A 197,925-nucleotide genomic window follows, 5' to 3' on the forward strand; every position below is an offset into this window, starting at 1 on the left:
TGACTACAAAGATTTGCTGCGGTCGTGGCGGAATTGGTAGACGCACCAGATTTAGGTTCTGGCGCCGAGAGGTGTGAGAGTTCAAGTCTCTCCGACCGCACCATCATTAAATAGAACCCAGCTTTTTAGCTGGGTTTTGTTTTATCTGGAATATGTAAATCTGATAACCCCGTCACCAAGTATTTCTCCCTATTTAATCACTTCATGACTTTTTTATAAGACAATGTCTGCTCCACTTTCTAATTGAGTATGACGCCTTATGAAAAACCTCACTTTAACGATCGGTTGCTACACAGACACTCCCAGTAAAAGCCAAGGCGTGTATCAGGCTCAGTTAGACTTGGAAAACGGTCAACTATTACCTTTAGAACTCATTACAGATTGTACTAACCCATCTTTTGTCGTAGCGACCGAGCTTGGTATCTATACCGCGTCTGAAGTGGACCAACCCAAACAGCCACAGTTGATTCATATCGCTAATGCTAGCTCAAAGACCGCTAGTAATTCAGGTGCCATCTCTGGCGATCATCCTTGTCATGTCACCATAGATCCTAGCCATAAGTTTGCTATTACTTCTCAATACTCATCAGGTTCATTCGATATTTTTAGTTTAAGTATCAATGGCAATATCGATAAACGACTTAAAACAATAGCTATGGTGGGGTCAGGACCAAACAAAGAGCGTCAGACCGCTCCACATGCTCATCAAAGTCTGTTCTTACAAAACTCACCACAATTTGTCACCGTCGACCTTGGCGCTGATCGAATCAATTTCTATTGCTTTGATGAAGAACAGGAAGAGTTTCTAGACGAACCAATGCAATCCATTAAAGTCCCTGCGGGTAATGGACCTCGTCATCTCATCTTCAACAAAAACGAAGATAAAGCCTATGTAATCTGTGAGCTCTCTGAAACGATACTGATGATGGAGAAAACACTTGGGAAATGGAGTATTGTCGAAGAGATCGACGCACTTCCAAATATGGAAAAAGGAGAAGCAACGGCTGCAATAAAACTATCGCCGGATGAGCAATTTCTCTATGTCTCTTGTCGACATCAATCGATGATCAGTTGCTTCAGAATCGAATCGACAACGAAAGTGCCTATTTTTATTGATAACTATAGTTCTGAAGGCAACTTCCCTCGTGATTTTCATATTACTCATGATGGTGAATGGCTTATCGCCGCAAACCAGCACACTAACAACATCACGTCATTCAAACGAAATACAGAAGACGGCTCTCTGGTTTACACAGGCTACTCATTAGAGCTAGATGCGCCAGTTTGTGTGACACAGCAGCGATAGACATCGTCGAATACAAAAAAGGAGAGCATTCGCTCTCCTTCTCTTTATAAAGTGTCTGTAATACTCAATTAAAGGCCCAGAGCATACTTCAAAACTTGAGTTTTAATCGGCCCTGAGTTCTCTGCTAGCTTGAGCGCAGCATTACGCACAAACTTAAGTGGACCAATATCATTACTGAACGTCTTATAGAAGAAATCCATACCGCTTTGCATCACTAGGTTGTCACCTCTTCTCATCACCTCGTAGCGTCTTACTACAGAATGATTCAGCTCGCCTTTTTCTTTGGTTACATCCAATAGAGCTGCAACATCTTTGAAGCCTAAATTAACACCCTGCCCTGCTAATGGATTAATCGTGTGTGCTGAGTCTCCAACCAGAATGCAGTTGTTCTTAAAATAAGATTGCGCATGGCGTCGAGTAAGAGGGAAAGAACCAGAGTTGAGTACTTTGATGTCCCCTAACTCCGCAGGGAAGTTAGCAAGTACTTCATTGCGGAGCTTGTCTGGGCTCATTGCCGATAGTTGTTTAATGCGAGATGGCGAGTCATACCAAACTAACGAGCCCTGCCCGACTTCCTGGTCTCCTGAACTAACAGAACATAAAGGGAGGAATGAACGCGGACCGCTCGGCAAAAACTGTTGCCAAGTAATGTCTTGCTGAGGAAGCTCAGTTTCTACATTAATAAGCATACAATGCTGGCGGTAGTCCCAAGCAGTGATACCAATCCCCGCTTGCTGTCTAACCGCAGAATTCGCACCATCGGCACCAACCACCCATTTCGCTGACAACTCGATACCAGATTGAAGTTTAACGATATTGTTTTCACCAAATTCGATAGAATCCAACTTTTCGGGACACAACAAGTCTAAGTTGTCATAAGCATCAAACTGAGACCATAAGCCCAATTGAATTAGTCGGTTTTCAACTATGTAGCCTAAACGCGGTAAATCAAGAGACGCAGCATCAAATCGAGTACGACATTCTGGGTGTTCCCAAGTCTCTAAGCGCTTGTAAGAGCAAACTCGCATTGCTGCTATGTTCTGCCATGCACCAAGATCGTCAAGTAAATCGACTGACGCCTGAGAAATCGCTGACACTCGAATATCCATCGCTTGCGACTCATCAAATGCTTGGGGCGCAAAACCTTCGATCACAGCAACCTTCAGTCCTTGCTTAGCAAAACCGTTTGCTGTTGCCGCACCAACCATGCCGCCACCGACGACCACAATATCGTAACTGTTCATATTTTGTACTTATCAGTTTGATTCTTTGACTGTTTTCGATTGTACGTTTTCACAACGAACTTGTAACCAAAAACCTTATTTGAAAAATGGGTTACCCCTTGCTACATCTAGTGTTAACGAGAATAAAAACCACTTCCGAAGAGATTTTATCAGACCACTAGTCAGTCGGTTTTGAAACCAGTACAATACGCCGCTTGCCGCTAGGGTGAGCCATAAAATGAATACCTAATTATGGCCATCAACTCTCGCGGATAGATACCGGGCGATTTGCTCCCTTAAATTAAACTAACGATCGAGCGAACAAAAAATGAGTAAGAAACTGCTAATTAAAACTTGGGGCTGTCAGATGAACGAATACGATTCATCAAAAATGGCTGACCTGCTAAATGCCGCAAATGGCTATGAGCTAACTGAAGTACCTGAGGAAGCAGATGTACTACTACTGAATACTTGTTCTATCCGTGAAAAAGCACAAGAGAAAGTATTCCACCAGCTTGGTCGTTGGAAAACGCTAAAAGATAAAAAAGAAGGTGTGGTAATCGGTGTGGGTGGCTGTGTAGCGACTCAAGAAGGCGACCACATTCGTCAACGTGCGCCATACGTAGACGTTATCTTTGGCCCTCAAACACTGCACCGTCTTCCAGAGATGATCAAATCTTCTCTATCTAACGAAGCGCCAGTGATGGACATCTCTTTCCCTGAGATCGAAAAGTTCGATAGCCTACCTGAGCCTCGTGCTGAAGGTGCAACGGCATTCGTTTCTATCATGGAAGGCTGTTCTAAGTACTGTACTTACTGCGTTGTACCTTACACTCGCGGTGAAGAAGTTAGCCGTCCAATGGACGATGTACTGTTCGAAGTTGCTCAACTTGCAGAGCAAGGTGTACGTGAAGTTAACCTGCTAGGTCAAAACGTAAACGCATACCGTGGTCCAACTCACGAAGGTGATATCTGCACATTCGCAGAGCTACTTCGTCTTGTGGCTTCTATCGATGGTATCGATCGTATTCGTTTCACAACAAGCCACCCGCTTGAGTTTGGTGATGACATCATCGCAGTATACGAAGATACACCTGAGCTTGTAAGCTTCCTTCACCTACCAGTACAAAGTGGTAGTGACCGTATCCTTACGATGATGAAGCGTCCTCATACTGCTATCGAGTACAAGTCAATTATTCGTAAACTTCGTAAAGCGCGTCCTGACATTCAAATCAGTTCTGACTTTATCGTTGGTTTCCCTGGTGAATCTAACCAAGATTTCCAAGACACGATGAAATTGATCAAAGACGTTGATTTCGATATGAGCTTCAGCTTTATCTTCTCTCCTCGTCCGGGTACACCTGCAGCAGATTACCCATGTGACGTGCCTGAGCAAGAGAAGAAAGATCGCCTATACGAACTACAACAAACGGTCAATACACAAGCAATGCGCTACTCGCGCCTAATGCTTGGTACAGAGCAACGCGTATTGGTTGAAGGTCCATCGAAGAAGAACCTTATGGAGCTACGTGCTCGCACTGAAAACAGCCGTGTTGTTAACTTTGAAGGTTCTGCTGATCTTATCGGCCAGTTCGTAGACGTGAAAATCACAGAAGTATTTGCTAACTCACTACGTGGTGAAGTAGTGCGTACTGAGAAAGACATGGATCTTCGCAGCGTGATCTCGCCAACTCAAATGATGGCGAACACAAAACGCGAAGACGAGCTAGGTGTAGCGACATTTACGCCATAAGCGAAACATCTAGGTTCAGCAAAAAGCTGACCAACAAAGCTTGAAATTACCTAACTAAGTGACCATCTTAGAAATAGGGAAATCGCCACTAGAAGCCCGGTCCCAATCGGGCTTCTTGCTCTTTGTTTATTGAAAAGAGTGGGTGGCACAAAATGAGAGGCTAATTTGAGCAATAAAATCGTTACCCTAGAAATCAATCTAGAACCCGCAGATAACCATCGCCTTGCAAGCCTTTGTGGCCCATTCGATGACAACATCAAACACCTTGAGCGCCGTTTAGGTGTCGAGATTAACTACCGCAGCAACTTCTTCACTATTGTTGGTAAGCCTCATACGGCTGCTGCTGCACTCGATATTGTAAAGCGCCTGTATGTTGAATCTGCTCCGGTCAAAGGCGCGATTCCAGATATCGAGCCAGAACAAATTCACCTGGCTATCAAAGAGTCCGGTGTTTTAGAACAGAATGTAGAGTCTGATATTGAACACGGCAAAGAAGTGTTCATTAAGACCAAAAAAGGCGTGATTAAGCCGCGCACACCAAACCAAGCACAATACCTAATGAACATGGTGACACATGACATCACCTTTGGTATAGGTCCTGCTGGTACCGGTAAAACGTATTTAGCTGTCGCTGCTGCAGTAGACGCATTAGAGCGCCAAGAGATTCGTCGCATTCTATTGACGCGTCCTGCGGTTGAAGCGGGTGAAAAGTTAGGTTTCCTGCCTGGTGACTTAAGCCAAAAAGTAGACCCATACTTGCGTCCACTTTACGATGCACTTTTTGAAATGCTGGGCTTTGAACGTGTTGAGAAACTGATTGAGCGTAACGTGATTGAGGTTGCACCTCTTGCGTACATGCGTGGTCGTACACTGAACGATGCCTTCATCATTCTTGATGAGAGCCAGAACACGACTGTTGAACAGATGAAAATGTTCCTGACTCGTATTGGCTTCAACTCGCGTGCGGTGATCACAGGTGATATCACTCAAATCGATTTACCTCGCGGTGCAAAATCAGGCTTGCGTCATGCGACCGAAGTTCTAAGTGAAGTCGATGACATCAGCTTCAACTTCTTTATGTCGGAAGACGTGGTTCGTCACCCTGTGGTTGCTCGTATTGTTAACGCTTACGAGAAATGGGAAGCGAAAGACCAGAAAGAGCGCAAAGAGTTTGAGAAACGTAAACGTGAAGAGCGTGAAGCAAAACTTCTTGAGGCTCAGCAATCGGTTACGACACAATTAGCAACACAAAATAGTTCTGTGATTGCAGAACAAGGTGATAAATAGATGTCTATTGAACTAGACCTACAATTAGCGGTCGAAAATGAGCAAGGTCTTCCAACAGAGCAGGACATTCAGCTTTGGTTGGACAAGACCATACCTCAGTTTCAAAAGAGCGCTGAGCTTACTATCCGTATCGTAGATACAGAGGAAAGCCACCAGCTAAATCATGAATATCGTGGTAAAGACAAGCCCACTAACGTGCTATCTTTCCCATTCGAGGCTCCTCCTGGGATCGAGTTAGATCTTCTAGGTGACCTCATTATCTGTCGCCAAGTTGTCGAAAAAGAAGCAGAAGAGCAAAATAAGCCTCTGCTAGCACACTGGGCTCATATGGTTGTACATGGCAGTCTGCATCTGCTAGGTTATGATCATATCGAAGATGATGAAGCTGAAGAGATGGAGTCACTCGAGACAGAAATCATGCAAGCTATGGGGTTTGAAGACCCATATATTCTAGAAAAGTAAATCGATTCTAGTTAAGTAGATTGCAGAGAAACAATAACTCATCGAACCTGTAATGTTCAGGAATCTGAGTTGTGATGTGTGCTATCACACTTCTGATAGCGTTATTTTTTGAGAAATCATGAACGAAGGTAACCCCCCCACTTCTGAGGGAAGTAAAAAATCTGAAGGTCCGAGTAGAAAGTCCTTCTTTGAACGCCTAGGCCAACTATTTCAAGGCGAGGTAAAAGACCGCCAAGAGCTCGTAGACGTAATCCGCGACTCAGAAATTAATGACCTAATTGACCACGACACTCGCGACATGCTCGAAGGTGTTATGGAGATTTCAGAGATGCGAGTACGCGACATCATGCTACCTCGCTCTCAAATGGTTACAGTAGAACGCACCGATGATTTAGATACATTGATTGCGTTGATTACTGATGCTCAACACTCTCGCTACCCAGTGATCAGTGAAGATAAAGACCATGTTGAAGGCATTCTATTAGCGAAGGACCTACTTAAGTACTTGGGTTCAGACAGTGCCCCATTTGATATCGAACAAGTGATTCGCCCTGCGGTTGTTGTTCCTGAAAGTAAGCGTGTTGATCGCCTACTCAAGGAGTTCCGTGAAGAGCGTTACCACATGTCTATCGTTGTTGATGAGTTTGGCGGTGTCTCTGGCCTAGTAACCATTGAAGATATCCTCGAAGAAATCGTTGGTGAAATTGAAGACGAGTTCGACGATGAAGAAGAGTTAGATATCCGTAAGCTGAGTAAGCATACCTTCTCTGTTAAAGCTTTAACCACCATTGAAGAGTTCAACAACACGTTTGATACTGCTTTCAGTGATGATGAAGTGGATACAGTAGGCGGCATGGTTATGACAGCACTCGGTCATCTGCCAGTTCGTGGCGAAATTGTAGAAATCGAAAACTACCATTTCAAAATAACATCAGCAGATAATCGTCGCGTGATTCAGCTACAGGTAACCATTCCTGACGAGCAGCCTCTTCCGACTATCGAAGAATAACCACTTCTCTCTAAAGAGATGACAGAAATTAGATGACTAATGCTTTTATTCATCGCCTATTACGGCCGCTTGCGGCCGTTTTTGTTGGCGCTATAACCACCCTCTCATTCGCTCCATACTCAATATGGCCTCTTGCCATTCTCAGCCCAGCTTTATTACTGCTACTGATCCACAATCGTTCACCTAAGAGTGCGCTTTGGATTGGTTATGCATGGGGCCTAGGTCAGTTCACCACAGGAATCAGCTGGGTATACGTCAGTATTGACGGCTTTGGCGGTATGCCACTAGCAGCCAACCTATTTTTGATGGCACTCCTTGTTGGCTATTTAGCCGTATACTCAGGGCTCTTTACTTGGAGCTTAAATAAGTTCTTCCCCACTAATAATTTAAGCCGATTCTTCCTAGCCGCTCCGGCACTATGGTTGATCAGTGATTGGCTACGCGGCTGGGTAATGACAGGCTTCCCATGGCTGTGGTTGGGCTATAGCCAAATCGACTCTCCGTTAGGCTCTTTCGCACCAATTGGTGGTGTCGAGCTAGTGACTCTTGCCATTATCGTTTCAGCATCAGCGTTTGCTTATGCGGTTATAAACAGAGCCTGGAGCATCGCTGTTATTCCTGCAGTCGTATTTAGTACTGGCTTTGGTATTCGCAACATCGATTGGGTAACACCGAATCCTGAAAAAACCACCTCAGTGGTGTTGATTCAAGGTAATGTCGACCAGGACAGCAAATGGCTGCCAAGTCACCGCTGGCCGACTATGATGAAATACACTGACCTAAGCAGGGAAAACTGGGATGCAGATATCATCATCTGGCCAGAGGCCGCGATCCCTGCTTTTGAAGTCGAGATACCGTCTTTCCTACGTAACTTAGATAGCGCAGCTAAGATGAACAACAGTTCCATCATCACAGGTGTACTGAACCAGTCTGAAGATAAGAAATACTACAACAGTATTCTTTCTCTTGGTGTTAACCCATATGGTGAATACAGCTATGACCCAGACGAGCGCTACCACAAACATCACCTATTACCATTTGGTGAGTTTGTACCCTTTGAAGATATATTGCGTCCATTAGCACCGTTCTTTAACTTGCCAATGTCATCGTTCAGTCGTGGCGATTTCATCCAGCCAAACATTGTTGCTAACGGTCGTCATCTAGCGCCAGCTCTGTGTTATGAGATCATCTTTAATGATCAAGTAAGACAGAATGTGACAGACGATACGGACTTTATTCTAACGCTCTCTAACGATGCGTGGTTTGGCCGTTCAATTGGTCCATTACAACATATGGAAATCGCGCAAATGCGTGCCTTAGAGCTTGGTAAGCCGCTAATTCGCTCAACCAACAACGGTGTGACAGCGGTGACGGACTACAAAGGCAATATCATCAAGCAAATACCTCAGTTTGAAACGGCAGTTCTGAAAGCCGAGCTTGTTTCAACAGATGGGCAAACCCCTTACCGCGCGGTCGGTACTTGGCCATTGTATATTTGGGTGCTACTAAGCTTGGTAATTGGCTGGGTTGTGAGAAAACCAAAGAACTAGATTCGACATGAAATAACTTGAAGGGTTGGCCGTTTGGTCAACCCTTTGTGTTTATGCCGTATATGGGGAGATTTACGGCTTTAATGCTTTGCGACTAAACCCTTTCGAGCCGCACTTGATACATGGAATGATGGTCGTTGGATGGTTATATTCAGTTTGATGACCACACTCATCACAGACAAGTGTACCCAAACCAATCACTTCGCCAGCTTGATATAAGCCTTGGTGCTCTAAATCTTGGAATAGCTCGACCCACTCGACTTTGGTGCGATCGGTAATATCTAGAAGCCCCTGCCAAATAGAGTCTGCAATCATCAGATAAAATGGACCGCTTTTGCTCTCTTCGTAGCTCTCAGAAAACTCTTTCAAGTCTGACTTCACGTAGGCCGAGATCAGCGACAGCTCATCTTTGGTCATGTCATTGGCGGCTTTCGCATATTTGCCTGATGTTTCGATTTTGTTGTTGAGCTCTTCAGGACTATGCTTCAGCGTTTCGATAACCTCTTCAACCACTTCTTCATAGAGTGCTTTTTTCTTCGGCATAACAACCTCCTTAAGATAACCAACGTTATAGTGAGTAAACGAAGCGCTGCTATGCACTCTCGCTTACAAACAAATGCAATTCATACTCTTAAGTATAGTTGCCCTGCGAAATTCAGTGAAAATTACGCCATCTACGAGTCAGCAACTGCAAGTATGAAGGGTATAACTATTGTTGTACTAAGCTCCTTTAGGTATTCTATGACGATCTGTAAGATTCTGTTCTAACCGAACTCACAAATTCCAAGATAACCGGATACCATCGATGCAAGAACAATATAACCCGCAAGAGATTGAACAAAAGGTTCAACAACACTGGGATAACAGCGAAACTTTCGTTGTAAGTGAAGACCCAAACAAAGAAAAATTCTACTGTCTTTCTATGTTCCCGTACCCAAGTGGCCGACTGCACATGGGTCACGTGCGTAACTACACCATCGGTGATGTGGTATCTCGTTTCCAACGTCTACAAGGCAAAAACGTAATGCAGCCAATTGGTTGGGATGCATTCGGCCTACCAGCAGAAAATGCAGCTGTAAAAAACAACACAGCGCCTGCGCCATGGACTTACGAAAACATCGAATACATGAAAAACCAGCTTAAGCTTCTTGGCTTTGGTTACGACTGGAATCGTGAATTCGCAACATGTACACCTGAATACTACCGCTGGGAACAAGAGTTCTTCACTAAGCTTTACGAAAAAGGCCTAGTATACAAGAAGACATCTTCTGTTAACTGGTGTCCAAACGACCAAACTGTACTGGCAAACGAGCAAGTAGAAGATGGTTGCTGCTGGCGTTGTGATACTCCAGTAGAGCAAAAGAAAATTCCACAGTGGTTCATTAAGATCACTGAGTACGCTCAAGAGCTACTAGATGACCTAGACAACCTTGACGGTTGGCCTGAAATGGTTAAAACCATGCAGCGCAACTGGATCGGTCGCTCTGAAGGTGTTGAGCTATCTTTCGCTGTTAACGGTGAAGAAGCGCCGCTAGAAGTTTACACAACTCGTCCTGATACGCTAATGGGTGTGTCTTACGTTGGTATCGCTGCAGGTCACCCTCTTGCAGAGAAAGCGTCTAAGAACAACCCTGAGCTTGCTGCATTCGTTGAAGAGTGTCGCAACACCAAAGTTGCTGAAGCTGAACTGGCAACGATGGAAAAGAAAGGTATGGATACTGGCCTAACGGCTATCCACCCTCTTAACGGTCGTGTTGTTCCTGTATACGTAGCAAACTTCGTACTTATGGATTACGGCACAGGCGCGGTAATGGCGGTTCCAGCTCACGATCAACGTGACTACGAGTTCGCAACTAAGTACGGCATCGATATCATTCCAGTAATCAAGCCAGAAGATGGTTCTGAGCTAGATGTATCTGAAGCAGCTTACACCGAGAAAGGCGTACTGTTCGACTCTGGTGAATTCGATGGTCTTGCTTTCCAGGAAGCATTCGACGCAATTGCTGCGAAGCTAGAAGCGGAAGGCAAAGGTAAGAAAACAGTAAACTTCCGTCTACGTGACTGGGGTGTATCTCGTCAACGTTACTGGGGGGCGCCAATCCCAATGGTGACGACTGAAGATGGTGAAGTTCACCCAGTACCAGCAGACCAGCTACCAGTGATTCTTCCTGAAGATGTGGTAATGGATGGTGTGACTAGCCCAATCAAGGCTGACAAGTCGTGGGCAGAAACAACATTCAACGGCGAACCAGCTCTACGTGAAACAGACACGTTCGATACGTTCATGGAATCTTCTTGGTACTACGCTCGTTACTGTTCACCACAAGCTGACGATATCCTAGATCCAGAAAAAGCGAACTACTGGCTACCAGTAGACCAGTACATCGGGGGTATCGAGCACGCTTGTATGCACCTACTGTACTCTCGTTTCTTCCACAAATTGCTACGTGACGCTGGTTACGTAACGTCTGACGAACCATTCAAGCAACTACTATGTCAAGGCATGGTACTAGCAGATGCGTTCTACCACGAAAACGAGAAAGGCACTAAAGAGTGGGTTGCACCTACTGACGTTGCTGTAGAGCGTGACGGTAAAGGCCGCATCACGTCTGCGAAAGACAACCAAGGCCGTGACGTTGCTCACTCAGGCATGATCAAGATGTCTAAGTCGAAAAACAACGGTATCGACCCACAAGAGATGGTAGACAAGTACGGTGCTGACACAGTACGTCTATTCATGATGTTCGCTTCTCCTGCAGATATGACACTTGAGTGGCAAGAGTCTGGTGTTGAAGGTGCAAACCGTTTCCTTAAGCGTGTATGGAAACTGGTTCACGCTCACTCTTCTAAGGGTGCAGCTGAATCTGTTGACGTTGCAGCACTTTCTGGTGACCAAAAAGCGCTTCGTCGTGATGTTCACAAGACTATCTCGAAAGTAACGGACGATATCGGCCGTCGTCAAACGTTCAACACGGCGATCGCTGCGATCATGGAACTGATGAACAAACTGGCGAAAGCACCTCAAGAATCTGCACAAGATCGTGCAATCCTTGACGAAGCACTGAAAGCAGTGGTTCGCATGCTTTACCCAATGACTCCTCACATCTCTTACGAAATGTGGATTGCTCTTGGTGAATCAGATGTTGACTCAGCAACATGGCCGACTTTCGATGAGAAAGCACTGGTTGAAGACGAGAAGACTATCGTTGTTATGATCAACGGTAAGCTGCGTGCGAAGCTAACTGTGGCAGCTGATGCAACAGAAGAGCAGGTTCGTGAGCTTGGTCTGAACGATGAGAACGCGAAGAAGTTCCTAGATGGCTTAACGATCCGTAAAGTTATCTTCGTACCTGGTAAGCTTCTAAACATCGTTGCTAACTAATCTTTGTAGACTAAAGCGAACTTAATTCGTTTTTTGCAGTCTCTAGACAGGGTAATGACATTGCCCTGTCTACTTATTTAAACGCTTTACTTTCAGTGACTAACCTCACGCCAACAAACTAAAGCCTTTAAATAAGTATTCTACCTTCATGAGAGCCATCAAATAATGCGCCTGATTTCACTATCTTCATTGAAAGTTACTATTGTTGTTCTAACCGTAAGCCTACTTAGTGCCTGTGGTTTTCACCTGCGTGGTGACTACTCGGTACCAGAAGAACTCAACAAGATTTCGGTAACCAGTTACGACCAATACAGTACGTTTACACGTATGATGAAAGGCCAACTGCGTATGAATGATGTAGAAATTGTGCCACCAGCAGAAAATACCCCTAACCTGCATATCATTAGCGAGAGTGTTAGTGAGCGTACTTTATCGCTATACCAGAATACTCGTGCCGCAGAAATTGAGCTCACGTTCTACGCTTCATACCGTGTAACGATTCCAGATCTTGGCTCAAAAACGTTCTCAACCAGTGTTACCCGCAGCTACCTAGATAACCCATTAACAGCTCTTGCAAAATCGGTTGAACGCGACATGATTGAAGATGAGATGCGTAAGCTGGCAACAAGCCAAATCCTACGTCAAATGGCTCGACTAAAAGCGAACATCGCTGCAGACAGTATGGACCTAGAAGCACTAGAACACGTTCAAGTTAAAGAGCTTGAAAAGCAATACAACATCAAGAATGTTGAGATTGACGACGTTGAAATCGAACCAAGCACAGAACAGCAACCAGAGCTCAGCGAATCTGCTCAATAATAGGTTGATTTGATGCGTATTTTTGCTGACCGCTTACCAGAACAACTTGCTAAACAGCTGAGCAATGTTTACCTGATCTTTGGTAATGAACCACTGCTATTGCAAGAAAGCCGAGAAGCGATTCAAAAAGCGGCTAAACAACAAGGTTTCGAGGAACGTCACCGCTTTGCGATTGATAATAGTATGGACTGGAACCAAGTCTATGACTGTACTCAAGCGCTAAGCCTGTTTTCTAGCCGTCAAATCATTGAGCTTGAACTACCAGAGTCAGGCGTGAATGCCGCAATAGCCAAAGAACTGTTGGCTATCTCTGAGCATATCCACAGCGATATCTTGCTAATTCTTGTTGGCACCAAACTGACAAAAGCCCAAGAAAACGCTAAGTGGTTTAAATCGCTCTCTAGCCAGGGACATTGGGTAAGTTGCCTGACACCTGATGTCAGCAGGCTACCTCAGTTTGTTCAAGCACGCTGTCGTCAAGTCGGGTTATCACCAGACCCTGAAGCTATTCAAATGCTGGCGCAGTGGCATGAAGGCAATCTGTTTGCACTCACACAAAGCCTCGAAAAGCTGGCGCTTCAGTATCCAGATGGAAAGCTAACCTTAGTACGCTTAGAAGAGTCACTGAGCCGACACAACCACTTCACTCCATTCCATTGGAGTGATGCCCTATTGGCAGGGAAAGGGAATCGAGCACAGAGAATCCTAAGACAACTCGAAGCTGAGGGTGTCGAACCAGTTATTCTGCTGCGAAGCGTGCAAAGAGAGCTTGCGTTGCTACTACAAATGCAACAACAAATGAAACTCATGCCGATCGGTCAGGTTTTCGAAAGACATCGTATCTGGCAATCGAAAAAGCCGCTTTATAACGCCGCGCTAACAAGAGTTTCAATTTCTCAATTACACTCACTGTTTGCGTTGCTGACCCAAGCAGAATTGATAACAAAAACGCAGTATGAGCAGTCGCCTTGGCCACTAATCCATCAGTTGAGCGTTGAGTTTTGTATCCCTTCAGCTTCAATACCATCTCACGCATAAAAGCGTGTTATGATCTTAGTAGAACCAAATTCAGATTTAAGGAACACCCAGTGTTACGTGAAGAACTAAAAGACTTTCTTGCAGACAAAGCTGACGACATGAAAGCAGAATCTATTGTGACCATCGATGTAGAAGGCAAATCAAGTGTGACGGATTACATGATCGTTTGTACTGGTACTTCTAAGCGCCACGTAGCTTCAATTGCTCAGCATGTTGCTGACGAAGTAAAGAAAGCCGGTCTTGAACCACTTGGTATGGACGGCCAGCAAGAAGGCGAATGGGTTGTACTAGATATGGGTACAAGCATGCTTCACGTTATGCAAGAAGAGCATCGTGAACTGTACCAACTAGAAAAACTTTGGGGCTAAACGTTGAAGATCCAGTTAATCGCGGTTGGCACGAAAATGCCGAAGTGGGTTGAAGAAGGGTTTAACGAATATAAACGCCGCTTCCCTCACGACATGCCGTTAGAACTCGTTGAAATCACGGCAGGTAAGCGTGGTAAGAACGCTGATATCGCTCGTATTCTTCAGAAAGAAGGCGAAGCCATGTTGGCTGCGGTGCCAAAAGGCAACCGAATTGTGACTCTAGATATCCCAGGAAGAAAATGGGACACACCACAACTTGCTGAGCAATTGGAAAGCTGGAAGTTGGATGGACGTGATGTTTCTATCCTGATTGGCGGGCCTGAAGGATTAGCACCTGCATGTAAAGCGGCTGCAGACCAAAGTTGGTCTCTGTCTGCGCTTACTCTCCCTCACCCATTAGTACGCGTTATCATGGCTGAAAGCTTGTATCGAGCTTGGAGCATCACTGCTAACCACCCTTATCATCGAGAATAAGCGTTAATGTTACGTAAACGTAGCCAAATCCGTGATTACAAAGCAGAAGCACGACTATTTACTAGTCGTGCTTTTGTTGCGTTTGCAGGCATCATAGTCATGATGTCATTGTTGGTTGTTAACCTGTACAACATTCAGGTCAATCAATATCAAGACTATAAAACTCGCTCTAACGACAACCGTATTAAAGTGGTGCCAATCGCACCAAACCGTGGTTTGATTTACGATCGAAACGGTGTACTTCTTGCCGAGAACCGTCCGGTTTTCAACCTAGAAATCACCCCCGAAAAAATCAAAGATATGGACGATACACTTGTCCGTCTACAAGAGTTAATTGAGATCCCACCAGAGCGTATTGAACGATTTAACCGTGAGCGCCGTAATTCACGACGCTTTAAATCAGTACCCATTCTTAATCAGCTGACAGAAGAACAGGTAGCTGTATTCTCGGTAAATCAACACAAATTCCCAGGTGTTGAAGTTACAGGTACCTTAAAGCGCTTTTACCCGTACGGTGATGTGCTTACCCACGTTATCGGTTATGTCTCTCGTATCAACGACCGTGACATGCAGCGATTGGTGCGAGAAGAAAAAGACGCCAATTACCAAGCAACCCGTGATATTGGTAAGCTAGGTATTGAGCGCTATTACGAAGATTTGCTACACGGCACAGCCGGCTATCAAGAAGTTGAAGTAAACAGCCGTGGACGTGTTATTCGCACGCTAAAGTTTGTTCCTTCTGTTCCGGGTAAAGATATTGTATTGAACCTAGATATCAACCTTCAGCTTTACGTTCACAAGCTACTCGATGGACGCCGTGGCTCAGCAGTTGTATTGGATCCAAAAGATAACGGCGTATTAGCGATGGTTTCAAGCCCAAGCTATGACCCGAATGCGTTCGTGCATGGTATTTCCTCTAAAGGATATAACGCGCTGCTTCAGGACAAAAATCGTCCTCTAGTAAACCGAACCACACTTGGTATCTATCCACCAGCATCAACAATCAAACCGTTTATGGCCGTTGCCGCTTTACAAGAAGGTGTCATTACGCCAAATACCACGCGTAACGACCCTGGCTATTGGAAGATCCCGAACTCTAAAACTCGACCATTCCGAGATTGGTTACGTTGGGGACACGGTAAAGTCGATATCGTCAAAGCCATTGAAGAGTCGGTCGACACTTTCTTCTACCAGATCGCGTATGACCTAGGTATAGACCGCATATCCAAATGGATGATGATGTTTGGATTTGGTGATTACACGGGTATAGATATTTACGAAGAAAGCAAAGCCAACATGCCAACCCGAGACTGGAAAATGGCCAGGCACCGTGTACCTTGGTACCAAGGTGACACTATCCCTGTAGGTATCGGTCAAGGCTACTGGACAGCCACACCAATGCAGATTGCAAAAGCGACCTCTGTGCTGGTCAATAAGGGCGAGGTAACAGCACCTCACCTATTGCGTGCCACCATTGAAAACGGTCACCCATTCGACGAGCAAGTGATGTCAGATATTGAAACTTACCCGCCACTAACAGGCGTTAAGAAGAAATACTGGGATATCGCTCAAGAAGGCATGAAGCTGGCTAACCACGGTAAAAAAGGAACGGCAAGACGCTCATTCCAAAATATGTCTTACGTTACCGCAGGTAAATCAGGTACAGCACAAGTCTTTGGTCTGAAAGAAGATGAAGAGTACAACGCCGATGAAATCGCTGAGCACCTACGTGACCACGCATTGTTTACTGGCTATGCACCGCTTGAAGATCCAGAGGCCGTTGTCACTATCGTTCTCGAAAATGCTGGCGGTGGTTCATCGAATGGCGGCCCAGTAGTAAGACGAATTCTAGACCACATTATCCTTGCAGAAGATTATCAAAGCGAGCCAATAAAATAATGAAACTTGATCCTTCAACAGGACGAAACAGAGCCTTATTTGAAAGGCTCCATATCGATCTGCCACTCTTACTCGGCATTCTAGTTTTAATGGGCTTTGCCTTATTAATCATGTACAGCGCGAGTGGACAGAGCTTAGCGATGATGGATCGCCAGGCGATGCGTATGGCACTGTCTTTGGGCGTAATGATTTTCTTAGCTCAGATATCACCACGTACCTACGAGACTCTAGCCCCAGTGCTATTCGCTGGCGGCGTTATTCTGCTATTAGGCGTACTCTTCTTTGGCGAAGCCTCTAAAGGTGCACAGCGTTGGCTGAATTTTGGTTTTGTTCGATTCCAGCCCTCAGAGCTCTTAAAGCTCGCCGTGCCTTTGATGCTAGCGAGGTTTATTGGTAAGCGTTCACTACCACCGACATTCCAAACCTTGGCAATCTCGCTGGTTATGGTATTTGTACCAACCATTCTGATCGCTAAGCAGCCCGATTTAGGCACCTCTATCCTTATCGCGGCATCGGGTATCTTCGTGATATTCCTAGCGGGTATTAGCTGGAAGATCATTGCCAGTGCAGCTGTCGCCTTAGGCGCATTTATCCCAATTCTGTGGTTCTTCTTAATGCGTGAATACCAAAAGGTACGTGTTAGAACCCTTTTTGATCCTGAATCAGATCCATTAGGTGCGGGTTACCACATCATTCAAAGTAAGATTGCGATAGGTTCAGGTGGTATATCAGGGAAAGGCTGGCTACAAGGGACTCAATCTCAACTAGAGTTCATTCCAGAGCGCCATACTGACTTCATCTTTGCGGTTATCGCTGAAGAATGGGGCATGATAGGTATCTTGTTCTTACTTGCGATCTACCTATTCATTATTGGACGTGGCTTGTACTTAGCAAGCCAAGCGCAGACGGCCTTTGGTCGAATGATGGGCGGCAGTATTGTACTGAGCTTCTTCGTTTATATTTTTGTAAATATTGGCATGGTAAGTGGCATTCTACCGGTTGTAGGTGTACCTCTTCCTTTAGTGAGCTATGGCGGTACCTCTATGGTTACCCTAATGGCTGGTTTTGGTATTTTAATGTCGATCCACACACATAGAAAAGCATTCTCAAAGGCGACCTAATCGATGTCTATTACAACGTTTTCAAAAAAAGCATCCTTGGTTGATGAGCTGCCAATCAAAAAAATAGTCTCAATTCTGGGTTTAGCGATCTTAATCAATGGCTGTGCTTCTCAGAAACCAACTGGTCGCTACGATATCGATTCAGATATCGCGCCTGATGCCCCTATCTCGGTCGAGCATCTAGAGGACGCACATCCTCAATATGAACCTTACAGCCTAGGTGGTAACAGTGACTACACTCTGCGTGGTGAAGATTACAAAATCATAAAAGAAACCGAAGGCTTCACCGAGAAAGGCAAAGCGTCTTGGTATGGCAAAAAATTTCATGGTCATTTGACGTCTAACGGCGAGATTTACGACATGTATTCGATGTCGGCGGCACACAAAACATTACCTATTCCGAGCTATGTCAAAGTCACTAATACCGACAACAACAAAACAACGATTGTGCGTATTAATGATCGCGGCCCATTCCATGAAGGCCGAATCATTGACCTCAGTTATGCGGCAGCTTACAAGCTTGATGTCTTAAGGACTGGCACTGCAAATGTTGAAATTGAAGTAATCAAAGTGGCGATGCCAACTGACGCTAAGAAAAAGGCAGCTTTGCCACAATTTATTATTCAAGTCGCAACATCGCAACATGAAGACAGAACGGAGAAGTTAGCCAAAGATCTCAGCGAAAAGCTAGCAGTAGCAAGCTTCTTGCAGCCAAATGATGGTCAATACAGACTAATGCTTGGGCCATTTCATGACTATGCTCTGACTCAAGAGAAATTAGAACAGGTTAAGCTGATGGGTTACCCTTCTGCTTATATCAAGAAGTACTCGCTAACTCGCTAATTAATCTGATAGTAACCTCTGGTAATCAGCGCTCTGGTGTGACAGAGTGATTCTGGTAAGATATGAATAGTTCACCAAATAATTGCATTCAAAATGATTAAATCTAATAAACTTGTTAAAACGATTTTTGCTACTTCTGTTGCGCTTTCAGCAACAATAGCTACATCGTCATTCGCTGCTCCAATTGTTGTTCCTGATGCACCACAAATCGCCGCTAAAGGTTTTGTTCTGATGGATTACCATTCAGGCAAAGTACTAGCAGAGAAAGAGATGAATACTCAACTTTCTCCAGCAAGTTTAACCAAGATGATGACGAGCTACGTAATCGGTCAAGAACTTGAGCGTGGTAACATCAACCTAAACGACGATGTTGTAATCAGTGAAAATGCTTGGGCTAAAAACTTCCCAGACTCATCTAAAATGTTCGTTGAAGTTGGCACAACGGTGAAAGTTGAAGAACTGAACCGCGGTATCATCATTCAATCAGGTAACGATGCTTGTGTTGCAATGGCTGAGCACATTGCAGGTTCAGAAGACGCATTCGTTGACCTAATGAACGCATGGGCAAGCTCGATCGGCATGAAAGACACGCACTTTGCTAACGTGCACGGCCTAGACAACCCAAACCTATACTCAACGCCTTACGATATGGCACTGCTTGGTCAGGCGCTAATTCGTGATGTTCCTGATGAGTACCGTATCTACTCACAGAAAAAATTCACTTACAACGGCATCACTCAGTACAACCGTAATGGTCTGTTGTGGGATAAGAGCATGAACGTTGATGGCATTAAAACAGGCCACACAAGCAATGCAGGTTACAGCCTAGTAAGCTCAGCAACAGAAGGCAAAATGCGCCTAGTTGCGGTTGTGATGGGTACTAAAAATGCGAACGCTCGTAAAACAGAAAGCAAAAAGCTGCTTAGCTACGGCTTCCGCTTCTTCGAGACAGTGGCACCACACACCGCTGGTGAGACTTTCGTAGAAGAAAAAATCTGGATGGGTAGCAAAGACACAGTTGCTCTAGGTGTCGACGAAGATACTTTCGTAACTCTACCTCGTGGCCAAGCTAAAGACCTTAAAGCAAGCTTTGTACTTGAGAAAGAGCTAGAAGCACCAATCAGCAAAGGTGATGTTGTTGGTAAACTTTTCTACCAAGTTGATGGTGAAGATGTTGCGGAATACCCACTACTAGCACTTGAAGACGTAGAGCAAGGCAGCCTATTTAGCCGCCTATGGGATTACCTAGTACTGCTATTCAAAGGCTTATTCTAAGTAAGTCCAAGGTTTTGCTCTAAACGAAACCTTAGCTTGTTGGAAAGCTAACCTAATGAGTAAGTTCATTATTTACTCTTTAGCGAAACAAAAGCCGCCATGTGCGGCTTTTGTTGATCTTGAGTTCAGTGATATTTACACGTAATATTCCGCCTTATTACTCGAGTCTACTGACCGAACACGCTTTTTATCGACTTCCGCCAATTTGCGAGAGTCTAGCCTTTTGGAGCTAATCATGAACATCAATTCTGATGCAAAACTAAAAGACCTCTTAGAGTTCCCTTGTTCATTCACTTACAAAGTAATGGGCCACGCTAAGCCAGAACTGACTGAACTAGTGCTAGAAGTGATCCAGCGTCATGCTCCTGGTGACTACAGCCCAACACTAAAACCAAGTGCAAAGGGTAACTACCACTCTGTTTCTATCAATATCACTGCGACTTCAATTGAGCAGGTAGAAACACTATACAAAGAACTAGGCGAGATCGAAATCGTTCGTATGGTTCTGTAATCTTCGATTGCGCATGGAAAACAGCGGCTTATTGCCGCTGTTTTTGTTTAAAGCATCCTATCGTGGTCAAATTCATTCAACTTAATTTTCAATAAATACGAAGAAAGTTGAAAAACCTTGCAGTCCGTCTGTAGTTAGAATCATGTTTCGCGTTTATAATGCGTTCACTTTATTAATCCTTGAGGGAGTGCCGCTTTGCAAAACAAGCTAATCGTAAAAAAATTAGGCCGTCAGGATTACGAACCTGTATGGAAAGCCATGCATAAGTTCACAGACGAACGCACAGAAGAAGACGTAGACCAAGTATGGTTGGTTGAACACAACCCTGTCTTCACTCAAGGACAAGCAGGCAAAGCTGAGCATGTATTAAATGCTGGCGATATCCCTGTGATACAAAGCGATCGCGGTGGCCAAGTGACTTACCACGGCCCAGGTCAGTTAGTGGCTTACTTTCTGATTAACATCCGCCGCAAGAAGTTCGGAGTACGCGATTTGGTTACTCATATCGAGAACCTCGTAATCAACACTCTGAAAGCTTACAATATAGATTCAGCTGCCCGACCTGACGCTCCTGGTGTTTACGTCGATGGCAAGAAAATCTGTTCACTCGGATTACGAATTCGGCGTGGCTGCTCATTCCATGGGCTAGCACTGAACGTCGATATGGACCTGTCCCCATTCCTACGCATTAACCCATGCGGCTACCAAGGTATGGAGATGGCACAGGTAAGCCAACTAGGCGGACCAAGTGAATTAGAGAACGTTGAGCAACAGTTAATACAAGAGCTCGTAGAGCTGCTCGGCTATGACCAAGTAGACATTCAAGCCACCAGTAACATTACAGCAGAAGCATAAAATCATGAGCAAACCAATCCAAATGGAAAAAGGCGTTAAATATCGTGACGCTGACAAAATGGCATTAATTCCCGTAAAGAATATGCCTGCTGAACAGAAACAAGTTCTACGTAAGCCTGAATGGATGAAGATTAAACTTCCTTCAGACAGCCATCGTATTCAAGAAATCAAATCAGCAATGCGCAAAAACAACCTGCACTCAGTTTGTGAAGAAGCGTCTTGCCCTAACCTAGCCGAGTGTTTCAACCACGGTACGGCAACGTTTATGATTCTTGGCGCTATCTGTACTCGTCGCTGCCCGTTCTGTGATGTTGCCCATGGTCGTCCTGTTGCTCCTGAAGCAGAAGAGCCGAAGAAACTGGCGAAAACAATTCAAGACATGAAACTGAAGTATGTAGTAATCACTTCAGTTGACCGCGATGACTTGCGTGACGGTGGTGCTCAGCACTTCGCTGACTGTAACCGTGAGATCCGTGAGCTCAACCCAAATATTCGTATCGAAACACTGGTTCCAGACTTCCGCGGTCGTATGGACGTTGCACTTGAGCTACTGAAAGACAATCCACCAGATGTTTTCAACCACAACCTTGAGACAGCGCCACGCCTATACCGTAAAGCGCGCCCAGGTGCGAACTACAAATGGTCTCTTGATCTACTGAAGAAGTTTAAAGAGCAGCACCCAGACATCCCAACAAAATCTGGCGTTATGATGGGTCTTGGTGAAACTAAAGAAGAGATCATTCAAGTATTGAAAGACCTTCGTGAGCACGGCGTAACTATGCTGACTCTTGGTCAATACCTAGCGCCAAGCCGTCACCATTTACCAGTAGAACGCTACGTGCCGCCTTCAGAGTTCGACGAGCTGAAAGAGATTGCTCTAGAGCTAGGCTTCACTCACGCAGCATGTGGTCCGTTTGTACGTTCTTCTTACCATGCAGACTTGCAAGCACAAGGTATGGAAATCAAGTAACCTTGATTGCTTAAACCAAGATTGAAAAGGCGCTGAACTAACGGTTCAGCGCCTTTTTTCTATAGAGTAAAGCAAACTTGTTCTACACAAAAACAACAAAGCCGCTCAATGAGAGCGGCTTTGTTAAATTCAGATGTCTAGACGATAGACAAGTGAACAATAATGGCTAATTAGCCGAAAGAAGCCCAGATTACCGTTGCCACTAAGATTGGGCACACGAACTTCACATACATCGGCCAAACCTTACCAAACCAGCCAAGTTGAAAATCAGGGCAGCCTTGTTCAAGCTCTTTTACTTTTGACGCTCGGCTCCACACCCATCCACCAAACAGGCAGAACATCAATGCAGCAATTGGCTGTAGGTACTGTGTCGCTATCATCGCCACCATGCCAAACATCGCAGCAAAGTTGTAAACAATTACCACACTGAACAGTGCGATTGCACCACCAATCACCCAACTTGTTGGCGTGCGTCTAGTATTAAAACGCTCGCTCACTAACGCTACCGGGCCTTCTAACATTGAGATAGAAGAAGTCAGCGCGGCAATGGTTAGCAACAAGAAGAAAACAATTGCGAATATCTGACCAAGCACACCTAAGCTATCAAACATCAAAGGTAGAACCGTGAATACTAGCGTGTCAGAGCTTAACAGCGAGCCATCTTCTGCATAGATTTGAACGCCTTTTTGCATCGCAACAAACATTGCAGGCATTACCACTAAACCGGCAATAAAAGCCACTGCGGTATCAACCAGCGTCACGTTCATCGCCATTTTTGGCAGGTTCTCTTTCTTACTTAAGTAAGATCCATAAACCAACATTGAACAGCCACCAATCGTTAGCGAGAAGAAGCCTTGTCCCATCGCCGCTAGAATCAGCTTTCTATCCCACACCTTTTCAAAATCAGGAACTAGGTAATGCTTCAAGCCTTCTATTGCGCCAGCTTGAGTCATGATGTACACGAACAATAAACCGAACAAAACAAACAGTGCTGGCATTAAACGCGTCGACCACTTCTCGATACCTTGTTTAACACCGCCCTGAACAATAAGAATGGTCAGTACGTAGAACGCTACAGTACCAAATACATTACGCTCAACGCTGAAGCCTTTAAACCAATCAGCAGCAGCCTCTAGACCAATAAGATCAGCGACAGCACCAATTAGGAAGCAGATTAACCAACCACCAACAATGCTGTAAAACGCCAGTACGGCACTTGGGACACTTAATCCAATCCAACCAACAAATTCACCGACTTTTTTGCCTAGCGGGCTAGCCGTTAGTGAACGCATACTATCAACTGGGTTGGCTTGACCATGACGACCAATCGCCATTTCAACCACCAGCATAGGGAACGCAACCACGAAAATCATGATTAGGTAAACAAGTAGAAAGGCACCACCGCCATTACTCGCTACCTGAGTTGGAAAACCCCAAATGTTACCCAAGCCAACAGCAGCACCAGCCGCAGCTAAAATAAAGCCTAAACGAGAACTAAACAGCTCTCTTGAAGAAGAAGATTGTTGTTCCATATTGCTCGCACAAAGAATCAGTGAACTAGTTGAGAAGTACAGTAATAAAAAGCAATGATAGACACAACCAGTAAATGAACAATTCTCTAATTTTTACAATCAATGCGCCATTTAGAACCACAAAATTAACAAAATTCCAGTTAGATAATTTTTCACAAGCAGATATATAAGGATTATCAGTCTACACCATCATCAAATCAGATACTGATCCGTTGGGCAAATGCTATAAACAAAAAGAGCACCAACTGGTGCTCTTGCTATTCATCATTAGACTCGAATTAAATCGTGAATACTTGATAATCTTTTAGGTTCGGAATGATTTCATGCAGTTCTTGCTCTTGTTCTGCCATCTCATCAAGAGAATCACAGAACTCTGCGCTTTCTTCTTCCATCTGCTTGGCGTGCTGCTTCATTCGCTCTTCAACTTTCAGCTTGAGTTCAGCCATGCTGTCCGTCAATTCCGTCAGGTTGAGTCCACCTTCTTGCTTCATCTTTTCTGACATGGCATTAAAAGCACTAGAGATAAACTCTTGGTTAAAGATCTCTTTAGCTTTTTCGAAGTCTTCAGACCAACCATTGGCCATCGACTCAAAGCTGTCTGCAGGCAAAACCAGCTCGCCATCTTTGTAGTAACGGGCTTCTAGGTCTGCGAAAAACGTTTTCATCGACTCTTTTACGTTATCAAACGATTCTGGAGAGTCTAAACTAACAGCAATATCATCAATCACATCATTGGCTAATGCGAGACTTTCGCTTGCCATCTGCTTAGCTCGTGGTATGTACTCACTCATACTCTCACGATATTTTTCAATCGCCGCTTGTTGGTCAGCATCAAGCTCAACTTTCTCGCCATGAATATAGAGATCGTTATTATCATCGAACACGGCGGTATCACCATTTACCTGATGAATTTCGACTTTTTGGTCATCGATTCGCAACTCATTCTTCAAATCAACTCGACATTGAGCTGCAAACGTTGGCAGGCTCACAACAGAGATCGCCGCTGTTAACGATGCAATTAATACACTGTTTTTCATAAATACATTGCTTTTCATAACATCCTCTCATCAATCTGCCAGATTACTATACCCCGAGTTTATGCTTCTTTGTCAGGGCAAGGTTTTATATCAATTCGCTCGGACCTCAATCAATAGAAACCACTTCGTAACAAAACGGTTTATCAGCGACGCTAAACTCAACCTCGTCGCCGACTTCTTTCCCCATAAGAGCCCGACCAAACGGTGCATTCGCAGTCACAATAGATACTTCATTACCGTTCCAGGTAACAGAAAGCCCACCGACTCTTGGCCCCATGAAAAAATGCTTATATTGGTCATGCTCGTCAATCACCACAACGTAGCTACTCACTGTCACTTTCTCACTATCCCGTAAAACTAGGTTTCGGTAACACTGAATATCCTCTTCGCACTCTTGCACTCTCACCGCTTGTCCGTGAGCAAGGTACGAGGCTTCCAACGCCAACGTGTCGTACTTGTGTTCAGGAACTGTCTCTTCATCAGTCGCAGCATCAATGGCACGCTGTGTAGCAGACTGCGCGATACGTAATCGGGATTCAAGTTGCTCTAAGATTATTTGGCGGAGCTCAGACTTATTCATACTATTGGGGTGCTTTTCTATAGGAGCTACAGAATAGAATTAGGTACAATCAGGTGCAAGAGATTTGATACCTTAAGCTACGCTATCGTCAATCAGCGCTCGCTTTAGCATCAAGACAACACTTATTAATTCAGGTAGAACACAAATGATTGAGCAGAAGCTAAAACAAGTATTCGGATTCGATTCACTGAGAAACGGACAGAAGCAAGTCATTGATAATGTTCTATCTGGTCACTCGACAGCGGCGATATTCCCGACAGGTTCAGGAAAATCACTCTGTTATCAGCTACCCGCTCTAAAGTTACCCCATTTAACCTTAGTGATATCGCCACTGCTCGCCTTGATGAAAGACCAACTCGCTTTCCTACACAGCAAAGGCATCAGCGCGGCTGCAATCGAATCGAGCCAAGACAGACAAACCACCCAGGAAGTGATGCAATCCGTACGCAACGGAGGCACAAAGATCCTGATGATCTCAGTCGAACGACTGAAGAACGAACGCTTTCGCCAGTTTATTTCCCAAGTGCCTATCTCGTTACTTGTGGTCGATGAAGCACACTGTATTTCTGAATGGGGCCACAACTTCAGACCAGACTACCTCAAGCTGCCTCAATATCAAAAGCAGCTTAACATTCCTCAGGTGCTGCTGCTCACAGCGACAGCCACAACATCTGTTATTCAAGATATGAAGTCTAAGTTCGATATCGATGAAGATCGTGTTGTGGTGACAGGCTTCTATCGTAAAAACCTCGACCTATCTATTCAGCCATGTGAACAAGCTAATAAGTTAGAAAGCTTGTGTAATGTGGTCAATCAAGCGGCGCAAGCACCCACTATTGTCTATGTCACTCTTCAGCAAACAGCCGAGATGGTTGCTCAACAGCTCCGTAATGTCGGGGTTAACGCTGTGGCTTATCACGCAGGTCTTAAACCAGAAAACAGAGATGCAATTCAACAGCAATTCATGAATGATGACGTACACTGTATTGTGGCGACGATTGCATTTGGTATGGGCGTAGACAAATCGAATATCCGCCGAGTGATTCATTTCGACTTACCAAAATCGATAGAGAACTACTCCCAAGAGATAGGAAGAGCTGGCCGTGATGGGCAAGCTTCTGAGTGTATTTTACTGGCTAACAAACACGGCTTGAGCACACTTGAGAACTTCGTGTTTGGCGATACACCGGACAACATATCCATCCAAGCAGTATTAAAAGAGATCTACGAAAACCAAAACATTGGGCCATCTGGCGCTAATCAATGGGAAATCATGCTTAACCAACTTTCGCGTGAATCTAACATTCGTCAACTGCCGCTTAAAACACTGCTGGTTTACCTGGAAATTGAAGGCGTGATTGAGCCGAAGTACAGCTACTTTGCGGATTACAAATTTAAGTTCATTCGTCCTAAGCAGCAGATCTGCGAGCAATTCCAAGGCGAACGTCGTAACTTTGTTGAAGCGATCTTCCAATGTTCACCGCAAGCGAGAGTTTGGTGTCAGGTCGACTTCGAAGCACTTTGGACTCACTTCCAAGCTGACCGTCAACGCGTGATTGCCGCTATCGATTACTTTAATGAGCAGGGCTGGATTGAGTTGGAAAGTAAACAGATCACCGACGTTTACGCGATCCACAATACTTCTGAAGAGATGATGCAGTTATCTGAGCGGCTTACAGAGTTGTTTAAAGCAAAAGAGAACAGTGAGATAAATCGTCTTAATCAAATGCTGAACTTCTTTGAGGCTGACACCTGCCTAAGCTCACGCCTAGCAAGCTACTTTGCAGACAACGAAGCGCCAAAAGCCTGCGGTCACTGCTCAGTATGTCGCGGCCAAGTGGCAACCTTGCCAAGCGTTGATGTTGAATCAGTCGATGATGAGACAGTAATGACATGGACTCATGAATTTATTTCTGCAAGCCAACAACTGATTACCGATGAAGCGATTACCCGTTTTCTCTGTGGAATCGCCACCCCACTTTCAACCAAGCTTAAAGCCAGCAAAATGGCTGGCTACGGAAAGCTAGAGCAACAACCTTTCGCCGACACCTTAGCGCGCGTAAAACAGCTTCCAAGATAACTCAAAACGATAAAAACCGACTAGGCTGTGAAGCTTAGTCGGTCTTAATGAAAAGCACTCGCCAACCTCTGTCTTTAGAAAAAGCTCAGCTGACGCATTTGATCTTTAGGCTGCAACATCACACTCAAACCCAGTAAGCGTATCTCTCGCCCTTGCTGCCTTTTGAGTATTTCACTTAACAGCTCTTTGAAGTGCTCGCGATCTAGAGAAGCATGAATGTGCTCAATAGTGGTTTGCTGGAAATCAGCGAATTTGAGTTTGATACCCTGCTTGATGATCGCTTTACTTGGGCTAGCCTTTTCCAATCGAGTTTCAAGTTCAGGAAACAGTTTGTCTTCTATAACCTGCCAACACTCAGCGTAAGTCGATATGTTTTGGGTAAAGGTTCTTTCAACCCCAACAGACTTTCGCTCACGCTCGACAATGACTTCTCGCTCATCGATACCATGACTGCGCTTCCACAGTGAGGCGCCCTGACGACCAAATTTAAGTAGTAGATCGCGATAGTCAGACTCTTTTATATCCTTGCAGGTGAAAAAGCCCGCTTGGTGAAGCTTTTCAATACTCACCTTGCCGACGCCAGGGATCTTTTCAAGTGGTAGTTCATCGATCACCGCTTGCACGTCTTGTGGAGGGATAACGAATTGCCCGTTAGGCTTATTCATATCCGAAGCCACTTTCGCCAAGAACTTTATCGGAGCAATACCGGCAGACGCTGTTAGATTGAGTTCATTCCAGATATCACGACGAATAGATTCAGCGATAAGTGTTGCAGAGCCATGACACTGCTTTGAGTCCGTCACATCAAGAAATGCTTCATCCAACGACAACGGCTCTATCACGGCAGTATACCGAGAGAAAATCTCACGGATCTTTTTAGATATCTCGACATAAACCGACATTCTTCCCGGCACCACTAACAAGTTAGGGCAGAGTTGTAGCGCTTTAGCTGTCGGCATGGCCGAACGAACACCAAACTTACGCGCTTCGTAATTGCATGTGCTGAGCACACCACGCTGCTTTTCATGCCCGCCGACGGCTAACGGTCGGTTACGGTAGGCCGGGTTATCTCGCATTTCTACAGCCGCGTAAAAACAGTCCATATCGACATGGATTATTTTTCTCACTTTCTCTTGGTCCGCACTACACATCAACCAGTAACTCAACCTTACAACTGTATCTATGAACAGTATAATGGATAATTGTTGGTTTTAAAATGATCTGGAGTCCAGCTCAACAGGTTTAGCTTCAATCGCCACCTACTCTTCTGATAGTATTGTTAGGAGTATTTAGTCTATAAGTAGGGATAGCTTTTGAGTGAAAAAATACTAGTAGTAGAGGACAGTCGCGCATTCAGAAACTACCTTTACCAGCAATTTAAAAACGATGGTTATGAAGTTGCGCTCGCAGAATCTGTGGCTGAAGCCAAAGCTATCTTAGAGCAAGAGACGGATTTCTTGTGCGCCGTGCTCGACTACTGCCTACCTGACGGCCAAGATGGTGAGATCATTGATTTAGTGCTCGGCTATCAACAAAAAATCATCGTGCTTACCGGCATGTTCAACAACACCCTACGAGAACAAGTTCTGGCTAAAGGTGTGTTGGATTACATCCTCAAAGACAGCATGTCATCGGTCAGTTACTTGCTACCGCTTGTAAAACGAATCTCGAATAATCGACACCATAAAGCTCTGGTTGTTGATGATTCTGCTGTGGTTCGCCGATATGTCGTTCAACTTCTTGAACACCAATATATTCAAACCGTTCAGGCAGAAGATGGAGAGCAAGCGCTCGCACTGCTGCAAAACGATCCTGATATCACCGTTGTGGTCACTGACCACGATATGCCAAATAAAGACGGTATTTCGATGACTCGTGACATTCGAGTGCACCACGACCGTAACCAACTCGCTATCCTTGGCTTATCAGGCAGTGATGACCGCACCATGACCGCTCGTTTCCTTAAAGCTGGCGCCAATGACTTCCTCTATAAGCCCTTTAATCAAGAAGAATTCTTCTGCCGAATTCATCAACTCCTCGATATGAAAGAAGCGACGAGCGAACTGTTTCGCCATGCAAACGAGGATGCACTTACTGGCCTGTGGAACCGTCGTTATCTATTTAACCAGACGTGCAAGGGTTGTGAAGAACGCAATATTGCAATGATGGATATCGACTTCTTTAAAAAAGTGAACGACACCTATGGTCACGATGGTGGTGATGCGGTGTTGATTGAAGTTGGAAAAATTATCAAACAACACTTTAAAGACGACTTGCCCGTTAGGTTTGGCGGAGAAGAGTTTTGCATTCAATCATGCGGCCCATTTGAACAGTTTGTGGAAGCGTTGGAATCCATGAGAGACGCAATTGAAAGTCACCAAGTGGAGCATGATTCACAAATCATTAAAGTGACCATGAGCATTGGGGTAACCGATCAAGTGGGCTCTTTAGATGAACAGATTAAAGCCGCCGACGAACTGCTTTATACCGCTAAAGAACAAGGTCGAAACCAGCTAGTGTGCGCTCGCAATAATCTTCAGTTAGTTAACGAGTAGCTGAACCTTTCTAAGCATGAATCCAATTAGCGAAAAACAAAAAAAGCCCAAGGCACATACCTTGGGCTTCTGTTCTTGGAAAGCTTAATTCGCTCCCAATCAATATCGCTGATTAAGCAATACGATCTTTATTCCAAGCAGCTTCTTTTTGCTGACGCTCGGCCAGTTTCTCTTCGCGGTAAGCTTCACGGGCTTCACGCTTTTTACGCGCATCACAAGGTTCTGGGCAGTTACATACTTTATCAATACCAACTGCACCTAAGCCACCACAGCTACCTTTAACTACTTTCTTTTGAATGATGTAGCCAATAGACATTGCTGTAATCACAGCTAGAAAAACACCAAATGTAATCAGAAATGTATTCATAATTATCTCGCTTACCTTATTTACCTAAGTATGGCTTAAATGCTTCAGAAGCAACTTCTTTAAAGCCATCTGCTGTTTTTACCACCATGAACACAGGGATGTTATGTTGGTTTGCGACTTCCATTCCTTTCTCTTCACCTAAGACCATAAGGCCTGTAGATAAGCCGTCTGCAGTCATTGAAGACGGGTTTAAAACAGTTACAGAAACCACTTTATGGTGAAGAGGCTTTCCTGTTTCAGGGTTGATGATGTGTGAGTAACGAACACCATCACGTTCAAAATAGTTACGGTAATCACCAGAGGTTGCGATAGCCATATCACCCGGCTCGATGATCTCTTGGATATTACGCTCGTCAACGCTTGGTTTCTCAATCGCGATACGCCAGCCCACGTTCTCACGGTTTAAACCTTTCAGACGAATTTCGCCACCGACTTCAACCATGTAGTTGTGAATACCAATAGAATCAAGGTAGTCAGCGACGACGTCAACGCCCCAACCTTTTGCAATCGTGGATAGATCGACATACAGGTTAGGTAGGTCTTTCTTCAACATGTTGCCTTCAACGCTAAGGTGATGGATACCAATCTTAGCCTTGCGAGCCGCCAGCTCTTCATCTGATGGCACAACTTCAGGACGGGCTTCAGGACCAAAGCCCCATAAGTTAACTAATGGACCAACCGTTACATCCAGTGCTCCTTCAGTAAGACCGTTCAAACGAATCGCTTCTTTCACAACCGTCGCTGTTTGCTCAGATACTTCGAACGCATCTGCACCTTTATGCTGGTTGAAACGGCTTAATTCGGAATCTTTACGGTAAGTCGACATCTGGTCGTTTACTTCTTCAAGCAGGCGATCGATCTCTGTATGAACTTCATTAGACTCAGGAAATTCATCACCATTGATGTATTTAATATTGTAACTCGTGCCCATCGTTGGGCCACTCAAATGCACTTGCTCTCTTGACTGCTCACAGCCCGCAAGAAAAATCAAAGAAGTTAATGCAACAAGCCAAATTCTCACTTGCTTACTCCTGTCTAATGTTGAGGATTTATATAAGGAAAAATAAGAGTAAAAAATAGGTATTTTGAATGCCTTACTCTTTCTTATATAAGCCAGTATGTTGTCAAAAGCTGTCTTAGAAAAACAAATGGCTGACTCGTAGGAGTCAGCCATAATATCAATCACTTAAGTGGATTAACCACCGAAGTCATCTAGTAAGATGTTTTCATCTTCTACACCAAGATCTTTCAGCATACCGATAACAGCAGCGTTCATCATCGGTGGACCACACATGTAGTACTCACAATCTTCAGGAGCTTCGTGATCCTTCAGGTAGTTTTCGTACAGTACGTTGTGGATGAAACCAGTGTAACCGTCCCAGTTGTCCTCTGGTTGAGGATCAGACAGTGCACAGTGCCATACGAAGTTTTCGTTTGCAGCAGCTAGGCCATCGAAATCTTCAATGTAGAACATCTCACGCTTAGAACGTGCGCCATACCAGTAAGACATCTTACGAGTAGACTTAAGACGCTTAAGTTGGTCGAAGATATGAGAACGCATAGGCGCCATACCTGCACCACCACCGATGAATACCATTTCATTGTCTGTGTCTTTAGCAAAGAACTCACCAAATGGACCAGAAATAGTACACTTGTCGCCTTCTTTAAGAGACCAGATGTATGAAGACATCACACCAGGAGCAACATCAGGGTTGTTTGGCGGCGGAGTCGCGATACGAACGTTCAACTTGATGATGCCTTTCTCTTCTGGGTATGAAGCCATTGAGTAAGCACGGATTGAATGTTCTTTAACGATGGACTCGTAACGGAATAGGTTGAACTTATCCCAGTCACCACGGTATTCCTCAGGAATATCGTAATCTGCGTATTTCACGTGATGTGGTTCAGCTTCAATCTGAATGTAACCACCCGCGCGGAACGGAACTTCTTCACCTTCAGGGATTGCTAGCGCAAGTTCTTTGATGAAAGTAGCTTCGTTGTTATTCGAGATAACAGTACATTCCCACTTTTTAACACCAAAGATATCTTCGTCTAGTTCAATCTCCATGTCAGTTTTCATAGCAACTTGACATGCAAGACGTTCGCCTTCGCGAGCTTCGCCTTTAGTGATGTGATCAAGTTCAGTTGGTAGGATGTCGCCACCGCCAGACTTAACTTTTACACGACACTGACCACAAGAGCCACCGCCACCACAAGCAGAAGATACGAAGATACCAGCGCCAGCTAGGGCACCAAGTAGCTTGCTACCAGGTTGAGTAACGATCGCCTTTTCAGGGTCGCCGTTTACTGAAATAGTGATGTCACCTGATGGTACTAGCTTAGATTTAGCGAATAGAATCACTAGCACTAGAGCCAATACAATAATGGTAAACATCGCTACGCCAAGAATAATGCTTTGCATTTGTTATTCCTTATTACTGGGTGCTTACCCTACAGTTGAACACCAGAGAAAGACATAAAGCCTAACGCCATCAGACCAACAGTAATGAACGTGATACCAAGGCCACGTAGACCTGGAGGTACGTCAGAGTACTTCATCTTCTCACGGATACCCGCAAGAGCAACGATAGCTAACATCCAACCCACACCAGAACCGAAGCCGTAAACAACAGATTCAGCAAAGTTGTAGTCACGAGTTACCATGAAAGATACACCACCAAAGATTGCACAGTTAACTGTGATCAGTGGAAGGAAGATACCTAGTGCGTTGTACAAAGGTGGGAAGAAACGGTCTAGAACCATCTCTAGGATTTGTACAAGTGCCGCGATAACACCGATGAATGCGATGAAGTTAAGGAAACTTAAATCGACACCTTCAACAAGCGCGTTTTCTTTCAGAATGTTTGTGTAAACAAGGTTGTTCACAGGAACAGCGATTGTAAGTACTACAACTACCGCAACACCAAGACCAAAAGAAGTTTTAACTTTCTTAGATACCGCTAGGAATGTACACATACCTAGGAAGAAAGAAAGCGCCATGTTTTCGATGAAAATCGATTTAACTAGCAGACTAATATAATGTTCCATGACTACCTTACCCCTTCGCTTCTACTTGTTCTGGTTTGAACACACGAATTGCCCAAATCAAGAAACCAATTAGGAAGAATGCAGAAGGTGCTAGAAGCATCAAGCCGTTTGGCTGATACCAACCACCGTTGCTCACTAGAGGTAGTACTTCCATACCAAATAGTTTGCCAGAGCCTAGAAGCTCACGGAAGAAACCAACAGTGATAAGAACGAAACCGTAACCAAGACCGTTACCAAGACCATCGATTAGAGATGGGATTGGTGCAGACTTCATTGCGAATGCTTCAGCACGACCCATTACAATACAGTTAGTAATGATTAGGCCTACGAATACAGATAGCTGCTTAGAGATATCGTATAGGTATGCTTTTAGCACTTGGTCTACCACGATTACTAATGATGCGATAATTGCCATCTGAACGATGATACGCACACTGTTAGGAATGTGGTTGCGGATTAAAGAAACGAAGAAGTTAGACAGAGCAGTAACAAACATTACCGCGATAGTCATAACAAATGCTGTTTCTAGCTTAGTGGTTACCGCAAGAGCAGAACACACACCAAGAACCTGTAGCGCGATTGGGTTGTTATCCAATACTGGCGCTAAAATGCTCTTTTTAATTTCTTTTGCACTAGACATTAGTTCAGACCTCCGTCACGAACTTTTGCTAGGAACGGACCAAAGCCCATATCACCTAACCAGAAGTCAAATGTATGTTGAACGCCAACACTGGTCAGTGTTGCACCAGAAAGGCCATCAACACCGTGCTCAGTACCTTCAGGAGCACCACCTTTAACTACCTTGATAGCTGGCTTGTGGTTTTCGTCGAATAATTTCTTACCAACGAATTGAGCACGCCAAGTTGGGTTCTCAACTTCACCACCAAGTCCAGGAGTTTCACCTTGCTCGTAGTAAGTGATACCAGAAACTGTGTTGCCATCAGTTTCTACCGCAACGAATGCGTACATCATTGACCATAGGCCGTTACCGTGAACAGGGATGATAACTTTAGTAGTTTCAGCACCGTCTTTCACAAGGTATACAGTACCTGTGTTAGCACGACGAAGGATCTTAGCAATGTCATCTTCAGCAGAAAGCTTGATTGACTGAGCTGGATCTTTTGCCGCTTTACGTTGGTCGTATGCAGCAGCATCACCGTCAACGAAATCACCAGTAGCGAAATCAACTAGACGAGGTTCGATGTTCTCTGCGTACAGCGCTGGGATGTCACCTTCAAGGTCAACACCTGCAACTTCTAAGATCTTAGTTTGTTGATCCAGAACCGCGTTAGCTTGTTGCTTAGGTTTAAGAACAACTGCAGCTGTTGAAACGATGATTGAGCACACTAGGCTCAATGCGATAACAACAAACAGCGTCTTTTTAATGCTATCGTTATTACTTGCCATAGCGAGCTAGTCTCCGCTTAATGTTCTTCTCGATTACAACGTGGTCAAACAGAGGAGCAAATAGGTTTGCGAATAGAATCGCAAGCATCATGCCTTCTGGATATGCAGGGTTAACTACACGGATCATTACACACATTGCGCCGATTAGGATGCCGTACCACCACTTACCTTTGTTGGTAAATGACGCTGATACTGGGTCTGTCGCCATGAAGAACATACCGAATGCGAAGCCACCTAGAACTAGGTGCCAGTGCCAAGGCATGCTGAACATTGCGTTAGTATCAGAACCGATCACGTTGAATAGCGTAGATACAGCGATCATACCGATCATTACACCAGCAATGATGCGCCATGAAGCGATACGCATGTAAACGATCATCGCAGCACCAATCATAAGTGCTAGAGTCGATACTTCACCGATAGAACCTGGGATGTTACCAATGAATGCGTCCATCCAAGTGATTGCTTCACCAGATGTCACGTTCATTAGTGCGCTACCGCCGCCTTGAGCCCATTGGCTAAGAGCAGTTGCACCAGAGAAACCATCTGCAGCAGTCCAAACTACGTCACCTGAAATCTGTGCAGGGTATGCAAAGAATAGGAACGCACGGCCAGCAAGCGCAGGGTTTAGGAAGTTACGACCCGTACCACCGAAGATCTCTTTAGCAACAACAACACCAAAGGTAATACCTAGAGCTGCCTGCCATAGAGGAAGTGTTGGCGGAACGATAAGCGCGAATAAGATAGAAGTAACAAAGAAACCTTCGTTTACTTCGTGCTTACGCACCATACAGAACAGAACTTCCCAGAAACCACCAACGATAAATACCGTCGCGTAGATAGGTAGGAAGTAAGTCGCACCAAGTAGCATCTTACTGCCAACACCAGCATCGGCTCCTAAGGAGGCGCCAAGCATTTGAGTCAGCCAGTAGTGCCAGTTACCATCAATAACAGATGCTAGTTCAGCGCCTGCGTACATGTGGTTAAGTGCAGCGATAGCTTGGCCACCCGCGTTGTACATACCCCAGAACATTGCTGGGAATACCGCGAACCAAACCATGATCATGATACGTTTTAAGTCAACGCTATCACGAACGTGCGAGCTTTTCTTTGTGATAAGACCTGGCGTGTAGAACACTGTAGCCGCTGCTTCGTAAAGCGCGAACCACTTCTCGTGTTTGCCACCTGGCTCAAAATGATGCTCGATGTCTTCAAGAAACTTTTTAAGGCCCATGAAAATTACCCTTCCTTCTCAATCGTATCTAGGCATTCACGAAGTAGTTGACCGTACTCGTACTTACCTGGACATACAAAGGTACACAATGCCAAATCTTCTTCATCTAGCTCTAGCGCACCTAGTGCTTGTGCACTATCAACGTCGCCTGCACATAGATCACGAAGCAGCAATGTAGGTTCCATATCTAGAGGCATTACGCGCTCGTAGTTACCGATTGGAACCATTGAGCGATCACTACCATTTGTAGTCGTTGTCATGTTGAACAACTGACCTTTAAACAGGTGACCAAGGAATGAACGAGTAACAGAGAACTTGTTCTTACCAGGCATAGCCCAGCCGAATAGCTCTTTATCACGACCTTCACGTAGAACAGAAACTTGCTGATGGTAACGACCAAGGTAAGCATGTGGACCGGTTGCTTGTGTACCAGTTAGTACAGAACCAGAAATCACACGAACTTCGCCTGGCATTAGCTCGCTGTCTGTCAACTCTTCAAGGCTAGCACCAATTTGAGTACGAACTAGACGCGGGTTGTTTACCACTGGACCAGCCAGAGAAACAACACGATCGGTATAAAGCTCACCAGTAAGGAAAAGCTTACCGAATGCGATAACATCTTGGTAGTTAATGCTCCACGCTACGTTTTCTGCATTTACCGGGTATAGGTAATGCATATGCGTGCCTGCAAGACCTGCAGGGTGTGGGCCATCAAAAACATGTTCTTCAACGTTAGACTGAGCTGAACGAGGTAAGCTAGTACCTTTTTTACAAACGTACACTTTACCGTTAGTCAGAGTTGAAAGAAGATCTAAACCAGCAACGAAAGCATCAGACTGCTCGTTAATGATTAATTCTGGCTCAGCTGCTAGCGGATTAGTATCCATAGCAGTTACAAAAATAGCCTGAGTTTCAGAATCGATTGCTGGAACCTTGCTGAACGGACGAGTTCGCAAAGCGGTCCATGCGCCAGACTCAACTAACTGAGCTTTAACCGTTTCACGGTCAAGACCTGCTAGTTGGTTAGCTTCATAGCTATTGAACGTGATTTGCTCATTGCCTGCTACTTCAATCACTACAGATTGAAGAACACGCTTAGCACCACGGTTCACTTCAATAACTTTACCGCTTGCTGGAGAAGTAAATACAACACCTGGGTTCTTTTTATCAGCAAAAAGAACTTGGCCTTTCTTCACTTCATCACCAACGCGAGCATGCATCGTAGGACGCATACCAACGTACTCTTCGCCAAGCAAGGCGACTTTAGTGATGGACTTACCATCATTAATCACCTGGGATGGAGTTCCTGCGATAGGAAGATCCAAACCCTTCTTTATTGTAATCATACGCACTTGCACTACTTTATCGGGAAAAAGATTCTTTTAATTGCGTAAATTCAGGACGTTTTAAGATCGCCCTTAGACACGACATTACAGTGTCCGGTCTTGGTAAATTTGAGATACCAAAATCGCAACATTATCTTAATAAAATTCTCACACAAATCATGTGAGATTTATCAGGTGCCGTATTCTAGCATTTTTTGACATCTTGATGCCATGACCAATAACTTGAATAGCGCGTTTATTTGGTGAGATTTGAAGCATATGGACTCTTAAATATGTATAAATTTGACGAGCCGCACAGATAAATTGACTTTTGAAAGGTGTTTTAAACAAGAGATTAACACTCTGTCACAAACTATTATTTTATGAGTTATGTTGAAACACTGTTAATAAAAACATTACTCATTGTAGGTATTTTTAGACGTTTAACTTACCATCAGTTTGAGTGATATAACGGCAAAAAACAGATAATTTAGGCGATAAAAAAGGCGGCATGGCCACCTCTTTTTATATGTATTAAATTTATTACTTGCCCCCACCCATACACATTGGGCTGTCTGGCACGTTATCGAGCTGCTTCAACCATTCATCTTTTGTATAAGTATGAATAGATAAAGCGTGAATATTGTTCGCTAGCTCTTCTGAAAGTGCTTTATTTACAGCTCGGTGACGAGCAATAAGACGCAAACCTTCAAACGCATCACTCACAACAATCACTTTAAAGTGACTCTCAGAACCGGCCGGAACATTGTGCATGTAGCTCTCATTCACCACACTCAAGTGACTTGGTGAAAACTCATTGTGCAATTTTGTTTCGATAACTTCTTGGATCATTGTGATTCCTTAATAACGGGTTGGCATTATCTGTGGGGGTGAGTATAAACCCTAACAAGGCTACTGTCTGAGTATTTAATCGCGAACAGCATAGGTTTGGTCGAGTTTTCTCTATCTTGTTCAGCCCGCATTTGAGACAATATCTTTGTTATTTCTCATATAAGTATCCCAAGTAATGAAAACTGAACTTACCCTTCACGATAGAACTTTGACCTTACATCGTTTCCCTAAACGTTCAAATGAAACACTTCAAGCTTGGGATGCGGGCGACGAATACATTATTAACCATGTTGAAGAGATGAACCTTGAACCTGGCAAACACATTCTGATCTTAAACGACAGCTTTGGTGCCCTATCCGCTTGGTTCTCAAAAGATCACGATGTGACCATGATGAGCGACTCATTTATCTCTCATCGTGGCGGCCTGAAAAACTTACAGCGCAATCAGTGTAATCGCGTCAACTTTTTAAACACCATGGATGATATCCCTCACGGTATTGATCTGGTACTGATGCAGCTACCAAAGACCAACCGCCATTTAGTATGGCAACTGAGTCAGTTGCGCCAAGCTTTACCAGAAGGTTGCCAAGTGATCGGTGTCAACAAGGTAAAAGAGATTCACACATCAACGCTGAATCTGTTTGAAAAATACTTGGGTGAAACCAAAACATCACTGGCGAAGAAAAAGCACCGCTTGGTGTTCTCATCACCAAACTGCCAGCCAATTCACAAAGTTGAGCCTTTTGTAGAATGGGATGTCGACGGTGAAGATATCCGCCTAAAGAATTTACCAAATGTTTACTCAGGGGAAGCACTCGATCAAGGCGCGCGCTATATGCTAGAGCATATACCTCAAGATCCTGAGCTACGTCATATTATCGACCTTGGCTGTGGTAATGGTGTTTTAAGTGTTAAAGCAGGCCAGTTGAACCCTCAAGCTCGCATCACTTGTGTTGATGAGAGCTTCATGGCCGTGGAATCAGCACGCCAAAACATAAAAGATAACCTTGGTGAAGATGGTAACTTCCAGTTCATTGCTAACAACTGTTTAGACGGTTTTAAGAAAAACAGCACATACCTAGTCATGTGTAACCCTCCATTCCATCAACAACAGGCAATTACTGATCACATTGCATGGCAAATGTTCTGTGATGCAAAGCATGTTCTTAGCAATGGAGGCAAATTAATTGTTATTGGCAACCGACACCTCGGATACGATGTCAAACTCGCAAGATTATTTGGTGAAGCTAACGTTGAAACGCTTGAACTAAACCAAAAATTTGAGATATTACAAGCAACAAGAGAACCTGCGAATTTTAACAAATAAGCAGTAGACTGCTTCACAAGAATTTAAGATACCGAGCTTCTGGTGTGAATTTAGAAAGGATAAAGGAATGAAAAAACTGATTTTGGCTGCTTCTATTATGGCTTTGACAGCATGTTCAGCCCCTCAGCAAGAACAGATAAATGTAATGCCAGAAGCTTCACTAAGCTCAAGCAACCTAGTACAAGGCAAAACATACACATTAACCAGTAAAGATGTTCGTGCTGCTCAGTATGTTGCACTTGTTGATAGCGGCCGCGCTAACATTCAACCAATTCACGCTAAGCAGAACATGCGTATTTCTCTAGAGAATGCTATCGCACAGCAATTTGAGTCTCAAGGCTTTCGTGCCAGCGTAAACAGCGAAAACTCTGTTGTTTTAGAGATTCAAGAAGCACTAGTTACCGTAGAACACACCATTATGGAAAACCAAATGGACGGTAAAGTAACACTTGAAGTTACGGCTGAAACACCAGAAGGCAAACTGGTTAAGACGTTCAATGGTACAGCAACTCGCACTGGTGCATTAAGTGCATCAAACGACGATATCGCAATGGTACTTAACGACGTTATCGACTTAGTGCTTAAAGAGATCGCTAATGACCAAGAACTACAAACTTACATGAAGGAACGTTTCTAATGGGTCGTATTCTATCTTCTATCGCACTAATGCTAGTAAGCGTGAGCGTGTGGGCTGGTCCTAAAGTAAACGTCGAAACGACGCTAGGTGACTTCACGATCGAGCTAAACCAAGAGCAAGCACCAATTAGTTCTGAGAACTTTCTAAAATACGTAGCAGATGGCAGTTACGAAGGTACTATCTTCCACCGTGTTATTCCTGGTTTTATGGCGCAAGGTGGCGGCTTCAACCAAGACATGCAGCAACAAGCAACGTATGCTCCGATCAAGAATGAAGGCAGTAATGGTCTGAAGAACGACACAGCAACGATCGCGATGGCTCGTACTAACGCGCCAGACTCTGCAACTCGTCAGTTCTACATTAACTACGCAGACAACGACTTCCTGAACGCAAAAGGCGGTAATCCAGGTTACGCGGTATTTGGTAAAGTCACCGACGGTTTTGACGTTATTCAAAAGATGGCAACCATACCAACTAAGCGAATGGGCCGTATGTCAGATATCCCTGTCGATCCAATCGTCATCACGAAAGTGACCCTTCTTAAGTAATCTAAAGTAACGCCCTTATTTCTTAAGGGCGTTTTTCTATACAAGGACGCCCTATGTCATCAGGCACTCCCTCTCTTTCTTGGATGCAGACTTTCCGTAGCTATCTCGATAAGCGCCTACTGTGGGTGTTCATGCTCGGTTGCTCAAGCGGCTTCCCGTGGGTTCTTATTGGCTCCAACATGTCTGGTTGGCTTAAAGACGCAGGTTTAACCCGTGCTGCTATTGGCTACTTTGGTAGTGTATTTGCTGTGTATGCCATTAACTTTTTATGGGCTCCTTTGGTAGACCGAGTAAAACTGCCGCTGCTTCATGCAATACTTGGCCAGCGCCGCAGTTGGATCTTTTTCTGCCAAAGCATTGTTTTGATCGGCACCTTATTTATCGCAGGCGTCAATCCGGCTGAGAATTTAGCGTTTACCTCAATGTTAGCGCTCGCGATTGCCATTGCCTCAGCCACGCAAGACATCGCAATTGATGCATTTCGTATTGATACCTTCCCAAAATCTGAAGCTTCAAAACTGCCACAAGCTTCTGCAATGGCAGTAGTTGGTTGGTGGACGGGCTATTCTCTACCAGGCTACCTGGCCTTTATTAACGCAGACTCAATCGGTTGGAATGGTGTTTACTACGGTATGGCAGGTGTCGTTGTCGTGTTAATGCTGTTTACTCTTTTTGTCGGAGAGCCAAATACACAACGTGAAGCCCTACAAGAACAAGCACAGCAGCGACACAATAAAGTAGTTGGCTCAAAGCTTGTCGCTTGGTTCAGTGTAACGGTCATTGAGCCCTTTTATGATTTCTTCAAAAGAAACGGAGTTCAAGTTGCCATTACTCTATTGCTGTTTGTATTCCTGTTTAAGATAGGCGAAGCCTTCTTAGGTCGAATGTCGATCACCTTCTATAAAGAGATAGGTTTCAGTAACGAACAGATCGGCCACTACTCCAAATTAATTGGTTGGGGTGCGACGATATTCTTCACTTTGGTAGGCAGTGTCTTCAATGTGAAGTTCGGCATTGTACGCGGACTAATGATCGGCGGCGTGGCAATGGCGGCAAGCAATCTAATGTTTGCGTGGATCGCTCAGACTGGCCCGAGTGAAACCTTATTCTTGGCAACCATCATTGTCGATAACTTCACAACGGCCTTTTCTACCGTTGCGTTTGTCTCTTTCCTAACGCTATTAACAGGTCAGGCGTTTTCAGCAACACAATACGCCTTACTAGCTTCACTTGGAAACTTCGGCCGTACCACTTTAGCTTCCTTCAGTGGTGAGTTGGTTGATTACCTCAATGATTGGTCAACCTTCTTTATACTGACTGCACTTATGGTGATACCAAGTTTGATCATGCTCTATTCGCTGCGCCACTTTTTCACAGATTTACTAGAAAAAGCGAAAAACAACCACGAATAAGAGAAAAAGAAAACAGAATAGAAAGAGGGTAGCATCAAGCTACCCTCTTTTACTTTGTAGCAATTGATTTCGTACGCGCTAGTCTGTTGTGTCACTCACAATAAGATTGAAGCCTGAGCCAGCCGAGTCATCTATCGCCACGACTTGATATACAACACCATCAGCCAAAGTAGCAGGCGCAGAATCAATAGCCACCACCGAAGGTTGGCCCGCAACGGTAATCGTCACAAAGTAAGAGCCTGCTGCCACATAGATACCATTAGCATAGTCTTTAAACTTCACATCACTCAGCGCTGGCGTACTTCCAGCGATGCCTACGTTTTCTGTTAAGTAGATGTCCACAGATGCAGCAATTGGGTTAGCAGCAGCGTGAGTAATATTTAACACTGCACTGGTCGCCACCGGACGACGGTTTTCAGGAACTACCAAAGGCTCTAGATTCAGCGGTGTTACGGTCCCTACCGCATAAATGCTGTAATCCATACCCGCAAATACAGCTAGACCATCGACATCGATAAATGTTGGAGACGTTGTTCCCGTTTCGTAAATATCAATGTCATAACTATCTGCAGCTAAATCTAAGAAGCCACGAATCTCTTTAAACATTAAGCCATCAAGAGGTGCAAACTTAGCCGCGTTAACGTAAACATCGACATCAGGTGCTCCATCAACTAAATGCCCTACTCTTACTTCTGCGGTTTCAGCCATGTCGTAGATTAACGAAGATCCACTACCGTCCATAACCATTAACTTCACAGGTGAGGCGCTATTCGAATCAGCTCTCGGCACAGCGGCAATCGTCAACTCGCTGCCTGCGGGTAAAGTAATCTCCCCTGAATCGAATGCGATAGCATTACCACTGACCGCTTCCAGTCTCACACGGTATTGCCCTGCAGGGATATTTAGAACATCGGTGAAATCTTTGTACGCTAAGGTCCCCAGTGGTGCACCTAGTGGATCAGTCGGTCCTGTCACATACAGATTTACATCGCCAACACCCGTCGCAGCGTGAACTACTTGTACGTCTAGGGTCGAACTCGTTGCGGTCCCTTCAGCAGGACGAGTCACTACTAAGGCCTCCACAGGGTTGTTCGAACCATCAGCGTCACCAACGACCATAACGGTATAATCCAAATCACCGCTCAAGTCGAATTGGCTTTGTGGGATAACAGTAGCCACTGCATCACCGGGGAGTTGTACATCGACCTGGACAGATGTCTGACCTTGGTTAACCGCCGCATAACCAGAGGCTTGTGCATAATCCACACCGCTCCAACGAGCTTGGTTGTCAATTAACACATTCGCTAGTGGAGCATCAGGAGATGCATGGACGGCTTGAAGTTGCGTTGTGGGTTCGTCATCGTCGTCACACCCAACAATGAACAGTGCTGAAATCGCTACAGCGAGTAATGGTGAATATTTCATCGGTCTCTCTCCAAAATTTAGACCGGTTCGTCACACAAAAGATACGCTCAGTAAAAATCTTAAAACACACTCTGTCGGTGTTTCGTGCAGGGAACCGTTTTATTATTCTCGATGCTCTGAGCAAAACCAAAAATTTTGAAGGCTGCTGCTCGTCACACCGATTGTTCATCAATTGATTCCACCACCATTACGAAGTTGGTTAAAAATAGATCAAAGGGACGAGCCAACCGTGGAGAGATTTAGTCGTTTTAGGAGGTGAAATTACATAGAAAGGAATACTGTTGATTTTGATATGCATATCACTCTATTTAGTATAATCGTTTGCTTAGAGCGGTTATTCACCGATTTATCTACAAAATAATCTATTTTCACAAAATCAATAGAATTAGAGGTGCATCAAGATGCATTACTGCGTTAAAGTTCCATCATTTAGATCATTAGTGTGATCCATCTCACTTTAATAATTGCAATTTTCACTCTGTCTCACTTTTATTTGAGAACAAAATCGCTATGATGCTCGGCATTCGGACATATAAACACGCACGGATTAGCGGGTTACTTATTTCAAACATAGAGAGTTCCATTATGCGTAAATCACTTTTAACTCTTGGCCTACTTGCAGCAACTTCTGCTCCAGTAATGGCAGCAGATTATTCTGACGGCGACATCCACAAAAACGATTACAAGTGGCTTCAATTTAACCTAATGGGTGCTTTCGATGAGCTTCCAGGTGAATCATCTCATGACTACCTAGAGATGGAATTCGGCGGTCGTTCAGGCATTTTTGATCTATACGGTTACGTTGATGTATTCAACCTAACGTCTAATCCAGGCAGCGACAAAGATGGTGCAGAAAAAATCTTCATGAAGTTTGCACCTCGTATGTCTCTTGACGGTCTAACAGGTAAAGACCTTTCTTTCGGTCCAGTTCAAGAACTATACGTTGCGACTCTAGTTGAATGGGGCGGCGGCGGTGCTACAAACTGTACTCCAGACCAATCAACTTGTGTTCCAAGTGAAACAACCAACACACAAAAAATTGGTCTAGGTTCTGACGTGATGGTTCCTTGGTTTGGTAAAGTTGGCTTAAACCTTTACGGAACATACGATTCAAACAAGAAAGACTGGAACGGTTACCAAGTTTCGGCTAACTGGTTTAAACCATTCTACTTCTTTGAGAACGGCTCATTCATCTCTTACCAAGGTTACATCGACTACCAATTTGGTATGGATGATGATAACAAAGCACTAAACACTTCGAATGGCGGTGCTATGTTCAATGGTCTTTACTGGCACTCAGATCGTTTCGCTGTTGGTTACGGTCTAAAAGGCTACAAAGATGTTTACGGTCTTAAAGACGACGGTCTAGCTGGTAAAACTACTGGCTTCGGTCACTACGTTGCAGTAACTTACAAGTTCTAATCGAACTTCTAAGAAAGTTTCCAAAATGGCACCCTCGGGTGCCATTTTTTATTGCTTTCATTTAATGCCTCGCTATCCTTGCTGCATTACTTTCTTATCTCGGTATTGCTGTGAACATCACTATTGTTGGTCCCGGAGCGATTGGCGCTTTATGGGCAATAAAACTGCTTCAAGCTGGTCATAATGTGTCTTTGTGGAGTCGTTCTTCTGAACCTTCTGTTGAGCTATCTCTTGATGAACAAGCTTCGATTTCCTTCAGCAATAACGACAAAGACAAGCTTTCAGAAAGCGATTTGGTGCTCTTCACAGTAAAAGCTTGGCAAGTCGAAGATGCTATCACACCACTTATTCAGTATATCGACTCCGATGCTATCTTAATGTTCATGCACAACGGAATGGGAGCAGTAGATGAGATAGCCACTCAGATTGATGCTCACCCGATAGTATTGGCAACCACCACCCAAGCAGCATTCAAACCTGATCGTAATAGTGTATCTCACACTGGACTTGGCCAAACTCAACTGGGTGCTTTTAACCTCAATGGGCAACAGTGCACTTTTTTAGTTGATGTATTGGATAATGCTCTCCCGGCTGTGAGTTGGAACCCACAAATAAAAATCGCGCTTTGGACTAAACTCGCCATCAACTGTGCTATCAACCCACTGACTGGGTTAGAGCAAGTCAAGAATGGCGAACTTGCAGACCAAAAGTTTGGAGATACTTTAATCTCTATCGTTAAAGAGCTCACAAAAGTTATGCAGGCAGAAGGTATTGATTGTTCGATCGAAGAGTTAGAAGCGAGCGTCAACAAGGTTATTCACGCCACAGCACAGAACAACTCTTCAATGAAGCAAGATATGCTTTATCAAAGAAAGACTGAGATCGACTTCATCACTGGACACCTGATAAAAACAGCAAATAAGCATCAGATAGAAGTTCCCGTTAACCAAAAGCTGTTCGATCAGGTCAAAGAGCAAGAAAATAGCTGGAATCATCAAGATTAGTCAGCAACGGTTAACAAGTCGCGATAAAATAATGATACCGCTTAGCATTACGCTGGCACCAATTTCCAAGATTTAGGTAAGAATAGATGCTTGATATCAATCACATCCGAGAGCAGTTTCCTGCGCTATCCCAAACCATCAATCAACAACCATTGATTTACTTAGACAGCGCGGCAACCACACAAAAACCTCAGGTAGTTATTGATGCCATTAGCCAGTATTACTCCAAGCAGAATGCCAATGTTCATCGTGGTAGTCACAGCTTAACCGCGCACGCCACCAGCCAATTTGAAGAAGCTAGAGGCAAGGTCGCTCAGTTTATTGGCGCAACATCATCGAAAGAGATTATCTGGACTCGCGGTGCCACCGAGGCACTCAACCTTATAGCTCAAACCTACGCTAGAAGTACCCTCCAACCGGGCGATGAAATCCTGGTGAGCGAAATGGAGCACCACGCCAACATAGTCCCTTGGCAAATTGTGGCAGAACAAACCGGTGCTAAGATCATCAAAATCCCAATGACATCTGACTGCGAATTCGACCTTGCTGCTTTTGATGCACTGTTGACTGAACGAACCAAGATCGTAGCTCTGGCTCAGATAACCAATGTAACGGGTTCTCGCCAACCGCTTGAGCAAGTTATCGAAAAGGCACATGAGATGAATGCCGTTGTCGTCGTCGATGGCGCACAAGGCATTGTCCATGAGCCAGTCGATGTTACCACTTTGGGCGCAGACTTTTACGTATTCTCAGGACACAAACTCTACGCCCCTGCAGGGATTGGTGTGCTTTACGGCAAACTAGAATTGCTCGAAGCGATGCCGCCGTGGCATGGCGGTGGCAAAATGGTTGAACGCGTCTCTTTTTCTGGCACCACGTTTTCTGAACTGCCTGGTAAGTTCGAAGCAGGCACACCAAACGTAGCAGGAGCCATCGCTTTAAGTTCAGCAATCGAGTGGTTACATCAGTTTGAACAACAAGACGTGGAAGATCATATCCACCAGCTACAACACAAAACCTATCAAGCACTCAGTCAATTGGACGACATCCAAATACTCGGTTATAAGCCCAATTCGAGCGTAATTACTTTTGTGATGGATGGCGTTCACCATCAAGACATTGCCACGCTGTTGGATCAGCAAGGTATCGCGGTACGTGCAGGGCATCATTGCGCTCACCCATTAATGGATGCACTTAATGTGAAAGGAACAGTTCGTATTTCATTTGGTATTTACAACAACATGGATGATGTTGAAAAACTCGTAGCGGCGATAGAAAAAGCCGTTGATATGCTTTAGGGGATGGCGAGACTCAATTAGCAGTCATCATTCCAGAGCTAAGGAACGAAGTATCTGGAACCTCAAATAGCAAACCATCCAAACGAGATTCCCTATTACGCTCCTTCGTCGCTTTAGGGAATGACGAAATACAGTTAGAAATCGTCATTCCAGAACTGAGGAACAAAGTATCTGCAATCTCTTTAAAGCAATATTGTGAAAAAGTATTGGGACAGTTACGAGCTAGCGAGGTTCTTGATCTGCTCAACAATCGCTTTAAGTCCATTTCCTCTTGAAGGGCTCAAATGGGTAATCAAGCCAATATCAGCGAAATAGCCATCAATATCAAAAGCTTGAACCTGGTCTGATGTTTTTCCATCATACGCAGCCATCACTAATGCAATCAGACCGCGAACGATACGAGCATCAGAATCAGCACAAAAGTACCAAACACCGTCGATGTTCTGCGAAACTAACCACACTTGACTCTCACAACCAGACACCAAAACCTGCTCACTTTTCAGCTCATCAGGCATTACTGGCAGTTTCTTACCCCATTGAATCACTTGACGATAACGGTCTTCCCAACCGTTGAAAGCCTGCATTTTTGCGACAATATCATCACTAGTAATTTCTTTGCCAAATGGAGAGCTCGGGAATGACATCATTTTAATATCCAGTAAATTCTTATTAGGCATACAGTAGCGAGTTACTTACTGTGCTTTTGAATAATCTTTTCTACAATACGCGAAACAGCAACAAATCCAAAAGTCGCAGTGACTACAGTTGCAGCACCAAAACCGGTCGCGCAGTCCATACGTTTTGGACCTTCCGCTGTGGCTTTCGCCGCGCATACGCTACCATCAGCTTGTGGGTATTTGAGCTGCTCGGTCGAGAACACACAATCGATGCCAAACTTACGCGCAGGATTCTTAGGGAAGTTATGATGACGACGCAGCGTATCTTTCAGTTTCTTCGCCAATGGATCTTGAATCGTTTTAGTCAGGTCGGCCACTTTGATTTGTGTCGGGTCGATTTGACCACCCGCGCCACCAGTGGTGATCACTTTGATTTTGTTACTGCGGCAATACGCCAATAGCGAAGCTTTAGCCTTCATGCTATCTATCGCATCCAGCACAAAATCGAACTCTTTTGATAGGTATTCAGCCTGGTTATCAGGACCAATAAAATCGTCAATCAGGTTAACTTTACACTCAGGATTAATCAGCTTAACACGTTCGGCCATCACTTCTATTTTGCTCTTACCGACCGTGCCCGACATTGCGTGAATCTGACGGTTGATGTTTGTAACACACACATCATCCATATCGATCAATGTCAGCTCACCCACGCCAGTACGTGCAAGCGCTTCAACCGCCCATGAACCAACGCCACCAATACCGATCACACACACATGTGCCGCTCTAAGTATGTCGACTTCACTATTACCATACAGGCGACGAGTGCCACCAAATCGTTGGTCATAGTTTTCTGAAGCTGGAGTGGTCAATTCACGCATTGTTGCCGCCAATTTATTTCTGAGAAAAAGAAAAGAGTGCGTTTTATACGCACTCTTGAATAAAAAGTCTAGGGGATTAGCGATTCGCTTTCAATGCCCTATTTTATTGTCGTTTACTCGACCTTTTCAGGTGGTAAAGCCCACGGTGCTTCAGTCGCGCTGCCATCTAAGCCCAATTTCCACACTCGGCCAAAATGTTTGTAGTGACCCGCTTCTGTACCTGCGCGTGGTCCCATACCGTGGTAAAGATCCAAGTGGTTTTGCTTAACCGCACCGCCCGTATCTAAAACCAGTAACAGTCTTAACTGGTGTGCTCCGCTCCAAGTACCGTCGGCATTTAACAGTGGTACTTCTGCAAGAATCGGCGTTCCCATTGGTAAGATAGAGCGATCACCTGCGACTGCAGCCATTGGTAATAGAGGAATTCCTGCGCTGCCCATTACCGATAGATCATCTCTTGCTTCAAAGAAAACGAAAGATGGGTTTTGTTCTAACAGCTCTTTAACGACTTCAGGGTCATTCGCCAATACCCACTCTTTGATCGCTTTCAATGACATCTTCTCGCGGGGAACCAAGTCTCGCTCAATCAACACACGACCAATGCTCACGTAAGCTTTGTTGTTTTTTCCTGCGTAAGCAAAATACTGCAAGGTATCATCATCACCAAAGTGTACAAAGCCACTGCCTTGTACTTCCATCATGAACGGGTCGATACGGTTGGCAGCGTAGCCAAGTTCAAGACCTTGACCTTCTAATGCGCCATTGTAGATCTCTTCACGGGTTGGACACTCTTTATCGCATTCAGGAAGGCCATATACCGGGTAACGGTACTCTTCATTCGCTTCATGGCGCAGTTCCATTACTGGAGAGAAATAACCGGTGAAAAGCACATTGCCCTGCTTATCACCACCACCAAGTTGAGCTGTTTGAACACCAAAGTTTGCGAGTTCACTTGGGTCACCACTTAGCATCACCCACTCATTAAGTTGCTTGTATAGCGGCTCGTAGATTTTCGCCATCGAAGGAGATTTAGACACCACCATTTCAGCCTGCTCAGCAAATGCGGTGTAGTCTCTTGGTTTATTGGATTCAACCTGATCGACCTTGTTTAAGGTGCGAGGAAATTCATCATCAAGGTGTTGTTGAGCGAGATCGGTGGGTTGAGCACAGCCAAATAAGACAGAGGCAGCGACAAGGGGAAGCCATTTTTTAATCACAAGAGTCATCCTAAAAATTCTATGCATCGAGGATGACAAAAACGGTCCGATAACACAATCTTAGTTTGTAAGAGTTTACAAGAAGATAACCTATCGAACTGAGTGATCGATATGACCTTTAAGGCGAAATACTGGGTTGTAATGGCTCTCTGAATCCAGCGTCATTTCTGTGTTGTCAGAATTGGTCATACGGAAGCGGTACGTCTGCTCTCCCGCTTTATACTCGAAGTAGTTGCCATCGAATTCAAAACTGGTCGCGATAATCGATCCGGCAACAGACACTCCATTGGCATTCAACACAAACTCATCCGTCGCATAATGAGCCACATCTTGCTCAATCCAAGTGCCATACAACAAATGATTTGGCGTTGCTGCATCTTGTAGCCGTGTGATGACATCACCAAATAGCGATACGACAGCAAACGAACCAACCAGAGCCAATACCATCAGGCAACGCTCTATGATCTTACGCTTCAATGGAGATTGGTTGCGCTGCTCAGCCTCACTGTAAAGGCCTTTGGTTATCTCATCGATTTTATTCTTTTGTGCGGAAGCTTGTGGCATTCGGTTACTACTCATGAAGATGCTGTGCGCATTCTACACTGAGACACTTTATATAATGAAGCTTAGATGAGAATAGTTTGCGCTTTATTCCAAAAAGGTGTTGTTTAAATTTGAATTTAAATGCTAAATTATCGAATAAATAAACAAATGGACTTGTTCTGTGAAATTAAGAAGTACAGCGCTAGTAAAAGGTTTCAGACAATCAACCCCTTACGTAAATGCTCACCGTGGCAAAACCATGGTCATTATGTTGGGAGGCGAAGCCGTTGCCGACAGGAACTTTGGTAACATTATTAGTGATATAGCCTTGCTCCACAGCCTTGGAGTAAAAATTGTTCTCGTTCACGGGGCAAGACCGCAGATCAACCAATTGCTCGCCAAGCAAGATTGCCATACGCCTTATCACAAGAATATTAGGGTCACTGATGAATATTCTTTGGGCGTCGCTATGCAGGCTGCTGGACAGCTTCAACTTGCCATCACTGCTCGACTTTCGATGAGTTTGAACAATACTCCGATGGCAGGCACTCAACTCAATGTGATGAGTGGTAACTTCATTACGGCACAGCCGCTAGGGGTTGATGATGGCACCGACTATTGCCATAGCGGACGTATTCGTCGAATCGATATCGAAGGGATTAATCGCACACTCGACCAAGGTTCTATCGTGTTGCTTGGCCCTATTGCCAGCTCCGTTACTGGCGAAAGCTTTAACCTACTCTCTGAAGAGGTCGCAACCCAAGTAGCAATTCGTTTAAAAGCCGACAAGCTCATTGGTTTCTGCTCTGAACAAGGGGTGACAGATCAAAACGGCAATGTGCTCGCCGAGCTCTTTCCTAAAGATGCTAAACAGATTCTTGCACGCTTAACCGAAGATCAGAATCCAGTTGAAGACATGAGCACCGGGACCATGCGCTTCCTAAAAGGAGCAATTTCCGCTTGTCGTGCAGGCGTGCCTCGTTGCCACTTAATCAGCTACAAAGTGGATGGCGCCCTGATCCAAGAGCTGTTCTCTTTCGATGGTATTGGAACCCAAGTAGTGATGGCGAGCGCCGAGCAAGTAAGACAAGCTCAGATCGACGACATTGGCGGCATCTTTGACCTCATTCGTCCACTTGAAGAACAAGGCATCTTAGTGCGCCGCTCTCGAGAACAGCTAGAGCAAGAGATCCACCGATTTACCATTATTGAAAAAGATGGGTTGATTATCGGTTGCGCAGCACTTTACGCATACCCGGAAGATCATATGGCGGAGATGGCTTGTGTGGCTATTCATCCTGATTATCGTGATGGAAACCGTGGTCAAATATTACTGGACTACATGCGTCATCAATCGAAGTCTCGTGATATCGACCAAATTTTCGTTTTAACCACACATAGCCTGCATTGGTTCCGTGAACAAGGATTTTACGAGATCGGAGTTGATGAGCTACCGATGGAAAAACAGGGGCTGTACAACTATCAACGTAACTCAAAAATCTTAGCGTTAAATGTGTAAATAAAGTTTTGGACTAAAATCTCACTTCAAAGGAAAAATAATTGCAAATGTAATCGTTTTCTATATGAGATTTATTAGGTATGCACTTTAACTCACAAACAAAATTGTATAGAATTTGGTCGCTTTAACAAAATAACAAATGTTTTTATTGGAATGACCACATCGACCGCCCTATGACACAAATCATTTGAGCGAATCGAAGTGGTTACTGCACGGATTGCTATACCCGTTAATGATCAGCAGGCGATTGATGTCTGGTCGTTGATATAAACAGCAAAAAGAGCAACATTGATATGAGAACCATTGTTTGTAACTCGCTGCAAAGTTTTTGGGATATGGCTGATAACCAATTCTTAGAAGGGCTAGACGTACACTGCGTATTCCCTGTGAGCGAGAATCTAAAAGAGTTTATTTTGAATTGCCAAGCAAAATACAAGATAAACCACATATCGTTTACTCGAGCGTTTTTAGGCACTGATTCCTAGCACGCTCAAAGCAACCAGGGATGGTTGCTTTGTACATGTACCTCTATCACCTTTAGCTAGTTAAGCGGCTTCCTAAACCACTCACTCGCTCTGTTTTCACCTTAATTCCACGCTTTAATACGTTAGTATCACTGAACATGATCAGTCGTTTCTTCGCACGCGTAATACCTGTGTATATAAGCTCTCGCGTCAAAATTGGGCTGAAATCTGGCGGCAGGATCATTAAGGTCAGATCAAATTCACTGCCCTGCGATTTGTGAATCGTCATCGCATAAGCCGTTTCATGATCTGGTACTCGGCTTGGTAGCACCGCCTTTACGCTGCCATCGGGCAACTCAAAATAAACCTTCAATCTAGGTGCAGAGTCAGAGTGGCTTGAATCCGATTCAAGCATGCAGATACCAATATCACCATTGTATAAACCCAAGCCATGATCGTTACGCGTTACCATTACAGGTCGCCCGTGATACCACAGCTCATCGTTGTGTGGATTCACTAAACGTCTTGCGGCAAGCGCCCTCTCAATACGATGGTTGAGGCCTTTAACACCAAAATCGCCTTCACGAATAGAACACAGCAGTCGACATTGGCTGAACAAATCGAGTACCGATTTGGCTCTCGCTTCTTGAGTTTCTAACTCTTCCAACGGTACATTCATTCGATTGAGATACGCACCATACTCATTAACCAAGGTACGCAGCATCAAGTTATAGCTATCGCTCGATAGAGGATGATTTTCGATATCGCCAAACCCTTTGGCAAACACTTGGTCTACTTGATTCGCAGAGCCGTTATTGATTGCTTTTGCCAACTGCCCAATACCTGAGCGCGCATCGAAACGGTAACTCTTCTGCAGCATACATAGGCTGTCAGCAATCGCCGGAAGATTAACGGCTCCCGCTTTTGCTTGTGGTGTCTTAGCTATCGCATCAAAGCCAGTCATCTCCGCAATCAAGTTGCCTTGCGCGCTGCTGTAACCTGTAGAGTTAAATGAACAGATATCACCTAAAACTGCACCGGCCTCAACGGAAGCCAGTTGGTCTTTATCCCCAAGCAGAATCAGCCTTGCGTGTTCAGGGAGCGCATCCACCAGCTTATACATCATCGATAAATCAACCATCGAAGCTTCATCCACTACCAATATATCAAGGTGAAGTGGATTGCGTCGGTTATGTCTAAATTCCGCTCGATTAGGAATCGCGCCGAGTAATCGATGTAAAGTACTCGATTCAGTCGGTATGTTGGCCTTCACTTCAGGCGCTAATGGTAACTGTTCAATCGCTTTACCGATCGATTCAGTTAAACGCGCCGCCGCTTTACCCGTTGGTGCCACGAGCTTTATCGTTGGCGTTTTACCTTGGCTTAGTGATTGCTCGACCATCGCGGACAGTAATTTGGTTACCGTGGTTGTTTTACCAGTACCCGGCCCACCAGAGATCACTGCAAAGCGACGACTTAGAGCTACTGCTGCTGCCACTTTTTGCCAATTCAAACATGCCGATAGCGGTACCAAGCTGTCTAGAACATCTAAGTCCGTTACCTGCTTGGCTTGAACAATCGCTTGGTCAATTGCGCCCCAATTCAAAGATTGCTCATCGACAATATCAAGATGATCACACACCAACTGTTGGCGCAGTACCTGAGACGTCTGCTGATTTGTTTCAGCCTTGGCTAAGGCGTTAAACAGAAAGTGATAACTACGTGCGAAAAGCTGATTGAGTGTTTCCGTCAGCGCCTTTTTCTGTTCAATATTGAACTCTACCGGCTTACTTAAACGATTTAAGGTGTCAGCCAGCACAACCTCATAGTTCCAGTAACGCTGTAAGTAGACGCGCCGTCCATCAAACATCAGAGGCTTAACACAGTCATTAGTTGCGCCAACGAGGTTAGATGATTGCAAAACAGTCACCCAATCAATACCTAATAGCTTTTGATTCAATTGCAGCGCCGTTTCACCGTACAACCCAAGTAACTGGGCTATATCTGCCGTTTGTGCAGGGCCTATCGTATGCTGCTGTATAAGCTGAGTACAAATGTGTCCTTTGCCTAATTCATGGCTCACTACCCCAGCGAGAAAGCCGATCTCTTGAGAGTAACTCGTGGCTTGCTGAGCAATAAAACGGGCAAACTGATAATCCAACTGACGAATCGAACCCTTATCTGCAAGAAACTTGAGTACATCCATAAGTTGCTCAGGAATAAGTGAAACTGGCTTCGTTGTGTTCGCTGTTTCTATGCTGGTATTAGTGGTCGTTGTTGTCATTATAAAAGCCCCATCTGTCCAGTTTCATCGTCATTCAATTGTGCTGAACGTCTGTCTATCACTTTACCGTCAATCAATTGATCCATTTCATCAAGTAACGCCAGTGTTGGTTTCGCCGAGAAAATACCTTGCTGAGATTGACCGTCCATTCCTCGTAAGAACAAGTAGTACACGCCGCCAAAATGTTGTTCGTAGCTGTAATTGGCAACACGACTACGCAAAAAACGGTGCAGCGCCAATGCATAGATCTGATATTGCAGATCATAACGGTGGTCAGCCATCGCCGATTTCAATGCCTCGCCATGGTAGACGGCAACATCATCACCTAAATGATTCGATTTCCAGTCAAGAACATAGTATTTACCTTGATGCTCGAACACCAAATCGATGAAGCCTTTCAGCATACCTTGCACGGTTTGAAAACCTAGGTCGCCCGCTTTGGCTGACAATGGATCATGATATTGAATGGTTTGATTCAACTCTGATGAGGCCAATACTTCAATTGGCAGTAAGAACTCCATCTCAACTAAGCGTTGTGTTGAGTCCTTCTCACTTAGTTTTAAGTTTTTTCCATCCAACGCGGTGTTAAGAACGGTATCGACCAGTTGCTGAAGCACAGGTAGCCACTCTAATTCATATTGCTCTGATTCTAATAAGTGAGTGATTACTTGCGTGTTATGTTCACTGGTTGCTGGCTCGGTAAATTCAACTTCCTCAAACAAGGTGTGCAAGAAAGTACCTGGGCGAGCACCACGAGGGAACGTAAAGATAGAGCGTTCAGGCTCAATCAACTCAGACTCATCCTGCTCATCAGCCGAATCAATATCAAAGCCAGACACCTCAATGGTCGCGTCATGACTCGCACCGTGACTGCCTTGCTTTACAAGCCCTGAGTAACTGGTGATACGCCAAGCTCGGTCGATTGAAGCCTTGAGTTCATTAGCATGTAAGTCGTCACTCACTTGCTCTGTTTGTACAAACACCTGTTCATGAGCGATTGGTGTTTCGGCTAACAGCACACTTGAATTTTTGCCTTCAATTGCCGTTAGAGCCTGATGCAATTCGGCAATGCCTTGCTCTTGACCGTTTTGAACCAAATAGCCCATCGCACTCAAATGCACACCTGTCGGCTCTTTGGTTGAACGCCCTTTACGCAGTGGCGCCATGCCAATGAAACAGCCATAAACCGCACGAGTCAGCGCTACATAAATCAAACGCAAGTCTTCCGCGAGTCGCTCTTTATCGGCTTGGGCTAAGGCACTATCACTACCTGTAATATCCAGTACTGTGGTATCTGAATCATGATCGTAGAATTTGCCTTCGCTCGCTTCTCGGTAACTCGCGACAAATGGCAGGAATACAAGGTCATATTCCAAACCTTTCGATTTGTGAATAGTAACGATTTGAACCAAGTTTCTCTCTGACTCAAGACGCTGAATGTCATCCTCACTGCCGCCTAAACTATTTTGTGCATCGGAAATCGCTTCTGCTAACCAACGCAGCAAGCCATAGTCGCTATCGAGTTCCTGCCTTGCCTGTTGCAGCAATTCGCCTATGTGCATCAAGTCGGTGAGTGAGCGCTCACCATTTTCTTCTTCCAGCAAGCGTTCCGCGAGGTGTCGCTTGCTGATCACACTACGCAGCATTGGTAGCACGCCACGCTGCAGCCACAACTTACGATATTCTCGAAATTCGTTAACCACGTTTTCCCACACCACTTCATCGTTGTTGAGTTCATCCAATGAAGCCGCATCTAGAGCAAATAACTCGGAGGCTAGACTCGCGCGCAATGCTCGGTCGTTTTCTGGTGTCAGCACCGCTTGCAGCAGACGTTGAATATCTTGCGCAACCAAGCTGGTGAATACACTGTCTCGGTTAGACAAATACACACTCGCGATGCCTTGTTCAGACAGCGCGTTCTTGATCAGACGACCTTCACTGCCGGTTCGAACCAAGACAGCAATATCACCCGCATTCACGGCATGCTGTTTTTTGCCGTTATCAAAATAGGCTTGTTGATTTTGAGAAGCGGTCAGAATAGTTTGAATTTGACTCGCTGTCGCTTCTGCCATTGCCTTGTGATATTCACCTTTCGGCAATGGCTTGTCTTCAGCCTCTTGCAGCCAAAAGGTCAGTGCATGTTGAGTCTGGCCATTCATCACCCATTGGCGCTTATCAGCAGATGGACTGGCAGCAACGGGCAAAAATGGAATGTCTTGATCGTAGATAAACGGGCTACCCGAATTCATAAACACTTGGTTTACTGCGCTGACCATATCAGCACTCGAACGCCAGTTAGTCCCTAACGTATAGTGAGCACTAACTTGGTTTCTTGCCTTAATGTAGGTAAAGATATCCGCGCCACGGAAACCGTAGATAGCCTGCTTCGGGTCACCGATCATAAACAGACCACACTGCGGGTTATCGAGGTAGATTCGGCTAAAAATACTGTATTGCAGCGGATCGGTATCTTGGAATTCATCGATCATCGCCACCGGGTATAAGGTACGGATTCTCTCCACCAGCAGTGACTGCTCATCGACATCAATCGACGCGGATAACTGAGTCAACAAGTCATCAAATGACAACCACTGTTTTTGCTGTTTCGCCTTGGCTAGCATAGTTCGACAGTGGGTAATTGCGTGCGCCAATAACGGGGCTTTCAAGTCAGCAGGGTTATTTAAGAAGTCGTCAATCGCTTCGAAAACAGCGTGCTGAGGTGAAGTGCCTTTCGGTGTTTTTTCAATTAACGTGGCTTGAGAGAACTTTTCTAACTTGTCTGGATATTGATAATCATGAGTGTCGCTCTGCGCCCATGCTGTCACCGCTTCTAACCATGTCGGCAGAGACTTCTTGGTGTAGCTACGTTTGTTCACATCCGAAGCAGAGATCAAAGCCAAAAAGTCCGCTTCAGACTCACACCACAACGCCTTAAGTTGCTTCACTTTGTCTAGGTTCTGATTGTGCAGAGTTTGCAAATCCCCCGACATCGCGTCGACTGTTAGCTTCAATGGAGAGCCCGTCAGATAACGATTGACGTCTGCTAATAATGCAGCCGGTGAACCCCAGATATTACGAACCTCACCAGCCAGTTGAATAGGTAACGGGTAAAACTGCTTACGCCAGTAGTCGGCTACCACTTGCGCTTTAAGATGGCTTTCATCAGTCACAAACTCATTATCAAATCGGCTGCCAGACTCGAAGGCATTTTGAGTCAACATACGCTGACAGAAGCCGTGAATGGTGTATACAGCGGCTTCGTCCATTTGCCTTTCAGCATTGAGCAGTGTTTTCGCAGCGCCAGCGTGGTCTTCGATTTCTTGTAGCAAAGGAGCAATCACTGGGTCATCACTTTGCCCACGAGCAAACGCAATGCGCGCATCATGGATTCGAGCACGGATACGATCTCGTAGCTCTGCGGTTGCCGCTTCGGTAAAAGTCACGACCAGGATTTGATCTACAGTGAGCGGCTCGTGATGTCGGGTAGCTTCCGCGAGCTCACCTTGTGGTGCTGCCGTGCCGTGTCCGAGCAGTAGGCGTAAGTACAAGCCAGCGATGGTAAATGTTTTACCTGTACCCGCCGATGCTTCAATTAAACGCGCACCATGAAGTGGAAACGTCATGGTGTTGAGTGTTTGTGGAGCAATTACCTGAACACTGCTTGTGGTCGTCATGCCTTACTGCCTTCTGATAAATATGTTGTTACAAATGTGACCTAGCGTGGAAAACGTCATTCAATTTACGTCCTACGCTGATTTGTTAATAGTTAGTGCGATCTCTCTCACGGATCAATTCGGATCGCCTCGCTACTATGCGCCCACGAGTTCAGGAGCGCGATTCGAGTTTTATACTCATTGCCTACTTAGAACCACAGAATAATGGTCCCTCTGACCTGTGGCCGTACAGCGAACGCCCTACACTAATAATGATTTACTGGCGGCCACTTTATTTCCTGTACCTTGCTTCCTTTCTCCAGGAAAGCAGACACTCCAAACGCTTACCAGCGACTCTCTTCTGCCATTCATTAATTCAGCGAACCCGCGATTGATCTTGTCGATCACAGCCACTTACTCCTGATCTTCCAGATCGGCAGCCGCCAACCTTGCCGCCTGTAACACAAGCGTCGAATACATTCGCGACTCAGCAGCCAGCTCATAGTCCCATTTAGGCCAAATACGCGAGATGTAGGTATCTCGACCCTCGCCAGTGAAAGCGAAGCTGTCATTAAAAGTATCGGCCATTTTCTTAAGTGACTTCTCTTCATCATCGACCCATTTACCACGGCTAAAGCCCGCTTCAACGCCGGCCAATGCGGTTTTCGGGAAGTAAGGCAGTGGTGCAGTCATACCTTGATAAAACAGTCGTACTAACTCCGCCAACAAACTCTTCGCCTGCTGCGCATCAACAATCGATTGTAACGTTTGGTGAACCACGCCTTCTTTTCTGTCGTAGCCAATAATATGAGTCGTTTTGCCCTGCCCCATCACTGCGCAACACAAGTGATCGATCCACGCGGCCAAGTAATCTTGAGAGCGTATTTTGCCACTACGAAAACGCACCAAACCCGATTGATAGTTTTGAGTAAGCCAGCCCATCAAACGAACCGGTTTTCCTTCACCTAGCACGTCAAATTCAATATTTACCTCAAGATCTTGCTGTGGCGAGCCGCTCACGAATCGAATCTCTTTGGCTAAGTCTTCTGCTTGAACACGGTTGGTTTCAAACTCGATATCACCAAAAGCACCAACCGGTAATCGACCTTGGGCTTTTTGCTCAGAAACAAACAAGCGAACCGCTTCATCTGCTCCTTCCGGGTGATCCAACAGTACCTGCAGCAGCGCATCTTTAAGCTGGAAGCTTTCTAAGCCATTAAGCACGAACGGCTCGTCGTCTTCCATTACCGGAAGCGGTGGCTCAAACACTACCTTTAGGCGACGATTAAAGAAGTATTGCACTGGCAAGCGCCAGAAACGCTGTAGCTCAACCAAATCGAGTTCTAACGGATAAGTCGCACCAAGCAAATAGTCATCCAAAGCGCGATTGAATTCACCACTGCGCTCACCAGAACGGTTAGCTGCAGGAAGCCACTCTTTGGCGTAGCTCAATACATGGCTTTCATCACCTTGTGTAAAAGCTGCCGGGCTGAACGGAGTCATGGTGTGCTCAAAGCTGATCGCTTGAGTCAGATTGATACCAGAATCATCACTTGGTAACGCTTGATCTGCACTTAGGCAGTAGTTCTGGTGGCAGTACTCAATCAACTCAGAAACCAATACCGACGGTACTCGCTCAGTATTATCTTGAATCGAGCGGCCGACATAACTGATGTATAAACACTCTTGCGCCGACAACATCGCCTCTAAGAATAGGTAACGGTCATCATCACGACGAGAACGGTCACCGGGACGAGTGCGTCCGTTCATTAGGTCAAAACCTTCTGGCGGCATTGAGCGTGGGTAAACACCGTCATTCATGCCTAACAGACAAACAGTTTTGAACGGGATGGAACGCATCGGCATCAGGGTACAGAAGTTCACTTGCCCCGCTAAGAAACGCTGACTGATACGCGCGCCCGACAGTTTATTATTCAAGTACTGATAGATAATGCTTGGCGATAGCTCTTGTTCGTACAAGGCATCATCAAGCTGTTCATTGAGTTGAGAAAGTGCATCACGAATCGACTTAAGCACCACCTCGCCTTCTAGCTCAACGGCGAAGAAATCATCAATCATTTGCAGCAAGGTTTCACGCCACATATCGATGGATTGCGTCTCAGCAAGGCGTTGACGGTAATGGGCAATACGATCAATAAAGTGCGCTAACTTACCAGCAAGTTCGGCGTTAATGCCTTGAACTTCGTTATAAGCAGCAATCGGAGAGTGTTCAGTTTCAAACAAACCTGCAGAATCCGACATCGCATAACCTAAGAGCATGCGCTGAATACCAAATAGCCAAGTATTTTGCTCGGTTGCAGGTAGATCAAATTCCGTTGCGGTAGAAGAGTCAACACCCCAACGGATACCCGCTTCTTCAACCCACTGCTTAGCTTGTTCAAATTGAAATTCATCAATACCGAAGCGTGCCATCATCGCTGGGATTTCTAATAGCTCTAGAAGTTCAGAAGCTAGACAACGCGTGTTCGGTAGCGCGACCAACTGCATGAACGCGGTCAGAATTGGGCTCTCTTGATCTGCGGTTCTATCCGAGATCGAGTAAGGGATATAACGCTCACCTGGAGCATTACCAAATACCGCCTGAATAGCAGGGCTGTAAGCATTGATGTCTGCCACCATAACGATGATGTTGCGTGGCTGTAATGTTGGGTCAGCGTCAAACATTGCTAACAACTGATCATGAAGAACTTCAACCTCGCGCATTGGGCTGTGACAAGCGTGTACCGTCAACGAACGATCGCCCAGCTCAACCACTTGTTTATGGTTGCTGGAGTCTAAGATGTGATCGTCTTGGTGCTCTTCTAACTCAAGAATATCGGCTTGCAGTTGATGCAGCAGGCTGTCTCTCTCGACATCAATAAAGAACTCATGCTCTTCGCTGTCTGATTGAGACAGCAAGAACAGGTTATCTCTGCCCAGTTTACCCATAGACGCCAGTAAGCTATTACCGACCGCTTGACTGGTATGCAGTTCGTCTTCAATATTGGATTCAATGCCATCTTTTAATGGTGAGACTTCGCCTTCTAGCTGAGGTAAACCATCAACCAAAGCAAACTGCTTACGACGCTGCGCTTCCACTCTCGCCAAGTATTTACGGTCACGAATATCGCCCCAGTAATGTTGGCAAGGGTTGGTAAACATCAGGTGGACATCAATCTGTTCGCCAAGCGCTTTCAAGGCATCCATGTAGCGAGGAGGCAGTGACGAAATACCAAACACAAACAGACGTTTCGGCAGGTGTTGTAATTGGCCTTGTTGATTAGCTAACGCTTCAATGAAATCGTGATACAAGTTACCACGGTGATATTTCGATTGGCCTTGAGAGAGCGTTTGCTCGTAGAGTGCCTTCCACAAAATCGGCTGCCAAGGGTGCTCTTGTTGCCCTTCACTATCAATCAATTCTGCAACGGGTTCTCCCGCTTCCCACATCGCCATCCACTCAGGGCGATATACCAAGTAACCATCGAAGATATCGGCAATTTTCTCGGCTAATTGATACAACTTAGAGCCGTCTTCGTCGTTTTCAAGATAGCGCTGTAGGGGTAAGAAATCAGGGTGGTCAAGCTTTGCAGGTAGCAAACTCATTAGCTTCCACGTCATCGCTTCTTTGTTAAAAGCACTGCGTTTCGGTACGTCAGGAAGCACTTGGGTAAACATATCCCAAATGAAGGTTGCTGGAAGAGGAAAATCGATATTTGCTGCTACACCAAACTCTTTGGCGAGTTCCATCTTAAGCCATTGAGACATACCCGGGCTCTGAACCAAGATCTGCTCTTTTTCGAAAGGATTGGCTAAAGGGTCACTTTTGATTAAGTGAACGAGAAGAATTTTTAAAGTATCAACTTTATTGGAATGGTAAACAGTAAACAAAGTGCACTCACGCTAATCTTGCCACAATATACTGCCAGATTAGCATAAGTGCTGAGTTTGGATGAGGAATATAAGCTTATGAAATACCGAAAGCTTAAGGTCCGTTTATCTTTTGAACTATTGCCCTTTACAATCTGCCCGCTACCGCACTTAAAACACGATGAGGTTTGTAGTTCATGTAGTAACGAACAGCGACATAACCTACCACCAACGTCGCAACAATCAGCTCTAAATAAGCTAGGTTAAACACTTGGTTAATGTAATGCGCTTCAATACCTTGTGCTTGCATCCACGCAGCCAATTTAAACAAGGCTGTTGCACCAATCACAATTGGGAAGGTAAACGCTGCATAGCCAGGGCTGAATGGCAGACGAAGTAGTTTGAAAAACGCCATATAGATAATGAACGTCATCAACACTGCAATACCAAATAACAAACCAATGATCACTGGTGAAGGGCTTGCTGTCACTGTTAGGTATCCCGCCAAAGATAGGCTTGCTGGTGCTGCCATAATCGCAATGGTTGGTTTTGCTGCATCTGGCACTTCGTGAGAGAAGATCAAACGGTAAACCATCAGTGGTAGCATCACAGCATAAACCAATAAGCCGAATACCAAAGTCGCGTTCGCTACAGGCTCTAAAACTGGATTACCCGAGAAAGATACGTCTGCCACAATGATACCGATTGGCGGTACGAACCAGCTTGGCACCATATGGTGAATCTCAAAGTTTTTAGCTCTGTGGTACAAAAAGCTCACTAAGAAGATAACGTGTAGAGCAACCGCTGCAAGCCACATCGCTTCTTGTAAAAATTGAGAAATCGGCGCTAAAGATGCTGACACCACCATGCTGCCCATCGCAAATGTTGGTACTACACTACCCACTACAGGGTGAGCAAGATCTTCACGCAATAAATGACCATGAATCAAAAATTTCACAGCTAAAACAAGAAGTAATACCGCCGCGATACCCGCACTGGTCCACTGCACTAAACCAGGAGTGTGTAAAATACCTTGTGCGACTAAAACGCCATCCCAGCACCAGCCTAAACTTGCGATTGCTAGTGCTAACCCTGCCATGGGTGTTGGAGCTCCTGTTAATCTATATTTAATACGTTGAATCATGTGAGCCTCTCTTGAACTTAATTCACAAAACTTGTGAACTCATCAGCTTGTTGAAGCCATAATACGCTTGCACTTCGTTAAGTTATATCCAATTATATATAACAAGCGTTCATCAATACTGAACAACCAATTCCACCAGCAGCGTAAAAGTAGGAACCTGATGGCTAATATCTCAATCAAACAGCTCAAAGTGTTTGTCACCATTACCCAGCATTCGACACTTACCGCCGCATCGGAAGCTCTGTTTCTCTCTAAAGCCGCGGTTAGCATGGCACTCGGTGAAATGGAAAAACAGCTAGGGCACTCTCTATTTGACCGGGTCAACAACCGATTAATTCTCAATCAAGAAGGACATAAACTGCTTCCCTTGGCTGATGAGATTCTTCACCGGGCAGCAGGCATCGATGTTCTGTTCCGTGACGACCAGCCCTTAAGTGGCAATCTCAAGGTTGGCGCGAGTGACACGATCGGTAATCAGGTTGCGCCTTTTATTTTGTCTGGCTTTCGAGAAAAAACTCAGCACCAAGACCAGAGTTTGTTCATCTCAAACAGTGCCCTGATCTGTCAAAAGTTGGTGGATTATGAACTGGATATCGCGTTAATTGAAGGAAAAACACTCCATCCGGAGTTGATCTCTAGCCAATTTAGTAGCGATGAAATGTGTATTATCGTTAGTAATCAACATCCTTTAGTGGCAAAAGACAAAATCGCGTTGCGAGATTTAGAAGACAGCCATTGGATATTGCGCGAATCCGGTTCAGGAACGCGTGAGTTTTTCCTACGAGCCGTCGCACCACGCATCGAGCATTGGTATGAGTCTTTTGAGCTCAACACCACAGAAGCAATCATCAACTCTGTTTCTGCCGGTCTTGGCTTTGCCTGTTTGTCTCGTTTAGCTGCTCAGCGAGCGATCGATTCAGGCCGTGTAAAAGCGCTTAATGTGCCACTTGATATGAAACGTCGGTTCTGGATGCTGGTCCACAAAGACAAGTACCAAAGCCCATTGCTGAAATCTTTCATGAGTTATTGTGAAGACTGGGCGACACATCAAGATTGAGGCCGCATAGTTCGGGCTCCAACTGGACTTTTAACATCAGAAACTGTATAAAAAGCCAGTAAAATTTATCAAACTTAGAGGATTAACCATGGCTGTTATCGTCAAGTACGTGGTGGAACGCAACGGAGAAGAGAAAATGACTTTTACCTCTAAAGCCGAAGCTGACGCATACGACAAAATGCTGGATATGGCTGATGAGCTTTTTGAACTGTTAGGCAAAAGCGATTTAGTTGAAGATGAAGGCAAGCAAGAAGAACTTGCAATGTACCTAGCGAAGAACAAAGAAGAAGTTCTTTACGCATTAGGTGCGAAGCGTAAGCCAGCTCCGAAAAAAGCGAAGAAGCTTGAAGCTGTTGAAGACGCAGAAGAAGATGCGGCTTAACTAGCTGAAGTTTTCTAAAAAACGCCAATGACACCTCTAATCAGAGTCAGTTATTGGCGTTTTTTTATACTTATCGAAATATAATGATGCTTGTTTATAGTCGAAATCGCTCTAAACATTCGCTTGCACAAAAGTGTGATAAAGATCTAATCTATAGCCATCAGGTGATGGGGTTCCACCTAAGCTTTTGCTTCAACCGCCCGTTCTTTTGAACCGTGCTAATGACTCCTACAGAATCGAAAACAGGTAATACTGTTGGATGTATCGCTACTCCTCCACTTTGAAATGGGCTGCGTCTATTAGGACCAAATCCCATGACTCCTTTGGATTATCGATACTCAAGATCTGTAGTGAACTAGCCGCACCTCTTCCAACACGTCCTGTTTTCTCAACGCCCTAGGTCAATACGACTTTATTAGTGAGAAAACAATATGCATTACTCTTCAGAAATTCAATCCATGTGCCCTATTCAAAGGGGTGATCTTCACAACTCGGCTCCAATTCCAGTTGAAGGCGCCATGGTTAGTCCAAAAGATGTCATCGCTATTTCTGGCTTAAGCCATGGCGTAGGCACTTGTGCACCACAACAAGGTGCAGCCAAACTGACTCTTAACGTAAAAAACGGCATCATCGAAGAAGCACTCATCGAAACGATTGGTTGTTCAGGTATGACACAATCAGCTGCGATGGCCGCTGAAATTCTTACCGGAAAAACCATTCTAGAAGCACTCAATACTGACCTGGTATGTGACGCGATTAACGTCGCGATGCGCGAGATCTTCCTGCAGTTTGTTTACGGTCGAACCCAGTCTGCTTTCTCTGAAGGTGGCCTAGAGATCGGCGCAGCATTAGAAGACTTAGGTCAAACACAGCGCAGCCAAGTAGGCACCAGCTACTCAACCGCAGCAAAAGGCGTTCGTTACCTAGAGCTTGCAGAAGGTTACGTAACCAAGCTAGCACTTGATGATCACAGCGAAGTGATTGGCTACGAGTATCTCAACCTCGGCAAAATGATGAAGGCGATTAATCAAGGCGTGCCAGCCAATGAAGCGGCCGACCTTGCGACAGGGACTTATGGTCGCTTCGACGAAGCCGTGACCACCATTAACCCACGCCAACAATAATTTTGCCAATTAAGAGGAAAGATATGATGAACACTCAATTTAATGAATCAGTAACTCGCGCATTGGCAGAAATGAACTTCGACTCTTTGGCGCAAGCAGAGCAATACTGTAAAGCACACAATGTAGACCCAAAAACGTTGGTGATGGACACTCAACCAATTGCTTTTGAAAGCGCAGCCGATGCATACACCTTAGGCACAGCTATGGCTCTATTCCGTAAAGCAAGCAACGCTGAACAAGCAGCGAATATCATTGGTGAAGGCCTCCAAGCATTCACAAAACCCGGTAGTGTCGCTGAGCAACGTCAAGTAGGTATTGGTCATGGTGCGCTTGCTGCTCGTCTTCTGAATGAAGAGAGTCATTGCTTTGCTTTTCTTGCAGGTCACGAGTCTTTTGCTGCCGCTGAGGGCGCAATTAAAATCGCACTGAACGTCAATAAATCACGTAAAAATCCATTAAAAGTTATCCTAAATGGTTTAGGTAAAGATGCGGCGTACTTAATCTCACGCATCAATGGCTTCACTTACGTGCGCACTCAATACGACTACCAAACCGGTGAACTCGTTGAAACAGAACGTCGCCGTTTCTCAAATGGCCCTCGCGGAGAGATCTTGTGTTACGGCGCTGATGATGTTCGTGAAGGGGTAGCAATCATGCACAGAGAAGAGGTGGATGTGAGCATTACGGGTAATTCAACCAACCCAACACGCTTCCAACATCCTGTTGCGGGTATCTACAAAGCAGAGCGTACTCGCCAAGGTCTGCCTTACTTCTCAGTTGCTTCAGGCGGTGGTACAGGTCGTACATTGCACCCAGACAACGTAGCGGCAGGCCCTGCATCTTACGGCATGACAGATACCATGGGCAGAATGCACGCAGACGCTCAGTTTGCAGGTAGCTCTTCAGTTCCTGCTCACGTTGCTATGATGGGTTTCATTGGCATGGGTAACAACCCAATGGTCGGTGCTACGGTTGCACTGGCTGTCGCGGTAAGCGAATCTCAAAACGCATAATGATAGAAGTGATTGTCAGCATTTAGCGCCTCAAGCCGAGGCGTTAGTTGAAAAATCGACACCAACACACAACCAAAACTCTACTCCCATCACTAAAACTATACAGCCAGCCCTATGCTGGCTGTTTTTTATTCATACTTGCTCTAGTATCTATTCTTATTCAACATATGTATTTAACTGCATCTTTTTAAAGGAATAATATGAAAGAGCTCATCATTCATACCATCACAGTGTTCATGGGCTTTTTCGCCATCATGAACCCTATCGCTAACACGCCAATCTTTCTTGGTTTAACAGGCGACAACGATAGGGAGACCGTTAAGTCGATCGCGTTTCGCTCAGTGTTTATCGCATTCATCATCGTCAGTACGTTTGCCATTTCTGGCAAGCTGATCTTCGACCTTTTTGGTATCACGCTTTATGCCCTGCGCATCACTGGCGGAATTTTGGTCTTCTTGATTGGCTTTCACATGCTACAAGGTGAATCGACACACTCGAAGGCGAAAGAGAAGGTTAACTCAGACGCCCAACAAGACGCAGCGCTAAGTATCGCAGTATCACCACTGGCCATGCCGATACTGGCAGGTCCGGGGACAATTGCCACCGCGATGAACTTTGCCAGCACCGAGGGCATCTATGAAACGGTCATCACCATCATCGCGTTTGGTCTGTTGTGTACCTTAACCTACGTATTGTTTGTGTTTGGCGAACGCTTCGTGAAAGCGGTAGGGCCAAGCGCACTGAACGTGATTACTCGAATGATGGGTTTGATACTGGCAGTTATCGGTATGCAGATGTTGATTGAAGGGATCGAGCAAGCTCATAAAGCGCTGTTTGTTTAAATGCTCACTCAGGGCAATATTGACTCATATATCCGCCAATTTGTATTGATCTGCAGCGTTTTCTCATTGCAGAAAAATATCTCTCAAAAGACAAGCAATATCATTTTACAGACTTTATCCCGATGCGCCCTTTCATAACGAGGGCGCTCTCTTTATGATGAACGTAATTAAATTAACTTTGCTAACGGCAGCACTTGTTATTCGAGCTGTTGTTTTGGAATAGCAAATTCAAGACTCAACACATGGAGATTCAACATGGCTTTCTTTTCACTAGCCTTCGGTACGGCAACCAAAAACCGCGACAATAAAATCATTGAAGCGTTCTTCCCTAGCCCACTTCTAAACCCAAGCGACGCTCTAGTAGCGGCTGTTGGTGAAGTAGCAGGTTACACTGAAGGCAACCAAGCTATCGAAATCTCTGCTGCACAAAGCGCAGAACTAGCGAAAGCATTCGCAGCAAACGACGATGCAGCAAACGCATCTTTCGCAGAAAAAGCAGCAGCATCTGATCAACCATTGGTTCTTGTTGTTCTTGCGACTGACGAGAAGCCAGCATCTGTTGCTGAAGGCTTCCTAAAGCTACAACTTATCTCTAACCGCCTAGTTCAACCACACGGTACGGTACTAGACGGCATCTTCGGTCTACTGCACAACATCGCATGGACAAACGAAGGCCCAATCGACCTACCTGAGCTGGCTGAGCGTCAAATCGAAGCTCGCCTTGCAGGTCGCGCTTTGTCTGTAGATTGCGTAGACAAGTTCCCTAAAATGGTGGATTACGTGGTACCAACAGGTATTCGTATTGCTGATACTTCTCGTGTTCGTCTTGGCGCACATGTGGGTGAAGGTACAACGGTAATGCACGAAGGTTTCATCAACTTCAACGCGGGTACAACAGGCGTAAGCATGGTTGAAGGTCGTATCTCTGCAGGTGTTGTTGTAGGTAACGGTTCAGACATCGGTGGCGGCGCTTCTATCATGGGTACTCTGTCTGGTGGCGGTACTATGGTTATCTCTATCGGCGAAAACTGCCTACTAGGCGCAAACGCAGGTCTTGGCTTCCCAATGGGCGACCGCTGCACTGTTGAGTCTGGTCTATATGTAACGGCTGGTACAAAAGTTCGCATGCTAGATAAAGAAGGCAACGAGGTAGAAATCATTAAAGCTCGCGACCTAGCTGGTGTTTCTGATCTGCTGTTCCGTCGCAACTCGATCACAGGTCAAATTGAGTGTCTAGCGAACAAGTCTGCTGTTGAGCTGAACAGCGAGCTACACAGCAACAACTAATCTAAGCGCTAGATGCTAGATGCTAGATGCTAGATGCTAGATGCTAGAAAATACGAAGCCGCTGGGGTTAAATCCAGCGGCTTTTCTTTTATCTATAGATAATGAAAGACGTTACACTTTCTCTGCGGCTAACTGCTCTAGAGCCTGGATAGAGGTTTCAGATACCAATGTGCCATCCATGTAGTAGCTGACCTTATCGCCATCGCGAACACCCAGTAGTACTGCTTTCTGACCATCGTTGTAAGTGATATCCATGCGAATCGTGTTTTCATCGATTTGCTGCATTTCACCCCATTCGATCTGGCGATTGTTGAAGCCTAGTGGTGCTTCTTTTAGTGAATCGTCTAGACTGTCATTCACATCGATCATGGTATCGACTTTACTATCGAAGATGTGAGGCGCACCAGTAAGTGGGTTTTTACCAGCCCAGAATTCAATCGAGTTAAATACAATGTAATCGGCTGCAGTAGTCAATGCGTAAACCGGAGCAAGCAAGAAGTTGACGCCCGCACGAGCGTAACGGTTATCCACTACCTCGACGTTAAACTTCATTAATTTCCCGGTCACAGCGTTACTACCTACACACCCAGCTAACGACATGACAATCGCTGCCACTGCAACGGCTTTTGTGATTGTTGTTTTCATAGTTCCCTCTTATGCCACGATGATTGATTCAGTTTTTGCACAGACGAACGAATATTACTCTGCGTAAAAACAGACATTATTCGCCTAACAAATTGATTCCATAACATTTAGCGTAGTGGAGATTTTTAGAACAGCAAACTGCAAACCTCAATTTATCACTCTGGTTCCAAAAAAATTCACAAAAAAAAGCGCAGACCTTTCGATCTGCGCTTTTAATTTTTGCTTAATCTAATCTAGATTAACGCGGCATGATTAACCCACATTCTTACGTGCGTTTTGGAACATACGCATCCAAGCGCCATTCTCGCCCCAGCCTTCAGGAGACCAAGAGTTAGCCACCGTGCGGAATACACGCTCTGGGTGAGGCATCATGATTGTCACGCGGCCATCCGTCGTTGTTAAACCTGTGATAGCGTTTGGCGAACCGTTCGGGTTGTTCGGGTATTGCTGAGTTTGGTTACCGTGGTTATCAACGTAACGTAGAGCAACCGTACCTGAGTTTTCAATCGCGTTTAGGTGGTCGTTGTCACGTACTTCTACGCGGCCTTCACCGTGAGAAACAGCGATTGGCATACGAGAACCTTCCATGCCATTGAAGAATACAGAATCAGATTTCTGAACTTCTACTAGGCTGAAACGCGCTTCAAAACGTTCAGATTCGTTGCGAACGAAACGTGGCCAGTACTCTGCACCAGGGATAAGTTCACGTAGGTTAGACAACATCTGACAACCGTTACACACACCTAGAGAGAAGGTATCTTCACGCTTGAAGAAGTTTTCAAATTGCTCACGAGTCGAATCGTTAAACAGAACCGACTTAGCCCAACCTTCACCAGCGCCTAGTACGTCACCGTAAGAGAAGCCACCACAAGCCACAAGGCCATTGTACTCTTCTAGAACCGCTTGACCCGTAAGGATGTCGCTCATGTGAATATCAGTTGCTTCGAAGCCTGCACGGTCGAATGCTGCTGCCATTTCAACGTGAGAGTTAACACCCTGCTCACGTAGAATCGCCATCTTAGGCTTAGCGCCAGTGTTGATGAACGGTGCAGCAATGTCTTCATTTACGTCGAAGCTCAGTTTCACATTTAGACCCGGATCTGAGTTGTCTTTCTTCGCTTCGTGCTCTTGGTCTGCACATGCTGGGTTATCACGTAGACCTTGCATCTTATGCGTCGTCTCAGCCCAGATAGTACGTAGCTCAGTACGGTTACGTTCAACCACAACAGACTCGCCAGACTTAATCACTAGCTCATCAGATGCTTCAACAGAACCAATTACGTGTGAGCACGCTTCTAGGCCGTTTGCCGCAAGAGTTGAAAGAACCGCGTCTAGGTCATCGTTGCGAACTTGGATTACCGCACCTAGCTCTTCGTTGAATAGTGCTGCTAGCGTGTCTTCACCTAGAGCTTCAATGTTTGCATTAACACCACAGTGACCAGCGAACGCCATCTCAGCCAGTGTTACGAACAGACCACCATCGCCTTTATCGTGGTAAGCCACAACTTGGTCGTTAGCAACCAGTGCTTGAACGCCTTCGTAGAAACCTTTTAGCTGTGCTGCGTTGTCTACGTCTGCTGGCTTGTCACCAAGCTGCTTGTAAACTTGCGCCAGTGCCGTTGCACCTAGACGGTTTTTGCCGTTACCTAGGTCGATAAGAACCAGTGAAGTGTCACCTTTGTCAGTACGAAGTTGAGGCGTAATTGTCTTACGAACATCTTCAACACGAGCAAATGCAGTGATAACAAGAGATAGCGGAGACGTTACTTCTTTCTGCTCGCCGTTCTCTTCCCACTTAGTCTTCATCGACATTGAGTCTTTACCCACTGGGATAGTTAGACCCAGTGCTGGACATAGCTCTTCACCCACTGCTTTAACCGCTTCGTAAAGGCCTGCATCTTCACCTGGGTGACCCGCTGGAGACATCCAGTTCGCCGACAGTTTAATGTGTTTGATATCGCCGATGTTAGTCGCTGCGATGTTTGTGATTGCTTCACCAACCGCTAGGCGAGCCGATGCGCCGAAGTCTAGCAATGCCACTGGCGTACGCTCACCAAGAGACATCGCTTCACCGTGGTAAGAGTCATAGCTTGCTGCCGTTACCGCACAGTTAGCAACAGGAATCTGCCATGGGCCAACCATTTGGTCACGAGCTACAAGGCCTGTTACCGAACGGTCACCGATAGTGATAAGGAATGTTTTCTCTGCGACTGTTGGCAAGCGAAGAACACGGTCAACCGCTTCGTTCATTTCGATGCCAGAACGGTCAATCGCAGGGTTGTTTGCTTTTAGCGTTTTCGCGTCACGGTGCATCTTAGGCGTTTTACCTAACAGGATGTCCATTGGCATGTCGATTGGCGTGTTGTCGAAGTGTGAATCTTCTAGTTTAAGTTCACGCTCTTCCGTTGCTTTACCAACCACGGCGTATGGTGCACGTTCACGCTTACAAATCGCGTCGAACGTTGCCATGTCTTTATCAGCAACCGCCATTACGTAACGCTCTTGAGATTCGTTACACCAGATTTCAAGTGGGCTCATACCCGGCTCATCGTTTGGCACGTCACGCAGGTTAAAGATACCGCCACGCTCGCCATCGTCTACAAGCTCAGGAAGTGCATTTGAGATACCGCCCGCGCCCACATCGTGGATGAATGCGATTGGGTTCGCATCACCTAGCTGCCAACAACGGTCGATAACTTCCTGACAACGACGCTCCATTTCTGGGTTTTCACGTTGTACAGAAGCGAAATCTAAATCTTCTGAAGAAGAACCAGAATCCATTGAAGACGCTGCACCGCCACCAAGGCCGATGTTCATCGCAGGACCACCTAGAACGATTAGGCTTGCACCTACTGGGATCTCTTTCTTCTGAACGTGCTCGTCACGGATGTTACCAAGACCACCAGCCAGCATGATTGGCTTGTGGTAACCACGTACTTCTTCACCTGCGTGAGAATTTACTTTCTCTTCGTAAGTACGGAAGTAACCTAGTAGGTTTGGACGACCAAATTCGTTGTTGAATGCCGCGCCACCAAGAGGACCTTCAAGCATGATATCCAATGCAGTAACGATACGGCTTGGCTTACCAAAATCTGTTTCCCAAGGTTGAACAAAGTTCGGGATCTTAAGGTTAGATACAGAGAACGCCACTAGACCTGCTTTTGGCTTACCACCAATACCTGTCGCGCCTTCATCACGGATTTCACCGCCTGAACCTGTCGATGCGCCCGGCCATGGAGAAATAGCCGTTGGGTGGTTGTGCGTTTCAACTTTCATCAAGATGTGTGTTTTCTCTTGGTGGTAGTTGTACTGACGAGTTTCTGGATCTGGGAAGAAACGACCCACTTCAGAGCCAGTCATTACTGCCGCGTTATCTTTATAAGCAGACAGAACGTTATCAGGAGTCACTTCAAACGTATTCTTAATCATCTTGAACAATGATTTTTCTTGCTTAACGCCGTCGATAGTCCAATCAGCGTTGAAGATCTTGTGACGACAGTGCTCTGAGTTCGCTTGTGCAAACATCATTAGCTCGATATCAGTCGGGTTACGTTCAAGCTTAGTGACAAAGCTTTCAAGTAGGTAATCAATCTCATCCTCTGCAAGAGCGAGACCTAGGGTAACGTTTGCTTCTTCAAGCGCTTTACGGCCGCCGGTAAGAAGATCAACTTCCGCATAAGGTGCTGGTTCTGCAACGGTGAACAATGCTGCTGCTGATTCGAAGTCAGTGAAAACCACTTCCATCATACGATCGTGAAGAATCGCTTTCAGCTCAACAAGTTGAAGCTCAGAAAGTTCAGAAGACGTTTCAATGTAGAAAGCCGTACCGCGCTCTAGGCGAGATACTTTCGCTAGGCCACAGTTATGTGCGATATCTGTAGATTTTGAAGACCAAGGAGAAATAGTACCTGGACGAGGTGTAGCAAGCAGCAGTAAACCTTCAGGTTCATGCTCTTCAATCGTTGGACCGTAAGTCAGTAGCTTTTCTAGCTTCTCAACTTCAGACGCGTCTAGGTCTGCTGTTAAATCAGCAAAGTGGGCAAACTCAGCGTAAATACCTGTTACAGGTAAGCTTAATTCACGACAAAGCTCTAAAAGCTTGTTAACACGAAACTCAGATAGAGCTGGGGAGCCACGCAAAATTCTCATGTGCTTAGGTCTCTTATGCAGTTGATTAAGGTGATATTGGAATAAATTCAGTGGGTTAAAGGAAAAACCTAACTGTTTTCTTCGAAGCTATTCCCGAAGGTTTAAAAACCTATGCCGATCCCACCTCTTCAATGCGAGCGCATTATAAAGCATTTTTTTTTGTGACGTAACACCAAAAGCAACCGTTTGCGTGATTTTTTTCATGTTTCTGCGTAAATGCCAGTTTTGCTGCATTTATCACCACTTTTACATCAGTTTAATGAAACCTACTTTGCCAGCCTTGCGGGGTTTGGTATAAAGGGGCTTCCACTTTTCGAGATTTCATTTTGATGCCTAAATTTTCTCTCATCTTTTTGTCTAAGTCCTTTCTGCTGGTTATCGCTCTGTTTGGGCTAACCGCATGCCAGATTGAATCTGAGCCTAAAAGTGTCCTCGAGCAGATACGAGAGCGTGGCGTGCTTCGTGTCGGTACTCTGAATAACCAACTCTCTTATTACATTGGTCCTGATGGCCCAGCTGGTCTCGATTACGAATTAGCTCGTGAGTTTGCACAAGAGCTGGGGGTGAAGCTTGAGGTTAAACCGGCTTACCGTCTATCCGGCCTATTCCCCGCCCTAAAGAAAGGCGAGATCGACCTAATCGCTACAGGGTTAACGCAAAACAACAAACTGACGCGAGCTTATCGTGCAGCGCCTGCTTATTACTACGTAAGCCAACAAGTGGTGTACAAAAAAGGCCAATGGCGTCCAAGAAACCTAGATCAACTGATCAAGTTTGAGAACGAACGTCAGGCTGAATTCATCAAAGCGCAAGCTGAATCAGAAGACGCGTCACCTAACGAGACTCTGACGCCCTCTTTAGTAGTGGTGAAAGACTCACACTTTGAGCCCACACTTAAGCAGTTACAGAACACGCATAATGACTTCATCTACGATGCAATAGGCAATGCCGACATCAATGATCTGCTAAAAGAAGTATCAACGGGCGAGCGCCTATTTACGGTTGCCGATTCTATCGAACTATCACTAGCACAACGTTTGTACCCAGACGTAGCATTGGCGTTTGAGCTTACTGAAGACCAACCTATCTCTTGGTACTTAGAGAAGTCTGAAGATGAAAGCCTGTACGCATTGCTGATTGAGTTCTTCGGTAATCTAAAACAATCCGGTGAACTTGCTTCGCTAGAAGAAAAGTACATCGGTCATATCGGCACTTTTGATTACGTTGATACTCGTGCCTTTATCCGCGCGCTCGACAGCAAGCTACCAAAATGGTCGCCACTGTTTCAAAAGTACTCGCAAGAGTTTGACTGGCGCCTGATTGCTGCACTGGCGTATCAAGAGTCACACTGGAACCCAGTCGCACGCTCACCAACCGGTGTTCGTGGCATGATGATGCTGACACTGCCGACCGCGAAGAGTGTTGGGGTGACCAACCGTCTCGACCCTAAACAGTCGGTACAAGGTGGTGTTGAGTACCTGCGTCGTATCGTGAACCGAGTACCAGATTCAATCACACAACATGAAAAGATCTGGTTTGCGCTTGCTTCATACAATGTCGGTTACGGACACATGATGGACGCACGTCGCTTAACCAAAGCGCAAGGCGGAGATCCTGATGCTTGGGGTGATGTAAAAGACAGACTGCCTCTACTAAGACAGAAGAAATACTACAGCCAAACTCGCTATGGTTATGCCCGTGGTGATGAAGCTAGAAACTACGTAGAGAACATTCGCCGTTATTACCAAAGCATCATCGGCCACGTTAATAAGCGTAATAAAGAACAAGAAGAGAGTCTTGAAGGGTTGATCGTTATTCCACCTTTAGAGACTTCTGGGGCTGAATCTAGCATCAGCGCTGCAGAGCCAACAGTAAGTGGTTCTGAGCCTTCGAAATAAAACCAAAAGAGCAATGCCTTCCAGCATTGCTCTTTTTTATTACGTTTTCTATCGCTTACACAAAGGAGAGATACGGATAAAAGACCGTGATAAAGGCGGTGTCATATTACAGTAACAATCGCACCTTATAACGACACACCACAATTAAGATTATCGTTCTGCTGCGCTTGGTTATTGGCTATTGGCCATTGGCCATTGGCCGAAGTTAAAGGCTTGAGACTAGGATTGCTCTTCTATGTCTGCCTCTGTGCGACAGACCAAACAGACGAATCACACTATAATTAAGTCGTTAATCCAAACGACACAGTCAGACGACCAATAGGAAATCATTGAGATGATGAAGAAACTGAAATCGAAACGCTTGGATAAGACAGTTGCAGCAAACCGTCGTAAGCGTATGCTTTCAAATAATAAGAAGAAGATCATTTGGCGCAACCGTGCTTTCATGCAGATGATTGCCGAGTAAACTCTATAACCAAGTAAGCTGGTTTGGCACTCTTACTATGAGAGTGCCTTAAACTTGCTGCTATTTCTTTTTAAGCGCCTTGTCTGCTTCTAACTGCTGCTCTTCTAGCAAACGCTCTTGCTTTCGCTTCTCTTTTATCTCTTTTCGACGACGCTTGAAAAACGCTTGTAGTTGCTCGCGACACTCATCCTCTAATAGCCCGTGCTCAACATCAGCATAGTGATAGGAAGCTTGGCTCTCAAACAAGTTCAACACCGTCCCTGCTGCACCCGCTTTTAGGTCTGGCGCGCCAAAAACAATGCGCTTCACTCGGCTGTGTAACAAGGCACCCGCACACATAGGGCATGGCTCAAGCGTGACATACAAAGTGGTATCAAGCAGTCGATAATTTTCCAGAACCTGTCCCGCTTTACGCAAGGTTTCTACTTCAGCGTGCGCTGTTGCGTCATGGCTGCCAATCGAACGGTTCCACCCTTCAGAGATAATCTCACCATCTTTTACCAGTACGGCACCAACAGGCACCTCTCCCTCACGCTCCGCTTTTTTTGCCACTTCGATGGCACGTCGCATGAAGATTTCATCTTGAGGGGTGAATTGATGGTCTGACAAAGGGGACTCCAAAAACAAACAATAGAAACAAAAAAGGTATGCGGTGAAGCATACCTAATCTTAGTGATGATGGACAACAAAGAGATGCCCACCAATAGCCATGGACTGGATGATTAACTGTCAGTCTAGCTTTCGGCTGCAAGCAAATCATTAACGATTTGCGTCGCTTTGACGCTCACAATACGATTATTCTCAACCGAGATAATCTCAAACTGCCACTGCTGACACTCAACGATCTCTCCCGTCTCAGGCAAGCGACCTAGCAGCCATGTGATGAGTCCGTTTAGAGTTTGGAAGCCCTCGCTTTCACCCTCTAACTCTGAAAGCTCCAAGCGATTTTTCAGTTCGCTAATCGGGATTAATCCATCCACCAGCAAGCCATCTGGCAGAGACTCAGTCCAAAGGTCGTTCGGGTTGTTTGATAACTCTCCCGCAATCGCCTCTAGAATGTCGTAATGAGTCACGAGGCCTTGAACATCGCCATACTCATCAACAATGAATGCCATCTCAGTGCCCGACTCTTTAAAATAACCAAGGAGGCGTAGCGCCTTCATCGATTCCGGTACATAGATTGGAGATTTAGACAGCCCCATGATCACTTGAATACTTAGATTACCCGCCTGATTCAATAAAGCCTTGGCAGACACTGTGCCTACCACCTTATTTAGATGGTCTTGGCATAGAGGGAATACGCTGTGCTTTGATGAGCGGAGCTGCTTCAAGATGTTCTCGACAGGTTGGTCGACATCCAGAAAATCGATGTCTCGACGTGGCGTCATCAATGAGCTCACTAAGCGATCATCAAGCTGCAAGATATTGCGAATCATCTCTTGCTCACCACGTTCAATCACACCGGAGTCTGAGCCCTCTTTAACAAGCGCATGAATATCGTCTTCCGTCACACTGTCTTCTTCGCCACCTCGGCCCATCAACTTAAGAATACCTTCCGTTGAAGCAGACAAAGCAAAAACAAACGGCGTCGCGATTTTAGACAACCAATAGATTGGCATAGCGACCAACACAGCGATGGTTTCCGCTTGAGATTGAGCAAAGCGTTTTGGTACGAGTTCACCAACAACAATCGCAAAGTAAGTAATACCGACAACGACGACCGCGGTAGACAGAACATTCGCTTGCGTTGCATCCATGCCCCACAGTTCTAGTTGCACGGCTAGTGGTGCAGATAACGTCGCCTCACCCACGATGCCGCTGAGCAGGCCTATGACGGTAATACCGATTTGAATGGTTGAGAGGAAGCGAGTTGGATTTTCTTTAAGCTCAAGTGCGATCTGAGCAGAACGGTGCTTTTCGGCCAAGCGTTTCAGCCGACTATTTTTTGCTGCTACCAATGCAATCTCAGACATGGCAAACAGACCATTTAAAACAATTAACCCTACCAGAAGCAGAATTTTCATGATGTTTTGGATTTCCTAATTTTACCGGCCAACAATTAGCCGTAATCCGGAGTATAAGCTGAGTACCTTTCTTTTTGATATAAAAATTTTTGGATATGAAAATAGAGCGGAAAAATAGCACAAAAAAGCCCGCACATTTCGGTGCGGGCTTAGTAATGAATAAAGCTTAATTTTGCTTAGTTCAATCTTACATTGTGTAAGTGTAAGGTGCTTGGATACCTAGTGGAATACCAAGAGCCCAGTAAGCTAGCAGGAAGATAGACCAACCGATTAGCATTGCAATCGAGAATGGCATCATTAGAGAAGCTAGAGTACCGATACCTGTAGACTTAACGTAGCGTTGGCAGTAAACAACAACCAGTGGGAAGAACACCATTAGTGGAGAGATGATGTTAGACACTGAGTCACCAACACGGTAAGCCGCTTGAGATAGCTCAGGAGAGATACCTACAACCATTAGCATTGGAACTAGGATTGGACCGATAAGTGCCCACTTAGCCGATGCAGAACCAACAAGAAGGTTAACTGAAGCCGTTAGTAGAATCATACCAACGATTGTCGCTTCACCAGGAAGGTCCATCGCTTTCAGGCCTTCAGCACCGTAAAGTGCCAGCATAGTACCAATGTTTGATTGACCGAATGCCGATAGGAACTGTGCACAGAAGAACGACATTACAATGTACGCGCCCATCGTAGCCATTGTCTCAGACATCGCCTTGATTACGTCATTGCTGTTCTTGAAAGTACCCGCTACACGGCCGTAAACGATACCTGGGATGATGAACAGGATGAAGATCAGAGGAACGATAGACTTCATAACTGGTGCAGAGAATGCTGTTAGCTCACCTTCAGGAGAACGCAGTGCAGAGTTCTCAGGGATTAGAGCCGCAACAAGCAGACCAATACCAGCAACCATTGCCCAACCTGCGTATTTGAATGCTTTTGATTCAATTGCAGTGAACGTACCTAGATCAGGTGCTTCTTCAGCATCTTCATCAACTGGCGTGTTCGCTAGGCGAGGTTCGATGATCTTCTCAGTTACGTACCAACCGATAGCAACAATAAGAACTGAAGATAGGCCAGTAAAGAAGATGTTCGCTAGAGGGTTAATCACGTATTCAGGGTCAAGAACGTTTGCCGCTGTTTGCGTGAAGCCAGCTAGTAGCGGGTCGATACCTGAAGGGATGAAGTTCGCAGAGAAACCACCTGATACACCAGCAAATGCTGCTGCAATACCCGCTAGAGGGTGACGACCCGCAGCGTGGAAGATGATACCGCCAAGAGGGATTACTAGAACGTAACCTGCATCAGCTGCTGTGTGAGACACGATAGCAACCAAGATTAGCATTGGCGTAAGTAGCTTAGCTGGCGTGAAGTTCAGCATCTTCTTAAGGCCAGTAGTAATGAAGCCTGAAGAGTCTGCAACGCCAACACCTAGCATAGCAACAAGTACGATGCCTAGTGGTGCGAAGCCTGTGAACGTAGTAACCATATTCGCTAGGAAGCTAGCAAGCGCTTCACCAGTCAGTAGGTTATTTACTTCTAGAGCAGCACCCGTTTGAGGATTGATTAGATCGAATGAAAGATTCGACAAAAGTGCAGATGCTACCCATACGATAACTAGAGCCCAGAAGAACAGGATTGCTGGATCTGGAATTTTGTTGCCGGCGCGTTCAATGAAGTTTAGAAAGCGATCCATTCCACTGATCTTGTCAGTCGATGGTGCTTTTTTTACGGCTTGGTTACTCATTGTAACTCCATATGTGATGTTGTTTGTTTAGGCCTAATATAAGTTTTTACCACGGCCTATTGGTACAACACATATTCTATTAAAAGCCCCCATAAAAAGCACAAGATTCCACCCTAAATTCCATAAATGGAGACATATTTTGCAAAAATACCATACAACCACAACAATATAAAAACACAAAAAACACCATTCCATATACATGGATTTAACCAGTAATTAAACAATGTCCGAGGAGTGAAAATTGTCCGTAAAAGGAGTGGCGTAAGCCTTGGCATGCAGTAAACGTTTGCTTAGGGATCAGTCAAACTCACTGTATTTGGAAAGCATAGTTTCGAGATAAATACTTTGCGCGCGGTTCATACGATCTTGCCATGCAATTGTGACAGTAATGTTTTTGAGCGCGCCAGATAAGGCTCCGTTCGCATTGGTGACTTCACATGTCATCGAATACGCAGAGCCCGATAAACCGGATAAGGGATCTGAACTCGCAATGTTGAGACAGTAGCTCGATTGATTTAGTTCCTCAAAAGGAATAAGCCCTACCGCCCCACTAACATTGAGCGCGCGAGTTCGATAATACTCCATCTGCCTTTCCGCAAAATGCAAAGCTTCCACACTCTGGAGCGCATGATCCGACTTTTGTTCCGCATACACCTGTAATTTAACCAACCCTAACGACGCGACGCCAATCAGCAGAAAAGAGAGAAGTACCTCTAGCAAACTGAAGCCAGAATTCTTAGAAATCACTCCATGAGCCTCGCTGCCATTGGTACGTAGAAGGCGGGTCACTTGGGTTCGAATCCGCACGAAAATCCATGTCCATATCCCCCACTATGGTCGTCACTCCCGAGGGAGAATCAAAGATAAGACCACCAGAAGGCAAACCAGAAGCAAATTGAATCCCGACACTCTTTTTAATCACGCTAGCCTCATCGATGTCTTTGATAAAGGGAGCAAACACGTTGTTAGCTACAAGTGAGTTCCAGAAATTATCGACTCTCGTTTTCACATGGCTCTTTTGATAATCAACCAAGTGATAAATCACCCCGTTGTAAGTCATGGCTCCATTCAGCGCGAGCACACCATCTTGAATCACGAGAAGTTGAGATGGGTTATTTGCAGCTGCTACCGCTGCATTGATGTGACAATTACCTTCAATCCATAGCCCTTTGGTTTGGCCTATCGTAAAGTGCTCCATGATCTCAGGGCCACACTCCGTCGCGTTCAATAGCTGAACATGCTTAAACAAGTCCGTATCTTGCGACAGATCGAGAATATTTTGTTCCGTTCTAGCCATACCAAAGAAGGTGTAAAACGGATTCATATTAGGATCTGGATTAAAGTCTTTCATGAACGGCGGTGGATTGGTTCCTTGATAATAGTCAGGGGCAGAGATCGAATAAGTACTGCCTGAAGTACCTTTCGGGATCGCCGTTTTATAATCGCTGTGACAAACGCCATCAAAGCCAGAAAAAGGGCCATCAGCTGCTGGATCCTTAACTTCTAACCCCAACACCTGCGTTGAATCACCATGAGTCGCATCATATTGATAAGTAAACAGATCAGCGAATGAGACACTGACACACTCATATTCATTACCACTGATTGGCTCTTCTTTCGCTGTTGGCTTGAGACTCAACGTACCAACTATCTCTATTGGCCCCGTCGACTGGATTGCTCCCGTGCCTAACTGAGACTGTTCTCTTATCGTCTTATAAAGGGAGTTGGTGTTCGAAGAAGACGTCACCAAATAAGCACTAGAACTAGCACTGCTCGATACATCGATTTGAGGCTGATTTTGATAAGGAGAACACCAATCTTCAAAGTCGGCTGGACGAGTACTGGCATCTTGAATATCAGCAACCGTCTTATCTAATTCAAGCAGATAAGCGTAAGTGCACTCTAAACCACCTTCCGCTTGCCAGTGTTCTTTGCGCGCTTGGACCTCATTTTGCGCCCGCTTGATTTGATAGAACGTGACCTTAAATGAACCAAGAGAAACGATCAGTACACCAATCAAGAGAATACTGACTAACATCAGCGTTATCGCTCCTTGTTGCTTATCACTCTTCATTGCCAGTTCCTTTGCACAACGGATGTCATCACTTTTTGGCTCAAATCCGCATTCACTAACGACGCCTCAAGCGTCATGTTGATCCTTTGAGAACTCGCCTGACTGCTCGATATGTCTTCCACAGAAACAGAGAACGCATCTATCTGAATTTGTCGTTCGAAGAACAAACTTTGACACGTCATCGTCACATCACCGCTTACATTGCTAAATGGCTTTTCATCGATAGCCAAAAGATCGGTCGATTCTCCAAGGCAGTAGTTGAGCTTATTGTCTTTGAACTGATAAACAATATTTCGATAAGCAGATGAAGTACTATTTTGCAGATAAACAAAACCAAGATAAGCTTCATCAGCACTGATTTTCTGGGCATAAATCGTATTTGGTGCACCTGATAACTTTACCGACTGTCCGGCATTGGCGTTATATCCGGCACGCAAAATCTCTTCTTTCATCATTTGTGCAGTGGAGAACAAGTTTTGTGAAAGGAGCACCTCCAGGCTTTTCTCTGAGCTTAGACGTTGGTTAGTGATGAACACACTACCAATCGTCCCTATAACAATCACGCCTATAGCAGAGGCCACCATCATTTCTACCAAGGTACTGCCTTGAGCAAGCTTAGTTGCAGATCTCATAACCATAATGACCAATGCTGTTGCGCCCATCGCTATTAGGGTCGCTGCTGCAAATCCGAATACGCCCTGTTGTATTTGATGCCTTAATAGAAAGTTCTTCAGACGGGGTACTCACTGAAGCTATGGTGACGTTACCATTAATAAAGCGACCTCTTACTCCATCAATAGAGATTGAGTTCTGATTTAAAAAGCTGAACGAGACTGTGATATCTTGATAGGCTGAACCATCAAGATGCATCACCACATTACCTGGCACATAAGAAGCGGTAGTGCTGAGAACCAAATCCCACTCACCTTCTGTATCCTCAATCGCACCTAACGTATTCGAAACCAAAAATAGAAGGTGTAGTTCTTGATTTCGGGCAATGGCTTCGGATCGCGCAGTAACCAAGAAACCATGAACCTCAGGGGCGAGTCTTTGAATTTTGGAGGACGCTAATAGATAACTAAAACTCGGGGCAGCAGCAGCCAGCAGTACTGAAAGTACCACGACCGTAATCAGCAGCTCTAGAAGCGTAAACCCGCGAGTCATTTCCCAAATTCCTATGTAATTCAGTGCGTAACCGTATTTAATCTTGCAGCGATGCTACCACCGGAGAAGAATGTACTGGGTTATGAAAGGAAACTACTCGCGATGATTCGAAAAAATATATGCAACAGCAACAACATAAGCATGAGAGGGATGACATTGATCGAGTTATTGCTGGCTGTCGTCATCGTGGGAATACTTGGGGCAATCGCTTACCCGAGTTATACCAACCATGTCATGAAGGCGCATCGTGTCAACGCGTTGGCCGACATGACCAAAATACAATTAGAGCTGGAAACCCAATATACGGACGATTATGCATCCGCAGCGCAGGGGATGATCTCCGCCGGGACATGCAGCTTTTGCGATACCGATACAAGCCGATACACACTCGCTATCTCAGCAAGCAGCACGACCTATATCATTCAAGCTGAGCCGCACGCACCACAGACAAACGATGACTGCCTAGACTCAACGACTGATATTTTAGAGTTACATCACTCTGGTATCTCAGAGCCAAAAGCGTGCTGGAGGTGATGAGATAGTCCAATTAATCTCATTCGTTACCTATTTTATCTTTTCTAAAGACACAAAAAAGCCTGCTACATGAGCAGGCTTTCTATTTTCGTCCTTAAGTTAAAGTATCAATAACTTAAGAGTTCAATAACCTAATTACTTAGTTAGGTCATCGAAGAAGTTTTTAACGCCGCTGAAGAAACCTTCAGACTTAGGCTTGTGCTTGCTTGCCGCTTCGCCGCCACATGTCTCTTCAAACTCACGTAAAAGTTCTTTCTGACGAGAGCTTAGTTTAACTGGCGTCTCAACCACTAGCTTAACGATTAGGTCACCTACACCGCCGCCACGAACACCTTTCACGCCTTTACCACGCATACGGAACATACGGCCCGTTTGTGTCTCTTCTGGCACCTTAAGGTTTACACGACCATCCAGTGTTGGAACTTCAACTTCACCACCTAGAGCAGCCATAGAGAAGCTTACTGGTACTTCGCAGTAAAGGTTGTTGCCGTCACGCTCGAAGATGTTGTGCTCTTTTACGTGAACTTGTACGTATAGGTCGCCAGCTGGAGCACCTTGCTCTCCCGCTTCACCTTCGCCAGATAGACGAATACGGTCGCCAGTATCAACACCAGCAGGGATCTTAACGTTAAGTGTTTTCGTCTTCTGCTTACGGCCTTGACCGTGACAAGAGTTACATGGGTCTTTGATGATCTTGCCTTTACCGTTACAAGTAGGACAAGTCTGTTGAACCGCGAAGAAACCTTGACGCATTTGTACTTGGCCGTGGCCATGACAAGTACCACAAGTTTGCGCAGAAGAACCCTTCTTCGCGCCGCTACCATCACAAGTGTCACATTCAACCAGTGTTGGTACTTCAATCTCTTTTGATACGCCACGAACCGCTTCTTCAAGAGTCAGTTCCATGTTGTAACGTAGGTCTGAACCACGTTGTGCACGTTGTTGACCACCACCACGACGACCACCGCCGAAGATGTCGCCAAATACGTCACCGAAGATATCACCGAAGTCACCTTGACCGCCGCCGAAACCGCCGCCACCACCCATGCCGCCTTGTTCAAAAGCTGCGTGACCGTATTGATCGTAAGCTGCTTTCTTTTGAGGATCGGTTAGGATCTCGTACGCTACTTTTACTTCTTTAAATTTGTCCGCTGCGCTCTCATCACCCTGGTTACGGTCCGGGTGGAATTTCATTGCTAAGCGCTTGTACGCTTTTTTAATATCGCGCTCTGATGCATCGCGGCTTACGCCTAATACTTCGTAAAAATCACGTTTTGACATGTTCTAGGTCACCAAAATAATTGCTACTACCGAAAAGTAACTTCAGTAGTCTGTGTATCAATCTAGATAAAAGTTCTGCCGGCTGAATCACCGAATAAAGCTATTATCTAGATCGACAAGTCTAAATACAAATTTACGGGCGTGAGAGTTACCTCTGACGCCCGTATTAATAAGTCTTCGAGACAAATTTCTAAGCAGATAGCTTGAGTTCTAGGAGGAAGCGCGCAGCCTACGTTAGTAGGTGAGCACTTCCGACAACGAAATCAGGCTACTCTGCGACGAAATTATTTTTTGTCGTCTTTAACTTCTTCAAACTCAGCATCAACTACGTCGTCGTCTTGCTTAGGTTGCTCACCCGCTTCAGCGCCAGCTTGCTGTGCTTGAGCTTGTTGTTGAGCGATTTCCATTAGCTTCTGAGCTGCTTGCATAAGTTCTTGAACTTTAGCGTCGATAGCTTCTTTGTCGTTACCAGACTTAACTTCTTCTAGTGCCGCGATAGCTGCTTCGATCTTCTCTTTCTCGTCTGCAGGTAGAGCTTCACCAGCTTCTTCTACTTGCTTCTTAGTACCGTGAATCATTTGGTCAGCTTGGTTACGTGCAGTTACTAGCTCTTCGAACTTCTTGTCCGCTTCTTTGTTAGCTTCTGCTTCTTGTACCATTGCTTCGATCTCTTCCTCAGACAGACCGCCTGATGCTTGGATAGTGATCTTCTGCTCTTTACCAGTCGCTTTATCTTTCGCAGATACGTTTAGGATACCGTCAGCATCTAGGTCGAAAGTTACTTCGATTTGTGGCATGCCACGTGGTGCTGGTTGGATACCTTCTAGGTTGAACTGACCAAGAGACTTGTTGTAAGTCGCTTGCTTACGCTCACCTTGTAGTACGTGGATAGTTACCGCGCTTTGGTTGTCTTCAGCTGTAGAGAACACTTGATCCGCTTTTGTTGGGATAGTTGTGTTTTTCTCGATTAGCTTAGTCATTACGCCGCCCATCGTTTCGATACCGAAAGATAGAGGAGTAACGTCTAGAAGTAGTACGTCTTTAACGTCACCAGCTAGTACACCACCTTGAACTGCAGCACCCATTGCTACTGCTTCGTCAGGGTTCACGTCTTTACGTGGCTCTTTACCGAAGAACTCAGATACTTTAGCTTGAACCATAGGCATACGAGTCTGACCACCAACTAGGATAACGTCAGTGATTTCGCCTACAGATAGGTCAGCATCCGCTAGAGCAACTTTTAGAGGCTCAAGAGAACGTTGTACTAGGTCTTCAACTAGAGACTCAAGCTTCGCACGAGTCACTTTGATGTTCATGTGCTTAGGACCAGTCGCATCAGCAGTAACGTAAGGTAGGTTTACGTCAGTTTGAGTAGTAGAAGAAAGCTCGATTTTCGCTTTTTCTGCTGCTTCTTTAACACGCTGCATTGCTAGTGGATCAGCTTTAAGGTCGATACCTTGCTCTTTCTTGAACTCATCTACTAGGTAGTTGATCATGCGGTTATCGAAATCTTCACCACCAAGGTGAGTGTCACCGTTAGTTGAAAGAACTTCGAAAGTCTTCTCGCCTTCTACTTCATCGATTTCGATGATAGAGATATCGAATGTACCACCACCAAGGTCGTATACAGCGATAGTGCGATCACCACCTTGCTTGTCTAGACCGTAAGCTAGAGCAGCAGCAGTTGGTTCGTTGATGATACGTTTAACATCTAGACCAGCGATACGGCCAGCATCTTTAGTTGCTTGACGTTGAGCATCGTTAAAGTAAGCAGGAACAGTTACAACTGCGCCAGTTACTTCTTCGCCTAGGAAGTCTTCAGCTGTTTTCTTCATTTTCTTAAGAACTTCAGCAGATACTTGAGGAGCAGCCATTTTTTGGCCTTGCGCTTCTACCCATGCATCACCGTTGTCAGCCTTAACAATGTTGAAAGGCATGATTTCGATATCGCGTTGAACTTCTTCATCTTCAAAACGACGACCGATTAGACGCTTGATAGCGAACAGTGTGTTTTGAGGGTTAGTAACAGCTTGACGTTTTGCAGGTTGACCAACTAGCGTTTCGCCTTCTGTGTATGCGATTACTGATGCTGTTGTGCGTTCGCCTTCAGCATTTTCGATTACGCGTGGTTTGTCGCCGTCAAGAACAGCAACACAAGAGTTAGTAGTACCTAAATCAATACCAATGATTTTACCCATCAGGCTATCTCCGAAATATATTCTATTAAGTTTTTGCTATACCCACTGATGTGGGGGTGGTAATTAGAGATTCAACCCTAATACACAAAATTAAAGTGCAAATACAATTTGCTTTCGTATGCACCATAGATAAGGGCTCACGATACCTTTTCAAGGGTAAAAACGGATTTTTTTACATTTATTTTAATAAAAAGAATGATTAGGTAAGAATGCATATCATTAACACACCATTAAACCCATTATTCGATTCAAAAGCCCTGTTTTACCTTGTGTGGATAACATCTGATGCTGCTTGCACAAGCCTTATGGCAAAACAATCAAGGCTAAGAAAAAATTCAACGCACCATGCTTGGCCCACGGTACTCCAAGCAAGATTTACATTTATCACCCAATAAAAAACGGAGCCACTTGGGCTCCGTTTTCAATCAAGGCTTTCAACATAGACATTGTCTATAGAGGAAAGAACTTTTAATTAAGCTTCTGCTTTCTTCAGCTCAACTTCTTCGTCTGCTTCAACGCCGATTTCGTTTTCAGATTTAGCAACGATAGTGTTTACCGCTGTGTCACCCACTACGTTTGAAGAAGTACAGAACATGTCACAGATACGGTCAACAGCAGCAACGATAGCTAGACCTTCTGGTGGTAGACCTAGTTGGTGTAATAGAACACCTACCATTACTACACCGCCACCTGGAACACCACCAGCACCGATAGACAGTAGCAGAATAGTTAGACCTAGAGTGAAGATATCAGCAGTGTTGATTGGCTGACCAAATGCGTTTGCTACGAACATAGTTGCTAGTGCGATGTAGATAGATACACCAGACATGTTCATTGTTGCACCTAGTGGTACACCGAAGCCCGCTACTGACTTAGATACCTTTAGTTTGTCAGTAAGAGTGCGCATTGTTACTGGGATTGTCGCGTTCGAACTTGCAGTAGATAGTGAGAATAGAACTTGCTCACGAGTTGCACGTAGGAACTGCTTTGGAGAAATACCAGTGAATGAACCCACCATCATTGGGTAGAAGAAGAAGATCCAGAACACAAGCATTGCAACAACAAGCGCTACGTAGCCAGCTACTGACATTAGCGTGTTTGCATCCAGTGTCGCACCTAGTTGAATCATCAGAGCGAATACACCGTATGGCGCTAGGCTCATTACTAGGCCGATAAGCTTCATCATGATTTCGTTAGCCATCTTGAACGTCTTGATAGCTGGGCCACCACGAGAATCAAGCGCTTGAATAGCAAGACCAGTCAGAATCGCCATGAAGATGATTTGTAGCATGTCGCCGCTTGCGAATGCTTGTACTGGGTTGCTAGGAACGATGTTCACAACAAGAGAGAAGATGTCTGGTGTTTCTGTTGTTGTAAGTGCAATCGTCTCAGAAACCGTACCTGCTAGGTTTGCACCCGCACCAGGTTGGAAAATAAGACCAATCGTTAGAGCAGCAGAGATCGCGATGATGGTGTTAATAATGTAAAGACCAAAGGTTTTACCACCAAGACGACCAAATGAACGGATATCTTTTAGTTCAACGATACCGCAAACAATAGATACATATACAAGAGGCACTACTAGCAACTTGATAAGTGATACGAACATACCACCAGCGCCTTCTGCAGCACCAAGTAGGTAAGTGTCAAAAATAGCGATTCCGCTGAATAGGTACTGAATAGCAGTACCAATAATCAGGCCGACAAACAGGCCTACAAAAATCTTACTTGAGAGCGATTTATCCATCGTTCTTCTCCAGTCTGTTGTGTTTAAAATTTGTACTTTTATAGTTGTATATGCGAGTAATATCGCTATATGGCAGTGGATTTTACATACAAAGATAACAATTAAAAGCATTTGTTTACAAAAATATCACAAGTGTGACATCAAAACATTTTCTCATTAACAACAAGTTTCATAACACAAAACTCTAAACCGCTGTTCCGTATGGAATAAAAAGAACGACATCCTTAATGCAGTTTGACGGACTATTTAAGCGGATTCTCAAGTGACAGGCACAAAAAAAGAGAGGCATAAGCCTCTCTTCTTATTTCACATCAACTAGTGAATTATGTTGTAACTGCAGTTTGCTTGATCAGTAAAAAGTCGAACCTTTCACTTAACGAGCACCACTCAATTACTTAGCAACCATTACCATTGCTGGGCGAACTACACGACCGTTTAGCTCGTAGCCTTTTTGCATCACGAACATAACCGTGTTTGATTCGTGATCTGGGCTTTCTTGGATAGACATCGCTTGGTGGAATTCAGGGTTGAACGCTTCACCTTCAGGGTTAATCTCTTTAAGACCGAACTTAGCAACTGTGTCTACGAATGTTTTGTGTGTTAGCTCAACACCTTCGTATAGTGGCTTAACCACTTCGTTTTCAGCGTCTGCAGCTTGCATTGCACGCTCAAGGTTGTCGATAACAGGCAGTAGGCCTTCAGCAAACTTGTTCAAAGCGAATTTACGCGCTTTATCAATTTCTTGCTCGCTACGGCGACGCATGTTTTCAACTTCAGCTTTAGCGCGAAGAACAGAGTCTTGCTGCTCTTTCACTTTAGTTTCGCTAGCTAGCAATGCCGCTTCTAGTTGAGCAATCTTTGCTTCCTGCTCATCAGCAGCGTCTGCGTTCAGTTCAGCTTCTTCAACTTTTTCTGCTTCAGCAATGATCTGATCTAGTTCTTCTTCGGTTACTTTGTTTTCTTCGTTGCTCATGATATCTCCAGAATTCGTTTCCAATGCAAGTGACAGGCGGGTTTGCGCCTCAAATTGATATAAAACACTCGCATAGACGTTCAACTTGCCTTTATTATGGGGATGAAGAATTTTGATTCAAGCCTAATTCGTTTGGAAACCTTATGAAAAAGCCATTTGAAGTGATCGCCATTATTGGTAAACCTCGAGATCAGCAAGCAATTCAGACTCATAGAGAACTCTATCAGTGGTTGAGCGCTGAGGGTTATCAAGTGTTTGTTGATGACAGACTCGCCAGTATTTTAGACGATATCCCAAAAGAACATTTTTCTAGCCTGGTCGACTTAGGTAAACGCGCCGATCTCGCCATTGTAGTCGGTGGTGACGGAAACATGCTCGGCGCCGCTCGAATCTTGTCTCGTTTCGATATTTCAGTGATTGGTGTAAACCGAGGTAACCTTGGCTTCCTGACCGATCTCAACCCGGAAAACTTCCAGAGCGCGCTAACTGATGTTCTCAAAGGCGAGTTCATGGAAGAAGAACGCTTCCTACTTGAAACAGAGATCCACCGCCATGGCCAAATAAAAAGCCATAACGCAGCACTTAACGAAGCGGTACTTCACCCCGGCCAAGTCGCGCACATGATCGAGTTTGAAGTGTACATCGACGACAGCTTCGCCTTCTCGCAGCGTTCTGATGGTTTGATCGTGTCGACACCAACAGGTTCTACCGCCTACTCACTTTCTGGCGGCGGCCCTATCTTGTCATCAAGCTTAAATGCCATCTCTTTGGTGCCCATGTTCCCACACACGCTTTCAAGTCGACCGCTTGTTGTCGATGGAAAGCGCCGCATCAAGCTGATCGTATCGCCTGATAACCGCGGCACTCAAGAAGTCAGTTGCGATGGTCAAATCTCGCTACCTGTATCTCCAGGCGACGAGATCCACATTTACCAAAGCCCAAATGTGCTCAAACTGATCCACCCGAAAGACTACAACTACTACCATGTCCTACGAAACAAACTGGGCTGGTCGAGTAAGCTGTTCTAACTAAGCAGCACTAGCAACAACCAAAAATTTCAAAGGCTGACGATATTCGTCAGCCTTTTTTATTACCTGTATAACACCCGCCAACTCTGCCTTCACGCCAACCCTTGAGATCGTCATTCACAAGAAGGAGGAACGACTGAGTTGGGAATCTATTGTGGTTTCAGTGATCTACAGACAAGTACAATTCTGAGAGCTATCACAAAAAATTTTCACCTGTCGACTTTACTGTATAAAGAAACAGTATATACTGAGCTTATATACAGTATTGTTCAGTTATACAGGTAAATAAAAATGCTGGCTCATTTAAGTGTTAATAATTTCGCTATTGTTAAGTCTTTACAGCTAGAACTTTCTAAAGGCATGACAACAATCACCGGGGAAACTGGTGCGGGTAAATCTATCGCAATCGATGCTTTGGGTTTGTGTCTTGGAGGGAGATCCGATGCAGGCATGGTTAGACAAGGTGAAGAAAAAACCGAAGTCAGTGCTGCTTTTTTACTTGAGAACAATCTGCACGCAACTCGCTGGTTAGAAGATAACGAACTTCTAGACGGCACGGAATGCATCCTGCGCAGAACCATCTCTAAAGAAGGTCGCTCTCGTGCATTCATTAACGGTAGTCCAGTTCCTCTTTCACAATTGAAATCACTAGGACAACTACTGATCAACATTCATGGCCAGCACGCGCATCACCAGCTGATGAAAAGCGACTACCAAATGGCAATGCTTGACCAATACGCGGGCCATTTAAACCTATTGAAATCGACACGTAACGCTTATCAAACTTGGCGCCAAGCAGACAACCACCTAAAAGAGTTACGTGAAAACAGCCAACAAAACCAAGCTCAAAAACAGCTTCTTGAATACCAAATCAAAGAGTTAAACGAGTTATCTATTGGGGAGGAAGAATATGAAGAGCTCGAACAAGAGCATAAGCGCCTCGCCAATAGCGGAGAATTGGCCTCAACCTGCCAGCAAGCTATCGAGCTTATTTACGAAGGTGAAGAAGTTAATGCGCTTGGTATTCTGCAATCGGCCAATCACTCCCTAATTCAATTAGCAGAATTAGACGAGCGACTTGCTGAGCTACCAAATATGTTGTCTGAAGCCATTATTCAGATTGAAGAGACCAACAGCGAACTAAGAACTTACCTTGATAGCATCGACGTCGACCCAGGTCGCATGGCTTACGTTGAAGAGCGCTTCTCTAAAGTGATGTCGATGGCGCGTAAACACCACGTATTGCCTGAAGAGCTATATAAACACCACCAAGACTTGCTACAACAAGTTGAAGCGCTGGATTGCTCTGATGAAAAGCTTGAAGAGTTAGCGAATGACGTTGAAAACCAATATCAATCATTCGTAGCAAAATCTGAGAAGCTGCATAAATCTCGCGTTCGTTACGCGAAAGAGCTAAACAAACTGATCACGCAAAGCATGCACGAACTGAGCATGGAAAAAGCGCAGTTTGCGATTGAAGTGAACAACACCAACACTCACCCATCGCCATTGGGCATGGATAACGTGACATTTATTGTCTCTACCAACCCAGGCCAACCGATGCAGCCAATCGCTAAGGTGGCGTCTGGTGGTGAGCTATCACGTATTTCATTAGCGATTCAGGTGATCACTGCACAAAAAGTCGACACACCAAGTCTGATTTTCGATGAAGTAGATGTGGGTATCAGTGGCCCAACCGCCGCTGTAGTTGGCAAGATGCTACGTAAACTAGGCGAATCAACTCAGGTAATGTGTGTGACTCACTTACCTCAAGTTGCCGGTTGCGGTCACCAACAGCTGTTTGTGGCAAAGAACACGAAATCAGGTAAAACCGAAACTCAAATGCATACACTTGATGAGCAACAGCGCGTTTCAGAGCTGGCTCGACTGCTTGGTGGCAGCCAAATCACCGAGTCGACTCTTGCCAACGCAAAAGAGTTATTAGTCGCCGCTTAGATTAAATCTTCAGCAACTTTCTGATAATTTACCGAAAAATATTGGCAATTTTGCAACTAAATTCAAAATTGCCAGTCATAACAAGCTCAAAGCGCAAGGAGCTTTTTACTTCTTGCTGGAGCTTGTTTATTATCAGGCAGTATTTTAGCGAAGAAAGATCTCAAACTATGCGAATTAAAAAGTGGTTAGTTGCAGTTCCACTTGCACTAACAATGTTGACCGGTTGCTCTCTACTAGAGAAGTTGGTTTATCGAATTGACATCAATCAGGGTAACTATGTTGAACAAGAAGCTGTCGACCAGCTCAAGTTTGGCATGACAAAAACACAAGTTCGTTACGTTATGGGCTCACCTATGCTTATCGAAAATGGCTACCCAGATACGTGGTACTACATTTACCACCACCAAAAAGGTCATGAAGACCCGATTCAGAAAAACCTCGTTGTGAACTTTGATGCTACTGGCACCCTAGTTACGATCAACGGTGATTTTGAAGCCAGTGATGAGTTCTTCGAAAGCCTTCGCTAGCTTTCAATAGACAAGCTCTCAGCTGATAAAGCTACCCGTAGACAAAGCAAGAATCTCAAAAGCCTGCTCAGTGAGCAGGCTTTTTAATGTTTGCTTACAAATTAACCTGCCGAATCTCACTCACGGACACAAAAAAGCTCGCCGATTTGGCGAGCTCTCTGTGAATTTAATCCGTTTTGCCATGCTACTTAGCAGCAGCGGCTTTTGCTTGTTCGGCACGCTTACGGCGAATCTCTTTTGGATCAGCCAGCAGTGCTCGATAAATTTCAATTCGGTCTTTATCACGAACCGTTGCATCTAACTTCACGTTACGGCTGAACACGCCAACCTTGTTTTTCGCTAAGTCGATCTCTGGGTACAGTTCCAAAACACCAGACTGTGCAATAATCTCTTCAACAGTCGCGTTCTTGTTTACAACCAAAGTAAACACACGCTGTTCATGCGGAAGTGCAAACACAACTTCTACGTGGATCATATCTGATTCAATAGTCATGGTTTAGTAAACCTGTTTCGCTCGTTGAGTAAATGCGCTCACCATGTTGGTCGTTAGCTCATTGAAAATCTTACCAAATGCCATTTCAATCATTCGGCTAGAGAATTCAAACTCTAACTTAAGCTCGACCTTACAGGCCTGCTCATCCAACGGGGTAAAATACCAACCGCCTTGCAGTTTCTTGAACGGGCCGTCCACCAGCTCCATCAAGATCTCAGCGCCATCCGCTAAGCGGTTAGACGTTGTAAATGTTTTGCTGATACCGGCTTTAGAAACATCAACCGAAGCCACCATAGCGGAATCTGAAGATTCGATCACACGAGAACCAGAACACCCTGGCAAAAACTCAGGATAACGAGCAACATCATTGACCAAGCTAAACATCTGGTCGGCACTAAATGAAACTAATGCTGAACGAGTAACCTTTGGCATATAGACTCCTGTTAAAGACGGCGTTACATTAACACAAACTGCAATTTTAATTGTATTGGGCCAGAGCGCAAATAAAAAGGATTCCCCAACTAGGGCGCAATCCGTATAATGAGGCCATTATGGCAAAGAATAAATCAAAATCAAAAGCCGGTAGCAATACCATTGCGCTTAATAAGAAAGCTCGCCACGAATATTTCATCGATGATGAGATAGAAGCGGGGCTTGAGCTACAAGGCTGGGAAGTAAAATCCCTACGTGAAGGCAAAACGAATATCGCAGAAAGCTACGTTTACATCCGTGATGGCGAAGCATTCATTAGTGGTATGACGATCACTCCGCTGACTCAAGCGAGTACTCATATCGTGGCGAACCCAACACGTGTCCGTAAACTCCTAATGTCGAGAAAAGAGCTCGATAACCTATTCGGTCGTATTAACCGTGAAGGCATGACACTTGTCGCAACCGCACTTTACTGGTCTCGCTCTTGGGCGAAGATTAAGATCGGCGTAGCGAAGGGTAAAAAGCTGCACGATAAACGTACTGATATGAAAGAAAAAGATTGGGCGAGAGATAAAGCACGAATTATGAAGAGTAATTTGCGCTAATTTTAAGCACTTAAACGCACAGAGCTAGACAGGGTAAGCTTTTCTGGTACTATGCAAGAACACTTGGGGCTGATTTAGGATTCGACAGGAATTTTGAAGTCTGAGGTGCATGCCGTGGGGCGGTTGGCCACGTAAAAAGCCGCAAAAAAATAGTCGCAAACGACGAAAACTACGCACTAGCAGCTTAATAACCTGCTCAGAGCTCTCTTGCCCTAGCTTCCGCTCGTAAGACGGGGACCAACAAGAGATCAAACCCAAACAAGCTAGCGTGGCTTCTCCCACCTGAGAGGAAAAGCGCGAATTATAATTCAGGTTAGCCTTTAACTAGCGTGTCGGTTCGCAGGTTGCTGGTGAATTTAAAGATCGACTAAGCATGTAGTACCAATGATGAATAGTTTTTGGACGCGGGTTCAACTCCCGCCAGCTCCACCAAACGTTTGGAAAGGGCCAACTCGAAAGAGTTGGCCCTTTTTGTTTGTCTGAAGTTCACAAATGAGATGCGTTCAGCGGTAAAACAACGAGCTAATGACGTATAAAAACAGTTAGTTATTAAAAAGCCACACATCCCATTACTGAAATGTGTGGCCGTTTAGAACTGTTCAATTTAGCTTTAGTAAGTTAAGGCGTTACTCCATTTTCCCTAGTACGTAATCTTCATCACTACTTACTACCGCGCCGTACTTCAGGAAGTTCTTACCTAGAATCATGCTGTATTCGAAGCGAGAACGGTCTTGAAGGTTCACTCTCACCTCTTTTTCTAGGTCGCCTAGCTTCACTTTCATTTCGACGACAGGGCGAATGTTAACCTTCTCGCCTTTCTTCGCCTTAATGCGCATCACATCAATCACTGGCTTGGTGAACTCTTGCTTATCGCCTTGGTTGTTCTGATAAGTAAAGGTCACCATGTCTTGGCCATCTTTCTTAAATCTCTTAATGTTCACCGCGTTCATTGAGCTCACATCAGCACCGGTATCTAGCTTGGCAGGGAATGTCATGCCGTTCACTTCAACCACTTCAATGTGCCCTACTTTAAACAGAGGCTCGGCTTTCAATAGGTAGTCAGAGCGCGTGTTTACATAAACACCCTCTTTAGCCATCTTCTTACCGAGAATGAAGTAAGCTTCTTTTTCATTGCTGTTTAGCACATCTATAGCAAACTCTTGTGTGCGAACCTTGCCAGAGGCCGAGAACTCACCACTTACAACTGGGCGACTATCATCTCCGACTTTAAGCTTTTTAATGATTGGCTTTGTGACCTTCTGCTGTTCGCCATTCGCGTCAGTTAGGTAAAACTCAACGGATTCATCTTTACCCTTGCCGACAATCTCAAAGCTGTCCACCTTCAATAGAGGCGTGTTTACAGTAAAAGAAGCCACAGCCTTAAGCGGGAAGTCATCCAGTGTGATGTCCTCTTCAGGTGAGATAATCATAGGCTCACCAGACTCCGCCACATCACTAAAGCTCTCTGAACCTTCTGATAAAATGTTTTCAGCACTGGTGTCTATCATGAAGAGTTCGCTAGCGGTACTGGTTCCAAATCTTAGCTGTGAGCTGCTGTCTGAACGCTCACGTAGGTACACCAGAACGTCTTTGGTATTGTTCTCATCAAGTTGAACGGGAACATAGACTAAAGGTCTCTTCTTACCACTCACGCTTAGCATACGAACCAACGGCAATGTCATCTCTTTTTGCTTGCCATTGTTGTCGAACATATCAAACGTCACTTGTTTGTTCTTTTTGTCTATGTCGATGTCTTTTGCATGCAAAATGCTGTAGCGGTTCTTTAAAGAGAAGGTCGCATTCATCGGCATTCCCGAGATAGACACCACCTCTTTACGCCCAACCACGGTTGCATTCTCTTGCTCTTGCAAATAGTCGTAGCCAGCAAACACCAGTGCGTTATCCGCTAGGAAGGTTTTACCGATCAATACTGGCGCAGAGAAGTGGCTTCTGTCTGTCAGGTTAACATCGGTTTTTAGCTCTTGGTCTGCGATAGTCAGAGACATTTTAATGGTCGGGCGAAGCAAAGGCGTACTGCTGGTACGGCTGCGAATCATGCTGACACGCTCTAGCGGCGCCTCAACCAATACCATCTCACCAGTACGTGGGTTTTGAACTTTAAAAGAGACCACAGCTTGGTATTTCGCAAAGGTGCTATCATCCCAATCGTCGTAATCAACGTCGCTATTATTAAGCACGTCTTCAGTTAATGCAGACATCAACTCTTTGTCTTTGAGATTCTTATAGTCGGCATGTGTGCTTTTTACATGGATGTCTTCTGCATGCATGGAAGTGGTTTCTGCACCAGTGTCGATTTTGCCAATGAAAGGAACATCTTTAAGCCCTTGAACGCTAGAGAGGTACACATTCTCAGTACGGCCTAATACCGCCTTACCATCGAGTTCGTAAGTCGGATTTTGTGTGGTGTGTGAAGTGTCTGTAGCCAAAGAATATTGTGAAAAAAGTAAAGTGCTTAAAAGAGTTAGAGCCAAAGGTATCTTTTTCATTAGTTGGTCCGTTGTGATCAGTTCACTAATAATACTGGTGAAAAGGCAATAAGTTCCCCCACCAGCGATGGTTCTCACATAACGTTTACGCTATGACTTTTTCAATGACAAACCGATGACTTTGTGTCGCATTACTTCATCAAGTATTGACTAACGGATACCCAATAACCTTTTGATTGCTCCGAGTTCTATTGGAGAAACGAATACAAAAAAGGCCAACGACGCGCGTTGACCTTAGCAATTCAAAATACCCGTGAAGCGAGCTTAACTTGCTAAAACACAAACGGTTCTAGATAAACATAGCACTAAAAAGTCCCGACTGTTTTCTTTGCACAGATAGCACGAGCTTTTTCTGCGCCCTCGCCTTTATTTTTATTAAAACATTGACGGTAAGATTCGACGTATCGCTCAAATAACACTTTCGCTTCTGGTTTGGGTTTAGAGAGCAGTTGATTGACGAATTTTCTTGATCCGACCTCGAAATGCTGAGTATCAATTGGAGAATTCCAGTCACCTCCCCAAATCATGAAACCATGATGTGCAAACAGCTCGACCACATCTTCCGCCATGCCTCGGCGTTCAATGTCATTACGAGCACGAAAGCGAGTTCTATTCACGTAACTGGTTGCCGACTGCGATGGCTTTACCGTAATGGTTCCGTTGCTATCGAACGCTAAGAAAGGGTTTTGAACTGGGTTGATGTCGATAGCCACACCGTATGCATGCTTCGACCAACCTCCTCCGCCAGTGATAGGGCGAGCATTAAACGCACTGCTGTTATTGGCTTCCATCGAGGCATTATCATCACCGTTAAACTCACGCATTAGACGCGCAGAATGCAGTGGGAAGTTACGCTGTTTGAGCGCTAAAAAGATTTGTTCAACAGAAGGGGCGATAACATCAAGCACAATCATACTCCCCTGCTGAGTTTCGCCCTTAAAGTTAACGAAATCAAAGTCCACTTTGGATAAGCGATCACAACCAACGGGGGCTCCACTGTTCAATACCTTGTTCTTTTTCATCATGTCACACTGCCATTGAGAGACAGGCGCAACTTGGCCGTAACTCGCCGCACTGATCAAGGTTGCCAGCAAACCAACAATTAAACGTTTCATATCAAGGCTCAAAAACAGTAAGAGTAAAAAGACAGGAAGTGGAAAATAACACACTCAACCTAACAGAGTGCATACTTTCTAGTGCGTTTTGTTCCAATAAACGATTTCGCGAACTCGACCATTCTGATCCTTATCCGCCTTTCCGCCGATATCTGAAAGTTGAGGCAAGCACGACAACGTTGGAGCGTGACAAGCAATCAGCATCAATATGAATGCGTCATAAATATCATCTATCGCGACATCTTTACGCTTGGTGTTAGAAATAGATAACGCCAAACCCTCACACCATTGCGGGGCGAGTTGTTGAATAATCGAAAGCCTTTCCTCTTTGCCCTCTTGAGTCCGCTTCGAAAAGGTAAGCGGTTCCCCTTTCAAGGCAGCGAACACCACCTCCGGGTGAGACTCTCTGATCGATAAATGTGGGTGATCATCGATGAGTTTATCTAGCTCTCGGATTTTTGGAACAATCCCCCAAGTTTGCTTAGAGAACTTCTTACCAAGCTGCTGCACATTGGCATTACACGCCGAAATATAATCGGCTTGGTAAACCGCCTCACGAGACGGAACCGGAAACACCGACGAACCACGCTTGCTGGTTAGAAAGCGCCTTGCTGCTTTGTCACACAAGCGATCTGGAGTTTGTACGTCACTAAAGCCAATTGGCATGTCGATAAGCGCCGTTGAACCGATAAGATCACTCGCTAGCTCATCAAGCGCCTTGACCACTTTGAACTCTAGGGCCTGATCATCAGAGACAATCCAAGCGATCCAACCCGCCTTACAGCCATCAATTCCGATGTATTTCATTGTTATCTCAAGTTACGTATACATGTAATCTACCTACTGTCGCTAACTATCGGCTTTGGATCAACTTAACTCCGGTATATATACCAACAATGATACTCAACACAGAAAAAACACCCGCGAGAGAGAGCACCGGCATGGCAACAAGAAGTTGAGTATCATTCCCTCCTCCGGCCATTACGGCCCCAAACCCCATCAATACACCAGCAATCAAATGTTTACCAAACCGACGTATCGGGCTAAACCTCAATGAAAACGATCCTGTAAATAACGCAGCACTGATCATTCCAACCAATAGTGAGGTCATCAATATAAAACGCTCACTAGTCGGCCAGTCTTCTGTCTTCCCATGCCAAATTGAAGTACCCATAGATTTCAGCAAACCACTTGGTGTCCAATGCGGTTCATACAAAAATACGAAACCGGCCATCAACCCAATACCCAGCATCGAAAACCACAGCTTACGATTGACCGAGTTCATAAAGTAACAGCTCACTACAATTGTGAGCGAGATACTTCCAAGGAATACGTATCTGGAAAAGTCGGACAGTACCAACCTAGAACCTTTCAACTCCGAAGGCAAAACTGGAGCAAACACCAGCCATGCAACAAACCAACCGAATATAGTCGCCAACATAACCACTTCGCCGCGAGCTAACCTGCTCACTGTAGACACCCCACAGCCGCTATTGATTGCCGCGCCAATACCAAATAGAAAGCCACCAAGCAGTGAGAACAAACTCGGCCAAAAAGCCGTAGACAGCTGGCGCCCCTCAATCACTGAGCCCAATCCCATGGAGACCCAAGCCAACGATCCACTAAAAACAATCGCAACGATGAACATTGGTGATCCTTTTATCGCCTGTTTTACTCCTCTCACCATACAAAGGCCTGTGGTTTGGGCGAGATATCCCAATAAGAAAATGCAGAGCAAAGCGAGAATAAACAACATACCTAGCCTCCAGATTGCATTGATTTTGCTGTTGTCGTTCGTTAAATATAGTAAGAGCGTAGAACTTCTAGGTAAGAATATGAGCCACATACTGGTTAACTGGCATAAACACAAGCACCCCGGCTATTTGGGTAGCAACGTAACTAACGAGCTTTCTAATGCCGAATTACAGCGTTTAATGGTTCAGATTCTCCAGCCCATCGAACGAGAGTTTGGAAAAGTAACGGTGACTTATGGCTATACCAGCCACTCTTTGCTTCGTTGGATGTTGAAGAACAGCCCAGGTGACATGGCACCAGACATTGATCAACACGCTTCGATGGAGCTAAACAGCAAAGGCAAGCGTATTTGCAAACGCGATGGCGCGGCTTGCGATTTCTATATTGAAGGCTATGAAAATCGGATGGATGAGATCGCGAAATACATTTGCATCTACCTAGCGTTCGACCGCCTCTACTTTTATGGAAAGAACAAACCGATTCACATCAGCATCGGGCCTGAAAACAGCCGATATGCACTGATTCGACAAACGCGAAGTGATGGGCTTCGCGTAAATACGAAAAGTGCAAAAGGCATCGCCACACAGACCTTATTCAATGACTTATAATCGAAAAAACATCTGAGAGGACAAGGAATGAACGAAGAGCTGTTTGCTGAGTTGGTGGCACAAATCAAAGTGGGGAAACAATTGCCGGATGCCGTTTACCTTCATAGAGACGCCCTCAATGCCCTCCCGAACGTTCTCACTCAATTCATTCCTGCCGTCGCAAAAGCCGTTAGCTTAGAAGACGACAACTGGAACCTAGTTAAACTATTCAAAAAAGAGTTCCGTTTATCCCTACTTCACTACCCTGACTTTTACACCGACTCTTACCCGGCTTTAAAACAGAGCTTAAACGTCGACCTCTCTAAACTCAGCCATAAAATCATGAGCTACGAAGGCTCTGATAACCCTCCGATTTTGCACCGCAAAGAGACCATGATTCTGCCCGACAGTGAATACTTCGAACACTTCACCTCTTTAACACAAGAAGGTGAAAATGCAGGGCTGTACGAGAACAGTCGCTTGATCGGATTTAAGCGCTCTTGGGAGAACTTGATTGCACGCCATGGCTACGAGCTTGTCGATGGCCGCCTGTTTCGTAGCTCTGCAATCTCACAAGTAGAAGATGCTGGCATAGACAGACACAGAACCGCGCTAGTAAGACATGAGTTGTCTGCACCGATGAAAACCTTAGTAAAGCATGGTTACTTGGAAGGCTCCTACTCTATTTTCGACTACGGTTGCGGCCGAGGCGACGACTTAAGAGAACTTGAAGCGCATGGTTTAGATGTGCTTGGTTGGGACCCGAACTTTCAACCGGACAACGATAAAGTTAATTCCAGCATCGTTAACTTAGGCTTTGTGCTTAACGTTATTGAAGATCAAGATGAACGGTTAGAGGCACTTTTAGGAGCTTGGGAGCTAACCGACAAGTTCTTGGTGGTGTCTGTAATGCTGGCGAACGAGAACTACATTGCGCAGTTCAAACCCTATAAAGATGGGGTGATCACCTCTCGTAACACCTTTCAAAAGTACTACGCGCAATCTGAGATAAAAGCATACATAGAAAGAAGTCTTCAAGAAGACGCCATTACCGTCGCACCCGGTATTTTCTATATATTCAAAGACAAAATCGAAGAACAGCAATACCTGCAGAGTAAATACAAACGACACCACAAGTGGCAACAGCTGACTTCGCCAGAACCTATCGAAGCAAAAGATAAAGCCAAGCTACTTATCACTCAGCATCAAGACCTGTTCAACAGCTTTTGGAATACCTGCTTGGAACTAGGCCGTATTCCTGCCAACGACGAATTTGAACACTCTGACAAAATCCGAGAGCTAGTCGGCTCACACAAAAAAGTGTTCAACTTGCTGCAAGAGATGTTCGATACCCAAGAGTTTGAACAAGCGGAAAAGAGTAGAAAGGAAGACTTGTTACTGTACTTCGCGATGGGGCTGTTTGAGAAAAGAAAGCCTTACACCCAGCAGCCAGAACCATTAAAGCGTGATATCAAAGCGCTGTTTGATGACTACAAAACTGCCATTAACCTGGCTGCCGAGCTGCTGTTTGCAATTGCCGACACCGACTTAATCCAGCAGCAGTGCGAGAAAGCCCACAACAACCAGTTACCAGCCAGCCTTTTGAACGAAGGGCATTCATTGATCCTGCACCGAGACTTTATTGATGATTTACCATTGCTGCTGCGAGTCTACGTAGGCGCGGGGCTACAAATGTATGGTGAGCTAGATGAAGAGATAGACTTAATCAAAATTCATATCACATCCGGTAAGCTCACCCTAACCGCCTATGACGACTTTGAAAAATCAGTACCTTTCCTAGTCGAGCGCATAAAAATCAAGATGGCCGAGCAAGACATCGACTTCTTCGATTACGTAAACGAAGATCGCAGGCCGCCACTGCTGAATAAGCATCTTTACATCCCAACCGAACACGAGAACTACAAGAAACAACAGAGCTTCGACAAACGCTTGGCGAAGCTCATGGAGTTCGAATCAAATGAAGAAACGCAAATGGTGAGAGCAGAGTTTGAAGTGCTTTTAGGTAAACACAACAAAGAAATCAAAGGGTTTACTTTAAATTCAAAATAGTCCTTTTCTAGTGCTAGAAAAAGCCGCGCCTGCCATAGAATTATGATCTACATACCTGTAAAATACCCAACCTATTTTGGCATACCTATGTAATAATTCTCATAGAAAAGACTAAGACATAACAAACTCAAAGCTTAGTTTGTCAAAATATGACATACCAACTATGGTTTATGTCATAGACAAATAACATAACTTAGAGCTAACTATGCAAAATCAAGATTCAGGCTATTGCTACTCCTTTCCTGCTGTTAGAGGAATTCAAGCAGGACGTCCATTTTACATTGCGACGTGCCCTCTTCGCATCATTCCAAAAATTTTCAGTTACAACGAAGATGATGTTCCGCCAGAGCTAAGAGCTCAAAGGACGTTGAACAAAACTCGTATACCTGAAATGGTGAAGTATCTGCTGGAAAACCCTAAAGAATATGTTTTCTCCGCACTAACAGCTTCTGTTGGTGTTGATATCTCATTCCATGATCACGAAGGAGCACCTAACTTAGGGACGCTTCAAATACCAATGGATGCGCAGATCCTAATTAATGATGGGCAACACCGTCGTAAAGCGATTGAAGAAGCACTGAAAGAAAACCCAGATCTAGGCCAAGATAATATCCCGGTCTTGTTCTTTATCGATGAAGGCTTGGGTAGAAGCCAACAAATGTTTGCAGATTTAAACAAGTACGCCGTCAAACCGAGTCCATCTCTTGGCACACTGTATGATCATAGAGATGAAAGCTCAGAGCTTGCGCGTGAATTAGCAACCAAAGTAAAACCCTTCATCGGAATGACTGAAATGGAGAAATCCAATATTAGTCCTAAGTCGAACAAACTATTCACTTTAAGCAGCATAAAACAATCTACTCGAGCGCTTTTAAGCAAAGGCCCGAAGGATGGCTTCAGTGAAGAAGAAAAACAATTAGCACGTGAATTTTGGGAAGAAGTCACGTGTCATATTAAAGATTGGCAAATGGTGATAGACAAACAAGTGTCACCAGCACAGCTGCGCCAAGAATACATTCACGCACACGGTGTTGGACTGCATGCTATCGGTGTTTTAGGTAAACACCTGCTTTGCCAAGAACCAAAGCAATGGAAAGAAAAGCTTCAACAGCTAACCAAGGTGAACTGGTTAAAAACCAACCCTGAATGGATTAAGCGCAGCATGAACCATGGCAAACTGAGTAAATCGAATATGAATATTCAGCTTACTGCCAATGCACTAAAAATTGAACTTGGGTTACCACTAACCCCAGAAGAAAAAGCTCTAGAGAAGCAGTTATCATGATACACGAGCTAAAACTGGCAGAAGATCTCGCCGAAGAATATCAAGAATTCATCAACGCTGAAGAGTTCGCAAATAACAAACTCAGCCACTATATCGCTGACGTGCAGCGTGTTTACTGCGCCGACAATCGCCCTTGGGTAATTGGTTACAGCGGTGGTAAAGACTCATCAGCAGTTATGTCACTGGTTTATATGGCACTCCTTGGTTTAGAGAAAGAGCAACGTCATAAACCGGTATTTGTCGTTTCATCAGACACCTTGGTTGAGACTCCTGTCGTTGTAAACCATATAAAAGACTCTTTAGCAGCGATACAAAAAGGCGCTAAACGCGACGACCTACCAATCAGCTGTCACAAAGTGGTACCAGAATCTGACCAGACGTTTTGGTCAAGCCTTCTTGGTAAAGGTTACCCAGCACCAACTCGCTCTTTCCGCTGGTGTACAGAGCGAATGAAGATCGATCCGGTTAGTGACTTCATCAAAAGCAAAGTATCTCAGTTTGATGAGGTGATTGTAGTATTGGGCTCTCGCAGCCAAGAAAGTGCCTCGCGTGCTCAAGTTATCGCTAAACATAAAATTGATGGTTCTCGTTTAGCTCGCCATACAACTCTAGCCAACGCATTCATTTACACGCCAATTGATACTTGGGCTGTCGATGACGTATGGAAAATCTTACGCCTGTGCCACCTAGAGACAAAAGAAACACCATTAGGTACTAGGAACATCTGGAAAGATGACTACGACCTTGAATGGGAAAACCCTTGGGGTGGCAAAAACCTAGTGCTTTGGAATCTTTATAAAGATTCTTCAGGGCAAGGTGAATGCCCAATGGTTATTGATGAAACGACACCATCTTGTGGTAATTCTCGTTTTGGCTGTTGGACATGTACAGTTGTAACGAAAGACCGTGCGATGGAAAGCCTTATCCAAAACGGTGAAGAGTGGATGGCTCCTCTTCTGGAATTCCGAAATAAGTTAGCAATGACAACGGATCCAGCAAACAAAGAAGAATACCGAAACCACAAACGCAGAACCGGTAAAGTGAGCTACCAATACGCCAAAGAAGGTGAAGATATCGCCACGGAACGTAAACACGTTCCTGGCCCTTATTGGCTTAAATACCGCCGCCAATGGCTTCGTGAGCTTCTAGAACTAGATAAGAAGTTTAAGGCAGAAGGCCGAGAGATTGAGTTAATCACAGTTCCAGAACTGCATGCTATTCGCCAGGAATGGATTCATGATCCAAATGAGCCAGACTGGGATGACTCTCTACCGTCGCTTTTCAAAGACGTTTATGGTTATGACCTAGATTGGGTATACGACGACAACGCGAGTTTTGGTAAAGATGACGCACAGCTAATTCATGAGCTATGCGACAACTTCGATGTTGAGCCCGAGATGATCATGAAACTGATAGAGTTAGAAGTTTCTATGGAAGGTTTAAGTCGCCGTAGCGGTATTTCAAACAAAATCGCATCGCTATTGAAGCGAGACTGGGGAAGCTTGGAAGAGATTAAACAAAAGCATGCTTCTCTGCAGAGTAAGGCTGAGTTTGATATTCACCAAAAAGAAATTGAGCGTTATAACGAACAGCTTGCTGACTTAGATAAGCAGCTTCAAAAAGAGTTTTAAATACTGAAATGTTGATTACAAAACTAACTTTAAACAACTTTCGCGTGTTTCGCGGTGTGCATGAAATCGACCTGCGCCCTGCTCCTGCTCGTCTAAGTAAAAATGGTCCTATTGAAGGAACTGAACGACCAATCATTCTGTTTGGTGGTCTTAATGGTGCTGGTAAAACATCGATTCTGACCGCTGTACGACTTGCTCTTTTTGGCCGTCAATCATTTAGCCAAGTTCTGTCAAATGGTGAGTATGTTGATGCCCTATCCGAGCTGATTCATAAAGGTGTCGGCCATGGTGGCGTTCAAGATAACGCATCGATTGAACTTGAGTTTAAATACAGCCAAAACGGTGAAGAGAACACTTATAAAGTGATTCGTGGTTGGAAACGCGGTAAAAAAGATAACCTGTGCCTTGAAAAAGATGGTGCTCAAATACCAGAGCTCAATTACGAGCAATGCCAGGGCTTTCTTAATGAACTGATTCCAACTGGTATTGCTGACCTGTTCTTCTTCGACGGCGAAAAAATCGCTGAACTAGCAGAAGATGAATCTGGTAGCGTACTTAAAACCGCTGTACGTAGACTACTAGGTTTAGATGTAATCGCGAAACTCAAAAGCGACCTAAATATCTTCTTGAAAAAGCAAGGTTCCGGAGCTTTAAGCCAATCTCTTAAAGAAGAGATGAATGCATTAGACGAGCAAAGAATTGATCACGAACGTAAAGCTGAAAAACTTCGTGGTGAGGCTGATATTGTTGATGCTCAAATTGAGCTAGTATCACGCGATATTCTTAACCTGGAAAACAAACTTTCTCAGAATGGTGGTGCTTGGGCAAAAACCAGAGAAGATGAGCAACACAAAGTTGAAAACTTGCTTAAAGAGAAAGTCGAGCTTGAAAAGCAAATTCGTATGGAAATGGAAACCAACCTTCCATTTTCACTTGCTCCGAAAGCAATGCAAAGACTTCAAACTCAGATCAAACAAGAGCAACAAGTTAAGAAGAAGCAGAACTTTGGTAATGAGCTAGATTCTTTCCTAGAAACTCTATGCTCAAAATACCCAAGCTTTGATACCGAGATGGCGCAAAACGCAATTGCAGATAGCTTTAAAGCACACGTCGGTGAATTCGATTCAACAGAGCTTCTTTTAGATATATCTGATCGCCAAGCGAATACTATCGATTACCAGTTGTCTAACCTATCGCAAGATTCTTTCTCTCGTTTTGACAAAGCACGAGTACGTCTCCAAAAAGTCGAAGAAGAGATCGACAACGCTTCAAATAATATCGCACGTGCACCAGAGCAAGAACAAGTGCAGGAGTTATTTGCAGATGTTCGCACTTTAGATAAGAAGAAAGAAAAACTGATTATCGAATATCATGATTTACTGGAAAAGGCTAAGCGAGAACTTCGACTAGCTTTAGAAACAGCACGTCAAATTCAGAAGCTACACGATAAGCACAAAGACCAATCGAACAAAGATCAAAGTATTAGTAATGCGCAAAACTCAATCTTATTGCTAGATAAGTTTGGTGAACAGCTAACTAAAGCTCGTGTTAATCAGTTAGAAAATGAGTTCGTTCAGTCATACAAGAAGCTTGCTCGTAAGGAAGATTTACAACTCACAGCTTCAATCAACCCAGCAACATTCGATGTTGAGTTAGTTGATGAACACGGTATTAAGATCAACCGTAAGGCGATGTCTGCTGGTGAGAAGCAGATCTACGCGATCTCGATTCTAGAGGCTCTTGGTCGTACATCTGGTCGAAAACTTCCAATCATCATTGACACACCACTAGGTCGATTGGATTCACATCACCGTGACAAACTTGTTGAGAATTATTTCCCAACAGCAAGCCACCAAGTGGTGATTCTATCAACGGATACAGAGATCGATAGAAACTACACAAGCCTTATCCAAGACGATATTGCTCGTACTTATGAGATCTGTTTCGACGGCACAACTAAGGCTTCAACATTGAAAGACGGTTACTTCTGGAAAGAATCGATTAAGGAGGCCGTGTAATGCTACCTAACCGTATGAACTTAACCCGCTCTACTGAAGAGCAGCTTAAAAAGTTGAAAGGCTACACTGGTATCACTCCAAACGTTTCAGCACGTATCGCTTTCTTCCGTTCCATTGAAAGTGACTTCCGATATCAAGGCCAAGAAGCAAAATTGGACGGCTCACTGGTTTTAGATAAGTACACGTGGCTTGGTGAAACTAGTGATGTGACTGAGCTAATGTTGAAAATGTACTATCCAGAGCTTGATACCAAAGAGTACCAACAAGCTTGGGCAGCACACGTTGAAGATGGTATTGCTTCAGTTAGAAACTATAGAAATATTGAACGACTATCTGATGCTATATAGAACAACCTCTATTTGGAAGTTCGCCACAATGCCCCATAAAGCGAAGTTATAATCAATTATGAGGTTCTCTCTTTCCTTTGCGTTATATTTCACAAGAAAAATAAAAAAGAGGTCAAATTTTCGACCTCTTTTTTATAACTAACCAATTAATACTTTTATTTTTTCTGCATCTTCAAGATTTTTAACATCACTTAATTTTTTTATTCCTGTCGCAACTAACAAAGTGTTGTATATTCTTGACTTGCCAATACCTGATGCTGTGAAGAAATTATCAGAAAAATCAATATTCCAAATTGGATTTAAAAACTCAGAAATAGACTTCATGTCCCACTTGCTTTCTTTCTTAATATACTCTCTTAGAAGCAAGAACAAAGACTCTACTCCAATAGTTTTATATAGATAGGATTTTTCATCGTATCGATCAAAAATATAATTAACATAATCGATAACTAGTTGCTCCAACATGTCATCTTCACCACTGATATAAACACCTCTGAGAGGAAGGCTATCATTTGTGTTTAGAGTTTCTCTACCTTTTTTATTTCTGTAATAAAGAATGTGGTCCCTATCTTTTTTAGGGTTTGTTGTTATCAGCTTCATAATTGAATCAACAAAGGAAGCCAATGAAATAAAACCTTTATCATTACCCTCATCTTGAGCCCCAAGGATAATTTTTCCTTTTACTTTACTTTCATCAGAAAAGTTAAGCCTTCTAACTATCGATACTGCTAGTTTCTCAGGTGACCAAATAGCTTTATCTTCATTATCTGTACCAAACCCATATAACTCATAAGCCAAACTTCGAGGTACTTTTTTCTGGTTTGCATTAATATTCGCAAATAAGAAAGCATGGTAAGGAATAGGCAAATCTAGATATACCGCACATAAGAGCTCAATGTCACTCCTTTCTGACTCTAAGCAACCAGCTAATCTATGTTGACCATCAATAACAGCTGCAAGTTTTTTATCAGAAGGTATATGAAGAGTACTGAAGCCATTCTCACCCTCTTCTACGAACCATTTCTCACCCTCTTCGACTAATTGTCCATTTTCGTCAAAGTTTGCTCCCAGGATTATCGAGTTAGGTAAAGCACTTTCAACAGAGTTGATAAAACGTGCGATATCTCTCTGCCTACCATCATCCAACTCTCTTTGATTTCCTGTAATAACTTTAAAAGTATTATTGAGCACGCCTGATTTTCTATATTTTGCTCGAGATGAGAATGTTAATCCCCCAAGTTCAGATGCTTTCATCTTAAACACATAAAACACACCAAGAGGTTGCTCAATTTTAATCGCAGGTATAATTCTGTTAGGCATCGTAACTATTCCCTAAAGCATTAGAAGGCATGTCTTTGTCATAATCAATTCTGGAAATGATATGCCCCACCCAAACTAAGATATTCAAAACTATAGCTAAGCCTAATACGTTAAGGCTAATAGCCCCATCATTACTAGACCAAACAACCGATAATTCTTTATTGTTAAGCTCACATAAGAGAGCCTTTCCATAACATAAGCAGCCAATCATTGACAACAGTACAATAACAATTGCATTTGCTCCTTTATATGTATCGCTTCGTTCCGGTGAAAACATTTTTTCAAATGACAATACTGCTAAAGATCCAAGACCAAAAGTAAACCAAGAAGCAGGCATAAAATAAGATGGATAACTATCCCATTCAAAAAAAACAGGCCACCAAATACCCAGCATAGACACAGGTATGATAATTAATAAGACAAACCAAAAGCTACTTTTTCCAGCGGCTGCTTTAAGTCGACTCAACTGTGTTTTTATATAGTTCATTAAAATCCTTTATCTGTACTCTTAGAGAAGTACAGTAACAAAGTGTATCTATGCATAGCCACTTAAAAAGTTGGCTGGAGATCCACCAAAAGATAGATATCATCCAGTATTAAAATATAATCTAGATATTTTTCTGAAAAGACTTTTTGTGAGACCATTTCAGAGTAATCAATAAATTATACCTAAATCAAGTAAACAATAAATGACATAGATAACAAAAAGCACCCAAAAGGTGCTTTTTGTTGATTTTAATCAGATAGTTACTTACGGCAGTAGCTCCCAAAATGCTCTGTCTCTCATCGGGAGTATTTTCTTGGCTCCGTCAATGTATAGGCTGTAGTGCTTCTCTAGCTTGTTGATGGTTTCCATCAGCTTCTCTTGCTCAGCTTTTTCATTGACACCAAACATCGCTTTCAGCTCCTGCGGGCGAATCTTCGCGACGCGGTGAATAACCCAAGTAAGTACATAGCTTGAGTAGTCGTTTTCACCAGTTTGGAAGTGGGTGATATCTTGCGTAGAAAGAATCACACCTACCCCATATTCACGGCCTTCCTTCAATATCTTACGTAAGCTTGGGAAGTTCTGAGACATGAAGTTGTCAGCTTCATCCACCAAAATCATCTTAGTGATTTGACGGAAGTCGCCCTGCACTTCTGGCTTGCCCTTCTTCTGCATCTGTGAGTAGAAAAGGTCTAACGTAAGTGCAACGACAAGGTTTTGGATCTCTGCTGGGTAACCCGCAAGTTCAACTACCGTGATGCCATCCACCAAGTCATAAAGGCTCATACACTTGGTATTGTCGTCTTCAAAGATCTCTAGCTCATATAAGCTCTCAAGTGCCGCGTATAATGAATCTTCATCTGGGTCTGTTTCAATAAACAAGTCCCATACTTGTGAGATTGTTGGAGCTGGTTTTGACCAAGTAATTGGATCCGCTTTGCGAATACCCGCTAACTCATACGCTTCCCCCACCAGCTTACGCAAGCGCAGTTGTTGCTTTTGACCTAAGCCAAACGCTTTACCCATGGTTTCCGAGAAACCACGCGCGGTATGCACTGGCAACATTGGCGTATCACCGAACAAGCTCAGTGGGTTATACGGCAGCTTATGAAGGTTAAACTTCTTACCTGCAGTCGCTTGTTGGAATTTATCGTCTACATAATCGGATTTGTAGTCGAAAATAAGCATACCAATAGGCGCACCGTTTACGTTGTCTGCTTGGTTGCGGTAAAGCTGAGTGATCACTGACTTAGTAAACTGCGTTTTACCTGTACCCATTGTGCCGATAATACCGGTATTGGTATTCATGAATTGGGCAGTATTAGTTGGCTCCCAGTTGAGTGGTGCTTGTGTTAACGCATTGTGGCCAAATAACACGTTTAGGTTGCTATTAGCCTCAACCTTCATAGGCTCAACTGCTGGCACTACTTGCTCTTCAACAGCAGGCTGTTCAGGCTGCACTGATTCTGTAGTCTCCACCTCATCAGACTCCACAAGTACTGGCTGAGGTTCAGTTTCAGCGAGTTTTTCTAAGTGAGTTTCGCCATTCAACACATATTCACTTGGCACGTGGCAAAGTTTCACTACATCTAGTTCGTTCAACACTTCTTGCAGCGGAGTTTCCACCAAGCCAGGAAGTAGCCCCATAGGTAGGTCGACTTTTAACACCCCTTCCATCATTTGGTAGTCAGGTTGTAAACAGCCAGCCCCTTCAAGGTGACTAACTACAAAGCCTTCTGGGTAGTCTGCGATTTGGCCAAGTGAATAGTCACCTCTTAGCCACTCTTCTTTGTTGGCAAGCAAGCTATCAAAGTAATCATCTGCAAACACCTTGTATAGGCGATACTTGTCGACTTGCATCAATACTTGGCGCATAAATAGGCCACGGTAAAGCTTACTCGCTAGGTCATCATTTCCTAGTAAGTCTTGGCTTAAGTAACGTAGTAGCTCTTTCGATTGTTTAACGGCTTTATTGTAATTCGGCACCGAGCCCGTTTTCACTTCGACAGGTAGCAGGTACATGTCTTGGCCTTTGAAACCAACTAACAATACATCGTCAGAAATTTCGCCTTTCTTGTAACCTTGAACATTACGTGAGAACTCGCTGTCAGACATCTTGAGGCCAATATTACCCGATACACGAATCATCTCTGCAACAGACAGCGGCACCCATGTAATGTCTGAATCATGCACTAGGCTAGTCACGAACTTGTAGGCACCAATCACGCCTTTGCGCTCTTTATTAATGGTTGGCGCACAGGTCATCATTTTCAACAGCCAATCACCGTTGAACGCGTTGAACTCATTGATTTGGCCACCATCACCTTGCTTGATAACTTTCTCAAACAAACCGCGCTGCGCAGTAACAGTGATTGCATCGTAGCTAGAAGAGCTGGTGTACTGATCTGAATAGTGAATCAATACTACGTCTTCATTACTGTGGAAGAAGTCCAACGTAACCTTAGGATCAATAATGGTCGTCCAGATAGAGCTATCGTATGAACGCTCTAGTAAACCTTTAAAGTCCTCACTGACCGCTAAGGCAACTGCATTTGCACCGTGATATTGAGTGTTCGGTTTGAGTGCGGGCTTTAATAGAGCGCCAACATACTTCGCCATCATTAAGTGTGGGTGATCTTGGTAGTCCGTACCTTTCAATCCAAAGCCCGTAAAGTACGAACCTGATTTACTTTCCGAAGCATCACCTGTTAGTAGGCCGTCACAAGCTATACCTGATGCCATATCTTCAATCGCAATGTCTGAGCAATCGACTTTGTCGTTGTTACGGAAGAAAGAAAGGTGCGCGTAAGACTGGCCATCTTTCTCAGCCTGAGCATTCGTGAACTTACTGTACGTTAGACGAGTTCGAAGAATGTCGATAATAGTATCGGCAACCTCACGCACTTTACCCTTATTAAGCTCTAACCACTCTTTTAGTTCATCGTAATTGGCTGTTTCTGCGAATCGGTCAAACGCATTGAACGCTAGCTTATCGTCATACAGGTTGATGTGAATAGATGCTGACTGCTCTTGATTACTACGGATGTAATCCACCAGCCCCATAAACAGCTCTTCAGCACTGTCTTGGTTCACCGCATTAACAATAATGCTCTTCTCAGAGCCAGTGAACAGTTGGCTGAATGCAGTTTGGAACTCATCGATTTTCTCTTTTACCAGCTTACGAACAAACGTAAGAGAGCTTTTCTCTTGAGGCACACTCTTAATCCAGAACGCGTTCTCTTTCACCTGCTGGTTGTAGGAAAACTCATGCTTTGGATGATAAACATATGGCAGCAAACCTTTTGGCGACAGGCGTTCAAAAGTGACATCAGGAAGCTGAGCAAAGCTCTTATCATCACGAATCGCATCTCTTAGGTTGAGGTAGTAAGCCAAAATCAGCGGGTGGAAAGGTGAGTAGTACTCTTCATCTTCAGATTGCACCAAACCGATTTTCAACGCTGATTTCTGTTCTTTTGTCAGCATGCTACCCGTTGGGATTGCTTCAAAATACGCTAAGCAAGCATCAACTGTATTTTGGACGAGTGTTGTAAATTCATCGCCCCAAGACGCCAATGATGGCGTACTACGGCGTTGTTCTAGGTAATCAAAAAGCTCAACGTAAGAACCATGAATAGCATCATCAATCGCTTGCAGGTCATCGAGTTTAATCGCACCCGAATCAGCAATAGAAACAACTTTTTGGTTGATAAACTCTTCTTCCCAACGAAGCAGCTTTAAACGAACACCTGGAACAACAAACTCACTGTTATCGATGCCTACTTTGCCTTTTTGAGAATAAAACTCGCCGTTATATTCATCTTTGAAAAGCTTGTGATAACGACCTCTATTAAGCAATAAAGGCAAACTCAATGAATCAGTCGCGACTGCACCTTCAACATTAAACTTGAGCTGGTTATCGCCTGATTTAACGGCAAAATCTATTTCGTCAGCTTCATTAGCTAACGCTTCAAAATCCACGAAGGCGTAATCTGCAGCATCGACAACCTGCTTAGCATCAAGTAGTGAACATGCGCTGCCTTCGTTGGTTCTGATTTGCAGTTTGTTTTCTTCCATGTTCAAGGTTAAGCGCTGCTTCGCTGGTGCAGGCTCAACCAAGAAGATGTTTTTGAATGGCTCAATATAGAACTCGCCTTTACGAACGACTAAACAACGGAAGTTATAAACCTCAGATTTGTTCTCGCGCTTTAGAGCCAAGTTAAAGAACAGTGGCTCATGCTTGTACGTACCTTTCAAGCTAGCTCGTGTCGTTTTCAAACCATTCAGTGTGGTAATCACTTCTTCGTTATTAAGCGCTTTTGCTGGCTGAATTTTGAATTGGCTTTTATCGAGATTACTCGCACCTTGGAAGATCAGCTTCAGTTCAAACTCATTTACATCTTCATCTAACTCGATGATTAAGTGGCGGTCACGCATACCCGCTTTGGTCTCTGCACGGTTACGAGCCGTGATGGTCATACCGTCGCTAGCCTGCTCTTCTTCGAGAACTAGCTGCTGCTGAGCATTACGCTTTTTCTCTTGTAGGAATGCTTCGAGCTCAACATCTTTCCATGCATCCGTTTCTGAGAAGTTCTCTTTAATAAATTTCTCGCCAAATGATTTCAAGCGGTCTTGAAGCTGACCACTAAAGTGTTCAACTTCAAAAGAGAGCTCTTCGTAAAGTGCACGGTTATCTTCTAGGCGTTTTTTAATTTGCTTAGGATTGCCGCTCATTTCAGCTACGAGCGGATCTTCAAACATGCCTAATTCATTGAAGCGCAAGTCACCGTCTTCAACAGCTTTATATAGAGACTCGAAACCAAACATGGTTGCGCCATCTTCTAAAATGGCATCGAATTGGTCATCAAGCAGACAATTTGACACATCGCGCCCTTTGTCTTGCTGATCGATTAACCCTTTCATTGCCGCTTTGATCTTTGATGCGCTCCAAACCTGTCCCACTTGAGCCAGGTCTTCTGCAGAGTTGATCAAGGTATCAAGCAAGCTGTTATGGATCACAACTAGAGCGCAACCTTTTAAGTAGCCAGATTGGCTCGCCACTTCGTCACGTAAATGAGAGATGTAGTTTTCAGTGAAACCTTCGAACTCTGCTGGGTTTTCGCTATGAATCACAGGTACGATTTTGCAGCCTGACAGTTCAATGAATGGCAACCTGATATCGTTAGTCGCATCAATGCTGTTTTCAGAATGAGCCGTCATCGCTTGATACAAGCGCATACTATTTTCATTGTCTGGCGACTTAAATTGATAACGGAAACCTGCCTTGATGTGTGTTTCAGCATCCGCTAAAAACTGCTCTACTAGAAAGGTCTCAAATTGTTTTACGGACATAAACTGCGTCTCCACTATCACTCATGCGCTCTACGTTACCAATGCGCTCATAGAATTTAATTAGTTCTTGTTCTGTTTGTTTATCAACGAAAATGCCACGTTGCTCAAAGGCTGTGATCAGTTCGTGGAAACGGAGTTTGTCCTTTTCTCCAACAACAAGGTTGGTCAATAAGATGATGTAGTCTTGGTTGAGCACTAATACTCGACCGCTGCGGCCTCGACTTTGAATAAAGTGAGACGCTAGGTACTTTTCTACTTCTGACACATACTTCTTGTTGATATTGAAACGTTCGCCGACGCTAAACTGTGCGGATGCGAGCTTCATTATGTTACCAAGCCAGTCGATCGCCAGTTCAGATTCATCTAGAGCTGTGTCTAGATTACGCTGTGACTTAAAGGCTCTGGCAAAGTTTTCTAGGTGTTCTTTTAGGTGCGTCGATTTCGACTCTTGAATACCCTTAGATATCTCCCACAGAGGTACTTTTATCGCGCTCTTATCTCCAACACCCGGCTGAAGCAGCTCAAGCATCGTCAGCATAGGGAATAGTCGAGTGGCTGACTCATTAAACAGCTTATAGCCATGATTCTTAATATGAGTACGCTCATTACTGGCACGCTCATGATCCATAATGAAATAGAGAGGCTTAGCCACTGGCTCTTGACCACTGCGCCAATCTGTTAGCGCTAAACTCAACTGCGCAGTGTATGCGAAACCATAAAAAGACAGGAACGACTCTATTTCACTAAGCAGATACTTAGGGCGACTTGCCAAGAATTTAAGGTCGTCACGGAATGCTTTCGAAAGATAAGGTAGATACGGTTTCTCGCTCGCTTGCAACGACGAGTCAGACTTCATTTTTCCACGAAGCGTAGAAAGCATTTCACGTTCAATAAAGTTTAATTTGGCATCAAACTCTTCTACACGCATGTTCTGAAGTAAATTGGTGTACATAGAAGCAACACGTGAATCACCCGCTGCAAATTCACCTTTTTGTGCACGGAACAGAAGGAGTTCAGGGCTCACAGTAAAGATGTCTTTATTTTCAAAATACATCTCTTTTAACACTTGCCAAAACTCTTCTTCACCAAGCTTTTCTTCAAACGCGCTTTGGCAGTCGGCCACAAACTCGTCGTAGCTATAGCCTTCTACCTTTTTACGTAAAAGCCCACGCAAAACCAAACCGATGACAGCATCAAAATCAAAATCATTGCCTTTAGTTCGAATAGGTAAGTAGCTGGTTAGGCTGTTTTTATTCGGCACGCCTTCCGCAGTTTGTGGCAGCGATTGATTAAATGGTTGGGTGTAATTATCCATTGTCATTTTATAAGCCACTCACTTCAAAATATTCATCATCTTCATTCACGATCTTGTAGCGTTTGTCGTTTTTGAGAATAAACAGAGTATTCTTTTCGTTCGCTACCGTGATGATTTGCTCAATCACTTCATCCAAGAGAAGTACGGCGTTTTTGTCGTGCTTATTCGGACGGTACCCTTGGTTGATTTTTTCCAATAACTCCAACAAGTTAATACTTATCGGCATTGGCAGAAGCGAATGATCGTCGACTCGAATATGAGCGTTAAATGAGCCTATCTTGCTCACCGCTTGCGTTTTAATCGATGAAAAGTCAGGTTTCACTTCAAGTTCAGCCGCTGTTTTGAAGCCGTTGTATTCAGAGATAAAGAACTGGTCTTTATCAAGTGATGGCGAATTGCGGTTACAGTAGCGATGCACAGCTGAAATGAGAGTATCTTTATAGAACTTATTCAGCTCTTTCTTCTGCTTTCCTGAACCATCAAACTCACGGTGAAGCAGCCAGATGTTTGCGTATTGATCGACCAAAGAGTTATCAAAGTCTGCTTTCAGCTCATTGATGTAGCCATTCGCAAATTGCGCTTCGTCCTTCAACAGATAAACCATACGCAAGTATGAAGCTGCGGTGAGCACATCAAATACACCCTGTGCTTTCACTTGATCTTTAAGTTGTGTAAAGCCTTCATCTTCAATACCCAAACCAAACTGAAGAACAAACTCATCTACTTTTCGAGTGTGGATATTGCTTGGGTCAAAGCTTTGAATATGCTCTAAAAGCTCGTTATCTGAGCCAGAGAATAGATTGTCAAACAGGTAGTCATCGCCCGCTAAGATCTGGTAAACAAAGTCCAATAGCGCTCGCGCCGTTAGGAACTGATCTTTGATTAAGCGAGCTTTCAGTAGCAAAGAAATAATATTCTTTTGCACAGATTCCAGCCCTAGCAAAGCATAGTTTGCCGTGAGCTTGCTATGACCTAGCTTTTGCACTTCACTGTCATACAGTGCGTAAAACGGGTTATCTAGCGTTGGCTCAGTCAAACGAGCTAGAAACTTAGCTGCAAAGTCAGAAGTGCTAACTTCATGGCCCAGCGTAAATTTCGGATATTGCTCGAAATCTAAGAAAATATGGTTCGTTGGAATATCGTCCGTTTTGTTTTCCAAGAACGCTTTTATCGAAGCTTTAATATCGTCATGTTGTTCAGCACCTTCCTCAGCATAGTTGCCTAACATTCCGATATTAATGCCAACAACAAGTGGCTTTTCATTTCCTTTGAACTGTGAGAATCGCTCATCCAACGCATTAATTGCGGTTTGATTTGGATTAAAGCTGTGTGTCGCATCAAGATGAAACTCATGTGTCGCTTTGTGCTTCTGGCTGTATTGAGTCAGGATCTCAGACTTACCGTCACCACTACTACCACACAAGAAAATGATGTCATTTTTCTTTGAGGACAATAGCGACTTTTTAAAATCGACTTCGATGTCTGTAGTGATGTACACATGGCTCTTATAGTCAGCCAGAAGATCTTGATTTTGCTCTCTTTCTGTACTTACCGCATAGGGCGATGATTTAGAAAGTATGCTGAGGGCTTTTTCTAAGTTCAAAGGAATCTCTTCAAAATTGGATTAAACGGACTTTTTTTGTGGAGATAAATAGTATCAAACACGGAAAAGTAACGGTACTCATAACCATAAAAATAGTGGAGATATTCACTCCACTATATGCAACATATCCATACTACTCTTTTTACAACTAACATTACGCCTAGTATTAGAAAAGTATGAAATAAGCGACATTGTTTTACGTAACACTATGCAATAAGACCAAGCGAAGCTGTACTATACCCATGTCAAAATTGTACGTATATTCTGTACACATCAACATGTATCATTTTCAGGCATTAGATAATTGTTATGACAATTAAGTGGGATCAGCTGCTGCGCTTTAAATTAATCGAAGTCGTTGCTTTGTGGGAAGGTCGCGTAACAACCAACCATCTATGTAATTCTTTCAACATAAAACGACAGCAAGCTTCTAGAGATATAAAGGCCTATCAAGAGCAGTTTCAATCACCGCCACTCGTGCACGATCGTAGTATAAAAGGATATCGACTTACTGATCATTTTGCGCCAAAGTTTACGAAAGGCACCCCAAACGAATACTTGTCGCTGCTGCACAAGTACAACAATGACCACGTAGATGGCTTCGACTTGAAAGATCTTGGCTTTGCTGACTCTATTGTCCTCTCAGTACCTGACAGACATATAGCTCCAATAATTGTTCGTCGACTTCTGCAAGCAGCACGAGAAAGGCGCAGAGTTGATATTGAGTATGTTTCAATGGATAACCCTGAGGGGCGAGGTCGAAACATCGTTCCACACACCATCGTATTTGATGGGTTCCGTTGGCATGTACGAGCATATTGTGAAGAAAGGGCAATGTTCTTAGATTTCGTGTTAAGCCGATTTAGAGGGGAGCCAGAACTGCTCAATGAGTCAGATATTAACATCGAAGACGATGAAGATTGGACAACAGAAGAAGCAATTGAAATCATTCCAAATCCACATTTATCACCTGCACAGCAACACATTGTGAAAGCCGACTATGGAATGCATGATTCTCCACTCACAATTAGTTGCCGACGAGCACTGATTAAGTACTTGCTCAAACGCTTAGATGTTTGCGTGGACAATAAGAAACTCTCTTCGACTCCTAAGAAATATCAGCTAGCCCTAGCGAACTCTTCAAACATCAAGCGCTGGCTTCTATAGTTGTAAAACTTGAAGTAGCCAGTTCACACCTACAAGCTCAACCGCAATAAAACATAATGGTTCAAAATTGACAGTTAACACATACTCTTACATAGACATCCCATTCAACCTGCGCCACACCTGTTGGTTTTGTGGTGAGCCTTCTAATCACAGCGTTGAGTTTCCTAAAACCGCGTCGCTTTTTGCCAAGGTTGGTCATGCGCCGATAGCGCTGCCAGCGTGTAAAGAGTGCTCGAGTGTCAAATATGCCAAAGACCTAACTTCGATTTGGGCGGTACGCGACCAGATAAAGCATGCGCTCATTGATAAGTATGCCAAGCACTTAGGTATTGGTGAGAACTGGACAGAGCAAGAGCTGATAGACAGTGAATTTACGGGCTCGACACTTGGCGGCTTTGGGCGCAGTGCTTGGAAGATGTATCAAATAGCCAAGCAACGAGTCGAGTATCAAGGTTGGCCTTTGTCGCTTGATAACATCGCCATTGAGGCCTACGACGAAACCAGTGGCTTTGAGTTTGAAGGCACTCGTTATGCTTCAATCCACTCTTGTATCGATTATTTCACCAAGGCAGCCGGGGTAGACAAAGAACTGCTGTCTGAGCTGGTCAATATAGTTTCATCAGAAAGATTTAGCTACGCACTGAGAATTGCAAAGCTGAACAAGAATGTCTCGAATACCAAGCGCTTAGCGATCATCGACGAGGTGCTGCAGCAAGAGTCTGAACAACAAGAGATTCTACTGGAGCAGGCTAATGCGATGTTTAACCCCAATATTGAAGAAGTGTCGGTTGCAGGCTCAACGGCTCCGGTGTTTGCGATTCAGTGGGCATTGGCGAACAAGGTGGAAGATTTAGCTCAGCTATGCGCGCTTGAAGATGACTATTTTGACTATTTCGAACACCTTGGCGGCCCTGCTGCTTTCATGTCTTATAACGGCCTCCAACTCTATTTAGAAGCTCGCCAAAATCCAGAATGGGTAGAAACATCAGACCCAAATAAGCAATATTGGCCCTCATACCCCCGCACTGGTGAACACGTGTAAGCTCGGTAAGCCTGTCTGTGAGTGATTGTTAGTCATTGTTTTATATACAGATCTAAAAATAGGCCTCACACACAGTTAATTGTTGCATTTCGGTTAAATAGAGTGAAAACTTCAATTATCTAAAACTATTTAATCACTGCATCCTTGTAGTGAGTAAGGAGTCAATTGTGCTTGCTGTTCTTCGTATTATCTTGGCTACGGTGTTTATTATTTTCACCACGTTATTTGCTTTTGTTTACTGCTTGTTTAGCCCCAAGAACCCTAAGCATGTGTACTTTTTTTGTCGTTGGTTCAATCAATTACAGAAGATCCTTGGTGTAAAACTGGTGCAGCGTGGCCTAGAGAATGCCCCAACGCCAGAAAAGAGCGTGTATATCTCTAACCACCAAAGCGTGTTGGATTTTGTCACCGACCCAGGAATGCTAAGGCCGCGTACCGTTTCTCTGGGTAAGCGTGATTTACTGATAGTGCCTTTCTTTGGCCTACTCTACTGGATCACGGGGAACATTCTGATCAACCGTGAAGACAAGTCAAAAGCGCGCGATACCATCAAACAAGTGGCAGAAGCGATTCATCAACGAGACCTTTCTGTGTGGGTTTACCCTGAGGGGACACGTAGTAAAGGCCGCGGGCTATTGCCTTTCAAAACAGGCGCTTTCCGAATGGCGATTGAGGCTGGTGTGCCTATCACACCGATGTGCACCAGCACCACTCACAACAAAATCGACTTTAACCGCTTAAACAACGGCATTGTGATCACCGAGATGCTTGAACCAATTGATGTGTCTGGATACAAACTGAGTGACGCAAGAGAACTGGCGAACCACTGCCATGCGTTAATGGCTGAGAAGATTGCTGAGCTTGATGCTGAAGTCGCTAGATTAGAATCGCAACAAAACCCGGGGCTTGATTCCGACCGCTCTTCTACGAGCTAACTCGCAGCGAAAACATTGAGTTATCGCTCAATTACCGAAAAAGAGACCTTACGATCGCAACTCTCATTGTTCTTGTTTTACTTGCCGACGGTTATCCGCAAAATAAAACGCGGGAAACGGCATAGAGCAATGGGAGTAAACGATGGAAGTGATTCACCATGGCGGTAAACATACGGTCACAGGATCTTGTCACGAGTTAAGAGATTCCGGCCAAGCGGTGCTTATCGATTGTGGCTTGTTTCAAGGCAAAGAGGTTCAGGGTAAAGACACACGCCCTCTTGATATCGATTTTGAAACATCCCACCTCAATGCCCTGCTGTTAACTCACACTCATATTGACCATATCGGGCGACTGCCTTGGTTGCTCGCCAGCGGCTTTAACCAACCGATTTATTGCACTCAAGCCACCGCTGAACTGGCTCCTTTAATGATTGAAGATGGCTTAAAGCTGCAAGGGCTAAGCCATAAACAAGCAAAGCTAATACTGAAAAAACTCCACTCATTGATTGTTCCCAAGCCTTATGGAGAGTGGTTTCCTATCGCCGCTAAAAAGCAAAATAACGGAAAGGATCATGGTAGGCCAAATACTCTGTATGCTCGTTTTCAACCTGCTGGGCATATCTTGGGTTCTGCCTATATCGAGATAAAGTTACCCAATCAACAAGTGGTGGTATTTTCAGGAGACTTAGGGCCAAGTAATACACCATTGCTGCCCGACCCTATGCCTCCTCAGCAGGCCGACTATCTGTTTGTCGAATCAACCTATGGCACTAGCACACACGATGATATTGCGACACGAGCCGAGCGCCTTAAAGCGATCATTGATCGTTCGCTACTAGATGGTGGTGTCATCTTGATCCCAGCATTTAGTATTGGCCGCACACAAGAACTCCTGTTTGATATTGAGCAACTGATCTTTGAGCATCAACTCAATGCGGACATTCCTATCATTCTTGATTCACCGATGGCTCTGAAAGTCACCCGCTCCTACCGACGCTTTAAAGAACTCTGGGGCCAAGAGGCAAAACAACGGCTTGAACTACAACGTCATCCACTGGCATTTGAGCAGTGCATTACTGTCGATGGGCATAGAATGCATAAGAAAATCGTCAATAGACTGCGTTCAACTGGTGAGCCTGCGATTGTGGTCGCGGCTTCCGGTATGTGTCAGGGAGGCAGAATCATGAACTACTTATCCGCCTTACTGCCAGATAAACGAACCGATGTGATTCTAGCGGGCTACCAAGCGCACGGCACGCTAGGGAGGGAGCTTCAACAAGGTGAAATGCAAGTATCGATCGACGACAAGCAAGTGGAGGTGAATGCTCAAATTCATGGCATGTCTGGCTACTCTGCTCACGCCGACCAAGAAGATCTCAAGCGCTTTATTGCTGGCATTCCTGTGGCCCCCAAAGAAGTACATTTGATTCATGGCGAACCAAATACTCAGTCTGAATTCGCTCAAGAGCTGATAAAACAGGGATTCAACGTTGTTTAAAACAGGCTTTTAACTGGGCACTGCTGCAAATGTAGCGGGCCCTCTTGCCATCACCCTCCTTCAAAAGAACACCTCTTCTTAAAGCTGCCATAGTTCTAAATGGAGGTGATATATTCCAACTTTTCGATAACATTCCGCCAGTTACAGCCGTTACTTCGAATCGTCTAAAAGTGCAGTTTTCGGTCTCAACTCATTCTCTATCCTTCAAGTAACTCACACTTTTGTATTAATCACTATTTATGCATTTCTGAAAAACCACCCAAAAGCAACTAGTTGCATTTAATTTCAAATAGAACAATTATCGAAATAGCACTAAGCGTTAACAATTCGCTCCCACAACATGCTTTATGTCACAGTAATCCGAATGCGCAGTTAAATAATTTAACACTCAGGTTACAAGTGAAGTATTGTGTTGTTCGAAAAACAATCACAAGTAAAAATAACAGGGAAAATACTCATGCAGTCATTCGTTGATTTTTTGAATGGAATAATCTGGAGTCCAGTACTTATCTATCTATGTTTAGGTGCTGGTTTGTTCTACTCGGTCATGACTCGATTTGTACAAATCCGTCACTTCTTTGAAATGTGGCGTTTGTTACTATCTGGTAAAAGTTCGAATAAAGGTATCTCATCTTTCCAAGCTCTTGCTGTTTCGCTATCTGGCCGTGTAGGTACAGGTAACATTGCTGGTGTTGCTGCTGCTATCGGTTTCGGTGGCCCTGGTGCAGTATTCTGGATGTGGGTTGTAGCCTTCTTTGGTGCAGCAACTGCATTTGCAGAATCTACGCTAGCGCAAATCTACAAAGAAGAAGACGAAGGCCAGTTCCGTGGTGGTCCGGCTTACTACATCGAGAAAGCGATGGGTCAGAAGTGGTACGCATGGATCTTTGCAATCGCGACGATTTTTGCTTGTGGTATTTTACTTCCAGGTGTTCAGTCAAACAGTATCGGTAACGCTGTAGAAGCTGCATTTGGTTCAGGTGCAATGATCGAAACAGCTGTCGGTACATTCAGTTTCGCTAAAATTTTCACTGGTACTGTTGTCGCTATCATCCTTGGTTTCATCATCTTCGGTGGTGTTAAGCGTATTGCGAACTTCACGCAAATCGTTGTTCCATTCATGGCATTGGCTTACATCATCATCGCGTTCGTTATCATCCTACTAAACATCAGCCAAGTTCCTGTTGTGTTCTCTATGATTGTTGGTGATGCATTCACGCCTATGGCTGGCTTCGGTGCTGCGATTGGTTGGGGTGTTAAACGTGGTGTTTACTCAAACGAAGCGGGTCAAGGTACTGGTCCTCACGCAGCTGCGGCAGCAAGTGTTGATCACCCAGCTCAGCAAGGTTTGGTTCAATCATTCTCTATCTACATCGATACACTGCTAGTTTGTTCTGCTACGGCGTTCATGATCATCATCACTGGTGCTTACAACGTACACGGCGGCGCAGAAGGCGTATTCCTTGTACAAAACCTAGCAGCAAACGTTGGTGCAAACGGCCCTGTATTTACACAGCTAGCGATTGAAAGCGCACTACCAGGTGTTGGTAAGCCATTCATCGCATTTGCTCTGTTCTTCTTCGCATTTACAACGATTCTTGCTTACTACTACATTGCAGAAACGAACATTGCTTACCTACGTCGTACCATCAAGATCCCTGGCATGATGTTCGTACTTAAGCTTGTTCTTATCACTGCGGTGTTCTATGGCACAGTTAAAACAGCGAACCTTGCATGGGCAATGGGTGACGTTGGTGTTGGCTTGATGGCATGGTTAAACATCGTTGGTATTCTGATCATCTTCTTCATGTCTAAGCCTGCGCTAAAAGCTTTGGCTGACTACGAAGAGCAACAGAGTAAAGGCGTAACCGAGTACACATTCAACCCTGTAAAACTAGGCATCAAAGGTGCAACTTACTGGGAAGAGAAGTACAAGCGTAAGACGGGTAAGTCGCCAGAAGCTGAAGTGGCAGACAGCAAGCCAGTAAAACAACCTTCAGCATAAGACCTTCAATTACAGCTTTTAAACGATAAGTTGCTCTAGATTCTGTTTTTCTTTAGAGCAAATGCAAAAAAGGGTTAGCCATGGCTAACCCTTTTTTTATATTTCTAAGAAACGCGAGATTATGCAGCGATTTCTTGTGTTGCCATTTGAGGTGCTTTCTTCTCACCGATAGGCAGTACTGTGCGGCCGTATTCGTTGTTGATTACTTGTGCCATTGCGAAGTAGATAGCTGAAGCGCCACAGAAGATACCTTCGAAACCAGCGATAGTGCCGATCAGTTGGCTACCAGTGAAATCACGAGCTGCAAGTAGGAAGAACAAGATCGTTAGTGAACCGAATACTACTTGCTTCGCTACTGGGTAGCATAGAGAACCGATGAACATGAAGCCTGTGAAGATGCCCCATAGAAGTAGGTACCAACCCATGAATGCTGCTGGGCTTGCTGGTAGGCCCATGTAAGGCATTACGATTAGACCAACTAGAGACAACCAAAATAGGCCGTAAGAGGTAAATGCAGTTGTACCGAACGTGTCACCACGTTTGAAACACATTGTGCCAACGATAACTTGGCTTAAACCACCGTAAAAAATACCCATCGCAAGGATCATTGAATCTAGTGGAAAGAAACCTGCGTTGTGGATATTAAGAAGAATAGTGGTCATACCGAAACCCATTAAGCCTAACGGCGCTGGGTTAGCTAGTTTGGTCGACATTGCGAATTTACCTTTATCAAATAGGGGGTTAAAAAAAACCAATAAAAATTGTAAGAAAATTTTAATTGATAAATCGATTTTGGGATAATCCAGTTATCGAAAACTAAGGTTGTTGAAATGATCCTATTGGGGTTTTGATTTGGTTTCTGTAATTTGCATTCATGGAAGATATGCATTGCAAGTTCACTATTCCGCGATAAAAAAGATGCGAGTAACGGGATACGGGATGCGAAGAGCGTGTTTAGATTCGAGTAAACGGGATTCGAGATACGAAAAACAATAGAGAGTGCGCTCTTCGCCACTCGCTCACTCGTATCCCGTATCTTCTCCTTAAGTCGTCATTCCAGAATCGAGGGACGAGATGTCTGTAATTTCCTCTAGCTATCTGCACCAGCGATCAACACAAGAGATTCCCTACTACGCTCGTGCCTCGCTATAGGGAATGACGAGTGAAGTGTATATTGAGGTGGTTAGGAAGAAACGAGTGCAACTTAGATGCGGGTAACGAGATGCGGGATGAGAAAAGACTCTCCAGACTTGAGTAAGCGAGAATCCTTAGCATCAAACTTAGACAATAGAGAGCGAGCTCTTCGTTGCTCGATTACTCGCATCCCGTATCTATTCACTCAACCGTCATTCCTAAATCGAGGAACAAGATATACATATGAAAAAGATACGGGTAACGAGATGCGGGATGAGAAAAGAGTCTCCAAATTTGAGTAAGCGAGAATCCTTAGCATCAAACTTAGACAATAGAGAGCGAGCTCTTCGTTGCTCGTTTACTCGCATCCCGTATCTAACCTCTCATTCGTAATCTTAAATTACGCTTGTTGTGGTTTAGATTCAGATACTTGAGATTGAACTTCTGAAGAAGCGTTTTTACTCGCGTCGCGCTTGGCTAGCAGTGTCACCACAACCAATTGAGCGACAAGCGCACCTAACACAACCAACGAGCTACCAGTTAAGCCTGCGACAACAAAGCTCACTAAAGCAATACAACCGTTCATTAATGCGTAAGGTAACTGCGTCTTAAAGTGTTCAAACTGGTCACACCCAGCACCTGTTGAAGAGAGGATGGTGGTTTCAGAGATCGGTGAACAGTGATCACCAAACAAACCACCAGAAAGCACCGCACCAATCGCAACCAACAGTGGTGCATCAATGGCAATCGCGGTTGGGATAACCAACGGCATCATGATGGCAAAGGTTCCCCACGAAGAGCCCGTAGCGAATGAGATAATTGCCGACAGTAAGAAAGCAACAGCAGGCACTAACCAGTAAGGGAAACCGCTCTGTGCTTGTTCTGCAATATAAGCCGCCGCACCTAACTCTTTACCAATCGTGCTTAATGCCCACGCCAGTACCAAAATAATCGCAACAGGCATCATGTTACCCATGCCTTTTAGGTACACAGAAACGCCATCCGACAGCTTTCTCACGCCGTAGTAAGCCATTAGCGAGATCAAGGTAATCGCGGCAAAGAAATAAGCCGAAGACAGCGCAGCTCTGAATGAAGAGCCCGCGACCTTTTGAAATGGGAAGCCTTGTGGAACTAACATGGCACACAATACCACCAGCATCACTAATAATGGTGCCCAAACAAAAGATGCCTTTGCATTTTTATGCGAGAAAGGATTGAGTGATTCGCTGTTCACACCAGAGTTGATTCCCGCTTGGCAATCACGTTCCGCTTTTGCCATTGGTCCGAAATCTAAACCTTTAAAAGAAACCAAAGGAACAATGAAAATCGCTAAGAATGCGTAGAACTGGAAAGGAATCGCACCAATAAAGGCATCCCAGTCAGACATGTTGACATTCAAGGCGGTAAACTCTTTTTGAATCAGGCTCATGATGTAAACGCCCCACCCGATAAAAGGGATAAGGATCGCGACAGGTGATGATGTAGAGTCGATGATGAATGCTAGCTTCTGTCTAGAGAGTTTCAGTTTATCGAAAAGGGGACGAAAGACAGGGCCAACAATTAGTGGAGTACCTAAGTCAGAGAAAAATATCACAATTCCTCCAAACCACGCAGACAACTGAGCTTGGCACTTGTTGCTGACCCACTCAGTCACACGCTTAGCAAACGCAACACCACCACCCGACTTCTCCATCAAAGCAACAAAGCCACCGATGAATACCAACAGCATAATGACGCCAGCGTTGTAGCTATCAGTAAGCTGTGGCACTAAGTAGCCTTTGACCATGGTTCCAAAAGTATCAAGAGGGTTTAGTTCACTAAACATTCCGGTGAGCATAGCTACGCCACTGAGTACGCCAGCAAAAAGGCCAATCACTACATTCCTTGTCGCCAACGACAACACCAAAGTGATCACAATGGGGATGAGTGACGTGATATCTGTCTGTTCCATAGGTAAACCTTAACCCTAAAATAAAGAATAAATATAATTTAAAAGTGAATATAAATTCACAAAGGGCATTTGTACAGGACTTTATTCTCTAAATGGAAAATTAGCATTCAGCTAGGGAGTTTTGCGTTAGATGATCGAGGAGCGCAGAGCAGAAACGCAAAAGCCGAAAGCAATCACTTTCGGCTTTGATTAATCAGTTAAGGTACTCAATTGGCTGAACAATTAATTACAGCTGATTTCATCCCAGAACCAATTCGATTGAACTGGGCTTTCCCAGACGCCAGGGCCGTTTTTAGCCACGAAGCACTTACCGTTATGCGTCACTTTATCGCCATTACTCACTTGGCTAACACCGGCTTGCCACGTAATAAATTCAGATGGATCGACAACCACTGGTGGCTCTGTCACAGGCGGTTCAACGGGTGTTGGGTCTACTGGTTCTGGATCGACAGGAGCAGGATCAACAGGCGTTGGATCTGTCACAACTGGTGGTGTTGGCTCACCTGCTACTAGTTTCCAAGGGCCACCATTGGCAGGGTCATCCCCTTGTGTCCACCATTTCGCTTCATAAGTTGCGCCATTGTGAGTCACTTGGTCACCGGCGTTGTAAACCTTAGTCGCACTCCAGCCGTTACCACCAGGGTCGGTTCCTGGGTCTACCGGATCAAGCTTATCGACCACCTTCACTTCAGGCCAACTTGCATGAGATCCATAAAAGTTGGTTACACACTTCTCGTAATCGCCCGGTACTAATGCAGAGTAAGCGGTTTGGAAGCCGACTAACTCACACTCAAATGAGTAGCCTTCTGGGCGATCTGCGTAGTATTTCCAGTTGCCATCCCAGTTGGTGTATAGCACATCTGTTGCGCCATTAAGGTTCAAGCTTCCATATGGAGTTTGTTGCCAACAGGTATTGGCTTCATCTGCCTCTACAGGAATTTCATAGTGCGCCGCTAGCCCTTCCCAGTAACGAATACGGTTAACCGGTTGGCCTTTGTCTTTATTCTGCTCACCACACTCAATGCCACCGTTGATTACGTTAATGGTGGTACCAAAGCCATAACCAATGCCCGCATCCAGTTCACGTTGAGATGGCGTCCAAGTACGGTCAATAACGTGCAACATCGCTGGCTTCGGTGCTTGTGGCGTTAAGAAGAACCAAATAGCTGAAGCCAAGTTCAACCATGAATCAGCAACTAAACCCGGATTATTCAGCAGCACGGTTGCATCACCATCGAACATCACTTCAGAGAAAGCGCCGTAGTTAAAATGGTAAGAAAGCTGTTTAGCACCACGACCGAAGTAACCCTGCCCTGCCGCACATGGCCAGCGTGCATTTTGCCAATCATTCTGACCACAACCTGTGGTGTAACCTTCTTGCCCTTCAGACCAACCCATTTCACGAACATGGACTAACGCTTGCTGCCACTCTACTAAACCCAACGGGTTATCAGAAGTATTATCTATCGCGATGTGGCCGCCCGTCTCTTGAGAGAAATGAGCAAAGGCTGTGATGATGGATTTCTTACAGATGGCATCAGAGTCGCGGCCATCAGTGTACTCTCCACAGAACGCAGGGAATTTACCAATCGCACGTAGAAAGCGAGTGTAAGTGTATTCAGGGGCTGCCATCTGAGTAAGGAAGTCCCATTCAGATTGAGGGAATACGCGCTCTACTCGCTTTACGTTCTCAGGGTTGGAAGATAAACCGGGTTCAATCGCTTCAACGATGGTGTTCGAACGAGTTTGTAGAGCCTGTGACCAGATCGCATACATAGGGTCCGAGGTTTTTGCTTGTTCAGCAGCTTGTAATGCCGATTTTTCAACAAGGTAACCATTCGGGTTTTGCGGATCAGGTTGAATGTTCAAAGACGCATGACTTTGCGCTGCCAAGGTGCAGCCCAGTACTGTCGCCAAATATTTGATTTTTAACATGATGGATTCTCTTATCTGTCCTTAATAAGTCCATCAAAGAGTATGCTTCACACGTGAAATGGCCTAGCCGTTGCTGTATGAATTTATAAAAAGTGCGAGTGATATTTTTATGTATAGTTGAAGGTAACAACGCGTCTCATGGTTTCTTGAGCTGATATCTAGTTTCCAACTGATTTGGTTTCTTACACTCATTAAGCAACCCTCAAACCACGACCATTACCTACGGGTGTTAGAAATAAAAAAGCCCCGAACTGAGTTCGAGGCTTTTAAGATGTTAATCAACCTTGGTTAAATCTCTAAGAGATTATTCCCATTCGATAGTTGCTGGTGGCTTACCAGAAATATCGTAAACAACACGTGAAATGCCGTTAACTTCGTTGATAATACGGTTAGATACCTTACCTAGGAAGTCGTATGGTAGGTGTGCCCAGTGAGCAGTCATGAAGTCGATCGTTTCTACAGCACGTAGAGATACAACCCAATCGTACTTACGGCCATCGCCCATTACGCCAACTGAACGTACTGGTAGGAATACCGTGAATGCTTGAGATACTTTGTGGTAAAGGTCAGCAGCGTGAAGCTCTTCAATGAAGATAGCATCTGCGCGACGCAGTAGATCACAGTACTCTTTCTTGATTTCACCAAGAACGCGAACACCTAGACCTGGACCCGGGAATGGGTGGCGGTAAAGCATGTTGTATGGAAGACCAAGTTCTAGACCGATCTTACGTACTTCATCTTTAAACAGCTCACGTAGAGGCTCAACAAGACCCATTTCCATATCATCAGGAAGGCCACCAACGTTGTGGTGAGATTTGATTACGTGTGCTTTACCAGTCTTAGATGCAGCAGACTCGATTACGTCTGGGTAGATAGTACCTTGAGCAAGCCACTTAGCATTAGACAGTTTCTTAGACTCTTCATCGAAGATATCTACGAATACGTGACCGATGATCTTACGCTTAGCTTCTGGCTCAGCTTCACCTTCAAGTGCTTTAAGGAAACGATCTTCAGCATCAACCTTGATGATGTTTAGGCCAAACTTGTTGCCAAACATCTCCATAACTTGATCAGCTTCGTTCAGACGAAGAAGGCCGTTATCTACGAATACACACGTTAGTTTGTCACCGATAGCGCGGTGAGCAAGCATTGCAACTACTGATGAATCAACACCACCAGAAAGACCAAGGATAACTTCGTCGTCACCTACTTGCTCTTTAATACGTGCAACTGCATCTTCAATGATTGAAGCTGAAGTCCACAGACCTTCACAACCACAAACGTTAAGAACGAAGTTCTCAAGCATTTTCAGGCCGTTCTTAGTGTGTGTTACTTCTGGGTGGAATTGAACACCGAAGTATTTCTTCTCTTCGTTTGCCATTGCTGCGTATGGGCAAGTGTCTGTTTCAGCGATCTTTGTGAAATCAGCTGGGATCTCAACCACTTTGTCACCGTGGCTCATCCAAACATCTTGAGTAGACTCAAGGTCAGCGAAAAGTGCTGATTCGCCAGTTACTTGTACCGCTGCGTAGCCGAACTCACGCTCAGTAGACGTTGCTACTTTGCCGCCAAGTTGCTCAGCCATAGTTTGCATGCCGTAGCAGATACCAAATACAGGAACACCTGAATCAAACACGTACTGAGGTGCACGTGGAGAGTTCTCTTCCGTTACACTTTCAGGGCCACCAGATAGGATGATACCGTCTGGATTGAATTCACGAATATCCGCTTCGTCTACGTCCCAGCTCCAAAGTTCACAGTAAACACCGATCTCACGAATACGACGAGCAACTAGCTGTGTGTATTGAGAACCGAAGTCTAGAATTAGAATACGTTGGTCATGAATATTTTTAGTCATTTTAAGCAGTCTTATTGGCTATGTGATCAAACGGAGGCGAGTTTACTCACCTCTGATTAACTCTTCAAGAAATAAAGCAAACGTTTTCGTTGGATATCTTTAACCTCGTGTTTTAAGAAAATCAGGCTTTCAGCAAAACAGACGGTAGATAAAATAATGTGCCGACTTAATCAGCACATTATTCAAACGTTTGGACGTATTATTAACCTAAACGGTAGTTAGGTGCTTCTTTAGTGATTTGAACATCGTGTACGTGAGATTCTTTCATGCCCGCACCAGAGATACGAACAAACTCAGCTTTAGTACGCATGTCTTCAATCGTCGCAGAACCTGTTAGGCCCATGCTCGAGCGTAGACCACCCATTTGTTGGTGAACGATCTCTTTTAGACGACCTTTGTATGCGATACGACCTTCAATACCTTCTGGAACAAGCTTGTCTGCAGCGTTGTCAGATTGGAAGTAACGGTCAGAAGAACCTTGAGACATAGCGCCAAGAGAACCCATACCACGGTAAGACTTGTAAGAACGACCGTTGTAAAGGATAACCTCACCTGGTGCTTCTTCAGTACCCGCGAACATTGAACCAACCATCACACAAGATGCGCCAGCAACGATAGCTTTACAGATATCACCAGAGAAACGGATACCGCCATCTGCGATTACTGGAATACCGTATTCGTTTGCAACTTCCGCTGCGTCTGCGATTGCTGTTACTTGAGGAACACCAACACCAGTAACGATACGAGTTGTACAGATAGAACCAGGGCCGATACCAACTTTAACTGCACTTACACCCGCTTCGATAAGAGCACGAGCGCCAGCGCCAGTTGCTACGTTACCACCGATGATTTGTAGATCTGGGTATGCAGCGCGAGTTTCACGGATACGGTTAAGTACGCCTTCAGAGTGACCGTGTGAAGAGTCGATAAGTAGAACGTCTACGCCAGCTTCAACAAGAGCAGCAACACGCTCTTCATTACCAGCACCAGCACCAACAGCTGCACCTACACGTAGGCTGCCGCGCTCATCTTTACAAGCGTTTGGTTTACGTTCTGCTTTGTGGAAGTCTTTTGCAGTGATCATTCCTGTTAGTTGGAAGTCATCATTTACAACAAGTACTTTTTCAACACGTGCTTCGTGCATTTTCTCTTGAACTTCTTCGCGAGTTGCACCTTCTTTAACAGAAGCTAGACGCGATTTAGGCGTCATTACTACGTCAACTTTCTTAGAAAGGTCTGTTACAAAGCGAACGTCACGGCCAGTAATGATACCAACCAGTTCGTTTGTTTCAGTCACTACAGGGAAGCCAGCAAAACCGTGCTTCTCAGTCAGGGCAACAACGTCAGCAATCGTTGCGTCAGGGCTTACAGTTACAGGATGAGAAACCACACCTGCTTCGTAAATTTTAACCTGGCGAACCATTTCAGCTTGTTGCTCGATAGACATGTTCTTGTGGATAAAGCCAATGCCACCTTCTTGCGCGAGTGCGATAGCCAGACGAGCTTCCGTCACGGTATCCATCGACGCAGAAATCATAGGGATGTTCAGTGAAATGTTTTTGGTCAACTGAGTGCGAAGATCAGCTGTGTTTGGGAGAACAGTGGAGTGAGCTGGCACGAGTAGTACGTCATCGAATGTCAGCGCTTCTTTGGCAATTCTTAGCATTTGCAATATCTCACAATTGAGGAGTAGAAAGAAAAATCCGACTTCATCGTTTCGCATAATGAAGTGCTTTGGATTAGATATTGCGGAGGGATTATACGCACGGGGAAATCGCTTGGCTACACATTTTTGTATTTTTAATTTGCATTTACCCCCTTGATATGTATTATATTGCCGCTATCTTCCATACTCACGCCCTGTGAGATTACAAGAAAGACCTTCCTGCAAGGAAAGATAGTGCTTCTATGACTAATCCAAACATCTTTACTGTTTCTCGCCTCAACTCAGAGGTTCGTCTCCTATTAGAAAACGAAATGGGAATAGTGTGGCTCGTTGGTGAAATCTCAAACTTCTCTGCACCTGTCTCTGGTCACTGGTACCTCACCCTTAAAGATTCTCGCGCTCAAGTTAAGTGCGCCATGTTTCGTGGCAATAACCGCCGAGTCACCTTTAAGCCTCAGAACGGCAATCAAGTATTAGTCAAAGCTCGCCTGTCTCTCTATGAGCCACGCGGTGACTATCAACTTATCATCGAAAGTATGCAGCCAGAAGGTGACGGTAAACTTCAGCAAGAATTTGAAAAGCTGAAGATGAACCTTGCCGCTGAAGGGCTGTTCGCTCAATCGAGTAAGCAAGCTCTTCCTGAGCATCCAAAGCGCGTTGGTGTTGTCACCTCTAAAACCGGTGCCGCTCTCTACGATATCTTGGACGTACTTAAGCGCCGTGATCCTTCGTTACCTGTGGTGGTGTACCCAACCATGGTTCAAGGCGAAGAGGCGGCGATTCAGATTGCTCAGGCGATTGGACGTGCCAATGAGCGTAATGAGTGTGATGTGTTAATCGTCGGCCGTGGTGGCGGCTCACTGGAAGACCTATGGTGCTTCAACAACGAGATCGTTGCTCGCACTATTGCCGCTAGCCAAATCCCGATCATCAGCGCCGTTGGTCACGAAGTGGATGTTACTATTGCCGATTTCGTTGCCGATATGCGCGCCCCTACTCCATCAGCTGCTGCTGAATTGGTTAGCCGTGACAACAGTCATAAAGAACAAGCTTTTGCCTCTAAACGTGCTCGCTTAGTCAGTGCGATTCGCCACGTATTAATCAAGCAAGCGCAATCGACTCAAGCATTGAAACACCGCTTAGAAAGACAGCACCCAAGCTACCAACTGCAAAAGCAAAGCCAGCAACTTGATGATCTAGATATGCGTCTGCGTCGCGGTATGGCTCAATACCTAAAGCAGCATGCACAGCGTGTCGAACGTAAGCAACATCAGCTTCAATTGAATTCGCCAGTTAAGCGCTTGGGTGAACAAAAACTGCATCTGCAGCGTTCAGAGCAAAAGCTATTGGATGCGATGGATAAGACGCTGCTCACCACTCGCCACCAGCTCGCAATGGCCGCTGAGAAGTTAGAGACCGTTAGTCCACTGGCAACCCTAAAGCGTGGTTACAGCATTACTCATTCAGCTTCGAGCAAGACTGTGTCATCGATTAACGATGTCGAAGTCGGTGAAGTGATCACCACTCAGGTGGAAGATGGCGTGATTGAATCGCAAGTGACCCAGAAAACAGCAAAAGCGTAAGCAGCTAATCTGCACTCAATTAGAAAGCCCTATCAGATTTGATAGGGCTTTTGCTTATGGGGGGAATAATCAGGAGCTGCGAGTGACTAGCTTGTCTTCTCTGGCTCTTTCAGAGTTAACATACCTTCGGTCACGATAAAGTTGATGATGGTGTCTAAACCTTTGCTCTCTTTGAGGTTGGTAAACACAAACGGCTTGGTTGGACGCATACGTTGCGTGTCTTGCTCCATCACTTCTAGAGACGCACCAACATACGGCGCTAAATCAATCTTGTTAATCACCAACAGATCCGAGCGAGTAATACCCGGGCCGCCTTTACGTGGGATCTTCTCCCCTTCTGCAACGTCAATTACATAGATGGTCAGGTCAGCAAGCTCTGGGCTGAACGTCGCACTCAGGTTATCGCCGCCACTTTCTACGAATACCACATCAAGGTTCTTGTGTAGTTTTGCCAGCTCTTCAACTGCTGCAAGGTTCATCGACGCATCTTCACGAATCGCGGTGTGCGGGCAACCGCCCGTTTCCACACCGATAATACGGTCAGGCTCTAAAGCTTCTGCTCGAGTGAGGATCTTTGCATCTTCTTGGGTGTAGATGTCATTAGTCACGACCGCGATATTGAGCTTGTCGCGAATTGCTTTACACAGCACCTCAAGCAGCGCGGTTTTACCAGAGCCAACCGGGCCACCGATACCAATTCGAAGGGGTTGCTTATAACTTTCCATAGTCTTGTTCCTTATGTTCTTTCTACTATCTCGTTCGCACTCAGCACTAGGAACGAAATAGTCTTGTGTATTGTGTTTCATGCAACGAGCTCGCTAGTGCCATTGAGGGCGAGAAGCTGCCCACCATCCAATCTTCCATCGTGCGTGCTTTTTCAATCACTTCAGGAAAGGTGTTGGTGATATTAATCAGTGCTAACTGTCCATCTGTCTGCCCTAAAGGCACCAGCTTGACGCCTGCAGTAACGATATTTTCAAGCCAGCTCCATAGATAACCCTGCTTGAGGCTTTCCAAATCAATGTTCCAATGTTGAGCCGCGATACACATTCCTAATAGCTGGTTTGGGTGGCTATCAATCGACTCCACTTCCGAAATATCGATATCTAATCGCTTTAGCAAGGTGTTTAGCGCCAGCCCACGCTGCTTTTCTTCTGCTCGTAATTCACTGGTTTCACGGCTTGAGTACAAGTAATTGCACCAATGCTCAATCTCATCGAGTTCACCTTTTTCTAGAGCATGATAAAGGCGCTCTAAGATAGGCAGTTCCAAAGTCGCAACACTAGAGCTGACGATGGTATTTAGCCACTGCTCCATGCTGCTACGGTCGGTCACCCACCCAGTTTCGACCGCTAGTTCTAAACCTTGTGAGTAGGTGAAACCACCGATAGGCAGCGATGGACTTATCAATTGAAATAGGCGATAGCTCGCGACATTCGCTGTTGCTTGCATGCTTATCTCCTTTTGATCAATTTAAGCCGCCATCAAAAACAGCGCACTCAACGAAGCAACACCCACTGAAGCCCACTTGGAATACAATGCTTTACCCACGAAGTAGCCTGCGGCAATCAGACCAAATGCCGTGATACCCATACCCGCAGCGAACTGCGCGAGGCCAGATGCTGCTTCAACTCCGTGTGCGTAACCGTGGAAGAATAGGAAGCCGATTGAAACCGCTAGCACAGTATTGACCTTGGTGGTTGACGGAGAGAACACATGCCACAAGCACAAGCTTACTGCGAATAGAGAGGCGATGATTGCTGGCTCGACAACCACAGAGAAGCCCAACACTTTGCCCACTAATAGGCCCGCCATAAGAGAGACAAGACCACCACCGACTAAAGCGGATTTAACCTTGTTTGAATAAGAGAGCGCGCCAATCAACATACCAAATGCCACCAGCATAATAAGATGGTCAACGCCAGTTACTGGGTGTGTTAAGCCAGATAAAAATGAGTGAGAACCGTGATCATGCCCTGGGTGAGCGAAAGCCAACGTTGGTGTTGTTAGCGAAGCGATTGTTAATGTAGTTAAGCCTGTAGCGTATTTAAAGTTCATCGCGTAATCCTTGCGTTATTCTTATCGTTGTTGTGTTTATAAATTAATGTGTCTCAAATGACTCGATTAATGATGGTGGTGATGACCGCCAGAGCGACCACCATAAGCGCCACCTTCAGGTTCAAAGGGTTGCTTTTCAGTAGTCACTGTCGCGCCCAAACCTTCAACCATTTCGTCCAAAACATGGTCGTGTTGATAACGCACCCAGCCCGCCTCGACTTGCAGTGGCACATGTCGGTTGCCAAGGTGATAAGCAACACGAGTTAACAGATGCGAGTCTTCACAGTAAACGGTCGACACGGTTTCCGGCGCCGCTTTTACTTCAACAGTTAAGCCACACTCACTAGTTAATTGTTCTCCGCCACGCAAGATATGACCGCGTGGTAGAAACAACCCTGCATCACGGCCATCATCCAATGTCACCTTAAGGCGGCTTTTGATGCGGCTATCGATCGGTAGGCTTAAAAAGCCATCTGGAGCCGTGTTCAACTCCGCTTGAATTTGAGTAAGTTCAATCATGCTATTACCTCAATCTCCTTGTGAGATTTATAACGTTCAAAATAAGAGTCTTCAGCCAAGAGCTAAAATACGAGCTTCAGCCGAGCTATCAAAATAGAAAATATCGCTGTGCCATTGGCAGTTCTTCAGCCGGCTCACACGTCAGCAATTCACTGTCAGCACGTACTTGATACGTCTGAGAGTCGACTTCAATCTTTGGCATCCAATCGTTCAGCTTCATGTCAGCCTTACTGATGTTTCGGCAGTTGCTGACTACACCAATCAGGCTCTTTAGTCCCAACTGCTTATCGATGTTCTGTGCTTTGGCTTCTTTGGAAACAAATAGCATCGATGTGTTCTGACACGCCTTGCCATAGCTACCAAACATAGAGCGGTAGTGAACGGGCTGAGGTGTTGGAATAGAGGCATTAGGGTCGCCCATCGGTGCCATCGCGATCATGCCGCCTTTCAGAATCACACTTGGCTTTACACCAAAGAAAGCCGGTTTCCATAAAACAAGATCCGCCAGTTTGCCTTCTTCAATCGAACCGATTTCATGCGCCATACCGTGAGTGATGGCTGGGTTAATGGTGTACTTTGCAACGTAGCGACGAAGACGGAAGTTATCGCTGTAGTCGGAATCTTCTTTTAGGCTGCCACGCTGCACCTTCATCTTGTGTGCGGTTTGCCAAGTTCGAGTCACCACCTCGCCTACGCGCCCCATTGCTTGCGAGTCAGAGGCGATCATCGAAAAGGCACCTAAATCATGAAGAATGTCTTCTGCAGCAATGGTTTCACGGCGGATACGCGATTCAGCGAACGCAACGTCTTCAGCAATCGATGGAGAAAGGTGGTGACACACCATCAACATATCCAAGTGCTCATCAACTGTATTGACCGTGTAAGGTCGTGTTGGGTTGGTAGAAGAAGGCAGAACGTTGGGCTCGCCTGCAGCGCGGATAATATCGGGAGCATGGCCACCACCCGCGCCTTCGGTGTGGTAGGTGTGAATTACGCGATCACCGATCGCACCCAAAGTCGATTCAACAAAGCCTGACTCATTCAAGGTGTCTGTGTGAATCGCAACTTGTACGTCCATCTCGTCAGCAACACTCAAGCAAGTGTCAATTGATGCAGGTGTTGTTCCCCAGTCTTCATGTAACTTCAAGCCCACTGCGCCGGCTGCGACTTGTTCACGCAATGCTTCCGGTTGGCTAGCATTGCCTTTCCCGAGTAAACCAAAGTTCATTGGGAATTGGTCGAGCGACTCCAACATACGGTGCATGTTCCACGGACCAGGTGTACAGGTCGTCGCATTGGTGCCTGTGTTTGGCCCAGTACCACCACCTATCATGGTCGTCACACCCGACGCCAGCGCCTCTTCAATCTGTTGTGGGCAGATAAAGTGAATGTGTGAATCGATACCGCCAGCCGTCAGGATCGAACCTTCACCTGCCAAAATTTCCGTGCCCGGGCCAATGACTATATCGACGCCCGGCTGAACGTCTGGGTTACCCGCTTTACCCAACGCTTGAACTCGTCCATCTTTGATGGCGACATCGGCTTTTACTATGCCCCAATAGTCCAACACAATCGCGTTAGTGATCACCAAGTCAGGTGTTTCGGCACTTGGACGTTGGCTTTGCCCCTGTCCATCACGAATCACTTTACCGCCGCCAAACTTCACTTCATCACCATATACGGTGTAATCCTTTTCAACTTCTAGCCACAAATCGGTGTCAGCAAGACGCACTCGGTCACCGACTGTAGGCCCAAACATTTCGGCATAAGCCTGTTTGGATATCGTCGCCATGATCTAATCCTTTGTTGTTTTAATTCTTTCTATGGGAGCGCTTAGAGCTTGCCCATCACCTTTCCTTGGAAGCCATAAATCTCTAACTTACCGGCGTAGCGCACTAACTCGACGCTACGTGACTGACCCGGTTCAAAACGGGTGGCAGTACCTGCCGGGATATTGAGTCGAAACCCTTTAGTGGCTTCTCGGTCAAATATCAAAGAAGGGTTTGCTTCATAGAAATGGTAATGAGAGCCAATTTGCACAGGACGGTCGCCAATGTTTTGCACCTTAACCGACGTCGTGTCTCGGCCTTCATTTAAAGTAATGTTGCCCGGAGCGGTTTCGACTTGCCCGGGAACTAAGCCTGAATATTGTTTGGTGGAACCAGCCATACTACTTCTCCCTAAACGATAGGTTCATGAACGGTCACCAATTTGGTGCCATCGGGGAAAGTCGCTTCGACTTGTACATCTGGGATCATGGAAGGGATTCCCTCCATAACGTCATCGACGGTAAGCAGTGTGCGTCCAAAATCCATCAGTTCCGAAACGGTTTTTCCCTCACGGGCACCTTCTAGAATGGCACTGCTGATCAGCGCAATAGATTCTGGATAGTTGAGTTTTAAGCCTTTTTGTTTGCGCTGCTGTGCCAGCATTCCTGCGCAGAAGATAAGTAGCTTATCTTTTTCTCTTGGTGTTAATTCCATTTAGCCGCCCGCTGTTAGTGTTGTTTTCTTATTGCTCAGAAACGCATGAGCAGTAAGTGGGATTCAGTCACAGCAAGCTTGAAAAAATGTACCGAGGGCCGGAAGTCACCCTCGGTACAAATAGGGCTAATCGCTAAGTCGCCCAAATCCTTGGTAAATCAGGAGTCGTACCATACAAATGAGAGCGAGTTGCTTGCCATATCTGACCAAAGGCCTGGAGAATATCTTCACTCCAATTGCCCAAAGCTCGCACCACAATCAATCCTTCTATTTGTGTCGCGCCCAATATTAATGTGGGGTCACTCGACATTTTCGATGAGTCTGATTGCTGTGAAGCTTGCTGTGTAATAGATAAGAGCAAGCTCTGTACCAACTCTAAATCTTGCTTCTCATTTGAGGTGAGATAAAAGGTTCCCATCATAGAATAGTCAAGTAACCCCATATTTATCATCAACTTATTACCACCGTGAAAGTTAAATCCTTCCGTAAGAAGCAGTTGATTATCAAGATAGATTTCCGTTTTCCCGACGAGGTGACCATGCTCAAATCCCTCATTCTGTGCAGGCCGTCCAAAACAGTGCATCTCCCACCCCCAAAACTGTGCACCCTTTTCTAGGCGTATTTCAGTATCGAGTCGAACATGTGCATTGGGGAAAAAGATGTTCTCTTGCGGCATCCACTCCAAGCGAGCCCCTTTCTCCACACGTAAGGTTTGCTTCTGCTTGGCGTACTTGTTGTTGGAACGATAGAACTTGGTCGCACCAGGTGTAGTAATCAACGCGTGAGCACCGTGCTCAAGATTCACGTTAATATTGAGAGTGTCACCACCTACCACTCCGCCGGGGGGATGGAGTAAGTAGGTGTGACACGTTTCCCCATCAGGATACAGGGGGCGTTGCACCGCAAGCGGACCAGACTGCTGACGATTCTTTAATACGGTTTTATCACCACGATCGACAAAGGTGAGGTTTAAATTCGCTTGCCAACCATCACGAATATCTTGTTCGATGGTCTCATTCAGAGACAGTGCTTCTACTAAAGAAGCCTTGCTTACTTCATTCGGAGAAAAGAGAGAATTCATACGGTTAGGTACTCCTTAATCAAAGACTCATCGAGCCCTGTCATTTCACCTTCTGCCACTTGGCGTCCACGGTCGAGAATACAAAAACGGTCACCGACCTTTCTTGCAAACGGCAGCTTCTGTTCAACCAACAGAACCGTGAGCCCCATTTTCTCGTTGAGCATGCGAATGATGTCGCCAATCTCTTGCACAATATTGGGTTGAATACCCTCCGTCGGCTCATCCAAGATCAATAGCTTTGGATTAACCACCAGCGCACGCCCAATCGCTAGCTGTTGCTGCTGGCCACCCGATAAATCACCACCGCGACGATGTAGCATCTCTTTTAACACTGGGAAAATATCGAAGATGAATTCAGGGATCTTGCGGTCACCCTTTTTACGAATCGGTAAACCGACCTCTAGATTTTCTTGAACAGTGAGCATTGGGAAGATCTGGCGACCTTGTGGTACATAGCCGATCCCTTGGCGTGGGCGGTCCTCGGCATCGGTTTTCAAAAGTGACTCACCCGATAAAGAAATGTCACCGCTTTCAACCTTCACCAACCCCATAATGCATTGCAGCAAGGTGGTTTTACCGACACCGTTGCGCCCCATTAACACCGTGCATTTTCCTTCTGGGATCTGCATATCCAAATCCCATAACGTGTGGCTCTCACCGTAATATTGATTAACTGATTTAACCTCTAACATCCTATTCTCCGAGATAAACTTGTTTAACTTCAGGGTGAGCCTGCACTTGATCCATGGTGCCTTCTGCCAACACGTGACCTTGATGAAGCACGGTGATGTGGCTAGCAATCGAACGAACGAAATCCATATCGTGTTCAACTACAACCACCGAGTGCTTACCTGCCAGCGAGTTAAGAAGTTCAGCGGTGCGGTCCATTTCTTGGTGAGTCATACCTGCAACGGGTTCATCCACCAGCAATAGCTTAGGGTTTTGCATCAGCAACATACCGATCTCTAACCACTGTTTTTGTCCATGAGACAGATTGCCCGCCAAGTTTGCGGCTTCGTCTTTGAGGTGAATAAGCTCTAGTACCGAGGTGAGTTTGTCTTTCTGCTCACCAGACATCACGGCGGTGAAAGTTGCCCACACAGAGCGATCGCCCGCCATCGCCAACTCAAGGTTCTGCCACACGGTTAAACACTCAATCACGGTCGGCTTTTGGAACTTACGCCCAACACCTGCATTAGCAATTTCAGCTTCGTTCATCTTAAGTAGATTGATGTTCGAACCTAACCACACTTCTCCGGTATCTGGCTTAGTTTTCCCGGTGATGATGTCCATCATGGTGGTTTTACCTGCGCCATTAGGGCCGATGATGCAGCGCAGTTCGCCCTCTTTGATGTAGAGATTGAGGTCGTTAATCGCTTGGAAGCCATCGAAGTTCTTATTCACCCCTTCTACATACAGCAGCACGTTATGACGGGTATCGATCGCGGGATGAATATCGGGCTTGAGGTAATCGAAGACTTCATCTCGACGAGTGAACGCCTGAACCGATTCCTTCACGTTGTTGAATTTAGTCATGCGATCACCTCCTTAGCTTTATGCTGATCATCCTGCTCTTGTCCTGCGTCTTGTGAATTCGATGCTTTGCGTAGCTGTTGCCACTTTTCACTGACAAAACCAATCACACCCTGTGGGAAGTACATGGTCGAGAGAACGAATAGACCACCGAGAGCGAAAAGCCACACCTCAGGGAACTCGACCGTAAACCAGCTCTTGGCGTAGTTGATGATCAGCGCACCAACGATGGCACCAAACAGAGTGGCGCGACCGCCCAAGGCAACCCAAACCACAATCTCAATCGAGTTAAGCGGTGCAAACTCTCCAGGGTTGATGATGCCGACTTGAGGAACGTATAAAGCACCCGCAATACCTGCGATAACCGCAGACAGTACAAATACCCATAGCTTGATGCCATCGACGTCGTAACCCATAAAGCGAGTGCGAGACTCGGTATCACGAATCGCCAGTGCCACACGCCCCAATCGACTGGTCACTACCATGCGACAGACGATGTAACTGAGAATGAGCGAGATACCCGTCACGACAAACAGACCAATCTTGACCGCATCACTCTGTAAACTCAGGCCGATGATGTCTTTAAAGTCCGTCAGCCCGTTGTTGCCACCAAAGCCCATCTCATTGCGGAAGAACGCCAGCATCAAGGCGTAAGTTAATGCTTGAGTCATGATCGAAAGATAAACACCAGACACGCGAGAGCGGAAAGCCAAATAACCGAACAAATAAGCCAATGCGCCCGGCACCAACACCACCATCAGACAAGCGAACCAGAACTGATCAAAGCCCTGCCAAAACCACGGCAACGCAGACCAATCAAGGAACACCATGAAATCAGGCAGGATAGGATCACCATAAACCCCACGGTCACCAATCTGACGCATCAGGTACATGCCCATCGCATAACCACCAAGTGCAAAGAAAGCGCCATGGCCTAGGCTCAGTATTCCGAGATAGCCCCATACAAGATCGAGTGCCAACGCCAACATTGCGTAACTCAGGTATTTGCCCATCAGTGAGATAGTAAAAGTCTCAACATGAAGTGGATGCCCACTTGGCAACATGGTGTTAGCCAGTGGGATAAGAATCACGGCTGCAAGAATGGCAAGGATGGTTAGTTGCCCACCTTTGTCACCACGCATCGCCGAAAGTACAAATGATTTAGACTGCATGATGTTGTCCTTAACCTTCAGCCGCACGACCACGCTGCGGGAACAATCCGCGTGGGCGTTTTTGAATAAATAGAATGATGAAAACCAGTACTAAAATCTTGGCGAGTACAGCGCCAGCCCATGGCTCTAAGATCTTATTGAACAAACCAAGACTCAGACCTGCGACGAGTGTTCCCCACAAGTTGCCGACTCCGCCGAACACCACCACCATGAAAGAATCGATGATGTACGCCTGCCCCATATTCGGGCCAACGTTCGTCAGTTGAGACAGTGCCACACCCGCAACACCGGCAACGCCAGAACCTAAACCGAAGGTCATCGCATCAACTCGTTCAGATCGAATACCCATCGCACGCGCCATACCACGGTTTTGAGAAACCGCACGAACCTGTAAACCTAGCGGCGTTTTCTTAAGAACCATCAACAAGCCCATAAACACCAAACCACAGAACAAGATGATATATAAACGGTTGTAGGTCAGAGACAACATTGGGTTCAATTGCAGTGCGCCAGACATCCATTCAGGTGTGCTCACTGAACGATTTAATGGAGAGAAAATAGAGCGAACGGCTTGTTGCAAGATCAAGCTGATACCGAAGGTTGCGAGTAAGGTTTCCAATGGGCGTCCGTAAAGGTGACGAATCACACTTCGCTCAATCGCAATACCGACCAAACCAGAAACAATAAACGCTGCCGGAATAGAGAGAATCAGCGCTAAACCTATGTGATTAGGCATCAATAACTGCAATACATAGGTGGTGTATGCGCCAATCATGATCAGCTCGCCATGAGCCATGTTGATCACGCCCATCACGCCAAAGGTGATCGCCAAGCCTATACCTGCCAGCACTAATACCGAACCTAAACTCAAGCCGAAGAATACGGTCTCAACGCCCGAGTACAGTGCTTGGCTCTGTTGATAACTATCAAGAGCACGCTCTGCCGCGGCCAATACTTTTGGATCTTGCTCGCTGTTGAGCAGTTGGTTTAGCGTCCTTAGCACGACGGATTGTTTGAAGTCGCTAACTCGTTCAATTGAAGCCACACGAGCTTGTGTAGCAGCACTACTATCCAGAGAAGTATAAATCGCGAGTGAGAGGTCCATGAGATCAGCGACCTTAGTCTCGGGCTCATTTGCTCTCAGCTCGGACAGGCGGTTAATGATATCGGCATCTTTGGTTCCCAATAGATCAGAGACCGCCTGATAACGCACATCTGGATTGCTACTGTTTAAGCCAATCGAGGCAATTTCACCACGTAAGATCCCACGAAGTTTGTTATTCACGCGAACCTTTTTAAACTGTCTCGCATTCTCGATATTCAGCGTTGAATCATCCCATACAGACTGAGCTGACGTCGCTGTTTTGATGCTTTGAATGAGGTAGAGCTGTTTGTATTGCTCGCTCTGTTTGTCACTAAAATAGTAAAGGTTTCCGTTTAACCAACCATCCAGAATAGGTTTCGACACATCTTCCGTTTGCGTCTCAATCACCCAATCAATAGCTAATTCTTTATCCGATGTTTTCTTACCAACTAGCGCCTTGGTAAAGCTAGCTTCATCCGTTATTCCAGCAAAAGCCAACTGAGCACTGACTGCCATAAGCAATAGCGCCTTAAGTACGTTCAATACGTTTTTCATCCCTGCTTCCTTAATCCACCTAGCTAGATATTGTTATTTTTGCTCAGTGGACATTTGGAGAATTATTGTTAGTTGAAACGATGAGCCTTCCGTTTGCTACACCTCTTACACAGATGCTTTCTTCGCAAACAAGGAGGCTCAATGCTCCTAAATTAACGCTCTAGTTACCGCCAGAACACTTCTTGGTTTCGACGTTAAACGCACCACATGAGAATGGCTTAGACCAGCTAGAGAACAGCTTCGCTGATTCAGGCAGGTAACTCGACCAAGCGTCACCCGCAACGAGACCTGTGGTTTCCCAAACGATATCGAATTGACCATCATCTTGGATTTCACCGATCAGGACTGGTTTAGTGATGTGGTGGTTTGGCAGCATGGTTGAGTAGCCGCCCGAAAGGTTAGGAACAGACACGCCAATCAAGGCATCTTGCACAGATTCAGGATCGGTTGTGCCCGCGTTGGTTACCGCTTGCGCCCACATATTGAAGCCAACATAGTGCGCTTCCATTGGGTCGTTGGTGACACGCTTTTCACTCTTGATGAATGACTGCCACGTTTCAACGAACTCTTCATTGGCTTCAGTATCAACACTCATGAAGTAGTTCCAAGCCGCAAGGTGGCCAACCAGTGGTTCGGTATCCATACCTGACAGTTCTTCTTCACCAACAGAGAATGCAATAACTGGGATGTCTTCAGATGAAATGCCTTGTGCGCCCAGTTCTTTATAGAATGGGACGTTCGCATCGCCGTTCACAGTAGAAACCACAGCGGTTTTCTTGCCCGCTTCACCGAACTTCTTGATATCTGAAACAATAGACTGCCAATCAGAGTGACCAAATGGCGTGTAGTTGATCATGATGTCTTCTTCTGCGACACCTTTATCTTTTAGGTAGGCTTCAAGGATCTTGTTGGTGGTGCGTGGGTAAACGTAATCCGTGCCTGCTAGAACCCAACGCTCAACTTCCAGCTCTTCCATCAAGTAATCCACAGCAGGAATTGCTTGTTGGTTTGGCGCTGCGCCAGTGTAGAAAACGTTTTTCGACGACTCTTCACCTTCATACTGTACTGGGTAGAAAAGGATGCTGTTGAGCTCTTCAAAGACAGGCAGCATGGATTTACGTGATACCGATGTCCAACCACCGAACACCACATCCACTTTCTCTTTTTCGATCAGCTCACGCGCTTTCTCAGCAAATAGCGGCCAGTTTGATGCAGGGTCAACGACTACAGGCTCAAGCTTTTTACCTAGCAAGCCGCCCTTTTTGTTCTGCTCTTCGATGAGCATTAACACGGTATCTTTCAGTGTGGTTTCACTGATCGCCATGGTGCCAGATAGTGAATGTAGAACGCCGACCTTTATGGTCTCGTCAGCCGCAAACACTGATGCAGAAGAAAATGAAAGTGTTGTACACAGTGCAGCTAGCGATAAATTGAACACCTTGTTCATGATAGTACTCCATAATTGTATTTTTGTTATTCAATTACAGAGTTACAAGAAGAGTGCCAAACTCAATAAGTAACCATTAAAAACATAAGTGATTGTATTAAATAGATTTAAAAACAAACCACACCAATAGCGTGCATAGCAACCATGTAACTATGTTTCATACTGGTGCAGTGACAATAAGAATGACCCAAGATGATACATAACCCCAGAATGGGCACAAAAAAGGCCCAATACATAGGTATTGGGCCTCTTAATGAAAGCTATGGTTACGATACTTACTGTTATCGCTTTCAAGCTAGTCCGCAACTTGGAACTCGAACTTTACTCTCGACTTAGATTTAAGCTCGTTACAGTCACCGTTACAAAAATAGCTCGCGGCACCACAGGCTTGAAGTTTCTCTAACTGGCTGCTGCACTCTGGGCAGAACCCTACTTTAGTAAAATGTACCTGACAACTTTCACAGTGGTATTGTCCGTCCCAGCCAAGCTCTGACTGACACTTAGGGCAGATATTTTCACTCATTAGTATTTCCTAATTCACGACTCTTTTTACAATCTACTACTGCTTGGATTTAGCTTGTTTGATTTGGTACATGTTCTTATCAGCTTGTGCGATCAACTGCTCTAACCCCTGTGGATCTTTTTCACAAGCAAGACCTACACTGACTGAGAACTGCACATCATTAATATAAAGCGCTTGTTGTAGTGTTTTCTCTAAACCGTGGTAGAAGCTAACAACGCTATCTTTATCATCAAAACAAGAGAACACCACAAATTCATCACCACCATAACGGCCTATCTTGGCACACGCTGTCGTAGAATCATCAAGCACTCTAGCAACCGCCAATAGCACATCATCGCCAAAGCTATGACCGTAGGTGTCATTGATTGATTTGAATTTATCGACATCGACAAACAGACACGCCATCACCTTCTGTGCAAAACAGCGCTTGGCCAAGACCTTTTCAGCTTCATTGAACAAGGCACGACGATTCAAGCAGTGGGTAAGAGAATCACGATTCGCGAAAAAGTTAAGCTGGTTTTCCAGCTCGTACTTTTCTAATGCTACCGAATATAGAGAAGCGAGCAGCTCCAAAATCTCAAGTTCGAATGCATGTGGTTCGGAAACATATTGGCTGTATATAGCGAAAGTACCAAGTACATTCCCGTTTGAAGAAAGAATTGGCACAGACCAGCAGGCATGAAGGTTAGCCTGGTTTGTTAACGCCAAGAAAGGTGCCCAGTTAGGGTGGGTATTGATGTCTGAGACCATCACTGCTTTTTTAAGCGCAGCAGCCTCACCACACGAACCAATTCCAACACCTATACCAACGCCCTCTATCTGTTGATTATAGAAATCAGGCAAATTCGGAGCATATTCGAGGTGCAAAGTCTGAGACTCAGCGTTGAGCAGTAAAATTGAAGCCATACGCTGACCAAAAAGCAGCTCTGTGAGCTCTATGATCTTGCGGTTTAAGTCCTTGCGATCCATCCCAAGGGCAAGCTTCCGAAGCAACCTATTGACTGCTCGGTGGCCTTCTAATAAAAATTGTTGTTCCATTCACTAAAGCTTTCAATTATTTAATCGGGTACAGCCTGTTCTTATGCAAGCTTGTTATTGATTAATAATAACACACTTAATTACCACGACACACAATCGAAGATCATAGGTTGATCTTTCGCTTTATCTATTTTGATCAGCGATCTACCCAAAAAAGAATATTTATATCACCACATACCGAAAGCATAAGTTACATGTGCTGCATTTCAATTTTAAACAGTTGATTATATTAAAAGTGACAACTTAAAACAGAATAAACAGCACAAGTCATTTCGATCTATTACTCAAATCATCGAATTACATGCGTCAGCATTTCAATGTTTTGGTCATCTAGCTGGGTCAGCTTAACGGACAGTGCACCAAGCTCTGAGGTATTTCCAATGTGTGTGCCACCACAAGGAATAGTGACCTGAGTATCTTCATCAAGCTGCCACTCCCAGTAACGAGAGTCTGTTAACGTCTCGCCCTCTAACCTCATCGTCACTGCTGTTGGTTGTGCTAACCAAACAGATACCAGTTCGTTAACATCAGCTTCAATGACCTCAAGGTTCACCAGCATGTCTGCCACATTAAGGCCGCGCTTCTTCAAGGTTTTACCCAGGCGATAAGTGTCTTTACACAGCTCTGGCGTTACAAAACTGGTTACTTGAGCGTAGCTGTTAAAGTCATAGCTACCCAGTGGATCTTTGCGGTCTGCATCTTTACGCCAATAACTGTCAGCTAAGACCTTATTCAACGCTAAGAAAGCGACATGTCCAGCGCTATGGCCACGGCTAAGGCTTGCTTGGTACTCTTTATCAACCGACAGCGATACCTGCTCGTTAATACTTATCTTAGAAGCAGATACAGGTAGCTGGTGGACTACCACAAACACCCAACCCTCTGTATCTCGCTTAACAGGAATATCTGCTGCTACATAAAGTTTGCCAGTAGATTGTTCTATCGCGCCAACTAAGCAATCATCAACGGTATATTGCACGCCACCAAGGTTAACGGTGCCTTTATCTGCTGGGTGATCTGGCCAAATATGGCTAACAGGATGAAAAGGAGTCACATCTGTGATCAAGTAGGTTTTGCTCTCATCACTTTCAACATACAGAACTTTTGCCTCAAGCTGCCAAGTCTGGTGGCAGAATTGGGTGATGGTCGGTGTGATTGCTGCTGGTGTAATCAAGTCGCTCGTTGTCATGTCGTTCTTCTTTTGGAATCTAGTCTAGGTCGCTTACTGATAATTCCTCGCAAGGGGCGGTTATCAGATAACGTAAATTTTGCTTAAAAAAATACCCGAGACAGGCTCGGGTATCAAATCTATTCAAAAGGACTATTTACGTCCTTTAACCATGCTCATCATGCGCTTACGTTTGCGCTCTTGAGAGATAGTTAGCTTGTTCGTCTTAGCTTCAAATGGGTTTTCGCTGTTCTGGAATTGAATACGAATTGGCGTACCCATGATTTCTAGTGAACGACGGTAGTAATTCATCAGGAATCGCTTGTATGAATCTGGCAAGTCACGAACTTGGTTACCGTGGATAACGATAATTGGTGGGTTATAACCACCCGCGTGCGCGTATTTCAGTTTCACACGACGGCCACGAACCATAGGTGGTTGGTGATCATCAGTCGCCATCTTCATGATACGAGTTAGGACAGACGTACCAACACGGGTTGTCGCTGACTTGTAAGCCTCTTGAACCGATTCAAACAAGTGACCAACACCAGTACCGTGAAGTGCCGAGATGAAGTGAATACGTGCGAAATCAACGAAACCTAAACGACGGTCTAGCTCTTTCTTAACGCGCTCTTTCACGTCGTTATCTAGGCCATCCCACTTGTTTACTGCGATCACGATTGAACGACCAGCGTTCAATGCAAAGCCTAGTAAGCTCAAGTCTTGATCTGAGATGTTCTCACGAGCATCAATCACAAGTAAAACTACGTTCGCATCTTCAACCGCTTTCAACGTTTTAACAACCGAGAACTTTTCTACGGTTTCGTTGATGTTTTTACGACGACGTACACCCGCAGTATCGATCAGAACGTATTCACGCTCATCACGGCTCATTGGGATGTAGATAGAATCACGAGTAGTACCAGGCATATCGTAAACAACCACACGCTCTTCACCTAGGATACGGTTAGTTAGCGTTGACTTACCTACGTTTGGACGACCAATAATAGCAAGCTTGATTGGCTGATCTTGCAGACGCTTGAACTCTTGTTCCGCTTCTTCTTCAGTGAAATCAACCTGCTCTGCTTCTTCGTCTTCAAATTCTGTTAGATCGCTAATTTCACCCTGCTCAGCTTTCAGTGCTTCAGCAAATGGGTTTAGAGCAAGATCAATCAGTGCAGTAACGCCACGACCGTGCGCTGCAGCGATTTGGTACATGTCTTCCACACCTAGCTGCCAGAAGTCAGCACTTGCTGCATCAGGGTCAATACCATCAACCTTGTTTACTACAAGCATTGAAGGCTTTTCTAGTTGACGAAGGTGCTTCGCGATAGCAACGTCAGATGGTGTTAGACCAGCACGGCCATCTACCATGAACAGCACAACATCAGCTTCGTCGATCGCTGCTAATGACTGCTCTGCCATTTTAGTTTCAACACCTTCTTCGGTACCGTCGATACCACCAGTGTCGATAACAATAAACTCATGCTCACCAAGTTGAGCATGGCCATATTTACGGTCACGCGTTAAGCCAGGGAAATCCGCAACCAATGCATCACGAGTTCGAGTCAATCGGTTAAACAACGTAGATTTACCTACGTTCGGACGCCCTACTAGAGCAACAACAGGTACCATAACAACCTCTACAATTTCTTCTCTTAATGTAGTTATAGGTAAGCACTTGTTCGCAAGTTTAAACTCTTACCTATAACCACATGGTTTATTAATTTTTAACAACAAAACGGCTCCTGGCTGTTACCAACCAGGAGCCGACTGTGAATTATATCACGCTTTTATTGGCTAATCGTCAGTTTCTTTACATCGCCGTTGCGAGTCGTCACTAAGTAGCCTTCAGGCAGTTCAATTGGCGCTACAGCAAAGCCGCTGTCATCAACCAACTGCTGAGCAACAAACTCACCTGTTGAGCGATCTAACCAGTGTAGATAACCTTCTGTATCACCCACCACAACGTATCCGTTAATGATAGCAGGTGCTGTCAGTAAGCGGTTTTCTAGCAATGGGGTGCTCCACAGCTCTGTACCACTACGTGCATCAACTGCAGCCACGTGATCCTTATCAGTTACTAGGAACAAACGGCTACCGTCGCTTGCTAAATCAATCGCTGACGAGTAGTTACGCTTCCAAACAGGCTTACCAGAGCGCAGGTCGATGGCAATCAACTGACCATTGATACCAACAGTGTACAAAGTACCACCAAGAACGATTGGAGAGGCATCAACGTCAACCAAGCGATCGATTTCCGTTGCACCCTTTGGTGTACCAACTGGCTGTTGCCAAATCAGCTGACCACGGTCAACGATAGCAGCGGCTAGACGACCATTTGCCGTACCCCAGAATACACCACCAGAAACCGCAACAGGTGCACTGTCACCACGTAGTGTTAGGCTTGGAACTTCAGTGCTAATTGTCCACTTCTGTTCACCAGTCTCTTGGTCTAACGCGAGCATCATGCCACGGCTAGTGTGAACCAATACCATATTGCTGTCAGTAGCAGGAGATGCAAGCACCTCACCGTTTACTGATACACGCCACAGCTCTTCACCTGTCGATTCATCCAATGCGATTACTTCGCCATTTTCAGAACCAACAAACACTTTGCCGTAAGCTGCCGTTAAGCCACCAGACAGACGAGCCAGTACATCTTTCTCAAGGTCTGTTTTCCACAGCTCTTTACCCGTTTCAGGATCCAGCGCTTTAACCAGACCTTCACGGCTTGCAACAAACACTTTGTCGTAAGCCAGCTCAGGCGTCAGTTTTGAAAAGTAGTGACCAACACCATCACCAACCGAAGTCGACCATTCCTGTTTAGGAGTGAACTCGCTGTTTACCGTTGGTACTGGCGCCATGATTACGGTGTCTTCTTCACCCGCACAGCCAGCTAATAGGCCAAGAGCAATCGCACACAACGCCGCTTTTGGAAACATCTTCTTCATTCAAAGCGCCTTATTTAGCTAGGTCGTCAAGTTTGATTTGAAGCGTTTGGCTCGCATCAACAGCTTGCTGTGCTTCTGTGTAAGCACTGTATGCTGCGTCTGTGTCGCCTTTACGAAGTGAGATATCACCACGTAGTTCAGCCACGCGGCCTTTCCAAGATTCGTCCGTTACTGCAGCAAGATCAGACAGCGCAGCATCGAATTCACCTTGCTCAGCTTTAATACGAGCAACACGGTAAGTCAGTAGTGGCGAAAGTGCCGCATCCTTAGTTGCCGCTTTTGCCCACTCCAGCTGTTCAAGTGCTGCAGATAATTCACCCGCTTGTACTTGTATTTTTGCTAGCTGCATCGCTGCAAGTACTGAGTATTCAGCATCTTTGTTTGCATCGATAAAAGCTTGAATATCAGATTGAGCATCAACGCCTTTTGCATCTAAAGCAGAGATCACTGTCGTGTAGCTTTCTGAAGCAGCTTCACGCGCCTCAACTACAGAGTCTTGGTAGTAGCGCCAACCGAATAGACCACCTAAACCAATAACCGCACCGAAGATTACGGCTTTACCGTTCTCTTTCCACCAATCTTTAATGGCTTCAACCTGCTGCTCTTCGCTATCGTAAAGTTCCACTTCCTGTCCTCTTTAATTCTTTAAACGCCAGCATAGTGCTGACGTTAGTATTCGTTATGAGCGTTTGCTCTAAGGCTAATTAGATTAGCGCAGCTACTTTTGCTGCAACTTCCGTTTGAGACACGGTTTCTTGCTCGCCGCCAACCAAATCTTTTAGCACAACTGTATTATCAGCAACTTCGTTTTCGCCAAGTACCAGTGCAACAACCGCACCTACTTTGTCTGCACGTTTGAATTGCTTCTTGAAGCTACCACCACCGAAGTGGCTCATTACACGTACACCTTCAACGGTATCACGTAATTGATTCGCTAATTGCATGCCCGCGATCATTGTGCCTTCACCAGCCGCAACCATGTAAACATCAACACTGCGACGAACTTCTGTAAGCTCTAGCGTTTCCATCATTAGGACTAGACGCTCTAGGCCCATTGCGAAACCAACAGCTGGTGTTGCTTTACCGCCAAGTTGCTCAACAAGACCGTCGTAACGACCACCGCCACATACGGTACCTTGAGCACCTAGGCTTTCAGTGATCCACTCAAATACTGTGCGGTTGTAGTAGTCCAAACCACGTACTAGACGCTCGTTAACTTGGTATTCGATACCAACTGCATCAAGAAGTTCACACAAACCAGCAAAATGTTGCTTCGACTCTTCACCTAAGTATTCAGAAAGTCGAGGTGCGTCACCTAAGATAGCTTGAACGTCTGGGTTCTTAGTATCTAGTACACGAAGTGGGTTTGTGTGCATGCGACGTTTGCAATCTTCGTCTAGCACATCAATGTGCTGTTCAAGGAAAGCAACAAGTGCTGTACGGTAGTTCGCGCGATCTTCAGTAGAACCGATTGAGTTCAACTCTAGACGAACGTGCTTGTCGATGCCTAGCTCACGCCATAGACGCGCAGTCATCATGATAAGTTCTGCGTCAACGTCTGGACCGTCTAGACCAAACACTTCCACACCACATTGGTGGAATTGACGGTAGCGACCTTTTTGAGGACGCTCGTGACGGAACATTGGACCCATGTACCATAGGCGCTGTTCATCACGGTTGATAAGGCTGTTTTGGATGCATGAACGTACACAACCCGCTGTGCCTTCTGGACGTAGCGTTAGGCTATCGCCGTTACGGTCATCAAAGGTGTACATCTCTTTTGAAACAACGTCTGTCTCTTCACCCACTGCGCGGCTAAATAGGTTTGTTTCTTCAACGATAGGCATACGCACTTCGTTGTAACCGTGTGCACTCACCACGTTCTTCACTGCGTTTTCTACTTTCTGCCACAGTGGTGATTGAGTCGGTAGGCAGTCGTTCATGCCTCGGATTGCTTGGATATTTTTAGCCACAATATTTATTCCGTAATTTCTCACGACCAGGTGTTGATGCGAATAGACAACCACACCTCATCGCGTTTTATTAATCTTCTAGGTTTTCTACATCAATGCGATTTGCTTTATCAAGCACTGATGCTTTTGCTCGAATCTTAGCTTCAAGCTGATCAACAAGGTCGTTGTTGTCAAAGCGCTCTTTCTGACGCTTACCATCTTCGTAGAAGGCACTCTTACGAGCACTACCCGCTAGACCTAAATGAGATACTTCTGCTTCACCAGGGCCATTCACCACACAACCGATGATAGAGACATCCATTGGGGTAATCACGTCTTCTAGACGCTCTTCAAGCGCGTTTACGGTGTTAATAACATCGAACTCTTGACGAGAACAGCTTGGACACGCGATGAAGTTGATACCACGCGAGCGAATACGCAAAGATTTAAGAATATCGAAGCCAACCTTGATCTCTTCAACAGGATCCGCAGCTAGCGAGATACGTAGCGTATCGCCAATACCTTCAGAAAGAAGCATACCTAAGCCAACAGAAGACTTAACCGCACCAGCACGTGCACCACCAGCTTCGGTAATACCAAGGTGAAGCGGTTGGTCAATCTGTTTTGCCAGTAAACGGTATGAACCTACAGCTAGGAATACGTCAGATGCTTTAACGCTCACTTTAAATTGGTCAAAGTTGAGACGGTCTAAGATATCGACGTGACGCATTGCTGATTCAACAAGCGCTTCTGCTGTTGGCTCTGTGTATTTCTCTTGGATCTCTTTTTCAAGAGAACCACCGTTAACACCAATACGAATCGGAATATTCATATCACGAGCACAATCAACAACTGAGCGAATACGGCTCTCGTTACCGATGTTACCTGGGTTGATACGCAGACAGTCTACACCGTACTCAGCCACTTTCAGCGCGATACGGTAGTCAAAGTGAATGTCAGCGACCAAAGGAACAGAAACCTGCTGCTTGATTTGCTTAAATGCTTCAGCGGCATCCATAGTCGGTACAGATACGCGAACGATATCAGCGCCTACATTTTCCAAAGCTCGGATCTGAGCAACGGTTGCGGCTACGTCTGTTGTTCTTGTGTTGGTCATGGATTGCACAGCAATAGGTGCACCATCACCGATCGGCACATCACCCACATAAATACGGGTTGATTTGCGACGAATAATAGGAGATTCGTGTTGCATATTAACTCTAAGGTAAGGTTATTCTGGCTACTTTGCCTGAAGTATACCCAGAAAGGTCGACAGGTTCACTTGCAAATGTCATTGATACGCCTTCTGGCGCACCTAGAATCACTTTATATGGCGCAGTTCCTGATAGATTTAGTGACTGACCCGCTTTTTTGATGCCCGTTGACAAGGTTTTGCCGGTCGCATCTTTAACTTGAATCCAACAGTCTGCAGTAAACTGCATCGTTAGCGCTTTGGTTGCCACTTCAGGTGTTGGCGTTGTTTCAGGAGCAGTTGTTGCTTCAACGGTTTCTAATTCAACAGCTGATTCTGCGTCGACTGCTGGTTGTTCATCGGTCACGTCAAGTGCAGCTGAAGTATTTGCCGCATCACTGATTGCAGCAAGGCCTTCAGTATCTTCTATCACAGAAGCAGCAGCGTCGTTTTGCTCAGCTTCAATCACATCTAAAGAGGCGAACTCCGGGTCCAGTGACTCTTCCACCGCAAGCTCTTCTGAACTTTCAGTGTTAGCCAGAGATTGAGATAGGGTGTCTTGTTGTTGATTCTGCCACCACCACAGTGAAGAGATACCGACGATAACTGCAAAGATACCCCAAGTCAGCAGCATAATACGGCTGTTGTGCTTTTCTGTTTTCGTCTTACGAGAAAAGCTCAGCATTTCTTGATCTTCATGTTGAGCATCACCAGAGTGGCGAAGCGCGTTCAGTACCACTTTTTCATCAAGATTGACGTATTTCGCGTATGAACGGATGTAACCACGCATAAAGGTTGCGACTTGGTCTGACTCAAATTGGTTTTCTTCAATCTGTTGAATTAAAGAGATGCGTAGTTTTAGGCGATCCGAGATCTGCTTTTGTGTTAAACCAAGAGCTTCTCGTTGATTTTTCAGTAGCGTCCCCGCTTCTAGAGCTGGAGCGATTGGTTCTTGCGTTTGTGTGTCGTGTTCTGTGTTCATAGAGAGTGAACTTCTAAAATATTATCGCAGGTCGACGAGAGCGTTTTTTATTGTCGTTTAAGCTCATTCTAGCAACCCACTTATGTGGAATTTGTCCTGTTACCCAACTCATCAACCCTTAAAGACGAACGACATACATTTTATTATTAGTGACGTTCTCAGGAAGCTAGTTTATCAAGTAGCCAACCTAAATAGACATATTGATGATCAGTAACAAGCGAGCACTTAAATTAATTTAAGATTAGTTAATCATAAGCTAATGCCATTACAAGGCAAAAATACTTTCAACAAAATTTACCGTCAGCTCATGCTTTTGTCCAAAAATTGACGAAAAATGTAAGAAAGCGTGGGCAAGAAGTCCAAAAAATAGAAAACGAAGTCCCAAAAACGCAACAAGCCAGAAGTAATACTTCTGGCTTGTTTAGATTCAAATCGCGTTTTATACCGCTTTTACTTCAATCACACCGCCGGCAACCAAGTTAGCTTCTGATGCCGCTTTAAGCATTTTAGTACGCTTAGTTCTATCGATAACATCACCAACCAACTGGCCACATGCTGCATCAATATCGTCACCACGCGTTTTACGAACCGTTACTGTGTAGTCGTATTCCATTAGCGTTTTTTGGAAGCGGTCAATACGAGAGTTGCTTGGCTTCTTGTATGGTGAACCTGGGTAAGGGTTAAATGGAATCAGGTTGATCTTACATGGCGTATCTTTCATTAGCTCTGCAAGTTCACGAGCGTGGTCCATATCATCATTTACATGATCCAATAGAACGTACTCTACCGTTACTTTACCGCGGTTGGCATTTGAAGAAGCAATGTAGCGACGAACAGATGCTAGGAAATCTTGGATATCCCAACGGTCGTTGATCGGCATGATTTGGCTACGAAGTTCATCGTTTGGCGCGTGTAGAGAAATAGCTAGTGCTACGTCGATGTTATCTGTCATTTGGTCAAGGCCAGATACAACACCTGAAGTAGATACTGTTACGCGACGCTTAGACAGTGCAAAACCTAGGTCATCAAGCATGATCTCTAATGATGGCATTAGGTTTTTCATGTTTAGTAGCGGCTCGCCCATACCCATCATTACAACGTTAGTAATTGGACGACGACCTGTCTCTTTCTCTAGACCGATTTCACGGGCAGCACGCCAGATTTGACCCACGATCTCAGAAACTTTTAGGTTGCGGTTAAAGCCTTGTTGAGCTGTCGAGCAGAATTTACACTCTAGTGCACAACCCACCTGTGAAGATACACACAGCGTTGCACGGTCACCGTCTGGGATGTATACCGTCTCAACGTCTTGGTCGCCAACGCTCATCGCCCATTTAATTGTGCCGTCTGAAGAGTGTTGAGCTTCAGAAACAACAGGTGCAACAATTTCACAGCGGCGTTGAAGTTTTTCACGCAACTTTTTGTTGATGTTGTTCATGTTTTCGAAGTCATCGACACCGAAGTGATACATCCACTTCATCACTTGATCTGCGCGAAAAGCTTTCTCATTCAATTCTTCTGTGAAAAATTTACGAAGACCTTTACGATCAAAATCGAGTAGATTGACTTTAGCTGTGGTCATGATGCCTCTCAATGACGGAACAATAATTAAGGGCGCGAATTGTACAGCCTTTACGCATGTTCAACAAGGGCTGTAAAACCCTGTGTTTACTAAGACATTCAAACTTAAGTGATTAAAATTTACACAGCCACCTTTCATTACTTACAATTCTGGAAATAAGAACAAGATTCTCGACTACGCTCCTTCGTCGCTATCGGGAATGACGTAAATACTTACTCAGTCACTTTCCATTCATAGTCATCAGGTCACCAGTTTTTAAAACCTCGTCATTCCAGAATCGAGGGACGAGATATATGGAATCTCCAACCACAACTAAGATTCCCAACTGCACTCCTGCGTCACTATCGGGAATGACGACTAGGTAAACTATCTCTAACGTAAAATCCACATACAAAAAAGGCCTCACCGAAGTGAAGCCTTTAGAATCATTTGCTGTGTCGCTTATTGAGCTGGACGTGGGCAAATCTCAGATTCAGGGAAGAAGAACTCGATTTCACGAGCTGCAGACTCTGGGCTGTCGCTACCGTGTACTGAGTTGTAACGCATGCTGATTGCGTAATCAGCGCGGATCGTACCGCATGCCGCTTCTTCTGGGTTTGTTTTGCCCATAAGTTCACGGTAACGAGCAATTGCGTTTTCGCCTTCAAGTACTTGAACCATGATAGGACCAGAAGTCATGAACTCTTTTAGTGGACCAAAGAATTCTTTGCCTTCGTGTTCCGCGTAGAAGCCGCTCGCTTGCTCTTCAGTCAGACGAACCATCTTAGCAGCGATGATTTCTAGGCCTGCTTTTTCGATGCGGTGGTAGATTTCACCAACAAGGTTACGCTTAACTGCATCCGGCTTAACAATTGAGAACGTTCTTTCTAGAGCCATAGGGATTCCTTCACTTCATTTTTTTGTTATTAAATACTGAAATTACTAAGATCATTCGATCTAAGTTAATCAATGAGCGGTATCGAACCGCTCATCGTTATTATTATTTTGCTTGGTCGATAAGAATGCGAGCCAGTGTGCGAACACCCATGCCTGTTGCACCTGCCGCCCACTTATCACTTGGAGATTTACGGTAAGTACCCGCGCAATCCATGTGCATCCAGCCTTTTTTGTAGTCATCTACGAAGTAAGACAGGAACGCAGCAGCAGTGCTTGCACCAGGAGTGTAATCACCCGTGCTGATGTTCGAAAGGTCAGCAAAGTTTGAAGGCAGCATACCACGGTGGAAGTCCGCAAGAGGCAGTGGCCACAGGCCTTCTTTCTCTTGGTTAGCCGCCGTTAGTGCTTGGTGAGCCAGCTCGTCATCGAAGCTCATTAGTGCGTGGTAGTCGTTACCCAGTGCGTTTTTAGCAGCGCCCGTTAGCGTTGCACAGTCGATGATAAGCTCTGGATTTTGCTCACTTGCGTACATCAGGCCATCAGCTAGAACTAAACGACCTTCTGCGTCGGTGTTCATGATCTCAACCGTCTTACCGTTCTTGTACGTGATGATATCGCCAAGCTTCAATGCACGGCCAGAGATCATGTTCTCTGCACAACATAGGATAAGCTTGATGCGCTTGTTCAGGCCACGCTCAATCGCAAGACCTAAACCACCAGTGATAGTCGCTGCGCCACCCATGTCCGCTTTCATTGCAGTCATGAACTGACCTGGCTTAATGCTGTAACCGCCTGAGTCGAAAGTAATACCTTTACCAACTAGACAGGCAAATACAGGCGCGTTTTCGTCGCCTGTTGGGTTGAAGTCCAGTTGCAGCATTGCTGAAGTACGCTCAGAGCCGCGGCCTACCGCGTAGATGCCTTCCCAACCTTCTGTTAGTAGGTCTTTGTCTTTAACGATTTTCGCTTTAACTGTGCCTTCAGGTGCGACTGACTTAATGTATTCAGCTGCCATTGTCGCCAATTGGCGAGGTGCAACTTCTTCAGCCGTTTTATTGATAATGTCACGCGTCCAATCTGTCGCACGGATACGCGCTTCTAGCTCTGCTTGGTCAGCTTCTGGCAGTGCATCCCACTCCAATGCATTCTTTTTCTTTGGTCCACGGTAACCTTGATTGAAAGCCCATACGCTTTCTAGGTCCCAGCCTTCACCACTTAGCGAAACGAATGAAATACCTTGTCCGTCAAGTGTGCGACCTGCGCGTTGAATAGCACCAAGATCGTGGCCTTCACCAATGTGAATTGTCGCTCCTACTTCCGAGAACGATAAAATAGCTTTTGCTCCCCACTGAGGCTGGGCAGCTTCTTGACTTAAAAATACTGACATCTGTGTAGACATGATTTCTCCTTGTCTGAGAACCACCTTGCTTGAGTGATCCTGATTATTTTTTATTAGCGCACTGATGTTAGCATTATGTAGAAGTAAAATGTCATTTTGATAAAAAAACGGACCATAAGGTCCGCTTTTTTTAGTAAGAATTGTTAACTTGGCTGCGTTTTATATGGGGTTGATTTCACTCCATAGCCAAATCATCAATGTGATGATTAATCCATCTCATCCATCCAGCACAAAATAATAGCCTCTAAGATCTTTTCGTTCGAGTGATTAGGCTCGTCATCAAACTCTTCAAGGTCTAATACCCACTGATGTAGGTCGGTAAAACGTACCGTTTTAGGATCAGTATCAGGGTACAAATCACATAGCTCAATTGCGATATCGCGAGAATCAATCCACTTCAAGCTCATAACACTTCCTTATATTTATCAGAGACACTTAGTCACTTTTATGATCTATATTCTAGGCCAGTTTTGCTAAATCGTTATCTCAGTCATGGCGAAACCACCATGACTGTAGAGTAATTCTTAGTGATCTTCAGATGCTAGGTTCAAGGTGTACTTTGGAATCTCAACAACAAGGTCTTCATCAGCGACTTTCGCTTGGCAACCTAGGCGAGATTCCATTTCTAAGCCCCATGCTTTATCAAGCATATCGTCTTCTAGGTCATCACTCTCTTCTAAAGAATCGAAACCTTCACGGATCACAACGTGACATGTTGTACATGCACACGATTTTTCACATGCGTGCTCAATACCAATACCGGCCTTCAACGCTACATCAAGAACCGTTTCACCAGTTTTTGCTTCTAAAACAGCGCCTTCTGGACATAGATCTTCGTGAGGTAAAACAATAATCTTTGGCATGTTTATCTATTCTCTAACTATTAAATATTATCGACTGACTGACCTGACAGTGCAGCACGAATTGATTTATCCATACGACGTGAAGCAAAGTCTTGGCTCGCTTTGTCGGTATTCTTAATTTCTTGTTCAATGGCATCAGCACTGTCGCCGTTGCGCACTTCAATCAGCGTTTCAATGGCTTGTAGCAGCTGTTGTTTCTCTTGCTCGTTAAGCAGTTCGTCACCGTCAACTTGCATTGCAGCGATCAGGCCTTCAATAACGCGATCCGCTTCTACGCGTTGTTCCGCAAGAGCACGCGCTTGCATGTCTTCTTTCGCAAACGTCATAGAGTCTTTCAGCATGTTAGCAACTTCATCATCGCTCAGGCCGTAAGAAGGCTTCACTTGGATTTCAGCTTGAACACCCGTGCTCTTTTCCATAGCAGTTACAGACAACAGGCCATCAGCATCCACTTGGTAAGTCACACGAATATGCGCTGCACCAGCAGCCATAGGTGGAATGCCCTTCAGAGCAAAACGAGCCAATGAGCGACAATCGTCAACCATTTCACGTTCGCCTTGAACGGTGTGTACTGTCATTGCAGTTTGACCGTCTTTGAACGTAGTAAATTCTTGTGCGCGAGCTACTGGGATCGTGGTGTTACGCGGAATAATCTTTTCTACTAGGCCACCCATGGTTTCGATACCTAGTGAAAGTGGGATTACGTCCAGTAGCAACATTTCTGAATCAGGTTTGTTACCTACTAGAATATCCGCTTGAATTGACGCACCAATCGCAACTACTTCATCAGGATTAATGCTGGTTAATGGCGTACGACCAAAGAAGTCACCTACCATTTCACGTACTAGTAATGTACGAGTTGAACCACCAACCATGACTACTTCTAGCACTTCATCCGCATCAACTTCTGCATCTTTTAGAGCACGACGACATGAAAGTAGTGTTTTCTTAACTAGAGGCTTGATGATCTCTTCAAACTCTTCACGAGTTAATGAACCAGACCAACCTAGAACTTCCACATCAACACTTTCTGATTCAGACAAACCAATTTTAGCTTCCGTTGCTGCATCGAGAAGCGCACGGTTTTGTTCAGCAGTTAGCTCTGATAATCCCATTTGCTCTTTGAAATGATCAGCAACAAGGTGGTCAAAATCATCACCGCCTAGTGCAGAGTCACCGCCAGTAGCTAGAACTTCAAAGACACCTTTAGACAAGCGTAAAATAGAGATATCAAACGTACCGCCGCCTAAGTCGTAAACCGCGATCACCCCTTCTTTGCCTGAATCCAGACCGTAAGCAATCGCTGCCGCCGTTGGTTCATTTAGAAGACGTAATACATGAAGACCAGCCAGCTGCGCCGCGTCTTTAGTACCAGCACGTTGTGCATCATCGAAATACGCAGGAACGGTAATCACCGCACCAGATAGCTCACCGCCTAATGTAGACTCAGCTCGTTGACCTAGCGCTTTCAGAATATCTGCAGATACTTGAATCGGGTTCTTGTTGCCTTGCTCTGTACGGATCACAGGCAGACCATTATCACTTTCTTCAAACTGATATGGCAGAGATGGGTATCGTTGCTGAATATCAGCCAGTGAGCGACCAATCAATCGCTTAACTGAGATAATGGTATTTTTAGGATCAGTCTGTGCATTTGCACGTGCTTCATCACCAGTCGTATGTGAGTCTGACTGATAGTGAACAACGGAAGGCAGAATGCTACGACCATCTTGATCAACGAGCGTGCTCGCCTCACCACTGCGCACTGACGCAACCAATGAATTTGTTGTACCTAAATCAATACCCACAGCAAGCTTATGCTGGTGAGGAGCGGCGCTTTGCCCTGGTTCTGCAATCTGAAGTAGTGCCATGGATGTGTCCTTGTTGTACCAACTAGCCGATCAAACGATCTTCAACTAGCTCGATTTCATTCTTTAATTTTGCAATAAACTTAAGCTTTCTTACTCGGTCTGCTGCTTCTAACCAAGCCTGGCTGTCGAGTTCTTGTTGGATAGCGCTTAATTGTTGTTTATACATTTTGCTAACCTTTCCTTCAAATGCAAACAATGCATCTTCCGGGTCAGAACTGTCGGCGATGTCTTCAAGCTCTTCACGCAGTTCCATTTGCTCCATAAGGAACATTGGGTCTTGCATGGTTTGCTGCTCGCCGCGAATATCCTCACCATGTTGTACTAACAGGTATTCAGCGCGGCTGATTGGATTCTTCAGCACCTGATACGCATCGTTAATTTGCGCTGCTTTTTGCACGGCTAGCAAGCGATCTCGCTCAGAAGCTGTAGCAAATTTATCAGGATGGAATTGACGTTGCAGATCTCTAAACTGAGAAGAAAGAAGGCTACCATCCAGCTGGAACTGAAGTGGTAGCCCAAATAATTCGAAATGATTCATGTAACGGTGGTCCTAAGTTTAGGCTCTGAATCAGAGCCTAATTTTATTCTTCGCTCACTATAAACGTTCTACGATTGAAGCGTTTATACGTTGAAGCTCTCACCACAACCACATTCGCCTTTCGCGTTAGGGTTGTTGAATTCAAAACCTTCGTTTAGGCCTTCTTTTACGTAATCAAGCTCCGTACCGTCTAGGTAAACTAAGCTCTTTGGATCAATGATGACCTTCACACCTGAATGCTCGAACACTTGGTCTTCTTCGTTAAGCTCGTCAACGAATTCTAGTACATACGCCATACCCGAACAGCCAGTGGTTTTAACCGCTAAGCGCAACCCGATACCTTTACCTCGGTTATCTAGGAAAGCTTGAACTCGGCTTGCCGCCGTATCTGTCATGGTGATGGCCATACTACAACCTTGTGTTTTATATAAAATTGAGAACTCAGGGGGAGCACAAAGGATGCTCCCAAATATTGCTTATTATTGGTGATTACTTATAGAAACGATTAACGCTTCTTTTTGTAATCCGCAACTGCTGCTTTGATTGCATCTTCAGCAAGAATTGAACAGTGAACTTTCACAGGTGGCAACTCAAGCTCTTCTGCGATTTCAGAGTTTTTGATAGCAGCCGCTTCATCAATGCTTTTACCTTTAACCCACTCAGTGACTAGTGAGCTAGAAGCGATTGCGCTACCGCAACCGTAAGTCTTGAATTTCGCGTCTTCGATAATACCTTCTGGTGTTACCTTAATTTGCAGTTTCATTACGTCACCACAAGCTGGTGCGCCAACCATACCGCTACCTACACTTGGGTCTTCTTTATCAAACGAACCTACGTTACGTGGGTTTTCGTAGTGATCAATTACTTTTTCGCTATATGCCATGATAGTTACCTCGAATCCTCTATTTCCGTGAGATTAGTGATGTGCCCACTCAACAGTGTTCAAATCAATCCCTTCTTTATACATATCCCATAGAGGAGACATGTCGCGTAATTTGTTTACCGCTACACGGATTTGTGCAATCGCGTAGTCGATTTCTTCTTCCGTTGTGAAACGGCCGAATGAGAAACGTACTGAGCTGTGTGCCAGTTCATCGTTTAGACCAAGAGCACGTAGAACGTACGATGGCTCTAAGCTTGCTGATGTACATGCAGAACCCGATGATACTGCTAGGTCTTTTAGAGACATAAGCAGAGATTCACCTTCAACGAAAGCAAAGCTCACGTTTAGGTTGTGTGGTACACGTTGGTCTAAGTCACCGTTTACTGTTACCGCTTCTAGATCCTGAACACCTTTCAGTAGGCGCTCACGAAGTGCTAGTGCGTGATCGTAATCTTTCTGCATGTCTTGCTTAGCAACAGCACACGCTTCGCCCATACCCACGATTTGGTGAGTAGCAAGCGTACCAGAGCGGAAACCACGCTCATGACCGCCACCGTGCATTTGCGCTTCAAGACGAATACGAGGCTTACGACGAACGTAAAGTGCACCGATACCTTTAGGACCATACATCTTGTGAGCTGAAAGTGAGATTAGATCAACTTTAGTCTCTTTTACGTCTAGTGGGATTTTACCCGCAGACTGAGCTGCATCAACGTGGAAGATGATCTTGCGAGAACGACATAGTTCGCCGATTGCATTGATATCTTGGATAACGCCGATTTCGTTGTTTACGTGCATGATAGAAACAAGAACTGTGTCTTCACGCATTGCAGCTTGTAGCTTGTCTAGATCGATGATGCCGTTTGCTTCTGGCTCTAGGTAAGTTACCTCGAAGCCTTCACGCTCTAGTTGACGACATGGATCAAGAACCGCTTTGTGTTCTGTTTTGCACGTGATTACGTGCTTACCTTTCTTCTCGTAAAAGTGCGCTGCACCTTTAATAGCAAGGTTATCTGACTCTGTAGCACCAGAAGTGAAAACAATTTCACGTGGGTCTGCATTTAGTAGGTCAGCAATTTGCTCACGAGCATTATCTACTGCTTCTTCTGCCTGCCAGCCGTAACGGTGTGAACGAGATGCAGGGTTACCGAAGTTACCGTCCATCGTCATGCACTGAACCATTTTCTCAGCAACTCGTGGATCGACTGGGCATGTAGCTGAATAGTCAAAGTAAATAGGCAGTTTCATTTTCTACTCCAATGTAAAAACTGACCGCTATGAGCGGGCATTAACACCGTGAGGTGCTGCACTAATCGTTGTAGTGCTCGTATTTTTATGTGCAAAACTATTGTTAACCGCAAGATCAATATCTTGGCGATCAGAAATCTCTAAAACTTCGTTATCTTTCATCAGCTCACCGAGCGTAATGTCGTTTAAGAAGCTGCTGATTCGGGAGCTTAAATCACGCCAAAGGGTGTGAGTTAAACAACGACTACCACCTTGGCAATCTGCTCGACCGTGACACTTAGTTGCATCTACTGATTCGTCAACTGCTGCAATCACAGTTCCAACAGCGATGTCGCCCGCTTCAGCGCCAAGACGGTAACCACCACCTGGGCCACGAACACTAGCAACTAAGCCAGCTTTACGTAACTTAGAAAAAAGTTGCTCTAAGTAAGATAACGAGATGCCTTGTCGCTCTGAGATGTCAGCCAGAGGAACTGGGCTTTTTTGCGAATGCAGTGCTACATCTAGCATAGCCGTTACCGCATATCTTCCTTTAGATGTAAGTTTCATATCACACCGTATCCACATTGTTTATGTGGTTGGAATCTTCCCATACCTGACTAAATTGGTCAAGTATTTTACCTGACTATTTTAGTCAGGTATTCATCCTTACAGTGAGCATGGCTTTTACTGGCTATTTTTGCTCTTCTCGATAGAGGTCAAAATACCACGAAGCGTGTTGATCTCTTGAAGTTCTGGACGCGCACGACTAAACAGGCGACGTAACTTATTCATCACCTGACCAGGCTTATCCTTAGAGATAAATTGGGTATCGATGATGACTTTTTCAAGGTGTTCGTAGAACATTTCTAGTTCTTCGTGACGAGGGTACTCATCTTGTGGCTGAGGCTTGTATTGGCTAGCCACCATATCAAGATGAGCAACACGAACTTCGTAGCTCAGCGTCTGTACAGCCATCGCTAGGTTTAGCGAGCTGTATTCAGGGTTTGCAGGAATACATACGTGGTAATGACACTTTTGTAGTTCTTCATTCGTTAGGCCTGTGCGCTCGCGACCGAAGACTAATGCTACAGGGTGCTTTTGACCTTCAACGGCAAACTTTTCACCACACTCACGAGGCTCAAGCATTGGCCATTCAAGGGTACGTGAACGAGCACTTGAACCGACAACCAAACCGCAGTCTTTTACGGCTTCGTCTAATGTAGAAACAATAACCGCATTTTCAGCGATGTCACCAGCACCAGCAGCCAGTGCTAAGGTCTGCTCGTCAACTTCACACTGAGGGTCTACAAGAACTAACTGACTTAAACCCATCACTTTCATTGCGCGAGCTGCTGATCCGATATTTCCCGAATGAGACGTACCAACCAGAACGACTTTTACATTGTCTAACATGCTATATGACACCACTTTAAAAATAATCGCGAGATATTAACACATAGCAAAGTAAAATGGTCAGACCCTTCGCGTAATGTGAATCTAAGAGTTCAAAAAATAACCACTTCCCTTTTGGTAAAACTTTGGTATACTCGCCGCCGCTTTAAATTGTTCTTTAACATCTTGTGGGAAAAACCATATGCATCCAATGCTAAACATTGCGATACGCGCTGCGCGTAAAGCTGGCAACCATATTGCTAAATCTCTAGAAACAACTGATAAGATCGAAACGTCTCTAAAAGGTAACAACGATTACGTTACTAACATTGCTCAAGAAGCTGAGTACATGATCATTGAGACAATCAAAGCATCTTACCCAGAGCACAGCATTATTTCTGAAGAGAAAGGCCTAATCGAAGGTAAAGACTCTGACGTACAATGGATCGTTGACCCACTAGATGGCACCAACAACTTTGTAAAAGGTTTCCCTCACTTCTCTGTATCTATCGCTGTTCGCATGAACGGTCGTACAGAAGTTGCTTGTGTTTACGACCCAATGCTAAACGAGCTATTCACAGCTCAACGTGGCGCTGGTGCTCAACTAAACAACGCTCGTATGCGTGTTACTCAGCTTAAAGACCTTCAAGGTACTGTTCTAGCAACTGGTTTCCCATTCAAAGCTAAGCAACACTCTGAGTCTTTCATGAAGATCATCTCTGGTCTATTCATCGACTGTTCTGATTTCCGTCGTACTGGTTCTCCAGCACTTGACCTATGTTACCTAGCGGCTGGCCGTGTTGACGGTTACCTAGAGCTAGACCTAAAACCATGGGATATGGCTGCAGGTGATCTAATCGCACGTGAAGCAGGCGCAATCCTGACTGATTTCGCTGGCGGTACTGACTACATGAAGTCTGGTAACGTTGTTGCTTCAAGCGCACGTGGTGTTAAGTCTATTCTTAAGCACGTTCGTGAGAACGCAAACGAAGGTATGCTGAAGTAATTCAGGCCTTATGCTTATAGTCTCTATTCAATAGAGAGCTAAAAATTCAAAGCCTCGCACACGCGGGGCTTTTTTGTATCTGTGATTCAGGGATGCGAGATGCGAGATGCGAGATGCGAGATGCGAGATGCGAGATGCGAGATGCGAGATGCGAGATGCGAGATGCGAGATGCGAGATGCGAGAAGAATAGCGCTTATGACATTAAGTGCAACTCACCTCGACCGTAATTTTTCTTGAGTTTCACTACAAAATACAGGCATAAAAAAACCGCTAGTTGCCTAGCGGTTTTTCTGTTTAGCGAAACGTATTAAGCCAAGGCTTATGGCATTTCGTCAAACTCTTCACCTTCTTTTTCCACTTGTGGTGGCATTAGGTGTTCACGCGTAATACCCAACTTCATAGCTAGTGCAGATGCAACGTAGATAGAAGAGTAAGTACCAACCGTAATACCCAGTAGAAGTGCGGTTGCGAAACCGTGAATCATTGCGCCGCCCTGAACAAACAGTGCGATAACTACGAACAAGGTTGTACCAGAAGTGATCAATGTACGGCTCAACGTTTGTGTGATTGAGCTGTTCAGCACTTCAGGTGCTTCGCCTTTACGCATCTTACGGAAGTTCTCACGAATACGGTCGAATACAACAATGGTATCGTTGAGGGAGTAACCGACTACCGTTAGCAAGGCTGCTACGATGGTAAGGTCAACCTCAATTTGCATCAGAGAGAATACACCCAGCGTGATGATAACGTCGTGCGCCAGTGCAAGTACCGCACCTGCCGCCAAACGCCACTCGAATCGCACTGATACGTAGATCAAAATACAGATAAGAGAAACCAAGATAGCAAGGCCACCCGCTTCTGTTAGCTCATCACCTACGTTAGGACCAACGAACTCGATACGACGCATTTCAACTTGTTCACCTGTGCCTTTCTCGATAGCTGAAAGGATTTGGTTACCAAGCGTCTCGCCTGCAACGCCGTCACGAGGACGTAGACGAACCATTACATCACGAGCTGAACCGAAGTTCTGTACCGTTGCATCACCAAAGCCTTCAGCTTCAAGTGCACTACGGATATCAGGAAGGTGTGCTGGTTGTTCAAAGCCAACTTCAATCAGAGTACCGCCTGTAAAGTCTAGACCCCAGTTCAACGATTTCGTTGTTAGGGTGAAGATAGCCGTACCAATCATCAAGATAGAAAGAACAAAGGCAACCTTTGACCAACGCATAAAGTCGATCATTTTGTCTGCTTTTAGAATCTGAAACATATTAATTCCTAGCCTTAGATCGACAGTTTCTTAACGCGTTTGCCGCCATACATCAGGTTCACGATACAACGTGTGCCGACAATAGCTGTAAACATAGAAGTCAGGATACCGATAGACAGCGTTACCGCGAAGCCTTTAATCGCACCAGTACCAACCGCAAATAGAATGATTGCAGTTAATAGAGTTGTGATGTTCGCATCGGCGATTGTGCTGAATGCGTTCGCGTAACCTTGGTGAATTGCTTGCTGTGGACTGCGTCCCTCTCGAAGTTCTTCACGTATACGCTCAAAGATCAGTACGTTCGCATCGACCGCCATACCGACCGTTAATACGATACCGGCAATACCTGGTAGCGTCATGGTTGCACCTGGGATCATCGACATCACACCAATAATCAGTACCAAGTTCGCCATTAGCGCAACGTTCGCGATAAGACCAAAGCTACGGTAGTAAAGCAGCGTAAATAGCATTACTGCAGCCATACCCCAAACCATCGCCATGATACCCATATCGATGTTTTGTTGTCCCATAGATGGACCAATCGTACGTTCTTCAACAATCGAGATAGGCGCAATCAGAGCACCTGCACGAAGTAGAAGTGCCAAGTTATGAGCTTCAGCTGTAGAGTCGATACCAGTAATACGGAAGTTACGGCCAAGCGCTGATTGAATCGTCGCTTGGTTGATCACTTCTTCATGCTTAGTAAGAATCACTTTGCCTTCAGGTGTCTTACGACCGCTGTCTTTGTACTCTGCAAATACCGTCGCCATTAGCTTACCGATATTTTGACGAGAGAACGCAGACATCTTGCTACCACCTTCGCTGTCTAGCGAGATGTTAACTTGAGGACGACCATATTCATCAACACTTGAGCTTGCATCTGTAATGCTAGAACCACCTAGGATAACGCGCTTCTTAAGTACCACAGGGCGACCATCACGGTCTTGCTTAATTTCGCTACCAGCTGGGGCACGACCAGAAGCTGCAGCGGCTAAGTCAGCACTGCTATCAACTTCACGGAATTCAAGCGTTGCTGTCGCACCAAGGATTTCTTTAGCACGAGCCGTGTCTTGAACACCTGGCAATTCTACTACGATACGGCTAGCACCTTGACGTTGAACCAAAGGCTCAGCAACACCAAGTTCGTTCACACGATTACGTAGAATGGTAATGTTTTGCTCTACCGCGTAATTACGGATTTCTTGAAGACGAGCTTCAGTGAAGTTAGCAATCAAAGAAAAACGACCATTCGAGTCAGAGTCTACGAATGTCATATCTTGGTGCTTAGATTGCAGTAGCGATTTCGCTTCAGCAAGCTGCTCTTCATTACGTAAGATCACTTCTACCGCATCTTTACCCGATGGACGAATAGCACGGTAACGGATCTTCTCTTCACGAAGTTCACTACGGAATGCTTCTTCTTGTTGGCCAACTAGCTTTTCCATTGCAGCGTCCATATCCACTTCCATTAAGAAGTGAACACCACCACGTAGGTCAAGACCAAGCTTCATTGGTGCAGCACCAATAGATTCAAGCCAATCCGGTGTTGAAGCCGCTAGGTTTAATGCAACGATAACGTCTTCGTCTAATGCTTCAGTGATAACATCACGGGCACTAATTTGAGAGTCTGTGTCGTTAAAGCGAACAAGAATGGAACCGTTTTCTAGAGCAACGGATTTAGTTGAAAGGTTTTCTGCTTCAAGAGCATTGGTGACAGCATCCAGCGTAGACATATCTACAGAGGCGCCACGCGCCCCTGTAACTTGAACTGCCGGATCTTCACCGTATATATTCGGAAGTGCGTACAACGCAGCGATGGCAATGGTAAACACCACCATCAGGTACTTCCATAACGGATAACGGTTTAGCACAGCGAGGATCCTCTAGCTGTTTATAGAGATTTCAGAGTACCTTTTGGTAGCACTGCTGTAACGAAGTCTTTCTTGATAACTACTTCGTTGTTTGCGTTCAGTTCGATAGCAACATAGTCGCTGTCTTCTGCAATCTTAGTGATTTTACCGATCAGACCACCGCTAGTTAGAACTTCGTCGCCTTTGCCCATAGAAGCCATTAGGTTCTTGTGCTCTTTAACGCGCTTAGCTTGTGGACGGTAGATCATGAAGTAGAAGATCACAGCGAACATACCTAGCATGATAAGCATTTCGAAACCGCCGCCTGCTGGTGCACCTTCTGCTGCTGCGTGAGCTTGAGAAATAAACATTTAAAACATCCTCTATTTATATTTTCGTAATTGTTTGTCTAATTGGGTCGTATCCCTTTATTTTCAAGCCCCATCCCTCCGAAGAGAGACAGGGCTCGCAAAAAAGAAATACTAAGATTCTTTACCTAGTGGTGGCACTTCACGCCCCATTCTTGCGTAGAACTCTGCAACAAACTCTTCAAAGCGGTCTTCATCGATAGACTGACGAATGTCAGACATTACTCGTTGGTAGAAACGCAGGTTATGAATCGTGTTCAGTCGAGCACCTAGGATTTCGTTACAACGATCCAAGTGGTGTAAGTACGACTTGCTGTAGTTCTTACAAGTGTAACAGTCACACTCTGAATCTAGTGGTGTTGTATCGGTTTTATGCTTCGCATTACGGATCTTGATCACACCTTCAGTCACAAACAGGTGGCCGTTTCGTGCATTTCGCGTTGGCATTACACAGTCAAACATGTCGATACCACGACGAACACCTTCAACTAGGTCTTCAGGTTTGCCTACGCCCATTAGGTAACGTGGCTTATCTTCAGGCAGTTGAGGACATGTGTGCTCAAGAATGCGGTGCATGTCTTCTTTTGGTTCGCCTACTGCTAGGCCGCCAACTGCGTAACCGTCGAAACCAATTTCAGTTAGGCCTTTAACCGATACATCACGTAGGTCTTCGTACACACCACCTTGAACGATACCGAATAGTGAGTTCGGGTTTTCAAGTTTGTCGAAGTGGTTACGAGAACGCTCAGCCCAACGAAGAGACATCTCCATTGAGTCTTTCGCTTCTTTGTGTGTCGCAGGGTAAGGCGTACACTCATCGAAGATCATTACGATGTCTGAACCTAGGTCTTTTTGGATTTCCATCGACTTTTCAGCGTCCATGAAGATCTTGTCACCGTTTACAGGGTTACGGAAGTGAACACCCTCTTCAGTGATTTTACGCATCGCACCTAAGCTGAATACTTGGAAGCCGCCTGAATCGGTCAGGATAGGACCTTGCCAGTTCATGAAATCGTGCAAGTCACCGTGCATTTTCATGATTTCTTGACCAGGACGTAGCCATAGGTGGAACGTGTTACCTAGTAGGATTTCAGCACCTGTGTCTTTTACTTCTTCAGGAGTCATACCTTTTACAGTACCGTAAGTACCTACAGGCATGAATGCTGGTGTTTCAACGGTACCGCGTTCAAACTGAAGTTGACCACGACGTGCACCAGCGTTAGTTTTTTTAAGTTCGTATTTTAATTTCACGAAGCCTCCAATATGCCAGAGAAACAATCTGACTGTTAATTCAGAGCTTAAGTTAGCCTTAATACTCTATGAGGAGCGGTCGCGTATTCCTTGCGAGAGATTAGACAGAGACCCTGCCCGACTCCTAGCTTACTGCTAGCACCCGTAAATTCTTATTTATATCGCTTATAACCAGCTTAAATTAGCTGGTTTTCTTGTTGATGAACATAGCATCACCATAGCTGAAGAAGCGGTATTCGCTCTTCACTGCATGATCGTATGCAGCCATCACGTTGTCGTAACCTGCAAACGCACTCACCAACATGATCAGAGTCGATTCAGGTAGGTGGAAGTTAGTGATAAGACAATCCACCAACTGGTATTTGTAACCAGGGAAGATAAAGATTTCTGTATCACCAAAGAACGGCACTAATTCAGTACCGTTTTTCAGAGCATCTTGTGCTGCGCTCTCTAGAGAACGAACCGATGTTGTACCCACTGCGATGATGCGCCCGCCGCGTGCTTTGGTCGCAGCAACCGCATCCACTACTTCTTGCGGTACTTCAACGTACTCTGCATGCATGTGGTGATCGTTGATGTTGTCTACTTTTACTGGCTGGAATGTGCCCGCACCAACGTGCAGTGTTACATAAGCAAACTCAACGCCTTTCGCTTTCATATCTGCCATTAGCTTGTCGTCAAAGTGAAGACCAGCTGTGGGTGCAGCTACTGCACCTGGCTTTTCATTATAGACCGTCTGGTAACGCTCTTTATCTGCGTCTTCATCTGGACGATCAATATAAGGAGGCAGTGGCATGTGACCAACACTGTTCAGAATCTCTAGAACGCTTTGATCAGATGTGAAATGGATTTCAAATAACGCATCATGACGTGCGACCATTTCTGCTTCGTACTCATCATTCTCACCAAGGAACAGCTTAGTGCCTGGCTTTGGTGATTTAGAACAACGAACATGAGCCAGAATGCTTTTCTCATCCAGCATACGCTCAACCAACACCTCAAGCTTACCGCCTGAAGCTTTGCGACCAAATACACGAGCAGGGATAACGCGCGTGTTATTGAAAACAACCAGATCGCCTGGTTCAACCAAGTCTAAAACGTCCTTGAACGAACCATCAGTTAGGTTGCCGTTATTGCCATCTAATTTAAGCAGACGGCTTGCTGTACGCTCTTCTTGAGGGTAGCGAGCAATGAGTTCATCTGGTAGGTCAAAGTGAAAATCTGAAACTTGCATTTTTCTGGTCTTGTTTGGTTGATGAATGAGTAGACGCGACTAAAAATTTCGCAGTGGGCTAGTATAGGCACACGAGCTGCAATAGCAAGGTTTACAGCAATGGATTATTGTAAAGAGGCGTAAAATTATGCGACTTAATCCGCTCTCCAGTGAAATGAAATAGTTGTGTAAAACTCACCCAAAAATGCGCCAGCTCTCAGTTATTTTTTGGATAAAAAACTATAGTGATAACAACAAATAAATAATAAGGAGGTTCGTATGATCAAGGTTGAAGATATGATGACTCGCAACCCTCATACTTTATTGCGCTCACACTCACTGGCCGATGCTAAGCACACCATGGAAGCGCTTGATATCCGCCACATACCAGTCGTCGATGCCGATAGAAAACTATTGGGCGTAGTTACCCAACGAGACGTTCTCGCCGCCCAAGAATCAAGCCTACAAAACATTCCGCCAGCTCAATCTTTTACTCTATCTACTCCTCTCAACGACATTATGCACAAAAACGTTATGTCAGTAGAGCCTCGAGCTGGGTTAAAAGAGTCTGCTATTTACATGCAAAAACACAAAGTGGGCTGCTTACCAGTGGTCAGCCATGGCGAATTGGTTGGCATCATCACCGACAGTGACTTCGTCACCATCGCGATCAACTTGCTTGAACTACAAGAAGAAGTAGAGCCAGAAGAAGCTGAAGTGGATTAACCGTTGAGTATGCAAAACAAAGAGCGGCTTTAATAGCCGCTCAAAGATATAAATTAAATACGCTGACCAATGATATCTCTTACAGTAACTCAGATACCACATCGGCTAATTGGTGGAAGGTTTCACGACGTGATGAGCTTGGTCGCCACACAAGGCCGATGTCGCGGTAGGCTTGCTGACCTGGAGGATCGATCACAACGAGATTCTGGTTTTCCAATAAACCGTGATCGATAGCCATCTGCGGGATAAAGGTAGTACCTAAACCGTTCGCGACCATCTGCACCAAGGTGTGAAGACTCGTTGCTGTGAATGGGTTGATCTTCTCTTTATCAGTTAACTTACACGCTGACACTGCGTGTTCGGTTAAGCAGTGTTCATTTTCCAACAAGAATACCGATTCGTCTGGCAGGTCGTCATATTTAATAGGGACACGGATTCCATCCGCTTGATTACGACTGATCACCATTCTAAAAGGATCTTGCCCAACCACTTTGCTCTCCATGTTGTCGATATCAACAGGCAGAGCCAGAATCAATACATCTAACTCACCATGGCGCAGTGCCGCGAGTAAGTTCGTTGTCGTGTCTTCACGTAGCAGTAAGTTTAGCTGAGGAAAGCGCTGGTTGGCTTCTTGTACCAAATCGCACAAAAGAAATGGCGCAATGGTAGGAATGCACCCTACTCGCAGCTGACCTTGCATCGCATCGCCGTTACATAGGTTTCCGAGTTCAACCAAATCTTGCCCTTTCGCCAATAACTCTCGACCGTGCTTCACCACCAGCTCTCCCGCTTGAGTAAAAACAAGTGGGCTCTTCTTATCTTTTTTCTCATACAGAGGGCAACCGATCAGCTCTTCTAGGTTTTGGATACCTTTACTAAGAGTTGATTGGCTGACGAAACAGCGATCAGCGGCGTCGCTAAAGTGGCGTGTTTCGTGAAGAGTAACAAGATAGTGAAGTTGCTTAAGACTTGGCCATTTATTCATGAAATTACTTTGTAATATGAGTAGGATAAGTTACACGAAGGTCCTAAGACCTAAGAAAAGGACAAAGAATAAGCTTATCGCTTTTTTCGATGAACTTAATCTATTTAATTCGCTTTTTTCTATAGTACCGATTGTACTATAGTTTGTCGCGTAGAAACGGAGCCCAAACAAAGATGTGTTGGGCCAACTAATTTTTTAGGAGATTCCAAAATGGTACTAGTAGGTCGTCAAGCCCCTGACTTTACTGCAGCAGCTGTTCTAGGTAACGGTGAGATCGTTGATAACTTCAACTTCGCAGAATTCACTAAAGGTAAGAAAGCGGTTGTTTTCTTCTACCCACTAGACTTCACTTTCGTTTGTCCTTCAGAGCTAATCGCTTTCGACAACCGTCTAGAAGATTTCCAAGCTAAAGGCGTTGAAGTAATCGGTGTTTCTATCGATTCTCAATTCTCTCACAACGCATGGCGTAACACTGCTATCGCTGACGGCGGTATCGGTCAAGTTAAATACCCACTAGTTGCTGACGTTAAGCACGAAATCTGTAAAGCATACGATGTTGAGCACCCAGAAGCAGGCGTTGCTTTCCGTGGTTCTTTCCTAATCGACGCTGACGGTCTTGTACGTCACCAAGTAGTTAACGATCTTCCACTAGGTCGTAACATCGACGAAATGCTACGCATGGTAGACGCACTAAACTTCCACGAGAAGAACGGTGAAGTTTGTCCTGCACAATGGGAAGAAGGTAAATCAGGTATGGACGCATCTCCAAAAGGTGTTGCAGCATTCCTATCTGAGCACGCTGACGACCTAAGCAAGTAATTACATTCTTAAGCCCGACTCAACACGGGTGAATGGTTGGATGACTCTCTATAAAGAGAAATAAAGCATAAGCTACAGCGCAAAGCGCATCGCCAATCAGTTAAGAAGTAAAGTCTTATTCAAAGCCCGAAGTTAACGCTTCGGGCTTTTTGCATCTATTGCTTCAACAATGGTTTATTGCTTGCTCATCTCCACTATGAATAGGGGTAACCGCAAAGCGAAACTTTACCTCTATTTTCCTCTATCGCTACCTATTCAGAATCGTCTCAAGATTGCTATGATTTCCACAGTCTCAATTTGAACGAGTAAAATATCATGAACATCGAAATTGAAGTTTGTATCGATAACCTAGAATCTCTACACAATGCCCTAGCAGGCGGAGCTAATCGTATTGAGCTCTGCTCTTCACTGGCACTTGGTGGGTTAACCCCGAGCTTCGGAATGATGAAGCAAGCGGCAAGAATTTCGTCCGTTCCGGTCTACGCGATGATACGCCCAAGGCAGGGTGACTTCATATTCGATGATGACGATATGATCTGTATGCTTGAAGATATTGAAGCTTGTGCAAGTGCAGGATTGGATGGGGTCGTACTTGGTGTGTTAGCACCAAACGGAAGTATTGATATGCCAAAAATGCAGCAACTGGCTGAAAAAGCGCACTCGTTAAAGCTTGGGATTACCTTTCATAGAGCCATCGATCAAAGCGCTGACTTCCAAGCAGCATTAGAGCAGGTCATCACTCTTGGATGCGAAAGAATCCTGACATCAGGGCTTGCTGTTAATGCTGAGCAAGGCATCAATGTGTTGTCAGCAATGGTAAAACAAGCCAATGGCAGAATCGATATAATGGCAGGGGCTGGCGTCAACGCAACGAATGCCAAAACGATTCAAAGCACCACTCAAGTGCCTGCACTTCATCTTTCTGGAAAATCGACAAGAGCAAGCCTAATGGAAAACAACTCAAGTGCTCAAATGGGCAGTGATGATATTGATGATTATCAGATCCCCGTGACAGATGCGAGTAAGATATCCGATGTAAGAGCCTCTCTCATCGCTTAGGGTAACAGTCGCTAACACAAATCTAGAGAAGCTCGCTGACTAATCTAACTGACTGACGTATATTAGATTTAATAGTGCAGAAATTTTTCATGGATAGATATGGCCAAAGACTTATTCAGCTCTCTTGATTTAAACCTGTTACGAACATTCCTGATTGTTTATCAAGAAAAAAACACCAGAAAGGCTGCGGAGCGACTCTTTGTTTCACAGCCTGCTGTTAGTCAAGCTTTGCAGAAGCTGCGTCATCACTTTTCGGATGACTTATTTGTTAAAGTCCACGGAGGTTTGCAAGCCACAGCATTTAGCGAACAGCTAGCAAATGAAATCACACCTCATTTAGATGGTTTGAAAACGGCGATTAACTCTTCAAATACCTTTGACCCCAAAGAAATCGACTACTCAATAAAAATCGCGCTTTCCCCTGTCGTACTTTCATGTTTGTCGGGGGCTCTTTACAAAATCATCAAGCAACAGGCACCTAACTGCGAGCTAGAGCTAACGAGCTGGACGACATCCTCAGCTGAAGACATACAAAAAGAAAAAATCTTTTTAGGCGTTGCTTATCAACTCTCTGATGTTTCAAAAGAAATTCATATTCAAAAGCTCATTGATATTGATGGGCAGCTATTTGTAAGAAAAGATCATCCAATAAGAAAATCAATTGTCACCCCACAAGATTTGGCAGGCTATGAGATTGCATCACTAATATCACCAGGTTGGAACGATAACTTTAGTCAAGCTTCACGAATATTAGAAACCCACTCGATTCCTCATCGCGTTGGATTCCGTTCTGAAATGGTATTAGCTCTTATAGATGTTCTGCTTAATTCTGATATGTACATGCCACATTCCACCCTCTTTCCTATCCACAACTATCCCAACCTGAGAGCCATTGATGTAGACATCGCGAGCGAACTAAAAACGGTGGGAGTGTATAGTCATATACATATAAAGAATCGTAATAACCCTCTTCATATGTGGCTCTGCGATGTTGTTCAGCAAGCACTAAATGAACATGTTAATAAGTAATACTTATTACAATTATACAAAATACTACTTAGCCTAAAAATAAAACACTGTTTAATATTAGCCCTATTAAAACGGATACTGAACTACGAAGGATCGTGCAGTTAAGTTAACCCTAAATAGAGACTAATATGAAAATTGCACTTACTACCCTAATTTCAGCTTCACTACTTTCTGTTCCAGTTTTTGCAAACAACTTTGACAGCCAACACCGTGTTGGTCTCGGTTACAGCAAAACTCAAGTTTCCGACTGGCTAACAGACGATACTGTTGATTGGGGTAACGGTATCAAGCTTGAATATGGTTATGAATTTAACCGTATCGTAGGTATCAACGTTTCTTACGCAACTAACAGTGACGATGAAAGCGTTGAAGGTTTCAAAGCTGAAATCGATGGTTACAAGTTCCAAGTTGATGCTGACATAGGTTATAAGTTTGATTTAGATGGTTTTTCTTTAAAACCTTATGGTGTTCTAGGCCTAGCTCGTCAAAGCGAAGATAACTCTATTAGCTATTTAGATAGAAAGTGGACTGAATCATATAACGATACCAGCTTAGTTGTTGGCCTAGGTGGCCGAGCTGAATTCGGACAACACCTATACACTGATATGCGCTTTGAATTCGCGACTTACGATGACGTAGATTACGACACATTCTCATGGACTGTCGGCTACCGCTTCTAATCAATAAAAAAGCCAGCGTCTCTGCTGGCTTTTTACCATCAGTCAATTGCTGGGTTTTAACATTTCACCCAAGCTTGACTCACCTTTTTAAACGATTCGAATCAAAATTCATTGCAGCCAAGGATGGCGACATACTCTAGGTAATTTTATGAAGATTAAGTCTCCCTTACTTGCACTTACCCTGCTTTCAACTTCCGTTTCAGCCACCGGCCTTCACCTTTCACCCGAACTAAAAATCGGTGCGTATCATGGATTTGGAGTTCAGGTTGGCTTGACTGATATCGCAGATCTAGGTGCTGTTTACTTAAGCTATTCAGACATTTGGTATGAGAGTGATCGTTATGATGAAACAGTAAACTCGTATCGAATTGGTATTCAAAACATGTTTGGTTCACAGCAATTACACGGCTTTCAAGCTGAGGTGGGTGTTGCTGACTATGACGGTGAAAAGACACGTTCAGGTATTACGGAAAGGAAGACAGCGACCGGCCTAAGTTTGGGTGGTGCTTATGTGTATCAAGCAACGCCTGTACTCGCGCTTAGAGCGGGTGCCGATTTGAATCTGTTTGACCACAATAAGACTTTTGTACCTTACAACACCACTATCAACTTAAACTTAGGCGCGATTCTGAGCTTCTAGCTAGGTTCTTTATTTTAGTGCGTCATCTAGGCTTTGATCGCCAAGGTGGCGTACATCTTTGCCTTTCACAAAGTAGATAATGTACTCACAGATATTCTGACAACGATCTCCTACTCGCTCAATGGCTCTCGCAGACCACATCACTTGTAAGATGTTAGGAATATTCTTAGGGTCTTCCATCATGTAAGTCATCAACTGACGTATCACCGCTTCGTATTCAGCATCCAACTTGTCATCAAGTTTGTGTACCTCTGCTGCCGCATCCACATCCATTCGAGCAAATGCGTCTAAAACTTGGTGCAGCATGGTGATCGCTTGTCGGCATAAAGGCTCTAGCGATACATGGAATTTCTGTTCTTTTGTCGAAGGGATATCAATCGCACCTTGCGCGATCTTCGAGGCAACATCACCAATGCGCTCAAGGTCAGTAATAGTCTTAATGATCGCCATTATCAAGCGCAGATCTTTTGCCGTTGGCTGACGCTTAGCGATAATACGGGTACATGCCTCATCAATCGACACTTCCATCGCATTCACTTTATGATCATCACGAATCACTTTCTTCGCTAGTTCCAAATCATCTTTGTGGAGTGCCTGCATCGCAAAAGAGAGCTGCTGCTCCACTAATCCACCCATAGTCAGTACATGGGTACGGATAGACTCTAACTCGACATTAAATTGTCCTGAGATATGGCGACCAAATTGCATGTCAGCTCCTTAAAAAGAATTGGATAAGTCATTTATATTGGAGTGACTTAGCTCCAGTGATGAGAACGGTAACGTTAACCGTATCGACCAGTAATGTAGTCTTCCGTTTGGTTTTTCAATGGCGACGTAAATATTGAATCCGTATCTGAGTACTCGATCAATTTTCCCATATGAATAAAGGCGGTATGGTCACTCACACGCGCAGCCTGCTGCATGTTATGCGTGACGATAACGACCGTATATTGCGTCTTGAGATCGTTGATTAGCTCTTCAATCGTCAATGTTGAAATAGGATCCAATGCCGATGTCGGCTCATCCAACAACAAGACTTCAGGCTCAATCGCGACAGCGCGAGCAATCACCAAACGCTGCTGCTGACCACCAGATAAACCAAAAGCATTTTCATGTAAACGATCTTTTACTTCATCCCACAACGCCGCTGCACGCAGTGATCGTTCTACGGCATCATCAAGATCTCGGCTGTTACTTACGCCTTGCAGCCTCAGTCCGTAAACCACATTCTCATAGATCGATTTAGGAAACGGGTTTGGGCGCTGAAATACCATGCCGACACGACGACGCAGAGTCGCAACATCAACTTTAGGATGATAGACATTCTTGCCATGAAGCTTCACTTTTCCGGAAACTTTGCAGCCTTCGACAAGATCGTTCATACGGTTGATGCAGCGTAGTAAGGTTGATTTACCACAGCCCGAAGGACCGATAAATGCCGTCACTTGCCCTTTGGGTATCTTCATCGAGATATCATCGAGCGCTTGGCTTTCTTTGTAGTAAAGATTGAGCCCTTCGATCGAGATAGCAATTTGTTCTTCCTTTAGATTGTGTACGTCTAAAGGCGCTTGGTAACCCAAGGTTTCATTAATTGAGAACATCTTAATCTTGTCCTAAGGTTCGGTACTTTTCACGTAAGTTATTACGGATATTAATCGCCGTTAAATTCAGTCCCACGATTACCGTAACCAATAAAAACGAAGTCGCGTACACCAATGGGCGAGCAGCCTCTATATTCGATGTTTGAAATCCAACATCATAGATATGAAAGCCTAAATGCATGAACTTTCTGTCTAAGTGTATATACGGAAACTGACTATCAACAGGCAAGCTTGATGCGAGTTTTACAACACCCACTAGCATTAATGGAGCTACTTCACCAGCCGCTCTCGCAATCGCCAGTATCAATCCGGTAATTATCGCAGGGCTTGCCATAGGCAAAACAATACGCCACAAGGTCTCAAATTGAGTTGCGCCGAGCGCTAAAGAACCATGCCTTACCGAGCTTGGGATACGTGTTAAACCCTCTTCGGTCGTCACAATCACGACAGGAAGCGTTAACACAGCCAAAGTCAGTGCAGACCAGAGTAAGCCTGGTGTACCAAAGGTAGGAGCAGGTAATCGTTCTGCATAAAACAGGGTATCGATTGAGCCACCAATGGTATAAACAAAAAAGCCTAAACCAAAAACGCCATACACGATTGAAGGTACACCGGCTAAGTTGATAACCGCAATTCTAATCAAACGGGTAAGCGCGTTGTTTTTCGCGTATTCATGTAAGTAGATCGCCGCCACTACACCAAGAGGCATCACCACAATCGACATCAGAATAACCAGTAGCACTGTACCAAAGATTGCTGGGAACACACCGCCTTCTGAGTTGGACTCTCGTGGGTTTTCTGACAAGAACTTCCACACTTGATGGCCCCAATGTCCAACCTTTTCAAGGTAAGACATATTATTCGGGTACCAGTAATCCAGAATATGACTGAGCGAGATTTCAACCTGCTCACCCGTCATATCTTCAACAAGTAAGCTCTCTACATTCAACTGTGTTCTGAGATGCTCTAGCTTAATCTCAGCTTCGTCTAACTGCTTATTCAGCTCAAGCCTAGTTGCGGTATAAGTTTTAAGGTACTCATCGCTCACAGACTCATTAAGTTCTAACTTGCGCTTTTCTAGACGTAAGTTTTCTAGCTGCCAGCTGATGTTACGAATCTCTTGGTTTACCACGCGTGACGTTTCAGCACGCAGAGTATCAGCAAACGCTAAACCGTCTTTGAGCTTTTGGTCGATATCGGTGTAAAAAGTTCCCGATGCTGTTTTAAAGCCAACCGGCTTACCAAAAAAGTAACCACCTCGGCTACGCTCTATCACCGCCCAATCTCGGGGAGTGGTAGGCTCGAGTAAATTCACATCCAGAATCGAGATAAAATCAGCAGGATAGAGTTCTCTATTCGCCACCTTGATGCTCAAACGTTGTATCAACCCTGTAGCAATGTTTTGAGGTGATAGTAGATCGTGCGCCTGCGGAACTTGCTCTATTGGAATGTATTTGCGTTCATACAACTGACCGATCAACACATCTTGTTGAGAGACGGTTTCATCAAGGTCAACAACCAGAGACATATCTTTAGAATCGACTTGCCACTGATACAAGGGCGCAGGCCAAAAGTAGGTCAGCCCTTTCCAGCCGATCAGGAGCATCAAACCAAGAACCGAAAGCATACTGATGCTAACTGCTCCACCGGTTAGCCAGATCCATGGCGAGCCAGATTTAACCCATGACAATAACGACTTGAGCCTATTCATCATGTGTTACCTGACAGTGATACATAGAACAACGATACATGCAGTTTGCTAAGCCCCAAAGCTTTGCAGGCCTAGATTCAGATTGAGGTGACGTATTAACACTATAAAGCACGATATTTATCTCTCAATCTTTGTCGAACCCACTCCGCTAGCGAGTTCACAGCGAAGGTAAAAATAAACAGCAATAGCGCAGCTAAGAACAGCAAACGGAAATGCGACCCACCCACTTCCGATTCTGGAAGTTCGACAGCAATGGTCGCGGATAGTGTCCTCATCCCTTCTAAAATATTCCAATCAAGGATTGGCGTGTTGCCTGTCGCCATCAGGACGATCATGGTTTCCCCAACGGCTCGCCCTAATCCCATCATCACCGCAGAAAAAATACCGGGGCTGGCTGTCAGTAAAACGACATAAATCAGGGTCTGCCACGCGGTAGCACCAAGAGCGAGTGAACCATCAGACAGGTGCTTCGGCACCGAGAAAATCGCATCTTCAGCAATCGTAAAAATTGTCGGGATGACAGCAAAACCCATCGCAAAACCGACCACCAGGGCATTACGCTGATCAAAATCGATCCCATAGCCAGCTAGGAAAGTGCGTATATCACCGTCAAACAACAAGGCTTCAATACTGTTGCCCGCTGCAAATACCGTAACGACCGTTGCTATCAGTACCGGAATCAAGATAAGTGCATGCCAGCCATTGGAGAAGCGACTTGTCACAACCTTAGGCAAACAGAACCAAACAAGTCCTGTAATCAAAGCGCTCAGAGGCAACATCACCATCAAAGAGAATACAGCGGTTAAATGGGTTTCTACAATTGGCGCAAACCATAGACCCGCGAGGAAGCCAATAATTACGGTAGGCAAAGCTTCCATTAACTCAATCGACGGCTTCACCACTCGTCGCATGCGTGGCGACATAAAGTAAGCGGTATAAATTGCACCTAACACCGCAACTGGCACCGCAAACATCATGGCAAACAGCGCCGCTTTGATGGTACCAAAGGTGATTGGTACTAAACTGAATTTCTCTTCAAAGTCATCATTGGCGGAAGTTGACTGCCATACATACTGCGGCTCTGGATAGCTCTCGTACCAGACTTTTTGCCATAGCGATGAAAATGAAATCTGAGGGTATTCATTATCGACTTTCGCCACACTGATTTTATCATCAATCAATGTCGCCAAATGTAGCTCATTAGCCGACATCGCAGCTAACTGAGGTGACTTATCAAACGCACGCTCAAACAGAGACAACTTTTCGCTGGTCGTATAATGGCTCTGTAATGTGCCGTTTTTATAGAAGCTATAGAAGCCCTTTCGGTAGGTATCCGGCAGGATAAATTGTACTTGTTCAGCGAGCTGGAAATCTCGAATATGGGTTAGGCTACGCTTTTCATCTTTCAGCACATCAAACCATTGAGAGACTTGCCCATTCTGATGCGTAACCAACAACGAATAAGCACCAGATAATAAATCGATACTTTTCACACCGTGTTTGGCGTCATTCAAACTCAGGTCGATCACTTCACGGACATCAAACCCTTTATCAGCGAGTTTTAATACCACTAAGTCAGACTTTGCTCGAAGGTATAAAGTCTGCCCATCTGGTGTCATCAATAGCTGCTGTTGAGCACCAAGCTTATTCGATAACCATTGACTATTCTTTAATACATAGCCACCAGCCAAGTCGCTTTGGTACCACTTCACTAGCACTCGTTGGTCAGTTAACTGAGCGGCAACAGTAATATCGCGCCCACTTTTAGAGAATGCGAACTTGTCGATCAACGCGCCGTTCGCTGGTTCATCGGTTAAGAAGGGGTTAGGCAGAGCAACTTGCTCGATTTTTGGTTGAGCTTCAGCGCCCTTTTGAAGTACAGGCACACTATACTCAGGGTAGAAGAAAGTGATGTTGCTAGCGCTGTCAGCAAAAGCAAACCAATTTTCAGCTGGGGTATTTCGAGAGAAGGCAATAGGATCTGCTAATATACTTCGCTCAAAATAAGAGTGTGTATTTTGCGAGTCTAAGTCCCAAAACTGAACCAAACCCGACTTTTCGACAGTAAAGGCGTGTTGACCGTACTCATCAACCGATAGTGCGATAGGCTTATCTACCACTACAGTTTTAACCGCTTGATCAGTCTCTAAGCCAGTATCGGAAAATACCGGTAAAATGACCATTGCTAGATAAACAAAGATCAAAACCAAGGCAGCTAAAACACTGACACCACCACATGTCACCGAAAAACGGACGAGACGATCTTTCAACCATCTTTTTTTGTCGCGCTCTTTCAATGAAAATTGGGCTGAAGCCATCTGTTTATCTACCTTTTTTTAGCTGCTGACATAATATGTATCTTAGATGACAATTATATTACAAGCTACGTTAAACAACTGAAACTAATAACAAGTTTGTTCACCCTTTTTATTATCCAAAGATCATTACTTTTGTGAGCGCTAACGTTATAAATTAAACTAGTCACCCCAATAGTCAGCATTCAAGGATCAACAATACGATGGAAAAAGACTATGTCGCAAAAGAACTTAGCTGGTTATCGTTCAATGAAAGAGTGCTTCAAGAGGCGGCTGACAAGTCTGTCCCTTTGATTGAAAGAGTTCGTTTTCTAGGGATCTACTCAAAAAACCTCGATGAGTTCTACAAAGTCCGATTTTCCGACGTAAAACGCAAGATCTTATTGCGAGATCCTAAATCAAACTCTGACACCTCAAAAACCTTGCTAACTCAGATGCAACAGAAGGCGAATGAGCTAGATGTTTGTTTTCATTCACTTTACAAAGAGTTGTTGCTCGAATTAGCACGTAATCGTATTTTTTTGGTTAATGAACAGCAAATTAATACCGAGCAGAGTGATTGGCTTAAAAAATACTTTAGGAAGAAAATACTCCCGCATCTCACGCCTTTGCTACTCAACGAAGATAGCCAACTGCTCAATATCCTCAAAGACGAACAAAGTTATTTAGCTATCGATATTGAGCACAATGGGTCATCTCAATACGCTCTGTTAGAGATTCCATCAGACGCTTTACCTCGATTTGTAAAACTGCCGAGTCCGTCAGACTCACAACGTACTACCCTGATCTTATTAGATAATATAGTTCGCTTCTGCCTAGGCGACTTACTTAAAGGCTTCTTCGAATACGATTCGCTGCGTTGCTTCGCCATCAAAATGACACGTGATGCAGACTATGACCTGCAAGAAGACAGTAACTGTAGCCTTCTGGAATCGATGTCGATTGGTATTGAGCAACGTTTAACGGCGCTACCGATACGCTTGATCTATGAATCCGAGATGCCACAAGAGATGCTGAATTTCTTACGAATCAAGCTCAAGCTATCAGACTATGACAGCGTACTCTCTGGCGGTCGTTATCAAAACTTTAAGCACTTCTGTGATTTCCCAGCCCTCAATCGAGATGATCTCGTTAACGCGCCTCTCTCACCGATTAAGTGTGCGTCGTTTGCTCATTACAGTAACTATTTTGAAGCGATCAAAGCTCGCGATATCTTGCTGCACTACCCCTACCATACTTTCGATCACATTACCGAACTAGTCAGGCAGGCTTCGTTTGATCCCAAGGTAACGGTCATCAAAATCAATGTTTACCGTGTTGCTGAAGGTTCTAAGTTACTCAATTCGATCATTGATGCGGCCCACAATGGCAAGAAAGTCACCGTGGTGGTTGAGCTTCAAGCCCGCTTTGACGAGCAAGCCAACATTCAGTGGGCAAAGAGACTCCAAGAAGCAGGAGTGAAGGTGATTTATGGCATCCCTAGTCTAAAAATCCATTCAAAATTGCTACTCATCAAGCGCAAGAACGGCAAGGCTATGGAGAGTTACGTTCATATCGGTACAGGTAATTTTCATGAAATCACCGCTCGTGTCTATACCGATTTATCGTTACTTACCGCAAACCCAGAGCTCACGCATGAAGTTCGCCAAGTCTTCAAATACATCGAAAACCCGTATCAAAAAACGCAGTTCAAACAGCTGATAGTCTCACCTAAAAATACCAGAAAGCGTCTGTATCAGCTGATCGATAAAGAGATCCAGAATGCCTCAGAGGGTAAGCCTGCGAGCATAACTTTAAAACTCAATAACTTGGTGGATCGCGAAATCATTAAAAAGCTCTACCTAGCGAGCCAAGCCAACGTAAAAGTAAGAATGATCATTCGTGGTATGTGCTCACTGGTTCCGGGAATACCAAACGTCAGTGACAATATTGAGATCATCAGTGTGGTCGATCGTTTTCTTGAGCACCCAAGAGTGATGATCTTTCACAATGCCGGAAAGCCCAAGGTTTACATCTCTTCTGCCGATTGGATGACTCGAAACTTTGACCATAGAATTGAAGTAGCAACGCCAATTTTGGATTCTAAGATCAAGCAAACTATCATTGATATCACCGAGTTTCATTTTGATGACAAACATAAGGCGCGGATGATCGATCATACGATGACCAATCAGTACAAGCCTTCAACCACAACTCAACTTACGCATTCCACGTCACAACTCGCTACTTACCACTATATTAAACATATAGAGAAGCAAGCTCGTAAAAAGCACAAGCAAGAGAAGAAATCATGCCGCTAAGTGACGACAAACAATCCAGATGCATTGCAGCTATCGATTTAGGCTCGAACAGCTTTCATATGGTGGTTGCTCAAGTGTTTGGCAAACACCTACAACTCGTCAGCCGACATAAACAGAAAGTACGGTTGGGTGATGGGTTGGGTGAACACCACCAACTATCAGATCAAGCGATTCATCGCGGGCTGGAGTGTCTAAAAGTATTCGCTGAACGACTCACTGATTTTGAGATAGACGATGTCAGAGTCGTAGCTACCCATACCCTACGAAAAGCAAAGAACTCAAACACCTTTATCGAACAAGCCAAACTCATTTTTCCTTTTCCCATCGAGATCATTTCAGGGCAAGAGGAAGCACGATTGATTTACAACGGGGTTGAACACACTCAAACCGCTTCCAAATCAAAGCTCGTTATCGATATTGGTGGAGGAAGCACTGAAATAGTGACCGGACAGGGCTTCACACCCGACGTCATGCATAGCTTGCCGATGGGGTGCGTCAGTTTTACTCAGCGGTTCTTTAGTGATAACCAGTTAACTTCACAGCATTTTGCTACTGCTTATACCGCTGCGATTCAACTATTAACACCAGTCATTAAGAATTACCAATCCACCTCTTGGGAAATCGCTTTTGGCTCATCTGGCACAGCAAAATCCATAAAAGAGGTACTCAAAGGGTTGGGCTTTATCGATGAGTACATCACTCCACAACGGCTTACTTATCTAAAAAACCATCTAAAGGAGTTTTCATCTGTAGAAAGCATCAAACTGTTGGGTTTAAGCGATGAACGAAAGCCCGTTTTTGCTGCAGGTGTCACGATTCTTTCCGCTGTCATGGATAGCTTAAATATAGATGAGTTGTATGTGTCTGACGGAGCATTGAGGGAAGGCGTTCTGTATGACATGGAAGATAAGTTCAAGAGCCTTGATATAAGGTCTCGTACCGCAGAAACATTGCTCTCTCGCTATCATGTTGACTTAACGCACGCCGAAAAAGTCAAAGAGACAGCTCACACCCTATTACTGCAAGCTAAACCACAACTCAAAGGCACTATAGACGCTGAGTTGTTTGACCTACTTGGTTGGTCTGCACTGCTGCATGAAGTAGGCCAAAGCGTGGCATTTCAAGGGTATCATCGCCATTCAGCCTATCTGATTAAACACACCACCATGCCCGGTTTTAATACCGAGCAACAGCGTCTGATTTCCCTTATCGTTCGATATCAAAGAAAAGCGATCAAGCTGCAAGACTTGCCAACATTCTCACTGTTTTCGTTGCAGCAAGTGACGCTGACGATCCGAATACTTAGGCTGGCAATTTTACTCAATCGACAACGCAGCCAAGCGCCAGTACCCAATATAAAACTAACCATAAAAATGGATGACCATTGGAGTTTGATTGGCGAAAACAATGACTGGTTAGATACAAACCAACTACTCGATTACGAGTTAAAAGAAGAACAGCAGCGCTGGAAAAGTGCCGGTTGGTGTTTAGATTTGAAATGAGGGAAATAGCCTACCGAAAGTAGGCTATCTGTATATTGAGTTCGAGCTATAACCCAACTTTTGCGAGTTCTTGCTCTGCAAATTCAGACGGTATCGCTAGATAGCCATCTTTTTCCACAAGCTCTTGTCCCTGCTTTGAGAATACAAAGGTAAGGAACTCTCTCTCAACCGGAGAAAGTGGTTTATCCGGGTGCTTATTTACATATACATAGAGAAAACGAGATAGAGGGTAATCACCACTCAAGATATTCTCACGCGTAGGCTCAACATAATTAGAGCCGTGCTCTGCAATAGGAATCAGCTTAACACCTGCTACGCGGTAGCCAATGCCCGAGTAGCCAATCCCACTGATGGATGAAGCGACCGACTGAACGACTGAAGCCGAACCAGGTTGCTCATTCACACGATTTTTAAAGTCACCGCCGCACAGTGCATTCTGTTTGAAGTATCCATAAGTCCCCGATACAGAATTGCGACCGAACAATTGGAATCGATGTTTCGCCCATGGCTGATCGATTCCGAGATCTTGCCAGTTATTGAGGGGCTTCGTTGCTCCGCAGCGTAATGTCTCAGAAAAGATGCCATCAATCTGACGGAAGTTAAGCCCTTCAATAGGATTATCTCGGTGGACAAACAGCCCGATTGCATCAATAGCGACTCGCAATGCTGTTGGCTTATAGCCATGCTCTCTTTCAAAAGCTTCCACTTCACGTAGGCGCATTGGTCGGCTCATAGGACCTAGGTGTGCTGTCCCTTCCGTCAGTGCAGGAGGTGCAGTAGAAGAGCCCGATGCTTGGACTTGAGCGTTCACATTCGGATAATAGGATTTAAACTCCTCTACCCACAATGTCGTCATCCCAGCCAAGGTATCAGACCCGACCGACAACAAGCTTCCAGAGATACCTGGAACCTTGGAATAATCAGGCAATGACTCAACACTCTGCTCAGCAAAGCTTGGACACGCCAATACCATCGCTAACAGTGAACCAATCGGCAAACGCATCCTGCGTATTAAGTCACTCATGACACGGTCAACCGGTTTGGCAACGTGAAATGGAAACGACTGCCGACGCCCACTTCACTTTGAATTTCGAGGTGTGAATCGTGGTGGCTAAGCGCATGTTTTACAATCGCTAATCCAAGACCACTACCACCGGTATCACGAGAGCGGGCTTTATCTACACGATAGAAGCGCTCAGTGAGACGATGTAAGTGTTGAGGCTCAATACCATCACCAGTATCTGACACGTCTAAACACGCACCTTGGCTGGTTTGATACCAACGCACTTTGACCGTCGCACCTGCGGGTGTGTATTTAACCGCGTTATAAACCAAATTCGAAATCGCACTTCTCAATTGGTCTTCGTCGGCAAGAACTCGCAGACTCTTATCGATATCAAATTCAAGTTTATGTTCTCGCTCACCGCTAAGGCTGGCTGCTTCTTTCTCAAGAACTTCCAGCATCGCAGGAACGTTAACCACTTCATCCAACTCATGCATTGGCGCTGCTTCAATTTTCGAAAGCGTGAGCAGCTGATTAACCAAACTGTTCATACGATTCAATTGCTCAGTCATTACGCCATGCGCCTTGGTCCACATTGGGCCAACGATCATGTCTGGGTCTTCGGTCATTTCAAGATAACCTTGAAGGACGGTCATTGGTGTACGCAACTCATGGGAGACGTTAGCGAAGAAGTTACGGCGCATGCCCTCTAGCTGCTTAAGCTGGGTGACATCACGCACCACCATCAGGTGTTCACCCTCGGTATACGGCACAATACGCAGTTCAAGCATACGCTCCACATTCAGAGGAGAAGGCATCTCTAATGGCTCAGAGAAATCTTGCTTATTAAGGTACTTAATAAAATCTGGAGTACGAATCAAATTCGAGATCGGTTGACCTGAATCATCTGGCCAACGGAAGCCCAACAAATACTGAGCTAGCTTGTTACACCAAACGATATTGCCTTCACCACGAAATACCACAACGGCATCGGGAAGCGATTCTGCACCGTTACGGAAACGGCGGATAAGGTTAGTCAGTTCTTTGCGTTTGCGACGCTGTCTCTGCTGCATACGATAAATACCGTTAAACAGAGATTCCCAGTTCCCAGAGCCTGAAGGTGGAGTTAGACGCTTCTCATCCCACAGCCATGCGGACAAACGCATTTGGTTGTGTAGGTGCCAGCCGAGCTGCAATACCGTAGCAGCCAGCAGTAACCAAGGTAGGTAACCGAATATCCATCCGACTAAAACCCATGGTGCGTAAAAAAAAGCCAGCTCCCAAGCCAGCTTTTTCCAGGTTAACTTTTCAACCATTCAGGACTCCGTAAACTGGGCAGCGAAGCCACATTAAGCCTTTGTAGAAAAACGGTAGCCAGCGCCACGAACCGTTTGGATTAGCTTATCGTGACCTGCAGACTCAAGCGCTTTACGCAGGCGTCGAATATGTACATCAACCGTTCGGTCTTCAACGTAAACATTGGTACCCCAAACGTTGTTAAGCAGCTGCTCTCGGCTGTATACACGCTCTTGGTGCGTCATAAAGAAATGCAGCATTTTGAATTCTGTTGGTCCCATATCAACTGGACCTTCACTTGCGGTCACGCGGTGTGATACTGGGTCTAATTTAAGGCCCTGTACATCAATCACATCTTCCAATGCCGTTGGTGTTACACGACGAATCACCGCTTTAAGGCGAGCAACAAGCTCTTTTGGCGAAAACGGTTTGGTAATGTAGTCGTCAGCGCCAACTTCTAAACCGCGAACCTTATCTTCTTCTTCACCACGAGCCGTTAGCATCACCACTGGGATGTTGCGAGTTAACTCTTCACGCTTCATGTGCTTGATAAAGTTTATCCCGCTACCACCAGGTAGCATCCAATCTAGTAATACTAGATCTGGGAAAGGTTCACATAGCTTGTTTACCGCTGTATCGTAATCTTCAGCCTCTACTGCTTGGTAGCCTTTTTGTTCAAGTACAAAACACAGCATCTCACGAATAGGTGCTTCATCTTCAACGACCAGAATCCTTCTCGACATAATTGAATAGCCTTTGTATTTAATCAACGCATTGCATTATCTGAGTTAATTATGACACTTTTGTGACCTTTGAAAACAAATTTTCATATAACTGTCTCAAACGTTTCACTTTATAACTTTTGATACAGAGCTAAGGACAAATCGAATTAGATCTCATATCATGAGGCACTTCTAAAAAGGTATGAGAAAAATATATGTGGTTTAAAAATTGCCTAGTCTATCGCTTCAACCGTGATATTGATTTCAACGCAGATCAGCTAGAGAAACAACTTGAAGAATTCCGCTTTACTCCTTGTGGTAGCCAAGACAAACAGAAATTTGGTTGGGTGCACGCAATGGGTAAACATGGCGATATGATGACGCACGTATCAGAGAACCGCATTCTCATCTGTGCAAAGAAAGAAGAGAAAATGCTACCAGCATCTGTGATTAAAGAGTCACTGAATGCAAAAGTGGAAACTCTTGAGGCAGAGTCAGGCACTCCTCTTAAAAAGAAAGAGAAAGACAGCCTCAAAGAAGACATCATCATTGACCTTCTTCCTCGCGCATTTAGCCGCAGTAACTTCACATACGCGCTGATCATGCCAAAAGAAGGTTTCATTGTGGTTGATGCAAGCAGCTACAAAAAAGCAGAAGACGTGTTAGCTCTGCTACGTAAAACAATGGGTAGCCTACCAGTTGTTCCTGCTATTCCTGAGCAAGCGATCGAAACAACATTAACCGAATGGGTTAAGTCAGGCGATACGCCTCAAGGCATTACAATGCTTGATGAAGCTGAGCTTAAGTCGATTCAAGAAGACGGTGGTATTGTTCGAGTTAAGAAACAAGAGCTAGAAGCCGACGAAATTAAAAACCACATCGAAGCGAACAAAGTGGTAACCAAGCTGCTTATCAATTGGCAAGATCGCATTGAATTTATCCTGGCTGAAGATGGCAGTATCAAACGCCTGAAGTTCAGTGATGAACTTAAAGATGAGAACGACGATATTCCTCGCGAAGACCAAGCTGCACGCTTTGATGCAGATTTCTCATTGCTATGTGGTGAGTTCAGCGTGTTCCTTCCGAACCTGTTCGAATCACTAGGTGGATTAACTCAACCGAATGCTTAATCAGTAACTTTAAAGCTCAGGTGCAACGTGCCTGAGCTTATTTTCCCTACATTTCCCGCTGTATATTTATCCCTTCACTCTCTTCTTAATATCATTGCTATCTTTAGGGCTATCAACCAGACTCATTTTAGCGTAAAATTTGCGCCCCTTTGATATCACTTGGTGATATCAACCTGACTTGAGATCAGATTAGAGAACGAAGCAATGACTACACAAAAACCATTTGTACCTGAACTATTATCACCGGCAGGAAGCCTTAAAAACATGCGTTACGCATTCGCCTACGGCGCAGATGCAGTTTACGCGGGCCAGCCACGTTACAGCCTTCGTGTTCGTAACAATGAGTTCAACCACGAAAACCTACAAATCGGTATCGATGAAGCTCATGCTCAAGGCAAAAAGTTATATGTTGTATGTAACATTCAGCCACACAACTCTAAACTAAAAACTTTCATTCGCGACCTTAAGCCAGTTGTTGATATGGGCCCAGACGCTCTTATCATGTCTGATCCTGGTCTTATCATGATGGTTCGTGAAGCATTCCCTGAAATGCCTATCCACCTTTCAGTTCAGGCTAACGCTGTAAACTGGGCAACGGTAAAATTCTGGGCTACACAAGGCGTTGAGCGTGTCATCCTATCTCGTGAGCTATCACTTGAAGAGATCGAAGAGATCCGCGAACACTGCCCAGAAACAGAACTAGAGATCTTTGTTCACGGTGCACTTTGCATGGCGTACTCTGGTCGTTGCCTACTTTCTGGTTACATGAACAAGCGCGATCCTAACCAAGGTACTTGCACTAACGCTTGTCGTTGGGAATACAAAACAGAAGCGGCTAAAGAAGACGAAAACGGTCAGATCGTTGAAGCAAACCCTACTGGTGTTGAGATTCAAGATGTTGAAGTTCAAGACGAACGTCCAGACAACACACTAGGTCTAGGTAAACCAACAGATGAAGTGGTTCTACTTTCAGAGTCACACAAGCCTGAAGAGAAAATGGCTGCGTTTGAAGATGAGCATGGTACTTACATCATGAACTCAAAAGACCTTCGCGCAATCCAACATGTTGAACGTCTAACAAAGATGGGGGTTCACTCTCTGAAAATCGAAGGCCGTACTAAGTCTTTCTACTACTGTGCACGTACAGCACAGGTTTACCGTAAAGCTATCGATGACGCTGTAGCGGGTAAACCATTCGATGAGAGCCTAATGGGTACACTAGAGAGCCTAGCGCACCGTGGTTACACTGAAGGCTTCCTACGTCGTCATACTCACGACACTTACCAAAACTACGAGTACGGTTACTCTATCTCTGACACTCAACAATTTGTTGGTGAATTCACAGGTAAACGCCGTGGCGATCTAGCGGAAGTAGAAGTGAAGAACAAGTTCCTAGTAGGCGATAGCTTAGAAATGATGACACCGAAAGGTAACGTTGTTTTCACACTAGAGATGATGGAAAACCGTAAGTCGGAAGCAGTTGAAGACGCAAAAGGCAACGGTCACTTTGTATTCATCCCTGTACCAGCTGATCTAGACTTAGAGTACGGCTTGTTGATGCGTAACTTGAGCGAAGGCCAAGACACACGCAACGCATCTGGTAAGTAACTTTACTTAGAAAACCGAGAAGTAAGCAATGGCTCTGTTAATCACTGACAAGTGCATAAACTGCGATATGTGTGACCCTGAATGCCCAAATGGCGCAATCACTATGGGTGACAGCATCTTCGAAATCGACCCAGATTTATGTACTGAATGTAAAGGTCACTATGAGAAGCCAACGTGTCAGTCGGTATGCCCAATAACCAAGTGCATAATCACTGATCCAAACCACATTGAAACTGAAGACGAGCTCCTAGAAAAGTTTGTTATCATTCAAGGCTTGACCTAAAAGAGAAAAGGTTCAACTTAATCAATAAGTTGAACCTTTTTCTTATCCGGATTTTTCCATGGGATAAATGTTGCAGAATAACTCTTTTTCGAACTGATATTCGAGTCGCTCTCGCCAATTTATCGACTGTGATACTGGTACTAGATAAAAGTTTTCCCGCCCAGTATCGGTCACAAATGCCATTCCATACTGCATCAATTCATAATGTACATCGTTGACAAAGCTAGGATCTAATCGCTGCCTACCTGTTAGTTGGTTGATGTCATCTCTTGAAATAGAAATACCCGCATTCTCAGTGCTGAACCTATGTCTTAACCATTCTGAAAATTCCTTTGCACAAATCATAGTCATAGTCTTATCCTTGAATTATCTATCTACGGGTATCAGACTCTGATTTCACATACTACACATAAGCCGCATCTTTCACCCCAAACACTTACTCCTGACCTAGCCCAGTCAAATTAATGCTCTCAATATCAAACGATATTCTTAATGTCGCATTTATAAACTCTAGACAAAAGTGTGACATTTCTCCAGTTTTTAGAGTCGACAAAACGAGTGGCATTACCACCTTAACAAGCCATTGATAATTCTATTACTTATTTGAAATCAAGGCTAAACACTGACTAGGCATGACTTTAATTTTCTTTTTTTTCTTTTTAGTTGCTACCTTTTTAGGGGGAGGAACAGGGATTGTCTTTGGCGCCCAACTCGCGAGCTCTTCGCCACAGCCATCACCTTTAGGAGGTTTGGCTTGAGGGATACAATTGGCACTGCCTTGTGGGCACTTCAAACGAACATGAAAGTGAGAATAGTGTCCCCACCACGGCCTGATTTTGCCTAACCAGTCCCTTTCTTTAACATCAGAAACTTCCTGATCGCAAAGGGTCTGCTTAATCACTGGATGAACAAAAATCCGCACCACTTTTTCATCTTTAGCGGCATGGCGAATAACTTGGAAGTGGTCGTTAGTCCAATTAGACTGGCGAAGCTTGTAGTTAGTAAGATCGACGACACTGACTGGCTTAGGAACCGCGAGTTCATTCTCAGAAAGCTTTTTGTCCGTTAACCTCAGCCATATGTCTATATCCAACCCAGTTTGATGGCTTGAATGCCCAGATGAAAAGCGTCCACCACGAGGAAGTGAGATATCACCAATCAATAGATTCGTATTCAATTGCTCACTTGTTGTTACGCCGAGCCTTTCAACAAACTTAATAGCCTCTGTGTGACCATAGTAACGCTCCCTTTGGGGACGAATAATCTGATAGCCAACACCATTAATCGGTAAAGCCTGTGCACCGTCCAAGCAGCCGTTAGCGTAACTGCCGATCGATGAGGTCGAGTTTGTCGTCGGGCTTTTCTCTTTCTCCCAAGGGGTTGCTAAAGAAGAAAATGAATAAAATAGGACAACTAAAACAAAAGATAACCTCATAACCGTTCCATGTAAGTGATGCATATTATTTATACTAGTCGGCATTTGAGAACAGTTTACGATTATTGGCAACTTTTTGGGAGCAGAGAGAAATTTGAGATAGAAGAAGCTGAAAGGGGATTATGAAGTATTTCAACTTAAGAAAGCAAAAAGGCTCTAGTCTTTCGACTAGAGCCTTAAATATAGTAGGGGTGGGCCGACACTCCGGAGATTCGACCGGGCTGGCGCTCCAGCTCTCAACATTGCTTTGCAGAAGCAACAGACGTAAAAAAGCCCCAGCATTTCTGCTGAGGCTTCGTATATGGCAGGGGTGGAGAGATTCGAACTCCCAACACGCGGATTTGGAATCCGCTGCTCTGCCAATTGGAGCTACACCCCTATTTTCAGTTTTAAAGAGCTGAAACTCTGAATAAGTGGCGGAGTGGACGGGACTCGAACCCGCGACCCCCGGCGTGACAGGCCGGTATTCTAACCAACTGAACTACCACTCCGCAGTGGACTACTTGTCGTC

168 protein-coding genes, 3 tRNA genes, 1 other RNA gene and 1 riboswitch are annotated in these 197,925 nt (G+C 44.9%); of the genes, 68 read left to right on the forward strand and 104 right to left on the reverse strand.

Annotated features, from left to right (window positions below; genetic code table 11):
- The first annotated feature begins 18 nt into the window (after nt 1-18).
- Nucleotides 19-103, forward strand: a tRNA-Leu gene (locus F0228_RS07115).
- A gap of 156 nt (nt 104-259) precedes the next feature.
- Nucleotides 260-1,306: a lactonase family protein gene (locus F0228_RS07120; RefSeq protein ID WP_116870163.1), complete on the forward strand. Its 1,047-nt coding sequence runs from the start codon at nt 260-262 to the stop codon at nt 1,304-1,306.
- A 68-nt stretch (nt 1,307-1,374) separates the two neighbouring features.
- On the opposite strand, the gene F0228_RS07125 is transcribed toward F0228_RS07120, so the two are convergent.
- Nucleotides 1,375-2,550: a 2-octaprenyl-3-methyl-6-methoxy-1,4-benzoquinol hydroxylase gene (locus F0228_RS07125; RefSeq protein WP_116870162.1), complete on the reverse strand. Its 1,176-nt coding sequence runs from the start codon at nt 2,548-2,550 to the stop codon at nt 1,375-1,377.
- A gap of 307 nt (nt 2,551-2,857) precedes the next feature.
- Here F0228_RS07125 and miaB point away from each other — a divergent pair, with 307 nt between their 5' ends.
- From miaB to lnt, 5 genes are all read left to right on the forward strand, one after another.
- Complete coding sequence (gene miaB / locus F0228_RS07130) at nt 2,858-4,282, forward strand: tRNA (N6-isopentenyl adenosine(37)-C2)-methylthiotransferase MiaB (protein WP_105059135.1); 1,425 nt, start codon at nt 2,858-2,860, stop codon at nt 4,280-4,282.
- Nucleotides 4,283-4,447: 165 nt separating this feature from the next.
- Nucleotides 4,448-5,569 (forward strand): PhoH family protein, encoded by a 1,122-nt coding sequence (locus tag F0228_RS07135; RefSeq protein WP_116870161.1) that lies wholly within the window; start codon nt 4,448-4,450, stop codon nt 5,567-5,569.
- On the forward strand, nt 5,570-6,031 hold the full coding sequence (gene ybeY, locus F0228_RS07140) for an rRNA maturation RNase YbeY (protein WP_061033215.1): 462 nt from the start codon (nt 5,570-5,572) through the stop codon (nt 6,029-6,031).
- 118 nt (nt 6,032-6,149) lie between these two features.
- Entirely contained in the window at nt 6,150-7,040 is an 891-nt protein-coding gene (gene corC, locus F0228_RS07145) for a CNNM family magnesium/cobalt transport protein CorC (protein ID WP_004737645.1), read from the forward strand.
- 32 nt (nt 7,041-7,072) lie between these two features.
- A complete protein-coding gene (gene lnt / locus F0228_RS07150) occupies nt 7,073-8,590 on the forward strand; it encodes an apolipoprotein N-acyltransferase (protein ID WP_171762062.1) in 1,518 nt (505 codons plus the stop codon).
- A gap of 72 nt (nt 8,591-8,662) precedes the next feature.
- Here the strand turns inward: lnt and F0228_RS07155 are convergent, their stop codons facing one another.
- Nucleotides 8,663-9,133: a zinc ribbon-containing protein gene (locus tag F0228_RS07155; protein WP_061033217.1), complete on the reverse strand. Its 471-nt coding sequence runs from the start codon at nt 9,131-9,133 to the stop codon at nt 8,663-8,665.
- Nucleotides 9,134-9,395: 262 nt separating this feature from the next.
- Here F0228_RS07155 and leuS point away from each other — a divergent pair, with 262 nt between their 5' ends.
- From leuS to lipA, 12 genes are all read left to right on the forward strand, one after another.
- Nucleotides 9,396-11,972 carry a leucine--tRNA ligase gene (gene leuS, locus F0228_RS07160; RefSeq protein WP_171762063.1) on the forward strand — a complete coding sequence of 859 codons (2,577 nt, stop codon included), beginning with the start codon at nt 9,396-9,398 and terminating at the stop codon, nt 11,970-11,972.
- A 165-nt stretch (nt 11,973-12,137) separates the two neighbouring features.
- Nucleotides 12,138-12,791, forward strand: a complete 654-nt coding sequence (lptE, locus tag F0228_RS07165) for an LPS assembly lipoprotein LptE (RefSeq protein ID WP_105059131.1) — start codon at nt 12,138-12,140, stop codon at nt 12,789-12,791.
- Nucleotides 12,792-12,803: 12 nt separating this feature from the next.
- A complete protein-coding gene (gene holA / locus F0228_RS07170) occupies nt 12,804-13,829 on the forward strand; it encodes a DNA polymerase III subunit delta (protein ID WP_102425034.1) in 1,026 nt (341 codons plus the stop codon).
- Between the two features lie 50 nt (nt 13,830-13,879).
- Nucleotides 13,880-14,197, forward strand: coding sequence for a ribosome silencing factor (gene rsfS / locus F0228_RS07175; protein ID WP_008224165.1), 318 nt, complete (start codon nt 13,880-13,882; stop codon nt 14,195-14,197).
- 3 nt (nt 14,198-14,200) lie between these two features.
- Complete coding sequence (gene rlmH / locus F0228_RS07180) at nt 14,201-14,671, forward strand: 23S rRNA (pseudouridine(1915)-N(3))-methyltransferase RlmH (protein ID WP_004737638.1); 471 nt, start codon at nt 14,201-14,203, stop codon at nt 14,669-14,671.
- Nucleotides 14,672-14,677: 6 nt separating this feature from the next.
- Nucleotides 14,678-16,570 carry a penicillin-binding protein 2 gene (gene mrdA, locus F0228_RS07185; RefSeq protein ID WP_116870155.1) on the forward strand — a complete coding sequence of 631 codons (1,893 nt, stop codon included), beginning with the start codon at nt 14,678-14,680 and terminating at the stop codon, nt 16,568-16,570.
- A complete protein-coding gene (gene rodA, locus F0228_RS07190) occupies nt 16,570-17,691 on the forward strand; it encodes a rod shape-determining protein RodA (RefSeq protein WP_105059129.1) in 1,122 nt (373 codons plus the stop codon). The genes mrdA and rodA overlap by 1 nt, the downstream gene beginning before the upstream one ends.
- Before the next feature lie 3 nt (nt 17,692-17,694).
- Entirely contained in the window at nt 17,695-18,534 is an 840-nt protein-coding gene (locus F0228_RS07195; protein WP_116870154.1) for a septal ring lytic transglycosylase RlpA family protein, read from the forward strand.
- 93 nt (nt 18,535-18,627) lie between these two features.
- On the forward strand, nt 18,628-19,809 hold the full coding sequence (locus tag F0228_RS07200; protein WP_081090352.1) for a serine hydrolase: 1,182 nt from the start codon (nt 18,628-18,630) through the stop codon (nt 19,807-19,809).
- A gap of 232 nt (nt 19,810-20,041) precedes the next feature.
- Nucleotides 20,042-20,320 (forward strand): DUF493 family protein YbeD, encoded by a 279-nt coding sequence (gene ybeD / locus F0228_RS07205; protein ID WP_026084358.1) that lies wholly within the window; start codon nt 20,042-20,044, stop codon nt 20,318-20,320.
- Nucleotides 20,321-20,515: 195 nt separating this feature from the next.
- Nucleotides 20,516-21,175, forward strand: a complete 660-nt coding sequence (gene lipB, locus F0228_RS07210; RefSeq protein ID WP_004737632.1) for a lipoyl(octanoyl) transferase LipB — start codon at nt 20,516-20,518, stop codon at nt 21,173-21,175.
- A 4-nt stretch (nt 21,176-21,179) separates the two neighbouring features.
- Entirely contained in the window at nt 21,180-22,145 is a 966-nt protein-coding gene (gene lipA / locus F0228_RS07215; RefSeq protein WP_116870153.1) for a lipoyl synthase, read from the forward strand.
- Nucleotides 22,146-22,315: 170 nt separating this feature from the next.
- On the opposite strand, the gene F0228_RS07220 is transcribed toward lipA, so the two are convergent.
- The 3 genes from F0228_RS07220 to F0228_RS07230 all read right to left on the reverse strand — a co-directional run bounded on the left by F0228_RS07220 (nt 22,316) and on the right by F0228_RS07230 (nt 25,294).
- A complete protein-coding gene (locus tag F0228_RS07220; RefSeq protein ID WP_116870152.1) occupies nt 22,316-23,677 on the reverse strand; it encodes a sodium-dependent transporter in 1,362 nt (453 codons plus the stop codon).
- A 278-nt stretch (nt 23,678-23,955) separates the two neighbouring features.
- Nucleotides 23,956-24,732, reverse strand: a complete 777-nt coding sequence (locus F0228_RS07225) for a YggN family protein (RefSeq protein WP_105024451.1) — start codon at nt 24,730-24,732, stop codon at nt 23,956-23,958.
- 88 nt (nt 24,733-24,820) lie between these two features.
- On the reverse strand, nt 24,821-25,294 hold the full coding sequence (locus F0228_RS07230) for a GreA/GreB family elongation factor (protein ID WP_116870151.1): 474 nt from the start codon (nt 25,292-25,294) through the stop codon (nt 24,821-24,823).
- A gap of 145 nt (nt 25,295-25,439) precedes the next feature.
- On the opposite strand from F0228_RS07230, the gene F0228_RS07235 reads away from it, so the two are divergent.
- Nucleotides 25,440-27,374 carry a RecQ family ATP-dependent DNA helicase gene (locus F0228_RS07235; protein WP_116870150.1) on the forward strand — a complete coding sequence of 645 codons (1,935 nt, stop codon included), beginning with the start codon at nt 25,440-25,442 and terminating at the stop codon, nt 27,372-27,374.
- A 74-nt stretch (nt 27,375-27,448) separates the two neighbouring features.
- Here F0228_RS07235 and dinB read toward each other — a convergent pair whose 3' ends face one another.
- The gene (gene dinB / locus F0228_RS07240) at nt 27,449-28,525 is read right to left on the reverse strand and encodes a DNA polymerase IV (protein WP_061033228.1); all 1,077 of its coding nucleotides are present in this window, start codon (nt 28,523-28,525) and stop codon (nt 27,449-27,451) included.
- A gap of 162 nt (nt 28,526-28,687) precedes the next feature.
- On the opposite strand from dinB, the gene F0228_RS07245 reads away from it, so the two are divergent.
- Complete coding sequence (locus tag F0228_RS07245; protein ID WP_061033229.1) at nt 28,688-29,929, forward strand: diguanylate cyclase; 1,242 nt, start codon at nt 28,688-28,690, stop codon at nt 29,927-29,929.
- Nucleotides 29,930-30,041: 112 nt separating this feature from the next.
- Here the strand turns inward: F0228_RS07245 and nqrM are convergent, their stop codons facing one another.
- The 9 genes from nqrM to bolA form a co-directional block, all read right to left on the reverse strand.
- On the reverse strand, nt 30,042-30,296 hold the full coding sequence (gene nqrM / locus F0228_RS07250; protein ID WP_004737624.1) for a (Na+)-NQR maturation NqrM: 255 nt from the start codon (nt 30,294-30,296) through the stop codon (nt 30,042-30,044).
- A gap of 16 nt (nt 30,297-30,312) precedes the next feature.
- Nucleotides 30,313-31,317, reverse strand: coding sequence for an FAD:protein FMN transferase (locus F0228_RS07255; RefSeq protein WP_105059125.1), 1,005 nt, complete (start codon nt 31,315-31,317; stop codon nt 30,313-30,315).
- A gap of 174 nt (nt 31,318-31,491) precedes the next feature.
- Nucleotides 31,492-32,718, reverse strand: coding sequence for an NADH:ubiquinone reductase (Na(+)-transporting) subunit F (gene nqrF / locus F0228_RS07260; protein WP_008223085.1), 1,227 nt, complete (start codon nt 32,716-32,718; stop codon nt 31,492-31,494).
- A gap of 29 nt (nt 32,719-32,747) precedes the next feature.
- The gene (nqrE, locus tag F0228_RS07265) at nt 32,748-33,344 is read right to left on the reverse strand and encodes an NADH:ubiquinone reductase (Na(+)-transporting) subunit E (protein WP_004737621.1); all 597 of its coding nucleotides are present in this window, start codon (nt 33,342-33,344) and stop codon (nt 32,748-32,750) included.
- Between the two features lie 7 nt (nt 33,345-33,351).
- Nucleotides 33,352-33,984: an NADH:ubiquinone reductase (Na(+)-transporting) subunit D gene (locus F0228_RS07270; protein ID WP_008223083.1), complete on the reverse strand. Its 633-nt coding sequence runs from the start codon at nt 33,982-33,984 to the stop codon at nt 33,352-33,354.
- Nucleotides 33,984-34,751, reverse strand: coding sequence for a Na(+)-translocating NADH-quinone reductase subunit C (locus F0228_RS07275; protein WP_061033230.1), 768 nt, complete (start codon nt 34,749-34,751; stop codon nt 33,984-33,986). The genes F0228_RS07270 and F0228_RS07275 overlap by 1 nt, the downstream gene beginning before the upstream one ends.
- Entirely contained in the window at nt 34,741-35,985 is a 1,245-nt protein-coding gene (locus F0228_RS07280) for an NADH:ubiquinone reductase (Na(+)-transporting) subunit B (protein ID WP_061033231.1), read from the reverse strand. The genes F0228_RS07275 and F0228_RS07280 overlap by 11 nt, the downstream gene beginning before the upstream one ends.
- Nucleotides 35,986-35,990: 5 nt before the next feature.
- On the reverse strand, nt 35,991-37,331 hold the full coding sequence (locus tag F0228_RS07285) for a Na(+)-translocating NADH-quinone reductase subunit A (protein WP_032498707.1): 1,341 nt from the start codon (nt 37,329-37,331) through the stop codon (nt 35,991-35,993).
- 522 nt (nt 37,332-37,853) lie between these two features.
- On the reverse strand, nt 37,854-38,162 hold the full coding sequence (bolA, locus tag F0228_RS07290) for a transcriptional regulator BolA (protein ID WP_171762064.1): 309 nt from the start codon (nt 38,160-38,162) through the stop codon (nt 37,854-37,856).
- A gap of 175 nt (nt 38,163-38,337) precedes the next feature.
- Here bolA and F0228_RS07295 point away from each other — a divergent pair, with 175 nt between their 5' ends.
- The 4 genes from F0228_RS07295 (at nt 38,338) to F0228_RS07310 (ending at nt 42,086) form a co-directional block, all read left to right on the forward strand.
- Complete coding sequence (locus tag F0228_RS07295; RefSeq protein ID WP_008223072.1) at nt 38,338-39,489, forward strand: methyltransferase; 1,152 nt, start codon at nt 38,338-38,340, stop codon at nt 39,487-39,489.
- Between the two features lie 67 nt (nt 39,490-39,556).
- On the forward strand, nt 39,557-40,126 hold the full coding sequence (locus tag F0228_RS07300; protein WP_004737614.1) for a YajG family lipoprotein: 570 nt from the start codon (nt 39,557-39,559) through the stop codon (nt 40,124-40,126).
- A complete protein-coding gene (locus tag F0228_RS07305) occupies nt 40,126-40,674 on the forward strand; it encodes a peptidylprolyl isomerase (RefSeq protein WP_105059122.1) in 549 nt (182 codons plus the stop codon). The genes F0228_RS07300 and F0228_RS07305 overlap by 1 nt, the downstream gene beginning before the upstream one ends.
- A gap of 53 nt (nt 40,675-40,727) precedes the next feature.
- On the forward strand, nt 40,728-42,086 hold the full coding sequence (locus F0228_RS07310) for an MFS transporter (RefSeq protein ID WP_061033233.1): 1,359 nt from the start codon (nt 40,728-40,730) through the stop codon (nt 42,084-42,086).
- 78 nt (nt 42,087-42,164) lie between these two features.
- On the opposite strand, the gene F0228_RS07315 is transcribed toward F0228_RS07310, so the two are convergent.
- Complete coding sequence (locus F0228_RS07315; protein WP_171762065.1) at nt 42,165-43,511, reverse strand: DUF4397 domain-containing protein; 1,347 nt, start codon at nt 43,509-43,511, stop codon at nt 42,165-42,167.
- Nucleotides 43,512-44,096: 585 nt separating this feature from the next.
- Between F0228_RS07315 and F0228_RS07320 the strand changes: the two genes are divergently transcribed.
- The 3 genes from F0228_RS07320 (at nt 44,097) to csdA (ending at nt 47,235) form a co-directional block, all read left to right on the forward strand.
- Entirely contained in the window at nt 44,097-44,933 is an 837-nt protein-coding gene (locus F0228_RS07320) for an outer membrane protein OmpK (protein ID WP_029405556.1), read from the forward strand.
- Nucleotides 44,934-45,043: 110 nt separating this feature from the next.
- Nucleotides 45,044-45,937, forward strand: a complete 894-nt coding sequence (gene panE, locus F0228_RS07325; protein ID WP_171762066.1) for a 2-dehydropantoate 2-reductase — start codon at nt 45,044-45,046, stop codon at nt 45,935-45,937.
- Between the two features lie 86 nt (nt 45,938-46,023).
- Nucleotides 46,024-47,235 (forward strand): cysteine desulfurase CsdA, encoded by a 1,212-nt coding sequence (csdA, locus tag F0228_RS07330; protein ID WP_105059120.1) that lies wholly within the window; start codon nt 46,024-46,026, stop codon nt 47,233-47,235.
- A gap of 215 nt (nt 47,236-47,450) precedes the next feature.
- Here csdA and csdE read toward each other — a convergent pair whose 3' ends face one another.
- The 4 genes from csdE to F0228_RS07350 form a co-directional block, all read right to left on the reverse strand.
- On the reverse strand, nt 47,451-47,882 hold the full coding sequence (gene csdE, locus F0228_RS07335) for a cysteine desulfurase sulfur acceptor subunit CsdE (protein WP_116870146.1): 432 nt from the start codon (nt 47,880-47,882) through the stop codon (nt 47,451-47,453).
- A 41-nt stretch (nt 47,883-47,923) separates the two neighbouring features.
- Complete coding sequence (gene tcdA, locus F0228_RS07340; RefSeq protein ID WP_004737606.1) at nt 47,924-48,733, reverse strand: tRNA cyclic N6-threonylcarbamoyladenosine(37) synthase TcdA; 810 nt, start codon at nt 48,731-48,733, stop codon at nt 47,924-47,926.
- Nucleotides 48,734-48,846: 113 nt separating this feature from the next.
- Nucleotides 48,847-49,959 (reverse strand): murein transglycosylase A, encoded by a 1,113-nt coding sequence (gene mltA, locus F0228_RS07345; RefSeq protein ID WP_171762067.1) that lies wholly within the window; start codon nt 49,957-49,959, stop codon nt 48,847-48,849.
- A gap of 81 nt (nt 49,960-50,040) precedes the next feature.
- A complete protein-coding gene (locus F0228_RS07350; protein WP_029405557.1) occupies nt 50,041-50,514 on the reverse strand; it encodes a DUF2850 domain-containing protein in 474 nt (157 codons plus the stop codon).
- A 160-nt stretch (nt 50,515-50,674) separates the two neighbouring features.
- On the opposite strand from F0228_RS07350, the gene argA reads away from it, so the two are divergent.
- The gene (argA, locus tag F0228_RS07355; protein ID WP_019823870.1) at nt 50,675-52,012 is read left to right on the forward strand and encodes an amino-acid N-acetyltransferase; all 1,338 of its coding nucleotides are present in this window, start codon (nt 50,675-50,677) and stop codon (nt 52,010-52,012) included.
- A 293-nt stretch (nt 52,013-52,305) separates the two neighbouring features.
- Entirely contained in the window at nt 52,306-52,497 is a 192-nt protein-coding gene (locus F0228_RS07360) for a hypothetical protein (RefSeq protein ID WP_008223046.1), read from the forward strand.
- Between the two features lie 52 nt (nt 52,498-52,549).
- Here the strand turns inward: F0228_RS07360 and recD are convergent, their stop codons facing one another.
- From recD to F0228_RS07380, 4 genes are all read right to left on the reverse strand, one after another.
- Nucleotides 52,550-54,760 carry an exodeoxyribonuclease V subunit alpha gene (gene recD, locus F0228_RS07365; protein ID WP_171762068.1) on the reverse strand — a complete coding sequence of 737 codons (2,211 nt, stop codon included), beginning with the start codon at nt 54,758-54,760 and terminating at the stop codon, nt 52,550-52,552.
- Nucleotides 54,760-58,434, reverse strand: coding sequence for an exodeoxyribonuclease V subunit beta (gene recB, locus F0228_RS07370; RefSeq protein WP_171762069.1), 3,675 nt, complete (start codon nt 58,432-58,434; stop codon nt 54,760-54,762). The genes recD and recB overlap by 1 nt, the downstream gene beginning before the upstream one ends.
- Nucleotides 58,435-58,827: 393 nt before the next feature.
- The gene (gene recC / locus F0228_RS07375) at nt 58,828-62,304 is read right to left on the reverse strand and encodes an exodeoxyribonuclease V subunit gamma (RefSeq protein WP_171762070.1); all 3,477 of its coding nucleotides are present in this window, start codon (nt 62,302-62,304) and stop codon (nt 58,828-58,830) included.
- Between the two features lie 127 nt (nt 62,305-62,431).
- Nucleotides 62,432-63,382, reverse strand: a complete 951-nt coding sequence (locus tag F0228_RS07380) for a TDT family transporter (protein ID WP_029405558.1) — start codon at nt 63,380-63,382, stop codon at nt 62,432-62,434.
- A gap of 205 nt (nt 63,383-63,587) precedes the next feature.
- On the opposite strand from F0228_RS07380, the gene F0228_RS07385 reads away from it, so the two are divergent.
- From F0228_RS07385 to dapD, 6 genes are all read left to right on the forward strand, one after another.
- Entirely contained in the window at nt 63,588-64,484 is an 897-nt protein-coding gene (locus F0228_RS07385) for a LysR family transcriptional regulator (protein ID WP_019823882.1), read from the forward strand.
- A gap of 88 nt (nt 64,485-64,572) precedes the next feature.
- Nucleotides 64,573-64,866 (forward strand): YebG family protein, encoded by a 294-nt coding sequence (locus F0228_RS07390; protein WP_008223840.1) that lies wholly within the window; start codon nt 64,573-64,575, stop codon nt 64,864-64,866.
- A gap of 154 nt (nt 64,867-65,020) precedes the next feature.
- Nucleotides 65,021-65,104: riboswitch (Fluoride riboswitch) on the forward strand.
- A gap of 193 nt (nt 65,105-65,297) precedes the next feature.
- Nucleotides 65,298-65,990: an iron-sulfur cluster assembly scaffold protein gene (locus F0228_RS07395; protein WP_017071044.1), complete on the forward strand. Its 693-nt coding sequence runs from the start codon at nt 65,298-65,300 to the stop codon at nt 65,988-65,990.
- A 23-nt stretch (nt 65,991-66,013) separates the two neighbouring features.
- Nucleotides 66,014-67,003: a GGGtGRT protein gene (locus F0228_RS07400; RefSeq protein ID WP_019823886.1), complete on the forward strand. Its 990-nt coding sequence runs from the start codon at nt 66,014-66,016 to the stop codon at nt 67,001-67,003.
- Nucleotides 67,004-67,203: 200 nt separating this feature from the next.
- Nucleotides 67,204-67,845, forward strand: a complete 642-nt coding sequence (locus tag F0228_RS07405; protein WP_004737591.1) for a MarC family protein — start codon at nt 67,204-67,206, stop codon at nt 67,843-67,845.
- Nucleotides 67,846-68,100: 255 nt separating this feature from the next.
- Nucleotides 68,101-69,132, forward strand: coding sequence for a 2,3,4,5-tetrahydropyridine-2,6-dicarboxylate N-succinyltransferase (gene dapD / locus F0228_RS07410; RefSeq protein WP_019823891.1), 1,032 nt, complete (start codon nt 68,101-68,103; stop codon nt 69,130-69,132).
- Nucleotides 69,133-69,243: 111 nt separating this feature from the next.
- Here dapD and F0228_RS07415 read toward each other — a convergent pair whose 3' ends face one another.
- Nucleotides 69,244-69,777, reverse strand: coding sequence for a DUF3332 domain-containing protein (locus tag F0228_RS07415; RefSeq protein WP_019823893.1), 534 nt, complete (start codon nt 69,775-69,777; stop codon nt 69,244-69,246).
- 252 nt (nt 69,778-70,029) lie between these two features.
- Nucleotides 70,030-73,926, reverse strand: coding sequence for a phosphoribosylformylglycinamidine synthase (purL, locus tag F0228_RS07420; RefSeq protein ID WP_171762071.1), 3,897 nt, complete (start codon nt 73,924-73,926; stop codon nt 70,030-70,032).
- Nucleotides 73,927-74,255: 329 nt separating this feature from the next.
- Between purL and mltF the strand changes: the two genes are divergently transcribed.
- Both mltF and F0228_RS25945 read left to right on the forward strand, forming a co-directional pair.
- Nucleotides 74,256-75,824: a membrane-bound lytic murein transglycosylase MltF gene (gene mltF / locus F0228_RS07425; protein WP_171730922.1), complete on the forward strand. Its 1,569-nt coding sequence runs from the start codon at nt 74,256-74,258 to the stop codon at nt 75,822-75,824.
- A gap of 334 nt (nt 75,825-76,158) precedes the next feature.
- A complete protein-coding gene (locus F0228_RS25945) occupies nt 76,159-76,290 on the forward strand; it encodes a hypothetical protein (RefSeq protein WP_017059878.1) in 132 nt (43 codons plus the stop codon).
- 60 nt (nt 76,291-76,350) lie between these two features.
- On the opposite strand, the gene tadA is transcribed toward F0228_RS25945, so the two are convergent.
- The 7 genes from tadA to F0228_RS07460 form a co-directional block, all read right to left on the reverse strand.
- A complete protein-coding gene (gene tadA, locus F0228_RS07430) occupies nt 76,351-76,899 on the reverse strand; it encodes a tRNA adenosine(34) deaminase TadA (protein ID WP_061033250.1) in 549 nt (182 codons plus the stop codon).
- A gap of 125 nt (nt 76,900-77,024) precedes the next feature.
- The gene (locus F0228_RS07435; RefSeq protein ID WP_061033251.1) at nt 77,025-78,314 is read right to left on the reverse strand and encodes a hemolysin family protein; all 1,290 of its coding nucleotides are present in this window, start codon (nt 78,312-78,314) and stop codon (nt 77,025-77,027) included.
- Nucleotides 78,315-78,501: 187 nt separating this feature from the next.
- Nucleotides 78,502-80,064, reverse strand: a complete 1,563-nt coding sequence (locus F0228_RS07440; protein ID WP_061033252.1) for an AbgT family transporter — start codon at nt 80,062-80,064, stop codon at nt 78,502-78,504.
- Between the two features lie 297 nt (nt 80,065-80,361).
- The gene (locus F0228_RS07445; RefSeq protein ID WP_171762072.1) at nt 80,362-80,811 is read right to left on the reverse strand and encodes a prepilin-type N-terminal cleavage/methylation domain-containing protein; all 450 of its coding nucleotides are present in this window, start codon (nt 80,809-80,811) and stop codon (nt 80,362-80,364) included.
- Nucleotides 80,801-82,138: a hypothetical protein gene (locus F0228_RS07450; protein ID WP_171730921.1), complete on the reverse strand. Its 1,338-nt coding sequence runs from the start codon at nt 82,136-82,138 to the stop codon at nt 80,801-80,803. The genes F0228_RS07445 and F0228_RS07450 overlap by 11 nt, the downstream gene beginning before the upstream one ends.
- Nucleotides 82,135-82,770, reverse strand: a complete 636-nt coding sequence (locus F0228_RS07455) for a pilus assembly protein PilW (protein WP_239930931.1) — start codon at nt 82,768-82,770, stop codon at nt 82,135-82,137. The genes F0228_RS07450 and F0228_RS07455 overlap by 4 nt, the downstream gene beginning before the upstream one ends.
- Nucleotides 82,754-83,302: a GspH/FimT family pseudopilin gene (locus tag F0228_RS07460; protein WP_116870136.1), complete on the reverse strand. Its 549-nt coding sequence runs from the start codon at nt 83,300-83,302 to the stop codon at nt 82,754-82,756. Before F0228_RS07460 ends, F0228_RS07455 begins: the two co-directional genes overlap by 17 nt.
- A gap of 102 nt (nt 83,303-83,404) precedes the next feature.
- On the opposite strand from F0228_RS07460, the gene F0228_RS07465 reads away from it, so the two are divergent.
- Nucleotides 83,405-83,836 (forward strand): type IV pilin protein, encoded by a 432-nt coding sequence (locus F0228_RS07465; RefSeq protein ID WP_171762073.1) that lies wholly within the window; start codon nt 83,405-83,407, stop codon nt 83,834-83,836.
- A 135-nt stretch (nt 83,837-83,971) separates the two neighbouring features.
- On the opposite strand, the gene dnaJ is transcribed toward F0228_RS07465, so the two are convergent.
- The 4 genes from dnaJ to grpE all read right to left on the reverse strand — a co-directional run bounded on the left by dnaJ (nt 83,972) and on the right by grpE (nt 90,035).
- A complete protein-coding gene (dnaJ, locus tag F0228_RS07470; RefSeq protein ID WP_008224495.1) occupies nt 83,972-85,117 on the reverse strand; it encodes a molecular chaperone DnaJ in 1,146 nt (381 codons plus the stop codon).
- Nucleotides 85,118-85,401: 284 nt separating this feature from the next.
- Nucleotides 85,402-87,315 carry a molecular chaperone DnaK gene (gene dnaK / locus F0228_RS07475; RefSeq protein WP_061033258.1) on the reverse strand — a complete coding sequence of 638 codons (1,914 nt, stop codon included), beginning with the start codon at nt 87,313-87,315 and terminating at the stop codon, nt 85,402-85,404.
- A gap of 472 nt (nt 87,316-87,787) precedes the next feature.
- A complete protein-coding gene (locus F0228_RS07480; protein WP_171762074.1) occupies nt 87,788-89,062 on the reverse strand; it encodes a dicarboxylate/amino acid:cation symporter in 1,275 nt (424 codons plus the stop codon).
- Nucleotides 89,063-89,453: 391 nt separating this feature from the next.
- On the reverse strand, nt 89,454-90,035 hold the full coding sequence (gene grpE, locus F0228_RS07485; RefSeq protein ID WP_004737573.1) for a nucleotide exchange factor GrpE: 582 nt from the start codon (nt 90,033-90,035) through the stop codon (nt 89,454-89,456).
- 143 nt (nt 90,036-90,178) lie between these two features.
- On the opposite strand from grpE, the gene nadK reads away from it, so the two are divergent.
- The 3 genes from nadK (at nt 90,179) to bamE (ending at nt 93,546) form a co-directional block, all read left to right on the forward strand.
- Nucleotides 90,179-91,063, forward strand: a complete 885-nt coding sequence (nadK, locus tag F0228_RS07490; protein WP_061033260.1) for an NAD(+) kinase — start codon at nt 90,179-90,181, stop codon at nt 91,061-91,063.
- A 291-nt stretch (nt 91,064-91,354) separates the two neighbouring features.
- Nucleotides 91,355-93,019, forward strand: a complete 1,665-nt coding sequence (gene recN, locus F0228_RS07495) for a DNA repair protein RecN (RefSeq protein ID WP_102423753.1) — start codon at nt 91,355-91,357, stop codon at nt 93,017-93,019.
- A gap of 167 nt (nt 93,020-93,186) precedes the next feature.
- Nucleotides 93,187-93,546 (forward strand): outer membrane protein assembly factor BamE, encoded by a 360-nt coding sequence (bamE, locus tag F0228_RS07500; protein ID WP_004735159.1) that lies wholly within the window; start codon nt 93,187-93,189, stop codon nt 93,544-93,546.
- A gap of 184 nt (nt 93,547-93,730) precedes the next feature.
- Here the strand turns inward: bamE and F0228_RS07505 are convergent, their stop codons facing one another.
- Nucleotides 93,731-94,039, reverse strand: a complete 309-nt coding sequence (locus tag F0228_RS07505; protein WP_004737569.1) for an RnfH family protein — start codon at nt 94,037-94,039, stop codon at nt 93,731-93,733.
- Between the two features lie 3 nt (nt 94,040-94,042).
- The gene (locus F0228_RS07510; RefSeq protein ID WP_004737568.1) at nt 94,043-94,471 is read right to left on the reverse strand and encodes an SRPBCC family protein; all 429 of its coding nucleotides are present in this window, start codon (nt 94,469-94,471) and stop codon (nt 94,043-94,045) included.
- 119 nt (nt 94,472-94,590) lie between these two features.
- Here F0228_RS07510 and smpB point away from each other — a divergent pair, with 119 nt between their 5' ends.
- On the forward strand, nt 94,591-95,076 hold the full coding sequence (gene smpB / locus F0228_RS07515) for an SsrA-binding protein SmpB (RefSeq protein WP_004737567.1): 486 nt from the start codon (nt 94,591-94,593) through the stop codon (nt 95,074-95,076).
- Nucleotides 95,077-95,141: 65 nt separating this feature from the next.
- Nucleotides 95,142-95,508, forward strand: a transfer-messenger RNA (tmRNA) gene (gene ssrA, locus F0228_RS07520).
- Between the two features lie 194 nt (nt 95,509-95,702).
- On the opposite strand, the gene F0228_RS07525 is transcribed toward ssrA, so the two are convergent.
- The 4 genes from F0228_RS07525 to F0228_RS07540 form a co-directional block, all read right to left on the reverse strand.
- Entirely contained in the window at nt 95,703-97,583 is a 1,881-nt protein-coding gene (locus tag F0228_RS07525) for a RimK/LysX family protein (protein ID WP_171762075.1), read from the reverse strand.
- 305 nt (nt 97,584-97,888) lie between these two features.
- A complete protein-coding gene (locus tag F0228_RS07530; RefSeq protein ID WP_171762076.1) occupies nt 97,889-98,698 on the reverse strand; it encodes a M15 family metallopeptidase in 810 nt (269 codons plus the stop codon).
- Between the two features lie 78 nt (nt 98,699-98,776).
- On the reverse strand, nt 98,777-99,505 hold the full coding sequence (locus F0228_RS07535; RefSeq protein ID WP_171762077.1) for a DUF429 domain-containing protein: 729 nt from the start codon (nt 99,503-99,505) through the stop codon (nt 98,777-98,779).
- Between the two features lie 46 nt (nt 99,506-99,551).
- On the reverse strand, nt 99,552-100,346 hold the full coding sequence (locus F0228_RS07540) for a YeeE/YedE thiosulfate transporter family protein (RefSeq protein WP_102425888.1): 795 nt from the start codon (nt 100,344-100,346) through the stop codon (nt 99,552-99,554).
- A 187-nt stretch (nt 100,347-100,533) separates the two neighbouring features.
- Here F0228_RS07540 and F0228_RS07545 point away from each other — a divergent pair, with 187 nt between their 5' ends.
- The 6 genes from F0228_RS07545 to dndE all read left to right on the forward strand — a co-directional run bounded on the left by F0228_RS07545 (nt 100,534) and on the right by dndE (nt 108,391).
- Nucleotides 100,534-101,061, forward strand: coding sequence for a hypothetical protein (locus F0228_RS07545; RefSeq protein WP_171762078.1), 528 nt, complete (start codon nt 100,534-100,536; stop codon nt 101,059-101,061).
- A 27-nt stretch (nt 101,062-101,088) separates the two neighbouring features.
- Entirely contained in the window at nt 101,089-103,110 is a 2,022-nt protein-coding gene (locus tag F0228_RS07550; RefSeq protein ID WP_171762079.1) for a DNA phosphorothioation-associated putative methyltransferase, read from the forward strand.
- A gap of 205 nt (nt 103,111-103,315) precedes the next feature.
- Nucleotides 103,316-104,395, forward strand: coding sequence for a DNA sulfur modification protein DndB (gene dndB / locus F0228_RS07555; protein ID WP_171762080.1), 1,080 nt, complete (start codon nt 103,316-103,318; stop codon nt 104,393-104,395).
- On the forward strand, nt 104,392-106,026 hold the full coding sequence (locus F0228_RS07560; RefSeq protein WP_171762081.1) for a DNA phosphorothioation system sulfurtransferase DndC: 1,635 nt from the start codon (nt 104,392-104,394) through the stop codon (nt 106,024-106,026). The genes dndB and F0228_RS07560 overlap by 4 nt, the downstream gene beginning before the upstream one ends.
- 8 nt (nt 106,027-106,034) lie before the next feature.
- Nucleotides 106,035-108,044: a DNA sulfur modification protein DndD gene (gene dndD, locus F0228_RS07565; RefSeq protein WP_171762082.1), complete on the forward strand. Its 2,010-nt coding sequence runs from the start codon at nt 106,035-106,037 to the stop codon at nt 108,042-108,044.
- The gene (gene dndE / locus F0228_RS07570) at nt 108,044-108,391 is read left to right on the forward strand and encodes a DNA sulfur modification protein DndE (RefSeq protein ID WP_171762083.1); all 348 of its coding nucleotides are present in this window, start codon (nt 108,044-108,046) and stop codon (nt 108,389-108,391) included. The genes dndD and dndE overlap by 1 nt, the downstream gene beginning before the upstream one ends.
- A gap of 138 nt (nt 108,392-108,529) precedes the next feature.
- On the opposite strand, the gene F0228_RS07575 is transcribed toward dndE, so the two are convergent.
- The 5 genes from F0228_RS07575 to dptF form a co-directional block, all read right to left on the reverse strand.
- Nucleotides 108,530-109,711: a DGQHR domain-containing protein gene (locus F0228_RS07575; RefSeq protein ID WP_171762084.1), complete on the reverse strand. Its 1,182-nt coding sequence runs from the start codon at nt 109,709-109,711 to the stop codon at nt 108,530-108,532.
- Nucleotides 109,704-110,198 (reverse strand): hypothetical protein, encoded by a 495-nt coding sequence (locus F0228_RS07580; RefSeq protein WP_171762085.1) that lies wholly within the window; start codon nt 110,196-110,198, stop codon nt 109,704-109,706. The genes F0228_RS07575 and F0228_RS07580 overlap by 8 nt, the downstream gene beginning before the upstream one ends.
- Nucleotides 110,199-110,462: 264 nt before the next feature.
- The gene (dptH, locus tag F0228_RS07585; RefSeq protein WP_171762086.1) at nt 110,463-115,547 is read right to left on the reverse strand and encodes a DNA phosphorothioation-dependent restriction protein DptH; all 5,085 of its coding nucleotides are present in this window, start codon (nt 115,545-115,547) and stop codon (nt 110,463-110,465) included.
- A complete protein-coding gene (dptG, locus tag F0228_RS07590) occupies nt 115,528-116,868 on the reverse strand; it encodes a DNA phosphorothioation-dependent restriction protein DptG (RefSeq protein WP_102424652.1) in 1,341 nt (446 codons plus the stop codon). Before dptG ends, dptH begins: the two co-directional genes overlap by 20 nt.
- A gap of 1 nt (nt 116,869) precedes the next feature.
- Entirely contained in the window at nt 116,870-118,465 is a 1,596-nt protein-coding gene (gene dptF, locus F0228_RS07595; RefSeq protein WP_171762087.1) for a DNA phosphorothioation-dependent restriction protein DptF, read from the reverse strand.
- A gap of 309 nt (nt 118,466-118,774) precedes the next feature.
- Here dptF and F0228_RS07600 point away from each other — a divergent pair, with 309 nt between their 5' ends.
- The 5 genes from F0228_RS07600 (at nt 118,775) to F0228_RS07620 (ending at nt 125,112) form a co-directional block, all read left to right on the forward strand.
- Nucleotides 118,775-119,632 (forward strand): WYL domain-containing protein, encoded by an 858-nt coding sequence (locus F0228_RS07600; protein ID WP_171762088.1) that lies wholly within the window; start codon nt 118,775-118,777, stop codon nt 119,630-119,632.
- A gap of 67 nt (nt 119,633-119,699) precedes the next feature.
- The gene (locus F0228_RS07605) at nt 119,700-120,674 is read left to right on the forward strand and encodes a hypothetical protein (RefSeq protein WP_171762089.1); all 975 of its coding nucleotides are present in this window, start codon (nt 119,700-119,702) and stop codon (nt 120,672-120,674) included.
- 167 nt (nt 120,675-120,841) lie between these two features.
- The gene (locus F0228_RS07610) at nt 120,842-121,609 is read left to right on the forward strand and encodes a 1-acylglycerol-3-phosphate O-acyltransferase (protein ID WP_061033276.1); all 768 of its coding nucleotides are present in this window, start codon (nt 120,842-120,844) and stop codon (nt 121,607-121,609) included.
- Between the two features lie 142 nt (nt 121,610-121,751).
- Complete coding sequence (locus F0228_RS07615; protein WP_171762090.1) at nt 121,752-123,107, forward strand: MBL fold metallo-hydrolase; 1,356 nt, start codon at nt 121,752-121,754, stop codon at nt 123,105-123,107.
- Between the two features lie 457 nt (nt 123,108-123,564).
- A complete protein-coding gene (locus tag F0228_RS07620; protein WP_171762091.1) occupies nt 123,565-125,112 on the forward strand; it encodes an alanine/glycine:cation symporter family protein in 1,548 nt (515 codons plus the stop codon).
- A gap of 119 nt (nt 125,113-125,231) precedes the next feature.
- Here F0228_RS07620 and F0228_RS07625 read toward each other — a convergent pair whose 3' ends face one another.
- From F0228_RS07625 to guaB, 5 genes are all read right to left on the reverse strand, one after another.
- A complete protein-coding gene (locus F0228_RS07625; protein ID WP_004737553.1) occupies nt 125,232-125,825 on the reverse strand; it encodes a GPR1/FUN34/YaaH family transporter in 594 nt (197 codons plus the stop codon).
- A gap of 821 nt (nt 125,826-126,646) precedes the next feature.
- Nucleotides 126,647-128,197: a Na+/H+ antiporter NhaC family protein gene (locus tag F0228_RS07630; protein WP_171762092.1), complete on the reverse strand. Its 1,551-nt coding sequence runs from the start codon at nt 128,195-128,197 to the stop codon at nt 126,647-126,649.
- A 222-nt stretch (nt 128,198-128,419) separates the two neighbouring features.
- Nucleotides 128,420-130,132 (reverse strand): chitinase, encoded by a 1,713-nt coding sequence (locus F0228_RS07635; RefSeq protein WP_171762093.1) that lies wholly within the window; start codon nt 130,130-130,132, stop codon nt 128,420-128,422.
- A 304-nt stretch (nt 130,133-130,436) separates the two neighbouring features.
- Nucleotides 130,437-131,990: a glutamine-hydrolyzing GMP synthase gene (gene guaA, locus F0228_RS07640; RefSeq protein WP_105059093.1), complete on the reverse strand. Its 1,554-nt coding sequence runs from the start codon at nt 131,988-131,990 to the stop codon at nt 130,437-130,439.
- 202 nt (nt 131,991-132,192) lie between these two features.
- Nucleotides 132,193-133,656, reverse strand: a complete 1,464-nt coding sequence (gene guaB, locus F0228_RS07645) for an IMP dehydrogenase (RefSeq protein WP_061033280.1) — start codon at nt 133,654-133,656, stop codon at nt 132,193-132,195.
- A 242-nt stretch (nt 133,657-133,898) separates the two neighbouring features.
- On the opposite strand from guaB, the gene xseA reads away from it, so the two are divergent.
- Nucleotides 133,899-135,239 (forward strand): exodeoxyribonuclease VII large subunit, encoded by a 1,341-nt coding sequence (gene xseA, locus F0228_RS07650; protein ID WP_105059091.1) that lies wholly within the window; start codon nt 133,899-133,901, stop codon nt 135,237-135,239.
- Nucleotides 135,240-135,325: 86 nt separating this feature from the next.
- On the opposite strand, the gene ureG is transcribed toward xseA, so the two are convergent.
- The 34 genes from ureG to trmJ all read right to left on the reverse strand — a co-directional run bounded on the left by ureG (nt 135,326) and on the right by trmJ (nt 167,635).
- Nucleotides 135,326-135,964, reverse strand: a complete 639-nt coding sequence (ureG, locus tag F0228_RS07655) for an urease accessory protein UreG (RefSeq protein ID WP_152468218.1) — start codon at nt 135,962-135,964, stop codon at nt 135,326-135,328.
- Nucleotides 135,965-136,010: 46 nt separating this feature from the next.
- Nucleotides 136,011-136,691, reverse strand: a complete 681-nt coding sequence (locus F0228_RS07660; RefSeq protein ID WP_171762094.1) for an urease accessory UreF family protein — start codon at nt 136,689-136,691, stop codon at nt 136,011-136,013.
- 21 nt (nt 136,692-136,712) lie between these two features.
- The gene (locus F0228_RS07665; protein ID WP_171731837.1) at nt 136,713-137,297 is read right to left on the reverse strand and encodes a HupE/UreJ family protein; all 585 of its coding nucleotides are present in this window, start codon (nt 137,295-137,297) and stop codon (nt 136,713-136,715) included.
- Between the two features lie 66 nt (nt 137,298-137,363).
- Complete coding sequence (ureE, locus tag F0228_RS07670; protein ID WP_061033284.1) at nt 137,364-137,816, reverse strand: urease accessory protein UreE; 453 nt, start codon at nt 137,814-137,816, stop codon at nt 137,364-137,366.
- Nucleotides 137,817-137,904: 88 nt separating this feature from the next.
- A complete protein-coding gene (gene ureC, locus F0228_RS07675) occupies nt 137,905-139,608 on the reverse strand; it encodes an urease subunit alpha (RefSeq protein WP_171731838.1) in 1,704 nt (567 codons plus the stop codon).
- A gap of 41 nt (nt 139,609-139,649) precedes the next feature.
- Nucleotides 139,650-139,985: an urease subunit beta gene (locus F0228_RS07680; RefSeq protein ID WP_116870064.1), complete on the reverse strand. Its 336-nt coding sequence runs from the start codon at nt 139,983-139,985 to the stop codon at nt 139,650-139,652.
- Nucleotides 139,986-139,996: 11 nt separating this feature from the next.
- Nucleotides 139,997-140,299 carry an urease subunit gamma gene (gene ureA / locus F0228_RS07685; protein ID WP_004735119.1) on the reverse strand — a complete coding sequence of 101 codons (303 nt, stop codon included), beginning with the start codon at nt 140,297-140,299 and terminating at the stop codon, nt 139,997-139,999.
- 133 nt (nt 140,300-140,432) lie between these two features.
- Nucleotides 140,433-141,380, reverse strand: a complete 948-nt coding sequence (locus tag F0228_RS07690; protein WP_171731839.1) for an urease accessory protein UreD — start codon at nt 141,378-141,380, stop codon at nt 140,433-140,435.
- Nucleotides 141,377-142,072 carry an urea ABC transporter ATP-binding subunit UrtE gene (urtE, locus tag F0228_RS07695; protein WP_008222775.1) on the reverse strand — a complete coding sequence of 232 codons (696 nt, stop codon included), beginning with the start codon at nt 142,070-142,072 and terminating at the stop codon, nt 141,377-141,379. The genes F0228_RS07690 and urtE overlap by 4 nt, the downstream gene beginning before the upstream one ends.
- A 1-nt stretch (nt 142,073) precedes the next feature.
- A complete protein-coding gene (gene urtD / locus F0228_RS07700) occupies nt 142,074-142,916 on the reverse strand; it encodes an urea ABC transporter ATP-binding protein UrtD (RefSeq protein WP_171731840.1) in 843 nt (280 codons plus the stop codon).
- Entirely contained in the window at nt 142,913-144,085 is a 1,173-nt protein-coding gene (gene urtC / locus F0228_RS07705) for an urea ABC transporter permease subunit UrtC (protein ID WP_171762095.1), read from the reverse strand. The genes urtD and urtC overlap by 4 nt, the downstream gene beginning before the upstream one ends.
- A 10-nt stretch (nt 144,086-144,095) precedes the next feature.
- Nucleotides 144,096-145,724, reverse strand: a complete 1,629-nt coding sequence (gene urtB / locus F0228_RS07710) for an urea ABC transporter permease subunit UrtB (protein WP_105059083.1) — start codon at nt 145,722-145,724, stop codon at nt 144,096-144,098.
- A 160-nt stretch (nt 145,725-145,884) separates the two neighbouring features.
- Nucleotides 145,885-147,171 (reverse strand): urea ABC transporter substrate-binding protein, encoded by a 1,287-nt coding sequence (gene urtA / locus F0228_RS07715; RefSeq protein ID WP_105059082.1) that lies wholly within the window; start codon nt 147,169-147,171, stop codon nt 145,885-145,887.
- Nucleotides 147,172-147,466: 295 nt separating this feature from the next.
- On the reverse strand, nt 147,467-147,694 hold the full coding sequence (locus tag F0228_RS07720) for a zinc ribbon domain-containing protein (protein WP_171731841.1): 228 nt from the start codon (nt 147,692-147,694) through the stop codon (nt 147,467-147,469).
- 36 nt (nt 147,695-147,730) lie between these two features.
- Entirely contained in the window at nt 147,731-148,732 is a 1,002-nt protein-coding gene (locus F0228_RS07725) for a sensor domain-containing diguanylate cyclase (RefSeq protein ID WP_171731842.1), read from the reverse strand.
- A gap of 289 nt (nt 148,733-149,021) precedes the next feature.
- Nucleotides 149,022-149,921 carry a metal-dependent hydrolase gene (locus F0228_RS07730; protein ID WP_105059079.1) on the reverse strand — a complete coding sequence of 300 codons (900 nt, stop codon included), beginning with the start codon at nt 149,919-149,921 and terminating at the stop codon, nt 149,022-149,024.
- Between the two features lie 132 nt (nt 149,922-150,053).
- Nucleotides 150,054-151,535, reverse strand: a complete 1,482-nt coding sequence (gene der / locus F0228_RS07735; protein WP_004740325.1) for a ribosome biogenesis GTPase Der — start codon at nt 151,533-151,535, stop codon at nt 150,054-150,056.
- Nucleotides 151,536-151,693: 158 nt separating this feature from the next.
- The gene (bamB, locus tag F0228_RS07740) at nt 151,694-152,854 is read right to left on the reverse strand and encodes an outer membrane protein assembly factor BamB (protein WP_061033296.1); all 1,161 of its coding nucleotides are present in this window, start codon (nt 152,852-152,854) and stop codon (nt 151,694-151,696) included.
- A 10-nt stretch (nt 152,855-152,864) separates the two neighbouring features.
- Nucleotides 152,865-153,479 carry a YfgM family protein gene (locus tag F0228_RS07745; RefSeq protein WP_171731843.1) on the reverse strand — a complete coding sequence of 205 codons (615 nt, stop codon included), beginning with the start codon at nt 153,477-153,479 and terminating at the stop codon, nt 152,865-152,867.
- 79 nt (nt 153,480-153,558) lie between these two features.
- A complete protein-coding gene (gene hisS, locus F0228_RS07750) occupies nt 153,559-154,827 on the reverse strand; it encodes a histidine--tRNA ligase (protein ID WP_061033297.1) in 1,269 nt (422 codons plus the stop codon).
- A 70-nt stretch (nt 154,828-154,897) separates the two neighbouring features.
- A complete protein-coding gene (gene ispG / locus F0228_RS07755) occupies nt 154,898-156,019 on the reverse strand; it encodes a flavodoxin-dependent (E)-4-hydroxy-3-methylbut-2-enyl-diphosphate synthase (protein ID WP_004740329.1) in 1,122 nt (373 codons plus the stop codon).
- 7 nt (nt 156,020-156,026) lie between these two features.
- The gene (rodZ, locus tag F0228_RS07760) at nt 156,027-156,980 is read right to left on the reverse strand and encodes a cytoskeleton protein RodZ (RefSeq protein WP_019822115.1); all 954 of its coding nucleotides are present in this window, start codon (nt 156,978-156,980) and stop codon (nt 156,027-156,029) included.
- A 439-nt stretch (nt 156,981-157,419) separates the two neighbouring features.
- A complete protein-coding gene (locus F0228_RS07765) occupies nt 157,420-158,562 on the reverse strand; it encodes a bifunctional tRNA (adenosine(37)-C2)-methyltransferase TrmG/ribosomal RNA large subunit methyltransferase RlmN (protein WP_008222760.1) in 1,143 nt (380 codons plus the stop codon).
- Nucleotides 158,563-159,003: 441 nt separating this feature from the next.
- Entirely contained in the window at nt 159,004-159,438 is a 435-nt protein-coding gene (gene ndk, locus F0228_RS07770; protein WP_008222758.1) for a nucleoside-diphosphate kinase, read from the reverse strand.
- Between the two features lie 103 nt (nt 159,439-159,541).
- Nucleotides 159,542-160,837: an aminopeptidase PepB gene (gene pepB, locus F0228_RS07775; RefSeq protein ID WP_061033298.1), complete on the reverse strand. Its 1,296-nt coding sequence runs from the start codon at nt 160,835-160,837 to the stop codon at nt 159,542-159,544.
- Between the two features lie 206 nt (nt 160,838-161,043).
- A complete protein-coding gene (gene iscX / locus F0228_RS07780) occupies nt 161,044-161,244 on the reverse strand; it encodes a Fe-S cluster assembly protein IscX (protein WP_004740335.1) in 201 nt (66 codons plus the stop codon).
- A 117-nt stretch (nt 161,245-161,361) separates the two neighbouring features.
- The gene (gene fdx / locus F0228_RS07785; protein ID WP_004740336.1) at nt 161,362-161,700 is read right to left on the reverse strand and encodes an ISC system 2Fe-2S type ferredoxin; all 339 of its coding nucleotides are present in this window, start codon (nt 161,698-161,700) and stop codon (nt 161,362-161,364) included.
- 20 nt (nt 161,701-161,720) lie between these two features.
- Nucleotides 161,721-163,571 (reverse strand): Fe-S protein assembly chaperone HscA, encoded by a 1,851-nt coding sequence (gene hscA / locus F0228_RS07790; RefSeq protein ID WP_171731844.1) that lies wholly within the window; start codon nt 163,569-163,571, stop codon nt 161,721-161,723.
- A 22-nt stretch (nt 163,572-163,593) separates the two neighbouring features.
- Complete coding sequence (gene hscB, locus F0228_RS07795; protein ID WP_008222752.1) at nt 163,594-164,109, reverse strand: co-chaperone HscB; 516 nt, start codon at nt 164,107-164,109, stop codon at nt 163,594-163,596.
- A gap of 83 nt (nt 164,110-164,192) precedes the next feature.
- Nucleotides 164,193-164,516: an iron-sulfur cluster assembly protein IscA gene (gene iscA, locus F0228_RS07800; protein ID WP_105059077.1), complete on the reverse strand. Its 324-nt coding sequence runs from the start codon at nt 164,514-164,516 to the stop codon at nt 164,193-164,195.
- Nucleotides 164,517-164,614: 98 nt separating this feature from the next.
- Complete coding sequence (gene iscU, locus F0228_RS07805; protein ID WP_004740340.1) at nt 164,615-164,992, reverse strand: Fe-S cluster assembly scaffold IscU; 378 nt, start codon at nt 164,990-164,992, stop codon at nt 164,615-164,617.
- A 33-nt stretch (nt 164,993-165,025) separates the two neighbouring features.
- The gene (locus F0228_RS07810; protein WP_008222744.1) at nt 165,026-166,240 is read right to left on the reverse strand and encodes an IscS subfamily cysteine desulfurase; all 1,215 of its coding nucleotides are present in this window, start codon (nt 166,238-166,240) and stop codon (nt 165,026-165,028) included.
- Between the two features lie 27 nt (nt 166,241-166,267).
- Complete coding sequence (gene iscR / locus F0228_RS07815; RefSeq protein ID WP_032498688.1) at nt 166,268-166,789, reverse strand: Fe-S cluster assembly transcriptional regulator IscR; 522 nt, start codon at nt 166,787-166,789, stop codon at nt 166,268-166,270.
- Nucleotides 166,790-166,906: 117 nt separating this feature from the next.
- Nucleotides 166,907-167,635 (reverse strand): tRNA (cytosine(32)/uridine(32)-2'-O)-methyltransferase TrmJ, encoded by a 729-nt coding sequence (gene trmJ / locus F0228_RS07820; protein ID WP_061033301.1) that lies wholly within the window; start codon nt 167,633-167,635, stop codon nt 166,907-166,909.
- A 181-nt stretch (nt 167,636-167,816) separates the two neighbouring features.
- Here trmJ and suhB point away from each other — a divergent pair, with 181 nt between their 5' ends.
- Nucleotides 167,817-168,620, forward strand: a complete 804-nt coding sequence (suhB, locus tag F0228_RS07825; protein ID WP_171731845.1) for an inositol-1-monophosphatase — start codon at nt 167,817-167,819, stop codon at nt 168,618-168,620.
- 320 nt (nt 168,621-168,940) lie between these two features.
- Here the strand turns inward: suhB and secF are convergent, their stop codons facing one another.
- From secF to queA, 5 genes are all read right to left on the reverse strand, one after another.
- Complete coding sequence (secF, locus tag F0228_RS07830; RefSeq protein WP_008222741.1) at nt 168,941-169,888, reverse strand: protein translocase subunit SecF; 948 nt, start codon at nt 169,886-169,888, stop codon at nt 168,941-168,943.
- A gap of 14 nt (nt 169,889-169,902) precedes the next feature.
- A complete protein-coding gene (gene secD / locus F0228_RS07835; RefSeq protein ID WP_004740346.1) occupies nt 169,903-171,759 on the reverse strand; it encodes a protein translocase subunit SecD in 1,857 nt (618 codons plus the stop codon).
- Between the two features lie 20 nt (nt 171,760-171,779).
- The gene (gene yajC, locus F0228_RS07840; RefSeq protein WP_008224112.1) at nt 171,780-172,109 is read right to left on the reverse strand and encodes a preprotein translocase subunit YajC; all 330 of its coding nucleotides are present in this window, start codon (nt 172,107-172,109) and stop codon (nt 171,780-171,782) included.
- A 111-nt stretch (nt 172,110-172,220) separates the two neighbouring features.
- A complete protein-coding gene (gene tgt, locus F0228_RS07845) occupies nt 172,221-173,357 on the reverse strand; it encodes a tRNA guanosine(34) transglycosylase Tgt (RefSeq protein ID WP_004740348.1) in 1,137 nt (378 codons plus the stop codon).
- A gap of 181 nt (nt 173,358-173,538) precedes the next feature.
- Nucleotides 173,539-174,591 (reverse strand): tRNA preQ1(34) S-adenosylmethionine ribosyltransferase-isomerase QueA, encoded by a 1,053-nt coding sequence (queA, locus tag F0228_RS07850; protein WP_105059076.1) that lies wholly within the window; start codon nt 174,589-174,591, stop codon nt 173,539-173,541.
- A gap of 258 nt (nt 174,592-174,849) precedes the next feature.
- Between queA and F0228_RS07855 the strand changes: the two genes are divergently transcribed.
- The gene (locus F0228_RS07855) at nt 174,850-175,296 is read left to right on the forward strand and encodes a CBS domain-containing protein (RefSeq protein WP_004740350.1); all 447 of its coding nucleotides are present in this window, start codon (nt 174,850-174,852) and stop codon (nt 175,294-175,296) included.
- A gap of 79 nt (nt 175,297-175,375) precedes the next feature.
- On the opposite strand, the gene F0228_RS07860 is transcribed toward F0228_RS07855, so the two are convergent.
- A complete protein-coding gene (locus F0228_RS07860; RefSeq protein WP_017632986.1) occupies nt 175,376-176,281 on the reverse strand; it encodes a hydrogen peroxide-inducible genes activator in 906 nt (301 codons plus the stop codon).
- A gap of 210 nt (nt 176,282-176,491) precedes the next feature.
- Here F0228_RS07860 and F0228_RS07865 point away from each other — a divergent pair, with 210 nt between their 5' ends.
- The 5 genes from F0228_RS07865 to F0228_RS07885 all read left to right on the forward strand — a co-directional run bounded on the left by F0228_RS07865 (nt 176,492) and on the right by F0228_RS07885 (nt 180,508).
- Complete coding sequence (locus F0228_RS07865; protein ID WP_004740353.1) at nt 176,492-177,100, forward strand: peroxiredoxin C; 609 nt, start codon at nt 176,492-176,494, stop codon at nt 177,098-177,100.
- Nucleotides 177,101-177,415: 315 nt separating this feature from the next.
- Entirely contained in the window at nt 177,416-178,159 is a 744-nt protein-coding gene (locus F0228_RS07870) for a copper homeostasis protein CutC (RefSeq protein WP_061033304.1), read from the forward strand.
- Between the two features lie 99 nt (nt 178,160-178,258).
- Nucleotides 178,259-179,188, forward strand: coding sequence for a LysR family transcriptional regulator (locus F0228_RS07875; protein ID WP_061033305.1), 930 nt, complete (start codon nt 178,259-178,261; stop codon nt 179,186-179,188).
- A gap of 128 nt (nt 179,189-179,316) precedes the next feature.
- The gene (locus tag F0228_RS07880; RefSeq protein WP_061033306.1) at nt 179,317-179,868 is read left to right on the forward strand and encodes a porin family protein; all 552 of its coding nucleotides are present in this window, start codon (nt 179,317-179,319) and stop codon (nt 179,866-179,868) included.
- Between the two features lie 148 nt (nt 179,869-180,016).
- A complete protein-coding gene (locus tag F0228_RS07885) occupies nt 180,017-180,508 on the forward strand; it encodes a hypothetical protein (RefSeq protein ID WP_061033307.1) in 492 nt (163 codons plus the stop codon).
- A gap of 9 nt (nt 180,509-180,517) precedes the next feature.
- Here the strand turns inward: F0228_RS07885 and phoU are convergent, their stop codons facing one another.
- The 4 genes from phoU to F0228_RS07905 all read right to left on the reverse strand — a co-directional run bounded on the left by phoU (nt 180,518) and on the right by F0228_RS07905 (nt 186,138).
- The gene (gene phoU, locus F0228_RS07890) at nt 180,518-181,216 is read right to left on the reverse strand and encodes a phosphate signaling complex protein PhoU (protein ID WP_004740358.1); all 699 of its coding nucleotides are present in this window, start codon (nt 181,214-181,216) and stop codon (nt 180,518-180,520) included.
- A 74-nt stretch (nt 181,217-181,290) separates the two neighbouring features.
- The gene (pstB, locus tag F0228_RS07895; protein ID WP_004740359.1) at nt 181,291-182,109 is read right to left on the reverse strand and encodes a phosphate ABC transporter ATP-binding protein PstB; all 819 of its coding nucleotides are present in this window, start codon (nt 182,107-182,109) and stop codon (nt 181,291-181,293) included.
- Between the two features lies 1 nt (nt 182,110).
- Nucleotides 182,111-183,820: a phosphate ABC transporter permease PstA gene (gene pstA / locus F0228_RS07900; RefSeq protein WP_171762098.1), complete on the reverse strand. Its 1,710-nt coding sequence runs from the start codon at nt 183,818-183,820 to the stop codon at nt 182,111-182,113.
- Nucleotides 183,821-183,921: 101 nt separating this feature from the next.
- Nucleotides 183,922-186,138 (reverse strand): ABC transporter permease subunit, encoded by a 2,217-nt coding sequence (locus F0228_RS07905; protein ID WP_171762096.1) that lies wholly within the window; start codon nt 186,136-186,138, stop codon nt 183,922-183,924.
- Nucleotides 186,139-186,338: 200 nt separating this feature from the next.
- Between F0228_RS07905 and ppk1 the strand changes: the two genes are divergently transcribed.
- Together ppk1 and ppx are read left to right on the forward strand one after the other, a co-directional pair.
- Nucleotides 186,339-188,435 (forward strand): polyphosphate kinase 1, encoded by a 2,097-nt coding sequence (ppk1, locus tag F0228_RS07910; RefSeq protein WP_171762097.1) that lies wholly within the window; start codon nt 186,339-186,341, stop codon nt 188,433-188,435.
- Nucleotides 188,426-189,937 carry an exopolyphosphatase gene (ppx, locus tag F0228_RS07915; protein WP_171731946.1) on the forward strand — a complete coding sequence of 504 codons (1,512 nt, stop codon included), beginning with the start codon at nt 188,426-188,428 and terminating at the stop codon, nt 189,935-189,937. Before ppk1 ends, ppx begins: the two co-directional genes overlap by 10 nt.
- Nucleotides 189,938-189,983: 46 nt before the next feature.
- Here ppx and F0228_RS07920 read toward each other — a convergent pair whose 3' ends face one another.
- Genes F0228_RS07920 through phoB form a run of 3 tightly spaced genes read right to left on the reverse strand, consistent with a single transcriptional unit; the run spans nt 189,984 to nt 192,979 of the window.
- A complete protein-coding gene (locus F0228_RS07920; RefSeq protein ID WP_061033312.1) occupies nt 189,984-190,940 on the reverse strand; it encodes a phosphate ABC transporter substrate-binding protein in 957 nt (318 codons plus the stop codon).
- 17 nt (nt 190,941-190,957) lie between these two features.
- Nucleotides 190,958-192,256, reverse strand: coding sequence for a phosphate regulon sensor histidine kinase PhoR (gene phoR / locus F0228_RS07925; RefSeq protein WP_004740365.1), 1,299 nt, complete (start codon nt 192,254-192,256; stop codon nt 190,958-190,960).
- A gap of 33 nt (nt 192,257-192,289) precedes the next feature.
- Nucleotides 192,290-192,979, reverse strand: a complete 690-nt coding sequence (gene phoB, locus F0228_RS07930) for a phosphate regulon transcriptional regulator PhoB (protein WP_004735064.1) — start codon at nt 192,977-192,979, stop codon at nt 192,290-192,292.
- Nucleotides 192,980-193,173: 194 nt separating this feature from the next.
- Here phoB and rdgC point away from each other — a divergent pair, with 194 nt between their 5' ends.
- From rdgC to F0228_RS07945, 3 genes are all read left to right on the forward strand, one after another.
- Entirely contained in the window at nt 193,174-194,088 is a 915-nt protein-coding gene (rdgC, locus tag F0228_RS07935) for a recombination-associated protein RdgC (protein WP_086716151.1), read from the forward strand.
- Nucleotides 194,089-194,292: 204 nt separating this feature from the next.
- Entirely contained in the window at nt 194,293-195,696 is a 1,404-nt protein-coding gene (yegQ, locus tag F0228_RS07940; RefSeq protein WP_061033314.1) for a tRNA 5-hydroxyuridine modification protein YegQ, read from the forward strand.
- Nucleotides 195,697-195,724: 28 nt separating this feature from the next.
- On the forward strand, nt 195,725-195,979 hold the full coding sequence (locus F0228_RS07945; protein WP_004740368.1) for a YfhL family 4Fe-4S dicluster ferredoxin: 255 nt from the start codon (nt 195,725-195,727) through the stop codon (nt 195,977-195,979).
- 42 nt (nt 195,980-196,021) lie between these two features.
- On the opposite strand, the gene F0228_RS07950 is transcribed toward F0228_RS07945, so the two are convergent.
- The 4 genes from F0228_RS07950 to F0228_RS07965 form a co-directional block, all read right to left on the reverse strand.
- Nucleotides 196,022-196,330 (reverse strand): hypothetical protein, encoded by a 309-nt coding sequence (locus F0228_RS07950; RefSeq protein WP_004740369.1) that lies wholly within the window; start codon nt 196,328-196,330, stop codon nt 196,022-196,024.
- A gap of 244 nt (nt 196,331-196,574) precedes the next feature.
- Nucleotides 196,575-197,414: a penicillin-insensitive murein endopeptidase gene (gene mepA / locus F0228_RS07955; RefSeq protein ID WP_061033315.1), complete on the reverse strand. Its 840-nt coding sequence runs from the start codon at nt 197,412-197,414 to the stop codon at nt 196,575-196,577.
- Nucleotides 197,415-197,716: 302 nt separating this feature from the next.
- Nucleotides 197,717-197,793 (reverse strand) — tRNA-Trp (locus tag F0228_RS07960).
- 35 nt (nt 197,794-197,828) lie between these two features.
- A tRNA-Asp gene (locus F0228_RS07965) sits at nt 197,829-197,905 on the reverse strand.
- Nucleotides 197,906-197,925: the final 20 nt, after the last annotated feature.

The organism is Vibrio sp. 99K-1 (assembly GCF_013114585.1).
In the GTDB taxonomy this organism is placed as follows: Bacteria; Pseudomonadota; Gammaproteobacteria; order Enterobacterales; family Vibrionaceae; genus Vibrio; species Vibrio chagasii_B.

Coding starts and splice junctions, on each gene's coding strand:
- F0228_RS07120 (WP_116870163.1), top strand. CDS start 260: ATGAAAAACCTCACTTTAACGATCGGTTGCTACACAGACACTCCCAGT.
- F0228_RS07125 (WP_116870162.1), bottom strand. CDS start 2,550: ATGAACAGTTACGATATTGTGGTCGTCGGTGGCGGCATGGTTGGTGCG.
- miaB (WP_105059135.1), top strand. CDS start 2,858: ATGAGTAAGAAACTGCTAATTAAAACTTGGGGCTGTCAGATGAACGAA.
- ybeY (WP_061033215.1), top strand. CDS start 5,570: ATGTCTATTGAACTAGACCTACAATTAGCGGTCGAAAATGAGCAAGGT.
- corC (WP_004737645.1), top strand. CDS start 6,150: ATGAACGAAGGTAACCCCCCCACTTCTGAGGGAAGTAAAAAATCTGAA.
- lnt (WP_171762062.1), top strand. CDS start 7,073: ATGACTAATGCTTTTATTCATCGCCTATTACGGCCGCTTGCGGCCGTT.
- F0228_RS07155 (WP_061033217.1), bottom strand. CDS start 9,133: ATGCCGAAGAAAAAAGCACTCTATGAAGAAGTGGTTGAAGAGGTTATC.
- leuS (WP_171762063.1), top strand. CDS start 9,396: ATGCAAGAACAATATAACCCGCAAGAGATTGAACAAAAGGTTCAACAA.
- lptE (WP_105059131.1), top strand. CDS start 12,138: ATGCGCCTGATTTCACTATCTTCATTGAAAGTTACTATTGTTGTTCTA.
- holA (WP_102425034.1), top strand. CDS start 12,804: ATGCGTATTTTTGCTGACCGCTTACCAGAACAACTTGCTAAACAGCTG.
- mrdA (WP_116870155.1), top strand. CDS start 14,678: ATGTTACGTAAACGTAGCCAAATCCGTGATTACAAAGCAGAAGCACGA.
- rodA (WP_105059129.1), top strand. CDS start 16,570: ATGAAACTTGATCCTTCAACAGGACGAAACAGAGCCTTATTTGAAAGG.
- F0228_RS07195 (WP_116870154.1), top strand. CDS start 17,695: ATGTCTATTACAACGTTTTCAAAAAAAGCATCCTTGGTTGATGAGCTG.
- F0228_RS07200 (WP_081090352.1), top strand. CDS start 18,628: ATGATTAAATCTAATAAACTTGTTAAAACGATTTTTGCTACTTCTGTT.
- lipA (WP_116870153.1), top strand. CDS start 21,180: ATGAGCAAACCAATCCAAATGGAAAAAGGCGTTAAATATCGTGACGCT.
- F0228_RS07220 (WP_116870152.1), bottom strand. CDS start 23,677: ATGGAACAACAATCTTCTTCTTCAAGAGAGCTGTTTAGTTCTCGTTTA.
- F0228_RS07225 (WP_105024451.1), bottom strand. CDS start 24,732: ATGAAAAGCAATGTATTTATGAAAAACAGTGTATTAATTGCATCGTTA.
- F0228_RS07230 (WP_116870151.1), bottom strand. CDS start 25,294: ATGAATAAGTCTGAGCTCCGCCAAATAATCTTAGAGCAACTTGAATCC.
- F0228_RS07235 (WP_116870150.1), top strand. CDS start 25,440: ATGATTGAGCAGAAGCTAAAACAAGTATTCGGATTCGATTCACTGAGA.
- dinB (WP_061033228.1), bottom strand. CDS start 28,525: ATGTGTAGTGCGGACCAAGAGAAAGTGAGAAAAATAATCCATGTCGAT.
- nqrM (WP_004737624.1), bottom strand. CDS start 30,296: ATGAATACATTTCTGATTACATTTGGTGTTTTTCTAGCTGTGATTACA.
- nqrF (WP_008223085.1), bottom strand. CDS start 32,718: ATGCAAAGCATTATTCTTGGCGTAGCGATGTTTACCATTATTGTATTG.
- nqrE (WP_004737621.1), bottom strand. CDS start 33,344: ATGGAACATTATATTAGTCTGCTAGTTAAATCGATTTTCATCGAAAAC.
- F0228_RS07270 (WP_008223083.1), bottom strand. CDS start 33,984: ATGTCTAGTGCAAAAGAAATTAAAAAGAGCATTTTAGCGCCAGTATTG.
- F0228_RS07275 (WP_061033230.1), bottom strand. CDS start 34,751: ATGGCAAGTAATAACGATAGCATTAAAAAGACGCTGTTTGTTGTTATC.
- F0228_RS07280 (WP_061033231.1), bottom strand. CDS start 35,985: ATGGGCCTTAAAAAGTTTCTTGAAGACATCGAGCATCATTTTGAGCCA.
- F0228_RS07285 (WP_032498707.1), bottom strand. CDS start 37,331: ATGATTACAATAAAGAAGGGTTTGGATCTTCCTATCGCAGGAACTCCA.
- bolA (WP_171762064.1), bottom strand. CDS start 38,162: ATGATCCAAGAAGTTATCGAAACAAAATTGCACAATGAGTTTTCACCA.
- F0228_RS07295 (WP_008223072.1), top strand. CDS start 38,338: ATGAAAACTGAACTTACCCTTCACGATAGAACTTTGACCTTACATCGT.
- F0228_RS07300 (WP_004737614.1), top strand. CDS start 39,557: ATGAAAAAACTGATTTTGGCTGCTTCTATTATGGCTTTGACAGCATGT.
- F0228_RS07305 (WP_105059122.1), top strand. CDS start 40,126: ATGGGTCGTATTCTATCTTCTATCGCACTAATGCTAGTAAGCGTGAGC.
- F0228_RS07310 (WP_061033233.1), top strand. CDS start 40,728: ATGTCATCAGGCACTCCCTCTCTTTCTTGGATGCAGACTTTCCGTAGC.
- F0228_RS07315 (WP_171762065.1), bottom strand. CDS start 43,511: ATGAAATATTCACCATTACTCGCTGTAGCGATTTCAGCACTGTTCATT.
- F0228_RS07320 (WP_029405556.1), top strand. CDS start 44,097: ATGCGTAAATCACTTTTAACTCTTGGCCTACTTGCAGCAACTTCTGCT.
- csdA (WP_105059120.1), top strand. CDS start 46,024: ATGCTTGATATCAATCACATCCGAGAGCAGTTTCCTGCGCTATCCCAA.
- csdE (WP_116870146.1), bottom strand. CDS start 47,882: ATGATGTCATTCCCGAGCTCTCCATTTGGCAAAGAAATTACTAGTGAT.
- tcdA (WP_004737606.1), bottom strand. CDS start 48,733: ATGCGTGAATTGACCACTCCAGCTTCAGAAAACTATGACCAACGATTT.
- mltA (WP_171762067.1), bottom strand. CDS start 49,959: ATGACTCTTGTGATTAAAAAATGGCTTCCCCTTGTCGCTGCCTCTGTC.
- F0228_RS07350 (WP_029405557.1), bottom strand. CDS start 50,514: ATGCCACAAGCTTCCGCACAAAAGAATAAAATCGATGAGATAACCAAA.
- F0228_RS07360 (WP_008223046.1), top strand. CDS start 52,306: ATGAGAACCATTGTTTGTAACTCGCTGCAAAGTTTTTGGGATATGGCT.
- recD (WP_171762068.1), bottom strand. CDS start 54,760: ATGACAACAACGACCACTAATACCAGCATAGAAACAGCGAACACAACG.
- recB (WP_171762069.1), bottom strand. CDS start 58,434: ATGACGACCACAAGCAGTGTTCAGGTAATTGCTCCACAAACACTCAAC.
- F0228_RS07380 (WP_029405558.1), bottom strand. CDS start 63,382: ATGGCAGGGTTAGCACTAGCAATCGCAAGTTTAGGCTGGTGCTGGGAT.
- F0228_RS07385 (WP_019823882.1), top strand. CDS start 63,588: ATGGCTAATATCTCAATCAAACAGCTCAAAGTGTTTGTCACCATTACC.
- F0228_RS07390 (WP_008223840.1), top strand. CDS start 64,573: ATGGCTGTTATCGTCAAGTACGTGGTGGAACGCAACGGAGAAGAGAAA.
- F0228_RS07395 (WP_017071044.1), top strand. CDS start 65,298: ATGCATTACTCTTCAGAAATTCAATCCATGTGCCCTATTCAAAGGGGT.
- F0228_RS07400 (WP_019823886.1), top strand. CDS start 66,014: ATGATGAACACTCAATTTAATGAATCAGTAACTCGCGCATTGGCAGAA.
- F0228_RS07405 (WP_004737591.1), top strand. CDS start 67,204: ATGAAAGAGCTCATCATTCATACCATCACAGTGTTCATGGGCTTTTTC.
- dapD (WP_019823891.1), top strand. CDS start 68,101: ATGGCTTTCTTTTCACTAGCCTTCGGTACGGCAACCAAAAACCGCGAC.
- F0228_RS07415 (WP_019823893.1), bottom strand. CDS start 69,777: ATGAAAACAACAATCACAAAAGCCGTTGCAGTGGCAGCGATTGTCATG.
- purL (WP_171762071.1), bottom strand. CDS start 73,926: ATGAGAATTTTGCGTGGCTCCCCAGCTCTATCTGAGTTTCGTGTTAAC.
- mltF (WP_171730922.1), top strand. CDS start 74,256: ATGCCTAAATTTTCTCTCATCTTTTTGTCTAAGTCCTTTCTGCTGGTT.
- F0228_RS25945 (WP_017059878.1), top strand. CDS start 76,159: ATGATGAAGAAACTGAAATCGAAACGCTTGGATAAGACAGTTGCAGCA.
- F0228_RS07435 (WP_061033251.1), bottom strand. CDS start 78,314: ATGAAAATTCTGCTTCTGGTAGGGTTAATTGTTTTAAATGGTCTGTTT.
- F0228_RS07440 (WP_061033252.1), bottom strand. CDS start 80,064: ATGAGTAACCAAGCCGTAAAAAAAGCACCATCGACTGACAAGATCAGT.
- F0228_RS07450 (WP_171730921.1), bottom strand. CDS start 82,138: ATGAAGAGTGATAAGCAACAAGGAGCGATAACGCTGATGTTAGTCAGT.
- F0228_RS07455 (WP_239930931.1), bottom strand. CDS start 82,770: ATGAGATCTGCAACTAAGCTTGCTCAAGGCAGTACCTTGGTAGAAATG.
- F0228_RS07460 (WP_116870136.1), bottom strand. CDS start 83,302: ATGACTCGCGGGTTTACGCTTCTAGAGCTGCTGATTACGGTCGTGGTA.
- F0228_RS07465 (WP_171762073.1), top strand. CDS start 83,405: ATGATTCGAAAAAATATATGCAACAGCAACAACATAAGCATGAGAGGG.
- dnaJ (WP_008224495.1), bottom strand. CDS start 85,117: ATGTCAAAACGTGATTTTTACGAAGTATTAGGCGTAAGCCGCGATGCA.
- dnaK (WP_061033258.1), bottom strand. CDS start 87,315: ATGGGTAAAATCATTGGTATTGATTTAGGTACTACTAACTCTTGTGTT.
- F0228_RS07480 (WP_171762074.1), bottom strand. CDS start 89,062: ATGGATAAATCGCTCTCAAGTAAGATTTTTGTAGGCCTGTTTGTCGGC.
- grpE (WP_004737573.1), bottom strand. CDS start 90,035: ATGAGCAACGAAGAAAACAAAGTAACCGAAGAAGAACTAGATCAGATC.
- nadK (WP_061033260.1), top strand. CDS start 90,179: ATGAAAAAGCCATTTGAAGTGATCGCCATTATTGGTAAACCTCGAGAT.
- recN (WP_102423753.1), top strand. CDS start 91,355: ATGCTGGCTCATTTAAGTGTTAATAATTTCGCTATTGTTAAGTCTTTA.
- bamE (WP_004735159.1), top strand. CDS start 93,187: ATGCGAATTAAAAAGTGGTTAGTTGCAGTTCCACTTGCACTAACAATG.
- F0228_RS07505 (WP_004737569.1), bottom strand. CDS start 94,039: ATGACTATTGAATCAGATATGATCCACGTAGAAGTTGTGTTTGCACTT.
- F0228_RS07510 (WP_004737568.1), bottom strand. CDS start 94,471: ATGCCAAAGGTTACTCGTTCAGCATTAGTTTCATTTAGTGCCGACCAG.
- smpB (WP_004737567.1), top strand. CDS start 94,591: ATGGCAAAGAATAAATCAAAATCAAAAGCCGGTAGCAATACCATTGCG.
- F0228_RS07525 (WP_171762075.1), bottom strand. CDS start 97,583: ATGAAAAAGATACCTTTGGCTCTAACTCTTTTAAGCACTTTACTTTTT.
- F0228_RS07530 (WP_171762076.1), bottom strand. CDS start 98,698: ATGAAACGTTTAATTGTTGGTTTGCTGGCAACCTTGATCAGTGCGGCG.
- F0228_RS07535 (WP_171762077.1), bottom strand. CDS start 99,505: ATGAAATACATCGGAATTGATGGCTGTAAGGCGGGTTGGATCGCTTGG.
- F0228_RS07540 (WP_102425888.1), bottom strand. CDS start 100,346: ATGTTCATCGTTGCGATTGTTTTTAGTGGATCGTTGGCTTGGGTCTCC.
- F0228_RS07545 (WP_171762078.1), top strand. CDS start 100,534: ATGAGCCACATACTGGTTAACTGGCATAAACACAAGCACCCCGGCTAT.
- F0228_RS07550 (WP_171762079.1), top strand. CDS start 101,089: ATGAACGAAGAGCTGTTTGCTGAGTTGGTGGCACAAATCAAAGTGGGG.
- dndB (WP_171762080.1), top strand. CDS start 103,316: ATGCAAAATCAAGATTCAGGCTATTGCTACTCCTTTCCTGCTGTTAGA.
- F0228_RS07560 (WP_171762081.1), top strand. CDS start 104,392: ATGATACACGAGCTAAAACTGGCAGAAGATCTCGCCGAAGAATATCAA.
- dndD (WP_171762082.1), top strand. CDS start 106,035: ATGTTGATTACAAAACTAACTTTAAACAACTTTCGCGTGTTTCGCGGT.
- dndE (WP_171762083.1), top strand. CDS start 108,044: ATGCTACCTAACCGTATGAACTTAACCCGCTCTACTGAAGAGCAGCTT.
- F0228_RS07575 (WP_171762084.1), bottom strand. CDS start 109,711: ATGCCTAACAGAATTATACCTGCGATTAAAATTGAGCAACCTCTTGGT.
- F0228_RS07580 (WP_171762085.1), bottom strand. CDS start 110,198: ATGAACTATATAAAAACACAGTTGAGTCGACTTAAAGCAGCCGCTGGA.
- dptH (WP_171762086.1), bottom strand. CDS start 115,547: ATGTCCGTAAAACAATTTGAGACCTTTCTAGTAGAGCAGTTTTTAGCG.
- dptG (WP_102424652.1), bottom strand. CDS start 116,868: ATGACAATGGATAATTACACCCAACCATTTAATCAATCGCTGCCACAA.
- F0228_RS07600 (WP_171762088.1), top strand. CDS start 118,775: ATGACAATTAAGTGGGATCAGCTGCTGCGCTTTAAATTAATCGAAGTC.
- F0228_RS07615 (WP_171762090.1), top strand. CDS start 121,752: ATGGAAGTGATTCACCATGGCGGTAAACATACGGTCACAGGATCTTGT.
- F0228_RS07620 (WP_171762091.1), top strand. CDS start 123,565: ATGCAGTCATTCGTTGATTTTTTGAATGGAATAATCTGGAGTCCAGTA.
- F0228_RS07625 (WP_004737553.1), bottom strand. CDS start 125,825: ATGTCGACCAAACTAGCTAACCCAGCGCCGTTAGGCTTAATGGGTTTC.
- F0228_RS07630 (WP_171762092.1), bottom strand. CDS start 128,197: ATGGAACAGACAGATATCACGTCACTCATCCCCATTGTGATCACTTTG.
- F0228_RS07635 (WP_171762093.1), bottom strand. CDS start 130,132: ATGTTAAAAATCAAATATTTGGCGACAGTACTGGGCTGCACCTTGGCA.
- guaA (WP_105059093.1), bottom strand. CDS start 131,990: ATGACTAAAAATATTCATGACCAACGTATTCTAATTCTAGACTTCGGT.
- guaB (WP_061033280.1), bottom strand. CDS start 133,656: ATGCTAAGAATTGCCAAAGAAGCGCTGACATTCGATGACGTACTACTC.
- xseA (WP_105059091.1), top strand. CDS start 133,899: ATGACTAATCCAAACATCTTTACTGTTTCTCGCCTCAACTCAGAGGTT.
- ureG (WP_152468218.1), bottom strand. CDS start 135,964: ATGGAAAGTTATAAGCAACCCCTTCGAATTGGTATCGGTGGCCCGGTT.
- F0228_RS07660 (WP_171762094.1), bottom strand. CDS start 136,691: ATGCAAGCAACAGCGAATGTCGCGAGCTATCGCCTATTTCAATTGATA.
- F0228_RS07665 (WP_171731837.1), bottom strand. CDS start 137,297: ATGAACTTTAAATACGCTACAGGCTTAACTACATTAACAATCGCTTCG.
- ureE (WP_061033284.1), bottom strand. CDS start 137,816: ATGATTGAACTTACTCAAATTCAAGCGGAGTTGAACACGGCTCCAGAT.
- ureC (WP_171731838.1), bottom strand. CDS start 139,608: ATGGCGACGATATCCAAACAGGCTTATGCCGAAATGTTTGGGCCTACA.
- F0228_RS07680 (WP_116870064.1), bottom strand. CDS start 139,985: ATGGCTGGTTCCACCAAACAATATTCAGGCTTAGTTCCCGGGCAAGTC.
- ureA (WP_004735119.1), bottom strand. CDS start 140,299: ATGGAATTAACACCAAGAGAAAAAGATAAGCTACTTATCTTCTGCGCA.
- F0228_RS07690 (WP_171731839.1), bottom strand. CDS start 141,380: ATGAATTCTCTCTTTTCTCCGAATGAAGTAAGCAAGGCTTCTTTAGTA.
- urtE (WP_008222775.1), bottom strand. CDS start 142,072: ATGTTAGAGGTTAAATCAGTTAATCAATATTACGGTGAGAGCCACACG.
- urtD (WP_171731840.1), bottom strand. CDS start 142,916: ATGACTAAATTCAACAACGTGAAGGAATCGGTTCAGGCGTTCACTCGT.
- urtC (WP_171762095.1), bottom strand. CDS start 144,085: ATGCAGTCTAAATCATTTGTACTTTCGGCGATGCGTGGTGACAAAGGT.
- urtB (WP_105059083.1), bottom strand. CDS start 145,724: ATGAAAAACGTATTGAACGTACTTAAGGCGCTATTGCTTATGGCAGTC.
- urtA (WP_105059082.1), bottom strand. CDS start 147,171: ATGAACAAGGTGTTCAATTTATCGCTAGCTGCACTGTGTACAACACTT.
- F0228_RS07720 (WP_171731841.1), bottom strand. CDS start 147,694: ATGAGTGAAAATATCTGCCCTAAGTGTCAGTCAGAGCTTGGCTGGGAC.
- F0228_RS07725 (WP_171731842.1), bottom strand. CDS start 148,732: ATGGAACAACAATTTTTATTAGAAGGCCACCGAGCAGTCAATAGGTTG.
- F0228_RS07730 (WP_105059079.1), bottom strand. CDS start 149,921: ATGACAACGAGCGACTTGATTACACCAGCAGCAATCACACCGACCATC.
- der (WP_004740325.1), bottom strand. CDS start 151,535: ATGGTACCTGTTGTTGCTCTAGTAGGGCGTCCGAACGTAGGTAAATCT.
- bamB (WP_061033296.1), bottom strand. CDS start 152,854: ATGAAGAAGATGTTTCCAAAAGCGGCGTTGTGTGCGATTGCTCTTGGC.
- ispG (WP_004740329.1), bottom strand. CDS start 156,019: ATGCAACACGAATCTCCTATTATTCGTCGCAAATCAACCCGTATTTAT.
- rodZ (WP_019822115.1), bottom strand. CDS start 156,980: ATGAACACAGAACACGACACACAAACGCAAGAACCAATCGCTCCAGCT.
- F0228_RS07765 (WP_008222760.1), bottom strand. CDS start 158,562: ATGACCACAGCTAAAGTCAATCTACTCGATTTTGATCGTAAAGGTCTT.
- ndk (WP_008222758.1), bottom strand. CDS start 159,438: ATGGCTCTAGAAAGAACGTTCTCAATTGTTAAGCCGGATGCAGTTAAG.
- pepB (WP_061033298.1), bottom strand. CDS start 160,837: ATGTCTACACAGATGTCAGTATTTTTAAGTCAAGAAGCTGCCCAGCCT.
- iscX (WP_004740335.1), bottom strand. CDS start 161,244: ATGAGCTTGAAGTGGATTGATTCTCGCGATATCGCAATTGAGCTATGT.
- fdx (WP_004740336.1), bottom strand. CDS start 161,700: ATGCCAAAGATTATTGTTTTACCTCACGAAGATCTATGTCCAGAAGGC.
- hscA (WP_171731844.1), bottom strand. CDS start 163,571: ATGGCACTACTTCAGATTGCAGAACCAGGGCAAAGCGCCGCTCCTCAC.
- hscB (WP_008222752.1), bottom strand. CDS start 164,109: ATGAATCATTTCGAATTATTTGGGCTACCACTTCAGTTCCAGCTGGAT.
- iscA (WP_105059077.1), bottom strand. CDS start 164,516: ATGGCCATCACCATGACAGATACGGCGGCAAGCCGAGTTCAAGCTTTC.
- iscU (WP_004740340.1), bottom strand. CDS start 164,992: ATGGCATATAGCGAAAAAGTAATTGATCACTACGAAAACCCACGTAAC.
- F0228_RS07810 (WP_008222744.1), bottom strand. CDS start 166,240: ATGAAACTGCCTATTTACTTTGACTATTCAGCTACATGCCCAGTCGAT.
- iscR (WP_032498688.1), bottom strand. CDS start 166,789: ATGAAACTTACATCTAAAGGAAGATATGCGGTAACGGCTATGCTAGAT.
- trmJ (WP_061033301.1), bottom strand. CDS start 167,635: ATGTTAGACAATGTAAAAGTCGTTCTGGTTGGTACGTCTCATTCGGGA.
- suhB (WP_171731845.1), top strand. CDS start 167,817: ATGCATCCAATGCTAAACATTGCGATACGCGCTGCGCGTAAAGCTGGC.
- secF (WP_008222741.1), bottom strand. CDS start 169,888: ATGTTTCAGATTCTAAAAGCAGACAAAATGATCGACTTTATGCGTTGG.
- yajC (WP_008224112.1), bottom strand. CDS start 172,109: ATGTTTATTTCTCAAGCTCACGCAGCAGCAGAAGGTGCACCAGCAGGC.
- queA (WP_105059076.1), bottom strand. CDS start 174,591: ATGCAAGTTTCAGATTTTCACTTTGACCTACCAGATGAACTCATTGCT.
- F0228_RS07855 (WP_004740350.1), top strand. CDS start 174,850: ATGATCAAGGTTGAAGATATGATGACTCGCAACCCTCATACTTTATTG.
- F0228_RS07860 (WP_017632986.1), bottom strand. CDS start 176,281: ATGAATAAATGGCCAAGTCTTAAGCAACTTCACTATCTTGTTACTCTT.
- F0228_RS07865 (WP_004740353.1), top strand. CDS start 176,492: ATGGTACTAGTAGGTCGTCAAGCCCCTGACTTTACTGCAGCAGCTGTT.
- F0228_RS07870 (WP_061033304.1), top strand. CDS start 177,416: ATGAACATCGAAATTGAAGTTTGTATCGATAACCTAGAATCTCTACAC.
- F0228_RS07875 (WP_061033305.1), top strand. CDS start 178,259: ATGGCCAAAGACTTATTCAGCTCTCTTGATTTAAACCTGTTACGAACA.
- F0228_RS07880 (WP_061033306.1), top strand. CDS start 179,317: ATGAAAATTGCACTTACTACCCTAATTTCAGCTTCACTACTTTCTGTT.
- F0228_RS07885 (WP_061033307.1), top strand. CDS start 180,017: ATGAAGATTAAGTCTCCCTTACTTGCACTTACCCTGCTTTCAACTTCC.
- phoU (WP_004740358.1), bottom strand. CDS start 181,216: ATGCAATTTGGTCGCCATATCTCAGGACAATTTAATGTCGAGTTAGAG.
- pstB (WP_004740359.1), bottom strand. CDS start 182,109: ATGTTCTCAATTAATGAAACCTTGGGTTACCAAGCGCCTTTAGACGTA.
- pstA (WP_171762098.1), bottom strand. CDS start 183,820: ATGAATAGGCTCAAGTCGTTATTGTCATGGGTTAAATCTGGCTCGCCA.
- F0228_RS07905 (WP_171762096.1), bottom strand. CDS start 186,138: ATGGCTTCAGCCCAATTTTCATTGAAAGAGCGCGACAAAAAAAGATGG.
- ppk1 (WP_171762097.1), top strand. CDS start 186,339: ATGGAAAAAGACTATGTCGCAAAAGAACTTAGCTGGTTATCGTTCAAT.
- ppx (WP_171731946.1), top strand. CDS start 188,426: ATGCCGCTAAGTGACGACAAACAATCCAGATGCATTGCAGCTATCGAT.
- F0228_RS07920 (WP_061033312.1), bottom strand. CDS start 190,940: ATGCGTTTGCCGATTGGTTCACTGTTAGCGATGGTATTGGCGTGTCCA.
- phoR (WP_004740365.1), bottom strand. CDS start 192,256: ATGGTTGAAAAGTTAACCTGGAAAAAGCTGGCTTGGGAGCTGGCTTTT.
- phoB (WP_004735064.1), bottom strand. CDS start 192,979: ATGTCGAGAAGGATTCTGGTCGTTGAAGATGAAGCACCTATTCGTGAG.
- rdgC (WP_086716151.1), top strand. CDS start 193,174: ATGTGGTTTAAAAATTGCCTAGTCTATCGCTTCAACCGTGATATTGAT.
- yegQ (WP_061033314.1), top strand. CDS start 194,293: ATGACTACACAAAAACCATTTGTACCTGAACTATTATCACCGGCAGGA.
- F0228_RS07945 (WP_004740368.1), top strand. CDS start 195,725: ATGGCTCTGTTAATCACTGACAAGTGCATAAACTGCGATATGTGTGAC.
- F0228_RS07950 (WP_004740369.1), bottom strand. CDS start 196,330: ATGACTATGATTTGTGCAAAGGAATTTTCAGAATGGTTAAGACATAGG.
- mepA (WP_061033315.1), bottom strand. CDS start 197,414: ATGAGGTTATCTTTTGTTTTAGTTGTCCTATTTTATTCATTTTCTTCT.